Raw genomic sequence first — 226,141 nt, 5'->3', positions numbered from 1 at the left:
CGCTGGAACTGCACACCTTCGACTGGGCGAGCTGCGACTACTACCTCGCCCACGGAAAGATGATGCCCGACGACTGGAAGGCGCAGTTGCAGGGCATGGACGCGATCTTCTTCGGCGCCGTCGGCTGGCCCGCCACCGTGCCCGACCATGTCTCGCTCTGGGGATCGCTGCTGAAGTTCCGCCGCGAGTTCGACCAGTACATCAACCTGCGCCCCGTGCGCCTGTTCGAGGGCGTGCCCTGCCCGCTGGCCGGCCGCAAGCCCGGCGACATCGACTACTACGTGGTGCGCGAGAACACCGAGGGCGAGTACACCTCGCTGGGCGGCATCATGTACGAGGGCACGGACCGCGAGATCGTGATCCAGGAGTCGGTGTATTCGCGCAAGGGCGCCGAACGGCTGCTGAAGTTCGCCTTCGACCTCGCCCAGAGCCGCCCGAAGAAACACGTGACGCTCGCCACCAAGAGCAACGGCATCGCCATCAGCATGCCCTGGTGGGACCAGCGTGCAGACGACGTGGCCAAGGGCTACCCCGGCATCACGCTGGACAAGCAGCACATCGACATCCTGACGGCGCGCTTCGTGCTGCAGCCCGGGCGCTTCGACGTGGTGGCGGCGACGAACCTGTTCGGCGACATCCTGTCGGACCTGGGCCCGGCGACCACCGGCACGATCGGCCTGGCGCCGTCGGCCAACCTGAACCCCGAGCGCACGTTCCCGAGCCTGTTCGAGCCGGTGCACGGCTCGGCGCCGGACATCTACGGCAGGAACATCGCCAACCCGATCGCGATGGTGTGGTCGGGGGCGCTGATGCTGGACTTCCTGACGCAGGGCCAGGGCGCAGGGCGGCAGGCGCACGATGCGATCGTCGCGGCGATCGAAGAGGTGATCAGGAGCGGCCCGAAGACGCCGGACCTGGGCGGCACGGCCAATACCACGCAGGTGGGCGAGGCCATCGCCGCCGTCATCTCAGCCGCGGCTTGAGCTGGCCACGAAATCGACCTCCCTCCTGCCTTTTCACGCACCATGACTTCTTCCGCTTCGATCCCTTCCGCCACTTCCGCTCTCTCCGCCGCCGCCCAGCCGCTGGTGCGCAGCCAGCTCTGCATTGCCGGCCGCTGGCAGGCGGCCGCCAGCGGCGCCACCTTCGCCGTCACCGATCCGGCCACGGGCGACACGATCGCGCACGTGCCCGACGGCAGCGCCGAGGACGCGCGCGCCGCCACCGACGCCGCCCACGCGGCCTTCGCCACCTGGCGCCACGTGCCGGCCAAGCAGCGCGCGGCCCTCATCAAGCGCTGGAACGATCTCGTCCTGGCCCACCAGGAAGGGCTCGGCGCACTCATCTCGCTGGAGCAGGGCAAGCCGCTCGCCGAGGGCAAGGGCGAGGTCGCCTATGCCGCGAGCTACATCGAATGGTTCGGCGAAGAGGCCACGCGCATGAACGGCGAGGTCATCCCCGCGCCCGTGCCGGGCCGGCGCATGTTCGCCCTCAAGGAGCCCGTGGGCGTGGTGGCCGCCATCACGCCGTGGAACTTCCCCGCCGCGATGATCGCGCGCAAGATCGCCCCCGCGCTCGCCGCCGGCTGCACGGTGGTCTGCAAGCCGGCCGAGGACACGCCGCTCACCTCGCTCGCGCTCGTCGCCCTGGCCGAGGAAGCGGGCATTCCACCGGGCGTGCTCAACATCGTCACCGCCTCGCGCGAGCACACGCCCGCAGTGGTGGATGCCTGGCTCGACGATTCCCGCGTGCGCAAGATCACCTTCACCGGCTCCACGCCCGTGGGCAAGCACCTGGCGCGCCGCAGCGCCGACACGCTCAAGAAGCTCTCGCTGGAGCTGGGCGGCAATGCCCCCTTCATCGTGTTCGAGGATGCCGACGTGGACGCCGCCGTGGGCGGATTCATGGCCGCGAAGTTCAGGAACGGCGGGCAGACCTGCGTGAGCCCGAACCGGGTGTACGTGCACGCGGCCGTACACGACGAGTTCGCGGGCAAGCTCGCCGCGCGGGTGGCAGCGCTCCAGGTGGGCCCGGCCACGGACCCGGCCTCGCAGATCGGCCCGATGATCAACGCGCGCGCCGTCGAGAAGATCGAGCGCCATGTGCAGGACGCCGTGGCCCGTGGCGCGAAGGTGCTCGCGGGCGGCCGGCGGCTGGTGGAGCTGGGCGCCCACTACTACGCGCCCACCGTGCTCACGGGCGCCGACGCCAGCATGGCCTGCGCCTGCGAGGAGACCTTCGGCCCGGTGGCGCCGCTCACCGTCTTCGACGGCGAAGAGGAAGTGATCGCCGCCGCCAACGACACGCCCTTCGGCTTGGCCGCGTACTTCTACAGCAATGACGTGCGCCGCATCTGGCGCGTGGCCGATGCGCTGGAGACGGGCATCGTGGGCATCAACGAAGGCGCGCTGGCGGCCGAGGCCGCACCCTTCGGCGGCGTGAAGGAATCCGGCTACGGCCGCGAAGGTTCCACCCACGGGCTGGACGACTACCTCCACACCAAGTACCTCTGCCAGGGGCAGCTGGACTAAAAAGGAAGACGCGCGCGCGGCCCCGTGCGTTCAGGGGGCCAGGGCCGGCAGCGGATGCGCCGGGCGGGCATCCAGCTGCGCCAGGTCGCTGCCCTGCAGGCGGAACACGGCGAGCGCATCGCGCAGCACCGCCACCTGCGCAGCCATGGCCGAGGTGGCCGCGCTGGCTTCTTCCACCATGGCGGCGTTCTGCTGGGTCATCTCGTCCATCTGGGTCACGGCGCGGTTCACCTCCTCGATGCCGGCGGTCTGCTGTGCATTGGCCGAGGCGATACCCTCCATCAGGCCCGAGATGCGCTGCACCGAGTCCACCACGTCGCCCATGGTGCGGCCCGCCTGTTCGACCAGGTCGGAGCCGCTGCGCACCTCGGCCACCGATTCGCTGATGAGGGCCTTGATCTCGCGCGCCGCCGAGGCGGAACGCTGCGCCAGGCTGCGCACCTCGCCCGCCACCACCGCGAAGCCGCGGCCCTGCTCGCCCGCGCGGGCGGCTTCCACGGCCGCGTTCAGCGCCAGGATGTTGGTCTGGAACGCGATGCCGTCGATCACGCCGATGATCTCGCTGATCTTGCCCGAACTGGCGTTGATGGCCCGCATGCTTTCCACGACCCTGCCCACGGCTTCGCCGCCCTGGGCGGCCGTCTGCGCCGTGGCGGACACGTACTGCGCGGCCTGCCGGGCGTTGTCGGCGTTCTGCCGCACCGTGGCGGTGAGTTCTTCCATGCTGGAGGCCGTCTGCTGCAGCGAGGAGGCCTGCTGTTCCGTGCGGCGTGACAGGTCGGCATTGCCCTGCGCGATCTCCGCGGCGGCGTGGTCGATCGTGCCTGTGGCCTGCTGGATGCGCTGCAGGATGTGCCCGAGCCGGTCGCGCATGAAGCCGATGGCATGCATCAGGCTGCGATCGTCGCCGCGCCGCAGGGCGATGGAGGCCTGCAGGTCGCCCTCGGCCATGCGCAGTGCGGCCTGCGCTGCCGCGGCGGGCTCGCCGCCCACCGAACGCTCGATGTCGCGCACGACGAAGCCCGTGATCACCGAAATGCAGATGCCGAGCAGGGCGAGCACGCCCAGCGCGCGGTAGAGCGTGCTGCGGAATGTCTGCTCGATGTCGTCCACGTAGTCGCCCGCCACCAGGTCCCAGTTCCACGGCTTGAAGCGCACCGCATAGCCGATTTTGGGGCTGGGGGCGTCGCTGCCGGGCCGTGGCCACCAGTATTCGAGGAAGCCTCGGCCCCGCGCCGAACTGCCGGCGGCCGCGATATCGACATACAGCGGCGTGCCCTTGGCATCCTTGAAGGACAGCATGTTCCTGCCGTCGAGCTCGGGCTTGATCGGATGCATCACCATGGCGGAGTCGGCGCCCACGATCGTCACGTAGCCGTCCTTGCCGTAGCGCTGCGCCGCCACGCGTTCCCGGGCGGCGCGGCGTGCCTCCTCCTGCGTCATCTTTCCGGACCGGGCCTGCTTGTCGTAGTCGCCGACGACGGACAGCGCCATGTCGGTGATGTCGGCCAGGGCGGTGCGCCGCGCTTCGTACTGGAGCGTGCGTGTCTGCCAGGCATTCACGAACGTGAGGGCGAACAGGCCCAGCAGGGCCAGGACGAGGGGAAGCCAGAGCTTCTGCCGGAGGGTGAGGTGTTTCATGGGGTAACGCGATTGCAATGCGGCGCATTGTCGAAGCCGCCCCCAGGCCGATCCAACGCAAAATCTCGCGCGGCCTCCATCGAAAAAATCGATGGTGGCATCTGAAATTCCAATACGGTGAAAGCGGCCTGCCGCCCATCGGGGCTTTCCCCAGGGCTGCTGCACCGCTGCGGGGCATTCAGGCCACCGGCTTCCTCCGGCGCGCCACCATGGTGCGTGCGGCATAGGCCTGTGCCGAACCGAGCACCGTTTCGGCGATGTCCGAGCCGGGATCCTCGCGAAAGCAGGCGTGGATGGGAAGGGGCGTGAGCACGCAATCGCTGGGCAGGACGCGCAGCGGCATGCGCCCCGACAGGTGCCGGGTGACCGCGCGCGGCAGCAATGCGATGCCGAATTCGCCTTCCACGAGTTGCAGCATGGCGGAAATGGACGAGACGGCATGCACCCTCGGTACCGGCACCGCGGCCTCCTGGAAGAGCTTCATGAGCGTCTGGTGGGGCTGGGAGCCGCGCAGGAAGGTCAGCAGGTCGTGCTGTGCGAGCCGCGCGAGGTCATAGTGGCGCTCGGTGTGCAGCGCCTTGTGGCCCACGAACACCATCTCCATGGGCGCCATGGAGTGGTTGCGCACACCGTTGTCCGCCACGGGCATCCCCGTGAAGACGAGATCCTGCGCACCGCGCCGCACCTGGTCCGCCAGCACCGCGGAGGTGTCCACGGTGAGCTCCAGCTCGAACCCCGGCCGGCTCTTGCGCATCTCCTGCAGCCAGCCGGTCAGCCAGCTGTGCACCACCGATTCGATGGCGCCGATGCGCAGTACGGCCGGCGCCGTCGGGCTGCTGCCCAGTTCCTCCTTCACGCGCCGCTGCAGAGCCAGCAACTGCACCGCCAGCCGCTGGAAGCGCTGGCCCGCGGCCGTGAGCCGGAACTGGCGCTCGCGCCGGTCCAGCAGCACCACGCCCAGTTCGGCCTCCAGCGAAGCGATGCGGCTCGACAGGGCGGATTGGGTGATGTGCAGCTTTTCAGCAGCCCGCGTGATGCTCTTGAGCGAAACAGCCCAGTGGAAGGCCTCGACGAAGCGCAGGTTCATGGGCGGCATTGTGGCCGCTCGCATCCCGGCAGTACGCCTGCACCGGGCCGCTTCTCAGCCGCGTGCCGCCACGCGGCAAGCCGCGTACATGTCCTGCGCCGGCTGGTAGGCGCCGGTCTGCACGTCCATGAGCCCGAGCACGGAGTGGAAATAGTTGTCGTGCGTGATGCGGCGGCTGCGCAGGTCCTTCTGCAGGCAGGCGGTCGCGATGCCGCTGCGCTGCTGCATGGCGGGCGACAGCCAGGTGATCCACGGCACGTGCTTTTGCACGTCGGGCGCGATGGAGTAGGGCATGCCGTGCAGGTAGATGCCGCCCTCGCCCAGGGATTCGCCATGGTCGGCCACGTACACCATGGCGGTCTCGGCGCTGGCCGAGCGTGCCTCCAGCCAGCCGATGGTGCTGTTCAGGAAATGGTCCGTGGAGACGATGCTGTTGTCGTAGGCATTCACCACCTGCTCGCGCGTGCATTCCTGCAGCGCGGAGGTCGTGCACTCGGGCAGGAACTTCTTCTGCGAGGGCAGCGAGCGCCGGGTGTACGCCGGCCCGTGGCTGCCCATCTGGTGCAGCACCACCACCACGCCCCGCGCGCGCTGCTCGGCGGGAAGCGCGGCGATGCGCGCATCCAGCCCCTGCAGCATGACGTCGTCCAGGCACTCCTTGCCGTCCGCGCACCAGGTCGGATCGGTCGGCGTGGCAGAGGTGCTGACCGTGGGCACGCGGTCGCACACGCCCTTGCAGCCGGACTGGTTGTCCACCCACAGCACGGCCAGCCCGGCATGCTGCAGCACGTCCATCAGGGTTTCGTAGTCCGCGCCGCGCTTTTCGTAGGCTTCCTTGCCCAGGTGCGCGTACATGCAGGGCACGGATGCCGCCGTGCTGGTTCCGCAGGACCAGGCATCGGTGGCGCTGGCGATGTCCTTGCGGGCCGACAGCTCGGGCGTCGTCTCGCGCGCATAGCCGTTGAGGCCGAAATTGCCGCTGCGGCCGGTTTCACCCAGCACCAGCACCAGCAGCGGGGGCCTGGCCTGTCCCGCATAGCTTGCGCCCAGCCGGGCGTCGCGACCCAGCGGCTGCAGCGGGCCGCGGCTGCGGCGCAGCGGCTTGGCCGCCAGGCTGCCGACGGCATAGACACTGTTGAGCGGATTGATCAGGTAGCGCATGCGCGTGTGATTGCGCATGGTGGACGAGAAGTCCTGGAAGACCGCCAGGATACAGGCCGCCGCGACGGCCAGCGCGCCCAGCATGAAGGCCGCTTGGTGCACCGCCCGGCGGCGCCATCCCAGCGGGCGCACCCGGATCCGGGCCAGCCACACCAGCGGCGGGCCGGCCATGGCGAGCATCGACAGCGGCAGCTTCCAGGTGACCAGGTCGGCGGCCTCGCGTGCATCCGTCTGGACCACGTTGGTGATCATGCCCGGATCGATCACGATGCCGTAGGTGCCCATGAAATAGGCGCCTGCCGCGGCCGCCAGAACGGCCAGCGAGAGCACGGGCTTGAGCGCCTTGCCCCAGGCAAGGATCGAGAGCACGGCCGCCGTGGCGAACGACACCGCCACCATGAAGGCCAGGAAAAACACCCCGCCGCGCAGCGTGTGGGCGCCCGGCAGGCGCACCACTTCGCTCCAGAGAGGGAGATTGCAGACCGTGCCGATCCAGAGGCAGGCGATCAGCAGCACGGCCATGGGATGCAGGCCTTCGGCGGACGTGCGGGCCAGGGGGCGGCCGGACGCGGCGGAAGGGAAACGGAACGGGAGCACGGACGACGAAAGCATGGCAGCAGTGTGAAAACTGCGGCTTAAGACAGCATTAATGGGCCCGCGGGCCGCCCGGTCTCGCGGCCGGGGAGCGCCGTCGTGGGCATCCGCTGCCCGGCAGCCCCATCCAGGGCCTGCGGGCCCTGCGGGTCGTGTGCTGTCATCATCCCTCCTGCATGTCGCCTTGCCGGCCGTCCGGCTGCTGTCATCAAGGCGACATTATTCCGTCATCCGGAAAGATGGCGGGCAGGATTTTCCCGAATGGCCGAGCCGGCCCGGGATGGAATGGAAAGGCCGGGCCTCAGCCCAGCCGGTCTGCGTGGTGGGCGATGTGGTCGCCGATCACCGACTGGACGAAGTAGTAGCCGTGGTCGTAGTCCGCGTGCCGGCGCAGGGTGAGCGGCTGCTTGACCAGCGCGCATGCCGCTTCGAACACGTGGGGGTGCAGTTGCTCGGCAAGGAAGGCATCCGCCATGCCCTGGTCCACCAGGATGCCGTCCGGGTAGGGCACGGTGGGCTGGCGCTGCATCAGCACGGTGGCGTCGTGCGCCTGCCAGGTCTTGCAGGACACGCCGAAGTAGCGGCGGAAGGCCTTGTCGCCCCAGGCGCACTGGGAGGCCGCGCAGATCGGCGCGATGGCCGACAGGGAGCGGAACACGCCGCGGTGGCGCAGGGCCAGCGTGATCGCGCCGTGGCCGCCCATGGAGTGGCCCATGACACCCAGGCGCGCCGTGTCGATCGGCAGCACCCGCTCCAGCAGCGGGATCAGTTCCTCGATGAGGTAGCTTTCCATGCGCCAGTGGCGCTGCCACGGCTCCTCGGTGGCGTCGAGGTAGAAACCGGCCCCGATGCCGAAGTCCCAGTCGGTGCTGGCGCCCTCGAAGGCCTCGGCCTGCGGGCCGCGCGGGCTGGTGTCGGGCGAGATGAGGGCGATGCCCCGTTCGGCGGCGAAGCGCTGGGCGCCTGCCTTGATCATGAAGGTCTCCTCGGTGCAGGTCAGCCCTGCGAGGTACATCAGCGTGGGCACCTTGCGCCCGGGTTCGCGCAGCGCCGCGGGAGGGAGGTACACCCCGAACTTCATCGGGAGACCGATTTCCACGGAAGAATGCCGGTAGAAACGCTGGGAGCCGCCGAAGCAGGCGTGCTCGCCCAGCAGTTCCAGGCCGGGCACCTGGGCAGCGCGGGGCCTGCGCGCGGCCGCTTCCAGGGCGGCCTTCACGTCGTCGGGAGGTTCAATGGGTTGGTAGGTCATGGCTGTGGATCGGAATCGCATGCCGGGCGGCACCGGCCCGGCAGTCGCTATTGGATCAGTAAACGACGACGCCGCGGATCGACTCGCCGCGTTTCATCAGGTCGAAGCCCTTGTTGATGTCCTCCAGGGGCATCGTGTGGGTGATGAGGCTGTCGATGTCGATCTTGCCTTCCATGTACCAGTCCACGATCTTCGGCACGTCGGTGCGGCCGCGCGCACCGCCGAAGGCCGAGCCCTTCCACTGCCGGCCCGTGACGAGCTGGAACGGGCGGGTGCTGATCTCGGCACCGGCCTCTGCCACGCCGATGATGATGCTCTGGCCCCAGCCCTTGTGCGTGCACTCCAGCGCCTGGCGCATCACCTTGGTGTTGCCGATGCACTCGAAGGAGTAATCTGCGCCGCCGTCGGTCAGTTGCACGATGGCATCCACCACGTTCTCCACTTCGTTCGGGTTGATGAAGTGCGTCATGCCGAACTGGCGCGCCATCTCCTGGCGGGCGGGGTTGATGTCCACGCCGATGATCTTGTCCGCGCCCACCATCTTCGCGCCCTGGATCACGTTCAGGCCGATGCCGCCCAGGCCGAACACCACCACGTTCGCGCCGGCCTCCACCTTGGCCGTGAACAGCACCGCGCCGATGCCGGTGGTCACGCCGCAACCGATGTAACAGACCTTGTCGAAGGGCGCGTCCTCGCGGATCTTGGCCAGCGAGATCTCCGGCGCCACCGTGTAGTTGCTGAAGGTGCTGGTACCCATGTAGTGGAAGATCGGCTGGCCGTCGATGCTGAAGCGGCTGGTGGCGTCGGGCATCAGGCCCTTGCCCTGCGTGCCGCGGATCAGCTGGCACAGGTTGGTCTTGCGCGAGAGGCAGAACTTGCACTGGCGGCACTCGGGCGTGTAGAGCGGGATCACGTGGTCGCCCTTCTTGAGCGAGGTGACGCCCGGGCCCACGTCCACGACCACGCCCGCGCCTTCATGGCCCAGGATGGCCGGGAAGATGCCTTCCGGATCGGCGCCCGAGAGGGTGTAGTAATCGGTGTGGCAGATGCCCGTGGCCTTGATCTCCACCAGCACCTCGCCGAACTTCGGGCCCTGGAGGTCCACGGTCTCGATGGTCAGGGGTTCGCCGGATTTCCAGGCAACGGCTGCTTTGGTCTTCATGGGGGTGCTTTCGAAAGGGAAGGAGAGGAGGGCGGGCGGCCTGCCCCGGGGCGCGGCATGTCGATCGGGGACAATCCGCGCATGCCCCGGACGGCCGGGCCGCGCGAGCGAAAAAAGCAATCCCGCTTTATAGAGCAAGCCGGGCAGGCCTGGCCAGCACGGGCCCGCCGATGTCCGGTGACCGGCCCGCTTTGTCCGATGATCGCCTCCCACCCCACCGCATGCACCCCGCCCAGCCCCTGTCCGTCCACATCGTCGTCTATCCGGGATTCAAGGCGCTGGAAGCCGTGGGGCCGCTCTCGGTGTTCGACTATGCGAATGTGCACCTCGCGCGGCGCGGCCGGCCGCCCGGCTATGCCGTGTCCATCGCCGCCCGCACGCGGGGCGCCGTGCGCTCCGACACGCTGATGGCCCTGGACGCCACCGAGGTGCTGTGCACCGGCGGCGATCCGGCGTGCGGGGCGATGCCGGACACGGCCCTGCTGGTCGGCGCCCGCCACATCGAGGCGGCCCTGGCCGATGCCCCGGAGATCGTGGCATGGGCGCGCACCGCGGCACCGCGCGTGCGCCGCATGGTAGCCCTGTGCTCCGGCAGCTTCTTCCTGGCCGCCGCCGGCCTGCTCGACGGACGCCGGGCCGCGACCCACTGGAGCGTGGCCGCCCGGCTGCAGGAATTGCATCCGGGCGTGGCGGTCGATCCCGATGCGATCTACGTGCGCGACGGCCACCTCTGGACCTCGGCCGGCGTCACCGCGGGCATCGACCTCGCCCTTGCGCTGGTGGAGGAAGACTACGGCCATGCCCTCGCACTGGAGGTGGCGCGCGACATGGTCATGTACCTCAAGCGGCCCGGCGGGCAATCGCAGTTCAGCGTGCAGCTCGCGAGCCAGGCCACCACCCACCGCGGCATGCAGGAGGTGCAGGCCTGGGCGCTGGAGCACCTGTCCGAGCCGCTCACCCTGCAGGTGCTGGCCGGGCACGCCGCGATGAGCGAGCGCCACTTCCGCCGCGTGTTCGCGCAGGAAACGGGGCGCAGCCCCTCGGCCTTCCTGGAGTCGGCCCGGCTGGAGGCCGCGCGCCGGCTGCTCGAATCCGACGCCGCCCTGCCGCTCAAGACCGTGGCCGCGCGCGTCGGGCTGGGCTCGGAGCAGGCGCTGCGGCACCTGTTCCTGCGGCACCTGGGCATTCCGCCCCAGGCCTACCGGGAGCGCTTCGGCGACTGAATTCCGACCATATGCCATTGACCATATCGACCGCATTCCCTGATATCGAGATCCACACCCCCCGCTGCCTGCTGCGTCCCTTCCGCGGGGGCGACCTGCCCGGCGTCTTCGAGGGCCTGAGCGATCCGCGCGTCATCGAACACTACGGCGTGCGCTATGCCAGCCTGGAAGCCACCCGCGAGCAGCTCCACTGGTACGGCCGCATCCAGCAGGAAGGCACCGGGCAATGGTGGTGCATCTGCCTGGCCGGGGCCCCGGAGCACCTGATCGGGGCCTGCGGCTTCAACGACATCGACCGGGAACACCGCCGGGCCGAGATCGGCTACTGGCTGCTGCCGGCGCACTGGGGCCAGGGCCTGGCCCGCGAGGCCGTCGCCGCGGCCATCCGCCATGCCTTCGGCCGGCTGGGCATCCACCGGATCGGCGCCGATGTGGACATGGAGAACCATGCCAGCGCGGCGCTGCTGGCGAGGCTGGGGTTCACGCGCGAGGGGGTGCGGCGGGGGTATGAGATGAAGGAGGGGCGGGCGATCGATCTGCAGCTGTTTTCGCGGCTGGCGACGGATCAGTAGGAATGTGTCATGAAGGTCTTTGGGACTGTTTTCCTCGGCATATTTTTCGCCGCCGCAGCGTACTTCGGCATGTTCCACGGCTTTGCCGCATGGTATGGCCCACGTTACATCAGGAGCGACAACGACATCGGAGATCTCATCCTGATCTCGCTGGGCGTGTGCTGCATGGCCTTCCTGCTGGGCGGATGGGTGGGATACAGGCTGTATGGACATACGCGGCGGCAGAGCAGCAGCCGTGAGCACTCCCGGCAGAGCGAACAATGAAAAAACCGCCACGGAGACATGCCCCGCGGCGGTTTGTTCCTTACCGGCGCGGCCATCTATCGGCCGCGCGTCGACATATCAGCGCTGCGCGATCGGCTTCACCGTGCGCGGCTCGGCGCCCACGAACAGCTGGCGCGGACGGCCGATCTTGTACTCGGGGTCGCCGATCATCTCGTTGAGCTGGGCGATCCAGCCCACGGTGCGGGCCAGGGCGAAGATGCCGGTGAACAGGTTCACCGGGATGCCGATGGCGCGCTGCACGATGCCGGAGTAGAAGTCCACGTTCGGGTAGAGCTTGCGCTGCACGAAGTAGTCGTCTTCCAGGGCGATCTTCTCGAGTTCCTTGGCCAGGGCGAACAGCGGGTCCTTTTCCAGGCCCAGCTCGGCCAGCACCTCGTTGCAGGTTTCCTGCATGAGCTTGGCGCGCGGGTCGTAGTTCTTGTACACGCGGTGGCCGAAGCCCATGAGCTTGACGCCGGAGTTCTTGTCCTTGACCTGCTTGATGAACTCGCCGATCTTCTCCACGCCGCCCTGGGCCTGGATGTCGTGCAGCATGTTCAGGGCCGCTTCGTTGGCGCCGCCGTGGGCGGGGCCCCAGAGGCAGGCCACGCCGGCCGCGATGGCGGCGAACGGGTTGGTGCCCGACGAGCCGCACAGGCGCACCGTGGAGGTGGAGGCGTTCTGCTCGTGGTCGGCGTGCAGGATGAAGATGCGGTCCAGCGCGCGCTCGAGCACGGGGTTGACCTTGTATTCCTCGCAGGGCGTGCCGAACATCATGCGCAGGAAGTTGCCGGCATAGCTCAGGTCGTTCTGCGGGTACATGTAGGGCTGGCCCACGCCGTACTTGTAGGCCATGGCGACCAGGGTCGGCATCTTGGCGATCAGGCGGATGGCCGAGATCTCGCGGTGCTGCGGATTGTTGATGTCCGTGCTGTCGTGGTAGAAGGCCGAGAGGGCGCCCACCAGGCCCGTGAGCACGGCCATCGGGTGTGCGTCGCGGCGGAAGCCGCGCAGGAAGAACTGCATCTGCTCGTTGACCATCGTGTGCTTGGTCACGCTGTCGCTGAACTCCTGCTTCTGCGTGGCGTTCGGCAGCTCGCCCTTGAGCAGCAGGTAGCAGGTCTCGAGGTAGTCGCAATTGGTGGCCAGTTGCTCGATCGGGTAGCCGCGGTAGAGCAGTTCACCCTTGTCGCCGTCGATGTAGGTGATCGACGACTGGCATGCGGCCGTGGACAGGAAGCCCGGGTCGTACGTGAACATGCCCGTCTGGGCGTAGAGCTTGCGGATGTCCACCACGTCCGGACCCACGCTGCCGTGGTACACGGGCAATTCCACGCTCGGGCTGCCATTGCTGAACGAGAGCGTTGCTTTGTTGTCTGCCAGTTTCATTGAGTTTCCTTCGTAGTTAGCCCGCAAGCGGTGGAGTTGCCGGCGCGCGGCGGCGCAGCAGTTCGAGCACCTCCCTGACGTCCCCGGTGTCGAGCTCGCCGGAGGGTTCCTTGCGCCGCAGCAGCAGGTCCAGCAGGTCGTTGTCGGAGAGGTCCATCAGGGTGGCGATGCCCTGCGCCTGGCGATGCGTCAGGCGGGAGCCATGGGTCGCGAAGAACTGCTCGATGAAGAGGTCGTTCTCTACCAGGCCCCGGCGGCTGCGCCACCGGAGCTTGGCGACTTCGCGGTCGTCGAGCAGGTCTTCTGGCATGTTCAAGTCAGACGGCGCGGCGCACCATCAGTTCCTTGATCTTGCCGATGGCCTTCGTGGGGTTGAGGCCCTTGGGGCACACGTCCACGCAGTTCATGATGGTGTGGCAGCGGAAGAGGCGGTAGGGGTCTTCCAGGTTGTCCAGGCGGGCGCCCGTGGCTTCGTCGCGGCTGTCGGCGATGAAGCGGTAGGCCTGCAGCAGGCCGGCAGGGCCCACGAACTTGTCGGGGTTCCACCAGAAGCTCGGGCAGCTCGTGGAGCAGCTCGCGCACAGGATGCACTCGTACAGGCCGTTGAGCTCGTCGCGCTCCTCGGGGGACTGCAGGCGCTCCTTCTCGGGCGTGATGCCTTCCGTGATGAGGTAGGGCTTGATCGAGTGGTACTGCTTGAAGAACTGCGTCATGTCCACGATCAGGTCGCGGATCACGGGCAGGCCCGGCAGCGGCTTGAGCACGATGGTGCCCTTGAGCGTGTTCATGTTGGTGAGGCACGCCAGGCCGTTCTTGCCGTTGATGTTCATCGCGTCGGAGCCGCAGACGCCTTCGCGGCAGGAGCGGCGGAACGAGATGGACGGGTCCTGCGCCTTCAGCTTGACCAGGGCGTCGAGCAGCATGCGCTCATGGCCGTCGAGCTCGATCTCGACGGTCTGCATGTAGGGCTTGGCGTCCTTGTCCGGATCGTAGCGGTAGATTTGAAAGGTGCGCTTCATGGTGGTGTCTCGTGGGTTCTCGGGGGCGTATCAGAACGTGCGGACCTTGGGCGGCACGCTGTCCACGGTCAGGGGCTTGAGGTTCACGGGCTTGTAGGTGAGGCTGTTGCTGCCGCTGTGCCACAGCGTGTGCTTCATCCACTCCTTGTCGTTGCGGCCCAGCGGGAAGTCGGGGTGGTCGGCGGGGTGCTCGTAGTCGTACACCGTGTGCGCGCCGCGGCATTCCTTGCGGGCGGCGGCCGAGACCATCGTCGCCTGGGCGACCTCGATGAGGTTGTCCACTTCCAGCGCTTCCATGCGGGCCGTGTTCCACACCTTGGACTTGTCCTTCAGCGTGATCGCGCCCACGCGCTCGCGGATGGCGTTCACCTTCACCACGCCTTCGTCCATGCTTTCCTGCGTGCGGAACACGCCGGCGTGCTGCTGCATCGATGCGCGGATGTCGTTGGCGATGTCCTGGGCGTAGATGCCCTGGCTGGATTCCTGCAGCTGGTTCAGGCGCGCCAGCGTGCGGTCGGCGCCGTCGGCCGGCAGGGGCTTGTGCTCGCCGCTGTTCTTGACCATCTCGACGATGTGGCGGCCGGCGGACTTGCCGAACACCAGCAGGTCGAGCAGCGAGTTCGTGCCCAGGCGGTTGGCGCCGTGCACCGACACGCAGGAGCATTCGCCCACGGCGTACAGGCCGTTCACCACCTGGTTGTGGACCTCGCCGTTCTGGATCACGACCTGGCCGTTGATGTTGGTCGGGATGCCGCCCATCTGGTAGTGGATGGTGGGCACGACCGGGATCGGTTCCTTCGTGATGTCCACGTTGGCGAAGTTGACGCCGATCTCGTACACCGAGGGCAGGCGCTTGTGGATGGTCTCCGCGCCCAGGTGGTCGAGCTTGAGCAGCACGTAGTCCTTGTTGGGACCGCAGCCGCGGCCTTCCTTGATCTCCTGGTCCATGGAGCGGGAGACGAAGTCGCGCGGCGCCAGGTCCTTCAGCGTGGGCGCGTAGCGCTCCATGAAGCGTTCGCCGTTGCTGTTGAGCAGGATGGCGCCTTCGCCGCGGCAGCCCTCGGTCAGCAGCACGCCCGCGCCGGCCACGCCGGTGGGGTGGAACTGCCAGAACTCCATGTCCTGCAGCGGGATGCCGGCACGGGCCGCCATGCCCAGGCCGTCGCCGGTGTTGATGAACGCGTTGGTCGATGCCGCGAAGATGCGGCCCGCGCCGCCGGTGGCCAGCAGCACGGCCTTGGCCTGCAGCTGGTAGAGCTCGCCGGTTTCCAGTTCGAGGGCGGTCACGCCGACCACGTCGCCGGAGGCGTCGCGGATCAGGTCCAGGGCCATCCACTCGACGAAGAAGTTCGTCTTGGCCTTCACGTTCTGCTGGTAGAGCGTGTGCAGCATGGCGTGGCCGGTGCGGTCGGCCGCGGCGCAGGCGCGCTGCACGGGCTTCTCGCCGTAGTTGGCCGTGTGGCCGCCGAAGGGGCGCTGGTAGATGGTGCCGTCCGGGTTGCGGTCGAAGGGCATGCCGAAGTGTTCCAGCTCATACACCACCTTGGGGGCCTCGCGGCACATGAACTCGATGGCGTCCTGGTCGCCCAGCCAGTCGGAGCCCTTGATGGTGTCGTAGAAGTGGTAGTGCCAGTTGTCCTCGCTCATGTTGCCGAGCGAGGCCGACACGCCGCCCTGCGCCGCCACGGTGTGCGAGCGGGTGGGGAAGACCTTGGAGAGCGAGGCCACGTTCAGGCCCGCGCGGGAGAGTTCCAGCGCGGCACGCATGCCGGAGCCGCCCGCGCCGACGATGACGACGTCGAACTTGCGCGTGGTGATGTTCGCTTTGGTGTAGCTCATTGTTGTGTGCTCTTTCAGTCGCGGGGGAATCGGATCAGAGGCGCCAGAGGATCTGGATGCCCCAGCCGGCACAGCCGACGAGCCAGAAGATCGTGACCGCTTGCAGCGCCAGGCGCAGGCCGACGGGCTTGACGTAGTCCATCCACACGTCGCGCATGCCCACCCAGGCATGCCATGCCAGGCCGACGATGACGGAGAAGGTGAGGACCTTCATCCACTGGGCGCCGAAGATGCCGGCCCAGCGGTCGTAGCCGATGGGGCCCTTGGTGAGCACCAGCTGCGCCAGCACGACGAGGGTGAAGACGGCCATCAGGGCCGCGGTGACGCGCTGGCTGAGCCAGTCGCGCGTGCCGTAGTGGGCACCGACGACGGTGCGCTTGGAACCATAGTTCACGGACATGGGGAAATCCTTGGGAATCGTGGAAAGAGGGAGGGCGGTGCGCTGGCCGGGGGCTCAGTACAGGCCGAAGAGCTTGGCGCCGAGGATCACCGTCAGGCCGAGGCTGATCGCCAGCGTGACCTTCGCCGACATGCTGCCGAAATGCTTGTTCACGGCGTCGTGGCTCACGTCCATCCACAGGTGGCGCAGGCCGGCGGTGAAGTGGTGCAGGTAGGCCCAGATCAGCGCCAGCACCACGAGCTTGATGAACCAGCCGGGCACGAAGCCCAGGCCCGCGGTGAATGCCGAGGTGAACTTGCCGAACGAGATCTCCGAGGACACCGAGGTGTCGAACATCCACAGCACGAACGGCAGCAGCAGCAGCATGATCACACCGCTGATGCGGTGCAGGATCGACACCCATCCCGCGGCCGGCAGGCGGTACGTGGGCAGGTCCGTGAGGGCGTTGATGTTGCGGAATTCAGGCCGCTTTTTGGCGATCTCGGTCATGGCGGTGCTTTCGTGGATGTAACTGCTTTGTAATTTCGCGCAGGCGAAACGCCCAAAATTCTATTGCAATGCAACAAGGCGGAGTTTGTGGGTACTACGATTTCCATCCCGCGGCTGTACGCACGGGCAAGACTGCCGGTTCACTGCAGCGCATTGTGGTAGTGGTGCGTGTCGGTCCGGTAGAGCCCTCGGCGTAACTCCATCGGAACATCGTTGTAGGTGTAGGCGGTGCGCTCCACGCTCAGCAGCGGCGTGCCGGCGGGAACGCCCAGCAGCCCGGCCTGCGCCGTGTCCGGCAGCACCGCGCGGATCTTTTCGTCGGCGCGCACCATGCGCACGCCGAAATCGAGCTCGAACATCGCGTAGGTGGGGCCTGGGTAGCCGGCCAGCCGTTCGGCCGTGAGGCCCTTGAAGGTCTGGCCGGGGAGCCAGATGTCCTCCAGGATGGTGGGCACGCCCGCGAACGAGAGGATGCGCCGGGCCATGACCACGGCGTCGCCGCTGCGCAGCGCCAGGGCGCGCGCCACGTCGGCACTGGCGCGCGTGCGCCGGCACTCCACGATGCGGCGCTGGGCCGGGCCTTCGTCGTCCGGGTCGCCCACGTCGGGCTGCAGCTTCAGGAAACGGTATTGCACGTGGCGCTCGGCATGGGTGGCGACGAAGGTGCCCTTGCCCTGGCGGCGCATCACGAGGTTTTCGGCCGCGAGCTCGTCGATCGCCTTGCGCACCGTGCCCTGGCTCACGCGGAAGCGGGCCGCCAGCTCCATCTCGCTGGGGATGGCCTCGCCCGGCTTCCATTCGCCCTGCTGCAGGCTCTGCAGGATGAGCCCCTTGATCTGCTGGTAGAGCGGACTGAAGGCCGGCGTCGGCGCACCCGCGCCGCCGGCCGTCGGGGCGGGGCTGTCGGGGGTGGCTGCCGGTGGGGTGGACATGCGGTTCGTGGGGGGCTCGGGCGCCGTGTGCGGCGGTCCGCATCATATCTTATATAAGACATAAGACAAATTGACCCTTGCCGGAAATCGGCGGTACACTCGGGAGCTGTTCTGCAGGACCCTGGCTGCTTGGATCGACTGGCGCTGGTGCCCCTGCACCGACACCCGTTCCATCCCATCATCTGGAGTTCCCCTCATGAGCAAGAAGCCCGTCCGCGTCGCCGTCACCGGTGCAGCCGGTCAAATTGGTTACGCACTGCTGTTCCGCATCGCCTCCGGCGAAATGCTCGGCAAGGACCAGCCCGTCATCCTGCAACTGCTGGAGATCCCCGACGAGAAGGCCCAGAAGGCGCTCAAGGGCGTGATGATGGAGCTCGAGGATTGCGCGTTCCCGCTGCTGGCCGGCATGGAAGCCCACAGCGACCCGATGACCGCCTTCAAGGACACCGACTACGCCCTGCTGGTGGGTGCCCGCCCGCGCGGCCCCGGCATGGAGCGTGCCGACCTGCTGGCCGCCAACGCCCAGATCTTCACGGCCCAGGGCAAGGCCCTGAACGCCGTCGCCTCGCGCAACGTGAAGGTGCTCGTGGTGGGCAACCCCGCCAACACCAACGCCTACATCGCGATGAAGTCGGCCCCCGACCTGCCGTCCAAGAACTTCACCGCCATGCTGCGCCTGGACCACAACCGTGCCGCCAGCCAGATCGCTGCCAAGACGGGCGGCAAGGTCGGCGAGATCGAGAAGCTGACGGTGTGGGGCAACCACTCGCCCACGATGTACGCCGACTACCGTTTCGCCACCATCGGCGGCAAGAGCGTCAAGGACGCGATCAACGACCAGGTCTGGAATGCCGACGTGTTCCTGCCCACGGTGGGCAAGCGCGGCGCCGCCATCATCGAGGCGCGCGGCCTGTCCTCCGCTGCCTCGGCTGCCAACGCCGCGATCGACCACATGCGCGACTGGGCTTTGGGCTCCAATGGCAAGTGGGTGACCATGGGCGTGCCTTCCAAGGGTGAGTACGGCATTCCCGAAGGCATCGTGTTCGGTTTCCCGGTCATCACCGAGAACGGCGAATACAAGATCGTCGAAGGCCTGGAGATCGACGCGTTCAGCCAGGAGCGCATCAACAAGACGCTGGCCGAGCTGCAAGGCGAACAGGACGGCGTGAAGCACCTGCTGTAAGGCGGGCCTGCCTGGCGGCTGCCGTACCCGAGATGACCATGAACGACTGGAACCCCGCGCTCTACCGCCGCTTCGAGGACGAGCGCACGCGTCCGGCCCGTGAACTGCTCGCCCGGGTGCCGCTGGCAACTGCCTCGCATGTGGTGGACCTGGGCTGCGGCCCGGGCAACTCCACCGAACTGCTGGCCGCGCGCTTCCCCGGGGCGCGCGTGACCGGCATCGATACCTCCGCCGCCATGCTGCAGAGCGCCCGCGAGCGCCTGCCCGCGGCGGAATTCGTCCAGGCCGATATCTCCGCCTGGACGCCGCAGCCGGGCGAAGCGCCCGACCTGCTCTATGCCAACGCCTCCCTGCAATGGGTGGGCGGGCACGAATCCCTCATTCCCCGGCTGTTCGCGTCGCTCGCTCCGGGCGGCGTGCTGGCCATCCAGATGCCTGACAACCGGCAGGAGCCCTCGCACCGCACCATGCGCGAGGTGGCCGCCCAGGCGCCCTGGAGCGACGCCATCGGCGACGCGGCCGCGGTGCGCACGCGCATCCTGGGCATCGCCGACTATTACGACCTGCTGGCGCCCATCGCCCAGGGCGTGGACGTGTGGCACACGGTCTATCAGCATCCCATGGCCTCGGCCGCCGCCATCGTCGAATGGGTGAGCGGCACCGGCCTCAAGCCCTTCGTCGATCCGCTGCCCGCATCGCAGCGGGCCGGCTTCCTGGCCGCGTACGAGCGCGGCATCGACGCCGCCTATCCCGTGCGGGCGGACGGGCAGCGCCTGCTCGCCTTCCCGCGCATGTTCATCGTGGCGCGGCGCTCCGCATGAACTCCGCGGTGGCTGCTCCCTCCAGGCTCCATCCCGCCGAGGTGCTGCTCGGCGCGCAGGCCGCGGCCGCGCGGCTGCCGGTCTGCGACCACTACAGCGGCGTCGAGGTGCGCATGCGCAAGAGCCTGCAATTGCAGGCCGAGATGGCGGCCGAGTTCGGCCGCTGCGTGTTCGACGTCACGCTCGACTGCGAGGACGGCGCTCCCGCAGGCCAGGAGCGCGCCCACGCCGAGCTCGTCGCCGCGCTGGCACGCGACGCGCAGCCCGGGGCCCGCGTGGCGGCCCGGGTGCACACGGTCGATCACCCCGCCTTCGCGCACGATGTCGCCACCATCGCGGGGGAGGCCGGGCACCGGCTGTCCCATCTCATGGTGCCGAAGGTCGAATCCGTGGACGACGTGCTGCGCGCCGAGCGTGCCGTGAACGCCGCGGGCGCTCCCGCGCTGCCGCTGCACGTGCTCATCGAATCGCCCGCGGCCGTGCGCCGCGCCTTCGAGATCGCTGCCCATCCGCGCGTGGAGTCGATCAGCTTCGGCCTCATGGACTTCGTGTCCGCGCACGGCGGGGCGATCCCCGCGCGGGCCATGGGCGTGCAGGGCCAGTTCGAGCACCCGCTCGTGGTGCGCGCCAAGCTCGAGATCGCGGCCGCCTGCCATGCGCACGGCAAGGTGCCTTCGCACTGCGTGGTGACCGAGTTCAGCGACACCGCGGCCTTGCGCGCCGCGGCCGGCCGCGCCGCGCGCGAGTTCGGCTACACCCGCATGTGGAGCATCCACCCGGCCCAGATCCGTCCCATCCTGGAGGCCTTCGCGCCCGCCCAGGACGAGATCGTCCAGGCCGCCTCCATCCTTTCCGCCGCCGAGCACGCCGCATGGGCTCCCATCAGCGTGGACGGCGTTCTGCACGACCGCGCCAGCTACCGCTATTTCTGGCAGGTGCTGGAGCGTGCACACCAGACCGGCCGCGAGCTGCCTCCAGAGGCGCGCGGCTGGTTCGATTCCACCGCGGCAGCGGTCGCCTGACGCACCGGCTGCCCTCCACGACCCCGTTCCCACGACCCCCACTCCTTTGCTGGAGCTTCCATGAAACAACTCGTCGCTTCCGCCCTGATGCTGCTGAGCCCCGTCCTGGTGATGGCGCAGGATGCCGCCCCGGCTCCGGCCAAGCCCGCTCCCAAGGCCGCTGCGAAGGCCGCGCCCGCCAAGGATTCCAAGGAGGCCAAGAAGCCTGCCGCCAAGTCCACCCAGAGCGCGAAGGCCGCGCCCGCCAAGGATGCCAAGAAGCCCGTGCACGTGGCCAAGGCGCATCCGCAGAGCAGCCGCGCCCAGCTCAAGAGCGCCACCAACCAGGTGGCCTCGGGCCTCATCGCCGCCGAGGCAGCCCTCAGCCCCGCGGAGCTCGAGATCGCCCAGCGCGTGCACACCGGCCACATCCCCTGCGAACTGGGTGCCTCGGTCAACATCGAGGCCGATCCCAAGTCGCCCGGGTACTTCGAGGTCGCCGGCAAGAACTTCCACTACCGCATGACGCCCGTGGCCACGAGCACCGGTGCGGTGCGCCTGGAAGACCAGAAGGCCGGTGCGGTCTGGATCCAGATCTCCAACAAGTCCATGCTCATGAACCAGAAGCTGGGCCAGCGCCTGGCCGACGAATGCATGAGCCCGCAGCAGGTCGCCGTCAGCGAAACCATCCGCAAGAACCCGCAGCCGAGCCTGCTGGATGCGCCCGCGCCGGCACCGGCCGCCGCTGCCGCGCCGGCGGCTGCGCCCGCCGCCGAAGCGCCCGCCAAGTAAGCGCCGCGGCGTCCTGGCCTGCGATGGACGGGCGCCGCTCGCGGCGCCCGCAGGACTGGCTTTGCCCCCAAAAATCCAACGATCGAACCCACCGGAGAACACCATGTTGAAAGCCTACCGTGACCATGTGGCCGAGCGCGCCGCCCTGGGCATCCCGCCCCTGCCGCTCGATGCGAAGCAGGTCGCCGATCTGATCGAGCTGATCAAGAACCCGCCCGCCGGCGAAGACGCCTTCCTGCTGGACCTGCTGACGCACCGCGTGCCCCCGGGCGTGGACGATGCTGCCAAGGTCAAGGCCAGCTTCCTGGCCGCCGTGGCGCACGGCGACCTGAAGGTGGGCCTGATCTCCAAGGCCAAGGCCACGGAGCTGCTGGGCACCATGGTGGGCGGCTACAACGTCCATCCCCTGATCGAGCTGCTGGACGACGCCGAAGTGGCGGGCGTGGCCGCCGACGCGCTGAAGAAGACGCTGCTGATGTTCGACTTCTTCAACGACGTGGCCGAGAAGGCCAAGGCCGGCAACGCCAAGGCGAAGGAAGTGATGCAGTCCTGGGCCGACGCCGAGTGGTTCACGAGCCGCCCCGAAGTCGAGAAGAAGATCACCGTCACCGTCTTCAAGGTGCCCGGCGAGACCAATACCGATGATCTCTCCCCGGCGCCCGACGCCTGGAGCCGCCCAGACATCCCGCTGCACTACCTCGCCATGTTGAAGAACACCCGCCCCGACGCGGCCTTCAAGCCCGAGGAAGACGGCAAGCGCGGCCCGATGCAGTTCATCGAGGACCTGAAGAAGAAGGGCCACCTCGTGGCCTACGTGGGCGACGTGGTGGGCACGGGCTCTTCGCGCAAGTCGGCCACCAACAGCGTGATCTGGGCCACGGGCGCCGACATCCCCTTCGTGCCGAACAAGCGCTTCGGCGGCGTCACGCTGGGCGGCAAGATCGCTCCCATCTTCTTCAACACGCAGGAAGACTCCGGCTCGCTGCCGATCGAAGTGGACGTCTCCAGGCTGGAGATGGGCGACGTGATCGACGTGCTGCCCTATGAAGGCAAGCTGGTGCGCAACGGCGAGACCGTGGGCGAGTTCCAGCTCAAGAGCGACGTGCTGCTGGACGAAGTGCGCGCCGGCGGCCGCATCAACCTGATCATCGGCCGTTCGCTGACCGCCAAGGCGCGCGAGTTCCTGGGCCTGCCCGCATCCACCGCGTTCCGCCTGCCGCAGGCACCTGCCGAATCCAAGGCCGGCTTCACGCTGGCCCAGAAGATGGTCGGCCGTGCCGTCGGCCTGCCGGAAGGCCAGGGCGTGCGCCCGGGCACCTACTGCGAGCCGAAGATGACCACCGTGGGCAGCCAGGACACCACCGGCCCCATGACCCGCGACGAGCTGAAGGACCTGGCCTGCCTGGGCTTCTCCGCCGACATGGTGATGCAGTCCTTCTGCCACACGGCCGCCTACCCGAAGCCCGTGGACGTGAAGACCCACCGCGAGCTGCCCGCCTTCATCAGCAACCGCGGCGGCGTGGCCCTGCGCCCCGGCGACGGCGTGATCCACAGCTGGCTGAACCGCCTGCTGCTGCCCGACACCGTGGGCACCGGCGGTGATTCGCACACCCGCTTCCCGATCGGCATCTCGTTCCCCGCCGGTTCCGGCCTCGTGGCCTTCGGCGCTGCCACCGGCGTGATGCCGCTGGACATGCCCGAATCCGTGCTGGTGCGCTTCAAGGGCGAACTGCAGCCCGGCGTGACGCTGCGCGACCTGGTGCATGCCATTCCGCTGTACGCGATCAAGCAGGGCCTGCTGACCGTGGCCAAGGCCGGCAAGAAGAACATCTTCTCGGGCAAGATCCTCGAGATCGAGGGCCTGCCGGACCTGAAGGTGGAACAGGCGTTCGAGCTGTCGGATGCATCCGCAGAGCGCTCGGCAGCCGGCTGCACGATCAAGCTCAACCCCGAGCCGATCAAGGAATACCTCACCAGCAACGTCGTGCTGATGAAGAACATGATCGCCGACGGCTATGCCGACGCGCGCACCCTCAAGCGCCGCATCGAGAAGGTCGAAGCCTGGCTGGCCAACCCCGAGCTGCTGGAAGCCGACAAGGACGCCGAGTACGCCGCCGTGATCGAGATCGACCTGGCCGACATCACCGAGCCGATCGTCTGCTGCCCGAACGATCCGGACGATGCCAAGTTCCTCTCGGAAGTGGCCGGCACCAAGATCGACGAAGCCTTCATCGGCTCGTGCATGACCAACATCGGCCACTTCCGTGCAGCCGCCAAGCTGCTGGGCGGCCAGCGCGACATTCCGGTCAAGCTGTGGGTCGCGCCGCCGACCAAGATGGACCAGAACGAGCTGATCAAGGAAGGCCACTACGCCGCCTTCGGCACGGCCGGTGCCCGCACCGAAATGCCGGGCTGCTCGCTGTGCATGGGCAACCAGGCGCAGGTGCGCGAGGGCGCGACGGTGATCTCCACCTCCACCCGCAACTTCCCGAACCGCCTGGGCAAGAACACCAACGTGTTCCTGGGCTCGGCCGAGCTGGCCGCGATCGCCTCGCGCATCGGCAAGCTGCCCACCAAGGAGGAATACCTCAAGGAAATGGGCGTGATCGATGCCGACAAGGCGAGCGTCTATCGCTACATGAACTTCGACCAGATCGAGGAATACGCGGACGCCGCCAAGTCCGTGGCGGCCTGACGGCCGGGCGGGCCGTGAGGCCCGCTGGCTTCCGATGCCGGACTGAAGTGCCTTACCACTGCAAAGGCCCCGGGGAGCGATCCCCGGGGCCTTTTCCTTAGGTGGGGCTGAAGCGGCCGGCCCGCCATGGAACATTTGCAGTCCAGTCGGCGTCCGACGCCCAGGAACCACGACAACGCGCACCGCCATGTTCAAGTCTTTCTTTCTCTCCCGCCGGTGGTGGGCCTGGTCGATCGCCGGCTCCGTCTTCATCCTGCTCGCCACCTGGTACCGCGTCGAACTCGACGTGCAGATCAACGACTGGTTCGGCAGCTTCTACGACCTGATCCAGAAATCGCTGGGCCAGCCCGGGAGCATCACCGCAGGGCAGTTCTGGGGGCAGCTCTCCACCTTCTCGCGCATCGCCATGATTTACGTGACCACGGCGGTGGTGGTGGACTTCTTCTGCAAGCACTACATCTTCCGCTGGCGCCAGGCGATGAACGAGCACTACATGGCCGCCTGGCCGCGGCTGCGCCACATCGAGGGTGCGGCGCAGCGGGTGCAGGAAGACACCATGCGCTTCGCCACCACCATGGAGGGCCTGGGCCTGACGTTCCTGCGCAGCCTGATGACGCTGGCTGCCTTCGTGCCGGTGCTCTGGGTGCTGTCGGACAAGCTGACCGGGCTGCCGGTGATCGGCGCCGTGCCGCATTCGCTGGTCTGGGTGGCGCTGTTCTGGTCCGTGGGCGGCACCTTGCTGTTGGCCGTGGTGGGCGTGCGCCTGCCGGGGCTGGAGTTCCACAACCAGCGCGTGGAAGCCGCCTACCGCAAGGAACTGGTGCTGGGCGAGGACGACCACGCGCGCGCCGCGCCGCCCACCGCCGCCGCGCTGTTCGCCGACGTGCGCCGCAACTACTTCCGGCTGTTCTTCAACTACCTGTACTTCGATGTGGTGAAGTGGTCGTACCTGCAGGTGAGCGTGCTGGTGCCGCTGGTGGCCCTGGGGCCCACGCTGATCGCCGGTGTCATCACGCTGGGCGTGATGCAGCAGATCTCGCGGGCGTTCGACCGGGTGCTGGACTCGTTCCAGTTCCTGGTGCAGAACTGGAGCACGGTGGTGGAGCAGATTTCCATCCACAAGCGGCTGCGTGCGTTCGAGCGGCAGATGCTGGCGGATACGGCGGCGCTGCCGGAGGTGGTGCCGGTGTCCGTCGTCCCCTGACCGGGCCTGCGGTCAGGTCCCGGCCGCCAGGCGCGCCAGCGCCTGGCGCGTGGCATCGTCCGCCGGAAAGAACGACTCCACGGCGAGTTCCTGCAGCGTGACGTCCACCGGCGTGCCGAACACGGTGATCGTGGTGATGAAGGACAGGATGCCGGCGGCGGTGCGCAGGCGCAGCGGCAGGGCGATGGCTGCCCCGGGCGCGGACCATGCCGCCGTCCCGGTGTCGTCCGGAGGCGAGGGCTCTACCGGGTAGCCGGCGAGTTCATCCCGCAGTGCCTGCAGCGGCGCATCGCCGTGCGCCGCGATCTGCTGGTCCAGGCGGTGCAGCAGATGCGCCTTCCAGGCCGCGGCATTGGCCAGCCGCGGCCCCAGGCCCTCGGGGTGCAGGGACAGCCGGAGCACGTTCACGGGCGGTGCCAGCAGGTGTCCCGCCACCCCCTGCAGCAACAGCGGCACCACCGCGTTGGCAGCGACCATGTTCCAGTGGCGGTCCACCGCGAGGGCCGGGTAGGGTTCATGGCCGCGCAGCACGAGATCGACGGCCTCGCGCGCGGCGCGCATGTCGGGATGGTCCAGCCCGCGCGCCGCGTACATGGGCGCGAAGCCGGCGGCGACCAGCAGGGCGTTGCGTTCGCGCAGGGGGACGGACAGGCGTTCGGCCAGCCGCAGCACCATGTCGCGGCTGGGTGCGGCGCGGCCCGTTTCCACGCAGCTCAGGTGGCGCGTGGACACCTCCGCCTCGAGCGCCAGGTCCTGCTGGCTCAGCCGGCGCTGCCGGCGCCAGTGGCGCAGGTGGTCCCCGAAGGGCGAATGCGTGCCGGGGACCGGGGAGGGACGTACGGACCGGTGGGGGCCGGCTTCATGGGCGGAGGTCATGGTGGGCATCGTATCGGCGCGGCGCATGCGGTCCATGACCTCCCGGGTCATGGACCCGCGGGGGGAGCGGACGGACCATGCGGTCTCCTCTTCCATCACCCAAGGAGCCTTCCATGTCTCTCTCCCTCTTCGCCTCCCCCCGTTTCCTTCCCCGCGTTCTCTGGGCAGACGCTGCCGGGTGCGCGGCAGCCGGTGCGGTGCAGTGCGCTACCGCCGGGCCGCTCGGCGCCGCCACCGGCCTGCCTGCCGCGCTGGTCTCCGCCACCGGGTGGTTCCTGCTGGCCTATGCTGCGGTTGCCGCAGTCATCGCAACCCGGCCAGCCATGCCGCGGGCGCTGATCCTGCTGCTGGCGGTCGGCAACCTGGGGTGGGCGGTGGGCTGCATCGCCCTGGCCTTTGCCGGCCCGTGGGACTTGCCAAGCCAGGGCGTCGCCTGGCTCGTGGCCCAGGGCGTCTTCGCGCTGGTACTGGCCGACCTGCAGTGGATGGGGCTGCGCCACCAGGACACGGCCGGCTTCGGGGCGCGGCAGCCGCGCACGGCGTGACCCTGCCCGCGCGCCGTCAGGGCTGCGCCTGTGCAGGCTCCGCGGTGGCGGCCGGATCGAGGATGCGCGCGAGCATCGCGCCGTCCGCCGGGCCTTCCAGCGGAATGCGCACGCGCAGCGGGCTGCCTGCGGCCACCTGCAGCGGTTCGCCGCTCTCCGCCGCCTGCATGTGTTCCAGGCAGACCGTGCGGTTGCCCGCGGGGTGGATGATTTCCAACTGGTCGCCCACCGCGAAGCGGTTCTTGGTCTCCACCTCGGCCCAGCCGTCGCCGCAGGCCACCACCTCGCCCACGAACAGGCTGCGCACGGGCCGTGAGCTGCCGGTGTCGTAGTTCTGCAGGTCCTGCGCCGGCCTGCGCTGCAGGAAGCCGGCCGTGTAGCCGCGGTGGGCCAGTCCGTCGAGTTCGGTAAGCATCGACGGATCGAAATCCCGGCCCGCCACCGCGTCGTCGATGGCACGGCGGTACACCTGGGCGGTGCGCGCCACGTAGTAGCGGCTCTTCGTGCGGCCTTCGATCTTGAGGGAATCCACGCCGATGGCCACGAGCCGGCGCACGTGCTCCACGGCGCGCAGGTCGCGGCTGTTGAGGATGTAGGTGCCGTGCTCGTCTTCCATCACCGGCAGCAGCTCGCCCGGGCGTTCCTTCTCTTCGAGCAGGTAGGTGTGGTCGGCCAGCGGATGGCGGGTTGCGCCGCCGCAGGCCGCGAAGGTGCCGTCGGCCCTTGCCTGCTCCGCCTGGGGATCGAAGCCGCCGTCCAGCGGCAGCGGCCGGATTTCGCCGCTGTCGGTCGCGTCCGTGCCCGGCGATGCCGCATAGCTCCAGCGGCAGGCATTGGTGCAGGTGCCCTGGTTGGCATCGCGCCGGTTGAAGTAGCCCGAAAGCAGGCACCGGCCGGAGTAGGCGATGCACAGCGCGCCGTGCACAAACACCTCCAGCTCGATGTCCGGGCACTGCTGCCGGATGCCCTCGATCTCGTCCAGGCTCAGCTCGCGCGAGAGGATGATGCGCGCCAGGCCCATGCGCTGCCAGAACTTCACCGCCATCGCGTTCACCGTGTTGGCCTGCACCGAGAGGTGGATGGGCATCCCGGGCCAGCGCTCGCGCACCAGCATGATGAGGCCCGGGTCGGCCATGATGAGCGCGTCGGGCCCCAGGGCGATCACCGGCTCGATGTCGCGCAGGTAGGTGCGCACCTTGTCGTCGTGCGGCAGCAGGTTGCTGGTCACGAAGAACTTGCGGCCGCGCGCATGCGCCTCGCGGATGCCCTGGCCGATCTGCTCGAGCCGGAATTCGTTGTTGCGCGCGCGCAGGGAATAGCGCGGCTGGCCCGCATAGACGGCGTCGGCGCCGAAATCGTAGGCCGTGCGCATCCTGTCGAGGGAGCCGGCGGGCAGCAGCAGTTCGGGCGGGCGGAGCGTCATGGGGAGGATGTCGAGGCAGGGCGCGGCGGAGCGCGCGATTGTGGCGCCCGGCCGCGATGCGCTCCTTGACCTGGCTCAGGCTTTGTCCTCAGCCGCCCGCCCCGCGCCATCCGGCAAGGTGGTCCAGCAGCGCGCGGGCATGCCGGGGCAGGGCGCCCGGCGCCCCGCCGTCGTCCGCGCGCACGCACAGCACCAGTTCCCGCGCGGCCCAGGCGTCCGACAGCGCCACGCGCCGGATGCCGGTGGACCGGGCCAGGCGCACCGCCGCCGCGCGCGGCACGATGGCCACGAGGCCCGCGCCCAGCCCCACGAGGCGGCACACGGCATCGACGTGCTGCAGGCGGGCGCGGTAGCGCAGCCGCTGGCCCTGGCGCCGCGCCTGGCGGGCAAGATGGGCCTGCAGCGCGCTGTCGTCCGGCAGGCCGGCGAAGTCCTCCTGCGCTGCATCCGCTAGCGCGATGCGGGTGCGGCCGGCCAGCGGGTGGCCGCGGGGCACCACGAGATCCAGCGGGTCGGCCACGAACGGAACAACCGCTAGGCCCAGGAGGTCGGCGGAGCGCGAGGCGATGCCGATGTCGCACAGGCCGTCGCGCACGCCGTCGGCCACGTTGTCGCTGGAGCGTTCCTGCGCATCCACCGCGATGCGCGGATGCGCCGCCAGGAAGGCCGCCAGCGGTGCGGGCAGGTGCTCGCTCATGGCGGAGGTGTTGCAGAGCAGCCGCACATGGCCTGCCAGGCCGCTGCCGTGCGCGCCGAGTTCGCCACGCAGTTGCTCCACCTGCTGCAGCACGATGCGCGCGTGGTGCGCCAGCGTCTGTCCGGCCGGGGTGGCGCGCACCCCGCGCCGGCCCCGCTCCAGCAGCGGCGCGCCGAGGGCCTGCTCCATCGCGAGCAGCCGCTCGCTGGCCGACGCCAGCGCCAGGTGCGCCCGCTCCGCGCCCGCCGTGATCGTGCCGGCCTCGTGCACGTGGAGGAAGAGCCGCAGGTCCGTCAGGTCGAAGCGCATGCGGCACGCTACCACAGGTGGTGTTCTGGCTCCGGAAAATCCGAAGGCTGGACACGGAACATCCGCATGGTGCCCGGCGGCGGCGGCTCCCAGAATCGCTGCAGGTGCCTGGAGCGGAGCCTGGCCCGGTGGTTCCGGCCGGCGCCGCGCCACGGTGCCATGGCGCACGGATGGGCGGTAACAGAAGGAGCGAAGCATGGCGGAAGCGGGATGGATGCAGGCGTGGGGTGGCACGGCGCCCGCCGCGCTGGCGGCGATACTGGTGTTCGTGCTGGCGGGCCTGGTGAAGGGCGTGGTCGGGCTCGGGCTGCCCACCGTGTCCATGGCGCTGCTCGCGCTCTGGATGTCGCCCGCGCAGGCCGCGGCGCTGCTGGTGGTGCCTTCGCTCGCGACCAATATCTGGCAGATGGGGAACTGGCGCGAGGCGCCCGCGCTGCTGCGTCGGCATGCCGGGCTGCAGGCCGGCATCTGCGCCGGCACCTGGCTGGGCGCATGGTGGCTGGGCCCGCCGCAGGGGGCGGGCGCTCGCATGGCGCTGGGGGCGGCACTCGTCGCCTATGCGGGCTGGTCGCTGTCGGGCGCGCGGCTGCCGGCCAGGGCAGGCAGGGCGTGCCATGTGCTCGGGTTCGCCGTCGGGGCTGCCACGGGCGTGGTCACCGCGGCGACGGGCGTGTTCGTGGTGCCGGCCGTTCCCTACCTGCAGGCGCTGGGCCTGCAGCGCGACGCGCTGGTGCGGGCGATGGGTTTGTGTTTCACGGTGTCCACGCTCGCGCTGGGCGCGGGCATGGCATCGCAGGCCCGGTTGCCGGCTGCCACGCTGGCCGGCTCGGTGCTGCTGCTCGCGCCGGCACTGGCCGGCATGGCACTGGGCGGCCGCCTGCGCAGTTACCTGTCGCCGGAGGCCTTCCGCCGTTGCTTGATGGCGGGGCTGCTGGCACTCGGCCTGGGCATGCTGTTCGGGTAGTGCGCGCGCCGGCAATGCGCCGGGCGCGGCAGGCTGGTCACACGCGCTGCTTGCCGAGCTTGCGGGTGAGCGTGCGGCGGTGCATGCCGAGGCGGCGCGCGGCCTCGGAGATGTTGAAGTCCGTCTCGGCCAGCACCTCGTGGATGCGCTCCCACTCCAGGGTTTTGATGGAGCTGGACCGGTTGGTGAGTTCCACCTCGGTGTTGCCTTCGGAAAGGCCGAAGGCGGTCTCGATGTCGTCGGTGTTGGAGGGCTTGGCGAGGTAATGGCAGGCGCCGAGCTTCACCGCTTCCACCGCCGTGGCGATGCTCGCGAAGCCGGTCAGCACCACGATGCGCATGCCGGGGTTGCGGGCATGCAGCTTCTGCACGCAGGCCAGGCCCGAGGCCTCGCCCTTGAGCTTGAGGTCCACGACCGCGTAGCCGGGCTCGTGCAGGGGCAGCAGGTCTTCCACGCCGGCCAGGCTGTCGGCATGCAGCACGCGGTAGCCGCGGCGCTCGAACGAGCGCGCCAGGGTCCTGGCGAGGGCTTCGTCGTCCTCCACGATCAGCAGCAGGCGTTCATCGTCCATGGTGTGTGTGTCCGGTGGATGGCAGCGCGACCGCCGACAGCGGCAGCCGGATGCTGACCTCGGCGCCGCGCTCCGGCAGGTTGCGGGCCGTGACGCTGCCGCCGAGGGTGCGCGCCACGTTCATGGCGAGGAACAGGCCCAGCCCGCCCCCCGCGCGCCCCTTGCTCGACTGGTAGGGCTTGCCGAGCCGCGCCAGGATGGCCGGGTCGAACCCGGGGCCTGCATCGGTCACGGTGATGCGCAGCAGGTCGGCATCGCGTTCGACGGCCATGCCCACCCAGCCGGGCGAGGCGTCCCGCGCATTGTCCAACACATTGAAAACCATCTGCTGCAGCATGGTGTCCGACACCATGGGCGTGTCGGCGCCGAAGCGGTTGTCGTAGTCGAATGCGGCGATGGCGCGCGTGGCCCGCCAGTCCCGCGCGAGCGCATCGACGAAGGTGCGCACCGTGGTCTGCGCGGAGGCCTCGCCGCGTGCCTCGCCCGCCGACAGCAGGATGCCGCTCACGATGCTCTTGCAGCGCTGCACCTGGACCTGCATTTCCGCGATCTCGTCCTGCAGCATGCGGTCGGCGGCAAGCCGTTCGTCGTGCCGCCAGTCGCCCAGGATGACGGCCATGGTGGACAGCGGCGTGCCGAGTTCGTGGGCCGCGCCCGAGGCCAGCAGGCCCATGCGCACGATGTGCTCTTCCTCCAGGGCCCGCTGGCGCGCCGCCGAGAGGCGCGCATCGCGCTGGCGCAGGTTGCGCTCGATGCGGGTGATGAAGATGACCACCAGGATCGCGTTGATCAGGAAGCACACCAGCAGGCCCAGCAGGTAGGGGCTGGACAGGCCCCGGTGCAGGTCCGCGGGCAGGGGCAGCGGCAGGTTGAAGCGCGACAGCGCCGCGAAGCAGCCGGTGGTGATCGCCACGATCGACCAGATGTAGCCGCCGCGCAGCAGCACCGCGCCGACCGCGATCTGCAGCAGGTAGAGGAAGACGAACGGATTGCCGGTGCCGCCGCTCAGGTAGAGCTGCACCGTGAGCACGGCCACGTCGATGAGCAGCGCGAGGAAGAGCTCCACGTTGCGCACGCCGTGCCCGGTGCGCCAGCGCAGCAGGCTGACGAGGTTGAACAGCACCAGGCAGCCCACGACCATGAGCATCTCGCGCACCGGCAGCGACAACCCGAGGCTGTAGTAGGCGACCTCGATGGTGAACACCTGGCCGATGGCGGCCACCCAGCGCAGCTGGATCAGCTGGTGCAGGTTCTTGAGCCCCGCGGCGGCGTTCGCGTAGCGGGCATTGCGCACCGAGGGCGCGGAGGGCGCGGCGGGCGCGGCCGCAGGAGGCTTGGCGCCGGGCGCCGCGGAGTGCGTGGCGCCCGGGCCGGGATCAGCGTGTGGAGCGGTCGGAGGGGTGGTGGGCACGGTCGGCTGCGCGCGGACGAAACTCGTAGCGTGCCACATACCAGCCCGCGCCGACAACCATCAGCGCCAGCCCGTACCACGTGATCGCGTACACGAGGTGGCTGTTGGGGAAGCGGATCACGGTCATGCCGGCGCGGGGCCAGGGGCCGGCGCTGGCGGTCGCGCCCTCTGCGACCACCTGCGGCGGCCGCTGCGCGGGCAGGCCGGCGTCGATGAAGAACGGCGCGGCGCGCGGCAACTGACGGTCGGCGGCGATGGCCGCGACGTCGCGCGAGTACCAGCGCTGCGCGGCGGGGTCGTTGGCGCGCAACAGGCTGCCGCCCGGCTCGCTCATGCGCAGGAGGCCCTGCACGGAGACCTGCGCGCCGCCCGCGTCCGCGGCGGCGAGCGCTTCGCCGCCCGGCAGCCAGCGCGCGCGCTGGTCCTGCGGCACGAAGCCGCGGTTGACCAGTACCTGCGTGCCATCGGCCTGCTGCAGCGGCGTCATCACCCAGAAGCCCGAGCCGAGGTCGGTGGTGGCCTGCGTGAGCACGGTCTTGTCGGAGAGCCAGCGGCCCGTGGCCGCGACGGGGAGGTATTCATGGCCGGCGGCGTCCACCTGCGGCCATTGCGCGGGCGGCGGAAGGGGCACGGGCGCGGCATGCACGCGCTGGTCCACGCGCTCGATCAGCGCCAGCTTCCAGGCCCGGCGCTGCACCTGCCAGGTGCCCAGGGCCAGAAAGCCCAGAAACAAGGCGATGCCCACCAGGATGAGCATCGCCTTCAGGAGGGGGGAGCGCCGGCCCGGGCCGGCCTCCGTGCTGCCTTGCGCCACCGCGTCGTCAGGGCGCGTTGTTCACCGGCGGGGGCAGGGGCGCCGTGGATGCGGGCATGTTGTGCTCCGGCATCATGTTCGTGTTCATGTGGAACATCACCCACAGCGTGCCGGCGATGGCGATGGCCACGAACACCACGGTGAAGATGGTGGACAGCATGGTCCAGCCGCCTTCCACCTTGCCGTTCATGTGCAGGAAGCAGACCATGTGGACCAGGATCTGCACCACGGCGAAGGCGCCGAGCACCAGCACGGCGGTGCTGCGGTCGGAGATCACCTTGGCCATGACCAGCCAGAACGGGATGGCCGTGAGGATGATCGACAGCACGAAGCCGACCATGTAGCCCGAGAAGGTGCTGTGCGGGCCGTCGTCGTGGTGGTGGTCGTCATGCCCGGCGTGGGCATGTGCGTGTGCGTGTGCGTGCGAATTCTGTGCGCTCATGTTTACAGCACCCCCATCAGGTACACAAAGGTGAAGACGCCGATCCAGACCACGTCCAGAAAGTGCCAGAACATCGACAGGCACATCAGGCGGCGCTTGTTCTCGTGGATCAGGCCATGCTTGGAGATCTGGATCATCAGCACCACCAGCCAGATCAGGCCGAAGGTGACGTGCAGCCCGTGGGTGCCCACCAGCGTGAAGAAGGCCGACAGGAAGGCGCTGCGCTGCGGGCCCGCGCCTTCGTGGATCAGGTGGTGGAACTCATAGAGTTCCAGGCCCAGGAAGCACAGGCCGAACAGGCCCGTGACAGCCAGCCAGCCCAGCGTGCCGCCCACGTTGCCCTTCTGCTTCTGCAGCATGGCGAAGCCGAAGGTGATGGACGACAGCAGCAGGAAGGCCGTGTTGATGGCTACCAGCGAGAGGTCGAACAGCTGCGCGCCGGTCGGGCCGGCGGCGTAGCTGCGGCCCAGCACGCCGTAGGTGGCGAACAGTGCGGCGAAGATGAGGCAGTCGCTCATCAGGTAGAGCCAGAAGCCCAGCGCGGTGCCGTTCTCTGGATGGGGCTCCTCCGCGAGGTGGTAATCGCGGGAAGCCAGGGCGCCTGCGGCGCCGGCTTGGTAACGGATATCAGACATGGGAGCGGGCGAGTTGGAGTGTGCGGGCTTCTTCGGTCGTGTTGACTTCATCGGCAGGGATGTAGAAGTCGCGCTTGTAGTTGAACGTGTGGATGATCGCGGCCAGCACGATGCCGGCGAACGACACGCCCGCGAGCAGCCACATGTGCCAGATCAGGGCGAAGCCGAGCACCAGCGAGAACGCGGAGATCACGGCGCCCGCACCGGTGTTGGCCGGCATGTGGATCGGCTGGAAGCCGGACAGAGGGCGCGTGTAGCCATGCTTCTTCATGTCCCACCAGGCATCGATCTCGTGCACGCGGGGCGTGAAGGCGAAGTTGTACTGGGGCGGGGGCGAGGAGGTGGCCCATTCCAGCGTGCGGGCATCCCACGGGTCGCCCGTGAAGTCGCGCAGCTGGTCGCGCTTGAGGTAGCTCACCACGAGCTGCATCAGGAAGCAGCCGATGCCCAGGGCGATGAGGCCCGCGCCGGCGGCGGCGATCACGAACCAGATCTGCAGGGACGGATCCTCGAAGTGGTTGACACGGCGCGTCACGCCCATCAGGCCCAGGATATACAGGGGCGCGAACGCCACCCAGAAGCCCACCACCCACAGCCAGAAGGAGCGCAGGCCCCAGGTGCGGTCGAGCTTGTAGCCGAAGGCCTTGGGGAACCAGTAGTTGATGCCGGCGAACAGGCCGAACAGCACGCCGCCAATGATCACGTTGTGGAAGTGGGCGATCAGGAACAGGCTGTTGTGCAGCACGAAGTCGGCCGGGGGCACGGCCAGCAGCACGCCGGTCATGCCGCCGATGGCGAAGGTGGCCATGAACGCCACGGTCCACATCATGGGCAGCTCGAAGCGGATGCGGCCCTTGTACATGGTGAACAGCCAGTTGAAGATCTTCGCGCCCGTGGGGATCGAGATGATCATCGTCGTGATGCCGAAGAACGTGTTCACGCTGGCGCCGGAGCCCATCGTGAAGAAGTGGTGCAGCCACACCAGGTACGACAGGATGGTGATCACCACCGTGGCATAGACCATGGAGGTGTAGCCGAACAGGCGCTTGCGGCAGAACGTTGCCACCACTTCGGAGAAGATGCCGAAGGCGGGCAGCACCAGGATGTACACCTCGGGGTGGCCCCAGATCCAGATCAGGTTCACGTACAGCATCGGGTTGCCGCCGAAGTCGTTCGTGAAGAAGTTCGTGCCGACGTAGCGGTCCAGCGACATCAGCACCAGGGCGGCCGTCAGCACAGGGAAGGAGGCCACGATCAGGGCGTTGGTGCACAGGGACGTCCAGGTGAAGATGGGCATCTTCATCAGGTTCATGCCGGGTGCGCGCATCTTGATGATCGTGACGATCAGGTTGATGCCCGAGAGCGTGGTGCCCACCCCCGCGACCTGCAGCGCCCATATGTAGTAGTCGAGCCCGGTCCCCGGGTTCTGCGCCCCCAGGTTGGACAGGGCCAGCCAGCCGGAGGTGGAGAACTCGCCCAGGAACAGCGAGATCATCACCAGGATCGCACCGGCGGTGGTCATCCAGAAGCTGAAGTTGTTCAGGAACGGGAAGGCCACGTCACGCGCGCCGATCTGCAGCGGCACGACGTAGTTCATCAGGCCGGTGACCAGCGGCATCGCCACGAAGAAGATCATGATCACGCCGTGGGCGGTGAAGATCTGGTCGTAGTGGTGCGGCGGCAGGTAGCCCATGTTGTCGCCGAAGGCGATGGCCTGCTGCAGGCGCATCATCACCGCGTCGGCGAAGCCGCGCAGCAGCATCACGATGCCCAGGATCATGTACATGATCCCGATCTTCTTGTGGTCGATGCTGCAGATCCAGTCGCGCCACAGCGGGCCCCACAGGCGGAAGCGCGTGACCGCGGCGAAGACGGCGAGGCCGCCCAGCATCACGGCGATGAAGGTCCACAGCACGATGGGTTCGTGCGCCATCGGCACGGAGTCCCAGGTGAGCCGTCCCAGGGCCCAGTGGGACGCGGTAATTTGTTCGGAGGACATATCGGGTTTCTTCTGGTGGGGGCCGGCGCCGCTTGCGCGTCAACGGCCCTGCAGGATCATTGCGGGGTGGTGGCGGTCGCGGTCTCGCGCGTCGTTTCCAGGGAGGCGATCACGCGCGCGGAGTTCTCGGCCGTGCACACGTCCTGGGGCAGGTTCAGGCCGGCGGCCTTGAGGTAGGCCTCGCCGCCGTTGGCATCGATGGCCATCATGTGGTGCATGCACATCTTGCCGTCCTCGACGCAGCGGTTGAGCACCTTCTCGTAGAGCCCGGCTTCCACGGAGGCGAAGCGCTCCACGGGGTTGCGCTCGCTGGGCTTGGCGAGGGCGAGGTAGGTCTTGCTGTCCAGCGCCTTGCCGGAACCCTTGGCATCGGCGACCCACTTGTCGAAGTCGCCGTCGCTCAGGCCGTGGAACTTGAACGTCATGCCCGAGAAGCCCGGGCCGCTGTAGTGCGACGAGAAGCCGTGATAGACGCCCGCCTTGTTGATGATGGCGTTCAGCTCGGTCTGCATGCCGGGCATGGTGTAGATCATGCCGGCCAGGTCGGGCACGTAGAACGCGTTCATCGTGGACGTGGACGTCAGCTTGAAGACGATGGGGCGATCGACGGGGGCAGCGACCTCGTTCACCGTGGCGATGCCCTGCTCGGGGTAGAAGAAGGCCCACTTCCAGTCCATGGCCACGACCTGGATTTCCAGCGGCTTGACGCTGGCGGGCAGCGCGCGGGCCGCGTCGATGCGGTCCAGGGGGCGGTACGGGTCCAGCTTGTGGGTGCTGATCCAGGTCAGCGCCCCCAGGGCGATGATGATCATCAGCGGCACGGTCCAGATCACCAGCTCCAGTGTGGTGGAGTGGTGCCAGTCGGGGTCGTACTCGGCCTCGGTGTTCGACTGGCGGTACTTCCAGGCGAAGAGGAAGGTGAGCAGGATCACCGGGACGATGATGATCAGCATCAGCAGCGTGGCGGTGACGACCAGCTGGCCTTGCTGCGCGGCGACGTCACCCGCTGGATTGAGGACGACGGCCTTGCTGCAGCCGGCGAGGCTTGCAGCCAGGGCGGCCGCGCCGAGCCATGCGGGCCCGCGGAGTTTCATGGTTTTCAGCATGCTTTTGGGGGGCGTAACGAAAAGCGCGTTTAGGGCAAACGCGGATTACAGGACGGGCCAAATGTAATACTTTGGAAGGCTCTGTCGATTGGACATTTTGTCCAAGGTCAAAGTACGGCCCGCCATCACGGGCTGGCGCGGGTTGCAGACCGACGAGCGCAAAACCATGGTCCGTGTAAGGGTTTGTCCGACCCACCCTCAGGGAAAAGTCGCCTTGTAGGGGCCACGGCAGGGGTGTAGAACGGAAGCCGTGTTCAGCATGAATCGAGGAGCGTTCATATGAGTGGGCTTGCTGCTTCCCCTTACCCCGCCGGGAATTTCCACCACGAGGAATCCCTGTCCCATGCGGACACCCATGAAGAAGCCACTCCCAGCGAGATCGCGGTCGGCGTGATCATCGGGCGTTCTTCCGAGTATTTCGACTTCTTCGTCTTCGGGATCGCCTGCGTGCTGGTGTTCCCGTCGTTCGTCTTTCCCTTCATGACGCGCCTGGACGGCACGCTGATGGCCTTCGCGATCTTCGCGCTGGCCTTCGTCGCGCGCCCGGTCGGCACGGCCATCTCCATGGCGGTGCAGCGGCGCTGGGGGCGCGGCACCAAGCTCACTATCGCCCTGTTCCTCCTGGGCGCCTCCACAGCGGGCATGGCCTTCCTGCCGAGCTACAACAGCGTGGGCCACATCGCCATCATCGCCCTGGTCGTGCTGCGCCTGGGCCAGGGCCTGGCGCTGGGCGGCACCTGGGACGGCCTGCCGTCCCTGCTGGCCATGTCAGCCCCGCAGGAGCGGCGCGGCTGGTACGCCATGATCGGGCAGCTGGGTGCGCCGGTCGGCTTCGCGCTCGCAGCCAGCCTGTTCGCCTATCTCTACAGCAACCTGTCGGTGCAGGAGTTCCTCGACTGGGGCTGGCGCTTCCCCTTCTTCGTCGCCTTCGCGATCAACGTGGTGGCGCTCTTCGCCCGCCTGCGCCTGATCGTCGGCCAGTCCTATACCGAGATGCTGCAGCAGCGCGAGCTGGCACCCGTGAGCGTGCTGGAGCTCATGCGCAGCGAGGGCCGCAACGTGTTCCTGGGCGCCTTCGCCGCACTGGCCAGCTTCGCGCTGTTCCACGTGGTCACGGTGTTCCCGCTGTCCTGGATCTCGATGTATTCCGAGCAGTCGATCACCCACGTGCTGGGCGTGCAGATCGCAGGGGCCTTCTGCGCGGCCATCGCCATCGCCATCTCCGGCCGGCTGGCCGACCGGGTAGGCCGCCGCAACACCCTGGGTGCCATGGCCTGCCTGATCGGAGTGTTCAGCCTCGTCACGCCGTGGCTGCTCAGCAGCGGCACGGTGGGCAACAACATCTTCATCCTGGTGGGCTTCGTGCTGCTGGGCCTGTCGTACGGCCAGGCCTCCGGCACGGTGACGGCCAATTTTTCGCCGCGCTTCCGCTACACGGGGGCCGCGCTGTCGGCCGACCTCGCGTGGCTGGTCGGTGCCGCGTTCGCCCCGCTGGTCGCCCTGGGCCTGTCGGCCAAGTTCGGGCTGATCGCGGTCAGCGTGTACCTGCTGTCCGGCGTGGTCTGCACGCTGCTGGCGCTGCGGATCAACCGCCTGATCGAGCGCCGCGAATGAACCTTTGAGAGGAGCGGTGCGCCGCAGGGCGTGCCGCCACACGGGAGAAGCGCTGAAAGGACAAAGCCCGCGTCAAGCGGGCTTTGTCCTTTGCGGGTGGTGCCGCGGGCGGTGCAGCGGTCCGGCCGCCGGAGCCGGGCGCTGCGTGGCGCGTTACTGCAGGATCTGCGTCAGGTCCAGGGCCGACGTCAGGTCGCCCATGGGCTGGCCGCCGTTCTTTACCAGGGCCGCATCGCGCTGCGCCAGGCCCGGCAGGGTGTCCAGGCCCCAGCGGCGCGTGATGAAGCGCAGGATGGATGCCGTGTCGTACTGGGTGTGGTCCACCACGCCGTGTTTGGCCCAGGGCGAGATGATCAGCGCCGGGATCCGCGTGCCGGGCCCCCAGAGATCGCCCTTGGGCACGGCCTTGTGGTCCCAGAATCCGCCGTTCTCGTCATACGCCACGACGATCAGCATGTTCTTCCATTGCGGGCTGGCCTGCAGCTGGGCGATCACGCTGGCGATGTGCGCATCGCCGTCGGCCACGCTGGCATAGCCCGGGTGCTGGTTGAGGTTGCCCTGCGGCTTGTAGAAGCTCACGGCCGGCAGCTTGCCGGCGGCGGCGTCCTGCAGGAACTGCGCGTCGAAATCCTTCAGGTGCTGCGCGCGGTAGGCCGCGGTGGCGGACTGGGTCGGATCGAACTTCGCGTAGTAGTTGAACGGCTGGTGGTGGAACTGGAAGTTGGGCGCGGGCCGGGCGAAGGCGCGGTCCGTGGTGGCCGATGCCAGCGTGGCGTTGTAGCCCCCTGCATACCAGGCCCAGCCCACATTCTTCCTGTCAAGCAGGTCGGCGATGGTGGTGGCCGTCTGCGGGGGCAGGGTGGTGGCTTTGGCCGGATCCGCGGTCAGGTTGCTCGCGCCGCTGGCCGGGGCGTTGGAGCTGGGCTGGTAGGGCGGCTGCATCGTGTTGATCGCGTAGAACTTGCCGTCGCCGGCGTAGTTCTTCGGGGTGATGTTGCTGCTGTTCACGAAGACCGGCGGGCCGGAGATGGCGGATGCGGGCGAGTTGGACGCCACGGTGAGGCGCGGCAGGAAGTTGCCGGAGGCGTCCTGGTCCACGGCCGAGATCGAGCCCTTGGCGACCGAGGTGTCGGCATTGGGGTACTCCGGCGCGCAGGCGCACACCAGGTACTGGTGGTTCAGGAACGAGCCGCCGAACGCGCCCATGAAGAAGTTGTCGGCCAGCACGTATTTCTGGGCCAGCTTCCACAGCTGCATGTTGCTGCCGTCGTAGTAGCCCATGGTGAGGCCGCCGGAGTCGGCCCAGGCGGCGAACTTGTCGTTGCGGCCGCCGTTGATCTGCATCTGGTTCTCGTAGAAGCGGTGGTAGAGATCGCGGGTGATCACGTTCGGCCCGACCTGCACGCCGGTGGTCTGGAAGCCGGACGCGGCGTCGATCTGGAAGGGGCGGTTGTCCTGGCTGGCGGTGCTGCCTTCCGGCACGGTGACCGACTGGCCCGATGCGGTGACGCCGCCCCAGACCTTGGGCAGCTTGGCCAGCACGGTGCCCGCCGCGTCGCGGTCCACCTGCGGCAGGTAGCTGCCGGAGGCGGACGGATTCACGCCGGGGATGCCGTCGGCGCCGGGGTAGAGGCCGTAGAGGTTGTCGAAGCCGCGGTTTTCCGCGTAGATGACCACGACGTTCTGGATGCGCTGCTGCAGCAGGCTGTCGGTGGAGGAACCGTCGCTGCCGCCGCAGGCGGACAGCAGGGCGGCCGCGGCGGCGGCCAGGGGGAGGAGGCGGAGGGTGGGTTTCATGGTAGTGCGCTGTTGTGAATGGTTTTATGCGGGGCGCATTGTGGTAACGCGGCTGTGTCCGGCGCATGACAGATGGCCGTCATGAAGCTGACATGGCCGGGGCGCATGCTGGCGCGCCGCGTTTTTCCGGCTTTCCTTCCCGCTCCATGACTTCTCCTGCACGCGTGTTTCCGGCCTCCCGGCGTTTTCTTCGATGGAGCGGCCCGGCCTGCCTGCTGGGCGCTGCGGGTGTGCTGGCCGGCGTGGGAGTGTGGATGGGGGGCGCCGCCGCATCGGGCGTGGCGCCGGCGGCCGCACGGCCTGCGGCGGTCTCCGCGCCGCCCGATGCGAACCGGATGCAGATGGCGGCGCAGCCGGATTTCGCGCGCATGCAGGCCGTGGGGCAGGCCATGTTCTTCGACAAGGGGCTGTCGGCGTCGGGCCGGGTGTCCTGCGCGAGCTGCCACGATCCGGCGCATGCGTTCGGGCCACCCAACGGCCTCGCGGTGCAGCCCGGCGGCGCCGACGGCGCGGTCCTGGGCGTGCGGGCGGCGCCGTCCCTGCGCTACCAGCAGAACGTGCCGCCTTTCACCATGCACCGCTTCGACGACGATTTCGACGAGAGCGTGGACCAGGGAGCCTCGGGCGGCCACACCTGGGACGGGCGCGCGAGCACGCTGCACGAGCAGGCGGCGATCCCGCTGCTGGCGCCGCACGAGATGGCCAATGCCGGCCCCGCGGCGGTGGTGGCGCGGCTGCGGCGGGCGCCCTATGCGGCGCAGTTCCGGGAGACCTTCGGCGCCGATGCGCTGGACGACGATGCCCGGGGCTTCCAGTGGGCCACGCTGGCGCTGGAGATGTTCCAGCAGGATCCTGCCCGCTTCTACCCCTACAACAGCCGGTACGACGACTATCTGCGCGGCAAGGCGGCACTGTCGGCGCGCGAGATGCGCGGGCTCGCGCTGTTCAACGACCCCAAGAAGGGCAACTGCGCGTCCTGCCACCTGAGCGAGGTCAGCCCCAACAACGGGGCGTTCCCCGCCTTCTCGGATTTCGGGCACATCGCGATCGGCGTGCCGCGCAACCGCACGCTGCCGGCCAACCGGGACCCGTCATTCCATGACCTGGGCACCTGCGCCACGCTGCCGGCCGGGACGGACCCGAAGGAGCGCGCCGCGCTCTGCGGCGCGTTCCGCACGCCCAGCCTGCGCAACGTGGCGGTGCGGCAGGCCTTCTTCCACAACGGGGTCTTCCACAGCCTGGAAGAGGCGGTGCGCTTCTACGCCACGCGCGATACCGACCCGCAGCGCTGGTATCCCTATCCGGCTCGCGCGAGGGGATCACATCCGCGCTACGACGACCTGCCGGCCGAATATGCCGGCAATGTCAACCGGGAAGCGCCGTTCGACCGCGGGCCCGGCGAGGCGCCGCGGCTGACCGAGGCGGAGATCGGCGATGTGGTAGCGTTCCTGCGCACGCTGACCGACCAGGATGCCGTGCCTGCCATGGAGGCGGTGGCACGCGGCGGGCGCCGTTCCGCCGTGGCCCGGGCGGGGGCCCCCCGCGGCGCTGCGGCAGCGCACTGAGCCGGACCGGAGCCCCGCACCGGCCTGCCTGGAGGCACAGGTGCGCGGCCCCCGGCTCGCCGCTGCTGCGCACCGCCCGGCGATGGCGGCGCCTTCGGGTCAGTCCTTGGGCCGGAAGCCGATGACCAGCGAGGAGGGCACGCGGCCGTCCACGTCGCGTGGCAGGGTGTCGGTCTTCTCGAGTGCGCGCACCACGGCGTCGTCCCAGGACTTGTTGCCGCTGGACTTGGTGACGCGAATGCCCACGATGGTGCCGTCGGGCGAAGCCCGCACTTCCACCTCGGTGCGCAGGTTGTCGGAGATGGCGTCCGGATAGACGATGTTCGGGCGCACCTTGGCCGCGACCTTGCCGCCGTAGCTGCCCGACGGGCCGGAACTGCGCTGGGCATTGCCGGTGGCGGTCTCGCCGCCGGTGGCACCCGCCAGGCCCTGCATGCGCCGCAGGTTCTCCTGGCGCAATGCCTCCAGGCGCTTGGCGTCCGCGGCGTCGGCCTTGCGCTTCTCATCCGCCTTGCGCTTGTCTTCCGCCTGCTTCTTCTGCAGCTGCTCCTGCCGTTCCTTCTCGGCCTGCTGCTTTTCCAGCTTCTCCTGCTGCTCGCGGCGATCCTTCTCGCGCTGCTCTTTCTCGCGCTGTTGCTGCTGGTCCTTCTCGCGCTGCGCCTTTTCCTTCTGCTGGCGCTCCTTCTTTTCCTGCTCGGCCTGCTCCTTGCGCTCGCGTTCGCGCCGGTCCTGTTCGGCCTGCAGCTGGCGTTCCTTCTTTTCCTGCTCGAGGCGCTTCTTCTCGCGCTCGATGGCGATGTCGGCCTCGCGCGGATCGGGCGCGGCCTTCGGCGGCGGTGGAGGTGGCGGCGGGGCCGGCGCGGGCGGTGGCGGGGCAGGGGGCGTGGGCTGCTGCACCGGCTGGGGCGGTGGCGGCGGGGCGACCGCGGCCGGGGCGGCCTGCTGTGGCAGGGCGGACCAGATCTCGGCCTCGATGGCGGGCTGGTCGGCGCTGGTCTTCCAGTTCACTCCCCAGGTCAGGGCTCCGATGAGCGCGGCATGGACCAGGACGGCGAGCGCGATGGCGCGCAGGCGTCCCGGCGGACGCGTGGGGGCGAACTGGTCTCGGTCGTTGTGGGCGTGCATCGCGTTCGGGAACGGCTCCGGGGATCGGCGGCGGGGGCGGGAGAGATGCCGTGCGTCAGCCGCCCGACTTGACGGTGAGGCCCACGCGCTGCACGCCCGCGCGCTGCAGCGCGTCCATGGCCTTGACCACGGAGTCGTAGGTCACGTTCCGGTCGGCGGTGACCAGCACGGGCGTGCCTTCTTCCTGCGTGGCCTGCCAGGCCTTGGCGGCGGCGCCGAGTTCCTTGAGCGTCACGGGGCGCTCGAGGTCGCCCGTCTTGAGCTGCAGGCTGCCGTCCTTCTGGACGATGACCTGGCCGAAGGCCTTGGGCGCCTTGGCGCCCTTGCCGACGGTGGGCACGTCGATCCGGCTGGGGGTGAGCATGGGCGCGGTCACCATGAAGATGATGAGCAGCACCAGCATCACGTCGATGAAGGGGACCATGTTGATCTCGTTCATCGAGCGGCGGCGGCTGCCGCCGCGCGAGGCCATGGTGGGCATGGGAGGCTCCTTCGCGTGCGTGGCGGGTCAGTGGCCCGAGGCGGAGGCCGGTGCCGCGCCCAGGTTGCGCTGCAGGATGTTCGAGAATTCCTCGATGAAGGTTTCCTGGTGGATGGCCACGCGGTCGATGTCGCGCGCGAAGCGGTTGTAGGCCACCACGGCGGGAATGGCGGCGAACAGGCCGATGGCCGTGGCCACCAGGGCCTCGGCGATGCCGGGGGCCACCGTGGCGAGGGTGACCTGCTCCATGCCCGCGAAGCCGGTGAAGGCGTGCATGATGCCCCACACGGTGCCGAACAGGCCGACGTAGGGGCTCACCGAGGCGACCGAGCCGAGGAAGGACAGGCTCGACTCCACCACGTCCATCTCGCGCTGGAAGCTCGCGCGCATGGCGCGGCGCGCGCCGTCGAGCAGGGTGCCGGGATCGGTGATGCGGCGCTCGCGCAGCTTGTGGAATTCGCGCATGCCGCTGGCGAAGATCCGCTCCATGGGGCCGGCGTTCTTGGCGTTCTGCGCGGCGCTGGCGTAGAGGTCGTTCAGGCTCGTGCCCGACCAGAACTCGCGCTCGAACTCGTCGTTGAGCGACCGGACGCGCTTGAGCGCGAACAGCTTGCGGAAGATGGCGGCCCAGCTGGCGATGGACACGCCGATCAGCAGCGCCATGACGAGTTGCACCACCCAGCTGGCATTGAGCACCAGGTGCAGGATGGACATGTCTTGCGAATTCATGATGGTGAGAGTTGTTCCAGAAGGTGGCCGGGAATCCGGGCGGGGCGCAGCGTGGCGGCGTCGACCCATCCGATGCGAACGGTGCCCTCGCACAGGGGCGAAGGCTCCGATTCTGTCATGTGCTCCGATTTCAGGAGCGCTCGCTGGCGTATTGTCAGGGATGCCCTTCCACTTTCCTCGAGCGCGGCCGTAACAATCAGTTCATCGTCCAGCCGGGCGGGGCGCAAATAGCGCACGCGCGCGTCGGTTACGACAAACATGCCTCCCGCGAGTTCCCGCAGCCGCTGCTGCTCCACGCCCAGCGAGCGCAGCCATTCGGTGCGGGCGCGCTCGAAGAAGCGCAGGTAGTTGGCGTAGAAGACGATGCCGCCGGCATCCGTGTCTTCCCAGTAGATGCGCACGGGCCATTCGAAGCTCATGGGGCCTGCCTCGCGCCGCGCGTCAGGCCAGCAGCCGGGACAGCCGCGCCACGGCTTCCTGCAGCTGCGCCATGGAGTTGGCCGTGGAAAAGCGCACGAAGGTTTCCGGCGCATGGCTGCCGAAGTCGCGCCCCGGCGTGAGGGCCAGGTGGGCGCGGCGCATGACCTCGTGGGCGAAGTCCCAGCTGCCCTCCACGCCCAGGTGCCGGGCGGCGGCGGTGCAGTCGGCCCAGGCGTAGAAGGCGCCGTCGGGCCGCACGGGCACGGACAGGCCCAGGGATTCGAGCGCGGGGATGAAGTAGTCGCGGCGGGCCTTGAACTCGGCGCGGCGGCGCTCGTACTCGGCGATGCTGTCCGGCTCGAAGCAGGCCAGCGCGGCATGCTGCGCCACGGTGCTCGGGCAGATGAAGAGGTTCTGCGCCAGCCGCTCCACGACCGGGACCATGGCCTCGGGCACGACCATCCAGCCCAGGCGCCAGCCCGTCATGTTGAAGTACTTGCTGAAGCTGTTGATGCTGACGATGTCCTCGCCGATCGCGAGCGCCGTGTGTCCGAAGGCCTCCTCGTAGGAGAGGCCGAGGTAGATCTCGTCGATGAGGGTGAAGCCGTCGCGCGCCTGCACGGCGGCGTGGATGCGGCGCAGTTCATCGGGCGCGATCGAGGTGCCCGTGGGGTTGGAGGGCGAGGCCAGCAGCACGCCGCGCGTCTGCGGGCCCCAGTGCGCGGCGACCTTGTCGGCGCTGAGCTGGAAGCGCTCCGCGGCGGTGGAGGGCACGAGCACCGCGCGGCCGTCCGCCGCGCTCACGAAATGGCGGTTGCACGGGTAGCTCGGGTCCGGCATGAGCACCTCGTCGCCCTGCTCGATGAGCGCCAGGCAGGCGAGCTGCAGGGCGCCGGAGGCACCCGCCGTGACCACGATGCGGCGCGCCGGCACCGCCACGCCGAAGCGCTCGGCGTACCAGCCGCTGATGCGTTCGCGCAGCGCGTCCAGGCCGAGGGCGTTGGTGTACTGCGTGGCGCCGCTGCGCAGGGCGCGGTCGGCCGCTTCGCGCACCAGCGGCGGGGCAGTGAAGTCGGGCTCGCCGATGTTCAGGAAGATCATCGGCTCCGGGCCGCCGGCCACCTCGCGGGCCAGGGCCTGCGCGGCCTTGGCGATCTCCATCACGTAAAAGGGTTCGATGCGCTCGGCGCGTCGGGAGAACTTCATGGGAGGGGTGTCCGAAGGGGGCTGGGGCGCCGCGCCGCTCCCGGGGGGGCGGGCGGCAGCCGGGGCGGGCGAAAGCGGTGGGCGCGCGGCCCGGGCTCAGTCCGTGTGGTCCGCAGCGGATCCGGGCGTGCGGTCGGCGGCGACCTCGGCCGCCCGCAGCGTGGGCGCGAGGCCGTTGAGCACCCCGTTCACGTACTTGTGTCCGTCGGTGCCGCCGAACTCCTTGGCCAGTTCGACGCATTCGTTGATGACCACGCGCCACGGCACGTCCAGGCAGTGCTGGAATTCGTACACGCCGATCCACATGGTCGCGTGCTCGATGGGGGATATCTCTTCCAGCGTGCGGTCGAGCTTCGGCGTGATGAGCGCATCCAGCGTCTCGGCGTTCTCGATGCAGCCGTGCAGCAGGGCGTCGTAGTGCGCGGCATCGGCCTTGTGGAAGCCGGAGAGGTCGCGCGTGAACACGTCGATCGCCGTGGCCTCGTTGCGGCCCACGATGTGCTGGTAGAGGGCCTGCAGCGCGAAGGCGCGCGAACGGCTGCGCGCCGACTTGGACGCGGCCTTGCGCGCGCCCGTGGAAGTGGTGCCGGTGCGTGCCTGCCGCGGCGGGCGCCTGGCGCCGCCGGGGGCCGGGGTGGAGGCGGAATCGTCGCTCAAGACAGCTCCTCCAGCAGGTTCGCCATTTCCACGGCCACGCGCGCCGCGTCGCGGCCCTTCTCGGTCTGGCGGGCGACGGCCTGCTCCAGGTTCTCGGTGGTCAGGATGGCGTTGGCGATCGGGGTCTGGGTGTCGAGCGACACGCGCGTCACGCCGGCACCGGATTCGTTGGCCACCAGCTCGAAGTGGTAGGTCTCGCCGCGGATGATGCAGCCCAGCGCGATGAGCGCGTCGTATTCGTCCTGCTCGGCCATGGCCTGCAGCGCCAGGGGCACTTCGAGGGCGCCGGGCACGCGCACGTGGCGGATGTTCTTTTCCTGCACGCCCAGGGCGAGCAGCTCTTCGCGGCACGCCGCCGCCAGGGCCTCGGTGATGCCCTCGTTGAAGCGGGCCTGCACGATGCCGATCTGCAGTTTCCTGCCGTCGAGCCTGTCCGCGGTTCCTTTGTCTGCGCCAAACATGGTGTTGCTTATTCCTTGGGGATGTATCCGGTGATCTCGAGGCCGTAGCCGGTCATGCTGGGCAGGCGGCGCTGCTGGCCCATGAGCTGCATGCGCGTGACGCCGCATTCGCGCAGGATCTGCGCGCCCACGCCGTAGGTACGCAGGTCCATGCGGCCACGCTCCGGCGCATGCGATGCGCGGGCCGTGCCGTCGAACTGGGCCAGCAGCTGCTCGGCGCTCTCGCCGCAGTTCAGCAGCACGGCGACGCCGCTGCCGTGCTGGGCGATGTGGCGCAGGCTGGCGTCCAGGTCCCAGGAGTGCATGTCGCGGCCCACCTCGAGTGCGTCCAGCACGGACAGGGGCTCGTGCACGCGCACGGGCACGCTGTCGTGCTCGCCCCAGGTGCCGCGCACCAGCGCGATGTGGACGGACTGGCTGGGGCCGTCGCGGAAGGCGTGGGCGATGAATTCGCCGGCGGCCGTCTGTAGCGGGCGGGTGCCCACCTTCTGCACCAGCGTTTCGTTGCGGCTGCGGTACTCGATGAGGTCGGCGATGGTGCCGATCTTCAGGCCGTGCTCGGCGGCGAACTGCTGCAGGTCGGGCAGGCGGGCCATGGTGCCGTCGTCCTTCATGACCTCGCAGATGACGGCGGACGGGCTGCAGCCGGCCATGGCGGCCAGGTCGCAGCCGGCTTCGGTGTGGCCGGCGCGCATGAGCACGCCGCCATCGACCGCCTGCAGCGGGAAGATGTGGCCGGGCTGCACCAGGTCGGAGGCCTTGGCATCCGGTGCCACGGCGGCCTGCACGGTGCGGGCGCGGTCGGCGGCGGAGATGCCGGTGGTGACGCCCTCGGCGGCCTCGATGGAGGCCGTGAAGGCCGTGCCCATCTTGGTGCCGTTGCGCGCCACCATGGGCGGCAGGCGCAGCAGTTCGCAGCGCTCGCGCGTGAGGGTGAGGCAGATGAGGCCGCGGCCGAAACGCGCCATGAAGTTGATCGCTTCGGGCGTGACGTGGTCGGCTGCCAGGACCAGGTCGCCTTCGTTTTCGCGGTCTTCCTCGTCCACGAGGATGACGATGCGCCCGGCGCGCATCTCCGCCACGATGTCTTCGACGGGCGAGATGGATGCGAGGGGGAGGGGGGTGTTCATGGGGGCGGGCTTTCGGTGGTCCGCGGCGGCCGGGCCGCGCCGCCGGGAAAGGGGGGATTTTAGTGCAGGCGGCCCGCCCCCGCGGCGGAGTCCTGGCGCGCGCGTTCCGGGCCGGCCAGGGCGCCCTGGCCCAGCACGGCCGCGAGCAGCGCCAGGCAGGCGAGCTTGGCGGCGCAGAAGACGGCGGCGGCCATGCCCCAGGGCGCCGCGGCCGCGTGCAGCAGCGCGAAGTTCTCGGCCAGGTCCGTGGCCGCCAGCAGGCCCATGAACCAGTGGGCGTGGCGCGGCAGCCAGGCGAGCCGGTGCCCGCGCGGCACCGCGCGTGCCACGAGGCGGCGCAGGGCCCAGGCCAACGGGTAGGGCAGCCACAGGGTGTAGGCGAGCACGAAGGCGCAGTCCCAGGCCAGCGTCACGTGCAGGGCGGCGGGGCTGCAGGGCGCGCCCGCGGCCGCCTGCCAGGCCGCGGCGAGCTGGGTCAGGGACGGCATGGCGCGCATCCAGCCCGGGGCACCGTCCAGCACGCAGGCGCCGCGTCCGGCCAGGGTGGTGGCCGCGAGCAGCAGCGCGACCACCCACGGAAGCATCCATCCCAGGGTGCGCCAGGGCTGGGTGCGGGGGACGTGTTCCGCGGGCACCGCGGCCGCGACGGGCAGGGCGCTGGCGTCGATGGTGTCGTCGGGCTCGCGTTCGCGCGCGTCCAGCCCGGCCCAGGCCCAGTACGGGCAGTCGTAGGCCTGGTCGTGCATGGGCGTGTGCGGGTCGCCGGGCTGCAGCTGGCTGCGGTCCAGCCGCAACCCCTGCGCGAAGGCCTCGTCGGCCATCCAGCGCAGGGTGGTGCGCGACAGGCCGTCCCGGGCATAGGAGCCGCCCACGTCGCTGTGCACGCCGCGGAACCAGCGCTGCGCGAAGCTGCGGTGCACGCGCTCGCGGTCGGAGAAGTACGGATCGTCGTAGCGCCGGGGCGTATAGGGGATGCGCGACTCGTGCAGCGACATGGCATGCCGGACATGGGCGAAGCGCTTGCAGGCGAAGCCGGCCGAGTTGGTGATCTTCAGCCCGCCCAGCAGGCCGATGCCGATGGATTCGACGGTGTCCCAGACGCCCACGAAGTGCACCAGGGGCAGGCGGCCCAGGGAAAAGTTCTCGACCACGTCGCGCGCGAAGTCCTCGCGCTCGCGCGAACCCGAGGGGTTGCGGCGCTGCGGCGGCGCGAAATAGGTGCGCACCAGGCTTTCCAGCAGCGGCAGGCCTTCCGGGTGGACGAGTCCGTACATGTTGACCATGCCGGCCACGGCGCGCGCGGTGAATGCCCCCCGGGAAAAGCCCAGCAGGTAGATGCGGTCCCCCGGGCGGTAGGTGCGCGCGAGGAATTCGTAGGCGCCCGCGATGTTGTGGAAGACACCGCTGCCGAGCGCCAGGCCCGAGAGCCGGTTTCCGGCCTGCCGCAGCCGGGCGGCCACGTTGGCCGGCGGGAACAGGTTGGCGGTGCCGACGCCCGGGTCGTAGTACACGAGCTGCTCGGGGACGCCGCCCGGCGCGGCAGGGCCCTTGTCCAGCATGCGCAGCAGCTTCACGACGTTGGTGTCCTGCTCGTTGCCCAGGATGTTGCCCGTGCCGTCGAAGAGCAGCACGAGGTTGCGGCCGGGCGCGGCGGCCCAGCGGGCATCGGCTTCGGCGCATTCGCGCAGGATGTCGGCGCGCGTGGGCGCGCCAGCGCCGCGGGCGCCTTGCCGGCGCGCCGCCTCGGTGGTGTCGTTCATGGTCCTCTCTCCCTCTTTATTCCCCGCAGGGTGGGACCATTCTGGCGAAGGTGGGTGCCGCCCCGCAAGGGGGCGGTGCCGCGTGTCAGCCGGCGGACAGGCTCAGACCGCCGAGGTCTCCAGGTGCACGTCGCTGGTGGGATAGGCCACGCAGGGCAGCACGCAGCCCTCGGCCTTTTCCTCGCGCGAGAGGCCCGGCCACTCGATGGCGTAGCGCACGGTGCCTTCGGAGAGCATGCCGATGCAGGTGCGGCAGGTGCCGTTGCGGCAGGAGCTCGGCCAGTCGATGCCGCCCTGTTCCATGGATTGCAGCAGGGTCTGTTCGGGCCAGGCATCGCATTGCGTGCCGTCGCTGCCGACACGGGCGATGAAGAACGGAGGCGTGGGGGCGGGAGACGTCATGGGAAGGAACCGCCGGGTGGGCGGGACAGGGTGGAATCGGCGACGAATCACGGCGCCATGGGTGTGTCCAGCGAGGGTTTCCCACTGCCCAATTTTTGGGCAACGGGAATCAATCCCTTATGGATCAAGCACTTGCGAACGCCATACAGCGCTGCTCCCGTGTTATCCACATTGTTGTCCCATGCGGTGCGGGATAACCGGGTGCCGTCCGGAGGTGCATTGCACAAAATTTGTGCAGTGCGTGGGTTTTTCAGGAAAATCAAGCACTTGCGATGGCCGTACAGCGCCGTTCCCGGGTTATCCACATGATTGTCCAGTGCGGGCAGGGATAACCGGGGAACGCTCAGGCCTCGACCTTCACGCCCTTCCAGAACGCGAAGCGGCCGCGGATCTGCTCGGCCTCGGGGTGCGGGTCGGGGTAGGTCCAGGCGGCATCCGGATTCAGTTCGCCGTTCACCAGCAGCGAACGGTAGGCGGCCTGGCCTTTCCAGGGGCAGGTGGTGCGGTGGTTGCTGAAGGTGAAGTACTCCGCCTTGAGCGCGCTTTCGGGGAAGTAGTGGTTGCCCTCGACGAGGACCGTGTCGTCGCTTTCTGCGACGACCACGCCGTTCCAGGTGGCTTTCATGGGATGTGGATCTCGGTGGAAATAGGTGGTGCTCCACCATACCCGAGTTCGTGCGCCGCCGGGACGCCCGGAGCCCATCTCAGAGCGGCGCGGGGACGGTGTCTGCCGGGCCGCGGACGGGAAGCTCGATGCGGAAGACGGCACCGCCTTCCACGTTGCGCGCATGGATGCGGCCGTCCAGCGCTTCCACGATCTTGCGGCAGATGGCCAGGCCCAGGCCGGTGCCGCCGGACCGGTTGCGCGTGCGGCTCGACTGGGCGAAGGCGTCGAAGATGCGGTCCAGTTCGACAGGCGGTATGCCGGGCCCCTGGTCCTGCACCTCGATGCAGATGGTGTCGGTGCTGTCGGCATCCATGCCGGCGCGCAGCTGGATGCAGGACCCTTCCGGAGAGAACTTGATGGCGTTGGCCAGCACGTTGCGCACGACCTGCTGGAAGCGCCGCGGGTCCGCCCGGGCCACCAGGGGATGCAGCGGCAGGTCGATCCGCAGGTCCTGCCCGCGCGACGCGACCAGGGGGCCGAGTTCGCGCGCCACCGTGCGGATGTGGCCGCGCAGGTCGGTGCGCTCCAGGTGGATGGTGCCGATGTCGCTCTCGATCTTTGCCACGTCGAGCAGGTCATTCACCAGCGCCAGCATGCGCTGGCCGGCCGCGAGGATGTCGCTGAACATCGCGCCCAGGCGTTCGTCCTGGCTGCGCGCCGAGCCCAGTTCCGCGAAGCCGATGATGGCCTGCAGCGGTGTGCGCAGTTCGTGGCTCATGTTGGCCACGAACTGGGAACGCGTGCGGGCCGCTTCCTCGGCGGCGTCGTGCGCTTCGCGGGTGGCGCGCTCGGCCTCGCGGAATTCGCTGATGTCCACCAGGATGCTGAGCACGCCCGTGACGTCGCCGTAGTCCCCGTGCACCGCGGCCTTGAGCACGCGCGTGGCGCGCCGCGTGCCGTCGCCGTAGGGCAGGTCGCGCTCCAGCGTGGTGCCGCCGCCGCCCGAAAGCGCGGCGTTGTCCTCCTCTTCGCCCGGGTAGAGGGCCCGGCGTTCCCCGACGATGCGCTCGCGCGTGCAGCCCATCGCCTGCTCCCAGGCGCGGTTCACGAGCACCACGCGGTGGGCCATGTCGGTCAGCATCATCGGCTGGGGGCTGGTCTCCAGCAGCAGGTTCTGGAAGGCCAGCTGCGCGCGCATGCGCTGGGCGGCCCGCTCGCGCTCGGTTACGTCCACGGCGCTGCCGGCGAAGGCGAGCACCTGGCCGTCTGCGGCGCGCAGCGGCACCGCGGCCACGTCGAGCACGCGCTCGTCTCCCTGGGGCGAGCGCACGCGCAGCTGGCGCGTGCGCAGTGCGACCTGGGAGCGGGGATCCAGCATCGCGGCCACCCGTTCCTGGCCTTCCGGGTCCACCAAGTCCTGCAGCCGGCGCCCGATCGCCGAGGCCGGCGGCTCCCCCCACAGCGCGCTCCAGCGGGCGTTCACATAGGTGAGCACGCCGTTGCGGTCGGTGCGGAAGATCAGCTCCTGCACGCTGCGCAGCAGCAGCGCCAGGTCGCGCTCGCTGCGTGCGATGCGGTCCTGCGCGGCATCCACCGCCGCCCGTGCCGCCTCGCGGGCGCGGAGGCTGCGCCACGCGATCCAGGTCAGCGCCAGCGCCAGCGCCACCAGTCCCAGTTCCATGGCCAGGAACGGGTAGGACTCGCGCAGCCAGCGCATGAAGGCCTCGTGCTGGGGCTCTTCCACGATGACCACCAGCGGCTTGCTGCGGGACGCGCGGTAGGCCACGATGCGTTCGGGCCCCTGCACGCCCGGGCCCATGTAGCTGCCGTGCTCGCCCTGCGGCAGCAGGCGCGTGAATACCGGCAGCGAGGCGATGTCCCGGCCGCCGGGGTCGGGCAGGGGGACCGACGAGGCGAGCAGGCGCCCGTCGTCCGTGGCGATCACCGCGTCGTAGCTGAGCGATTCGAGCGCCAGGTACTGGAAATTGGATAGCGCGTCCGGGTTGACCAGCGCCACCAGCATCATCGGCGCCCCCGCGTGGTCGCGGAATCCGTGCAGCAGCGGAACGAAGGCCAGGCCCGGCGGGGCAGGGGGCGGGGGCACCCCGCGCTGCAGGCTCTCCAGCCCGCGCCCGGGCAGCCGGGGGCCGATGTACTGGCCGCCCGCTTCCTGCCATGGCCCCAGGCGCTTGCGGTCGATGTCCATGCCGGTGGTGGCGGAGTCGGTGCTCGCCAGCACCCGTCCACGCTCGTCCACCAGCGAAACGCTGCGGATGAAGGGCAGGGCGGTGAGCGCCTGCCGCATGACCTGTCCGGCCTCGGCGTGGGCCTGGGCATCGCCATGGGTCTCGGTGGCCTGCGCGTGCGCCAGGGTCGCCAGCACCATCTCGGCCGAATCGAACGTGCGCGTCGTCTGGTCTTCCAGCACCCGGGCGAGCAGGCGGGCCTGGCCCTCGCTGGTGGCCATTGCGCCGTGGAGGTCGCCGATGCTCACCACGAGGGCGCTCGCCACGGCGCCCACCGCGGCGGCGAGGCCGGCGATGAGCACGGGGGTGCCGGCGGGCCACGGCGACAGGCGGCGCGCGAGCGCATGGAAGGCGCGCGGCAGGAACGAGGGGCGCATCAGGGCTCCGCCATTCCGCCCAGGCCATGGCGCCCGGTCGCCTCCCGCAGCCGGCCGTCGCGCTTGATGCGCGCGACGAAGGCGTCCACCGTGGCCAGCCACTCCGCGTCACCCGGGCGCACTGCGTAGCCCGCCGGAACGGTGAAGGAGGGGCTCGGCGGGGCGACGATCTGCACCCATTCCGCCCGCAGGGCAAGCTGGCGGGCATAGACGCTGGTGGTCATGAAGGCATCGACCCGGCCCGAGAGCAGTTCCCGCTCGCGGGTGTCGGGCAGCCGCACCGGGACGATGCGCGCGTGCCTGAATTGCTGCTCCGCCTGGGACTGGATGGCGGCTCCGCTCTGCACCGCGACCGCGATGCCGGGGCGGTCGAGGTCGGACCACTGGCGCACCACCGAACTGCCCTTGGTGGTGACGGCGAGCACGCTGCTTCGCAGGTAAGGCTGGCTGAACTGCAGTTGCCGGAGGCGGGGCAGCAGGATGCCCAGCGCGAACATGGCGATGTCGCAGCGCTCGTCCACCAGGTCGCCCACGATGCTGTCCATGGACGAATCGACGTAATCCACCTGCACGCCCAGTTCCCGGGCGAAGTGCCGGGACAGGTCGATGTCCATGCCGCTGAGGGCGCGCGTTCGCGGGTCGCGGTAGGTCACCCCCTGGTAGCTCGGCCAGATGCAGACCCGCACGGTGCCGCGCGCCTGTACCCGTTCGGCCACGGGGCCGGCGAGCAGGGCGGGGGACACCGCTGCCAGGGCCGCGGCCAGCAGCAGGGCCGCCGCGCGGCTGCGCAGCCGCGGTGGCCGGCCCTGCATCTGGCGCCGCATCAGCCGCCCGCCGGAACCGCCCGGGCGGCGTCGACGCGCCGCATCGTATCGACGACGCGCGCAGGGCTGAAAGGCTTGGCGATGAACTCGCTGGCGCCTGCTTCCATGCCCGCTGCCCGGTCGTGCAGGCCATCGAGCGCGCTCAGCATGATCACGCGGGTGTGCGAGAGGCCCGGATCGGCCCGGATGCGCCGGCAGACCTCCATCCCGTCGAGCGCTCCGGGCATCATCACGTCCAGCAGGACGAGGTCGGGCCGTTCCGCCCGCGCCACTGCGAGGGCTGCTTCGCCGCTGGCCGCCTCGTGCAGCGCCACGTCCTGGTTCTCCAGCGTCATGCGCAGGAGGCGGCGGATCTCCGCATGGTCGTCGACGATGAGTACGGTCTTCATGAGGGGGCACGCAGTCCCGTTGCAAAGCATGAATCATATTTATTAGATTTGCCCTTTGCAAGTCCAGTACGTTGCACGCGACACATACTGGATACATCCTGGGTCGCGCATAAAGGCACAATGCCGCCTATGCCGAATTCCGACGACGCTCAGAACGACCACTACACCACCCTCGAAACCGCCAAATTGCTAGGCATGGCGGTCCGTTCCATCCAGCTCATGGTGGACCGGGGCGAACTGGAGGCCTGGAAGACGCCCGGGGGCCACCGCCGCATTTCACGCGACTCGGTGGAGCGCTGGCTGCGTTCCCGGGAAGTGGGCCGCAGCAGCGTCCCGGGCGCGACAACCACGTCGCGCAGCACTTCCGCGGGCCGCCCCAAGGTGCTGCTGATCGAGGATTCCGTGCACTACCAGAATCTGATCCGGCTGCTGCTGGACCAGCAGTTCCCGGACGTGTCCCTGCACATCGCCAGCGACGGCATCGCCGGGCTGGCCATGTGCGGCAAGCTCGAGCCGGATGTTTTGATCGTGGACATCCTGCTGCCGGGCCTGGACGGCGCGGCGCTCATCACCAGCCTGCGGTCGCATGTGCAGTTCGCCCGCGTGCAGCTCATCGTGGTGACGTCGCTCACCGAGGCCGAGCGCGAGCCCTATGCCTTCGCCCTGCAGGGCCTGCCGGTGATCCACAAGCCCGCCATGGTGGCGCAGCTGCCGGATGCGCTGCGCACCAGCCTCGCAGCCCGGGGCTGACGCGGCCAGGAAAGGCAGTCCGGCCATGGAACGACCTGTCGTGCTGCTGGTGGAGGACGATCCTTCGGTCGCGCGTTTCGTGGCGATGGCGCTGGAGATCCTGCCGGTGGCGGTGGAGACCTGCCCCTGCGTCGAGTCCGCACTGGCATGGCTGCGGGGCCACCGTGCCGCGCTGATCATCACCGACCTGATGCTGCCCGGGGAGTCGGGCATGGGCCTGCTGCGCCGCCTGCAGGCCGAGCCCGCCCTGGCGGCCGGTGCGCGCATCGTGGTGCTCAGCGCCGGCCTGGACCATGTCATCCGGCAGGAGCTGGCTGCCAGCGGTGCGTGGCGAGCGCTGGACAAGCCCGTGGCGGTGGCTGCCCTCGAACAGTGCGTGCGGGAAGCGCTGGAGGATCCACTGGTGTCTCCCGGCGCTGCCGGGGCCGTGCCTTCCGTTCCGTCCGCACCGCCGGGCCGCGGAGTGCGGGAAGGCGGCATGCCGGACGCGGAGGACGCGGCCATCCAGGAGTATTTCGGCGGCGACGCCGTCCTGTTCCGTGCGTACCGCGATGCCTGCCTGCTGCAGTTCGGCCGCGATGCCGCCGAGGGAGACCGGGTGCTGCAGTCCTCGGACCTGGCGGCGCTGCGCCGGCTCTGCCATAGCCTGGCGAGCGTGCTGCGCACCCTCGGCCGGACCGAGGACGGGGCCCTGGCGCGCGAGGTGGAACTGGCCGCCCGGGACGGCCGCGCGGAAGCCGCGCAGGCCTCCTGGAAGGCCCTGCGCATCCGCCTGGGCGACTGAAAGGGGCGGCGGCGGGGGCTCCGGCGCGGGCCTGGCGCGTTCCGCATCACATCACCTGTGTTTTCCGTCTTGGGGAATACGCAGTAATTCCGGGCAGAAGACGTGACCCAGGTCACGAAATTGATAAAAACAATTTCCTGATTTTGCAGGATGTTTGTATCATTTTGTTCATCCCGAGGTCATGTGCCAGCGGGAGGCAACTTCATAAAAAGGCTCGACGATGACTGTCTTCTCCCGTTACGGCATTGCCCGGCAACTCTATGCCGTGTCCATTCTCCTGATTTGTGCGCTCGCCGCGGCGGCCTGGCTGGCCTGGACGCAGCTGAGCAACGTGGGGCAGCTGGCTGAGGCGACGGGCGAAACCCGCGTACCGCAGCTCACGCGGATTGCGAGCACGGAGTTGAGCATCACCCAGATTTCGCTGCAGATCCGGCACGCCATGCTGGTGCGCTCGCCGGAGGCCCTGAAGGAGACGCTGGCCGACATCGACACCAAGTACAAGCGCATCGCGGACAACGACGCGGCCTTCCTGTCGGAGTTGAAGGACCCCCGGGCGCGCGAGGACTTCACCAATGTCTGGCAGAAGCTGGAGCAGGAGTTCAAGCCGATCGCGGACCGCAATCTCCGCCTGGTGGTGGAAGGCCGCAAGGACGAGGCGTTCGAGGTGCTGGTGGGCGAGACGATTCCCACGCGCAACCGCCTGCTGGCATGGCTGGCCAAGGAGCGCCAGCGCCAGACGGACCTGCTGCATTCGGAACTGGCGGCCATCCAGAAGGAGGCTTTCAAGACCCGCAGCCAGCTGTCGCTGCTGGTGGTGGCGATCGCCGCGGGCCTGCTGGCGTTTTCCTGGTACATCGCCAACCTGCTGCAGCGCCGCGTGGAGCAGTCGCGCGGTGTGGCCGAGCGGGTGCGCGACGGCGACCTGACCGTGCCGGTGGTGGACACGGCCCGCGACGAGTTCAGCCCGCTGCTGGGCGCCCTGGGCGACATGCAGCAGGCACTGACGCGGGTGGTGTCCACGGTGCGGGAGGGATCCGACAGCGTGGCGACGGCGTCCGCCGAGATCGCGCAGGGCAACAACGACCTGTCAGCGCGCACGGAACAGCAGGCCAGCGCGCTGGAGGAAACCGCCGCGTCCATGGACGAACTCGGCGCCACCGTGCGGCAGAACGCGGACAACGCGCAGCAGGCCAGCCAGTTCGCGCAGGCGGCCTCCGAAGTCGCCGCCCGGGGTGGCGAGGTGGTGTCGCAGGTGGTGGACACCATGCGCGGCATCGACCGCAGCAGCAGCAAGATCGCCGAGATCATCGGCGTGATCGACGGCATCGCGTTCCAGACCAACATCCTGGCGCTGAACGCGGCCGTGGAGGCGGCCCGGGCCGGTGAGCAGGGCCGCGGCTTCGCGGTGGTCGCCAGCGAGGTGCGCAGCCTCGCGCAGCGCAGTGCCGGCGCCGCCCGGGAGATCAAGGAACTGATCACGGCCAGCGTGGCCCAGGTGCAGAGCGGCACCGCCCTGGTGGACCGGGCGGGGGCGACCATGACCGAGGTGGTGGATTCCATCCGCCGGGTGACGGATGTGGTGTCGGAGATCAGCATTGCCAGCCGCGAGCAGAGCGCGGGCGTGAGCCAGGTGGGCGAGGCCGTCACCCAGATGGACCAGGCCACGCAGCAGAACGCGGCGCTGGTGGAGCAGAGCGCCGCGGCGGCGAACGCGCTGCGCTCGCAGGCCGAACAACTGGTGGAGGCCGTGGCGGTGTTCCGGGTGGGTGGGCCGGCGGGTGGTGCGGCGCCGCGCCTGCAGAGACTGCCGCAGGGGAGCTTCGCCCGTCTGGGCGCCTGACGCCGGGGGCGGCCGGCGGGCTACTTCGCCGGGGCCGTGCCCGCGGAGCCCGCGGGGTTCGCGGCCAGGTGGGCCCGCAGGATGCGCCGGATCTCCAGGATGGCCGCGGGCTGCTCCTGCACGCTGTGGCCGGAGGGAACGATGCGCTCCGACACGGCCCCGTCCAGGTGTGCGCTGGCATAGGGCACGACGCCATCGGACGATGCCGACAGCGGCCCGTCTGCCGATTCCCGGCCCATGATGGAGTGGTAGGGCACGCGTGGCGATACCGGCAGGCGCGCGGCGGCCTGGACGAAGGCATCGGTGTCGCTCAGGTTGTCGATGCTGTTGGGCAGGCGCACCACGCTGCTGCCGCCTTCCGGTGCCTCGGTGCGCGAGAGCCGCCGGGTGACGTCCGCGAACCGCTCCATGGTCGCCAGGGGCAGGGTGACGAGGTTGGAGAGCCAGCGCGTGATCCGGTGCCGCGCCACGGGCGTGCCGCGGTGGGGCGCGGCGATGAAGATGGCCCGGCCGGCCTGCGGCAGGGCGTGGAAGCGCAGCAGCGGGTCCAGTTCGGGCTGCAGCGCCTGCCGGTCTTCCAGGGACAGGGGGTGTTCCGCAAGCAGGGTGTTCCACAGCGTGTCGCCGGAGTCCGACACCAGCAGCCGCGCGAGCACGCCGCCCATGCTGTGGCCCACGAGCACCATGCCGCGCGATGCGGGAGCCGTGCCCGCCGGGTCGAAATGGGCGATGGTGCGCTCCAGCGCATCCTCGATCGCCTGGCGGTTCACCCACAGCGGCAGGTTGGTGGGGTAGTACACCTGCCACACTTGGTAGTTCTGGCGCAGCGTCTCGTCGCCCAGCACCTCGTTGGCGACGTTGATCCATGCCTCCGGGCTGCTCGCGAGGCCGTGCAGCATGACGATGGTGCGCCGCGAGGGATCGTAGGGCTGCATGAGGTGGATGCGCGGTGCCGACAGGCCGTCCTCCATGCCCAGCAGGCTGCGCATGGCCTGCACCGCGAACCCCGAGCGCGCGAGCCACAGGCCGTAGCCTGCCGTGAAATTGCCGGCCAGCGGCACCTGGCGCCCCGCGAGCACGACCTGCGCCGTGTGATACGGATCGTAGAGTTCCACCTGCACGTCGTGCGTTTCCAGCACCTCGCCGAGCGTGCTTCCGTCGAAGCGCAGCAAGGCGGTGGCGGCGGGGTAGGGCATCTCGCGGAAGGGCTGCTCCGCTTCCGATGCCACCTGCAGCGCGCTGCGGCGTGGGCCGCCGGGCAGGGGCGCATCGCCCGCCGGCTGCATGGCCGTGACCAGCTCGGCGCCGAAGCCGTCGCGGCGGTAGGTGTTGCGCACGCCCGAGAACCGCAGCGTGGAGGCGGCGATCAGTTCGCTGGGTTCGGGGGCCCCGCTGGGCAGGCGCAGGTCGGAGGTGTCGCTGCGCACGTGCCAGCTGCCCCACTGCAGGCGCCTGCCGGGCGCCAGTTCGCCGCCCTCCGCCGCCACGGTGCGCCGGTAGCGCGAGAACATGCCCGCCAGGGCCTGCTGGGTGGCGAAGTTGTAGTAGTCGCGCACCTGGGTCTGGCGGTCTTCGAAGGCGCGCGCTTCCGGGCCGCGCGGCGTGAAGAACAGGTAGGCCCAGGCGTGGCGGGCGGTTTCCAGCCAGGCGTCCAGCTGCTGGTCCTCGTTGGCAGGGGCAGGGGCGTTGGCACCGGTGACGGCGGCCCCGCGGTCGCCGCTGGCCCGCAGGGCGGCGAGCAGCCAGAGTTCCGCCAGGGTGGACAGGCGCTGCTCCTCATCGACACCGGTCGAGGCTGCGAGCATCTGCCGGCAGGCGGACATGTCCTGGTCGCAGGCATCGCCGTCGGTGCCCAGCACGCGCAGCACCTCCTCGGAGGCCTCACTCAGCCGCCCGGTGGTGAGCACGTCGCCGCGGCGCTGCGCGAGGTAGTCGCGCGGCGAGACCGCCGAGACGGTGACGCCCGCGCATCCTGCCAGCAGCGCGGCGAGGCAGAGCAGCGTGGTCCAGAAAGCCAGTCGCCGCATCACGTGCGAGCCTCCGGCCGGGCCCCTGGCACGGGAGTGGAGGCGGGAGGGATTCTGCAGACAGGAAGTCACTTGCGGGACACGTTCGGAGCTGGAGGAGAGGGGCTTTGCAGCCCGGCCGTGCGCATGCTACACGCGGCGCAAGCCCCCGGGCCGGCCGGGGGCGCACCGCTGCAGTAACCTCGGCGGGATATGAGGCTTTATCCGAGTCACCGCCTGCGGGCGGCCGTGCGCGTGGCACTGAGCCACTATGTGGCCAACGGGGTCTCCGTGGCGCTGGGCCTGCTGCTCATCTCCGCTGCCGTGCATGTCTGGCTGGGGGCCGCAGCGGCGGCTGCAGCTTCCGTGGGCGTGATCGTCTGCTCGCCGCCGGACCTGCCCGGGCCGCGCCGCGGCAAGCTCTGGCAGATGCTGCCCGCGCCGTTGCTGGGCATTCCCCTGTTCTTCGCGGTGCAGTGGCTGCATCGCGACCCGCTGCAGCTGGGCCTGCTGCTGGTGCCCGGCACCTTCCTGGCCTTCCTGGCCATGGCCTGGGGCCGGCGGGGCATCCCGATCGCCGTGGCGGTGATGTTCTCCATGATCTTTTCGATGGCCGCGGCCCCGCGCGTGCCGCCGGGCGGAGACCCGCTGCCCGCCGCGCTGGCGATCACCGCGCATTTCGCGCTGGGCGCGGGGCTGTACGTGCTCTACGCGGTGGCGGCGAACCGGCTGCTAAACGCGCGCTACCGGGTGCAACTCGTGGCCGACACGCTGTATTCGCTGGCCGCGCTCATGCGCGTGCAGGCGCGGCTGTTCGACAGCGCGCCGGCTGGCGGCGCAGCACCCCCCGGCACCACTGCGCCCGGCACCACGCCCGCGGGGGGCCCGGAGGACGAGGCCGGAACGCATGACGGCACGGCGGAGGCACCCCATGCCCTGACCCGGCTGCTGCTGCGCCGGCAGGCAGCCCTGGCGGAGCAACTGCAGGGCGCGCGCAATATCGTGCTGGAGTCTCCCTCCACGCCGGCCCGCCAGCGGCTGGCGGCCATGCTGGTGCAGGTGCTGGAAACGAGGGACCACCTGCTGGCCTGCGAACTGGACGTGGAGGCGCTCAAGGCGCACCCGGGCCACGTGCCCGTGCTGCGTGCGCTGCGCGGCGTGCTGCTCGACACGGCCGCGGAATTCGCCCGGCTCGCGGACGCGCTGCTGCGCGGCAGCCGGCCCGCGCCCTTTGCCGATGCGCGGCCTGCGCTCGCGGAGCTGCGCTGGAGCGATCCGCTGCCCCCCGCCGCGATCTCGGGCCCGTCGCCGCACGCATTGGCCCGCGGGCTGGCGGACCGCGTGGGGCATATCAACGACGAGGCCTTGCGGATGAACGCGATCGCGCGCGGCGAGGCCCCGCCGGACCTGGCGGTGGTGCGCGCCAGCTGGCAGATGTTCGTCAGTCCCACGGCCTGGTCCTGGGCGCCGCTGGCCACGCTCTGGCGCTGGGATGCGCCGCCGCTGCGCCATGCGGTGCGCGCCGCGCTGGCCATCGCCGCGGGCTTCCTGGTGGCGCAGGCGCTGCCCTGGGGCACGCATGCGTACTGGATCCTGCTCACCATCGTGGTGGTGCTGCGCGGCAGCCTCGCGCAGACGCTGGAGCGCCGCAACAGCCGCGTGGCGGGCACGCTGCTGGGCTGCGTGCTGGCGGCAGCCCTGCTGGCGGCACACCTGTCGTCGTGGCAGCTGGTGCTGTGCCTGACGGTGGCACAGGCCGTGGCCCATGCCTTCGCGCTGCGGCGCTACCTGGTCACCGCGGTGGCGGCCACGGTGCTGGGGCTGGTGCAGTCGCACATGCTGCACGGAGGCGCGGTCAGCCCGGCCTTCGACCTGCTGGAACGCCTGGCCGACACGCTGATCGGCACCGGCATCGCCTGGGCGTTCTCCTATGTGCTGCCCTCGTGGGAGCGCTCGCAGATTCCCGCGCTGGTGCAGCGCACGCTGGTGGCGCAGGCGCGGCACGCGCGCGAGGCGCTGGCGCTGGGCCAGCTGCACGCAGTGGACAATGCGCCGGAACTGGCCTGGCGGCTGGCGCGGCGCGAGGCCTACGACAGCCTGTCGGCCCTCGTGCAGGCCACCGAGCGGGCCATGGCCGAGCCCCGGGCCGTGCAGCCACCCGTGGTGGCGCTGGAGCATTTGCAGGCACGCTGCTACCAGTTGCTGGCGCAGCTCACCGCGATCAAGACCATGCTGCTGCTGCGGCGCGGGCGCCTGGATGCCGCGGCGCTGCAGGTGTCGCTCGGGCAGACGGCCGAGGCGATCTCCCGCCGGCTGGAAGGGCGCGAGGACGCCGCTGCCACGGCGGCGGATGCCGCGTGGCCGCCGCTTCCCGGCGACGCGCAGGCCTGGCCCGATCCGCACGATGGCGACCTGGGGCCCTGGCTGGTGCGCCGCCTGGCGCTGGCCACCGAACGGGCCGGGCAGGTGAGCGCCGCAGCGCGCGAGGCCGGGGCGACCGGCTGAGCCTGGCGGCGGCCGGCGCGCAATCCGCCCGCAGCGGACATCACCATTCCGCGAGGCTGCCGTCCCGGTGGCGCCATACCGGGTTGCGCCAGCGGTGGCCCTGCGCGGCGCGCTCGCGCACGTAGTCTTCGTTCACCTCGATGCCCAGGCCCGGACCGCCCGGGATGGCGACCATGCCGTCCTGGTAGGCGAAGACCTGCGGGTTGGACACGTAGTCCATCAGGTCGTTGTCCTGGTTGTAGTGGATGCCCAGGCTCTGCTCCTGGATGAAGGCGTTGTAGCAGACCGCATCGATCTGCAGGTTGGCCGCCAGCGCGATGGGCCCGAGGGGGCAGTGCAGGGCCAGGGCCACGTCGTAGGCCTCGGCCATGGACGCGATCTTGCGCGTTTCGGTGATGCCGCCGGCGTGGGACGGGTCGGGCTGGACGATGTCCGCGTAGCCCTCCTGCAGCACCCGCTTGAAGTCCCAGCGCGAGTACAGCCGCTCGCCCAGGGCGATGGGGGTGGACGAGATGCGCGCGATTTCCTTGAGCGCCTCGTCGTGCTCGCTGAGCACGGGCTCCTCGATGAACATCAGCCGGTAGGGCTCCAGTTCCTTGATGAGCACCTTGGCCATGGGCCGGTGGACGCGGCCGTGGAAGTCCACGCCGATGCCCACGTGCGGGCCCACGGCCTCGCGCACGGCGGCCACGTTCTGCAGGCAGCGCTCCACCTTGTCGAACGTGTCCACGAACTGCATCTCTTCCGTTCCGTTCATCTTCACCGCGGTGAAGCCGCGGCCCACGGCGTCGCGGGCCTGCTGCGCCGTCTCGGCCGGCCGGTCGCCGCCGATCCAGCTGTAGACGCGGATCCTGTCGCGCACGTTGCCGCCGAGCAGCTCGGACACCGGCACGCCCAGGGCCTTGCCCTTGATGTCCCACAGGGCCTGGTCGATGCCGGCCAGCGCGCTCATGTGGATGCCGCCGCCGCGGTAGAAGCCGCCGCGGTAGAGCACCGTCCAGTGGTCCTCGATGTGGCGCGGATCCTTGCCGACGAGGTAGTCGGAGAGTTCCTCCACGGCGGCGGCCACGGTCTGGGCGCGGCCTTCGAGGACGGGCTCGCCCCAGCCGTCGATGCCTTCGTCGGTTTCGATCTTCAAGAAGCACCAGCGCGGAGGCACCAGGAACGTGGTCAATCGGGTGATCTTCATGGCAGGAGAAATCTCAGGAAACGGTGGCTGCGGTGGGGGATGGACGTGGGGCTGCCGCGGCGGCCGGCGCGGGGCCCTGCCCGCACGTGCGGGCCATGCCATAGGCGTCGTGCCAGGCCTGGATGAAGGCGACGGCCTTGCGGGCCACGTCGGCCGCGCTGTTGCCGGGGCGGTAGAGGGCCGAGCCCAGGCCGAAGCCGCTGGCGCCTGCCGCCGCATAGGGCGCGATGCTTTCCGGCGCAATGCCGCCCACGGGGGCCAGCGCCACGCTGGGCGGGATCACCGCGCGCCAGGCCTTGAGCACGGCGGGAGGAAGCGCTTCCGCCGGAAAGAGCTTGAGCAGGTTGGCCCCGGCGGCCAGTGCGGCATAGGCTTCGGTCAGCGTCGCCACGCCGGGAGCGCAGGCCAGGCCGGCCGCACGCGCGGCGCGGATCACGGCCGGATCGCTGTGCGGCATGACGATGATCTGCCCGCCGGCCTCGGCCACGTCGGCGCAGTCGTGCGTGGAAAGCACCGTGCCCGCGCCCACCACGCAGTCGGTGGGCAGGGCATCGCGCAGCGCGCGGATGCTGGCCAGGGGCTCGGGGGAGTTGAGCGGCACCTCGATGATGCGGAAGCCCGCGTCGTACAGGGCCTGGCCGATCGGTACGGCCTCATGGGGCTGGATGCCGCGCAGGATGGCGATGAGCCCGCAGCGCTGCAGGGCGTGGAACAGGGTGTGGTCGATGGTGGTCATGCGGCAAGGCTCTCTGCGGATGAGGGTTGGGGCGCTTCCCCGGCCGGCAGGCCGGCGGCCCGGGCGATCTGCCAGAGCCCGGTGGGAGTGGCCTGGGCGGCGATGGCGGGCTCGGCGAAGCCCTGCAGCCGCAGGGCCAGTGCGTAGCGGCGGCACAGGTCCGGCTCGCCGCACAGCAGCGGCTGGACGGGCGCTGCCGAGCCGCCCGGCGGGTGCACGCGGGCGAGGGCGGCGACCTCGTGGCCGATGAGCAGGCCCGAGAGGTAGTCGGCCTGGGCGCTGGCGGGCAGCACGCCCGTGAGCCCCAGGGTGCGGGTGCTGAAGATGTGCGAGAGCAGGCCCAGGCCGGCATCGCTGCCGCACGCCACCTGCAGCCCGCGCACGAAGGCGGCGTCGTCGGGCGCTGTGCCGCTCTGCGCATCTGCCGGGGCCATGGTCCGGCCGAGAATGGTGTGCCCGCGCAGCGCGGCGAACACCTCGCCCGTCATGAAGGTGTGGAAGCCCTCGATGCCGCTGCGCTGCGCCACCACCCACTTGCTGTGGGAGCCGGGCAGGCCGACCAGCCAGGGGCCTGGGTCTTCGGCCGGAAGGTCGGCCAGCACGCCCAGCACCTGGGTCTCCTCGCCGCGCATCACGTTGGGCAGGTCGCCGGGCTGCAGCAGTCCGGGCACGATGTGCAGCGGCTGGCCGCCGGGGCGGTCCACCCGGGTCAGTCCTTGCGCCAGCGCATCGAGCGAGGTGGGCGTGTGCAGGTAACGCGCCTCGCGCCAGCCCTGGGCGCTGCCCACCATGCCGCAGGCCAGCAGCGGAAGCTGCGGCGCGGCAGCCAGCCAGTCGCCGCAGGCATCCTGCAGGGCGCGCTCGAAGGCGGCATCCGTGCCGGCGTCCTCACCCGCGGGCGCGGGGGGCAGGTGCATGATGCCCCAGGGCCGGTGGCGCAGCTCCAGCACGCGGCCCCCGTCGCCCAGGCGGTATGCGCGCAGCGAACTGGTGCCCCAGTCGAGCGCGACGAGGCGGGTGGCGGAAAGATCGGCGGCTTGGTCGTTCATGGTGGCAGCCGGCTCAGCGGGCCCAGCGCAGCACCAGCGGGTCGAGCCGGCGCGCGATGTCGATCAGGCCGCGGCGCACCTCGGGGTGCATGGGCGGGAACGGATGGCGGCCGGCCTCGCAGGCGATCACGCCGCCTTCCTTCATCAGCGCCTTCGCGGTGAGGATGCCGCCCTGGCGGTTCTCGTGGTTGATGAGCGGCAGCCAGCGCTGGTAGAGCGCGAACGCCTGGTCCATGTCGCCCGCGCGGTGGGCCTCGATGATGGGGCGGATGCCGTCCGGGAAGGCGCCGCCCGTCATCGCGCCGGTGGCGCCCGCGTCCAGGTCGGCCAGCAGGGTGATGGCCTCTTCGCCGTCCCAGGGCCCTTCGATGGCATCGCCACCCAGGCGGATCAGCTCGCGCAGCTTGCTGGCGGCACCGGGCGTCTCGATCTTGAAATAGGCCAGGTGCTCGATCTCCTGCGCCATGCGGGCGAGGAAGGGGGCGGACAGCACCGTGCCGCTGGCCGGGGCGTCCTGCACCATGATGGGAATGTCGATCGCGTCGGACACCTGGGCGTAGAACGCTTGGATCTGCGCCTCGGGCACGCGGAAGGTGGCGCCGTGGTAGGGCGGCATCACCATGACCATGGAGGCGCCCATGTCCTGCGCCGCGCGGCTGCGCTCGGCGCATACGCGCGTGCCGTAGTGCGTGGTGGTGACGATCACCGGCACCCGGCCGGCGACATGCTCCAGCGAGGTCCGCGTGAGCGTTTCGCGCTCCGCATCCGACAGCGAGAACTGCTCGGAGAAATTGGCCAGGATGCACAGGCCATCGACCCCCGCATCGATCATGAAATCCAGGCAGCGCTTCTGGCTCTCCAGATCGAGGCTGCCGTCCTCGTTGAACGTGGTCGGCACGACCGGGAAGATGCCGCGGTAGCGCGGATTCTGGGCAGAGTGTGTTGCTGGCATGGGGTCACGAAGTCATGGTTTAAGTCAAGCCTGCTTGGCGCGTTGCTTTGAGCACAGCCCCTGCAACTGGCGCGGCCCCAGGTCAGGGCAGCCGAGCAAGGGCCGCCCCGCAGCGCCGGCTGCGTCCCCCTGCCCGCAACGCGCAGCGTTGCGAGAGCGGGGGGAAGGCGCATAGCGCCGCAGGGGGGTGTTCATCAGTGCATCAGTGTGAATGGCGGGGGACGGCCGCGCCTCTGCAGCCGACCAGGAAGTCGAAGTCGCAGCCTTCGTCGGCCTGCAGCACGTGATCGACGTAGAGGCGCTGGTAGCCGCCGCGGCCGCCGTGGTCGGTGGTGGCCAGTTCGGCCAGGCGCGCGGCCAGTTCCTCGTCGCTGATGTCCAGGTGCAGGCGGCCCTGTTCGCAGTCCAGCTCGATGAAGTCGCCGTCGCGCACGGCGGCCAGGGGGCCCCCGGCCGCGGCCTCGGGCGCCACGTGCAGCACCACGGTGCCGTAGGCCGTTCCGCTCATGCGCGCGTCGGAGATGCGCACCATGTCCTTCACGCCCTGCCGCAGCAGCTTGGGCGGCAGGCCCATGTTGCCCACCTCGGCCATGCCGGGGTAGCCCTTGGGGCCGCAGTTCTTCATGACCATCACGCAACTCGCATCGATGTCCAGATCCTCATCGACGATGCGCGCCTTGTAGTGCTCCAGGTTCTCGAACACCACGGCGCGGCCCCGGTGCTTGAGCAGCTCGGGCGTGGCGGCCGAGGGCTTGAGCACCGCGCCGCGCGGCGCCAGGTTGCCGCGCAGGATGCAGATGCCGCCATCCGCGATGAGCGGGTTGTCGATCGGGCGGATCACCTCGTCGTTGTACTGCGGGGCCTCGCGCACGTTGTCCCAGAGGCTCCTGCCGTTCACGGTGAGCGCTTCCGGATGGGGCAGCAGGCCGTTCTCGCCCAGGCGGCGCAGCACGGCGGGCAGGCCGCCCGCGTAGTAGAACTCCTCCATCAGGAAGCGGCCCGAGGGCTGCAGGTCCACCAGGGTGGGCGTGCCGCGCCCGATGCGGGTCCAGTCCTCCAGGTCGAGCTGCACGCCGATGCGGCCGGCGATCGCCTTGAGGTGGATGACGGCATTGGTCGAGCCGCCGATGGCGGCATTGGTGCGGATGGCGTTCTCGAAGGCTTCGCGCGTCAGGATCTTCGAGAGCGTGAGCCCCTCGTGCGCCATCTCGACGATGCGCTTGCCCGACATGTGCGCCAGCACGTAACGGCGCGCGTCCACCGCCGGAATCGCCGCGTTGTGCGGAAGCGAGGTGCCCAGCGATTCGGCCATGCAGGCCATGGTGCTGGCCGTGCCCATGGTGTTGCAGGTGCCGGCTGAGCGCGACATGCCGCCTTCGGCCGCGAGGAACTGGTGCAGCTCGATCTCGCCGGCCTTCAGGGATTCGTGCAGTTGCCACACGGCAGTGCCCGATCCGATGTCCTTGCCGGCCAGCTTGCCATTGAGCATGGGCCCGCCCGTGACCACGATGGCCGGCACGTCGCAACTGGCCGCGCCCATCAGCAGCGCGGGCGTGGTCTTGTCGCAGCCGGTCAGCAGCACGACGGCGTCGATGGGGTTGCCGCGGATGGCTTCCTCCACGTCCATGCTGGCCAGGTTGCGCGTGAGCATGGCGGTGGGCCGCAGGTTGGATTCGCCGTTGGAGAACACGGGGAATTCGACCGGGAAGCCGCCTGCTTCGTAGATGCCGCGCTTGACGTGCTCGGCGATCTTGCGGAAGTGCGCGTTGCAGGGCGTGAGTTCGGACCAGGTGTTGCAGATGCCGATGATGGGGCGGCCGTCGAACTCATGGTCGGGGATGCCCTGGTTCTTCATCCAGCTGCGGTACATGAAGCCGTTCTTGTCGGCCGTGCCGAACCATTCGGTGGAGCGGAGTTTGCGCGGAGGGGTGGTCATCGTGGAAGCTCGGAAGGGATGCGGGAAACGGAAAGCGGAAAGGGCGGTGGCGGGTTCAGCGGCGCCGGCCGGAGCGGCGCGTGAGCAGGCGCTGCAGCAGGCAGAAGACGAACAGCAGCACGCCGACGGCGATGCGCGTCCACCACGAGCTGAGCGTGCCGTCGAAGGAAATCAGCGTCTGGATGATTCCGAGCATCAGCACGCCGAAGAGCGTGCCGGCCACGTAGCCCACGCCGCCCGTGAGCAGCGTGCCGCCGATGACGACGGCGGCGATGGCGTCCAGCTCCATGCCCACGGCATGCAGGCCGTAGCCCGAGAGCATGTAGAAGGTGAACACCACGCCGGCCAGGGCCGAGCAGAAGCCCGACAGGGTGTAGACGCCCACCAGCGTGGAGCGCACCGGCAGGCCCATCAGCAGGGCCGAGTGCTCGCTGCCGCCCACGGCATAGACCGCGCGACCGAACGGCGTGCAGTGCGCGATGAAGATGCCGGCCAGCACCACGGCAATGGCGATCAACGCACCCAGCGAGATGGAGGCGGTTTCGGTCAGTTGCAGGCGCCATTGCGCGAGTTCCGAATAGCCTTCGTGCGTGATGCTGATCGAGTCGATGCTGATGAGGTAGCACAGGCCCCGCGCGAGGAACATGCCTGCGAGCGTGACGATGAAGGGCTGCAGCCGGAAGCGCTCGATCAGGAAGCCCATGAACGCGCCGAAGCACGTGCCCATCAGCAGCACCACGGGCACGGCCGCCGCCGGGCTCCAGCCGTGGCGCTCCACCAGCGAGGCGAACACCATGGTGGTGAGCGCCACCACGGCGCCCACCGACAGGTCGATGCCGCCCGAGAGGATGACGAAGGTCATGCCCACCGCGACGATGATGAGGAAAGCGTTGTCGATCAGCAGGTTGAGGAACACCTGGGCCGAGAAAAAGCCCGTGTAGCGCACCGAGCCCAGCGTGGCCATGGCCACGAAGAGCGCGATGGTGGCGGCCAGCGGCAGGTACCTGGCGTTCAGGCGGGGGCCGTGCGCGCCGGCGGGCGTGGTGGCCGTGGACGGGGTCATGACGGCGCTCATGGCAGGGCCCTCCCGGTGGCGGGGCGGCGCGCGAGCAGGCCCACCTGGGCGCGGAACTCCGGCGACTGCAGCAGCATGACGACGAACACCACCACCGCCTTCACCACGAGGTTCACCTCGGGCGGCACGCCCAGCGAATAGATGGCGTAGGTCAGCGTCTGGATGATGAGCGCGCCGATCACGCTGCCCGCGAGGCTGAAGCGCCCGCCGGTAAGGGCCGTGCCGCCGAGCGTGACGGCCAGGATGGCGTCCAGCTCCATCAGCTGGCCGGCGTTGTTGCCGTCCGCGCTCTTCACGTTGGAGCTGATGAGCAGGCCCGCGATGCCCGCGCACACGCCGCAGAACACGTAGGCGGCCATGATGAGCCGGCCCGCCTGCACGCCGGCCACCCGGGCCGCCGTGGGGTTGACGCCCACGGCCTGGATGAAGAGCCCCAGCGCCGTGCGCGTGATGGCGAGGTAGAGCACCGCGAACACCGCCGCCGCCACGAAGAGCGAGAATGGCAGCCCCGCCAGGTAGCCGCCGCCCATGAAGAAGTAGGGCGTGTAGTAGATGGTGATGATCTGCCCGTCGGTGATGAGCTGGGCGATGCCCCGGCCCGCCACCATGAGGATCAGCGTGGCGATGATGGGCTGCATGCCCACCCGGGCCACCAGCACGCCGTTCCACACGCCGCACAGCAGCGCCACGCCCAGGGCGCCCAGGATGGCAACCGGCAGCGGAAAGCGGCTCTCGCTGCCCGATACCGAACCGCCGATCAGCCAGGCGGCCACGGCCGCGGCGATGGCCACCGTGGCGCCCACCGAGATGTCGATGCCGCGCGTGGCGATCACCATGGTCATGCCCAGCGACACCAGCACCAGGGGCGCGGCGCGGTTGAGGATGTCGATCAGGCTGCCGTAGAAATGGCCGTCGCGCCATTCGATGTGCAGGAAGCCCGGGTTGAAGGCCGCGTTGATCGCCAGCAGGAGCAGCAGCGTGATCACCGGCCAGGCCAGGCGGTGGCGCAGCAGTGCGGCCGGGGCGAAGGGGGAAGGGCGCTGCTCAGGCATGCTCGTGATCTGCGATGAGTGCATAGATGGCGTCCTCGCTGCTGCCTGCGGGCAGCTCGCCCACCTTGTGGCGGTCGCGCAGCACCACGATGCGGTGGGCCACGCGCACCACCTCGCTCATTTCCGAGGAGATGAAGAGCACGGCCATGCCGGCCTGCGCGAGGCGCAGGATCTGGTCCATGATTTCCTGCTTGGCGGCCACGTCGATGCCGCGCGTGGGCTCGTCGAGGATCAGCAGGCGCGGCTCGGTCGCCAGCCAGCGCGCCAGGATGGCTTTCTGCTGGTTGCCGCCCGACAGCAGGCCGATGGGTGTTTCCACGCTGGCGGTCTTGATGCCCAGCAGCTGCACGTAGCGTTCCGCCAGGGCGGTTTGCTCGGCGCGCGGCAGGAACTTGCCCACGCCCATGCGCGCCTGCAGCGCCAGGGCGATGTTCTCGCGCACCGAGAGCTCGGCCACGATGCCGTCGGTCTTGCGCTCTTCGGGGCACAGGGCCAGGCCCTGCCGGATGGCGTCCATGGGGTTGGAGAAGGCCACCGCGCGGCCGTCGATGCGCAGCATGCCGCGGTCGGGCTGCTCCAGTCCGAACAGCAGGCGCGCCAGCTCGGTGCGGCCCGCGCCCAGCAGGCCGGCCAGTCCGACCACCTCGCCGGGGCGGATCTGCAGGTCCAGCGGCTGCAACTGCCCGGCCTGGCCCAGGCCCTCGGCCTGCAGCAGCGCGGGTGCCTGCGCGCTGCTGTCCTGCGGCGCCTGCGCGCTGGCGGCCTGCGCGGCCAGTTCGCGGCCCAGCATCGCGGCGATCAGGGCCTGCGGGCCCAGGTCCTTCGCCAGCCATTCGCCCACCCAGGTACCGTTGCGCAGCACGGTGATGCGGTCCGACACGGCATAGACCTGGTTCAGGAAGTGCGTCACGAAAACGATGGACAGGCCCTCCGCGCGCAGGCGGCGCAGCACCTCGAAGAGCTTCTTCACCTCGTCGTCGTCCAGGCTGGAGGTGGGTTCGTCCAGGATCAGCACGCGTGCGTCGATGGACAGCGCCCGGGCGATCGCCACCAGCTGCTGCACAGCGACGGGGTAATCCGACAGCTGGCACGCCACGTCGATGTCCAGGCCGATGCGTGCGACCAGCTCGGCCGCGCGCCGGTGCATCCGTGCCCAGTCGATGCGCCAGCCCTGCGCCAGCCCGTGGCGCGGGTAGCGGCCCGCGAAGATGTTCTCGGCCACCGAGAGGTTGGGGCAGAGGTTGACTTCCTGATAGACCGTGCTGATGCCCAGGCGCTGGGCTGCCAGCGGCGAATCGGGCCACACCGGCTGGCCGGCCAGGCGCATCTCGCCGCCGCTGGCCTTGAGCACGCCCGTGAGCACCTTGATGAGGGTGGACTTGCCCGCGCCGTTCTGCCCCATCAGCGCGTGGATCTCGCCGGGGTAGAGGCGCAGCTGCACGTCCTGCAGCACCGGCACGCCGGAGAACTGCTTGCGGATGCCCGCCAGTTCCAGCACGGGCGCGGCGCCGGGTGCCGGAGTGGTGGCGGGGGCATGCATGGGCGAGGTCATGATGTCTGTGCGGCGTGAGCGGGCGGGCTGGGCATGGACCGGTTCGGGAGTCAGGCCTTGTTCTTGTGGTACACGTCCACCAGCACGGCGGCCAGCAGCACCACGCCCTTGATGACCTGCTGGTAGTCGATGCCGATGCCCAGGATGGACATGCCGTTGTTCATCACGCCCATGATGAAAGCGCCGATCACCGCGCCCATCACCTTGCCCACGCCGCCCGAGGCCGAGGCCCCCCCGATGAAGCAGGCGGCGATCACGTCCAGCTCGAAGCCCAGGCCCGCCTTGGGCGTGGCGGTGTTGAGGCGCGCCGCGAACACCAGGCCCGCGAGCGCCGCCAGCACGCCCATGTTCACGAAGGCGTAGAACGACAGGCGCTCGGTCTTGATGCCCGAGAGCTTGGCGGCCTTCTCGTTGCCGCCCATGGCGTAGATGCGGCGGCCGATGGTGGTGCGGCTGGCGACGAAGTCGAACAGCACGATCAGCAGCGCCATCACGATCAGCACGTTGGGCAGGCCCTTGTACGAGGCCAGCAGGTAGCTGAGGTACACGAGCAGCGCGGTGAACACCGCGTTGCGGGCGATGAAGAAGGCGGCGGGCTCGACCTGCACGCCGTGGCGCACGCGGTTGGCCCGGGCGCGGATGCCCGCCACCACCAGGGCGGCGGCCACGGCCGTGCCCAGCAGCAGCGAGGTCACTTTCAGGCCCTGCATGCTGAAGAGGTCGGGAATGAAGCCGGAGCTCAGGCGCTGGAAGGACTCGGGGAACGGCCCCACGGATTGCCCTGCCAGCAGCGCCAGCGCCAGGCCCTTGAAGACCAGCATGCCGGCCAGGGTGACGATGAAGGACGGTATGCGCGAGAACGCCACGAACCAGCCCTGCAGCCCGCCGATGAGGCCGCCGCACAGCAGGCAGACCAGCGTGGCGGGAACGAAGTGCCACTGGTACTGCACCATGAGCACGGCCGCCAGCGCACCGATGAAGCCGCTGACCGATCCCACCGACAGGTCGATGTGGCCGGCCACGATCACCAGCAGCATGCCCAGCGCCATGATGACGATGTAGCTGTTCTGCAGCAGCAGGTTGGTGAGGTTGAGCGGCTCCATCAGGGTGCCGTCGGTCATGTACTGGAAGAAGCCCATGATGGCGACCAGCGTGATGAGCATGCCGTACTCGCGCAGGTGGTGGCGGGCATGCTCCAGGGGCGAGCGGCCGGGGCGCGCGGGCTGGGCGGCGGAGGCGGCACCGGGGGCGGCCGCGGTGGCGGAGGGGTTGGGCGTGGAGGTCATGGAAGACATGTCAGTGGGCTTTCACGATGGCGCTCATGATCTTTTCCTGCGATGCCTGGGCCGTGGGCATCTCGGCGACGAAGCGGCCTTCGTTCATCACGTAGAGGCGGTCGGTGATGCCCAGCAGCTCGGGCATCTCCGAAGAGATCACGATCACGCACTTGCCTTCGGCGGCCAGTTGCGCGATGAGGGTGTAGATCTCGTACTTGGCACCCACGTCGATGCCGCGCGTGGGCTCGTCGAGGATGAGGACTTCGGGGCGGGTGAAGAGCCATTTGCCCAGCACCACCTTCTGCTGGTTGCCCCCCGAGAGGTTGAGCGTCTTCTGGTCCACGCCGGAGGAGCGGATGCGCAGCTGCTCGCGGAAGCCCTGGGCCACCGCGTGCTCGCGGCCGCTGTCGATCACGCCGGCCGAGGAGACGCCCTCCAGGTGGGCCAGCGAGATGTTGAACCGGATGTCCTCGTTCAGCACCAGTCCGTTGCCCTTGCGGTCTTCGGTCACGTAGGCCAGGCCGTGGCGCACGGCCTTCTCCACGGTGCCGACGTCGATGGGCTGCCCGTCCAGCAGCACCTCGCCGCTGATGCGCCGGCCCCATGAGCGGCCGAAGAGGCTCATGGCCAGCTCGGTGCGGCCGGACCCCATCAGGCCGGCGATGCCGACTATTTCTCCGCGCCGCACCTGCAGGTCGATGCCCTTGAGGAAGGGCGCCTCGGGCCGCTGCGGGTGGTAGGCCTGCCAGCCGCGCACCTCGAAGGCCACCGGGCCGATGTCGGGCGTGCGCGGCGGATAGCGGTCGGCCATCTCGCGGCCGACCATGGCCTGGATCACGCGGTCCTCGCTGACGGGCGCGGCGCGGCAGTCCATGGTTTCCACCGTGCTGCCGTCGCGCAGCACGGTGACGGAGTCGGCCACGCGCGAAATCTCGTTGAGCTTGTGCGAGATCAGGATGCAGGTGATGCCCTGGCCCTTGAGCTCCAGCAGCAGGTCCAGCAGGGCCTGGCTGTCGTTCTCGTTCAGGCTGGCGGTGGGCTCGTCCAGGATCAGCAGGCGCACCTGCCGCGACAGCGCCTTGGCGATCTCCACCAGCTGCTGCTTGCCCACGCCCAGCTGGCCCACGAGGGCCTCGGGTGATTCCTGCAGGCCCACCTTGCGCAGCAGCGCCTGCGTCCTGTCGTGCGCCTCCATCCAGTCGATGACGCCGTGGCGGGCGGTCTCGTTGCCCAGGAAGATGTTCTCGGCGATGGAGAGCAGAGGCACCAGGGCCAGTTCCTGGTGGATGATGATGATGCCCAGGTGCTCACTGTCGCGGATGCCCGCGAACCGGCGCTCTTCGCCGTCGAAGACGATCTCGCCGCTGTAGCTGCCGTGCGGATAGACGCCGGACAGCACTTTCATCAGCGTGGATTTGCCTGCGCCGTTCTCGCCCACGATGGCGTGGATCTCGCCGGCCTGCACGCGCAGGTCCACCCGGTCCAGGGCCACCACCCCGGGGAAGGTCTTGCGGATGTTCCGCATCTCTAGAAGCATGGTCTCGGTGTCCGTTGGCGTCGCTGGCATGCCCCCGCACCCGGTCTGCAATACCCGGTGCGGCGGCACGTGGCTCGGGAAGCGCGGCCCGCCGCGGGCCGCGCGCGGCGGATCACTTGATCTGCGATTCCTTGTAGTAGCCGCTGTCCACCAGCACCTTCTTCCAGTTCGACTGGTCCACCAGCACCGGCTTGAGCAGGTAGGAGGGCACGACCTTCACGCCGTTGTTGTAGGTCTTGGTGTCGTTGATCTCGGGCTGCTTGCCCGACAGCACCGCGTCCACCATGTCGGCCGCCACCTTGGCGAGTTCACGCGTGTCCTTGAACACGGTGGAGGTCTGCTCGCCCTTCAGGATGGACTTGACCGAAGGCACCTCGGCGTCCTGGCCGGTCACGATCGGGCAGGGTTGCTGTGCGGTGCAGTAGCCCACGCCCTTGAGCGACGAAAGGATGCCGATGGAGATCCCGTCGTACGGCGAGAGCACGGCATCCACCTTCTCCTTGCCGTAGTAGGCCGAGAGCAGGTTGTCCATGCGGGCCTGGGCCGTGGCGCCGTCCCAGCGCAGGGTGCCGACCTTGTTCATGCCGGTCTGCTTGCTGCGCACCACCAGCTTGCCGCTGTCGATGTAGGGCTGCAGCACGCTCATCGCGCCGTCGTAGAAGAAGAAGGCGTTGTTGTCGTCGGGCGAGCCGCCAAAGAGCTCGATGTTGAACGGGCCCTTGCCCTGCTTGAGGCCCAGCTTGTCCACGATGGATTGCGCCTGCAGCACGCCGACCTGGAAGTTGTCGAAGGTGGCGTAGTAATCGACGTTCTTCGAGCCCTTGATGAGGCGGTCGTAGGCGATGACCTTCACGCCCTTGTCCGCCGCGCTCTGCAGCACGCGCGAGAGCGTGGTGCCGTCGATGGAGGCGATCACGAGCACCTTCGCGCCCTTGGTCACCATGTTCTCGATCTGCGCGAGCTGGTTGGGGATGTCGTCTTCCGCGTACTGCAGGTCGGTCTTGTAGCCGCGCTCCTTGAGCACCTTGGACATGTTGTCGCCGTCCGCGATCCAGCGGGCCGAGGACTTGGTGGGCATGGAAATGCCGATGCTGCCCTTGTCCGCGGCATGCGCCAGCGGCAGGGTGCCGAGGGCGGCGAGGGCGAGGGCGGCGGCGGTGGTTTTCAGAAAGGTTCGCTTCACGAGAGTCTCCTGGTTTTTATCGGTGTGTGAGAGGGGTTGGGGGTCAGTACTTGCGCTTGGGGAATTCCTGGGCCGCGGTCTCCATCGGGAAGATGCCTTCTTCCGTCACGATGCGCTTGGGCACCGTCTTGCCGGCCTTGATGTCCTTGACGGCCGCCATCAGCTGCGGGCCCAGCAGGGGGCTGCATTCCACGGTCACGTTGAGCTTGCCGGCCATCATGGCCTCGAAGGCGCCCTTCACCGCATCGATGGAGATGATGATGATGTCCTTGCCGGGCTTCATGCCGGCCTCCTCGATGGCCTGGATCGCGCCGATGGCCATGTCGTCGTTGTGTGCGTAGAGCACGTTGATCTTCTTGCCCTCGGCCTTCAGGAAGGCTTCCATCACTTCCTTGCCCTTGGCGCGGGTGAAGTCGCCGGTCTGCGAGCGGATGATCTTGAACTTCGGGTCGGCCTTGACGACTTCCTCGAAGCCCTTCTTGCGGTCGATGGCCGGGGCCGAGCCCACGGTGCCCTGCAGCTCGACGATGTTCACGTCGCCCTTGCTGTCCTTCATCTTCTCGACCAGCCAGCGGCCGGCCTTGCGGCCTTCTTCCACGAAGTCCGAGCCCATGAAGGTGACGTAGAGCGACGTGTCCTTGGTGTTGACGGCGCGGTCGGTGAGCACCACCGGGATCTTCGCGGCCTTGGCTTCGCGCAGCACCGGCTCCCAGCCCGACTCCACGACGGGCGAGAACGCGATCACGTCCACGCGCTGGGCGATGAAGGAGCGGATGGCCTTGATCTGGTTTTCCTGCTTCTGCTGCGCGTCGGAGAACTTCAGCTCGATCCCGGCGTCCTTGGCCGCCGACTTGATCGATTCGGTGTTCGCGGTGCGCCACTCGCTCTCCGCGCCGACCTGGCTGAAGCCCAGCACGATGGGCTTTTGCGCCCATGCGGCCGCGGGCAGCAGAGCGGCCACGGGCGCGCAGGCCAGGGCCGTGGCCAGCGTGCGTCGGGTCAGTTTCGTCATCGTTGTCTCCTGTCTTTATGGTGGTGTGATGAGGGAAGGGGAAAGGAGGAAGGGCAGGGGCGTGCCTCTCAGGCCAGCATGTAGCCGGTGCGGACCGTGGTGAAGAACTCCGCGGCGTGGCGGCCCCGGTCGCGCGGGCCGTGGCCCGGCTCCCGGCGCTCGCCCTGGAAGTCGGCGCCGGCGGTGGGCAGGTTCACCATGGTCATGGCCGCCCGGGCGTGCCGCTTGAAATGCATGGCGTGCTTCAGCGAGGTGGTGCAGATGCCTGCGCACAGGCCGCGCGGCGTGTCGTTGGCGAGCACCAGGGCGTGTTCGTAGTCGTCCGCGCGCAGCACGCAGGCCACGGGGCCGAAGACCTCCTCGCGGGCGATCCGGTGCTCGGGGCGCGCGGTGAAAAGTGCCGGGCGCAGGTAGTGGCCGGGCGTGGGGCGCTCGATGCGCTCGCCGCCGAAAATGTGCTCCGCGCCTTCCTGGCGGGCCATCGCGATGTGCTCCAGGTTGTGTGCCAGCTGGCGTTCGTCCACCACGGGCCCCATCCCCGTGCCGCGTTCCAGCGCATGGCCTACGGGGAGCGCCGCCAGGCGCTGGCGCAGGCGGGCCACGAAGTCGTCGTGCACGCGGGCCTCGACCACGATGCGGCTGGAGGCCATGCAGTGCTGACCGGCGGAGCCGTAGGCGCCCTGCAGCGCGCAGTCCGCGGCCTGGTCCAGGTCGGCGTCGGCCAGCACCACCAGCGGGTTCTTGCCGCCCAGGTCCAGCTGCACCCTGGCGCCGCGCGCCGCGACCGAGCGCAGGATGCGCGCGCCGATCGGTCCCGAACCGGTGAAGCTCAGGGCGTCGACCAGGGGATGGTCCACCAGGGTCTGGCCGACTTCGCGGCCGCTGCCCATGACGAGGTTGAATGCACCCGCCGGCAGGCCGCTGCGGGCGATGATCTCCGCCAGCGCCCAGCCGCAGGCCGGCACCCGTTCGGCCGGCTTGAACACCACCGTGTTGCCGAAGGCCAGGGCCGGCGCGATCTTCCACGCAGGGATGGCGAAGGGGAAGTTCCAGGCTGCGATCACGCCGACCACGCCCACGGGTTCGCGCGTCACCTCCACCTGCACGCCCTGGTGCATCGACGCCATCAGCTCGCCGGGGATGCGCAGCGCCTCGCCCGCGAAGAACTTGAAGATGTGGCCGCTGCGGACCACTTCCGCCACCGCCTCGGGCAGGGGCTTGCCCTCTTCGCGGGCCAGCAGTGTGCCCAGCTCTTCCTTGCGGGCCAGCAACTCGTTGCCCACGAGGTCCAGCACGTCCGCGCGCCGCTGGGGAGCGCTGCGGCTCCAGTGGCGCAGGGCATCCGCAGCGGCCCGCACGGCCTGGCCCGCCTGGTTCCGGTCGGCGCGTGCATATTCGGCCACCACCTCGCGGGTGTCGGACGGATTGACGCTCACACCGGTGGTGGTGCCGATCTCCCAGCGCCCATTGATCAGGTGCCGGGGCGTCTGCTGCATGTCGCCAAGCTTCATGAACCCTCTTTGCTACGGTTGCGCTGCAGTCTATGGAGGTTTTTTATATCAATCCAATAGTTTTTTGAGCAAAATAGATATCAATCCCGGCATTCAGGAAAACCCCATGAGCACCTACAACCACTGGTTCATCCGCGCGCGCCTCAAGACCAGGCAGCTGCTGCTGCTGGTGGCCCTGGCCGAGGAGGGCAACATCCACCGCGCGGCCCAGGTGCTCAGCATGACCCAGCCTGCGGCCTCCAAGCTGCTCAAGGACCTGGAAGACGTGCTGGAGGTGCCGCTGTTCGAGCGCCTGCCCCGCGGCATGCGGCCCACCTGGTATGGCGAGACCATGATCCGGCATGCGCGCATGGCGCTGGCGAGCCTCAACCAGGCCCATGACGAGATCGGCGCGCTGAAGACGGGGCACTACGGCCAGGTGGGCATCGGCGCCATCACCTCGCCGGGACTGAGCCTGCTGCCGGCGGCGGTGGCCCTGGTCAAGCAGCAGCACCCGAGCCTGCGCATCACGCTGGACATCGAAACCAGCCCGGTGCTGCTGGAGCGGCTGGAGCAGGGGCGCCTGGACATCATGGTGGGGCGCGTGCTCCCCGGGCCGGAAACCGGCCACCTGCGCTACGAGCCGCTGACGGACGAGCCCATCTGCGCCATCAGCCGCCCCGGCCACCCGCTCTCGGGCATGAGCGGCCTGACGCTGCGGGACGTGCTCTCGGCCAACTGGATCGTGCCGCCCGCCGGCAGCGTGCTGCGGCACCGCTTCGACCTGATGTTCCAGCAGGACGGCCTCGCCCCGCCGACGGACATCGTGGAAACCTCGGCGCTGCTGTTCATCACCCGCATGCTGCAGCAGAGCGAGATGATCGCCGTGGTGGGCGCGGACGTCGCCCACTACTACGCGGCCCACGGCATCGTCGCCGTGCTGCCGATCGCCATGCCCTGCCACATGGACGCCTTCGGCATCGTCACCCGCACCGACCGCCTGCTCTCGCCCGCCGCCAAGGTGATGATGAAGGCGCTCAAGCAGGCCAGCTTCGTGCAGTACGGCCGCAAGCCCGAGATGGACGAGTAGGGCAGGGTAACGCTCACTGGCGGGTGCATGCGGGTGCGCCCTGTGCCAACGGCCTTCGCTCAGGCACGGCCCCGCCAGCAACCGCCGCGCAAGGGCCGCCCCGCCGCGCTGGCGGTGTCCCCTTCCCGCCGGGTGCAGCCCGGCGAGAGAAGGGGGAAGGCGCGCAAGCGCCTCAGGGGGGTGTCGTCAGACCCAGCCGGCGTCCACCTTGAACTCCTGCGCCGTGCACATCGCGGCGTCGTCGGAGCCCAGGAACAGCACCATGCGCGCGATGTCGCGCGGCTGCAGCTTGTCGGGCAGGCACTGGTTGCGCTCGAGCTCCCGCTCGCCCTCGGCGTCGAGCCACAGCCGGATCTGCCGCTCGGTCATCACCCAGCCGGGGGAGACGGTGTTGATGCGGATGCGGTCCTGGCCGAGCGTGCGCGCCAGGCCCCGGGTGAGCCCGTTCACCGACGACTTGGCGATCGCATAGCAGGGGTAGCCCGACCCCTTGCCCTGCCAGCCGGTGGAGCCGAGGTTGACGATGGAGCCGCCGCCGAGCCGGCGCATGCCCGGCACCACCGCCTGGATCGCGAAGAAGGCCGGGCGCTCGTTGATCGCCATGCGCTCGTCGTAGTACGCGGGCGTGACGGACTCCAGCGTGTGGCGGTCGTCGCTGGCCACGTTGTTGACCAGCACGGACACATCGCCCAGCTCGGCCGCGGCGTCGCGCACGGCGGCCTGCAGGGCATCGATGTCGCGCACGTCGCACTCGCGCCACCACGGGCGCGGCAGGCCTGCGGCTTCCAGGTCGCTGGCCAGCTGCGCGCTGGCCTCGCGGGCCACGTCCACGAACGCCACGCGCGCACCCTGCTCGGCGAAGGCCGTGACGATGGCGGCGCCGATACCGCTGCCGCCGCCCGTCACGAACACCACGCGTCCGCGCAGGCTGGGAAACACCGACAGGGCTCCGGACGGCGAGGCGGCGGTGCCGGAAGAGGAAACGGGTGAAATTTGAGACATATAAATTTCAGTATCGATTGATAGAAAAAATAATGGTTACGTGCATCAATTTGCGTTGATAAGATGCGCCGCGTCAAGAGGCCCGCGACAGACGGGCGCTGAAACAACGTCTGGAGACGCGCATGCACCCCCCCGAAATGCCTTCCGACAACCCACCGGCCGTGCCCTGGCCCGCCCCCGCGATCGGCGCGGTGCGCTGCCTGCGGCCCATGGCCTCCCAACTGGGCGAGGGCCTGCTGTGGTCCGGGCGCGAACAGGCGCTGTACTGGGTGGACATCCTCGCCCGCGAACTGCACCGCTGCGACCCCGCAGGCGGCGCGCACCGCTGCTGGACCTTCGAGGAAGAAATCTCCGCGCTGGCCGAGCGCGCCGGGGCACCCGGCCTCGTCGTCACCCTGCGCCGCGGTTTCGCGCTGTTCGACCCGGCCACCGACACCGCGCCGCGCTACCTGCACCAGCCCGAACCGGAGCGCGCCGGCAACCGCTTCAACGACGGCAAGTGCGATGCACAGGGGCGTTTCTGGGCCGGATCGATGGATTTCGGCTGCGAGGAGCCCACCGGTGCGCTCTACCGCTTCGATCCCGATGGCCGCTGCACGCGGCACGACGACGGCTTCGCGGTGACCAACGGCCCCGCCTGGTCCCATGCAGCGGCTTCCGGTGGACAGCAGGCGCCGGCCATGTTCTTCAACGCCACCGCCGAGGCCTGCACCTACCGCTACGACTTCGACCCCGGCACGGGTGCGCTGTCGAACCGGACGCTGTGGAAGCGCTGGGCCGACGAGGACGGGCTGCCCGATGGCATGACCACCGACGCGCTGGGGCGGCTGTGGATCGCGCACTGGGGCGGCGCGTGCGTGACCTGCCACGATCCCGTGAGTGCCGCCGAGCTGTGCCGCGTTTCGCTGCCGGTGAGCCAGGTCACCACCTGCGCCTTCGGCGGCCCCGACCTGCGCACGCTCTTCATCATCTCGGCCCGCACGGGCCTGTCGGAGGCCCGGCTGGTGGCCGAGCCCCTGGCCGGATCGCTCTTCGCCGTCTCCGTGGACGGCCCCGGCCTGCCGGCCCACCGCTTCGGCGGCTGACCTCCTGGAGACGCCCATGAACGAAACCCTTCATCCTGTCACCTGGCTGCACCATGCCGGCCAGCACCTGGGCCTCGTGCCTTCGCTGGGCGGCAGCGTGGCAGCCTGGCAGATCGACGGACCGGACGGGCGCCGCGCCGACCTGTGGCGCTCCTGGGACGGCCGGACGGCCGACCTCTACCGCATGGCCTCGTTCGCCATGGTGCCCTGGTCCAACCGCATCAGTTGCGGCGGGTTCTTCCATGCGGGGCGCTTCCATCCGATGGAGCCCAACCGCGCGGGCGAGCCGTACCCCATCCACGGCGACGGCTGGCTGCAGCCCTGGAGCCTGCGCCAGCCGGCGCCGGACACCCTGGAGATGGCGCTGCACTCGGACCGCTTCCAGGGCAACCCCTATCACTACGAATGCGTGCAGACCTTCCGCCTGGTGCCGGGCGGGCTGGACCAGAGCGTGCAGGTGCGCCACCTCGGCCCCGAGCCGCTGCCCTATGGGCTGGGCCTGCATCCCTGGTTCCCGCGCACGCCGGACACGCGCATCTCCGCCCCCGTGCAGGGCGTGTGGCTCTGCGGCAGCGATCCGCTGCCCACGCGGCACACCGAGTGGTTCCCCGAGGGCTGGAACCTCAATGGCGGCATATCGGCCCACGGCAACCTGATCGACAACGCCTATACCGGCTGGGGCGGCACGGCGCGCATCGCCTGGCCCGAGCGTGGCCTGCAGCTCACGGCGCGCATGCCGGACTTCGTGCAGGACGGCGGCGCCGGGCGCCACTTTTGCCTGGTGTACCGTCCGCCCGAAGGGCCGGCCTTCTGCTTCGAGCCCATCACCCAGCCCATCGATGCCTTCCACCAGCCGGGGCAGCCGGGCCTGCGCGTGCTGGAGCGCGGGCAGGAGTTCGCGCTGCGCGTCGAATGGCGCTACGGCCTGCTGGGCGACGCGGCGCCCGGCGGCACCGCGCCGCCCGGCCGCGCGGCAGCATCCGGGCCTGCGCCTGCGGCCGGGCCTTCCGCGGCGGCCAGCGCGCCGGGGGCCTCACCAGGCCCCATCGGCGATCCGGGGGCGGTGCGGAAAGAGTCCAGGCTCGCCTCGCTGGCCGTTTCGTAGCGGCTGCTGCCGCCGGCGCCGGGCCCTGCCGTACCGTCCGCCCCTTGCGCACCGCGCGGCGCAGGGGACGGCTGCTCCCAGGTCCGCGCGGGCTGCAGGTGCTGGCCCGGCTCGCGCCGCGGCACGGGCTCGTAGAGGATCCACTGGCCCACCGTGCGCATCGCTTCCGCGCCGCGGTTGTTCTGGTGCTTGAGGAAGAAGTCCAGGCCGCGTTCTTCCTGCAGCCTGGCCTTCTCGCGCAGCAGCAGCAGCGTCGGCTCCCACATGGCCTCGTTCTGCAGGAAGTCGTCGAAGGCCGCGTCTTCGGCCCGCGCGCCGTCCTCATCGCCGGCGGCGCGGGCCAGCGCGGCCAGCGCGCGGTGCACATCCAGCAGGGGGCCCGCGGGCGGGCGCATCACCTTGTCCGCGAACATCGCCGCGAAGCCGTTGGCCTGGGCGAAGCTGCGGGTCTGCTCCATGAAGTGCGAAAGCTGAATGTCCGCCACCAGGTGGTGCAGCGGCTCTTCCACGTCGCTGCCCAGCTTGCCCGTGCCGTAGTGCGCCCAGCCATCCCATTGCGCGCGCACGTGGCGCTCGAACTCCTCGAAGCGCGAGTAGTCGGTGGCGCGGTCGCTGCGCGTCGGGTCGATTTCGTCGCCGAAGAGAAACAGCGTGCAGAAGTTCGTCGTGGCGTGGTTCGCCACTTCCACGGCATAGCCCGCGTCGAGTCCGCCCAGCCCGGCACTGGCACGCTGGGCGGTGCGGGCACCGTCGCTGCGCAGTGCCTCTGCGATCTGCACGCTGGCGGTGGCGCGGGCTGAAACCTCCACCCGGGAGGAGGCGGTCGCGTCGCGATAGACCGTGGTCATGTAGCCCGCGATGGTGGTGGCAGTGCGGCCGTTGTCCTGGCGCATCTTCGCGCCCAGGCTGGCGGCCACCCCCGCGCGGCGGCCCCGGCCCGCGACCTCGCCCACGCGCAGGCCCGCGCTGGCGGACACATTCGTCTCGGTGCCGGTGCTGGAGCGCTGCGCATCGTCGATCAGGCCCGCGCTCAGTTCCGGATGGTGGGCGAGCAGCTCGCGCAGCCAGTCGTGGCGCGCCGGCGCGCCGTCGGGGCCCGGCTCCGCCAGGCGCAGCAGGTGTTCGTAGGCATCCAGGAATTCCACGTTCAGTTCCGGCTCGCGGCCCTTGCCCAGGCGCGGCAGGCGCAGCTGGATGCCGTTTTCCAGGCCGCGCTCGCCGCGCCAGCGCCAGTCCGCCGCGACGGTGCCGCCGAGCGTCGCCTGGTCGGTGCCGAGGTTGGCGGCATAGCCGGTGTTCGCGCCCGCGCCCACCTGCACCTGGTCCGTGCGCTGCTCGCCGATCTGCAGGTACATCCCGGTGCGGCCCATGTAGAACTCCATCACCGCGTCGCGGTTGCGCTGCGCGCCGGCAATCAGCCGCACGCCCAGGCCGAACACGGAAGACCCCAGCGCCACGGCCGCGGACAGCGGCCCGGCGTTCAGGCCCCAGGACTGCTGGCCGATCAGGCGCAGGCGATCGCGCCATTCGAGCTGGCCGATCATGTCCCGCGTCAGGTCCAGCAGGGCCTGCGCATGCGTGGCCTGCCCGGGTACGCCTTCACGCAGCAGGCGGGCGGCCTCCTGTGCGCTGGCGCGGAACTGGGCGCCCTGCTGCAGCGCATAGCCGTGCCAGGACACGGGCGTGCCGCCGGGCGGCGGCGGTGGCGGAGGGGAGGAAGGCCCGCCCGCATCTTCGGGCAGGCCCTCGGCCAGCAGCGCCAGCGCTTCGGCCGCCGTGTGCGGGCGGCGCTCGAGCCGCTGCCAGGCGGCCTCCAGCAGGGGCACGCTGTCCTGCGACAGTTCCGGTGGCGGCACGCCCTGGCCGCGCGCCGTGCGCTCGAAGTGCGCGCGCAGTTCCGTGGCGCGCGCCGCAATGCGCTCGTGCGCGGCGGCATCGATCACCAGGGTGGTGCGGTCCGTGCCTTCCGGTGCCCATTGCACGGTTTCCGCCAGGGCCTGCCAGGCGCATTCCGCGGGGCCGGGCAGCCGGCCCGGAGGGCGGTCCGCACGCAGGCCGCCCAGCATCTCGGAAAGCTGGCCGGCGGCCTTTTCCAGGGCCGCGTCCGCCCGGCGCCGCGGCGTGGGCAGCGCCGTGGCGGAGCCCACCTCGAGCGCCTGCGGCAGGGAGCGCAGCGCATTGGGCTGGCCGCCGAAGGCGCGCGGCCGTGCGCCGTGCCGCGCCAGGTCGTGCAATGCGTCCGCCAGCCGCTGCAGGTGGCCGTTCGCCCGGTCGTAGGCCGAGCCGGGTGCGTTGCTTTCGTAGCCATTGCGCAGCGCGTGGTAGGCCGCGCGTTCGTCCACCGTGCAGGCCGCCAGCGCCTTGGCGGGCTCCGCGGCATGCAAGGCCCGGCGGGCGGCGCGCCGCGCGTGGCCCAGCCATGTGCGCAGCCCGGCGTCGTCCGGCGCGGCGGCGCGCAGCAGGGCATCGGCGCGCAATGCCAGGCGCGCGGCCGCCAGGCGCTCCGGGTGCGCGGCCGGGCTGCCTTCCGGGCACAGCAGGTGCGACAACACCTGCAGCCCCCGGGGCACGCGCGCCAGCTGGTCCACCGTACGCTGCGCCGCGGGCGGCATCCCGGCCGCGGCGGTCCGGGCGGCCTCCGCGCCGGGGGCGGGCGCCAGGTCTTCCCAGCGGAGCCGGCGCAGCACGCCGAGGGCCTGCAGGGCCTGGGCCGGGTCGCCGCCGGCCGCCACGGCCAGGGCTTTCAGCCCCACGGCCACCACACCCGCAGCGGGAATCGCCCGGTCGCCGAACAGTGCCGTGTCCAGCCCCCCCGACCAGTCCCGCAGCGCGGCCTTCAACGCCGCGCAGGCGGCGGCCTCCGCGGGTGTGGCCGGGGTGCGCAGGCCGGGCAGCGTATCGATCTGCCGGCCGGCCATTTCTTTCTCGCATGCCTTCAGCGCGGCCCCGGCCGCTTCGCTGGCCGCCCGGGCGGCATCCCGCGCCGCCTCCAGCGTGGTGCGCCGCTCCTGCAGGCCGCCCAGCAGGGAGCGCAGGTCGGCGGCTTCGTCATCCGCGTCGAACAGGTCGCGCGCCATGGCCACGGCGGAACGCTCCAGCCGCTGCAGTTCGGCCTGCACATCCTGCCTGCGTTGCTCGAGGCCGTGCCGGATGCCGGTGCGTATCGTGTGCAGCGACCGCAGCTCATGCAGATGCTGCCGCAGCGCGGCAACGTCCTCGCCGGTGTCTGCGCCGCTGCGGTCGGCTTCGGTGCGTGCGGCCAGCAGCGTGCCCAGCCGGCCACGCACAGGCGCCGCCAGGGCTGCTTCGGCCTGGGCGATGCGCCGCTCCAGCGCCTCGGCTTCTTCCGCCAGCCGGGCGATGCTGGCGTCCAGGGCCTGCTGCTGCGCGGCGATGGCCGCCTGCTGCCGGCGCAGCGGCACGGGCCGGTCCGCGGCGTGCGCGATGCGCCGGCCGGCGCGCTGGGCATCGGAATCCAGCCGCTCGATGTGCAGTTGCACCAGGTGCTCCAGGGCGGTGGCCTTGCGGGCCGCCACCTCGGCCTCGTGCAGCCGCTGCGATGCCGTGAAGGCCCGGGCCTGCGCCGTGCCCACGCTGCGCCACGTATCCCGGTCGGCCGGGGCGCCCCGCTCGATGGGCCGTGCGCCGGCGGCGGCCGTGTCCCGGAAGCGCGTGAGTGCGTCCAGCCCCACTGGCTTGCCGGCCCGCAGCCCGAGCGCGGTTCCTGCCTTGCCCAGGAACTTGCGCAATGCCCTGGTCGCCTTGCGCGGGGCCGTGGCACCCGGGGCAGCGGGCTGCGCTGCAGCGGCACCGGATGTATCGGCATCGGCCGCCGCGGGCAGCGGTTCCGCCAGGTATTCGCGCACCCGGCCCGCCAGGCCGAAATGGGGCGCGAGCGCTTCCCTGCGCGCCGCCGCGCCGTCGAGCTGGTGCAGTTTGTGGTGGGCCTGTTTGCCGGGGGCGGGATCGCCGGCATGTGCCGCATTGCGGGCATTGCCGGGAACGAGCAGGGCGGTGGTGTGGGGGCGCAGGGAAAATTTCGGCATGGCGTCCGTCGGTCACAGGGGCGTCGTGCGCGATCCGGGCGCAAGACCCGGGAAAGGAGTGGCTGGACGCCGCACGCCCGGGGGCATGCGCCGTTGGCTGGCCACGACTCCCGCGATGATGGAGTCGGTGCCGTGTGCACTCCGCTGTCCGGCCGAAGCGCCTTCCGGCGGCGCGAAGCAGGGACTTGGACGCAGGCGCGAGCGCGAGCATGGCCGGCGTGCTAAGTTCCGTCCCGACACGGACCAACCGGTAACAAAAAAGACGCACCATGACGAGCCAACTGCAGGAGAAAATCCGCGCGCTGCCAGGCAACCGGCTGGCGGGCATGCGCCGCGGCATCGAGAAGGAGGGCCTGCGCGTGCTGGCCGAGGGCGGACTGGCGCTCACGCCGCATCCGGCGGCGCTGGGTTCCGCGCTCACGCATCCGCACATCACGACCGACTACAGCGAGTCGCAGATCGAACTCATCACCGGTGCGCGCGGCTCGGTGCAGGAGTGCCTCGACGAGCTGACCGAGATCCACCAGTTCGTGCTGCGCACCCTGGCGCAGTCCGGCGAGATGCTGTGGGTATCCAGCATGCCCTGCGGACTGCCGACGGACGAAACCATTCCCCTGGCGCGCTTCGGCTCCTCCAACGTGGGCCGCGCCAAGAGCATCTACCGCATGGGCCTGGGGCACCGCTACGGCCGCCGCATGCAGACCATCTCGGGCATCCACTACAACTGGTCCATGCCCGGCATCGCGAGCGAAGAGTATTTCGGGCTGATCCGCAACTTCCGGCGCCAGGCCTTCCTGCTGCTCTACCTCTTCGGCGCATCGCCCGCACTGTGCGACTGCTTCGTGCAGGGCCGCCAGCACGGCCTGCAGCGCCTGGGGCCGGATTCCCTCTACCTGCCGCACGCCACGTCGCTGCGCATGGGCCGCCTGGGCTACCAGAGCGATGCCCAGGCCACGCTGGCCGTGAGCTACAACGGGCTGGACGGCTATGCCGACTCCCTGCACGAAGCCCTGACGCGGCCCTATCCCGCCTACGAAGCGCTGGGCGTGCGCAACCCCGGCGGCGACTACAACCAACTGGGCACCAGCCTGCTGCAGATCGAGAACGAGTTCTACGGCACCATCCGCCCCAAGCGCACCGTGCGCCCCGGCGAGCGCCCGCTGCACGCGCTGCGCGACCGCGGCGTGGAGTACGTGGAGGTGCGGCTCATGGACCTCGATCCCTTCGCGCCGGTGGGCATCGAGGCGCCGACCATGCGGCTGCTGGACATGTTCCTGCTGCACTGCCTGCTGTCGGACAGCCCGCCCGACACCCCTGCCGAGATCGCCGCCCTCAAGCGCAACCAGCACCTCACGGCCGAGCGCGGCCGCGAGCCCGGGCTGTGCCTGGAGCGCGCGGGCCGCAGCGTGCCGCTGGTGGAGTGGGGCGCCGAGATCCTGGCCGAATGTGCGCCCATCGCCGCCGCACTGGACGCGGCCCAGGGCACGGATGCGCATGCGCAGGTCCTGGAGGCGGCGAGGAACCTGCTGCGCGAGCCCGATGCCACGCCGTCCGCCCGCGTGCTCGCGCGCATGGCCGGCGGCGACGGGCAGAGCTTCCTGGGCTTCACGCTCGCGCAGTCCCGTGCGTCCCGCGACACCCTGCTGCTGCAGCCCTGGGCGGGCGAGCAGCAGGCGCGCTACGAGCGCATGGCCGCCGCGTCGCTGGCCGAGCAGAAGGCCATCGAGGCGGCAGACACGCTGGACTTCGAGACCTGGCGCAAGCGCTACATGGCCATCGGCGCCGCGGCGTCGTCGGCGGGCGCGCCGCTCGCGCAGACCGTATAGCCCCCCTTGGTGCAGGCCCCCTGGCGGGCCTTTTTTTAGCGGCCGGCCGCCTGCGCCGCGCCGCGGATGCCTGCCAGCGTGCCCGTGGGCGTGATCGCCTCCGCATCCAGCAGGCAGTGCAGCACGCTGGGCAGGCCGCTCGCGCGGGCGCGGGCCAGCGCGGGTGCGAAATCCTCCGTGCGCTCCACCCGCTCCCCGTGGCCGCCGAAGGCCTGCGCATAGGCGCGGAAGTCGGGGTTGCGCAGTTGCGTGGCGCTCACCCGTCCGGGGTATTCGCGCTCCTGGTGCATGCGGATCGTGCCGTACATGCCGTTGTCCAGCAGCACCACGATCACCGGAAGGCCGTACTGCACGGCGGTGGCGAACTCCTGCCCGTGCATGAGGAAGTCGCCGTCGCCCGAGAACACCACCACTTCGCGCTGCGGCCACAGCCGCTTGGCGCCCACGCCGGCCGGCAGGCCGTAGCCCATGGAGCCGCTGGTGGGCGCGAGCTGGCTGGCGAAGGCCGTGAAGGGCCAGAACCGGTGCACCCAGGTGGCGAAATTGCCCGCGCCGTTGCAGAAGATGGTGTCCGGCGGAAGCACCTCGCGCAGGTGGCGCATCACCTCGCCCATCTGCAGCGGGCCCGGAATGCGGATTGGCGCGGGATCGCTCCAGGCCAGGTAGTCGGCGCGCGCCGCGGTGGCATGCGCGGCCCAGCGCACCGCGCCTTCCGGCCGCACCGCGGAGAGGGCGGCGGTGAAGGCCTGCGGCGTGGCATGGATGGCCTGCGCAGGGCGGTACAGCCGGCCCAGTTCGTCGGCATCCGCATGCACGTGGACCAGGGGTTGCGCCGGCACGGGAATGTCCAGCAGCGTGTAGCCCTGCGAGGGCACCTCCGACAGCCGCCCGCCCACCAGCAGCACCAGGTCGCTTTCGCGGATGCGCGCCAGCAGCTTCGGATTGGCGCCCAGGCCCAGGTCGCCGCAGTAGCAGCGGTGGCTGGCCGGAAACAGCATCTGCCGCCGGAACGAGCAGTACACCGGCAGGCTCCATGCCTCGGCGAAGGCCGTGAAATCGCGCACCGCTGCTTCCGACCAGCGGCTGCCGCCCAGGATGGCCACCGGCCGCTCGGCCGAGGCCAGCCGCTGCGCCAGCTCGCGCAGCGCGTCCGGGCCGGGGTGGGTCTCGGCCACCGCGTGGGGCAGGGCATCGGCGGCCGGCACCACATCCGTCAGCATGTCTTCAGGAAGCGCCACCACCACCGGCCCGGGCCGGCCCGAGGTGGCGATGTGGAATGCCCGCGACAGCAGTTCCGGCAGGCGCCGCGCGTCGTCCACCTGCACCACCCACTTGGCCATGGTGCCGAACACGGCGCCATAGTCCAGCTCCTGGAAGGCTTCGCGGCCCAGCGCCTCGCGGGCCACCTGCCCCACGAACACGATCAGCGGCGTCGAGTCCTGGTGCGCGATATGGATGCCGGCCGAGGCGTTCGTGGCCCCCGGACCGCGCGTGACGAAGCAGATGCCCGGGCGGCCCGTGAGCTTGCCCTGCGCCTCGGCCATCATGGCCGCGCCGCCTTCCTGGCGGCAGACGGTGACGGCGATGTCGGCATCGTGCAGCGCGTCGAGCACCGCCAGGTAGCTTTCGCCGGGCACGCAGAAGAGCTGTCGCACGCCGTGCAGGATGAGCTGGTCCACGAGGATCTGGCCGCCGGTGCGGAGCGTGGCGGCGGCCGGAGCGGAAGGAGAGGTGGGCAGGGAGGTCGAGGTCATGGGTGGGAAGAAGGGGAATGCGCCACTATCGCCCAGTGCGCGGACGCTGCCTAGGGGATGCGTTCCGCTCGATGGAACAGCCGGGCCCGGCGCACCGGCCGCCGACCGAGGGCCGCGCAACGGCCCCGTATCATCGCGCGATGCCCACCGCCGCCCAGATCCTCGCCTTCCTGCTCGCCGCCGTCCTCATCACCGCCACGCCGGGGCCGGACAACCTCATGGTGCTGGGCATGGGCATGTCCCGGGGCCGGGCCCGGGGCGTGGCCTTCGGGCTCGGCTGCGCGGCGGGCTGCCTGAGCCACACGCTGCTGGCGGTGCTCGGCGTGAGCGCGATGATCGCGGCGTCGCCCGCTGCATTCACCGTGCTCAAGTGGGTAGGGGGCGCCTACCTCGTGTGGCTCGGCGTGCAGGCCCTGCGGCATGCCGGCAGCGGCGGCTCCCTGCGCACGGACGTGGCTGCCCAGGCCGCCCAGCCGCTGCGTACCCTGTTCGCCAGGGGCATGCTGGCGAATGCGGTCAATCCGAAGGTCGTGCTGTTCTTCCTCTCATTCCTGCCACAGTTCGCGGTGCCCTCGCAGGGCGCGGTGGGGTCGCAGCTGGGCGTGCTGGGGCTGGTGTTCACGCTGCAGGCAGCGGTGCTCTTCGGCCTGCTGGGCTGCTTCGCCGGCACCATCGGCGGCTGGCTGCAGCGCCGGCCGCGCGCCGGCCTGTGGCTGGACCGCATCGCGGGCACGGTCTTCATCGCGCTGGGCCTGCGCATGGTGGCGGCGCGCTGAGCGCGGGCGCGCCGCTCAGGCGCGCGGCAGGGTGATGGTGACGGAGGTGCCCTGGCCGGGGCGGCTTTCCATGCGCACCTGGCCGCGATTGGATTCCACCAGCGATTTCACGATGCCCAGGCCCAGGCCGACGCCGTCCTTGCGGGCACGGGCCGTCTCGCCCTGCCAGCCCGGCTCGAACGCGCGCGCGACTTCTTCCGGGGCCATGCCCATGCCGTTGTCCGCCACCGTGAGTTCGACCGATCGCGCCGCGTGCGGCGAACTGCAGGTGCCGGCCATGCGCACGGTGCTGCCCTCGGGCGAGTACTTGAGCGAATTGCCGATCAGGTTGCCCAGCACCCGCACCATCTGGCCGTAGTCCACCCGCACCAGCGCGTCGGGCACCGGCCCCAGCACCAGCGCGATGCCGCATTTCTCGGCGATGGGCGCCATCATCTCGACCGCGTCCGTGGCCAGCGTCGCCAGCGGCAGGGCCTGCACGGTCGATGCCGAGTCGGACGGCCGCAGCAGGCCTTCCACCAGCGAGGCCATCATGCCCACGGCCGACAGCATGCGCTGCACGATGGCCTCCGGCGGCGGCGCCGCGCAGCGCTGGATCTGCGTGGCGCTGAGCTGCAGCACCTGCAGCGGCGTGCGCAGGTCGTGCGCGACCACCGCCAGCACCCGTTCGCGCGCCAGCGCCTGGGCGCGTGCCGTGGCGGCGGCCTCCTGCGCGGCGGCCAGGGCGGTGCGCAGGTCCAGCTCGCGCGCCGCGGAGACGGCCAGCTGGCGGATGGTCTCCAGTTCGTCGTCCGTCCAGGCGCGCGGGCGCATGTCGATCACGCAGAAGCTGCCGATGTTCTGCCCATGCGCCTTCAGGGGCACGCCCACGTAGGCACGCACGCCCAGGCTTTCCACGGTGGGCACGGCGCGCCATTGCGGCTCGGCGTGCGTGTCGCGGATGACCAGCGCATCGTCCCGGTCCAGCGTGAAGTGGCAGAACGTCAGGCCCTCCATTTCGCGGGCACGCGCCAGCGCTTCGGGAAAGCCGGACTGGCTCTTGTAGAAATCGCGCTGCCCATCGACGACGGATATGAAACATGCCGCGGCACCCAGAAGGCGGGCCGCGGTCGCCGTCAGGCTGTCGAAGCCAGGCTCTGCGGGGGAGTCGAGCAGGCCCGTGGCCACCACGGCCTCAAGGCGCTCGGGTGCATGACGGGCCGCCAGGGCGTGGGCGGCGGAATGCACGCCCTCCAGGGAGGCGTCGGCCGGCTCGGCGGCAGGGATCGCGGTGGCATGCATGGGCCGAGAATAACGCGACAGCAATACCGTAGGGCGCCCGGGGCCGCGAAATAACTGTCGCGCCGGCTGCTGGCGTGGGCGTTCAGGCAGCAGGAGCGACGGGCACGCCTGCCGGAGGCTGGGCCAGCGCTGCCTGCGCGTCTTCGCACCACCAGTGCGCGGCGGCATAGAAGCCCTCCCAGACGCAGCCGTTGCAGCCGCGGCCGCAGCAGGTGGTGGGCGGCCCGGGCGGCGGCCGCAGAGTGACGCCACGGGCCTGCGCCAGCGCCTGCAGTGCGGCGAACGCCCGCGCCGCGTCGTCTGCGGTGCGCAGGGTCGCGAGGCCTGCCGGGAGCGCCTGCGGGCCGTGCGGCGTGTTCACCGGGGGCCGCCGCGCCAGCGCTGCCAGCCCCAGCGGCCCATGAAGGCCAGCCCGAGCACGAGCGCGAACCAGCCGACCACGTGGATCTGCCCCATGAGGTCGCGCACGCTCAGCGAACGCGCGTAATAGGGCGCCAGCAGGATGACGATGCCGATGAGCGCGCAGGTCACGCCCTTGAACAGCATTTCGGACGCCTGCCGCCGGGTGGTCTCGGAAGGCGGCGGCGGCGTGGGAGAGGCGCGGGTCATGGGCGGGTCTGGGACAATCGGTGGAACAACGGTGGCGGGGCAGGGCGCCGGATGCGCGATTATCCGTGCGACCGCGCCGACGCCCCGTCCATCCCCCTTCTCCCAACGCACCACCTGAGTCCATCCCATGGCCATCCAATGGTTTCCCGGCCACATGCATTCCACGCGCAAGGCGATCGGCGAGCGCATCAAGGACATCGACGTCGTCATCGAGCTCCTGGACGCGCGCCTGCCCGGCTCCAGCGCCAACCCGCTGCTGGCCGAGCTCACCGGCCACCGGCCCACCCTCAAGGTGCTGAACAAGCAGGACGTGGCCGATGCCACCCGCACGCCGGCCTGGCTCGACTGGTACAACGCCCGCGCCGACACCCGCGCCATCGGGCTGGATGCCTCCGACACCGCGCCGGCACGCCGCCTGATCGACGCCTGCCGGCAGCTCGCGCCCCAGCGCGGCGGCATGGCCAAGCCCATGCGCGTGCTGATCTGCGGCATTCCCAACGTGGGCAAGTCCACCCTGATCAACACGCTCACCGGCAAGACCCAGGCGAAGACCGGCGACGAGGCCGGCATCACCAAGCTCGAGCAGCGCATCGTGCTGGACGATGATTTCTACCTGTGGGACACCCCGGGCATGCTGTGGCCGCGCATCACCATTCCGGAAAGCGGCTACAAGCTCGCCGCGAGCGGCGCGGTGGGCCGCAATGCCTACGACGAGGAAGAGGTGGCGCTGGAGCTGCTGGCCTATCTGCAGCGCCACTACGCGCCCCTGCTGGATGCGCGCTACCGCCTCGGGCTGGATGCGGCAGCGATCGCGGCGCTGCACGACGATGAACTGCTCACGCTCATCGCGCGCAAGCGCGGGGCCGTGATGTCGGGCGGGCGCGTGAACCTGCAGAAGGCGGCCGAGCTGGTGATGACGGACTTCCGCAGTGCCATCCTCGGGCGCATCACGCTGGAGACGCCGCCCGAATTCGAGGCCTGGAGCGCGGCGGCGCAGGTCCAGGAAGCCGCCCGGGCCGCCAGGAAGGCCGAGCGCGAATCGCGCCGCAAGGGAGGGCGGCCCGCCAGCGGAGCCGAACGCGGCGAAGACGCCTGACCCAGGGCGCAGGCGTGCGCCAATGAAAAAAGGGCTGCCATGTCCCGCATGGCAGCCCCAATGCCGGTGTACCGGCTCGCAATGAAAAAACAGAAAAACCGGGATGCGGCCCTCCTCAGAACGAGTGGCCCATGCCGAAGTACATCGCGCGCTGCGATGCACCGGCGCCCGGGCCGTTGACGGTGACGTCGGCCGCGTAGTTGGCGGTGGAGCTGTTGTTCACGCCGCCCAGCGACGCGTACAGGAAGGTGCGCTTGGACAGGTAGTAGTCCGCGCCCACCATCAGCAGGGTGGCGTTGCCGTTGCCGCGGTTGGCGCTGACGCGGTAGCCTGCGCCGATCAGGGTCAGCGCGGACGTCACGTCGTAGCGCACGCCCAGCCAGCCGTGCTTGAGCTTGCTGGGGGCGCCGGCCGCGGCATCGGGGGCGGAGATGGCCTCATAGGCGGCGAACAGCTTGGCCGCGCCGATGCGGTAGGTACCGCCCAGGATCGCGTCCTTGGAATAGTTGTAGGCGTCGCTGTAGTTGCCGTTGGCATCGCGCCGGCTGTTGAGCATGGCGCGCACTTCGAGGTTGTTCGCGGCATAGGCCAGCGACAGGCCTTCGTTGCGCAACTGCTTGTTCGATCCCGGCTGCTCGCCCATGCCCAATTGCACGTTGGCGGTGAAGCCGCCGAAGTTGGGCGTGGTGTACTCGATGAGGTTGTTCACGCCCGGCCAGTTGCGGCCGCGCACCAGCGTCGAGCTGCTCATGAACTGCTGGCCCGTGGGATCGATGTTCCACACGTCGTTGCTGTTGAAGAGGTTCTTGCCGAACATCAGGGTGCCCCAGCTGGCGCTGCTCAGGCCCACCAGCGAGCGGCGATTGAAGAACGCCGAGCCGGTCGTGCCCTTGGTGGCGCTGAAGCCGCCTTCCAGGTTGAAGACGGCGCTCAGGCCGCCGCCCAGGTCTTCCTTGCCGCGGAAGCCGATCATGCTCGTGCCCCACTGGTTGTCGGCAGCGCGCGTGAGCGAGTTCGTCTGGCCGGTGACGGGGTCAGCGATCTTGTTGATGTATTCCACGCCCGCGACCACGCGGCCATAGAGCGTGACGTTGGACTGCGCGTGCGCCGCGCCGGGCAGCGTGCCGGCCGCGGCCAGCAGCGCGGCCGCAGCCGCCAGGGTTGTCTTGGAATGCGTATTCACAGCGTTTATCTCCGTTGTAGTAACTTTGCTGATCGAAAAAAGGAACCGGGCTGCGCCCGGCAGTCACCCCACCCGTGGCGCGCAACCGCGCCGGCTGATCCGGGCGCGGGGCATCGCGCCGGAAGCCTTTGGAGCCACCGCCCTCGCGGGCAGCACCTCGCGGCGCGGCCTCGTAAGCCTCGCCTTCAAGTTCATATATGAACTTTTCGTTCATTGAGGAACAATGTAAAAACTTGCAGCCTGCAGCGCCAATGAGGGGATACCCTGCTGCCGTGGCGACGGAGCCACGGCAAATTGCCGGCACGCCACCGCGCGATTGCCCGGAGAATCCGCACCAGCGCGCCGCCGGCCCCTTCCGGAGCAGGCCTCCCCATCCCATTTCCCGCCATGACAGAAGAAACCGATCGCTACCGTGCTCCCGCCCTCGACAAAGGGCTGGACATCCTCGAGCTGCTGGCCGGCCAGCCCCATGGCCTCACCCGCGCCGAGATCGTGAAGGCCATGGGCCGCAGTCCGGGCGAGATCTACCGCATGCTCGAGAGGCTGGTGGCGCGCGACTACGTCACCCGCTCACCGCAGGGCGACCGCTACGCGCTCAGCCTCAAGCTCTTCGTGCTGGGGCACAGCCATCCGCCCATGGAGCGCATGGTGTCGCAGGCCCTGCCGGTGATGGAGGGCTTCGCCACGGCGGCGCAGCAGTCCTGCCACCTGGGCGTCTATAACCGGGGGGATATCACGGTGGTGGCCCAGGTCAACGGACCGGGCAACTGGGGCCTGTCGATCCGGCTGGGCGTGCGGGTGAGCCTGATCGACACCGGCTCGGGCCATGTGATGCTGGCCTTCCAGACCGAGCAGCGCCGCGCCGAGATGCTGGCCGAGCACCAGGCCACGCAGGGCGCCGAGGGCGAAGCGCCCATGCAGCCGGCGGAACTGCACACCATCCTGGAGCATGTGCGCACGCAGGGCTGGTGGCAGGGCGACAGCCAGCAGGCCTTCGGCGTGATCGACATCTCCATGCCCGTGCGCGGGCCGCAGGGCCAGGCGCTGGCCGTGCTGACCTGCCCCTTCATCCGCCGCCTGGACCGGCCGCTGGAAGCCGACCTGCAGGCCGCGCGCGAGCAATTGGCGCAGGCGGCAGAGGCCCTGTCGATCCGCTGAAGGGACCGGCCTGCTGGAGTGTGTTCAGCGCCTTTCAGTGGTGCGTGAACGTGGAGGGTGATCGTGAGGGCCGATCAGTCACCGCCGCCATCCCCGGTGCCGCCGCGGCCGCCTTCGGTGACGATCTTGCCTTCCTTCACATAGCGGTCGAACTCATGGCGGGGCAGGGCGGCGACGCCCGCTGCGTTTTCGTCCTGTTCCTTCCAGCTCAGCGTGACGCTGTCGTCCGCATGGGTGAGTTCCACCGGGCCTTCGGGAATGGCGATGGGCATGCCGTCGCCCTCGCGGTAGGTCACTTCGCCGTGGATGGTCGCGTGTTCTGCGTGCATGGGTCGGTCCTCCTCGCAATGCATGGTTGGGTGGGCCGGCCGCGCGGCGTGCGGGGCCTTCTGGAAGCCATTACACCGGTACGGCCGGGGGGGGCCGTGTCGGACCACGCCGCCATTGCGCGACCGCGCTCATCCGTGGCGGGCCGCCTGCCGGGCCAGCCGGGCGTCGTGCCACATCGCGGCGCAGTTCGCGCCCGCCACCGCCAGGCCGATGGCGCAGGTGGCGCCCCAGCCGCCGTGCTGCCATGCCGCCGAACCCAGCGCGGAGCCGAGGGCGGCGCCGGCGAAGTAGGTCGTCATGTACACGGCGTTGAGCCGCGAGCGGGCCTGCGGCGCCAGGGCGTAGATCACGTTCTGGTTGCTGATGTGCACGCCCTGCAGCGCCAGGTCGATCGCCAGCACCCCCACCAGGAACCACGGCAGGCTGGCGCCGCCCAGCCACAGTGCGCCCCAGCTGGCCGCGAGCAGCAGCACGGAGGCCCGCGTGGTCCACTGCTCATGTCCGCGGTCGGCCATGCGGCCCGCCCAGTTGGCCATGAGCGCGCCGGCCACGCCCGCCAGCCCCACCAGGCCGATCTGCGCGTCTCCCAGCCGGTGCGCGGGCCCGGCCAGCATCAGCGCCATCGTGGAAAACAGCACGCTCACCGAGCCGAAGGACAGGCCGCCCAGCAGGGCCCGGCTGCGCAGCCGCGGGTGCTGCCGCGCCAGGGTGGCCAGCGAGCGCAGCACCTGCCCGTAGCTGGGCGGGTTCGGCGTGCGCAGTGCCGGCAGGGCGAACCACAGTGCCACGGCCACGACCAGGATCGCGATCCCGCCCACGCGGTACACCAGGCTCCATCCGCCCACGCCCGACAGCAGCCCCGCCACGCTGCGTGCCGCCAGGATGCCCACCAGCAGGCCGCTCATCACCAGCCCCACCGCTCGGCCGCTGCGCCCCGGCGCGGCCAGCGCCGCGGCCATCGGCACCAGCACCTGCGCCGCCACCGAGAACAGCCCCGTCATCAGCGTGCCGGCGGCCAGTGCGCCGAAGCTGCCGGCGAATCCGCTCAGGAACAGCCCGCAGGCGGCCAGCGCCATCAGCGCCACCACCAGGCGCCGCCTCTCCAGCTTGTCGCCCAGCGGCACCAGCAGCAGCAGGCCGGCCGCATACGACACCTGGGCGATCGTCACGGTGAACGCGGCGCGTGATTCGCTCACGCCCAGTTGCACCGCGATCGAATGCAGCAGGGGCTGGTTGAAGTAGTTGGCCCCGGCGCAGAGGCCGCAGGCCGTGGCCATGAGGAGCAGGACGGGCGTGGACAGGCCGGCAGGGGCCTGGGTGAGCGGGGTGGGGCCCGCGTGGGTGGCTGGGGAACTGGATGGCATGGGATGTGAATCGGTCTGCAGGAAATGGCGAAGGCATGGGGCACCGTGGCCCGCGGGCATGGGGTGGATGCGCTTCACGCCGCCGGCAGCACTGCCGTGGCGTCGATTTCGAACAGCATGCCATCGAGCGCGAGCCGCGGCACGGGAATCAGCGTACAGGCCGGGAGGGCAGCGCCGGCCCAGCGGGCGAGCAGGGCCGCGCCGCAGGAGCGCAGCCGTTCTTCCGAATGGTCCACCACCAGCACCGTGAGGCGGGCGACGTCGCGCGGCGCGGCGCCCGCCGCGGCCAGCGCGGTGCAGAGGTTGTCCAGCGCCTGGCGCACCTGGGCATCGAAACCCTCGGCCAGCCGGCCCTCGGCGTCCTCCCCGCCCTGGCCGGCGACGTGGATGAGGCGGGCCGGCCCCTGCACGATGGCCAGGTGGGAATAGCCGTTCGGCGCGGGGTCGTAGAGCCCGGGCGGGTTGGCGAAGGACAGTACGGGATGGGCAGCGGGGGAAGGATTCGGGGCTGGTGAGCAAGGAGTCATGGGAAAGCATTGATGTTCAGGAAAAAGAGCCTGCCGGCGAGACCGGCAACCGCATGCCCTGCAGTATCGAACCTCAACTAAACTTGAGGTCAAACGCTTTTTTTCCACACTGCCTATCGCCCGCTACCGCTCCATGCCGCCCACCTCCCGCAGCACCCCGCCTTCCGCTCCTCCGGCTTCGGCCACACCGTCAGCCACATTGCCGGTCGCATCACTCGCCGCCAAGTCTCCTTCGCGGCGGGCAGGCCGTGCCGACATGCCCGAACTTACCGTGGGCGAAGTCGCCGACCGCAGCGGGCTGGCGGTGTCGGCGCTGCATTTCTACGAATCCAAGGGCCTGATCGCCAGCGTGCGCAGCGCCGGCAACCAGCGCCGCTATCCACGCTCCGTGCTGCGGCGCGTCGCCGTCATCAAGATCGCGCAGCGCATGGGGTTGCCACTGGCGACCATCGCGGACGCCCTGCAGGCCCTGCCCGAGGGCCGCACGCCCACGGTGGCCGACTGGCGCCGGCTGTCCGCAGCCTGGCGCGCGGAGCTCGATGAACGCATCGCCACGCTCACGCGCCTGCGCGACCAGCTCGACGGCTGCATCGGCTGCGGGTGCCTGTCCCTGCGCGCCTGCCCGTTGCGCAATCCGGACGACACCCTGGGGGCTTCGGGCGCGGGGCCGCATTTTTCCCCCGATCCGGCCGCACGCCGGCGGGCACGCTGAGGGCGTAAATGCTCAGGATGCCGGGGGCGGGCCGCCGCCGGTGGAGCCTGTCTCGCTGCCGTGGTTCGGCGCCGAGGAGGGCGAGCGCGCTCCTGCCGCGGCCCGGCGTTCCCCGGCTGCCGGCGCATCGTCCTCCGCGGGGGCGCTGCGCCCGTGCAAGAGCCGCTGCGCGAGCGGCTCCGCAGCCAGCACCAGCAGCGCCAGCAGCGTGCTCAGCAGCGCGGTGGCCTCGCGGCCCAGGCCCGCCGCCACGCCGATCGCCGCGGTGAGCCAGATGCCGGCCGCGGTGGTGAGCCCGCGTATCTGGTGCGCGCCGTCGCTCTTGAGGATGGTGCCCGCACCCAGGAAGCCCACGCCTGCGATGATGCCCTGCAGCACGCGGCTGTTGTCCGCGGGCGCGATGCCTTCCTGCTCGGCCACCAGCACGAACAGTGCCGCGCCCATCGACACCAGCATGTGCGTGCGCACCCCGGCAGCCTTGCCGCGGTGCTCGCGCTCCCAGCCCAGCAGTCCGCCCAGCAGCCCGGCCATGCCCAGGCGCACCACGATGCGCGTGGCCTGCTCCAGGTCGGGCAGGTCGGAAAATTCGCCGGCCGTCGTGGCCAGGATCACCTCCCACCACTCCGTCATGCGGCGCCCCCGTGCGGGCATGCGCCGGAATGTGCCTGGAGGCTCCGGCCGTCAGGGCCGCGGGGGATGGTGTCGTGCATGGCGGAAGTCGAGTCTTCGGAAGTGGCCCCGACTTTGCGCCGCGGGCAGCCGGCATCCCGGCAGCACCTGTCGCGACAGCGGGTAGGACGGCGCCTACCGGCAGCGGCAAGGCCTTCCTGCCAGTCCCTGCATGCGCGTTCCCCGGTGGATTCCGGCGTCAGCGTTCCGGGGCCGCCGCGTCGCCGCAGCGGACCCAGTCGAGGCACAGCACGCGCGCCTGCCAGTCGTGCAGGTCGGGTGAACCCGCCGACAGATCCGCCGGCACCTCCGGCGGGCCCGCCCCGTCCGGCGCGGCCGGCGTGCCGGGCAGCGGGCCACCGTGCAGGCCACTGTCCAGGACCAGCATGTCGCCCGTCGCGGGATGCGGCAGTGCCAGCCGCCAGGCGTGCAGCCAGAGCCGTTGCAGGCCCAGCCGCTGTGCCCACCAGCGGTTCAGCGGACCTTTGCCGTGGGTGGCGTCGCCCAGGATCGGATGGGCGATGTGCTTGAGGTGCCGGCGGATCTGGTGGCGGCGGCCGGTTTCCGGCAGGGCTTCCACCAGCGAAGCCCGCGTGGTGGCGAAGCGCGTGTCGCTGGCCTCGGGCAGTTCCAGCCGCGCAAGGCAGCGCAGCGCCGTGCGGGCCGGCTGAACGGCGGCGTCGGGCGGCGCATCGTCCGGGCGCAGGGCATGGTCCACCTGCACCCGGTCCGGCGCATGGCCGCGCACGAGGGCGAGGTAGCGCTTGTCCACCCGGTGGTGCTCGAAGGCCTGCGACAGCGCGCGGGCCGCGTCCGCGTGCAGCCCCATCACCAGCACCCCGCAGGTGCCCTTGTCGAGCCGGTGTACCGGATAGACGCGGCGGCCCATCTGGTCGCGCAGCGCCTGCATCACGAAGCGGGTCTCCCCTGCGTCCAGCCCCGTGCGGTGCACCAGCCATCCGGCAGGCTTGTACACGGCGACGAGGTCGTCGTCCTGCCAGAGGATGGACAGGGGCGGGTGGCGGGGTGCGGTCGGAAGCGGCATCGGGCGCGCAGCATACCCCGGCGTGGGCACCGCGGCCCGGCCGTTCAGCGCAGCACGCGGCAGTTGCCGAACTCGCAGCGGATCGCCAGCGCATCGCCGTTGTCGCAGGCCACGGTATAGGTCTCGAAGCCCGGCCCCTTGGCCGCCAGCGCCGCGACGGGCTGGGCGCTGCAGGCCTGCGCGCGCGCCAGCTGCTGGGCGCTGAAACTGTCCACCCCCAGCGCGATGGCGGGCAGCGCGGGCCCGGTCACCGTGCCGGGAGCGGGCTCGGCGGGCGGCGGCGGCAGAGGCGCCGCGGGGTAGGGCCCGGTCGCATGGCCGCGCGCCTGCATGCAGCTGTCCACCGCGCGGCGCCGGCGCTCCAGCGGCTGCAGGCCCTGGGTGGCCCCGAGCGCGCCGCCCGCCACGGCCCAGTCGCGCACCGCATCGTGGCTGCCGCCCGCGGACCAGGCGAGCGACGCCAGCACCAGCGCGCCGGTCAGCATGCCGTCCAGCGTCTCGATCACCACGCCGATCTGCTGCGCATAGCGCTGGCATTCGGCCAGGTCGGCCGCATGGCGCTGCACCTCGGCCGGATCCGCGCTGGCCGGCGAGGGCACCGTGCTGGCGCATCCCGCAAGCGCCAGCGCGGCCGCCAGCAGGCCGGTGCAGGCCAGGCGTGCAGGGGCCTTGCGGCCGGGGCGGAGGGGGTGGGTTGCGGGCATGTGGGGCTCCTCGGGCGGAGTGGGGTGACGGGCAGGGCGGGACGGCATCGGATGCATGTCCCGCCGACTGCGCCATTGTTCCGCGCCGCGCGCGAGCGCGCCAGCCCCGATGTCGCGGACAATCGCGCCCCTATGACCACGACGACTTCCGCCCCCGCTCCCGCGCGCACCCTGCTGCCCCAGACACTGCTCATGGCCCCCTCGCCCGGCGATCCATCCCCCCTGGTGCTCTACCACGGCCGCTGCGCCGACGGCTTCGGTGCCGCGCTGGCCGCCTGGCGCTATTACGGCGGCGAGGTCGAATGCGTGGGCCTGTCTCACGGCCAGGCGAAGTCGGTGGAGGACCTGCCGCCCCTGGAAGGCCGGTACGTGTACATCCTGGACTTCTCGTTCCCGCCCGAACTGCTGCGCGCCATCGACGAACGCGCCGCCCGCCTCGTGATGCTGGACCACCACAAGAGCGCTGCCGAACAGCTCACCGGCTTCGCCTGCCGCTGCGGCGTGGTGCATTTCGACATGGACAAGTCGGGCGCGCGCCTGGCCTGGGACTTCTTCCATGCGGAGGCACCGCTGCCCGATCTGGTGCGCTACATCGAAGACCGCGACCTCTGGAACTGGAAGTACCCCGAGACTGCCGGCTATGTCGCCGCGCTGGACATGGAACCCTTCGACTTCGCGCGCTGGGACGCCATCGCCCGTTTCACGCCGGACCAGACGCAGGCCTTCGTCGCGCGCGGCGAGGCCATGGACGAGAAGTTCCGCCACCTCGCGGCCGACGTGGCCGGTGGCGCGCAGCCGCTGGTATTCGACGGTGAGCAGGGCCTGATGGTCAATGCCCCGGGCGCCTTCCACAGCCTGATCGGCGAGATGCTCTCCCAGCAGTCCGGCACCTTCGCGCTGATGTGGGTGGTGGGCAAGGACGGGCAGGTCAAGGTCGGCCTGCGCTCGCAGCGCGGCTACGACTGCTCGGTGCTCGCGACCCGCATGGGCGGCGGGGGCCATGCGCAAGCCTGCGGATTCCGCATGGGGCGGGATCGGTTGCCGGAGTTGCTGACGGGCGTGTTCAAGTCGGGTGCGCCAGCACAGGGCTGAGACACGGCGCCGCGAATCACCGGCCCCCTCCGGCGTCTTTCAAACCAGCCGCAGGTCTTTGGGTTTCGCGCCCGGGAACACCCGGGCCAGCGCGTTCCCGTTCAGTCCGTACATGCGCCCGAAGATCCCGCCCAGCACGCCACGGTAGTCGTTGAGCACCGGATAGTCGCGGTTCTGGAACAGCGTGGTCGCGGTGAGCGCCTGCTGCTCGCCCGCGATGCGTCCGCCGGCGATGCCGCCGCCCAGCACCCACATCACGCTGCCGTGGCCGTGGTCGGTGCCGCGGTTGCCGTTCTCGCGGAAGGTGCGGCCGAACTCGCTCACCACGACGACCGTGGTGCGGTTCCAGGCCGGGCCCATTTCGTCAGCGAAGGCTGCGAGGCCCCGGCCCAGCTCCTCGAAGCGGTTGGCCAGCGCGCCCGTTGCGTTGCCCTGGCCCACGTGCGTATCCCAGCCGCCCACGTCCACGAACCCCAGGTTGTAGCGCGACTGCATGAGGCGCGCCATGCGCCGCGCCGTGCCCTCGAAGCCCTTGGTGCTGAGCGCGTTGCGGCTGGCGGCGTCCATCTCGCCCTGCATGGTGCGCGCCACCTCGTCGCGCGTCTGGAAGCCCTCGGCCACGGGGGCGGCCAGCGGCGTGCCCTGGTACATGGAGGCGATCAGTCCCGCCTGCCGTTCGTCGATGCCGGGCTTGGACACGCCGGCCGCGGCCAGGGCCGTGTTGGGCACGTCGTAGCCGCCGCGCAGCACCAGCGGCAGCGTGTCGGTGAAGGCCATCGGCGAGAGATGGTCGTGCCAGCGCGTCTGTGCCCCGAGCTCCGTCGCCAGCCGGTTCAGGAAGCCCGAGCGGTAGTCGCGCCGCGCGCCCACGGGCTGGCCCAGCTCGATGCTGTCCTGCGTGTCGAAGTGACTGCGCGTGAGATCGTCGGTGCCCGAGAACGGCACGAAGGCGACCTGTTTCTTTGCATAGAGCGGCTGCAGCGAACCGGCCAGCGCCGGGTGCAGGCCCCAGTCGGCCGTGAGCTGCAGGGCGCCGCCCTCGGCGCCGGGCCGGGGGATGGCGATGTTCGGGCGGCTTTCGTAGTAGAAGTCGCTGGCAGTGGGCACCAGCAGGCTCGCGCAATCGTAGCCGCCACGCAGGAAGACGAGCAGGAAGCGTGCATCCGTGGCGCCCTGCGGCGTGGCCGCCAGGCTGGCCTGCAGCACGCCCGGTGCGGCCAGCGCGGCGAGCGCCTGCAGGCAGCGCCGGCGCGTGGGCGCGATGCCGGCAAGGCCCGGCACGGCATCGGCCGCATCGCGGGGCAGGGAGGAATCTCGGGGGGCGTCGGAATGCGTCATGGCAGGCCTTTCCTGGGTCATCGGGGAGCTGGGGGCGCTGCATCCGCAACGCCCGGAGCGGCCATCAGGCGTACATGAATTCGGGGGCGGACAGCAAGAAAGTGTTCCATTCCGCAGGCGAGCCGGCGCGCGCCAGCGCCACCCGCGTGGCCGGCGCCAGCTGTGGCTCCATGGCGCGGAAGGCGGCGTTCTGCGCGATCGCGGGGGGCTGCACCTTCGGCGGCGGCGCCCCTTCGGTGCGGTAGAGCGCACCGGTCCCTGCCCCGCCCAGCGCCCGCGCGATCTCGAAGCGCACGGCCATCTGGCCGGAGCTGGTCCAGGCGGCGGCGTCCAGCGGATAGCCGTCCGGCGTGACGCGGCCGTAGAGCGGCTCGGCCAGGCGCTGCAGCCACGAGAGCGCCGGATCGGGATTGGCCAGCACGCGGTCGGAGTAGCCCAGGCGCAGGCCGGCCATCACGTATTGCACGGGGTCGCGCAGCCGGGTGCCGAGCGAGGCCTGGAACGCCTCGCTCGTGAACAGCGTCTGCAGCACCGCGCCGATGTGGCCATCGGTCTGCTGGAAGCGCTCGGCCATCGCCTGCAGCAGCGCGGGTGGCGGCGCGTCGCCCACCAGGTAGGCGGCCATCTTGCGGGTCACGAAGCGGGCGGTGGCCGGAGCGCGGGCGAGCCGGTCCAGCGCCTCGTCCAGCTCCGCCATGCCCTGGCCCTGCAGCGGCTGGCCGAGCAGTTCCTTCGGATCCCAGTCATGGCGCTGCGGATGGAACTCGTACAGGCCGCGGCGCACGTACTGGCGCGCCCATTCGGGCTTGAGTTTCGGCGGTGGCTCGTCCAGCGGGCGCAGCGACACACCGTGGCCGGTGAGCACGCGCGCCATCTCCTGCACGTCGTGCTGGCTGTAGCCGCCGTCCACGCCCAGCGTGTGCAGCTCCATCAGCTCGCGTGCGTAGTTCTCGTTGATGCGGCGGGCGGCGTTCTGCGCGTTGTCCAGGTAGCGCAGCATGGCCGGATGCCGCACCGTGGCGCCCAGCAGGTCGCGGAATCGCCCCAGTGCATGCGGGCGGATGGCGCGGTCCTCGTAGTCGCCCACCATGGCGCGGATGTCCGCCTTGCCGGCGAACACGTTGAAATGGTTCATCCAGAACCAGGTCATCTTCTCCTGCAGCTGCGCCGGGGAGTACACGGCCCGCAGCACGAAGCGCCGCTCGGCCTCGCGCTGCAGGGCCCGCATGTCGCGCTGGTAGGCGTCCTGGGCGGCCTTGCGGGCGTCTTCGGTGGGTTCGTTCTTGATGGCTTGCTGGCGCGCCTGCATGTCGATGGCCAGGGTTTCCATCGGCGTGCGGGTGATGGCCATGGCATCGATCTGCGCCTGCGCCTCGGGCGGCAGCGGGGCGTTCGGCGCGGGACGCAGCAGTGCCGCCACCGTGGCCGCGGGGCCGACGCGCTGCAGGCCCTCCAGCGCCGCGGCATTGGCGCCCCAGGTGAGCCGGTCCAGCAGGCGCGCGCCCTCCGCGGGGGAGCGGGGCGCATCGCGGTCGCTTTCGGCGGCGAAGGCACCGGGCGGCGCGGCCAGCGTGAGCCCGGCGGCACCGCACAGCCCCACGGCGGCGGTGGCGAGCCATTGGCGGCGCCCGATGACGGGATGCCCGGGCTCCGGATCTTCGGGGCCGCGCAGGGACGCGGCACGGGCAGCAGCGGCGTTCACGAAGGACAGCATGGTGTTGGAGGAAGAGTGGCTGTGGCGCGCATGGTGCGCCGCCGCGCGGGGCCCCGCAAGGGGGCTGGCGAGGTTTTACCCGGCGGACACAGATGTATCGCCGCGTGCCCTGCATCTCATCAGGAGAAAAGCGCGGAATCCGTAGCCTGTAATGGATAGGGTGCTATTGGATGAATAGCAAATGGCCGGCGCCGCGCCGGCGCCGTCACCGTTCGGGACCGACCGGTCCGGTGCCCAGGAACAGGTCCTTGAGCCGCTGCGTGGCGCGCGCGTCGTCGATGCGGCCCTGCAGGTGCTGCATGACGATGTCGTTGATGTGCTGCTGCACCGAGCGCGGGGACAGCGCCGAGAAGGACGCGAGCACGGTACGCCGCATGTTGGCGCTGCGCAGGTCCCGGATGGCCTGGCGGCCGCAGGCGTCCGCGCCGGTGTCGGGCACATCCACGCGCGCGGGCGCCGCGCCGCTGGCAATGCCCATCTCGCGCTGGAAGTCCGGGTCCATCGCCATGCGCATGAAGGCCCGCTGCGCGGCCGGGTCCACCTGCGCGCCGCGCACGAAGCCGATCTGGTCGCCGATGTAGAGCACCATGCCCTGCGTGTCCGGGAAACGCGGGCACAGGTAGTCCTGCCCGGCCTCCATCCCGCGCTGGCGCAGCTCGCCGTTCAGCCAGCTGCCCTGCATCTGCAGCAGCGCCTTGCCCTGCTCGACCAGGCCGCTGGCGCTGCTCCAGTCGCGCGATGCTGCGTTGGCGCGCAGGTAGGGCCGCAGCTGCGCCATGCGCGCGAAGATGCGCATCACCACGGCCTCGTCGTAGGCACGCCGGTCATGCTCCAGGAAGAACCGCCGGTAGAACTCCGCGCCGCCCGCGCCGGCCGCCACGGACTCGAACCAGAACGAGTATTCCCACGCATCGGCGCCGATCCCCACCGGCACGATGCCCGCCTCCTGCGCGCGGGCGAGCAGCGCAAGCAGTTCGTCCCAGGTATCGGGCACGGTACCGCCCAGGCGGTCGAGCAGCGGCTTGTTGAACCACAGCAGGTTGGTGGAATGCACGGACAGCGGCGCCGCGATCCAGTGGCCGCGAAACCGCGCCCATTCCTGCAGCGCGTGGGGCACCACCTCTTCCCACTCCTGCTCGCGCGCGACCGCGTCCAGCGGCAGCAGCAGGCCCTTGGCAGCCAGCGGCGGCGCGCCTTCGCCCGCTGTCATCACCGCGGCGGGACGGGGCAGGCGGTGCTGGAAACGCTGGGTGAACACCGACAGCGCGCTGTTGCCGTTGCCGCAGACCGGCTCCTCGATCGTCCAGTGCAGGCCGTGCCGCGCCAGATGCCGCGCCAGCACTTCGCTGCGCTGGTGCTCGCCGGGCGAGGCCCAGCAGTGCCAGACATGCAGTGCCGGTGGCTCGGCTGCCCGCGGTGCGGGCCGGGCCGGTTCCCGTGCCTTGACGGGCGGCGCGCCCATGGCCGCGGCGGCCCAGGCCGCCAGCAGCAGCCCGGCCATCCATCCGGTGGCCCGGGCCGGCCTGCGGCGGGAGCGGGAAAGGGCGGCTGGGCCGCGGGCCGTGGCGGAATGCATGGACAAAGCGCGTCGAGCGGAGGGAAGGGTGGCGCGGATTCTAGGGCCTGTTCACGCTATGCACAGTCCACCGATCCGTGGCCTCCGGGGCGACGCGGGCCTTGCCCCGCGCCCGGTCAGGACATCGCCAGCCGGTGCGCGGACGCCGCGCCGCCGGCGAGACCCGGCACCCGGAAAACCGACACCGATTGGTCCAGCCGCCGGGCCTGGTCGCGCAGGCTGGCCGCCGCCGCAGCGCCTTCCTCCACCAGCGCGGCATTCTGCTGCGTGGCCTGGTCCATCTGCGCCACGGCCTGGCCCACCTGCAGCACGCCGTCGCTCTGCTCGGCGCTCGCCACGCTGATCTCGCCCACGATCTCGCTCACGCGGCGGATCTCCGTCACGATCTCGGACATGGTGGTGCCCGCCTGGGAGACCAGGGCCGCTCCCCGGTCCACCTTCTCCACGCTGCCCAGGATCAGCGCCCGGATCTCCTTGGCCGCCTGCGCGCTGCGCTGCGCCAGCGTGCGCACCTCGGCGGCGACCACGGCGAAGCCGCGCCCCTGTTCGCCCGCGCGCGCCGCCTCCACGGCCGCGTTCAGCGCCAGGATGTTGGTCTGGAAGGCGATGCTGTCGATCACGCCGGTGATGTCCGTGATCTGGCGGGAGCTGGCGCTGATCTCCTGCATGGTGTCCACCACCTGCTCGACGATCTGCCCGCCGCGGTTCGCCACGTCGGTGGCGCCGGTCGCCAGCTGGCTCGCGGCGCGGGCGTTGTCCGCGTTGTGGCGCACCGTCGCGCTCAGCTGCTCCATGGCCGATGCCGTCTCCTGCAGGGCGCTGGCCTGCAGCTCCGTGCGCCGGCTCAGGTCCGCGTTGCCGGTGGCGATCTCGCCGGATCCCGTGGTGATCGAGTCCGAAGCGAGCCGCACGTCGGTCACGATGTGCGCCAGCGTCGCATGCATGCTCGCCAGCGAGGCCAGCACGCTGCCGGGCACGATCGCGCCCTGGCGCTGCATGGGGGAGAGGTCGCCGCTGGCCACCTGCTCGGCGATCTGCCGCAGTTCCGCAGGTTCGCCGCCCAGTGCGCCGGTCAGCCGGCGCGTGATGACGAGGCCCGCCACGGTGGCGATGACGAACGCCAGCACGGCGGCGGCGATCAGCGCGGCCCGTTCCGTCCCGAGCCGGTCCTCGGCGTCGTTGGCCAGCTCGTGGGCCTTGCTCTGGGACAGCTGTGCGTATTCGGAGGTGACGGCCGCGAACTGGTCGAGCAGCGGGCGGCATTCGCGGTTCAGCTTGGTGATGGCGGCTTCACGCTCGCCGCGCGCCGCCAGGTCGATGATGCCGAGCGCGATGGGCGCATAGCTCTGCTCGATCCGGTCCATCTGCGCCACCAGCGCGCGCGCCTTGTCGGAGGTGTCCGTGGCCTGCGCCATCAGTTGCTTGAGCTCCGCCATCGATTTCTGGACCTGGGCATGGGCCTGCTCGCCGCGCGACTTCTCGGTCTGCACGTCGGCCGGCGTGGTCGCCAGGACGATGTTGCGCGCGGCGATGGCGCGCTCGTCGATGGCGGTGCGCAACTGGGCCGTGACCGCGGTGCGCGCCCCGATGCCGTGCACATAGCCCTGGAAGCGCGTGGTCGCGTCGCCCAGCGCCGTGAGGCCGAACAGCGACATGAAGAGGATCAGCACCCCCATCGTGCCGAAAGCCACCATCAGCTGCGTGCGCACTTTTGCATCTTTGTTCATAAGGTTCTCCCGAAAAATTGATTCCATCAGAGAACGATGGTCCCGCATTTCAGTAGAAGCCCCGAATTCCGCAAAAGAGCGCGGCAGTGAATTGGTAAAAATACCACATCATCGATGTGGTTATTGAGAATCAGTGGCGATGGCGCGGCTCGGCACCCGCCTGGGGCGATGCCTCCTCGAAGCGGTCCACCCGCCGCAGCGGCTTGAACATCCAGGCCCAGGCCCCCACCACGCCGAGCGTGCACAGTCCACCCACCACGGCAGCGGGCACGGTGCCCAGCCAGGCGGCGCTGGTGCCGGCGCGGAATTCCCCCAGCTCGTTGGAGGAGCCGATGAACAGCATGTTCACCGCGCTCACCCGGCCGCGCATGGCATCGGGCGTGGAGAACTGCACCAGCGAGCCGCGGATGTACACGCTCACCATGTCCGCCGCGCCCGCGACCACCAGCGCCGCGAACGACAGCCAGAACACGGTCGAGAACGCGAACACCAGGTTGGCCACGCCGAAGATGGCCACCGCGACGAACATCGTCACCCCCACCCGGCGGTTGAACGGCCGCAGGCTCAGGTACAGGCCCATGCCCACCTCGCCCATGGCCATGGCGCTGCGCAGTGCACCCAGGCCTTCCGGTCCCACGTGCAGCACCTCGTGCGCGTAGATGGGCAGTAGCGCGATCACGCCGCCCAGCAGCACGGCGAACAGGTCCAGAGAGATCGTGCCCAGGATGATGGGCCGCGACCGGATGAAACGGATGCCTTCGCCGAACCGCTCGCGCATCGTGCCCAGCATCGGCCCCGGCGGGGCAGCATGCGCCACCGGCACCCGCAGCATCAGCGCGGCCCCCACGGCGAACGCCACCAGGCATACGGCATACGTCAGCTCGCCGCCGCCGGCCGCGTACAGCAGGCCGCCCAGGAACGGGCCGGCGATGGCCGCGGTGCGCATCAGCATGGAGTTGGCGGCGATGGCCGAGGCCAGCCGCTCGCGCGGCACCACCTGCGGCAGCAGGCTCTGCAGGGCAGGGGCCGAGAAAGCGCGCGAGGCGCCGAACAGCACCAGCACCGCGTAGATGCCCGTGACCCCCGCGGTACCGTGCCCCGCGAGCCACCACAGCGCCGCGCTGCACACGGCGCCCACGGCCCAGCTGGCGCACAGGATGCGCTTGCGCTGCACGCGATCGATCAGGTCGCCCGCGGGCAGCAGCAGTGCCAGCATTGGCAGGAACTGCGCCAGCCCCACGCAGGCCAGCGCCATCGGCTCGCGGGTCAGGTCATACACCTGCCAGGCCACCACCACCGCTTGCACCTGCGTGGCGAACATGGCGGCCACCCGTGCCACGATGAACGCGAGAAAACCGGGATGCCGGTAGATGCTGGAGGAGCGGGGTGTCGAGATGGCGGAGGGCGGGGGGGACGGAGGAACAGGCACGGCCCGCATGCTACCCCTTCGCGCGCGCCGCCGCCCGGAATCCGCCGCCGGGCCTGGCATGCCCTGCCTGGATACACTCCCCGCCGCGGCCGCGTTGCCGCACCGATCCCGCCACAGGCTCCGCACCATGCACCCTTTCCCGATCCCCGCCGTCCTCCCGGGCTCCCGTGGCCTCGCCGCCGCACTGCTGTTCCTCGCCGCCTGCATGGCGCCGCTGCCGGCACACGCGAAGGAAGAAGCCTGGGGCCGGCGCGTGGTCGCCTCCCAGGAAATGCCTCCGGATGCGCTGGCCCGGCTGGCACGGTTCCAGGAAAAGAAAGGCGTGGTCGCTGCTGCTGGCCTGCCGCCCGGCGGCATGCCGTTCGCCGACACGCAGTCCTACACCGGGCAGGAGATCGACCTGCCCGCCAGCGGCAACCCCTACACCGTGGTGCTGCGCATCTCGGGCGTCGCGCTGGCCGACGGCGAGGCCGGGTCGCGCTGGATGGCGGGCTGGTCCATCGACAATGGCGCGCGCCTGAACGTCGTTCCGGAGATCGTGACCAAGGGCCTGCGCGCCGGCCAGCCCGTGGAAATGGCCGGCGCCGCGCCGCCCGTGAGCTTCAAGACCGACCGCAAGCTCGCGCCCGTGGCGGAATTCGCCGCGGCCCGCAACCTGCGCATCGACCGGGTGCGCATCGAGGTCTGGTCCGGCATGCGCCCCTCGTCGCTGCTGGAAACCTTCATGGCCTGGATCCCGCTGTTCTTCGGCCTCACCTTCCTGGCACTGTTCCTCTGGTGGCGCAGGCGGTGACGCACACCCACTGACCTGCCGGCCCGCTCGGAGTCAGAGATCCAGCGGCTGGCCCGGCTTCCAGGCGTCGGCGCGCCGCTGCGCTTCCGCCGCGTCCTGCGTGCCCAGGGTGCCTGCCAGCCGCATCTGGGCGGCCCGCGCGCCCAGGGCGCTGTGGCCCGCCGGCAGCAGCACGTCGTCCCGGCCCGATGCCGCATGGGCGCGGGCCGCGAGCTCCATCAGCATGCAGGCGGTGATCGGCCGCTGCACCACGGTGTCGCCGCCGCGCGCATACAGCGTGCCCGGGCTGTAGAGCCCGGCGGCATCGCCCTGGCGCGCCGCGCGCAGGTACCAGTTCTCCGCGGCCGACAGCTGGCGCGGCTCACCGTCTCCGCCGCGCTCGTACATCGCTCCCAGCCGCACCGCCGCGAGTGCGGAGCCGCCGTCCGCCGCCTGCGCCAGCCAGCGCACCGCCTCCGCGCGGTCTTTCGGAATGCCGTGCGCCTCGGACAGCATGGTGCCCAGCAGCACCATCGCCCGGGTGTTGCCGCCCTGCGCCATGGCCCGTACCGCGGGCAGTTCCGCCGCGCCCTGGCCGCGCAGCCAGGCACCGTGGATCGCGTCGATGCTTGCGTCCGTGTCCTGCGCCTGCCCCGCCTGCGCGATGCGCGCGGCCCGGGCATCCGCTTCCAGCCGCGCCGCCCGTTCGGCGGCCCGCGTCCGATCGTGGGCAGATTTCCAGGCGAGCAGGCCGGCGAGCACGGCTACGCCGCCGGCCAGCACCAGCCAGGTCCAGGGCCAGTCGCGCGCGCCACGGGATGGGCGCGACGGCATCCCCGCCGCACGGGGCACGCCGGTGCCGGCCGAAGGGGCGGGTGCCGCGGCGGCCGGCGACGGAGCGCGTGAACTTGCGGATGGCGGTGCGGATGGCGGTGCAGGTGTGGCGGCCACTGTGCCAGGGCCTGCAATACCCGGCGCGCCGCCGGGCGCGGGGGCCGCTGCGGGGGGCATGGCCTGCTGCGCGCCATCGATCGGTACCAGCGACCATTCCTCCACCGCCGGCAGCGTGCCGGTGCGCTGGTGATCGGTAGGGGAGGATGGGCCTGTTGCCATGTGCGTCCTTTGCGGGTGGCGTTGCTGCGGCGGCGCTGCCTGCAGGAGCCGCGCGGTGGAATGGCCGCGATTGTCTCTCCTGCTGGGCAGCCTGCGTGGCCACGGCGCGGCCCGCCCGGGCACGGTGCCGTCCGGCGTCACATCCGGCGTCACATCCGGCGTTGCATCCGGCGTTGCATCCGGCGTTACGTCCGGTGGGTACCGGGCCTCCGGGCCGCCAGGGCCGCGGGAATCTCCACCTCGGCCCAGGTACCGGGCGCCAGCCCGTCGAGCGGGAAGGGGCCGATGGCCGCGCGCACCAGCCGCAGCGTAGGGTGCCCCACCGCCGCCGTCATGCGCCGCACCTGCCGGTTGCGGCCCTCGCGGATCACCAGCTCGATCCAGGTGTCCGGAATGTGCTGCCGCACGCGTATCGGTGGCTCCCGCTCGCCCACGGGCGGCGGCGCATCCAGGCGCCGGGCGCGCGCCGGCAGCGTCGGGCCGTCGTTCAACTGCACCCCGCGCTCTAGCGCCTGCAGGGCTGCGGCGTCCGGCACGCCCTCCACCTGCACCCAGTAGGTCTTCTCCATCTTGAAGCGCGGATTGGCGATGCGCGCCTGCAGCCCGCCGTCGTCGGTCAGCAGCAGCAGTCCTTCGCTGTCGGCATCCAGCCGGCCGGCCACATACACGCCCGGCAGGTCGATGAAATCCTTCAGTCCGCGCCAGCGGCCCTCGGGCGTGAACTGGCTCAGCACGCCGTAGGGTTTGTGGAAGCGCAGCAGGCGCGGCGGCCCGACCCGTTCCATTGGCTCTCGCCGCACCCCGGGCCGCGGGTTGCCGGGCCCGCGGCGGCCGTCGCCAGGCCGCATTGGCAGCGTGGCGCCATGTCCTCGGCGCGTCATGCCGGCAGGAACAACGCCGGATCCACCATGGTCCGGTTCAGCATCACGCCCCAGTGCAGGTGCGGCCCGGTCACGCGTCCGGTGGCGCCCACCTTGCAGAACGCCTGGCCGGTCGTGAGCATGTCGCCCACCTGCACGTCGATCGCGCTCAGGTGGCAGTACATCGTCAGCAGTCCGCCGCCATGGTCGAGCCAGACCGTGCCGCCGTTGAAGAAATAGTCCCCCGTGTCGATTACCTTGCCCGGCAGCGGCGCCACCATGGGCGTGCCGGTGGCCGCCGCGATGTCCATGCCGCTGTGCGGATTGCGCGCCTGCCCGTTGAACACGCGCCGCAGCCCGAACGAACTGGACCGCCGCCCGGGCACCGGCTGGTGCATCGCCAGGTCCGCGGCGCGCGGCAGCGGCGAGGAGAAGGTGGCCATCACCTGCTGTTGATGCGCCCGTTCGCGCTCGTAGCGCGCGTTGTCCTCGGCGGACAGGTCCACAGTGCGCGGTGCCACCGTCAGCCGCTGCTCCTTGTACCGCTTGGGCTCCACGCGGTAGGCGATGTCGCGCGGGGCCTCGCCATCGGCCTGCACCCGCACCGATGCCGTGCCCGTGGGCGCCGACAGCGGTATGCCCACGATCGCCGTCCATTCGATGGCGTCGCCCAGCACCAGCAACGGCACCTCGCCCGCGTGGGCCTGGGGCCGCTGCGCCGCCGGGCCCAGCGACAGGCGCGCCACGCCGCCCGGCACCTGCAGCGCCCGGGGCCACACGCCTTCCGGTGCATGGCCCGCGGCCGGTTTCGCCTGCACCGCACCCGTCCGCACGGCGGCTGCCAGCGCGGCGCCGGCAACCAACGCCGCGCGGCGCGAGGGCATCCATGGACCGGCGATAGTGCCGGAAGGCCCGGCGGTGTCCGGGGAGGGCAGGGGAGGGAAGGCGAAGCGGGAGGATGGCGAAGGCATGGTCTGCAGGAAGTCAGTCGATGGCGCGCGCGGCGCCCGTCCGGGTAGGCCCGCCAGTGTAGGCGGCTGGAGGCGCCGGCCTACAGGGGCGGCCCGCCGCGGCTTCCACAATCCCCTGCCATGCAGACACCCGGCCGCACGCTGCGCACAGCGCTGATCACCTTCATCGCGACCGCTGCCGCGGCGCTGCTGGCACTCAATTTCACCGCGGGCGAACCGCAGGTCCGCCAGCAGCTTCCGCGCCTCTACGGCACGTCCAGCCCCCAGTTCGAGCGGGCCATGGGCAACCTGCTGGGGCCCTCCATCGTGGACGGCAACGACGTGATGGACCTGCAGAACGGCGACCGCATCTTCCCGCCCATGCTCGCCGCCATCCGCGCCGCACGCCGCTCCATCACCTTCGAGACCTACATCTACTGGTCCGGCGACATCGGCAAGCAGTTCGCCGATGCTTTGAGCGAGCGTGCCCGCGCGGGCGTCAAGGTGCACGTGCTGCTCGACTGGGTGGGCAGCTCCAAGATGGAGGACAGCTACCTCGACGAGATGCGCGCCGCCGGCGTGGAGATCGAGAAATTCCACAAGCCCCACTGGTACAACCTCGCGCGGCTCAACAACCGCACGCACCGCAAGCTGCTCGTCGTCGATGGCGTGGCGGGCTTCACGGGCGGCGTGGGCATTGCGCCCCAGTGGACCGGCAACGCGCAGGACCCGGACCACTGGCGCGACTCGCACTACCTCGTGCGCGGCCCCGCGGTGGCGCACCTGCAGGCCACCTTCCTCGACAACTGGCTCAAGGTCACCGGCAGGGTGCTGCATGGCGATGCGTATTTCCCCAGGCTCGAGCCCGCGGGCACGCAGCGCGCGCAGATGTTCTCCAGCTCGCCGTCGAGCGGCAGCGAGAGCATGCAGCTCATGTACCACATGGCCGTCACCGCGGCCGAGCGCAGCATCGACCTCTCCGCGGCGTATTTCGTGCCGGACGAACTCACCCGCACCCTGCTGCTGGACGCTCTGCGCCGCGGCGTGCGCGTGCGCATCGTCACCCCGGGCGAGCACACCGATACCGAAACCGTCAAGGCCGCATCGCGCGGCACCTGGGGCCCGCTGCTGGAGGCGGGCGCGGAGATCTACACCTACGGCCCCACCATGTACCACTGCAAGGTCATGATCGTGGACCAGCGCATCGTCTCGGTCGGCTCCACCAACTTCGACAACCGCTCCTTCCGGCTCAACGACGAGGCCAACCTCAACGTCTATGACGAGGCCTTCGCCCGTCGCCAGACCGAGGTCTTCGAGCAGGACATCCGCCAGTCCCGCCGGGTCACGCACCAGGAATGGCTGAACCGGCCTCTGCGGGAGCGGATCGCCGAGCGCATCACCGGCCTGCTCGGGTCGCAACTCTGAATCAGCCAGGAATCTCCGGCTCCACCAGCAGCGCCAGCAACTGCAGCGACTCCTGCCACCCGAGATAGCAGGCCTCGACGGGAATCATGGCGGGAATGCCTTCCTGCACCACACGCAACTCCGTGCCCACGGACACGGCACGGAACTCGACCGTGGTGCGCATCTCCCCGGGCAGGCCTGTCGCATCGAAACGGTCGGTATGCACGATGCGCTTGCCCGGCACCAGCTCCAGGTATTCGCCGCCGAACGCATGCACCTGCCCGTTGCCCCAGTGGGTGAACTGCATGCGGTAGCGTCCGCCCACGCGGGCATCCATCTCCAGCACCCGGCCGGTGAAGCCATGCGGCGGCAGCCACTTCACCATCGCGTCCGGCTCCAGGAAGGCCCGGTAGATCCGCTCGGCCGGCGCGCGCAGCACGCGGTGCAGGGTCACGGTGCCGGTACCGGCGGGGCCGTCGGGGGTGGAAGCAGGCATGGGTCTCTCCTTGCGCAGGGCGCGCAGAACGGGGAAAGCCGCCAACTTAGCCGCCCGCCGATGCTCCTTCAAGCGGGGCTTCCCGCAGCTTCGGTGCCGGCGCCGCGGGCGGGGCCGAGGCGATGAACCCGGCCACATCGTCCAGCACCGGCGCCACCCAGCGCAGCGGCCAGGCGAACGCGCCCACCAGCGTCGTGTGGCTGGCACGCGGATACAGCTGCAGCACCACCGGCACGCCCGCCGCCTTCAGCGCCTGCGCCAATTGCAGCGTGCTGCGCTGCGGGCTCACCAGCCGGTCCTTTTCCGGCGCACCCAGGAAGGCCCGCGGCACCTGCGCGGGCACGGCCGGGTGCGCGAACTCGATCGGCTGCGCACGCGCGGGGTAGTTCGGGTGGAAGAACACCGGCTGCGCTTGCGGGTTGTCCGTGGGAAAGAAGTCGTACGGTCCCGCCAGGCCGATCCAGCCGGCCAGCTCCCACGGTGCATGCCCCGTGGCTGCCAGCCAGCGCGGGTCCAGCGCGACCATCGCCGCGTTGTAACCGCCCGCGCTGTGCCCCATCGCGAACACCCGGCGCGGATCGCCGCCGAGCTGTGCCGCATGCTCCAGCCCATAGGCCACCGCCAGCGCGCTGTCGGCCACGAAATCCGGATACCGCACCTCCGGGTACAGCCGGTAGTCCGCCACCAGCGCCAGCACCCCGCGCGACGCCAGCGCCTGGCCCAGGAACAGGTAATCGCCCCGTTCCCCGCTGTTCCAGGTGCCGCCGTAAAAGAACACCACGACCGGCCAGCCGCCGGCCGGGGCGGCCACCGAGGGGCGGTACACATCCAGCCGCTGCCGGGGCAGGGGGCCGTAGGCCACGCCGGTCTCCACCGCGGCGGCGCTGCGCGCCGTGAGTGCATTCAGGGTGCCTACGCCCGAGCAGGCGCTCAGTCCGGCGGCCAGGGCCAGGAGGCCGGCAACGCGGGCGGCGCGTTTCCAGAAGTACATCGGGGGCTGAAATACAGGATGCATGTGAGTTCCCGTGCAAGGGTTTACAGCTTTGTACGTTTTCTGCCTAATTTTGGATTTTGAATGAAAAATTTTGCTTCATTCTCTTGACGAAAAATATTATGAGTGGCCGGGTTTTTCCAGCTTTTGATTGGAATTGATTCATAAATAAATTTTATAAAATAATTGATGAAAGTTTTTTATAAACATACTTTGATGCTTGATGGGTTGGGTAAAGGCTGGGAAATAATGTTATGGGGATCTGCACCTCTCTCGCACACTTACTGCAAATGCAATTCATCAGCGAAATAAATGAACCCATAGTCGTGGCGGTCGCTAAAGATAGATATCTCTCCCCCATTCATCCATTTGCCGACGGTGTGCATCTGCCTTCCGTTCCTGCTCCTCGATATGGACAGGATATTACCTATGGCTGTAGAGCGTCGGCGCCGCAGCGGCAGAGTGTCGGGGACACGGTGGATGTGCTGAAACCCAAGATGGAAAAGCTGTTGGGAATTTTTGCAAAGGCAGATACGACCGGAGTGGCACGAACGCTATTCTCTGAGTTTTTGAGAGAACATCGGAAGGGCGTTGAGTATTTTGAAGATCCACGTTTGACCGGGTTGGTCTCCAGTCATGCAATATGGAGTATTTCTGCAGTGCGGCGCTGTCCGCTCCCAATTCTCCCTACAAAACCACTGGCAGGATTCGTATTCACCAAGCACTCAAGAATGCTGACTGGAACATCAGGAACCTGCACGTGCCGATGGACTTGGGAGTGCCTGCGTTTAATGCCGGCAGCCAATTTTTCGCTACCCAGGACTATGGCAACGGCCTCGGCCTGATGATCAACGGCGTCCAGCATGTCTATGTGATAGCCACCGCCTACGGGTATGATCGTGAGAGAAGTCAGTACCAAATAACATTGAAGTTTGTCTTGTACGACGTGTTTGGCCTGGATGATGATGACTTGAGAGAATATGGCGCTCAATCCGATGGTGGTTTTTCTTTCGCCCAAAGAGTCGGCATCACGGCTTGGTGGCAACTACAGCACCAGTTCGCCTACCCTCCGTTGGTCACTCGGGTGGTATTGACCAGAAGCTACGAAGTGCCTGCAGTATGAAAGAAATGATGCAACGACATTCTTGCGACCGTTGGGGCGCACTTGGCTTGGCTTCCGTCATGCTCGGCTTGGCGATTGTGCCGTTTTTCTATCTCTGTATCGGTGCGTGGCAGGAGTTGTCGATCGTCGCAAGTGCGACGGTTTTCCTGGCCGCCCTGGTTTGCCTCGGTTTCCTTTACCTGCGACTGCTGGCCCATCGAAATCCCGTTTGGGCCGGCGCGACCCGTCTGTGGTGGGTCGAGGCTGCCGCCTGGGTCATATTGGTTTATTTGGGGAGCATGCTGACAGGAATGCGCCTGCAGACCGGATTCGCGCGGTTCGGGAGCTTCGCTCTGGTCTGGTTGGTGGCCAGCGCAGCGATGGTTCCTGTGATGGCTTGTTTTTTCCGTGGGTCGGTTTTGGTGCAGCGCGCCTACGCTTGGCGTTTTTCCGCGCTCGCAACCGCAGCCTGGCTGCTGCTGGCCTCCAACATCGCCACGGCATTCATTTTCATGCCACAGAGGTTCGTCTGACAAAGCCATCGACCGAGCGCACTGCCTCGCCTCGGCAACACGGTGATGGCAGGGCAGTTGCTCAAGCCGCATCGTCAGGGTGAAATCGCGGGCACCAGCCGCACCCCATAGGCCACGTTGCCCTTCGCCCACTCCACCAGCCGGTCGATGTTGGGATGCTTGCCGGGGTGCGCCTGTGCATCCGCAGTGTGCTCCGCATACCACTCCAGTCCCAGCGTGGCTGCGGCAGGCGTGATGCGGCCGCCGTACAACTGGCCCAGCGCGTGGTACACGGCCAGCGAGCCGGCCTGGCCAGGCTTGTTCTCCAGCGTGGCGACGGTCTCGCCGTCGGGCCCCAGCAAGTGCAGGGCGGAAAGGTGGGCGACGGAGGGGAGTTGCTTCAGGCGCTCGGAGAAATTCATGCTGGGCAAAAAGGATGAAGAAAACGACTGTTGGATCGTACCTCCGCCCGGCAAGAGGAGTGCCCCGACCTCAACGCAACGCCAGCCCCGCCGTCCTGATGGCCTGCGCATAACGCGGCTGTTCCGCCCGCAGGCTCTGCGCGAGGTCGCCGGGCGATCCGCCGGCCACCTGGAAGCCCTGGGATTCCAGTTGCGCACGCACGTCGGGCGCTTGCAGCACGGTAGCGATGTCGCGGTTGATTTTCTCCACGATGGCGGGCGGCGTGCCGGCCGGCGCGAAGTAGCCCTGCCAGCTTTCCACCGAGAACCCGGGCGGCCCGCCGGCTTCGGCCACGGTGGGCACCGTGGGCAGGGCGGGGGACCGGTAGCTGGTAGTCACGGCCAGGGCCCGCAGCTTGCCGGCGCGCACATGGTCGGTCACGGCGGCCAGGGTGATCAGGGTCGCATCCGTGTGGCCGGCCAGCACGTCCACCGTGGCCGGGCCGCCGCCGGGGTAGGGGATGTAGTTCACCCGCGCGCCCGTCTCCTGCGACAGGATCTCGTGCGCCACGTGGGCGATGCCGCCATTGCCCGGCAGCCCCAGGCTGATGCTTTCGGGCCGGGCCCGGGCCCGCGCCACGTAGTCGGCCAGGCTGGTGATGCCGGTCGCCGGATGCACCACGAGGATCTGCGGATTCACCACCGCCTTGATGATGGGCGTGAAGCTCTTGTCCGTGTCGTAGGGCAGCCCCCGGAACAGGATGCCGTTGAGCGTGAGCCCCTCGCCCTGCTGCAGCAGCGTGTAGCCGTCCGGCGCCGCCTTGGCCACCCGGGCCGCGCCGATGGTGCCGCTGGCACCGGCCACGTTTTCCACGATCACGCTCTGGCCCCAGAGTGCGCCGAGCCGGTCGGCCAGCGTGCGGGTGAGCTTGTCCGCGCTGCCGCCGGGCGCCACCGGAACGATGATGCGCACGGGCCTGGAGGGGAATCCGGCCGCCGCGTCCGATGCGGCGTGCGAACGGGAGGCATGCAGGGTGGTGGCGGCGAAGGCGGCCAGCGCGAGCGCTGCCGTGGCAGCGGTGAACACGGTCTTTCGGGAGGGGAGCATGGTGCGGACCTGGGACAGATGGCAAGGGAAAAAGACATGGTCCGGACGGACCGGGAGCCTGCGTTCAGCCTAGGCCTGCATCCCCCGCGGGGGAACGAAGATTCGCGACTATGGATATGACGCCAGCGTGCCTGCCATGCAGGCCGCATATCGATAGCCGGTTTCCTTCGTTGGCGAACGGTGCGCCGGGTGCCTAACGTACGGGTCGCTCTTGCCAAAGGCCTCCCATGACCCAGACCTCCCTCTCCCTCGACTTCTCCGGCAGCGACATCGCCAGCCGCCGCGCCGCCGCCGTGGCGGCCTTCATCGCCACCGCGCGCCGCCTGGTGCCCGACCCCGAAGCCGCCACGCCCGACCAGCTGCGCGCCGTGGCCTCGGCGCTCGAGCAGCTCGGCCTGCAGCGCGAACTGTTCCCCGCCGCGCATTTCCCGGTGTCGGAAGACAACCCCGCCCAGGTGTACCGCCTCAGCGAGGAGCCGGGCGGGCGCCATGCGCTCTACGTGTCGGCCGGCCTGTCCGGCAAGGCCCAGCCGCCGCACGACCACACCACCTGGGCCATCATCGCCGGCATCTCCGGCAATGAGCGCAACGTGTTCTACGAGCGCAGCACCACGGCCGACCCGGCGCGCGACGCGCTCGCGGCCGGAAAAACCGTGGACGTGGTCCCGGGCGTCTCGGTGCAGCTCTCGCCCACCGACGTGCACACCATCGAACTCGTGGGCGACGAGCCCGGCCTGCACCTGCATTTCTACGGCCGCGCGCTGGACCGCATGCCCGGCCGCGTGGTGTTCGAGACCCGCGAGGGCGGCACCTACCGCACCTTCGGCCCCCCGAAGTCCATCCGCCACGCGCTCGTCACGCCGCAGGCGCTCAAGGCCGCGCTGCACGACGGTGAAGAGATCGCCGTGCTCGACGTGCGCGAGACCGGCGTGTTCACGCACCGCCACATCCTGTTCGCGGCCTCCGCGCCGGCGTGGCGGCTGGAGCTGCTGATCGACCGGCTGGTGCCACGCCGCGGCACGCGCACCGTGCTGGTGGACGGCGACGAGACGCTGGCCCACGAGGCCGCCGCCAAGCTGGTGCACCTGGGCTGGCGCAACGTCTCCGTGCTGGCGGGCGGCACCGATGGCTGGGCCGCCGCGGGCTACGAAATCTTCAGCGGCACCAACGTGCCCAGCAAGGCCTTCGGCGAAGTCATCGAGCATGAGAAGCACACGCCCTGGATCGACTCCGGCGAGCTGCACGAGCGCATCGCGCGCGGCGACGACATCGTGGTGGTGGACAGCCGCACGCCCGAGGAGTTCGCGGCCTTCAGCCTGCCCTTCGCGCACAGCGTGCCGGGCGCGGAGCTGGTCTATCGCATCGGCGAGCTGGCGCCCGACCCCGGGACCTTCGTGGTGGTGAACTGCGCGGGCCGCACGCGCAGCATCGTCGGCGCGCAGACGCTGATCGATGCCGGCATTCCCAACCGCGTGGCCTCGCTGCGCAACGGCACCATGGACTGGCTGCTCACCGGCCGCACGCTCGCGCACGGCCGCACCACGCCGCTGCCCGAGCCCTCGCCGGACACCCTTGCGGTCGCCCGCGAGCGCGCGGCCGCCGTGGCGCAGCGTGCCGGGGTCCAGCGCATCGATGCCGCCGGCCTGGCGCGCCTGGAGGCCCAGGCCCATGAGCGCACGCTCTACCGCTTCGACGTGCGCACGCGCGAGGAATACGAGGCCGGCCACCTCGAAGGCTGGCGCTGGGCCCCCGGCGGCCAATTGGTGCAGGCCACCGACGAGTACGCCGGTACGCGCGGCGCACGCATCGTGCTGGCCGACTGGGACGGCGTGCGTGCCCTCACCACCGGCGCCTGGCTCGCGCAACTGGGCGGCCACGAGGTGTTCGTGTTCGCGCCGCCGCCCCTGGCCACCCTGGAGACCGGCTCCGAGCCGGTGCGCGTGCTCGCCTCCCACGCCGCTGCGCCGCTGGTGTCGCCGCAGCAGGCCCAGGCGCTGCTGGAACAGGGCCGTGCCGCCGTCTTCGACGTGGACCGGCGCGCCGCCTTCGAGCGCCAGCACATCGCCGGCGCGCGATTCGCCGTGCCCGACCGCCTCGCCGCCTTCGTAGCCGATCTGCCTGATGGCCAGGTGGTGCTGCTCACCTCGCCCGACGGCCTGCTGCCCCGCACCGTGGCACCCGAACTGGCAGCCCGCACCGGCCGCGACGTGCGCGCCATCGCCGGCGGCACCGCCGCCTGGGCCGCTGCCGGCCTGCCGGTGGAAGCGGGCGATGCCGGCGTGCTCACCGGCGACGACGACCACTGGTACAGCCCGTACGCGCATCGGGACCTGTCATTGCGGGACGCGGGCTTCCGTGAATACCTGGACTGGGAGCTGGGCCTGGTCGCCCAGCTGGAGCGGGAAGGGCAGACGGGCATCCGGCTCCTGGGAGCGGCTGCGTAGCCCGCGCCTGCCGGGCCGTGCGATCGATCGCCGCGCTGGGGCCGCGGGACCATCGCGCGATCACTGCGACTGCGCGGCCTGCTGCAGGAACCACCGCCTTGCCTGCGCCACCGCCTCCGGGTGGCGCTGCTTGCGCGGGCACACGAGGTAGTACCCCGCATCGGTGCGGAGCGTGTCCGGGAACGGCCGCACCAGACGCCCCGCGGCCAGGTCCTGCGCCACGAACTGCTCCTGTACCAGGGCCAGGCCCTGACCCATCAGCGCCGCGTCGATCGCCAGCGTCGTCTGGTTGAACCGGATCGCCTGCGCCGGGTTCGCGGGCAGCAAGCGGCCGTGCGCGCACCGCTCGAAATACTCCTCCCAGGACGACTGCCCGTCGTGCAGCAGCGTGGTGCGGCCTGCTCCCGCCCACTGTGCCTGCGCCTGCGGACTTCCCACGGCCACGAGGCACTCCTCGAACAGCAGGTCGGCCTGCAGTCCGGGGCCGAAGGGCGGCCGGCCATACCGCACGGCCAGGTCGATCGCCTCCGTCTGGAAGTGCGAGATCCGCTCGGTCGCCAGCACGCGCAGTTCCGTCGTCGGATGGGCGTGTGTGTATGCCCCCAGCCGAGGCATGAGCCACTTGGTGGCGAAGGTCGGCGTCACGCTCACCGTCAGGTGCCCCGGCTCGGGCCGCAGGCCCCGGGTGGCCTCCGCGAGCAGGTCGAACGCGCGGCGCACGCCGACCACGTAGCGCTGCCCGTTGGCCGTCAGCACCAGCGTGCGGGGATGCCGCTCGAACAGCTTCATGCCCAGCTCGGCTTCCAGCGCACGGATCTGCTGCGCCACCGCGCCCTGCGTCACCCCCAGTTCCTGCCCGGCCAGCCGGAAGTTGAGATGGCGGCTCGCCACCTCGAAGGCGCGCAGGGCATTGAGCGAGGGAAGGCGGTCCAGCGGTGGTGTCATGGGTGTAGATTTTCTACTGGATCGGAGCAGCGTGCCTGCCGCAATCTCCTGACCTGAAAGCACCGCGCGATTCCACAATCAATGTACTCCCGATGGGTGAATGCAAGGACGGTCATGATGAAGACGGAGATGGTGATGGCAGTAGAAAAAAAGGTGGCATTGGTCACCGCGGGCGGATCCGGCATCGGGGCGGCAGCGGCACGCCGGCTGGCGGCGGACGGCTTCCACATCGGCATCCTCTCGTCGTCCGGCAAGGGCGAAGCGCTGGCGGAGGAACTGGGCGGCGTGGGCGTGACGGGATCGAACCAGTCGCTGGAAGACCTCGGCACCCTGGTGGAGCGGGCGGAACAACGGTGGGGCCGCATCGACGTACTGGTCAACAGCGCGGGCCACGGCCCCCGGGCCCCGCTGCTGGAACTCTCCGACGAGCACTGGCTGCAGGGCATGGACACCTACCTGCTGAACGTGGTGCGGCCCACGCGGCTCGTGGTGCCGCGCATGCAGCGGCAGGGCGAGGGCGGCGCGATCATCAACATCTCCTCGGCCTGGGCGCTGGAGCCCAGCGCACTGTTCCCGGCCTCGTCCGTCATGCGCGCGGGCCTCGCCGCGTTCACCCGCATCTTCGTGGACAGCTTTTCACGCGACAACATCCGCATGAACAATGTCCTGCCGGGCTGGATCGACAGCCTGCCCGAATGGGAAGAGCGCCGCGCGGCGGTTCCACTCGGGCGGTACGGCCGGGTGGAGGAGGTCGCGGCGACCGTGGCGTTCCTGGCGTCGGCGGGGGCGGGTTACATCACGGGGCAGAGTTTGCGGGTGGATGGAGGGGTAACGCGGGCGGGGTGAGGTTTGATTGAGGGCGGTTGGTCGGCAGCCAGTTCGTTGAGGCGGCGGTAGTCCGCTTGAGGCTGATCTGAGTCATTCACGATCCGTGTCTGAACTGCCGTAGCAGATAACAGCAGTCGTTGAGTGACACGAATCCTGAACAGCCGCCTCCGTGGAAACAGTCACTTGGCTGCATGGCCGCTCCGACGAAAAAGCAACTACTTGAGATCGTAGCTCCCGAGAGTCGTTCACGCAGATTGCGCTTCAGGCACTAACTAAGCCACCACCAGGTCGATAGCCGGCCTGTTGAGAAGCTTCCCGAAGACTGTCATCGGTCTTGTCGATCTGCCCTATCTCTATCAACAGCAGAGCCTCCTCCATTCCCACCGGTATCTGGATTGTATTGGCGCGCAGGTGATAAGCGACGTGAGCCAGCTGGATGGGGGATCTCAGGTGTCGCAGGAAGTCTTCCGGCGTTGGCTCGGGACCGTCCCAGAGATGCGCGATCACAGATTTTGGGTCAATGTCGCTCAACCCTGTCTGAGTGAGCTTGCGCGGGCCGATTTCCGACTGTTTGAAGAATCTCGCAATGCCACCCTCATCTGCGAAATGCAGATCGTTTTCCTCAGTGAATTTCGCAAACGGTAGCGAATTGACCACACAATGCACGACTCGCTTGCCCACGGCCTCTGGCATGTTGGCACTGAGGATGTCGGGATGTCGCTTGAGTCCTTCTGCCAACCGCTTGACCTGCTTTTCAACGCTGCGAATGCCGAGAGAGAAGAAATAGGTCCGGGCAGGATCGCCGGTGGGAAGATTGCGACTTTTGCACTCGAACAGAAATAGGTAGTCCCCCCAGACGAACGCGACATCGTAGTCGTATTCCTCGCCATCGCGTTTGCAGGTGATCGTCTTGGCCTTGATGCCGTGTCGATTCAAGAGATCAATCATGCTCGCTTCGAAGCGCTTGCCCCGCCCGTCAAGGTTGACTTCCAGCATCCCAAGCGTTGACAGAATCACTTTAGGGATCGAAGAAGTTGCAGCAGCGATTGCAAGCAGCAGATAGCCTCCATCCTGCAGCTTGATCAGCGGTTGATCAAACAGATCGCGGCTGGCCTTGCGGTAAGTTGCATGTTTGATAAAGCTCTGGGCTTTGTCTCCTTGGAGGCCTAGGCGCTGCAACATCTCCACAAGCTCAGTGTCGCTAAATCGCACAGTCAAACGATCTGCGTCGCCAGTCTTCAGGACGTCATTAGAGATACTTTGGAGTACAGAGTAGCCCCGTATCCACTCGGCGAAAGTCAACCCCGCATATTCCGACTGATCGCGAATGAGATCGGCTGATAGCAGTTGGCTTAGGCATGTCTCGGCGTGAATCTCAAAAAGTGAAATTGCCTTTTTGGGGTAAAGTGCAACGTGACCCTCAGTGCCGTAGACCAATTTCTTATAGAGCGGCTGAGCAAGAATGGGCGTTAAAGCTTGGCTGAAGCGCTCCATCAACCGCACGTTGGCAGCTAGGCAGTAAAACTCTACATTGTCATCTGCCGGGCGAGACTTCCACAACCCCTTGATTCCGACAGTAGCCCAGGCAGGATCAAGATCCGTAATACGCTCCAAAGGAGCGTCCAAATAACGATGTCGCCGTTCCGAAAACTGCCAGTGCCCCCAAGCTACTGCAAGCAGCTGCACGGAACCAACGGTGATCTTGTCCTGATCGCTCGGTACAGGAAGCGCGGGCAAAACCAGAAAGCCCTGTTCGTCATACCACCGATTGAGATGTGCCTCCATGCCAAAGGTGCTGGCTAGAGTCGTAAGAAGGGCTTCATGAACACCTCCAGGGTTGAACTCGTTTCCATCAGCCCCTTGCATGGTGACTTTCCCAAGGTCTAGTATCCCCTGATCCTCGATGTTCTTGTTCATCTGCTGGATCAGCTGGCTGTACTCGATATTGGAGCGCGCGAGCAATGCTGAGACCCGGAGTTCCGGAGAGAGATTGGCAGCAACGCTCCTAGAGAGTAGTTCGATGATCGAACAATAGATACCGTCGATCTCGTTCAAACGGACTGCGTGCGCTAGCACCAGCTTGGCTTGATTCGGATAGCCTTTGCTATCGAGATAGCCTGCGAGCTTATCGAGGAAATTATCGCGGTTCTTCTGCTTCTTCTGATCGAGCCGCTTCAAGACGAGTGCTTCACTGCGCCGCACCAGGCCGACCAGTTTGTCGACGTCCTGCGGAGCTAAAATGAAGCTTTCCAAGTGATCTTTCAGGGCCTGCCAAGACAGCTTTTCAAGAGCGCCGCTGACAGACGTTTCGCTGAGTTCTATCGTCATAGGAATCGTTAAAATTTTTTCTACATTCTATTGTGCGGGCAATACAAGTGGGGAACCCCGAGTTCAAGTAGCGGGGTAGCGGTCATTGCTACGGAACCGTCCGCAAAGTTAGATTTCTGCGCCTGGTGCTTTGCAGAGCCGACATTCGGGTCTGCTGACTGTCAGTCAGCCCAACGGCTCCTTAGAGCGTGTTATGAACTTCCTGCCGCAGCCAGCACCCGTGCGGCTGCAGGCAACATGAGCACGGCAAAGACCAGGAAATGCATCACGCCGAGCACTTCGGGTAGCCGCTCGTAGTCCCGGGAGAGCCTGCGAAACCTTGCCAGCCAGCCGAAGCTTCTCTCCACCACCCAGCGGCGCGGCAGCAGCACAAAGCCCTTCTTCGCCTCGGGCAGCTTCACGATCTGCAGATCGATGCCGTTGTCCTTTGCAGCCTCTGCTGCCACCTCGCCCGTATAGCCCTGGTCCGCCCAGCCCAGCTTCATCGAGTGGCCCGTGGCCTGCTGCACGTCTTCGCACAGACGCTGCACCTGCGCGCGTTCCTGCTCATTGGCCGGCGTGACATGCACCGCCAGAAAATGTCCCAGTGTGTCCACGGCCATGTGAACCTTGCTGCCTCGCTTGCGCTTGTAGCCGTCGTAACCCGCACGCGGTCCGCTCTCGCAGTTCGACTGCAATGTCCGCCCATCCATCACCATGGCCCTGGGTTGTCCCTGGCGCCCTTGCGCCACGCGGATGATCGAACGCAGGTCCGACACCATCGCCTCGAAGCAGCCCGCTTCCAGCCAGCGTCGGGTTTGCTGGTAGACCGCCTCCCAAGAAGGTAGATCGTTGGGCAGCATCCGCCAAGGCGCGCCTGCGCGCACCAGCCAGCGCAGCGCGTTGAAGACTTCGCGCAGATCGTGCTCGCGCTGGGGCGCGCGCTGGTCCATCAGGCTCAAGTAGGGCGCAGCGAAGCTCCATTCTTCATCGCTGACATCCGTCGGATACGGCTTGCGGGGCATCCGCAGACTCTACCTTTGACTTCCACTCCGAGGAGCAAAGTTCATAACACGCTCTAGTGCCTAATAACGTGAATCCGCGTAGCAGGGTTTACCGTCAGCAACCGCTGCAAAGCTGTCATCGCTTCTCACGCAGCCGCCAACCACCCCCGAGTCGCCACCTTCCCCAACGCCTGCCCCAGATCCCCAATCAAGTCCTCCGGATCCTCCAACCCCACATGCAGCCGCACCACCGGCGCATTCCCCGTCCACGCACTGTGCTCCCGCAACCGCTCCGGCTGCGCCACCAGCGCCAGGCTCTCGTACCCACCCCACGACGCCCCGATGCCGAAGAACCGCAGGGCATCCACGAACGCATTCGCGCCGCGCGCATCCACGCTCCCATGGCCATTCGCCCCGTTGCCGTCCGCGAACGCGAACGACACCAGCCCGCTCGCCCCGCTGAAATCCCGCTTCCACAGCGCATGCCCGGGGTCGGAGGGCAGGGCCGGGTAGAACACGCGGCCGACCTGCGGCTGCTTCTGCAGCCATTCGGCCACCCGCGTGGCGTGGCGCTGGTGCTGGGCCAGGCGCACGGGCAAGGTGCGCACGCCGCGCAGGGCGAGGTAGGCGTCGTCGGCGCCCACGGTGAGGCCGAGCGCTTCGTAGGCGGTGGCGATCCTGCCGGTGAGCTCTTCCGAGTCGGTGACGACGATGCCCTGCATCACGTCCGAGTGGCCGGCGATGTACTTGGTGGCCGCCTGGATCGAGATGTTCGCGCCCAGCCGCAGGGGCTGGCAGAACCATCCGCCGCTCCAGGTGTTGTCCGTGGCCAGGGGAATGCCGCGGGCGCACGCCACGGCGGCGATGGCGGGCAAATCCAGCACCTCGTAGAGCAGCGAGCTGGGCGATTCGACGTAGATCAGCCGGGTGTTCGGCCGGATCTTCGCGGCCAGGTCGCCCTGCGAGGGCGAGAAGTATTCGAGCGTGATGCCCAGGCGCTGCAGCAGCGTGGCGTCCACGCGCCGCACGGGCGAGTACACGCTGTCGGCCACCAGGGCATGGTCGCCGGGCGAGAGCAGGGCGACCAGCACCAGTGTGATGGCGGCCAGGCCCGAGGGTGCGAGGAAGGCACGGTGGCCGCCCTCCAGCGCGGTGACGGCATCTTCCAGCGCGCGGTGCGTGTCCAGCCCGTGGCGGCCGTACGAGGCCACGCGCTCGCCCGCAGTGCGGCGATGGTGGTGGTCCGCATAGTCCGCGGTGCTGCCGAAGCGCACGGTGCTGGTGCGCACCACGGGCACGTTCACAGGGCCGGAGCCGCCGCGCAGCGCGGGCGCGCCGGCATGCAGCAGCCGGGTGGCGGCGCCGAGCGGCGCGGAGTGTGCGTTGCCGTGCTGGAGGATATCCGGCCCGTTCATGCCACGGCCTCGCTGGGGCGGAAGTAGGCGGCGTTGTAATTCTTCACTTCGCCGGTGTCGGGGTCGATCGCGACGCGGCCCGTGAGCGTTTCCAGCGGCTGGCCATACAGGTGGAAATGCAGCGTGGGCTCGGTGCCCACCACGGCGATGCTGTGGATGTCGTCGGGCAGGAAGGCGATGGGCGCGCCGGGCTGCACGGTGAATTCGCGCGCCACGTGGATGCGCGCGCGGGCGGGGTCGCTGCGGTCGTCCGTGCGTTCGTAGAGGCGGTTCACCTCCTGGCCTTCCACCGCCACGATCACCGCCCAGGTGGTGTGGTTGTGCGGCGCGGTGGTCTTGCCGGGGTTGATGGAGTTGAGGTACAGCGCCAGGCCGCCGTCGCCGTCCGCCGGGTTGAGGCGGTAGCGCGTGGAGGCTCCCACGCCGGCTGTCTCGTCAGGCGGCGGGAAATCCGCGCGACTGAACAGGTCCTTGTGCGCGGCCAGTTGCTCCAGCCGTTGGGTGATGGCCGAGAGCGCGGCGCGGTCGGGCGTGCCCCGCGCGGTGAGGCGGCGCACGTCGGCCAGGGCCGCATCGACGGCCTGGCGGCGGCGTTCGGCGGTGGAAGCGGAAATGGGGGTGGCTGCAGTGGCAGCGGAGGTGGTGGTCATGGTGGTGGTCTCCGGAGGATGGCGTTGGCAGGTCAGAGGGCGAAGCGCAGCTGGTTGAACGCCAGCGGCGGGGTGGGGGTGGCGGGCACCTCGCGGGTGCGGACGCCTTCGCCCAGCGCGCGCTGCAGGAACTCCCGCGTGCGGGCGCTGCGCGGCTGGCCGAAAAGCTGTGCGGCGGGGCCGTGCTCGACGATGCGGCCGGCCTCGGTGAAGTACACATGGTCGCTCACCTCTTCGGCAAAGCGCATCTCGTGCGTGACCAGCACGCAGGTCATGCCGTCCTTCACCAGGTCGCGGATCACGGTCAGCACCTCACCCACGGTCTCGGGGTCCAGGGCGGAGGTCACCTCGTCGAACAGGATCAGCTCGGGCCGCATGGCCAGCGCCCGCGCGATGGCCACGCGCTGCTGCTGGCCGCCCGAAAGCTCGCCCGGGTAGGCGGTTTCCTTGTGCGACAGCCGCACCTTGTCGAGCAGGGCGCGCGCCTCCCGCTCGGCCGCGGCGCGGTCGCGGCCGACCACGCGGGTGGGCGCGATCACGAGGTTCTCCAGCACCGTGAGGTGGGGAAACAGGTTGTACTGCTGGAACACGAAGCCCACCCGCTTGCGCAGCGCGATCAGGTCCGCTTCCGTCCTGAGCCGGTCCACGCGCGTGCCGCCCACCACGATCTCCCCGCGCTGCGGCCGCAGCAGGCCGGTGATGCAGCGCAGGATGGTGGACTTGCCCGAGCCCGAGGGCCCGATGATGGACACCGCCTCGCCGCGGCGCACCTGCACGTCGATGCCCTTGAGCACCGCGTTGTCGCCGAAGGACAGGTGCACGTCCCGCAGGTGCACCAGGGGCGCGGCGGCTTCCTCCGCAGGAGGCTTCAGGGAGGCGAGGAAGGCGTCAGTGGCGTTCATGGCGTTTTTCCAGGGCGCGCGTGGCGCGGGCGATGGGGTAGCAGTAGGCGAAAAACAGCGCCAGCAGCGTGAAATAGACCAGGATGGTGAAGTCCGTGCGCGCCACCGTGTTGCTGGCGATCTGGGCCGTGTCCACCACGTCGTGCACGCCCACCAGCGAGGCCAGCGAGGTGCTCATGGTGATGCTGGCGTACAGGTTCATCCACGGCGGCAGCATGCGGCGCACGCACTGCGGCAGCACCACCAGCCGGAAGATCTGGCTGCGACGGAAGGCGAGCGACTGCGCGGCCTCCCATTGCGCGGCGGGAATGGACTGGATCGCGCCGCGGAAGATCTCCGCCACGTTGGCGCTGGTGGGCAGGGCCAGGCCCAGCACCACCTTCACCCAGTCGGGGAAGGGAAAGGTCCACTGCACCAGGTGCACCTCGAACGGGAACACATAGGTGGTGAAGTAGATGAGCACCAGGATGGGGGCGTTGCGGAACACCTGCACATGGCAGCGCGCCGCCACGCGGACGGCATGCACGGGCGACAGCGACAGCGCGCCCACCACCAGGCCCACGGCCGTGCCCAGTGCCACCGCCAGCACGCTGATCTCGATGTTCACCCACAGGCCGCGCAGCAGCGCGGGCAGCCATTGCCACAGATAGGCAACGGCACGCGGCGTGGTACCGGTGGCCTGCCATGCGGCCACCACGGCCAGCGCCGCCACGGCGCCGACCAGCCACGGGTTGCGCGCGCCGCTGCGCACCGCATTCAGCAAAGGGGCGGCAGGCACCGGCCCCAGGACGGCGTCATTGGCCATAACCGGGCATCCTCCAGCGTTCCTCGAGCCAGCGGCCCGCCAGGCTCACCAGCCAGGTCAGCAGGCCGAACCAGATCAGGATGAGCAGCAGCAGTTCGAGCACGTTGTCGCGCTGCGACCAGATCATGATCGATTCATACGTCACGTCGCCCACGGCGATGGCCGAGGCCACGGCCGTCATCTTCACCAGGTCCACGAGGTTGTTCACCAGGGAGGGCAGGGCGAAGCGGGCGGCCAGCGGCAGCTGCACCCGCGCCAGCAACTGGCGCTGCGAGAAGCCCAGCGAGCGCGCGGCCTCCAGCGTGGTGGCGGGCACGGCCTCGATGCCGGCGCGCAGCGCCTCGGCGTGGAACGCGCCCTTGTGCAGCGAGATGACGACCACCACCCACACGAACGGCGTGAGCGGGTTCTGGCCCGCGCCCCAGTCGCGCAGCTGCTGCGTGATGAGCATGTTGAGCACGAGGAAGGCGCAGTACAACTGCACCAGCGTCGGCGTATTGCGCGTCACCTCGACGAAGGCGCGCGCGGGGCGAGCCAGCCAGGCACGCCCGGAGGCCGTGCAGGCCGCCAGCACCACGCCGGCCGCCAGACTGCAGGGAATGGTGAGCAGGGCCAGCTGCACCGTCACCCCCATGCCGCGCACGAAGGCCTGGCGCTCGGTAGCGTCGAGCACGAAAGCGTAGTTCAGGCCGATGCCCCGGAGCGCGTCCACGCCCTGGGCGAGCAGGCCGGTGTCGTGCATGCCGGGCTCAGTGGGCCGCGGCCTGGAACTTCGCCTGCAGTTCGGGCAGCAGCGGGTTGGCCGGCTCGATGCCGAGGCGTTTTTCCGTGGCGATCAGCCAGCCGCTGCGGTGCCAGTCCTGCACCACCTTGTCCACTGCGGCGATGGTGTCGGCCTCGCCCTTGCGGGTCCAGACCACGGACGGCGCGGGCAGCAGTTCGGCGGTGATCGGGGCGGCGTACTGGCTCCACTCGGCGTTGGTGCGCAGCAGCGGATGGATGAGCGTGCTGTCGTGCACGGCGGCCACGCAGTTGCCGCCCTTGAGCGCCAGCAGCGAATCGGAGGCGGTCTTGAAGCCCTGCACCTGCGCACCGTATTCGGCGGTGAGCGGCCTGGCGTAGCTGCTGCCCTGCGACAGGCACACCGGCTTGCCGCGCAGGTCTTCCCATTTCTGGATGCCGCTGTCCTTGCGCACGGCGGCCGTGCCGCCCACGCGGTAGAACGGGGTGGGCGCGTAGCCCAGGATGGCGGCGCGCTCGGGGTTCAGTTCCATCGACGCGATCAGCAGATCGACCTTGCCGGCCTGCAGGAACTGCACACGCGTCGCCGTCTGCACCTGCACCAGGTCGGCCTCCACCCCCAGGCCCTTGGCCAGCGCCCGGGCGAGGTCGGGGTTCCAGCCCACCAGCTGCTGGCTGGCCGGATCGATGGAGCCGAAGGGGCCGCCGTTGACGAGCACGCCGATGGACACTTTCCCGCGCTGCCGGATCTTGTCTAGCGTGGCGTCGGCATGGGCCGTTCCCGCCATCAGGGTCAGCACGGCAGCGATGCCGGCCAGGAGCGGGGCGTGGGAGCGAAAGGTGGCGGGAGCGTGGCGCATGGCGTGGTGCATCGTTGGCAGGAAGGAGTCGGAGAGGGAAAGGCGCCCATGGGTGAGCGAACAGGTTCCGATCTTCTGGCGCCACGCGGCATGCGGCAACAAACGTTTCCGAGGAACGATATGCGGCGGGCGTGCCAGCCGCCCGGGCCCGTTACCCGCCGTGGGGTACGGCGGCTGGCAGCTGGAAGCCGGACAGTTCGTCGGGCGCGCACTGGGCGATCAGGCCGGTCTCCCATGCCAGGTAGCGGCGCGCTGCCTCCAGGTTGCCGTCGTGGCGGTCGTGCACGAAGAACAGATAGTCGATCGCGTCGCCATCGGCCGGCAGCCCCGGCGAGCTTTCCACGGGCAGCCCCGCGGCCGCCCAGTCGGACGCCAGCGCCCAATGCACGCTGGTCGTCGCCCCGGGTGCAATCTCACTGGCCGCCAACGCGGCGCTTTCTGCATCGGCCGCCAGGATGAGCAGCGGCGCGCGGCGCGCCTGCGCGGCGGCCTGCACGTCGGCAGCCACGCGTGGGCGCACGGACCAGAGCGCGCCGCGGGCGTGCTGCCGGCGGTAGGCCTGCGAGGGCTGCACGTCCAGCAACAGCGGCGCCGCCTGCTGGGCGGCCAGCCACGCAGGCAGGGCCTGCTGCGCGATCTGCGGCACCGGGGCCGGCAACGCCACGCCGGCCGGGGCCGGCAGCTTCAGCGGGGCGTGTATGCCGCCTTCCACGGTGGCCGTCTCATGGCCCTGCCGTCGCAGCCACGCAGCCACGACCGGTGCGCGCACGCCATCGTCGTCCAGCAGCAGCACGCGGGCGCGGTGCACCCCGATGGTCTGGTCCGCGGCCTGCAGCAACTGGCCGCCCGGCGCATGGCGCGCCCCGGCGAGCGTGCCGGCCGCGAACTCGCCGGCCGTGCGGACGTCGAGCACATAGGTGGTGCGGCCGGCATCATCGATCCAGCCCTGCGCCCCGGCGGCATCCAGCCTGGGAACGCCGGCCTCCGCGGCGACACGGGCGGCCCGGTCGCGGTCCGCGTCCCCGGCCTCGGGCGGACTGGCCGGCGCGCGGGCGCTGCCATGCTCCAGCGCCAGCCCGGACAGGGCCCAGCCCTGGGTGCCGTTCTCCAGTGCCAGCACGGGGTTGGGAACGCCCAGGCTGCGCAGGATCTGCGCGCCGATGATGCTGCGCGTGCGGCCGGCGCAGTGGATGACGATGGGCGTGGCCGGATCGGGCGCGAGCACGCTCCAGTGGCGTGCCAGTTCGCCGTTCGGCACCGGCAGGGCCCCCGGGATGGTCATCTTGCGGTGCTCTTCCACCGTGCGGCCATCCACCAGCACCAGCGGCTCGCCTGCCTGCTGGCGGCGCTGCAGTTCGGCCGCGCCGATGTGCGGCGTGCCGAAGGCATGCTCCACCAGTTCCCCGAAGGTCTTGGACGGCACGTTCACTCCCTGGAACAGGGTATAGCCGGCGGCCGCCCAGCCCGGCGCTCCGCCTTCCAGCACGTGCAGGTCGGTGTAGCCCAGCCCGGCCAGGCGGACAGCCGCACGCGCGGCCACGCCGTCGCCCTGGTCGATCAGCACGGTGCGCGTGCCGCGGCGGGGCACCAGCCGGGGCACGTCCCGTTCGAGGCGGCTGTAGGGCGCCGGTACGGCGAAGAACGGATGGCCTTCGCCGAACTGGCCGGCTTCGCGCACGTCCAGCAGGGCGATCTCCTGGCTGTCGTTCAGCCAGGTGCGCACGGTGGCGGCGTCAACGGTCGGGGGCGGTACGGGAGCGGTCGAGGTCGGTGCGGGCATGGCGGTTGCATGAAGAATGGGCAAACCGCCGACCATAGGTCCGAACCGCCGCGCAACGCCACGGCGCGGCAGAACGGTTTCGACTATGCATAGTCGTTTTCCGCACACCTCCCGCATGGCGCGCGGGAATGTGTCCAGCCCGGGGCTACAGCCAGAACGGCCCTGCTGCCGGCCCCTTCTGGATCGTGAATTCCGGTGATCCACCCAGCACGAAGCTGCCCAGCAGCAGGCTCAGCAGCGACATGAAGATGCTCGCCCAGAAGGCGGTCCAGAAGCCGTCGATATGAAAACCGCTGACCAGCTTGCCCACCAGCATCAGCACGAGCGCGTTGATGACCAACAGGAAGAGCCCGAAGGTCAGCAGGGTGAGCGGCAGCGTCAGCACCACCAGCAGCGGCCGCACCACGGCATTGGCCAGGCCGAGCAGCAGGGCGGCGACCACCAGGGCGCCGGTGCTGCCGAACCGCAGCCCCTTGAACACATGGCTGGCCACCCACAGCGCGAACGCCGTGATGGCCCAGTGGAGCAGGAAGGGGGTGAGGTTGGCCAGCATGGCGGGGCGCTCCTGTGTTACGCGGGTATCGCCGGGGCTACTTGCCCCAGCTGTCCTTCAGGCCGGTCACCCGGTTGAACACCGGCTTGCCCGGCGCATGGTCCTTGCGGTCCGCCACGAAGTACCCGAACCGCTCGAACTGGAACTTGTCGTCCGGCTGCGCCTGTGCCAGCGAGGGCTCGACATAGGCGGTCACCACCTTCAGGCTGTCCGGATTGAGCAGCGCCAGGAAGTCCTTGCCGCCGGCATCGGGCTGGGCGTCGGTGAACAGGCGGTCGTACAGGCGCACTTCGGCGGGCACGCCGTCGGCCACGCCCACCCAGGTGATGGCGGCCTTCACCTTCACGCTGTCGGCCCCGGGCGTGCCGCTCTTGGTGTCGGGCACCACGGTCGCAAGCACCTTCGTCACCTTGCCTTCGGCATCCTTCTCGCAGCCGGTGCATTCGATGACGTAGCCGCCCTTCAGACGTACCTTGTTGCCCGGGAAGAGCCGCTTGTAGCCCTTGGGCGGGGTCTCCTCGAAGTCCTCGCGCTCGATCCAGACGTCCTTGCCGAGCGTGAAGTGGCGCACGGGCGCTTGCGTGCCTTCGGGCGGATGGGGCAGGGCGGGCAACTGGCAGGGTTCCAGGTGGCCGGTGCCGAAGACTTCGTCCCAGTTGGTGAGCTCGAGCTTCACCGGGTCCAGCACGGCCATGCCGCGGTGGGCCTGGTTCTCCAGGTCCTCGCGCAGGCAGCCTTCCAGCGTGGCGTAGTCGATCCAGGAGTAGTCCTTGGTCACGCCGATGCGCTCGCAGAAGAGCTGCAGGGCCTCGGGCGTGTAGCCGCGGCGGCGCAGGCCGACGATGGTGGGCATGCGCGGGTCGTCCCAGCCGCTCACGATGCCGTTGTCCACCAGGTGCTTGAGCTTGCGCTTGCTGGTGACCACGTAGGTGAGGTTCAGGCGCGCGAACTCGTACTGGCGCGGCTGCGGCGTGGCGATCAGGCCGCCTTCGGCCAGGCGGTCCAGCAGCCAGTCGTAGAACGGGCGCTGGTCTTCGAACTCCAGCGTGCAGATGCTGTGGGTGATGCGCTCCAGCGCGTCCTCGATGGGGTGCGCGAAGGTGTACATCGGGTAGATGCACCACTTGTTGCCGGTGTGGTGGTGCTCGGCGTGCTTGATGCGGTAGATGGCCGGGTCGCGCAGGTTGATGTTGGGCGAGGCCATGTCGATCTTCGCGCGCAGCACGGCGGCCCCATCCGGCAATTGGCCATCGCGCATTTCGCGGAAGCGTGCCAGGTTCTCGGCGGGCGTGCGGGTGCGGAAGGGGCTGTCCACGCCGGGTTTGCCGAAATCGCCGCGGTTGGCGCGCATCTCCTCGGGGCTTTGCTCGTCCACGTAGGCGTGGCCGGTCTCGATCAGGTACTCGGCCGCGCGGTACATGAAGTCGAAATAGTCGCTGGCCTGGTAGGGCGCGGCGGTGCCGGGCGCCTGGCCGATCTGCGTCCAGTCGAAGCCCAGCCAGCGCACGGCGTCGATGATGCCATCGACGTATTCCTGGTCTTCCTTCTCGGGGTTGGTGTCATCGAAGCGCAGGTGGCACACTCCGCCATAGTCGCGCGCCAGCCCGAAATTCAGGCAGATGCTTTTGGCATGGCCCACGTGCAGGTAGCCGTTGGGCTCGGGCGGGAAGCGGGTGCGGATCTTCGCGGGATCGGGCTGGCCGGCGGCGTGGTGGGCGGCGTCGCCTGGCGTGCCGGCCCAGCGGGCCTGGGCATAGGTGCCCTGGGCGAGGTCGGATTCGATGATCTGGCGCAGGAAATTGCTCGGTTTGGCGGACTCGGCCGTCGCGGGGGAGGGGGCATGCGAACTCATGGGCGCATTCTAGGATGCCGCCCCTGCCGGTAACCCCCTGCAACAAACGCCGCTACGTCCGGAAACAAGATTGTTCGGCATTTGTGCCATCCTGCGGGGCATGTGGCGCGTTATAGAGCGCATGGGGCGCGTCCCCGCCTTCCCGGCGGCGCCGGGCCCGTTTCCAAGGAGAACTTCCATGACCAAAAGCCGTTCCTTCGCAGCCATCGCCGCCGCGGCCGGCGTCGGGCTGGCCCTGCTGGCCGCCTCGGGTGCCGCGCAGGCGCGCGACGTGTTCTGGTCCATCGGCGTCAATTCCCCCGGCGTGTCGGTGGGCGTTGGCACCGGCCCGGGTGTCATCTACAGCCCCCCGGTGACCTACGTGGCCCCGCCGCCCGTGTATTACTCACCCCCGGCGCCCGTGTACTACGCCCCGCCGCCCGTGGCCTATGTGCCGCCTCCCCGGCCTGTGTACTACGCGCCGCCTCCCCCTCCGGTGGTGTACGGCGGTTACGGCTACTACAACCGTCCCCCCCACTGGCACCGCGGCGGCTACTGGCGCTGAGCCCGGCCTGTGCATCCTCCCCGGGCGGCCCGTTCGCCACGGCCGCCCACTTGGGCCCCCGCAAGGGGGCCCTTCTTTTTTGCGGAGTGGATAATCAGGGGCGACGGATGCGCGCGGCGGGCCGTGCCGCGGTCGGCAGGGCGCCGGTGCCCGTCCCAGGAGTGAAGCCCCCGTGACCACGCCCCGTTCCGTTTTCGTCCTCAACGGCCCCAACCTGAACCTGCTCGGCACTCGCGAGCCCGCCGTCTACGGCTCGCAGACCCTCGCCGACGTGCAGCAGCTCTGCGAAGCCGCCTGCGCCCGCCACGGGCTGGCGCTGCAGTTCCGCCAGAGCAACCACGAAGGCGACCTGGTGGACTGGATCCACGAGGCCGGCCGCCTGCACGCGGCGGGCCAGCTCGCCGGCGTGGTGCTGAACGCGGCGGCCTACACCCACACCAGCGTGGCGCTGCTCGATGCCGTGAAGGGCACGGGAGTGCCGCTGGTCGAGCTGCATATCAGCAATGTGCATGCGCGTGAGAGCTTCCGCCACCATTCCTACATCGCCAGCGCGGCACGGGCCGTGATGTGCGGCTTCGGGGTGCCGGGCTACGCCCTGGCGATCGACGCGGTGGCTGGCTGGTGATGGCCTCGGCTGACCTGCCGGACCCCGTTTCCGCCGCAGCCGGGGCCGGCCCGGGCGCAACTGCTTCGCCGGTGTCGTCCATGCCCGCCGAGGCGGCCTCGCTCGCCGCGCAGGCCGGCATCCGCACCACGCCGTGCGGCGACGGCGCCATCGTCTGGCATGTCTGGCAGGCGAGCAGCCCACCGGAGCCTGCAGCGCCACCCCTGGTGCTGCTGCACGGCGGCAGCGGCAGCTGGACGCACTGGGTGCGCAACATCGATACGCTGCGCTCCTGGGGCCGCACGGTCTGGGTGCCCGACCTGCCGGGCTTCGGCGATTCGGCCGTGCCGCCGGGCGGTGCCGACGCCGACGCGCTGGTGGCGCCGCTCGCGCAGGGCATGCGCGCGCTGTGGGGCGATACGCGCTGCGATCTGGTGGGCTTCTCCTTCGGGGGGCTCACGGCCGGGTTGCTGCTGGCGGCCGAACCGTCGCTGGCCCGCCAACTGGTGCTGGTGGGCGCGCCCGCCATGGGCGTGGTGCCGGAGCGCCAGATCACGCTCAAGGGCTGGCGCCACCTGGCGTCCCCGGCGGCGCAGGAGGCCGCGCACCGCCACAACCTGGCTGAGCTGATGCTGCACGACACATCGCTGATCGACGGGCTCGCGCTGGACCTGCACCGGGCCAACGTCGTGCGCGACCGCATGCCGCGCCGGCGCCTCGCCCATACCGACGCGCTGGCCCGGGCGCTGCCGTCCGTGCGCTGCCCGGTGCATGCCATCTATGGCGCGCGCGACACGCTCTACCGCGAGTGGATCGCTGCGCTGGAAGGCGCCTACCGCGCGGCCGCGCCGGATTTCCGGGGGCTGGCCCTGGTGCCGGACGCCGGGCACTGGGTGCAGTTCGAGCGGCCCGGGCCCTTCGATGAGGCGCTGCGCACCGCGCTCCATGCCGGTGCCGCGGCGACCCGGGGCGCTTGACGACATGGCGGACGGTGCGCCCCGCATGCCTCCTGCGGCCGGCCGCGCGCCGCTGCGGGTGAACGAGCGCGAGGTCGTCCTGACCGCCATGCGGGCCCAGGGGCCGGGCGGCCAGAACGTGAACAAGGTGTCGAGCGCGGTGCAACTGCGCTTCGACATCGTGGCTTCGTCGCTGCCCGAGGATGTCAAGGCCCGGTTGCTGGCGCTGCCCGATGCCCGCATCACGCAGGCCGGCGTGGTGGTCATCAAGGCGCAGCAGTTCCGCACGCAGGAGGCCAACCGGATGGACGCGCTGCTGCGGCTCGACGCCCTGGTGGACCGCGCCGCCCGGCCGCCACGCGTGCGCCGGGCCACCCAGCCTTCCTACGGCGAGCGGCAGCGCCGCCTGCAGGACAAGCGCGAGCGTTCCGGTACCAAGGCGCTGCGGGGCCGGGTGCGGGACGCGGGCTGATCCCTGTCCCGGCCGGACTGCCTTCCTGCCCGGATTGGTGCGGCAGCTGCAACGATGTGTTTGCCGCGCGGGTCTTGGGTTCGCGGCTGCGCGCGCATACATTCTGGACAGGGCACTGTCCCGTGCCACCTTCCGTTTGTCCTGCCACGCCGACCGAACCGCCATGTCTTCGACCGCACCGCTTTCCGCCACGCCTTCCTCTTCCGCCGTGCCCGGCCCTGCGCCGGAGCGCGAAGTGCCCGCACTGTTCGTTTCCCACGGCTCGCCCATGTTCGCCCTGGAAGCAGGGGAGACCGGCCCGGCGCTGCGTGCCTGGGCGGACGGGCTGCGCCGGCGCTTTCCCGAGCTGCGCGGCGTGGTGGTGATGTCGCCGCACTGGATGGCCCGCGGCGTGCGTGTCATGACCGGCGCGCAGCCGGCCACCTGGCATGATTTCGGGGGCTTCCCGGAGCCGCTCTATGCGCTGCGCTATCCGGCCTCCGGTGCACCCGCGCTGGCCGGGGAGGTCCTCTCGCTGCTGCAGGCCGCCGGCTTCGATGCGCAGGGTGATGCGCAGCGGCCCTTCGACCATGGCGCCTGGGTGCCCCTGATGCACCTCTTTCCGGATGCCGATCTGCCGGTGGTGCAGGTCGCGCTGCCCGCCGATGCGGGCCCGCGCGAGGTGTACGACCTGGGCGCGGCGCTGCGCGGCCTGCGCGCGCACGGCGTGCTGGTGATGGGATCGGGCAGCATGACCCACAACCTCTCCGAGTTCTTCGGCGGCGCGCGCGGTGCGCAGCCCTATGTGACCGAGTTCTCCCGGTGGGTGGAAGGCGCGCTGCAGCGGGGCGACGTGGAGGAGCTGCTGGAATACCGCAGCCGGGCCCCGCACGCCGTGCGCGCGCACCCTGGCGACGACCATTTCCTGCCGTTGTTCTTCGCCCTCGGCGCGGCCGGCGAAGACCGCGTGCCAGCCTACCTGAGCCGGGAGGTGATGCATGGCTCGCTGGCGATGGACGCCTTCGCCCTCGGGCCCGAAGCCGCGGCCGCGTGAAACTCCGGGGCGGCCAGCCGCTCCAAGTCCCGATGACCCAGACCACTTCCTTCGCGCCGTCCCCCCTGCTGGATTTGCCACTCGCCTTCCTCGGCCGCCCTGCCGCGCCGGACACGGCGCAGCCCTGGCTGCTCGTGCTCATGCATGGCGTGGGCAGCCATGAAAAAGACCTTTTCTCGCTCGCGCCCGCCGTGCCCGGCCACTTCCACGTGCTGAGCCTGCGCGCGCCCTACGCCATGGGCCCGGGGGCGAACACCTGGTTCGAGTTCTCGGTGGAGCCCGATGGCAGCCGCACCATCCATGAGGCCCAGGAGATCGCCAGTCGCAGCCTGCTGGCGCGCACCGTGGAAAGCGCCGCAGCGCAGCTCGGCGTACCGCCGGAGCGCGTGGTGGTGGGCGGCTTCAGCCAGGGCGGCATCATGGCGTTGTCCCTGCTGCTCACCCGGCCCGACCTGCTGCAGGCCGCCATGGTCTGGCACAGCCGGCTGCTGCCCCAGGTACTGCCCCATGCGGTCGAACCTGCCGCGCTGCGGGGACGTGCGCTGTGGGTGAGCCATGGCGAGCAGGACAACGTGATTCCACTGGCGAACGCCCGTGCCCTTCGCGACCACGCGCGTGGCCTGCCGCTGGCCCTGACCTACCGGGAGTACCCCGGCATGCACGAGATCCGCCCCGGCGAGCTGCGCGAGGCGATGGACTGGCTGGCCGCCCTGGGCGCGGCCGAGGCGCTCGCGCGCTGACGCTGGCGCCGCCACGGTGGCGGCTGCCTGCGCATCCGGTCACATGCGCTTACCGCGCCGGGCGCAGTGCGGCTCCACAATGGCCCGTGGCGGGGCGGCTTTTCGCAGGCCCTGCGTTCCATCGCGGCGCGCGCCGCGTTTCCGTTCGCGAAAGACTTCTGCATGCCCGATTCCGATCCCCAGGATTTCCGCCCACCGTCCTCTTTGCCACGCCGCGCATCGCCCGTGGGCTGGGTGCTGGCGGGCGTGGCCGGCGCCGCGGCGCTGGCGGGTGCCGCCTGGTGGTTCGGGTGGATTCCGCCGTCCGCGCGCACGGCGGAGACGCCCGCCGTCCAGGCGCCCGAACCCCCCGTGGCCGAGGCGCCGGCATCCGTGCCGGAGCCCGTGGCCTCCGGGCCGCAGCACCCGGTGGACTCCGCGCAGGCGCCGCCGCCTCCCGCGATGAAGGACTCCGACGCCTTCATCACGCAGGCGCTGGGTGAGTGGCTGGGGAGCGATCGCATCGCCGCGCTGCTGCACCTCGAAGACATCGTGCGGCGCATCGTGGTCACCGTGGACAACCTGCCCCGGACGCAGGCGCCGTCGCGCCTGTGGCCCGTGCAGCCCGCGCCGCAGCACCTGGCGGTGCAGGCGGAGCCCGGCAGCGCGGTGGACGAGAACGGCGCACCGCTGCACGCCACCATCGCTCCGGCCAATGCCGCGCGCTACCAGGCCCTGGTTGCCCTGGTGGAAGCGATACCTCGCGACCGCGCGATCGCCCTCTACCGGCAGCTCTACCCGTTGTTCCAGCAGACCTATGTGGACCTGGGCTATCCCAAGGGCTACTTCAACGACCGGCTGGTGGCCGTATTGGGCCATCTGCAGGAAACGCCCGAGCCGCGCGGCCCCCTGCGCCTGCAGCTCACCCGCGTGCAGGGCGACGTGCCGTCCACCCGGCCCTGGGTGCGCTACGAGTTTGCCGATCCGCACCTGCAGGCGCTGTCCAGCGGCCAGAAGATGATGTTGCGCATCGGGCCGGAGAACGCACGCCGGGTCAAGGCCGTGCTGGCCGATCTGCGCCGCCGGTTGGTCTCGGCCAATGCGCCGGCCCAGGCCACCCCCGTGCCTGCACCGTCTGTGGCCGCGAGCGCCGCGCCCTGATCCACCCACAACGCCCAGCCATGCCTCTTTTCATCGCCATGAACCGTTTCCGCATCGTCCCCGGCCGCGAGGACGAATTCGTCGAAATCTGGCGCCAGCGCGACAGCCACCTGGCCCAGGTGCCCGGTTTCCAGTCGTTCCATCTGCTGCGCGGCGAGACCACTGCGGAGCACACCCTGTTCGCCTCGCACACCGTGTGGGAGTCGCGCGCGCACTTCGAGGACTGGACGCGCTCGGAGGCCTTCCGCGCCGCGCACGCGAACGCCGGCCAGAAGCGCGACCTGTACTTGGGCCCGCCGCAGCTGGAGCTGTTCGACGCCGCGTGGTGAGGCCGCGGTGGTCGGAATGGCCGCGGCGCTGCGCGGTCACGCGGGCGGCAGCGGCAAGGGCAGGGCTGTCTTGTAGCGCACCTGCTTGAGCGCGAAGCTGGAGCGGATCTTCTCGATGCCCGGAATGGGTGTGAGCTGCTCCAGGATGAAGCGCTCCAGCGCGCCGATGTCGGCGACGGCCACGCGGATGAGGTAGTCCGAGTCGCCGCTCATCAGGTAGCACTCCATGACCTCGTCGTGCTCGGCGATGCGGCGCTCGAACTGCGCCAGCGCCTCCTTGGCCTGCGATTTCAGGCTGATGCTGATGAACACGTTCAGCCCCAGGCCCAGCACGGCCGGGTTCGCCAGGGCGACGTAGCGCGCAATCACCCCCGAGGCCTCCAGCGCCTTGACGCGCGCGAGGCAGGGCGAGGGCGAGAGATGCACGCGGCGCGCCAGCTCCACGTTGGAGAGCGAGCCGTCGGCCTGCAGTTCGGCCAGGATGCGCAGATCGATCGTGTCCAGCTTCATGTGCTTCAGTTTAGAAGATCACCGGCATGAAATGCTGCCATTCGGGGTTTGCCAGGATGCCGAACAGTCGCCCATGCCGCCCCGGGCCCGGTAGAGTGCTTCGGCATGAATGCTCCGCTGCCGCTCCATGCCCTGGGTGCCCAGGCCGCCACCATGTCCTCCGGCTCTCCCGCTGCCGATGCCGATCCGCAGGAAACTGCCGAATGGCGCGACGCCTTCCTGGCCCTGGTCGCCACCCAGGGGCCGGAGCGCGCCCGTTTCGTGCTGGACGAACTCGCGGCCCTGGCGCGCCGGCAGCACACCGGCTGGCAGCCCACGCTGAACACGCCCTATGTGAACACCGTGGCGGTGGAGGCGCAGCCGGTATTCCCTGGCGACCTGGCCATCGAGGAGCGGCTGGCCTCCCTCATGCGCTGGAATGCCCTCGCCATGGTGGTGCGCGCCAACCAGGCCTATGGCGAGTTGGGCGGCCACATCGCCAGCTACGCGAGCGCGGCCGACCTGTTCGAGGCCGGCTTCAACCATTTCTTCCGCGCCCGCGAGGGCACGGGCCCCGGCCAGCACCGGGGCGACCTCGTGTTCTTCCAGCCGCACAGCGCGCCGGGCGTCTATGCGCGAGCCTTTCTCGAAGGCCGGCTGACCGAGCACGACCTGCAGCACTACCGCCAGGAGATCACCGCGCCCGCGGCGGGCGCACAGGGCCTCTCCAGCTACCCGCACCCCTGGCTGATGCCCGACTTCTGGCAGTTCCCCACGGGCTCCATGGGCATCGGGCCGATCAGCAGCATCTACCATGCGCGCTTCATGCGCTACCTCACGCACCGCAACCTGCTGGATTGCCAGGGGCGGAAAGTGTGGGGCGTGTTCGGCGACGGAGAAATGGACGAGCCCGAGAGCATGAGCGCATTGACCCTCGCCGCGCGCGAGGGGCTGGACAACCTCGTCTGGGTGGTCAACTGCAACCTGCAGCGGCTCGACGGCCCGGTGCGCGGCAACGGCCGCATCGTCGATGAGCTGGAACGGCTCTTCGCCGGAGCGGGCTGGAACGTGGTGAAGCTGCTCTGGGGCAGCGACTGGGACGGCCTCTTCGCGCGCGACCTCACCGGCACGCTGGCCCGCACGCTGGGTGGCACGGTGGACGGGCAGATGCAGACCTTCGCCGCCAAGGACGGGCGCTACAACCGCGACCACTTCTTCGGCCAGTCGCCTGAACTGGCCGCGCTGGCCCAGGGCCTGACCGACGAGCAGATCGACCGCCTCAAGCGCGGCGGCCACGACCTCGTGAAGATCCATGCCGCCTACGCCGCCGCTGCCGCCCACCGCGGCCAGCCCACCGTGATCCTGGCCCACACCAAGAAGGGCTACGGCATGGGCACGGCGGGGCAGGGCAAGATGACCACGCACAGCCAGAAGAAGCTGGATGAACGCGACCTGCTGGAATTCCGCAACCGCTTCAACCTGCCGCTCACCGATGCGCAGGCCACGGGCCTGTCGTTCTTCAAGCCGGCCGAGGACAGCCCCGAGATGCGCTACCTGCGCGAGCGCCGCGCCGCCCTGGGCGGCGCCCTGCCGCGCCGCGAGACCGCCTGCGGCGTGGTGCCGGTGCCGCCCATGGCGCAGTACGCCCAGTTCGCGCTGCAGGCCCAGTTCGCGCTGCAGGCCCAGGGCAAGGAGATGAGCACCACCATGGCCTTCGTGCGCATGCTGGGCACGCTGCTCAAGGATGCGCAGCTGGGCCCGCGCATCGTGCCCATCGTGGCCGACGAGGCGCGCACCTTCGGCATGGCGAACCTCTTCAAGCAGGTGGGCATCTACAGCAGCCTGGGCCAGCGATATGCGCCGGAGGACATCGGTTCGGTGCTGAGCTACCGCGAGGCGCTGGACGGCCAGATCCTGGAAGAGGGCATCAGCGAGGCCGGCGCCATCGCCAGCTGGACGGCCGCCGCCACCAGCTACAGCGTGCACGGCCTGGCCATGCTGCCGTTCTACATCTACTACTCCATGTTCGGCTTCCAGCGTGTGGGCGACGCCATCTGGGCTGCGGCCGACCAGCGCGCGCGCGGCTTCCTGCTGGGCGCGACCTCGGGCCGCACCACGCTGGGCGGAGAGGGGCTGCAGCACCAGGACGGCTCCAGCCACCTCGTGGCCGCCACCATCCCCAACTGCAAGGCCTACGACCCGGCCTTCTCCGGCGAACTGGCCGTCATCATCGATGCCGGCATGCGCGAGATGCTGGTGGAGCAGCGCGACGTGTTCTATTACGTCACGCTCATGAACGAGAACTACGCGCAGCCCGACCTGCCGGCGGGCGCGGAAGAGGGCGTGCTGCGCGGCTGTTATGTGTTCACTGCCCTTGCGCCCCCGCAAGGCCCGGCCGATGCGCCCGCAGTCACCCTGCTGGGTTCCGGCGCCATCCTCACCGAAGTGGTGAAGGCCGCGCAGGCCCTGGCGGCCGAGGGTGTGCAGGTGACGGTGGTGAGCGTGACCAGCTGGAGCGAACTGGCGCGCGACGGCGTGGCCTGCGAGCGGCGCCTGCTGCAGGGCGAGGCCCGGCCGGGCACGCCCTGGCTCGCGCAGGTGCTGCAGGGCACGCGGGGCCCGGTGGTGGCCGCCACGGACTATGTGCGCACCGTGCCCGAGAGCGTGCGCGCCTTCGTGCCGGAAGGCCGCCGCTACCTCACCCTGGGAACGGACGGCTTCGGTCGCAGCGACACGCGCGCGGCGCTGCGGAGCCATTTCGGCGTGGATGCCGCCAGCGTGGCCGGGGCCGCGCGCAGCCTGCTGCACACTACTGTGCCTCTGTGGCCTCGGTGATGTGCTCCACGAAAAGCCGCACGGCCTCCGAGGCATGGTCGCGGCTCCAGACGACGCCCACCGGGCCGAAAGGAATGGTGCGGTCCAGCGGCAGCACGCGCAGGTTGCCCAGCGTCGCCTGGTACTCGGCCATGGCCCCGGAGCACACGCCCACATAGTCGCCCTGGTGCAGCAGCGCCTGCAGCGTGGTGATGGCGGCGGTCTCCACCTTGGGCAGCAGCCAGGAGGCGCCGCTGTCGAGCAGGGCCGTATCCAGCTGCGATCGCATCAGCGTGCCCTTGGGCGGCATGATCCAGTTCTCCTGCAGCAGGTCCGCCAGGCGCACGGGCCCGGGCACATCCCAGAAGCGGCTGGCCCGGCCCACCACCAGGCAGACGTTGTCCTCGAACAGCTCGCGGTGTTCCAGCCGCCCCTGCCAGGCCCGCGCATCCAGTGAGCCGACCACCACGTCCAGCTGCCGGTTCTCCAGTCCTTCGAGCAGGTTCCCGAACGGACTTTCCGACACGGTGACCGAGATGTACGGGTGCAGGGCCTGGAACTGCGCCAGCGCCTGCGGCACCCCGCGCGCCACGCCGGCCCACACGCTGCCGATGTGCAGACGAGCGCTGCGGCCCGCGGCCACCGCGCCCAGTTCGAGTTGCGTGCGCGAGATGTCGCCCAGCACGCCCACGGCCAGCCGCTTCATGATGACCCCCGCCGGCGTGAGCTGGATGCGCCGCCCGCGCGTGACCAGGGGCATGCCCACCAGTTCCTCCAGGTCCGCCAGCCAGTGCGACATGGCCGACTGCGTCATGTGCATGCGCGCGGCCGCCTCGGTCAGCGTGCCGGCCTCGTCCAGCACGAGGAAGGCTTCGAGGTGCCGGATCTTCAGCCGGCGTGCCCAGGCCACGTGTTCAAGAGACATGAGTAAATGCTAATGGATCCATCGGGCGAATTCGCTGGTCCCGGGGCATGCACCTCCGAATAATCGCGCCAGGAAGGCCGGCATGGGAACGGCTGCACGCAACCTGTTTCTTCGGAGATTGCATACCATGAACAAAAATTCTTGCCTGTCCCGGTGGGCTGCCTTGGCACTCTCCTGGGCAGTGGCCGGCGCTCCGGCCGTGGCGCAGGATGCCGCTGGCTATCCCGGCGCCCGTCCCATCCGCCTCGTCGTATCCCAGCAGGCCGGCGGCAGCTCCGATACGGTGGCCCGCCTCTGGGCCGAACACGCGGGCAGGGCGCTGGGCGCCAACATCGTCGTGGAGAACAAGCCCGGCGCGGGCGGCATCATCGCGGCGCAGCAGGTGCTCGGCCAGCCCGCAGACGGCTACACGCTGATGTTCGGCGGGGTGTCGCAGATGGTGCTCAACAAGTTCGTGTACAAGCCGCTGCCGTACGACCCCGAGAAAGACTTCACCGGCGTGGGCATGCTGAGCACCGTGCCCTTCGTGCTGGTAGCCAACCCCGCCACGGGCTTCAAGTCGCTGGACGACCTCGTGAAATACGCCAAGGCGCATCCGGGCGAGCTGAACTTCTCGTCCTCCGGCCTCGGCAACTCGACGCAGCTGGCGGTGGAACTGCTGCAGAAAAAGCTCGGCATCTCGATGACACACGTGCCCTTCAAGGGCGAGCCCGATGGGCTGATGGCGACCATCGGCGGCCAGACCCAGGTGATGGCCCCGGTGGCCGGCACCGCGCTGCCGCACATCAAGAACCGCAAGGTGGTGCCGCTGGTGGTGCTGGCACCCTCGCGCCTCGCCGAACTGCCCGACGTGCCGGCCGCCAACGAACTCGGCGTGAAGGATTTCGACACCATGGGCTGGAGCGGCATCGTCGCCAAGGCCGGCACGCCACCTGCGATCATCGCCAGGCTGCACGAGGGCACGCGCGCCTTCCATGCCAGCGCCGAAGTGCAGTCCAAGCTGCGCGCCATGAACGCGATCCCCATGGCCGGCCCCGCCAGCCAGCTCATGGAGGTAGCGCGCCGCGACACCCAGGCATGGGGCCCGACGCTCGACGCGCTGAACCTGAGCGGCAAGTGAGGAACGGCATGACCCGAGAAGCGATGGTGTCCTGCCCGCAGCCCGAAGCGGCAGAATCGGGCATCGAGATCCTGCGCGCGGGCGGCAACGCGGTGGACGCCGCCGTCGCCACCGCGCTCGCCCAGACCGTCGTGGACCCGTTGATGTGCGGCATCGCCGGCTTCGGCACGGCGGCCGTCTACATGCAGGGCGCGAACGGGCCCGCGACCCACGAATACTTCGACTTCCATGCACCCGCACCGCTCGCCTGCCGGGAGGACATGTGGGCCGACCTGCTCGAAGGCGAAACCAAGGACGGCTTCGGCTTCATCCTGAAGGGCCGCGTGAACGACATCGGCCCGCAGTCCATCGCCACGCCGGCCACGCTCAAGGGGCTGGAGGCCATGCACCGCGCCCACGGCCGACTGCCGTGGAAGCACGTGGTGGCGCCCGCCATCGCCTGGGCACGCGAGGGCTTCTTCGTGCGGCCCGGCATGCACGCCTTCTGGATCGACGAGCCCACCATGGGCCGCGCCAGCAACCTCGATCGCCTGCGCTACAGCGATGAGGGCCGCGCGCTCTACTGCCGCCCGGACGGCTCGCCCAAGCCGATCGGCACACCCCTGGCCAACCCCGGCATGGCAGGTGTGCTGGAACAGGTGGCCGAAGAAGGCATCGCCCCGTTCTACGAAGGCGAACTCGCGACCCGCATGGTGGAGCACGTGCAGTCGGTCGGCGGCCTGCTGACGCGCGAAGACCTGGCCTGCTACGCCGTGCGCCGCACGGCGCCGCTCACCGGCAGCTACCGCGGCCGCACCGTCACCACCAACCAGCCCCCGGGCGGCGGCGCCATGCTGCTGCAGATGCTGAACATCCTGGAGAACTTCCCGCTCGCGGAAATGGAGCACAACGGCCCGGCCTACCTGCGCCTGCTCAGCGAGGCGATGAAGAAGGCGACCTCGGACAAGGACCGGCACATCGGCGATCCGGCCTTCGTGGAGGTGCCGCTGGAGCAACTGCTCTCCAAGGACGGTGCGGCGCGCGTGGCCGAAGAGATCCGCGCGGGCCGCCGCTTCCGCGTGGAGCGCGTGAACCCTGGCGCGCCCGTGCCGCGCGACACCACGCACCTGAGCGTGGTGGACGGCGACGGCAACTGCGTGTCGATGACGCACTCGCTCGCCATGCCCTCGGGCGTGATCACGCCGGGCATGGGCTTCTTCTATAACGGCTGCATGGGCGTGTTCGATCCGCGCCCCGGCCGCGCGGGCAGCATCCAGCCGGGCAAGAGCCGCTTCACGTCGTCCTGCCCGAGCATCGTCTTCCGGGATGGCAAACCCGAGATCGTGCTGGGCGCTCCGGGCGGCACGCAGATCGCCATGGGCGTGCTGCAGGTGCTGCTCAACATGATCGACCACGGCATGGGCATGCAGGAAGCCGTCTCGGCACCGCGCTTCTCGTCCACCAGCAATTCCATCGACGTGTGCAACCGCATCCCGCGCCACGTCACGCGCGCGCTGCAGGCCGATGGCTACGAAGTGTTCCGCAACCCGTACAACTACACCATCGGCTGGGTGCATGGCGTGCAGATCGGGGCCCATGGCCGGCTGCACGGTGGCGCAGATCCGGGGCGGGACGGGGTGGCGTACCGCACGGCCGTGGCCTGACAGAAGGCGGCCCCGTTACACTCGGCAGCATCTGCTTGTCCGACCCGTTCCCGCCCACTGCGGGAGTCGCCGTGCCCTCGCCCCTGCTTCGCCTGCTGCTGTCCTGGATGCGCCGTCGCCTGCCTCGCCTGCCGGCCGGCAGGCGCCGCGCATGGGCCGTGGCGGCCGGGTGCCTGGCGGCATGGCTGGCCGCCTGGCCGGGCACCGCGCTTCCGGAAGGCCTGTTGGCCGTGGATGCGAAATCCCGCGCCGTGGCCCAGACAGTGTTCGGCATCCTGGGATACACCCGCTGGCCGCAAGAGCCGCAGGCCATCCGGCTCTGCGTGGTCGGACCGACCGAATTCGCTGACGAACTCCTGCAGGGGGCGGAGCCGACGCCCACCCGCCGCATCGAGGTGCGCCGCATGCGGCTGGACGATGCCGCGCTCCCCACGGCATGCGACGGCGTGTATGCGGGCCACCTGGAGGACGCCGAATGGCGGCAACTCCTCGAGAAGATGGGAACGCGTCCCCTGCTGTCGATCAGCGAGCGGCGCGAACTCTGCCGCATCGGCTGCATGTTCTGCCTGGAGGTGCGCCAGGACGGCGTCGGATTCGAAAGCAACCTGGATTCGGTGGCCCGCAGCGGAGTGCGCGTCAATCCCCGCGTGCTGCAACTCTCGCGCAGGAAGGCCGCCCCATGACGCGGACCGGCGCGGCCGGTCCCGGCGATACCCTGCGCGCCGTCGTGCACCGTGCCCACCTGAGCATGGCGCTGCTGGCCGTCGCGCTGGCAGGGGCGCTGCTGCTCATGGCAGGGCTGGTGGCGCTGCGCGTGTACGCGGGCAACAATCTGCACCTGGTGGCCCGTTCCCTGGCCTACACCGTGGAGGCCGCCGTGGTCTTCGGAGACCGGCAGGATGCGTCCGAGACACTGCGCCGCATGGTGGTGGACGAGGGCGTGGCCGAGGCACGCGTGATGGATGCCCGCGGCGCCGTCTTCGCCGAATGGCACGCGGAGCAGGGTGGCCTGGCAGGCCGGCTGGCCCCGGCGGTGGCCGCCATGGTGGGCCTGCAGCCCGTTTCCGTGCCCATCCGCCACGAAGGCGAGGACAACGGATCGGTCGTGCTGCGCAGCGACGGCATGGGCCTGCTGTACTTCCTCGGCACCGGCCTGGCAGCGCTCGCGCTGTGCCTGGCCGTGAGCGGTGCCGTGGGCCTGGTACTGTCCCGGCGCATGCTGCGCGACATGGTGGTCCCGCTGCAGGCGCTGGCCTCCGTTGCGCGGTCGGTGCGCCGCGACCATGTCCAGGGGCTGCGGGTGCCTCCGGCACGCATCGCGGAGCTGGATGCGCTCGGCGACGACTTCAACGCGCTCCTGCAGGAACTGGAACACCGCCAGGCGCTGCTGCAACAGCGCAACATCGCGCTGACCCACCAGGCCCTGCACGACGGGCTGACCGGCCTGTCCAACCGCTCCCACTTCGAGCAGCATCTGCAGTCCCGCCTGGACGAGGCGCGCGGCGCCGGTACCTCGGTGGCGCTGCTGTTCCTGGACAACGACCATTTCAAGGCCGTCAACGACACCCATGGGCACGCGGCCGGGGATGCGCTGTTGGTGGCGGTGTCGCAGCGCCTGCGCGCGCAGGCGCGGGACACCGACCTCGTGGCACGGCTGGGCGGCGATGAATTCGCGATCGTGATGGCGCCGGTGGCCGGCCTGCGCGATGCAGAGCGCATGATTTCCCGCGTGCAGGAGGCCATGCGCGATCCGGTCACGCTGGACAACGGCGTGCAGCTCCAGCCCGCCGTCAGTATCGGCGTCGCCATGTTCCCCCTCCATGGGCAGGACATGGGCGCCCTGATGCGCTTTGCCGACATGGCCATGTACCGGGTGAAGGCGGAGCGACACGGCAGTCAGCGGGCTCGATAGTTATAATGGATTAACTATTAGATTGCATCTATCGATAGTTTGGTTGATCGATGGATGCCGCGCCTGGAGGGTTGGCATGGCGATTTTCGGTACGGATGTTGGTGGCGCGCATGGCGGCGGTGCGGCGCGAGCGCGTGTGGCGAGCATCATTCTTTCCATCGCGTTCGCGGCGCTGCTCGCGGCCTGCCAGGCGCCGCCCGCGCCGCCGCCTGCGCAGGAGGCTCCCGCCGCACCCAGCGCTTCGGAGCGCAAGGCCGCCGTGCTGCGGCAGTACGGTTTCGAGCCCACGGACGCGGGCTGGGAGCTGCAGATGTCGGGCAAGCTGCTGTTCGACTTCGACTCGGTGGAGCTGAACGCCGAGAGCCATGACGGCGTGCTGCGCATGGGGCGGGCGCTGGCGGACGTAGGGATCGACGCCCTGCGCGTGGAGGGCCATACCGACGAGCAGGGTGCCCGCGCCTACAACGAGCGCCTCTCGCTGCGGCGTGCGCAGGCCGTGGCCCGGGTACTGGCCGAAGCAGGCCTGCCCGCGGACCATATCGGCACCGTCGGCCTGGGGGCTTCCCGCCCCGTCGTGCAGGGCACGTCTGCCGCCAGCCGCCGCGAGAACCGGCGCGTTGCGATCATCGTGCCTGCGTTCTGAACCTGTGCCCGCGGCCGGTCAGCCGCCCGGCCGGAAATAGGCATCCAGCACGGGTATCAGCGCCGGAAACTCCTGCGCGAAGCGCTCGCGGCTGACGAAATAAGCCTCGCAGGCCACGGCGAAGAATTCCGCCGGTGCGGTGGCGCCGTACGCGTCGAGCCAGGGCCGCTCACCGCCGAAGCGCTGGGCGATGATCACGCGCTCGCGGAAGTCCCGGTAGGCGGGCTCCCAGGCCGCGCGCCACTGCTCGCGCGCCGCACGTGCGTCATGCGTGCCGAGGAAGCCTGCGGGCAGGGGAGGGTAGCCGTCCGCACCGCCGTTGCGCATGTCCAGCTTGTGCGCGAACTCGTGCACGACGACGCTCGTGCCGCTGCCCTGTTCGCCCTCCACCAGGGGCCGTCCAGCGCCGTCCACCGCGGGCCAGCTCAGCATCACGGGGCCGCGGTCCATGGCCTCGCCCAGCAGCACTTCGTCGTAGTCGTGGACGACGCCGGCCTCGTCCACGGACTGCCGGCGCGCCACGGCCTCGCCGGGGTGGACGACGATGCCCACGAAATCGTCGTACCAGGCCAGCGCCTCGGCCGGCTCCCCCCAGTGCAGCAGCGGCAGGCAGGCCTGCGCGGCGATGGCCACCGCCATGGCATCCGTCACTTCCAGTCCGTGGGCACCGGTGAACTCCTTGCGCTGCAGGAACAGGGCGCTCAGCGCGCGCAGCTTGGCCTGGTCGTGCAGCGGCAGCTCCGCGAGGAAGCGGTAGCGCGATACCGTCTGCAGCCACAGCGTCGCGGGAATGTCGGGCACCGGGGCGATCGTCGAGCGCACGCGGCGGGAGAGCTTGCGCACCAGGCGCGTGAAAGCGGAGGCAGGGGTCATGCCGCTATCTGGGGACGAGGCAGATGCGTTCCAAGCCCGCGGCCGTGAGGCGCAGTGCCTCCGCACGCGGCGTCCGTGCGGACAGGTCCCAGTCGGTGAGTACGTGGCGGGCGAGGGATGCGCCGTCGGCCGCCTGCAGCGCGTGGTCGGCGGGCAGGTGGGTGTGGCCGTGGATCAGGGCCGGTGCCTGCGCCGCCTGCAGCCATTGCACGGTGGCGGCGCTGTCCACGTCGCCATAGAAGGCGGTGCCCGACTGCTTGCGGGATTCGCTCTCGGCGCGCGCGCTGCGGCCCTGGGCGCGGCGCGCGGCCAGTGGCAGTGCGAGCAGTTGCGCCTGCCATTGCGGGTCGCGCGCCATGGCGCGGAATTTCTGGTAGGGCACGTCGGCCAGGCACAGCGCATCGCCATGGCTCAGGAGCCAGCGGCGACCGGCGAAGACCAGCACCGTGGGATCCTGCAGCACGGGGATGCCCGTCGCCTCCGTGAACCCCGCACCCACCAGGAAGTCGCGGTTGCCGTGCATGAAGTAGAGGGCCTTGCGGGATGCGGCGTGGCGCAGCAGCCCGCAACATGCAGCCTCGAAACTGCCTGCCTCCTGGATCGCGTCGTCGCCCACCCAGACCTCGAACAGGTCGCCCAGCAGGAACACGGCGTCGGCCGGCGTCGTGTCCAGGTAATGCGAAAAGGCATCCACCGTGGCCGGGTGGTCCGCCTCCAGGTGGAGGTCGGAAATGAAATCGATCGCGCGCCACGCGTCGGGCGCCACGAACTCCCGGATGTCGGGCACAGGCAGGCTCATGACAGTACGGGATTCAGAAGGGCTTCGCGCCAGGCGGCGTCTTCGAGCACCCGCGCGGCGTTCGCGAATCGAATGGCCGCGGAGCAGGCCACGCCAGCAGACGCCGCAGAACCGGCTTTGCCGGGCTGCTGGCGTCGTCCCCCTGGGGGGGAAGGCGCGAAGCGACTCAGGGGGGGCTCAGATGACCACGGCCTTCTCGATGATGACATCGTCCTTCGGCACGTCGTCGTGGAAGCCCTTGCGGCCCGTCTTCACGCCCTTGATGGCGTCCACGATCTCGGTGCCCTTCACGACCTTGCCGAACACGGCGTAGCCCCAGCCCTGGGCGGACGGAGCGGTGTGGTTCAGGAAGCCGTTGTCGGCCACGTTGATGAAGAACTGAGCGGTGGCCGAGTGCGGATCGCTGGTGCGGGCCATGGCCACGGTGTACTTGTCGTTCTTCAGGCCGTTCTGGGCCTCGTTCTCGATGGGCGCATCGGTGCCCTTCTGGTTCATGCCGGGCTCGAAGCCGCCGCCCTGGATCATGAAGCCGGGGATCACGCGGTGGAAGACCGTGTTGTCGTAGTGGCCCTTCTTCACGTAGGCGAGGAAGTTCTCCGTGGACTTGGGCGCCTTGTCGGCGTCGAGTTCGAGGACGATCACGCCGTGGCCGGCGATGTGGAGTTCGACTTGCGGGTTGCTCATTGCGTTTCCTTATGGGGATCCCGGGTAGGGATATGGGAGATGCGTGCGAGGGTGGCTCACTGCACCACGGTGGCGGATTTGATCACGACCGGGGTCGAGGGCACGTTCTGGTGCATGCCGCGGTTGGCGGTCTCCACCGCCTTGATCTTGTCCACCACATCCTTGCCGCTCACGACCTTGCCGAACACGGCGTAGCCGTGGCCATCGGGGTTGGGTGCGTTCAGCGCGGCGTTGTCCTTCACGTTGATGAAGAACTGCGAGGTGGCCGAATCGGGGTTGCCGGTGCGGGCCATGGCGATGGTGTAGGCATCGTTCTTCAGGCCGTTGCCCGCTTCCAGCGGGATCGGGGGGCGCGTGGGCTTCTGCTGCATGTCGGGCGTGAAGCCGCCGCCCTGGATCATGAAGCCGTCGATGACGCGGTGGAAGATCGTGCCGTCGTAGTGCTTGTCCTTCACGTACTGAAGGAAGTTCTCCACCGTCTTCGGTGCCTTGGCGGGGTCGAGCTGCAGCACGATGTCGCCCAGGCTGGTCGCCAGCTTGACCTTCGGCGCGGCCGTGGCGGTCTGTGCGGAGGCGGCGGGCGCGAATGCCGCGAACGCGGCGCCGGCCAGCGCCAGGGCGGCGAATCGTCTGGAAATCAGGGTCGTCATCCAATCACTCCTTCGAAAAAGATCTGCCATTGCTGGCCCTTGCGCGTCCAGTACTGGCGCTTGACGGGGCCGGTGCGGGCCCCTTCGGCGACTTCGCCGAACGTTACCACCATGGTGTCGGTGGCATCCGTCCAGCGCAGCAGCGTCCGGTCCTTGAGGTGCAGCGGACGGCCGCGCAGCGCGCGGACCTCGGCTTCGAGGCTCCTGGCGTAGTCGGTGATCGCCATCTTGCCGTAGCTCTGGAAGTCGGCCGCATAGAACGACAGCAGGCGGCGCACGTCGCCCTGCGACTTGGCGGCGCGCCAGGCATCGAGCACCGCCTCGAACTGCCGGCGCTCGGCCTGCACCGCCTGTGGCTGCACCCACTGGATCTGGCGGGCGATCACCACCGGCGTGGAGCGGGGCTCCACGGTGCGCAGGATGCGCTCCAGGTCGGGATTGGCGAGCGCCAGGCAGCCGTCGGTGGACAGCGGAGCGCGCGAGAACTGCTCGGGCGGCGTGCCATGCAGCCAGATGCCGCTGCCCGTCTTGCCCCGGCTCACGTCGAGCGGGTTGGGATAGTTGATGGGCAGCGCGCCGGCGCCGTAGAAATCCTTGAGCGTGGCGGGATCGAGCCGGCTGGTGATGAAGTACACGCCCAGCGGCGTGCGCTGGTCGCCTTCCAGAGCCTTCTCGATGCCGAGCTTGCCGACCGAGGCGTAATAGTCGGCGATCAGCTCCATGCCCTGTTCGGTGTTCTGGAACAGGTACAGGCGCGAGCGCGAGGCATCCACGGCGATCGCATGGCGGGATCGCGCCGAGAGTTCGATGAACTGCGCGGGAATGGCGCGGGCCCCGGGGCGGGCGCGCAGCGCGTCCGAGCGCTGCCGGGATTCCGCGCGCAGTTCGGCCAGCGCCTCCGCGGCGTTGGGCGAGGGGGGCTGGGGCGCATCGCCCTGGCCCGCCGGCACGTCGCCGAACTGGCGCACCGGCCGCGTGCGGGCGGACAGCAGGTCGCCCAGCGCGAGCTGCGCCAGCTGGAAATTCGGGTAGTCACGTGCCAGGCTTTCGGCCTTGGCGAGTGCTTCGCGGCTGCGGCCTTCGCCCGTGAGGCGATAGACCTCCATCAGGCGCTGCTCCGCCTGGCCGTCGCGCAGGGGCGCCGGCTGGCCGCGCGACACCGGCTTGGCCGCGGTGCGCTTGTTGCGGGCGAGGGCGCGCTCCTTGTCGCCCTGGGCCAGGGCCGCGGGCGCGCCGAGCGCGCCACAGACCACGGACAAAGCGGTTGCCGCCGCGAGCGCGCGGCTACGGAAGGGAATCGCGATCGACATCGGCGCTCAGCGGAGGGGATGCCAGGGCACGGCACGCCGCGGCCGCGCTGCGGGGGGCTGCAGCAGGCCGGGGCCGGCACCGCCGCACGGTGCCTGGAGGAAAAAGGGCCGGGGCGCCCGCCGGACCGCCATCAGCCGCCGGTGGACTCGCGCACGATCAGCCAGCGGCCGCCGGTATGCACCAGGTCGAGGGTCTTGCGGCTGTTCACGCTGTACGAGCCGGAGCTGTAGCCCTGGCGGAAGCGTGCCTGGGCCTTGTTGTCCTTGACCGTGACCTGCAGGTCGTTGATGGTCACGTTGATCTTGGCACGGCCCACGATGCGGTCGCGGCGCTCCTTCTCCCAGGCGGCACGGCTCTGCTTGCCTGGAGGGGTGAAGGACGGGTCGTAGGCACCGAGGTAGCCATGCATGTCCTGGCCTTCCCAGGCGCTGGCCCAGGCGCGCACGGCAGCCGAGACTTCCTTCTCGGCCGCGGCCGAGGACGATGCCGCGGCAGGCGCCGGAGCAGGCGCGGGCGCTGGAGACGCCGCCGGTGCAGGCGATGCGGCAGGCAGGTTGGCAGGGGCCGGAGCAGGGGGCGTGGAAGGTGCGGGAGCCGGTGCGGCGGCACGCGTGGGCGCCGGTGCCGGGGATGCCGCCGGTGCCGGTACAGGCGCGGCCGACGGTGCGGGAGCGCGGGCCGTCGTGGTGGCCACCGGGGTCGCCGACTTCGCCGCGGCGGACTTGCCGGCGTCGCCCGAGAACAGGTCGCGGATCAGGGCCAGCTTGGGGCGCAGCGTGTTGGCATTGGAGGCGTCCAGTTGCAGGGCCTTGTTGTAGGCCTGGCTGGCGAGCTTCGCGTAGATGTCGCCCAGGTTCTCGTGGGCCGTGGCATAGCTCGGGTTGGTGCGGATCGCCATCTCGAGGGCCGTGCGTGCCTTGTCGAGCTGGTTCTGGTTCGCGTAGAGCACGGCCAGGTTGTTGTAGGGCTCGGGCAGCTCGGGGTAGTCCTCGGTGAGCTTGGTGAACGTTGCCACCGCATCCGCCTGCTTGCCCGAATCCGCCTGCGCCACGCCGCGCAGGAAGCGCAGCTGGGGATCACGCGGGTTGGCCAGCAGGCGCTGGTCCGCCTTGGCCAGCGCTTCCTGGCTCTTGCCGGACTTGAGCAGTTGCGTGATCTCGGCATAGTCGTCCGCGTGGGCCAGCGGCGCCCCCAGCAAGGCCGACAGCACCAGCAGTCGCAGGAGATGGGGGAGTGGGCGGCGGGCGTGCGTCATGGGTGGTGGCAACGGGTATGAAAGTGTCGATCGGTAACGGGCCTTATACTGCGGCGGATTGTAGCCGAGGGGTTTTGCCATGCCGGTGCGCTGTTGCCGCTCCTGATTCGCGTGTCGCGCAGATGCTGCGCATACCTCGCACGCCGGCCCGTCCGGCGCCACGGTCCGCTGCGGCCGGGGCCGTCGGCCTGCAGTCCAACACCCCCTCTTCACTGATATTCCATGAGTTTGCGCATCTACAACACGCTGTCGCGTGCGATGGAGGAGTTTTCCCCGCTCGAACCCGGCCATGTCCGCATGTACGTCTGCGGCATGACCATCTACGACCTCTGCCACATCGGCCACGCCCGCATGATGATGGCGTTCGACGTGGTGCAGCGCTGGCTCCGCAGCAGCGGCTTGCGCGTCACATATGTGCGCAACATCACCGACATCGACGACAAGATCATCCGCCGCGCGGTGGAGCGGGGCATCACCATCCGCCAGCTCACGGACGAGATGACGGCCGCCATGCACGAGGACATCGGCGCCCTGGCGATCGAGCCGCCCACGGTCGAGCCGCGCGCCACCGAATACGTGCCCCAGATGCTCTCGCTCATCGACACGCTGGAGCGCAAGGGCCTGGCCTATCGCGCCGGCAGCGGCGACGTGAACTACGCCGTGCGCCGGTTCGAGGGCTACGGCAAGCTGTCCGGCAAGTCCCTGGACGAATTGCGCGCTGGCGAACGCGTGGCCGTCCAGGACGACAAGCAGGATCCGCTCGACTTCGTGCTCTGGAAGGCCGCCAAGCCCGGCGAGCCGCCCGAGGCGAAATGGGACAGCCCCTTCGGCACCGGCCGGCCGGGCTGGCACATCGAGTGCTCGGCCATGAGCTGCGCCACGCTCGGCGAGAGCTTCGACATCCATGGCGGCGGCGCGGACCTGCAGTTCCCCCACCACGAGAACGAGATCGCCCAGAGCGAGGGCGCCACCGGCAAGCCGCTGGCGCGCTTCTGGATGCACAACGGCTTCGTGCGCGTGGACAACGAGAAGATGAGCAAGTCGCTCGGCAACTTCTTCACCATCCGCGAAGTGCTGCAGCAGGTCGATGCCGAGACGCTGCGCTTCTTCATCGTGCGCACGCACTACCGCAGCCCGCTCAACTACAGCGACGTGCACCTGCAGGATGCGCGCGCTTCGCTCAAGCGGCTCTACACCGCGCTCGCCCTGGTCGCTCCGGAAGACATCGGCGCGATCGACTGGGCCGATCCGCATGCGGCCCGCTTCAAGGCCGCCATGGACGAGGACTTCGGCACGCCCGAGGCTGTCGCCGTGCTGTTCGAACTGGCCGGCGAGGTGAACCGCACGCGGTCCACCCGCCTGGCCGGCCTGTTGAAGGCGCTGGGCGGCTGCCTGGGGCTGCTGCAGGGGGATCCGCAGGCCTTCCTGCGGCAGGGCGTACAGCTGGACGCCGCCGAGATCGCCGCGCGCATCGCGGCGCGCGCGGCTGCCAAGGCAGCGAAGAACTTCGCCGAGGCCGACCGCATCCGCAACGACCTGCTCGCGCAGGGCATCGTGCTCAAGGATTCCCCCGCCGGCACGACCTGGGAGGCCGCGCAGTGAGCCCGAGCCACCCCTTCCGTTTCCCGCACCGCCGGTCTTCTCTCCAGACAAGGTAAGCCGTGGCTCCCAGCAAGAAAACAGCGGGGACGGCCGAGCCGTCCACCGCCCCCGGCTACTGGGCGGACGCCTGCCGCCACCTGGTCAAGAAGGACCGCGTCATGAAGCGGCTGATCCCGCAGCTCGGCGACGTGGCCCTCGTGGCCCGCGGCGATGCGTTCACCACGCTGGCGCGCAGCATCGTGGGCCAGCAGGTCTCGGTCGCGTCCGCGCAGAAGGTCTGGGACAAGTTCGCCGCGCTGCCCCGCAGCATGACGCCGGCCGCCGTGCTCAAGCTCAAGGTGGACGACATGCGCGCCGCAGGCCTGTCCGCCCGGAAGGTGGACTACCTGGTGGACCTGGCGCTGCATTTCGACACCGGCCGCCTGCACGTCAAGGACTGGGATGCGATGGACGACGAGGCCATCGCTGCCGAACTGGTCGCCATCCGCGGCATCGGCCGATGGACGGCCGACATGTTCCTGATATTCCACCTGGCGCGGCCCAACGTGCTGCCCCTGGACGACGCCACCCTGTTGCAGGGCATCAGCCAGCACTATTTCTCGGGCGACCCGGTCAGCCGCAGCGATGCCCGCGAAGTCGCCGAGGCCTGGAAACCCTGGTGCAGCGTGGCGAGTTGGTATATTTGGCGGTCGCTCGCCCCCCTGCCGGTGGACTATTGACCGTCCGCCAGGACACTGCGTGCCGCGCGTTCCGCGCGCGCCGAGGCTACAGCCCAAGGAGAAAACAATTGGCGAAAAAGACTTTTCTGGACTTCGAGCAGCCCATCGCCGAGCTGGAGTCGAAGATCGAGGAACTGCGCTATGTGCAGACCGAAAGCGCGGTGGACATTTCCGAGGAAATCGACCAGCTCAGCCGCAAGAGCCAGCAGCTCACCAAGGACATCTACAGCGAGCTGACGCCCTGGCAGATCACGAAGATCGCCCGCCACCCCGAGCGGCCCTACACCCTCGACTACGTGCGCGAGATCTTCACCGACTTCGTCGAGATGCACGGTGACCGGCACTTCGCCGACGACCTCTCCATCATCGGCGGCCTCGCGCGCTTCAACGGCCATGCCTGCATGGTGCTGGGCCACCAGAAGGGGCGCGACACCAAGGAGCGCGCGGCCCGCAACTTCGGCATGAGCCGCCCCGAGGGCTACCGCAAGGCCCTGCGCCTCATGAAGACGGCCGAGAAATTCCGGCTGCCCGTGTTCACCTTCGTGGACACGCCCGGCGCCTACCCCGGCATCGACGCCGAGGAGCGCGGCCAGTCCGAGGCCATCGGGCGCAACATCTTCGAGATGGCCCAACTGGAAGTGCCCATCATCACCACGGTGATCGGCGAGGGCGGCTCCGGCGGCGCGCTGGCCATCAGCGTCGCGGACCAGGTCGTGATGCTGCAGTATTCGATCTATTCGGTCATCAGCCCCGAGGGCTGCGCCTCCATCCTCTGGAAGACCGGCGACAAGGCCCAGGACGCGGCCGACGCCATGGGCATCACCGCCCACCGCCTCAAGGCCCTGGGCCTGGTGGACAAGATCGTGAGCGAGCCCGTGGGCGGCGCGCACCGCGACCACAAGCAGATGGCCGCCTTCCTCAAGCGCGCACTGGGCGATGCTTACCGCCAGCTGGCGGACCTCAAGCCGCGTGAACTGCTGGACCGCCGCTACGAGCGCCTGCAGAGCTACGGCCGGTTCAACGATACCCGCGCTGAACGGTGACACACCCCCCTGAGCGGCTGCGCCGCTTCCCCCCGCTCTCGCCGTGCTGCGCACGGCGGGCAGGGGGACGACGCCGGTGGCCCGGCGAAGCCGGTTACACGGCGTCTGCTGGCCTGGCCTGCTCCGCGGCCATTCGAAGGGTGAGGCCGCTTGATGTTCTGGCGATGGGGGTTTCCTACTGGCGACTTCAAGGATGCCAGCAAGCAAGCTTCACCGGTGTCGAGGGGGGGATTCGCGCGCTGCGCCATGAATGACTGAGATGCTTGGGACATTCGTATCCATGCCTGCCGCACGGCCCTTCGGGGCCGTTTTTGTTTTTCCTGTGCAGGGGGCGGTGCGATGACGCGTGCGTTCGATGCGGCCATGGATCGTTTCCGGCCGGCGTTGCCGCTGGGGGTGGCGTTGAGTGGCGGGGCGGATTCGACGGCGCTGCTGCATGCGTGTGCCGCGCGCTGGCCGGGGCAGGTGCATGCGCTGCACGTGCACCATGGGTTGCAGGTTGCAGCCGATGGGTTCGAGGCGCATTGCCGGGCGCTATGCGAGCGCCTGGACGTGCCGCTGCGTGTTGCACGGGTGGATGCGAGGCACGCCGCAGGTGAAAGCCCGGAGGACGCGGCGCGACGGCATCGCTACGAGGCCCTGCGGACGCTGGCAGAGGGCGAAGGCGTGGTGGCGGTGGTTGAGCGCTCGCCCGACTCAGGCTCAGGCTCGGATTCGGGGCAGGGCGGCTCACGGGATGGGAAGGAAGGCGGCAACAGCATGACGGAAGTGCAACCCGCGCTGGCATCCATCGCGCTCGCCCAGCATGCCGACGATCAAGTCGAGACGGTGCTGCTTGCGCTCTCACGCGGCGCGGGCGTGGCAGGATTGGCGGCCATGCCGGCTTTCTGGCGGCGCGGCGGCATGGACTGGCACCGGCCGCTGCTGGACGTCGCAGCCGCAGACATTCGCACCTGGCTGACCGCGCGCGGCGAGGGCTGGGTCGAGGATCCGACGAACGCGGACGAGCGCTACACCCGCAACCGCATCCGCGCGCGGCTGCTGCCGGCGTTGGAGGCTGCGTTCCCTCAGTTCCGCGACACCTTCGCGCGCAGCGCATCGCATGCGGCGGAAGCGGCCGTGCTGCTGCGTGAACTGGCCGAGGCCGATCTGCAGGCCATCGGGCAGCCGCCGCGCATCGCCGCGTTGCGCGCCCTCGGCCGCGAACGCCAGGCCAATGCGCTGCGCCACTGGCTGCGCACGGCGCACGCCACCACGCCCACGGCCGCGCAGCTCGGCGAACTGCTCGACCAGGTCGCCGCCTGCGCCACGCGCGGCCACCGCATCCGCATCAAAGTGGGACGGGGCTTCGTGGAGCGCCAGGGCGACGAACTCGGTTGGTACAATTGACGGGTTTTGGTCTTCTCTCTCATTCGCACGAAACACGGCGGCGCGCCAAAACACCTCAGCCACAGAGCATAGGGTGCCTACGAGGTCCCGGGGCCTGTGAGGCGCAGGGGGCCTTCCATCCCGCAGGTCCGCTCCTGTGCCTTTCCCTCCTTTCGCGCCGCGGCCTTCGTACCGTCACCCCGGATATCCAATGGCATTGATCGTTCACAAATACGGCGGCACATCGATGGGCTCCACGGAGCGCATCCGCAATGTCGCCAAGCGCGTCGCCAAGTGGGCACGGGCGGGCCACCAGATGGTGGTGGTGCCCAGCGCCATGAGCGGCGAGACCAACCGCCTGCTCGGCCTGGCCAAGGACCTCGCTCCCTCGCGCGCCTCCTCCGCCTACCACCGCGAACTCGACATGCTCGCCGCCACCGGCGAACAGGCTTCTTCCGCCCTGCTGGCCATCGCTCTGCAGGCCGAAGGCATGGAGTCGGTGAGCTACGCCGGCTGGCAGGTGCCCATCCGCACCGACAGCGCCTACACCAAGGCCCGCATCGAATCCATCGACGACCAGCGCGTGCGCGCCGACCTCGCCGCCGGCAAGGTGGTGATCGTCACCGGCTTCCAGGGCATCGACGAGCACGGCCACATCACCACGCTGGGCCGTGGCGGCTCCGACACCTCGGCCGTGGCCGTGGCTGCGGCGATGAAGGCGGCCGAATGCCTGATCTACACCGACGTGGACGGCGTGTACACCACCGACCCGCGCGTCGTGCCCGAGGCGCGCCGCCTGCACACCGTGAGCTTCGAGGAAATGCTGGAGATGGCCAGCCTCGGCAGCAAGGTGCTGCAGATCCGCTCCGTGGAGTTCGCCGGCAAGTACAAAGTGCCGCTGCGCGTGCTCTCCAGCTTCACGCCCTGGGACATCGACATCGAGGAAGAGGCCCGCTCCGGCACGCTCATCACTTTTGAGGAAGACGAAAAAATGGAACAAGCCGTCGTATCCGGCATCGCTTTCAACCGCGACGAAGCCAAGATCTCCGTGCTGGGCGTGCCCGACAAGCCCGGCATCGCCTACCAGATCCTGGGCGCCGTGGCCGACGCGAACATCGAGGTGGACGTCATCATCCAGAACCTCAGCAAGGACGGCAAGACCGACTTCAGCTTTACGGTGAACCGCAACGACTTCGCGCGCACCGTCGATCTGCTCAAGGAAAAGGTTGTGCCCGCCCTGGGCGCGCAGGAAGTTGTCGGCGACGCCAAGATCTGCAAGGTGAGCATCGTCGGCATCGGCATGCGCAGCCACGTCGGCGTGGCTGCCCGCATGTTCCGCGTGCTGAGCGAAGAAGGCATCAACATCCAGATGATCTCCACCTCCGAGATCAAGACCTCCGTCGTCATCGACGAGAAGTACGTCGAACTGGCTGTGCGCACCCTGCACAAGGCCTTCGAGCTCGACCAGCCCGCAGCGGCGGCCGCCTGATTGCCCAAAGACGCTCAAATTTTGGGTTAGAATAGTGGGATTGGAAACGTGACCGAGTGGCCGAAGGTGCTCCCCTGCTAAGGGAGTATGGGGTGTAGAGCCTCATCGAGGGTTCGAATCCCTCCGTTTCCGCCAAAGCATGAACCCCTAAGGGATTGATTCTCTTAGGGGTTTTTTGCATCTGGTTCTCGGCCTCGCCAGTCCATCCCTAAATCGCCTTTTTCTGGTCCGGCGCCGGGCCCGAAATGCCAGCGTTCACGGCGGCCCGATTGGCCCCGCGGTCAGCCGACGGGATCCACTTCGCATAGTCCCGCATCATCGCCTGCACGCTGTGGCCGTGCTGCAGGGCTAACGGCTCGCCCCGGCCATTAGCGCGAGCATCGCGCTGGTGTCGCGGCACTTCCTCGGCGCCTGGTAGCGCATGCCCGCCTTCCGGAAGGCGGTGCGCCAGATGTGGCGCTGCGATTTCAAATTGAGATCGGGATCTACGGGCCCCCGGAAGGAAATATGGCCGGGTGTTTCGATTCGCTTGAGCGTGGTCAGGATGAGCGTTCGTATGGGAGATAATGATCTCTCATACTAGGATAGGAGGGACTGTGGCAGAGTTCGAAGCAAACAGTTTTTTAGGTTTTTCGTCGGAAGCAAGACTCTTGATTGCCGGCTTGAGGTCTGCTTGTGCAAGGCTGCGCGATAACAAAAAGTTAAATGATGATCAAGCGAATTATGTTTTAATAAATAAACTAGCTTTACTGATTAAAGAGCTTTCAGAATTAAAAATTGGCAGCAAAAATGCTTCCAATTTAACCAAATTGGCAGAGGAAATTTACAAGAATGTTCATGAATTTTATGAGAGGTGTTTGAAAAAAATTATATTGTCCGATCAAGAAAAGGCTGAGCTTGATTCAATTTTAATAAATGCAAAGAGGCTTGTGGCTGTGTTTTCTCCTTCGGGCGATATAAATGCAGAGGAGCACGCTGCTTGGAGAGGGAGGAGTAATGAACTGCAAAAACTCGCCATCGAGTTGCGAGCGAGGTTTGCTGCCTTATCAGGAGCTGCAGAGTCCACAGAGCAAAAAATGGCGGCGATTGAAGCTCGCTTGAATGCGCTCAGCGAATCGGGCGGTGAATCGGCGAAAATAGTTAGTGACATGACTCAACGTCTTGAGCGAGATGCGAAGATAGAGTTCATGCTCCGTGCAAAAGCCATTCAAGATGAGCTTGAGGAGGTTCAAACGGGTATCCGATCTCAGGCGGAGTTGTTCGGGGGCTATCACGAACAAGCGAAAAATATGCTCGGTCAGTTGAGTTCTACTATATTGTCTGGTGGTTATATAGGAAGCGCCCAAAGCGAGGAGAGGTCGGCAAACTTATTTCGCTGGCTTTGCATTGGATTAATGGGGCTAACTGTTGCTTTTTTGGCATATACAATTTTGCAACTCAGTTTCAATAGCATTGATTGGAAAAATGCATTAACCAGACTTGTTGCAACTCTGCTTATGGCGGTTCCTACAGCTTATCTAGCTAGGGAGTCGGGAAAGCACCGTCATCAAGCCAACAAACTACGTAGAACATCGCTAGACTTCCACGTGCTAGAGCCATTTTTACAGAAGCTGGAAGGCGAGTTTGGTACTAAATTGAGAACCGAATTGGCACAACGAGTTTTTTTTGTCGAAGGTGGCGAAGATAAAGCACCCTCCTACGCGATTGATCCGCAGGAATTGATTATCAAAATTTTAGAGGCATTGTCAAAAGTTGGTAAGCGCTAAAACTTTTCTCAAGAGCGTCGAGCGCAGTTCACGGGGTGACCCATCCTCCCAGATACTGGCACCTTTTCGAAGGAAAGGGTAAATGTGACTGGATCGGGAGTCCAGCGCGGCCAGCGGGACTACGCGCTGACCTTTAGAGCGGCTAACACCTCCTTCTTACCTGCGCAGAGCAGCTATGCTTGGTTCCCTTATGGCAAGAAGACCGGTCAGCAAAGAACTGTGGCGACAGCTGCAACCCCTTATCCCGACCTTCGTGCCATTTGCCAAAGGCGAAGCGCGCAGACGCACCGTCAGCGACGAGGTGGCCCTCAATGACATCCTGTTCGTGCTGCACACGGGCATCGCCTGGGAAGATCTGCCGTAGTCCCTGGGCTACGGCAGCGACATGACGTGCTGGCGACGGCTGCGCGACTGGAACACTGCCGGGGTGTGGCAGAAACTTCACCATGCAATGCTCGTTCGCCTGTGCGAACTTGACCAGATCGATTGGAGCGGGGCGAGCATCGATGGCTCGTCGGTACCAAGCCCCCCCGGGGGGGCAGGAAACGGGCCCCAACCCTACGGACAGAGGGGAGCCTCTCACAACCGCCACCAGCCAGTTTTTCCGGCGTGTCGTCAGATTCCAGCGCCCCGAATGCGCTCGGACACCTGCTCGGTGGGTGGGACGCAGCCCATGTACAGGGGCCTTTGCCCCCCGCAAGGCTCACGCTTTTGACGGTTGCAGGCGCACCCGTGCCTTGGCAGCCGATGGCTTGAAGAACGCATCCACTTGCCGATGCAGGAACGACGCCAGGCGCTTGAGGTTGTAGCAGGCAGCCATCATCGTCATCGCCACCGTGGCGCGGGTCTGCCCGATCGTGCGAACGAACTTGCCGCCCAGGTGACGGAGACCGGCAAACACATGCTCCACCTTGGCACGCTTCTTTGCGATACGCTGGTTGCGCCTTTGCTGGCACTCGCTCAGCGGCTTGCCCGGCCGGGCCCTGCGTTGCATCGCGTCCACCAAGCCCAGCACCTTGAGTAGCTGCTGGCGCTGCCGGCTCGCGTAGGCCTTGTCCGTATGCACTGCACGCCCGGTGTTGTGTATGTCCAGCACCTCATCGAAGTGGTGCCCGTCGTGCTCGCTGGCCGTGCCCGTGCAGATCCTGCGGATGAAGCCGTGCTTGAGGTCCACGCTCACGCTCAGCTTGTAGCCGAAGTAGCTTGCCGTGCTTCTTCGTGTGCGTGGCGTCCACATCCTTTTGCCGGCGCTCGGCCTCGCTCCAGTCGGGCGTTCTGCCTTCGGCCAGGGCCTCGCGTTCCTGCCTGTCCAGGCGCTGGCGGGGCGCGGGCACCAGCGTGGCATCGATGGCCTGTCCGCCCCGGGCGATATAGCCATGGCGGTGCAGTTGCGCATCCACACCCTGGAACAACGCCGTCGCCCCGTCAACGCCCAGCCGCTCGCCGAAGCGCCAGATCGTGTTGCGGTCCGGCACGTTCATCGCGTCTTGCAGCAGACAAAAGCGCTGATAGCTCGCCCGGTCCAGCAACTGGTATTCCATCTGCTCGTCCGACAGGTTGTACAGGCGCTTCAAGACCAGGATGCGCACCATCACCTCGATGGGATAGGCCGGCCGACCACCCTTGCGGCCATCGCCGCGCTCGATGAGTGCATCCACCAGCCGCGCCAGCTCGGCGAAGTCGATGTGCCGCGCGATCACCTGCAACGGATCGCCCACTTCATCTCTCTTATGCTGGCGCGACGCCTCGGCAAACATATCGAACTTCAAGGCGCTGCGAGGAGAGATCATGGCAAGGAGGACGGCTCAGGTCTTGTCGGTGAACAAGGGAGTGGCCGGGTTTTGAGAGGTTCCCTGTAGTGCCTGCTTTGCGGTGTCATACCTTGGCTTTGGGCTCCTCGAGATGGATAGGGCGCCGCGCCGCAGCCGCTGTGGTACGCAATGCCCTGCAAAGGCTGCGTCCTGGAGTGCTCCGGTCCCAACAGAAACTTCTAGTTGTAGGCTCGCCCTTACGGGCACAGCCGGCATTGCCCCGCGACCGCCGCGACCCGTGCCGCCTACGATTTGCACCGAGGCATGGAGCTTTTCATCCCTGCCCGCAATCCATCACCGAAAGGACTTCATCATGAACACCGATCAAATCAAGGGCACCCTGAAGGAAGCCGCTGGCAAGGTCCAGCAAAAGACCGGCGAAGTGTTCAACAGCCCGGAGCAGCAGGCAAAGGGCATGGCCAAGCAGGTGGAAGGCAACGTCCAGAAGAACTACGGCGATGCCAAGGAAAACATCAAGGACGCCACGAAGTAATCTTCGTTCCTCGCAGGCCCCGGCGCGCCGTACGGCGTCCCGGGGCCTTTTCATGCCTGGGCCATCGTGCAGCGCGGGTCATGCCGATCCCGCTACGAGCCCGCGATCTGCTCGCGCAGCCACTGGTGGGCCGGATCCCGGTGGACCCGTTCCGGCCAGAGCATGAGCATGTCGAAACCGGGGACCTCCAGGGGTGGTTCGACGATCTTCAGCCCCGCGTTGCCGCGCACCAGCCGCGAGGGCACCATGGCCACGCAGTCGGTGCTGGCAAGCACGGCCGCGAGGAACAGGAAATGGGGAACCGACAGCGCCACCCGCCGTTCGAGCCCGAATTTCGCCAGGGCCGCGTCGGTCGCCCCGTGGAAGCCGCCGCCGTCGGGAGAGACGATCGCATGGTCCAGCCGGCAGAACTGCGCCAGGGTAGGGCGGCGCCTGAGCCCGGGATGGCCTGCGCGCCCCGCCAGGACGTAACGCTCCGTGAAGAGTCGCCTGCGCCGCAGGTCCGGGGGCGCCTGCTCCCCCGTGTGGAAGGCGAGATCGATATCCCCCTGTTCCGCCTTGGCCGCCAGTTGGGAGGGGGGCACCTGCACGACGGCCAGGCGGCCATGGGGCGCCGACGCGCGCAGGCCGGCCAATGCAGGCAGCAGCACGGCGTGTTCACCATAGTCGAATGCGGCCACGCGCCATGTCTGGCGGGAGTGCGCGGGATCGAAGGGCCCTGGAGGCGCCACCGCCTGGGCCAGGGCGGACAGGGCATGCCGCAGGGGCTCGCGCAGTTCTTCCGCGCGTGCGGTGGGCCGCATGCCGCGCGGACCCGGAAGCAGCAAGGGATCCGCGAAGAATTCGCGCAGGCGGGCCAGTTGCAGGCTCACGGCAGGCTGTGACAGGTGCAGCCGTTCGGCGGCCCGGGTGACGTTGTGCTCGACCAGCAAGACATCGAGGGTGACCAGCAGATTGAGGTCCAGCTGTCGCAGGGAATTGGTCATGCAAATACCAGGAATCCTTGGAATTCATTTCCAATATACCTTGGGCGAACCTATCGTTGCGCCATGAACATTCTCCTCGTACATGCCCACCCCGAACCGCGTTCCCTGAACGGCGCGCTCAAGGATTTCTCGCTCAAGCGCCTGCAGCAGGCAGGCCATGATGTCCAGGTATCCGATCTGTACGCCATGCGCTGGAAGGCCGGCCTCGATGCGGACGACGATTCCGCCGCGCCGGCCGGCGAGCGCTTCCTTGCAACGGAGCATTCCCTGCGCGCTTTCGAGCGCGGCACGCAGAGCAGCGACATCGCGCAGGAGCAGGACAAGCTCCTCTGGGCCGATGCCTTGATCCTGCAGTTCCCGCTCTGGTGGTTCTGCATGCCGGCATTGCTCAAGGGCTGGGTGGACCGTGTGTACGCCTGCGGTTTCGCTTATGGCGTCGGAGAGCACTCGGACAGCCACTGGGGCGACCGCTATGGCGAGGGAACCCTGGCCGGCAAGCGCGCGATGCTGGTGGTGACGGCCGGAGGGTGGGAATCCCACTACGGCCCGCGCGGCATCAACGGGCCGATCGATGACCTGCTGTTTCCGATCCAGCACGGCATACTGTTCTATCCAGGGTTCCAGGTGCTGCCGCCCCATGTGATCTACCGCACGGGAAGGATCGACGAGGCAGGCTTCGCAGGCACCTGCGACGCGCTGGGCCACCGGCTGGACCGGCTCTTCACCGACGACCCGATCGCCTTCCGGCGGCAGAACGCCGGGGATTACCGCATTCCGGCGCTGACATTGCGCGAGGACATCCTGCCCGGAGCGTCCGGGCTGGGCATCCACGTATCGACGCCGCGGTATTGACCGGAGCGCAATGTCACATCGGCAGGTCGGCGAAGGAGGGGGCGGGGGACGCTTCCGTCTTCGCCGGCTGTTCTGCGGGCTGGCGGCTCCAGCGCCGCAGGCCATCGCGGCCCCCGGCGGAGCGCAGCAGCAAGGCGCCGCCGATGGCGGCATGCAGCACGGCACGGGTACGGCTGCGGGATACCAGGGCCCAGAACAGCAGGCCCGCGCCGGCGATGGCCGCGGCGGTGTGTTCGTTCGGCGCGCTGGCGCGGCTGTCGTCGTAGTCGAGCAGGTGACGCACGGACTGGCGGAGGTGTTCGTTGTGCATGGCGTGGGTTTCCTTGGCTGGACAAGCGAAAGAGCCACCTTACGTGACGCGCGGGGCTGGAGGCGTCGGCCTGAATCCCGCAGCGCCGTAGGCTGCCGCGAACGTGCACGCGGGGCGCCGCTGCGTCCCACGAAAAAGGCCAACCGGGCGTCCCCGATTGGCCTTGGATGCATACCCTGTGGCGCCGGGCTCCGCACCGACCCGGAGGCAAGGCGGTGCCCACCTGCAGGGCCAGGCTGGCGTGCCGCTCAGCGGTCGTTCTTGTGGCTCTGGCGGCCCGCCTGGGCGTGCTGCTCGCTGCTGCCACCGCGCGTGCCGCCGCCGCTGTTCTGGCTGCCGCCGCTGCTGTTCTGCTGGTTGTTGTTGCCGCCGCCGCCGTGGCTCATGCTGCCGGCGCGGCGTGCTTCCTCGGAGTTGAACTCGTGGGCATTGCCGCTCGCATGCGCGGCGCGTCCGCCTTCGGCGGCGATTTCGCGTTGGCGCTCGGGGTCCATGCCGGCGAATCCGCGGCCGGAACCGCCACCCTGGTTGCCTTGGTTGTTGCCTTGGTTGCCTTGGTTGCCTTGATTGCCTTGATTCGATGCCATGTGATTTCTCCTTTGGAACATTACGAATGGTGAGTCGGATGTGACCGCGCAGTGCAGCGCTGTCGATGAGGCAGAGGGCAACGGACATGCCATCCGCTGCACCCGCAGCACGGCATTAAGCGGCCTGCGGGGCTGGATGGCCATGGCCTGTTACGGATGCGCCGAGGGACACCGCCCCGGTTGCATGGAAACGAAACAAAGGGTTTGGCCGAGCAGCAGGCGCTGGTTCCGGCCGCGCGCCGGCGTTGCCGTGCTGCTGCGTGCAGTAGAGCGTTGCTGGTCATTTCTTCACGCACTGCCGGATTTGCGGCAATGCTTGCAAATCCCTCTGCGAGTGCCGGAGCGGCAACGCGGCACTGGTGTAACGCGGCCCGTATCCTGCGCGGCTTCCTACGTGGCGTGCCGGACGGGGCGCGAATCATGGATCGCTCCCTTTCCCACGATGAACAGCACGCAACGCAAGGAGTTTTCATGGAAGCCACCACCACGGGTATGAACCGCACGGGCGCCTCGGCGTCGCCGGCCGGTGCGCAGGCGATGGAGGATGCCGTCGAGCGGTACTCGCCACCTGGTCCCATCGATCTGTCGCAGAGCAGGGAAATCCGCCTGCTGTACGCGCAGGAAGCCGGGCCGCTCGGCACCGTGCCGCCACCCACGTCGCTCGGCAGCATGGTGCGCACGGGCGTGAGCAAGCTCATGGGCGAGCATCCCGAGATCCTCATGGACAAGATCGGCGAACGCATCGCCTTCGAGCGCGGCGGCACGCGGCTCTATGACGCGCTGATGGTGAAGTACCAGGCCGCCGTGAATGCCGGCGCGAAGGTCCCCACGCCGGCGGACGCGGTGAAGGCGGCAGGCGGCACGGACGATGTCGCGCTGCAGGCGGACGCCTCGGCACTGGCGACCCTGCAGCGCATACGCGCGGAAGAACTGCAGCACTTCCAGATGCTGTGCGATGCCATGCGGCAGCTCGGTGGCGACCCCACGGCGCAAACGCCGTGCGCGGACGTGATCGCCACCGCGTCGATGGGTTTGATCCAGGTGGTGTCGGACCCTCGCACGACGCTGGCGCAGGCACTTTCGGCCATGCTGACTGCGGAGCTCACCGACAACGCAGGCTGGGAACTGCTCATACAGCTGGCGGAGCAGGCGGGGGAAACGGACCTGATCAGCGAGTTCGCGCAGGCGCTCACCGAGGAGCAGCGTCACCTGGTCACCGTGCAGGCCTGGCTCCAGGCGCTGGTGGTCTCAGGCCCGCTGCCCAGCGATGCGGTGTGAGCGCGCCCGCTCCCGATCTTTCCCCGCGCTTTCTTCCCCGGTTCTATTTCCGAAAGGACAACCCATGACGATCCATCTTTTCCAGGACAAGGGCACCGCCCTGGAGCGCCAGCGCCTGAGCTGGAAGGACATGGTGGGCAAGCCCATCAGCAAGCTCGACGATGATGCCTTCACGCGCGTGCGCGCCATCCTCATGAACGGCGTCGAGCTCGATGCGCTACGCACCAAGCAGGTCCTGCTGCGCATGAATGCCGACGCGCGTGTGGAGATCGCGCAGCTCATGCGCGTGGAACAGCACCAGGCCACGACGATCAACTGGCTGATCGGCGCCGACCATTCTCCGCTGGAGACCACGATCGGCTACGAGCAGACGGCCATCGAGGTCACGGCATCGGTCGCCCAGCTGGAGCCCGACGACTATCTCGCGCAGGGCTACCGCTACGCCCTGCTCGAGGATTTCGACCATCTTTACCGCTACAGCGCGCTGCTGGACCGGCTGGAGGGCAAGGACGCCAACAACATCACCCAGGGCTATACGGACATCGTGCCGTCGCGCCCGACCTGGGTGCACCACCGTGCGCCGGAGCACGACCTGCTGGAGCCCTACGGGCCCGGTGCAGCGCTGGCGACCAAGCTGCATGCCCTCACGCTGACAGGGGGCGAGTACCAGACGCACGACTATTACATGAACATCGGCCCGCTCTTCTCCGACCCCGTGGCGCGGCAGCTCTACGCGGAGATCGCGTCCGTGGAGTCGCAGCACATCACGCATTACGGATCGATGCTGAACCCGCGCGAGACGCCGCTGGAGAAGCTGCTGATCGCCGAGGCCTGCGAGGTGTGGAACTACGCGGGTTGCGTGCAGCAGGAAAGCAATCCCCGTGTGCGGGCGATCTGGGAGATGTTCCTGGACTATGAACTGGGACACTTCCAGGTGGTGCAGGAACTCTTCAAGCGGCTGGAGCGGCGCGACCCCGCCGAGGTGATCGGTGACGGCGCACTGCCGGCCTTCATCAAGTTCGAGAGCCACCGCGACTACCTGCGCCAGGTGGTGGACGCCGAAACCGACTATCGCAAAAACGGCACGCAGTTCGTGCAGACGCCGCAGGAAGAGGGCGCATCCTCGCTGGCCTACCGCGAAGCGGTGAACCAGAACGGTTCGCCTTCGCGGGCCGCGTCCGCCTCGTATGCCTGGACGGCAGGGACCGAGCTCGTGCGTGAGGCCGAGGCGGTGGAAGTGGTGGCTGCCACGTAGATGACGCCCAGCGGCGGGGCCCGCGGGTCGCTATCCGCGGGATCGCATGTGCGCCTGGATGAGGCGCTGCAGTTCGCGCACGTCCAGCGGCTTGACCATGTAGGCGTCGAAACCGGCCTCGCGCGCCTGCTCGCGGTTGTGGTCCTGGCCCCAACCCGTCGCCGCCACCAGCAGCATGCGCGCGCCGGCCGGATCGGCACGCAGCGCCCGCGCCACCGAAATGCCGTCGAGCCCCGGCATGCCGAGATCCAGCACCGCCACATCCGGGCCCAGTTCCCGCGCCTTGCGCAGCGCCTCGTGCCCGTCAGCGGCGGTGGCCACGGTGCAGCCTTCCAGCAGGTGCGAGATGGACCAGGTGACATCGACGTTGTCGTCCGCCAGCAGGACGCTGGGCACGGGGGCACTGGCGCTCACGCCCTCATCCGGGACCTGCGCGCGGGCTGCGCCATCGGCGGAGCGCTGGGCAGGCAGGGGCAGCTGCACGGTGAAACGGCTGCCCTGGCCGGGCCCTGCGCTTTCCCCGCGCACCGTGCCCTGGTGCATTTCCACGATGTTGCGCACCAGGGCGAGACCGATGCCCAGGCCCTGGGTGTGCCGCATGCCGGCATCGGGGCTTTGCGAGAACATCGTGAACATGTCGTCCACGGTCTCCGGATCCATGCCGATGCCGTTGTCCTCCACGCGCAGGTAGATGGAGCCGCCTTCGGTCCAGGCCGACAGCCGGATGCGGCCGTGGTCGGGTGTGTACTTCGCCGCGTTGCTCAGCAGGTTCGCGAGCACCTGGGCGATGCGCACCGGGTCCGCGAGGAGCATGACGGTATCTGCAGGAAGTTCCTGAACGAAATCGTGGCCCGCGGCGCGGATGGCGCCGAGAGTGGCTTCCAGGGCAGCTTCGACGATCTCGTCCAGGGGGACTTCGCGCTGCTGCAGCACCATGCGGCCCAGCCGCAGCCGGGACAGGTCCATGAGATCGTCCAGCAGCACGGCCATGGCGCGCGCCTGCCGCTGCACGATGCGCGCTGCCTGGTCGCGGTCGCCCGTGGCGGCGCCTTCGGTGGCCAGCACCGCGGATGCGCCGGCAATCGACGCCAGCGGGTTGCGCAACTCGTGCGACAGCACCGCCAGGAACCGGTCCTTCGTCGCGTCGGCCGCCTGCAGGGCTGCGCGGGCCTCTTCGTTTTCGCGCAGCGCCTTGAGCAGGTCGGCCCGGCTTTGCTCGAGTGCCTGCTGGCTCGCGCGCTGGTCGCTCTGGTCCCGCAGGATCTTGACGAAACCGACGACCGTGTCCGCGTCGTCGTGCATGGGCATGAGCGCGCCGCTGGCCCAGAAGCGGCTGCCGTCCTTGCGCTGGTGCAGGCGGTCGTCGAGCGCGCCGCCCGTGGCCAGTGCCGTGCTCGTTTCGGAAAGGGGCGCCCCGGCGGCCCGGTCTTCCGGCGTGAAGATCATGTCCGCGAGCTGGCCCACGGCCTCGTTCTCGCTGTAGCCGAGGATGCGCTCCGCCCCGCTGTTCCAGGTCGTGATGCGGCGGTCCAGATCGGTGGAGAAGATGGCGTATTCCACCGCGTTCTCGATGACCAGCCGCAGGCGTTCGGTGCTTTCGCGCAATGCATTCTCGGCACGCTTGCGTTCGCTGATGTCGTTGCACACCACGATCGAGGCCGTGGGGCCGCCGTGCGCATCGGCCAGATAACTCACGCTGTTGTGCAGCCAGAGCGTGCTGCCGTCCTTGCGCAGGCACCGCTTCTCGATGTGGAAGGGTTCGCCATGTTCGGCGAGGCGCCGCATCAGGTGGGCGCTCAACTGGCGGTCCGCCGGATGGATCAGGTCGAGCAGCTGCGTGCCGATGAGTTCGTCGTGCCCGTAGCCCAGCATGTGGCTGTAGTGCCGGTTGACGAAGGTGATGTGGCCATCCAGCTCCGTCTGCACCACGCCCACGACGGCCTGGTTCACGATGGCGCTGAAGCGGTCCTCCGAGCGGCGCAGCGCCTCCTGGCCCTGCTTGCGCTCGGAAATGTCTACGAAGGTCAGCACCACGCCCGCGATGCGGTCGTCCAGCGTCCGGTAGGGCAGCATGCGCACGAGGTACCAGTTGCCGTCGCTGGCGCCCACCTCGCGCTCCACCAGTGCGAGGCGTTCGAGCACCCTCCGGGCGTCTTCGGAAAGCTCCGGGTACTGCAGCTGCGTGCGCAGGTGGGACAGCGGCCGCCCCACGTCGGTGGCGATGAGGTTGAAGAGGGTGACGGCCGACGGCGTGAAGCGGGTGATGCGCAGGTCTCGGTCGAGGAACACCGTGGCGATGGCTGTTGCGTCCATCAGGTTCTGCATGTCGCTGTTCGCATGCCCCAGCTCGTCCACTTTGCTCTTGAGCTCGTGGTTGACCGTCGTCAGTTCCTCGTTGATGGACTGCAGTTCTTCCCGGTTGGTCTCCAGTTCCTCCGTCGCGGAGCGCAGCTCCTCGTTCATCGCCTGAAGCTCTTCGTTGCTGGCCCGCAGTTCCTCCGTGGAGGCTTCGTATTGCTCTATGGTGCTGCGCAGTTGGGCGTTCAGCAGTTCCAGTTCGCGGTCCAGCTGTTCCGCAGCCGTGTCCTGGGGCACTTCGGCGGCCAGGTGATGGGCCGCGGGCAGTTCGGGCAGCATCTGCAGCAGGACAAGCGCAAGCCCCGGCCCCAGTTCCGGCACGGGCCGCACCTCGGGCGCCACGCGCACCCTGCCTCCCGCCGCGTCCACCGGCGTCGCCGCCAGCCGCATGGGCTGGCCGGTGCGGCCTGCGCGGTAGAGCGCCGCCCGCAGTTCGATGCGCAGCGCGGGGTGGATGAGCCGCATGAGGTTGCGCGAAGGCTCGCCGCCGTGGAAGACCAGGAAGCGACCTGCCGAAGGCGACATGTGCAGGATGTTCTGCTCGCCGTCCACCAGGATGGAAGGCGGCGCGAGTTGCTCCAGCAACCGCAGGTGCACTTCGCCCCACGGCAGCGCCTTCTCTCCGGCGGCCTGCGCGGGCGGGCGCTCGGTGTCCGCGAAGTAGGGGACCATCGCTCCGGCATGCACGACGGGCCCCTGGTGGGCGGCGTGCTGCGCATGCAGCGCCGCGGCGGCAGGCGCCAGGCCCCCGGGCCGCAGCAGATCCGGGTGCGCCGAGGTCTGGTGGCCGTACAGGCGGTGCAGCTTGTCGATCACGGAAAACCGTGTGTCACCGTCGTCCACGGATTCGGCGGACCCGAGGAACAGGAGCTTGCCTGGCAGCAGGGCGAAGTGGAAGGTATCCAGCACCCGGTGCTGGGCTTCCCGGTTCAGGTAGATGAGCAGATTCCGGCAGGAAATGAGATCGAGCCGCGAAAAGGGTGAATCCCTGAGCAGGTCGTGCACCGCGAACAGCACGCTTTCGCGCAACTCGCGCCGCACCCTGTAGCCGCCGCGTTCACGCACGAAGAAGCGCCGCAGCCGTTCGGCAGACACGTCGCTCTCGATCGCCGCGGGATAGAAGCCGTCCCGGGCCGCTCGGATGGCGGCGTCGTCCAGGTCTGTGGCGAAGATCTGCAGCACGGGGGCCGTGTCGAGCGTGCGGGCGTATTCCGCCAGCAGCATGGCGATGGAATAGGCTTCCTCGCCCGTCGCGCAGCCCGCCACCCACACGCGCAGCGTGTCCGCGCCGGTCTTGCCCTGGAACAACTGCGGCAGATGGCTTTCCAGCGCCGCGAACGCAACGGGATCGCGGAAGAAATTCGTCACGCTGATGAGCAGGTCCTGCAGCAGCGCTCCCGATTCGCCCGGCCGGGTGCGCAGGCAGTCCAGGTAGCCGGACATCGTGCCGATGCCGTTCACCTGCATGCGGCGCCCCACCCGCCGCACGACCGTGGCGCGCTTGTAGTCGCCGAAATCGCGACCGGTGCGGTGGCGCAGCAGCGCCAGAACTTCGCGCAGTGCGGCCTCGTCATCGGCCGCATCGCCGCCCGATGCCGGCGGTTCGGTGCCGTGCGGCGGCGCCAGGTGCAGCCGGGGGGCCATGCGGTGGTATTCCATCACCCGCGCGGCCATCTGGGCCGCAGGCAGCACCCAATCGATCATGCCGGTGGCGATCGCGGATCCGGGCATGCCGCTGGCGTAGGCTTCTCCCGGGTCCTGGGCGATGGTGAGGCCGCCGCGCTCCTTGATCCGCTTGATGCCGATGGCCCCGTCCCCGTCCGCCCCGGACAGCACGATGGCGGTGGCCCGCGTGCCGTGCGAGTCGGCCAAGGTCCGGAACAGCAGGTCCACCGCCACATGCTGCTGCCGGTCCGGCGGCAGCGGCGCGAGTGCGATCGCGCCGTCGTGGACCTCGAGGATCTTGCGTGGCGGCACCACATAGACGGTGTCCGCCTCCATGGTCACCGCACCGGTCACCTGCTGCACGCGCAGCTTCGTGGCACGCTGGAGCAGCTCGGCCAGCATGCTTTCATGGTCCGGAGACAGGTGGAGCACGACCACGAACGCCATGCCGGGGGAAGCCGGCATCGCGGCGAAGAAATCACGCAGTGCCTGGATGGCGCCCGCCGATCCACCCAATCCGACCACCGGCAGTCCGGCGCCGCCGGATGCGGCGCAGCCGTTTGCCGCACCGGCCTCGGCCTCCTCGGCAGGGCCCGGGGTGATCTCGTCCATCTCTTGTCCTTGTGAGGGCGCACCTCGGTGCGTGGAATGCGGCTGGGGCGACGATGCTAGCGCAATCCGCGATGTCGGCAGATCAAAAAACGGGATAGCAGTGCTGCCTGCTCATCCGTATGCGCTCATGGGAAATTTTTACAGGCATCAGGCCTCGCCGTATCTGCAAAATTGTCAAAAACGGTCTCCATCGCAGGCATGCCGTTTGCCACCACCATGGGCATGGAGACCCAAACGACGCCCCGTTCCCTGGACGCGTACTCCCACGCGCCCGCTGCCACCGTTCCGGTGGCCCGCGACCCCCTGCGTTACCGCGAGCATGCGGGGCGCAGGGTGGGCATCCTGGTGTGGCCCAGCGGCGATGGCTGGCGCGGTGCGTGGTCGATGGGCAGCGGTGCCTGGTATGCGGTGCGCGGGCGTTGGGGCAGCGAGGATCTTGCCGCGGAGAAGACTTTCCTCGCAGCCCGTTCCTCCCTGGGGCAGGATGGCCTGCGCCGCCGCCGGCCGTCCGCACCGCCGGCGCATTGCCCGCCCACGCTCTGCGGGGACGGGGGCGGGGAGATCGGCGAGCGTGGCCAGGCGCCCGCGTTGCGCGCAGCGTCCGAGCAATGGAACGAGCTGCGCCGCGACTGGCAGACGGCCGAGATGCGCCTGGCCCGGCGCCAGTCGGCGATCTGCCTGGGCGAGGGCTCCGCAGAGCATGCGGAGAACGCCAAGAGCCTGCGCGATCTCGAGCGGGAAGCCGAAAGCGCGCGCCAGCGGATGGATGACTATCTCAACGTCGTGCTGCGCATGCTGAGGCCCCAGGCGGGCAGCGGAGCGTCCTGAGACGCCGGCAACCTCCTGCCGTCGCTCACTCGTCGATCGCGGCGCTCCAGCGGCTGCCCCAGTCGCGGGCCTGGTCGATCTCGCGCCGGTCGCGTTTCGTGGGGCGGCCTTCCTGCAGCGTCGCTGCCGGCTCGGGGGCCAGCCTGCGCATCTCGGCAGCCTGCGCACGAGCGGCGATGCTCTCGGCCGTTTCTTCATACAGCTGTTGTGCGACCGGCGCCGGGCCGCGCATGGCGCTGAGCCCGCGCACGACGACCGTGCGTGGAACCTGGCCCTGGCGCAGCGCCACGGTATCGCCGCTGCGCAGCTCCCGCGACGCCTTGGCAGCCTGCCCGTTCACCGTCACGCGGCCCTTGCCGATTTCTTCCGCCGCGAGGGCCCGCGTTTTATAGAAGCGCGCACACCACAGCCATTTGTCCAGGCGCATCGATTCGGGAGGGGTCATGGCGGCATTTTCCCAGAGATCTACCGTGCCCCACACCCGGCAGGCCACCGTCGGCGAAGATGGCTGACACGGTTTTCGCCCGGCAGTGGCGAGACTGGTCGGCATCGCCTTCCAGCTGCCGGCCTGCCGGCCTCGTGCCATGCGCTCTTTCCTTCATCCCCTTGCGCTTCGGGCCGCTGACCTCGCCCGGGTGGCTGCGCCCCTGGTCGCCGTGGCCGTGCTTGCCGGCTGCGGCGATACCGCCCGCCTGCCTGCGGATGCGGGTATCGGACCACGACCCACGCTGCCGCAACCGAACCCATCCCTGATTCCCACCGTGCATATCGCTCCCGCCAAGGGATGGCCGGACGGGGGCGCGCCGCAACCCATGGCCGGCCTGTCCGTGACACCATTTGCCCGCGGGCTCGCGCATCCCCGCTGGGTGATGGTGCTCCCCAATGGCGACGTGCTCGTGGCCGAGAGCGACAAGCCCGCGTCCGAAGACCCACCGCCGGACGACGGATGGGTCAAGAAGGTACGCAACTGGGTCATGGGCAAGGTCATGGCCCGGGCCGGCTCCGGCAACCCATCGGCCAACCGCATCACGCTCCTGCGCGATGCCGACGGGGATGGCGTGGCGGAAACGCGCAGCGTGTTCCTGCAAGGGCTGAATTCTCCGTTCGGCATGGCGCTGGTCGGCAGTGACCTCTACGTCGCCAACACCGATGCCGTCGTGCGTTTCCCCTATGCCGAGGGCCAGACGGCCATCACGGCCGCGCCGGCCAAGGTGGCGGACCTGCCCGCGCGGCCGCTCAACCACCACTGGACCAAGAACCTCATCGCCAGCCCCGACGGCGCGAAGCTGTATGTCACCGTCGGGTCCAACAGCAACGTGGGGGAAAACGGCATGGAGGCCGAAACCGGCCGCGCAGCCATCTGGGAGGTGGACCGCGCCACGGGCACGCACCGCACGTTCGCCAGCGGCCTGCGCAATCCCAATGGCATGGGCTGGGAGCCAGTCTCCGGCGCGCTGTGGACCGTGGTGAATGAACGTGACGAAATCGGCAGTGACCTGGTGCCGGACTATCTCACCTCGGTGAAGGACGGCGGCTTCTACGGCTGGCCCTACAGCTATTGGGGCGGGAACGTGGATGCGCGCGTCCAGCCTCCCCGGCCGGACCTCGTCGAGAAGGCCATCGTGCCGGATTACGCCCTGGGCAACCACGTGGCGCCGCTGGGCATGGCTTTCGCCGGTACCGGCGGCCCTGCCGCGCAACCCGTGGCGCCGCAACTTGCGCAAGGCGCCTTCGTTGGCCTGCACGGCTCGTGGAACCGCAAGCCGCGCAGCGGCTACAAGGTGGTGTTCGTGCCGTTCAGGAACGGCAAGCCCGACGGCATGCCCCTGGACGTGCTGACCGGATTCGTGAGCGGCGATGGCGACGCCTGGGGCCGGCCCGTGGGCGTGGCGCTCGATGCGCGGGGCGGCCTGCTCGTGGCCGACGACGTCGGCAACACCCTGTGGCGGGTTGCGGCGGCGCGGCCGTGACAGTCGTGGAGGCGCGACTTTCTCACCCGTCCTTCATCACTTGCCGGATCGACAGCTCCACCGCTTCATGACCGGTTCCGAGAAGTTCGGGTCGTATTCCACTGTGCAGGCTGCCACCTCCACCGGCAACGCCCGGGTGGCGATGGCGGAAGTACCTCCATATTCACAGGCTACCCAGTAGGGTTGGTCGCGGCGCTCCAGTTCCCAGGTGGCGGTCGGCGATTTTCCCCTCTTGCTTTCCTTCGTAGGGACCAACTGGGCTTTCTGCTCGGGCGGCCCCGCAAAGAACGACACTGTCACCAACGGGTGGCTCTTGCGAGTACCTTCGGCCTGCCAGCCAGGCTCCGCGACGTTATCCGGCGTTTGCCGTACGTGCAGTTGCGCCGGGCATTGCATCGACGGTAGTGCTTCCTGGCCGGCATTGACAGCCTGCGCTGCATGTGCTGCCCCCCCGGTTAGAGCGACGGAAACTGCGGCGAGCAGGGCGGGAAGAGCGTGCATGTTCTTTCTTCAATGCGAGCGGATGGGGACCAGGACTGGTTGCAATGCGGCATCTTATGCACGACGGAACCCCGAACTGGATTTCAACCGCTCTACCTCTGCATCCGAAGTGGCGGCAGCACCAGGGCGCGTGTCTCCCTGAACCGCCGCCCTTCCTCCACCAGCCAGTCCCGCACGCGCAGCATGGCAGGCCCCGCCTGGGGTGAGCTCACGAAGGAATAACGTGCCCGGGAAAGCGTGCTCCACGAGCACAGCGGCACCAGGCGACCTGCCGCCACATCCTCGAGCACGAGTGCGGCCCGGCCCATGGCGATGCCCTGGCCGGCAATGGCCGCTCCCACCGCCAGCTGGGAAAGGTTGAACTGGGGGCCGCCTCCCCAGTCCGGGCATGGGGCACCCTGCGCCGAGAACCAGTGCTGCCACTCCTCGAACGTATCGGCTCCTTCCCAGGCACTGCCGTCGTGCAGCAGCCATTCCGGTTGCAACCTGGCCGGGGCATCCCGCAGATCCGGGTGGGCCGCGACGAAGGCCGGGCTGGCCACGGGAACCAGCCATTCGTCGAGGAAACCGGTGGCTTCCAGGTCGGTGTACTCCCCCGGGTCGAAGCGGACCGCGGCCTCGACCCCATCGCGCACCATGCGGGTGCGGTCGAGGCGATGGAATTCGCCGAATACGCGCAGCCCCGCATCGGGATGCTGCCGGAAGAACTCGCCCAGGCGGGGCGTGAGCCACTGCATGGCGAACGAGGGCGAGCAGCTCAGCGTGGCCGCCGCGTGGGCCGGGGCCGGGCGCCGCATCTGCGCCAGCGTGTTCTCGATGGCCTCGAAGCTTTCGCGCAGCACCACGGCCAGCCATTTGCCTTCCGGGGTGGGTACCAGCAACCGCGGGGTGCGCAGGAACAGGGGGCGGCCCAGCCAGTTCTCCAGTTGTTTGACCTGCTGGCTCACTGCGCCCTGGGTGATGCACAACTCCGCGGCGGCACGGGTGAAGCTGCCCTGCCGTGCAGCCGCATCGAAACAGCGCAACCAGGCCAGCACTGAGTTGGAAAGGCGTGAATCCATCAATGAAACTAATGCTGATGTCAATATAAATGCATTGCACGGCCGCAGACACCCGCACAAGAATGCGTGCAACGTTTTCTTCTGCTTTTGCATGACCGAAACCCACCGCCCCGAAGCCCAGGACGCCGCCTTGCAGACGCTGCGCCGGGCCGATCCCTGCCTCTGGTTCAATCCTCATCGCAGTGCGGACATTCCCGCGGCCATGCGGGCAGGGGATCGCCACATTAGTCTGCATGATACGCAGGCTGCCGCGGACCGGTTCCGCCGCTTCGCGGGCCTGATGGCCCGGCTGTTTCCCGAACTCGAGGCAGCGGGCGGAATCATCGAGTCGCCGCTGGTCGAGGCGGGCGCACTCCCGGAGGCCATCGGACTGGAGCCTGGTTGCGGCCGGCTGTGGATCAAGGCGGACCACGGCCTTCCCGTGGCGGGCTCGATCAAGGCGCGAGGTGGCATCCACGAGGTGCTGGAATTCGCGGAAGCCCTGGCCCTGCGCGAAGGGCTGCTGTCCGCCGGACAGGATTGCCGGGTGCTGGCCGAGCCCGTTGCGCGCGAAGTGTTCGGGCGCCACCAGGTGGCGGTGGGCTCCACGGGCAACCTGGGCCTGAGCATCGGCGTGGCGGCTTCGGCGCTGGGCTTCCGGGCGGCCGTGCACATGTCTGCCGACGCGAAGGAATGGAAGAAGGAGCGCCTGCGCCGCCGGGGCGTCGAGGTGGTGGAGCACACCGGCGACTACGAGCGCGCCGTGGCGGCGGGGCGCAGCCAGGCGCAGGCCGATCCGTTCAGCCATTTCGTGGACGATGAGCGCTCCCTGTCGCTGCTGCTGGGGTACAGCGCCGCGGCGCTGCATTTGCGGGGCCAGTTGGCGGAGCAGGGCATCGCGGTGGATGCCGCCCACCCGCTGTTCGTCTATCTGCCGTGCGGGGTCGGGGGAGCGCCCGCGGGCATCACCTTCGGGCTGCGACAACTGCTCGGGCCGCATGTGCACTGTTTTTTTGCCGAGCCGGTGCAATCGCCGTGCTTCCTGGTGCAGATGGCCGCGCCGGCCGGCACGCACCCGTCCGTATACGACCTCGGCCTCACAAACCGCACCGAGGCCGACGGCCTGGCAGTACCGAGGGCGTCGCTGCTGGCGGCCGGGCTCATGCAGCCCCTGCTGTCGGGCATCTTTACCGTCCGCGACGACACTCTGTTCGAGCATCTCGTGCGGGTGCTGGATGCCACGGGCGAGCGTATCGAACCCTCCGCCGCGGCAGGCTTCAGCGGGCCTGGCTGGCTCGCGGATTCGGACGCCGGCCGCCACTGGCTGAGGACCCAGGGCCTGGACCGGCACCTGCCGCAGGCCACGCACCTCGTCTGGACCACGGGCGGGCTGTTCGTGCCCGAATCCGAGCACCAGCGCTTCGAGGCCCGCGGCCGGGCCCTGCTGGAAGCTGCCTGAGCCGCGCCGCTTCTGACCCGTCCATCTTCCATTCACCACCCGGAGAGACCACCATGAACCGCGCCAAGAGGATGCTGCTGTCCGCCATCGCCTGCTGCCTGGGAGGCGCCGCGCTGGCCCCGGCCTTCGCACAGGAAGCCTACCCGGCCAGGCCTGTCACCCTGGTGATCCCGTTCCCGCCCGGGGGCGCCACGGATGTGCTGGGCCGTGTCATCGGCAAGAAGCTGGGCGATGTGCTCGGCCAGAGCGTGGTGATCGACAACCGCGCGGGTGCCGGCACGGTGATCGGGGCGTCCTACGTCGCCAAGGCCGCGCCGGACGGCTACACGCTCCTGATGAGCTCGGGCACCACCTTCACCGTCAATCCGGCCGTGCGCGCCAAGCTTCCCTACGATCCCGTGAAGAGCTTCGAGCCGATCGGCATCACGGGGCGCACCGGGCTCATCCTGCTGGCCGGCAAGAGCGTGCCGGCCAACGACGTCAAGCAGTTCGTGTCCCTGGTCAAGGCCGGGCCGGACAAATACTCCTATGGCTCCTTCGGCTCCGGCACCACATCGCAGTTCGCCGGCGAGGCCTTTTTCCACCTGGCGGGCCTGAAGATCCAGCATGTGCCTTACAAGGGCAGTGCGCCGGCCATGGTGGACCTCATGGGTGGCCAGATTCCCTTCACGGTCGATACGGTCGCGGCCGCGATTCCCCAGCTGAAGGAGGGGAAGATCAAGGCCATCGCCGTCACTTCGGCCAGGCGTTCCTCGCTGCTGCCGGACGTGCCCACGCTCGCCGAGAGCGGCTACGCGATCGACATGGATACCTGGCTGGCGATGGTGGCTCCGGCCGGCCTGCCGCCGGCCGTGAAGGCCCGCCTGGAGCGCGCGCTGGCCCAGGTGATGGAAGACCGCGAAACACGCGAGAAGCTGCTGGCCAACGGTTTCGAGCCGGCCTATGGTTCGTCCAGGGCGCTGGCCTCGCTTATCGAGAAGGAATTGCCCCTGATGCGCGCCGTGGCCCAGCGCGCCGGAATCACCGCCGACTGAGCACCTGACCGGCTTTTCCGGTATTTTCAAGCCTCCAGGAGACAACGCCGCCTTCCAGGGCGGCGCACCACATGACACAGACCGCATCTTCCTCCGCTTCCCTCGTCGAGTTGACCGCCCCAGAGTTGCGCCTGCGGATCGCCCGCCGCGAAATCTCGCCCGTCGAACTGCTCGATGCCTGCATCGCGCGCATCGAGGCCCTGAACCCCTATGTGAACGCCATCACCGCCACCTGTTACGACCGCGCCCGCAGCGAGGCGCGCGAGGCGGAGCGGGCGGTGCTGCGCGGCGATGCCCTCGGCCTGCTGCACGGCCTGCCGCTGGGCGTGAAGGACCTGGAGGCCACGCAGGGCCTGCTCACCACCTACGGCTCGCAGATCTACCGCGAACACATCCCCGCGGAAGACAACGTGCTGGTCGCGCGCCTGAGGCGCGCTGGTGCGATCGTCACGGGCAAGACCAATATCCCCGAGATGGGTGCCGGCGCCAATTCCCGCAATACGGTGTGGGGCGCCACGGGCAACCCCTTCGATCCCCGCCTGAACGCGGGGGGCTCATCCGGCGGCTCGGCCGCGGCCCTGGCCTGCGACATGCTGCCGGTCTGCACCGGATCCGATACCGGCGGCTCCCTGCGCATTCCCGCGGCCAAATGTGGCGTGGTGGGGTTCCGGCCGTCGCCCGGCGTGGTGCCGAGTTCCCGCAAGCTGCTGGGCTGGACGCCGATCTCCGTCGTGGGGCCCATGGGCCGCACCGTGGAAGAGGCCTGCCTGCAGCTTGCGGCCACGGCGGGCATGTCGGCGGGCGATCCGCTCAGCTATCCGCTGGATCCGGCAATGTTCCTGTCCCTGCCCGAGGTGGACCTGTCCACGCTGCGCGTCGGTTACACGGAGGATTTAGGTGCCTGCGCCGTGGACGACGGCATCCGTGCGACGTTCCGCGGCAAGATCGCCGCCATGCGGCACCTGTTCCGCAGTTGCGATCCCATCGCGCTGGACCTGGGCGACGTGCACCGCTGCTTCGACGTGCTGCGCGCCGAGGCCTTCGTGGCGGGCACGCGGGAGGCCTATGAGCGCGATCCCGCCAGCCTGGGGCCGAACACCCGGGCGAACTACGAGATGGGTGCAGCCATGACGCTCATCGACAGCGCCTGGGCACAGGCGGAGCAGACGCGCATCCTCGCGCGCTTCCAGCAGGCGTTCGAGTCGTTCGACGTGATCCTGGCCCCGACCACGCCGGTCTCGCCGTTCCCCTGGACCGAGCTGTACGCCAGCCACATCAACGGCGAACCGCAGGCCAACTACTACCGCTGGCTGGCCCTGACCTACGTCACCACGCTGACCACCCATCCCGCCCTCAGCCTGCCGTGCGGCCGGGATGGCCGCGACATGCCGTTCGGCCTGCAGGTGGTGGGCCGCTTCCGGGACGACCTGGGTACCCTGGCCATCGGCCGCGCGATGGAGCAGTCCTTTGCCGGTATCAGGGAGCTGCAGCGCCCGCGGCCTGCGCTGGAACGGCTGGCCCCGGTCGAGCCGGCGCTGACGTCGCTCGTGACCACTGCACCCGACGCCCGCGACGCCCGCGGGGAGCCGCGCCTGGACGGCTCGGGCAGCCAGGGAGCCGCCCAGGCCTCTGCGGTCTGACCGTCGTCGGCTGATCGACAGGAAAGGAATCGGCATGACCGAACTGGTGGACTTCCTCGTGGTGGGTGCCGGCATTGCCGGCGCCTCGGTCGGCTGGGAACTCGCGCATGCGGCGCCGGGCGCCCGAGTGCTCGTGCTCGAGCGCGAACCGCAGCCCGGCTACCACACCACCGGCCGCTCCGCGGCGCTCTTCATGGAAACCTACGGCACGCCGCAGATACAGGCCCTCACCCGCGCCAGCAGGGCGTTCTACGACCATCCGCCCGAGGGCTTCGCCGATGGCCCGATCCTCTCGCCCCGGGGCGTGGTGTACGTGGCGGGCCCGGACCAGCTCGACCTGCTGGATGCGGCGCTGGCGGACGCCCTGCAGCGTTCGCCGAACGTGCAGCGCGCCACCCGCGAACAATTGCTGGAGTGGCTGCCGTGCCTTCGGCCGGATGCGGTGGCGGCCGGCATGCGCGAGCCCGGCGCGGCCGACATCGACGTACATGCACTGCACCAGGGCTATCTGCGGGGGCTGCGCCAGCGGGGTGGCCGCCTGGTGCCGGATGCCGGCGTGACGGCCATCGAAAGGCAGGACGGCGCCTGGCACGTGCATCTCGCGTCAGGCGCCACTGTGCGCGCCCGCGCCATCGTCAACGCGGCCGGGGCCTGGGCGGACGAGGTGGCCGCCATGGCCGGCGTTCTTCCCATCGGCCTGGAGCCGCGGCGGCGCACGGCCTTCACGTTCCCGGTGCCGGCGGGCATGGACGCATCGGGCTGGCCTGCGGTGGTGGGCATCGACGAGAGCTTCTATTTCAAGCCGGATGCCGGGCAGCTCCTGGGTTCTCCCGCCAACGCGGATCCCACGCACCCGCACGACGTGGTGCCCGAAGAGCTCGACGTGGCCACCGGCATCTGGAACATCGAGCAGATGACGACTTTCCAGATCCGCAGGCCCTCGCACACCTGGGCGGGGCTGCGGTCCTTCGTCGCGGATGGCGACATGGTCATCGGCTGGGACAACCACGTGGGAGGGTTTTTCTGGCTGGCGGGGCAGGGCGGTTACGGCATCCAGAGTGCCTCGGGCGTGGCATTGCTGGCGCGCAACCTGTTGCTGGCGGAGCCATTGGCGCCTGCATTGTCGGCCCAGGGCGTGGACCCCGCGGCCCTGTCTCCGGCGCGGCTGCGCTGAACGGGGGCCGGCCGGCCCCTGCGATCAGGCGTAGGTATTGACCTGGGTGCCCAGAGAGCCGGAGGTGGCCAGCTGCTGGGGCTGGGGCAGGGCCTCCAGCATCTGGGCCGCGGACGACTTCTGGATGTCCAGGGCCTTTTTCAGCACGGTCATGTTCACGGCGTCCGAGGTTTTCTGGCTGGCCATGGCGGTGGCGGTGTTGACGAGGGATTGCGAGAGACCTACATCCATGGACATCTCCTTGTGCAGCCTCCGCTGGGAGACCGATGAGCAAAAGATGCCTCGTTATCGGCCCGCCGGCGCGAAGGCTTGAGCACTGTTACACCTCGCTGGCTTTTTCCGGGTAAACCCGCGGTTCAATCCAGTGCGCTGGATCCATAGGCATCGCAGGCGGAGAGGTCGGAATCGCTGCCCTTGGGCAACTGGCTGGCCGCATCGCGCAGTGCGGTCCGCAGCCCTTCCTCCAGCACCGGATGGTAGAACGGCATGCGCAGCATGTCGTGCACGGTGAGCTCCCGGTCCATGGCCAGCGCCAGCAGGTGGGCCATGTGTTCTCCGGCCGGGGCGCACATTTCCGCACCCAGCAGCCGGCCGGTGTCCCGCTGGGCGTAGAGGCTCAGGCGCCCGTGGTTGCGCTGCGCCACGCGGGCGCGCCCCTGCCGCGCGAAATCGACGGTGCCGGTCACCGATTCGTCCCGTTTCAGGTCCTTGTAGCGCCTGCCGACGGTCGCCGCGTTCGGTTCCGTGAACACGATGGACAGCGGCATGCGCCGGCGGAACCCGCGCACTTCGGGCGCCAGGGCATTGAGCCCGGCGATGTGTCCGTCGTCCGCTGCCTCGTGCAGCAGGGGGCGGAAGTCGTTCGCGTCCCCGGCCATGAACACCGGCAGGTCGCCGACCTGCGCCGTGCGCCGGTCCACCGGCGGCATGCCGTGCTTGTCCAGTTCCACTCCCAGCGTTTCCAGCCCGAGGTGCTCCACGTTCGGGCGGCGCCCCATGGCAGCGAGGACCTGGTCCACCACGACGGTGGCGCTGTCATTGGTGACCTCGATGCCCCCCGGCACCTCGCGCAGCGTCACTTCCTCCCCGACGTTCAGGACGAACTCCGATTTCAGCAGCTCCAGCAGCGTGTCGTTCACGGCGGGATCGGAGAGGCCGGCGATCTCCTTGCGGCTCGAGAACGCGGCCACCTCCACGCCCAGCCGTGCGAGCGCCTGGGCCATTTCCGCACCGAGGGGCCCCAGGCCGATGACCGCGATGCGCGGCCCCAGCCCGCGCTGCTCGAACAGGGTGTCGGTCGTGAGGATGCGGTCCCCGAAGGCCAGCCATTCCTCCGGCACGATCGGCCGGGAGCCTGTCGCGATGATGATGCTGCGGGCGTCGTACACGTGGCCGTCCACTTCCACCCTGTGTGGTCCCATGAGCCGGGCATGTCCGGCGATCCCCAGGGTGCCGATGTCGGACGCCTTGCGCGCGCCCGCCACGAAATCATCCCGAAGCGCGCGGACCCGCTCCAGCACGGCCGGAAGGTCCACCTCGAGCGACTGCTGCCCGCGGATGCCGAACGTATCGAAGCTGTGGCGGCGGTGGAAGGCATCTGCGGCCTCGATCAGCATCTTGGACGGCATGCAGCCCACCCGGGCGCAGGTGGTTCCCCACGGGCCGTCGTTCACGATCCGCACCCGCTCCGTGCGTTTGCGCACTTCGCGCAGTGCCGCGAGGCCGGCGGAACCCGCTCCGAGGATGATGACGTCCAACGTGTCGCTCATGGGCCTGGATCTCCTGCTCTGGTGGTTGACTCGGCAGGAAAGTGTCGGCGCGCGTGCGCGTGGGGGCATGTAGGCGGAAAGGCTGTCTTGTCCCGGCTGCAGCCCGGGCCGTGCCTGCTCTCAGGTATCGGGCCAGCCGGCCCGTCCCTGGGCGGCGTCGTCGATGCGCTGCCGGAACGCCGCGGCGCGCGGCTCGGCAATCGAAAGGCGCAACAGCACCAGCGAACCGTGCTCCACGTCCTGCAGTTTGGCCCCTGCGGCGTCCACCTCGCGGCGCACGAGTCCTTCCAGCGCGTAGGGCACCAGGCACTGGAGGGTGGCCATGCGCTCCAGGGGCACCTTGTCCGCCTGGAGCAGCGCCTGGGCCACGGTGTCCGCATACGCCCGCACGAGCCCGCCGGCACCGAGCTTCACCCCGCCGAAGTAGCGCACCACGGTGGCAAGGACGCCTTCCAGATCCTGGTGCCGCAGCACCTCCAGCATGGGCCGGCCCGCCGTGCCCCCCGGCTCCCCGTCGTCCACCGCGGCCGACTGGCCCCCGGCCAGCAGGGCCCAGCAGACATGTGCGGCGCCCGGGTGATCGCGCCGCAGGCCGTCCACCACCAGCTGGGCGGTGGCACGGTCGGCGACGGGCTGCACGCAGCCGATGAAGCGGCTCTTCTTGATGACGAGTTCGCTGTGCGAAGGCGCTCGGAGTGTTTGCGGCATAGGGGGCGCAAGTGTAGGCGGCCGGGCACCGTCGGCATCTCCTTCGTGGGGATTGATGCACGTCAACGGCCTCCGGCGCCGCCTTTCCTACGATAGGCCATCGCCGCATCGGCGGCATTGACCGAAGGAGAAACCCGACATGGCAAGACATTGGAAGGCATTGGCCCTGGCTCTGGCGCTGGGCGCCGGCGCATCCGCCCAAGCGGCGGACTGCAGCGTGGACATCGAAGGCAACGACGCCATGCAGTTCAACAAGGCTGCCATCGCCGTACCCCAGAGCTGCAAGCAGTTCACCGTCAAGCTCAAGCACGCGGGCAAGCTGCCCAAGACCGCCATGGGCCACAACTGGGTACTCACCAAGGCATCGGACATGCAGGGCGCTTCGACCGACGGCATGGCGGCCGGCGCGGAGAAGAATTTCGTCAAGGACGGCGACAAGCGCGTCATTGCCCATACGAAGATCATCGGTGGCGGTGAAAGCGATTCGGTGACGTTCCCGGTCTCTTCCCTCAAGGCTGGCGAGTCGTATGCCTACTTCTGCTCGTTCCCCGGCCATTCGGCGCTCATGAAGGGCACGCTGACGCTGTCGAAGTGACGCAGCGCCAGGGCGGGGCAGCCAATGCCCTGTCCGATGGCGGGAGCCGCCCATGCTCCGTGTGGCAGGGAAGCCACGGCAGGGTGTTTTGTCATGGAGGAAGCGTGCCGGCCTACAGGGGGCTCGCCGCAGCCCCCGTACCCTCATCGGGGTACCCCCTGCATGAAGACCACGCGACGTCCCCGTCGCTACAGGAAGCCCGCCATGCTGTCCTTCAACCTGAGCTCGTTCGCGCTGCCCCGTCCATTTTCCGCATTGCCCTTCCTGGGCGATGCTTCGGGTGCTTCACCCGCCGCCAAGGCGACCCCGGCGCCATCCGCCCCTGCGGACGGCTGCCTCCTGGTGTCGGCCTACGAAGATCCGCCTGCGGACCTCGACCAGCGGGTTCGCGCCGTCGGCGAGTGGTGAACAGGCAAGGCCGCCGGGTCCCTTGAGCCCCCGGCGGAGTTCCCGAGGTTCACGCCTGCAACGCGGCGAACTGCATCGGCTGGGGCAGGGCGGCGTGCTGCGGCTGCAGCTTGAAGATCGAGACCGCCTGCACGAGATCCTGGGCCTGCTGCTGCAGGCTCTTCGCCGCCGCCGAGCTTTGCTCGACCAGGGCGGCATTCTGCTGGGTGGCCTCGTCCATGTGGTTCACGGCAACGCCCACTTGCGACACGCCATGGCTCTGCTCGCTGCTGGCGGCGCTGATTTCCCCGACGATGTCGCTCACCCGCTTGATCGACGCCACCACTTCTTCCATGGTCTGGCCGGCCCGGTCCACCAGGGCAGTCCCTGCTTCCACCTGCGTCACGCTGTCGGTGATGAGGGTCTTGATTTCCCGGGCCGCCTGGGCGCTGCGCTGGGCGAGGCTGCGCACCTCGCTGGCGACCACGGCGAAGCCGCGTCCCTGTTCGCCCGCGCGGGCTGCTTCCACGGCGGCGTTCAGCGCGAGGATGTTGGTCTGGAAGGCGATGCCGTCGATGACGCCGATGATGTCGGAGATACGGCGCGAGCTCTCATTGATTTCCCTCATCGTCGTCACGACCTGGTTCACGGCGTCTCCGCCCTGCTGCGCCACACCGGTGGCCCCCTGGGCCAGCTGGTTCGCCTGCAGCGCGTTGTCGGCGTTGTGGCGCACGGTGGAGCTGAGCTCATCCATGGTGGCGGACGTTTGCTGCAGCGCGCTGGCCTGCTGTTCGGTGCGCATGCTCAGGTCGCTGGCACCGGTGGCGATCTCCGTCGAGCCGATGGCGATCGAATCCGATGCGCTGCGCACCTGGGTGACGATGCGCGCCAGGCTGCTCTGCATGCTGGCGATGGAGGCCATCACGCTGCCTGCCGCCACGCCGCCAGCCGCGCCCAGCGGGGCCAGGTCGCCTTCGGCCACGCGCTGGGCGGCCCAGCCCAGTTCGGACGGCTCCGCGCCCAGGGCACTCGACAGGCGGCGCGTGATGATCACGCCCGACACGATGGCCATGGCCACCGCGGCGAGGCAGGCGGCGAGCAGAATGTTCCGCTGCCGCACGAAACTCTCGGCGGCGGCAGCTTCCGTCGCGTCCGCGCGCTTGCCGGCATCGGTCACGAAATCTCCGGTCTTGCCCGTGAGCTGGGCGAGAAGAGGCCGGCATTCGTTGTTGATCTTGGTAACGGCGGCCTCGCGTTGACCGGCCACTGCCATCTTCACGATGTCGCGGGCCACAGGGCCATACACCGCCTCGATCTGCTCCAGTTCACGCAGCAATTGCCGGGTCGATCCCGGTGCAGCGCGATCCTGCTCTACCGCTTTCTTCAGCCCGGCCAGGTTCTTCTGGACGTCTTCATCGGCCTTGAGCACCAGGGCCTGTTCCTTGTCCGCTTCCTGGCGCTCGGTGACGAGCACCAGGTTGCGCACTGCAATCGCCCGGCGGTTCACCGCGCTGCGCAGGCCGCTCGCGAGGTCGGACTGTGCATTGATGCCTTGCACGTAGCCCGTGAACGTCTGGTTCGCGTTGCCCAGCGAGTGGAGCGAAAGAACCGAGACGATGAGCACCATCACCACCAGGGCTCCGAATGCGATGCTGAGCTGGTTTTTGACGGTCATTGTGGCTTTGCGCATGGGGATGTCTCCGTGGATAGGTGTCGCGCTCTTGCAGTGCGTGAACGCTGTGACGAATTATTGATCAATTTGAAAAAAATGATTTTAATGATTTCAATTGGCGTGTTCAAGAAAAATTTTTGCAATTTTTACGAAGCCAGTACAGTGTCCGGATCACCGTGAAACCCCATCGTGACCGTGGTGGCCTGCACAGCCCGGGACGCTTCTGAGGACGATCCCTCTAAAATCCAGGGCCCCGCCCCCACGCCATACCAATGAACGCCCCTGTTGACGTTTCCTTTTTCGCGCGCGCCGCCAAGCCGCTGACGAGCTATCGCCCCTATTGGGCGAAGCGCTTCGGCACGGCCCCGTTCCTGCCCATGAGCCGCGAGGAGATGCAGCAACTGGGTTGGGACAGCTGCGACGTGATCCTGGTGACGGGCGACGCCTACGTCGATCACCCGAGCTTCGGTATGGCGGTGATCGGCCGTACGCTGGAGGCGCAGGGCTTCCGTGTCGGCATCATCGCCCAGCCCGACTGGCAGAGCGCCGAGCCCTTCAAGGTGCTGGGCCGACCCAACCTGTTCTGGGGCGTGACGGCGGGCAACATGGATTCCATGATCAACCGGTACACGGCCGACCGGAAGATTCGCAGCGACGATGCCTACACCCCGGGCGACGTGGGCGGCAAGCGCCCCGACCGCGCGGCGATCGTGTACAGCCAGCGCTGCCGCGAGGCGTTCAAGGACGTGCCCATCATCCTGGGCGGCATCGAAGGCAGCCTGCGCCGCATTGCCCACTACGACTACTGGAGCGACAAGGTGCGCCGCTCCATCGTGGTCGATGCCAAATGCGACCTGCTGCTCTACGGCAACGCCGAGCGTGCGCTGGTCGAGGTGGCGCACCGCCTGGCTGCGCGCGAGCCGGTCGAGCAGATCACCGATGTGCGCGGCACGGCCTTCGTGCGCCGCCCCGGCGACGAGACGGCTGCCGGCTGGTTCGAGATCGACTCCACCACGGTCGATGAGCCGGGCCGTGTCGAGGCCCATGTGAATCCCTACCTCACGACCAGCGAGCAGGCGGCTGCACAGGGCAGCAGCTGCAGCAAGGAGGAGGGCGCTCCTGCGGCGCAGGATCCGAACCCCGCGGTGCAGCCAATCCAGTTCGTTGCCAACCCGGCGCTCAAGGCCAGGCTGAAAGTGCCCCCGCGCGAAAAGAGCGTGATCCGGCTGCCCAGCTATGAGCAGGTCAAGAGCGACCCGGTGCTCTATGCGCACGCCAACCGCGTGCTGCACCTGGAAACCAATCCCGGCAATGCCCGCGCGCTGGTGCAGGCGCACGGGGAGGGCCCCACGGCGCGCGATGTGTGGATCAACCCGCCGCCCATCCCGCTCACCACGGCCGAGATGGACCATGTCTTCGACCTGCCGTATGCCCGCGGCCCGCATCCCAGCTATGCCGACGAGAACGGCAGCCACGACGGGGCGACGAAGATCCCTGCGTGGGAGATGATCCGCTTCAGCGTGAACATCATGCGCGGCTGCTTCGGCGGCTGCACGTTCTGCTCGATCACCGAGCACGAGGGCCGCATCATCCAGAGCCGCAGCGAAGACTCGATCATCCAGGAGATCGAGGACATCCGCGACAAGGTCAAGGGTTTCACCGGCACCATTTCCGACCTGGGCGGCCCCACCGCCAACATGTACCGCCTGGGCTGCCGCAGTCCCGAGATCGAGGCGGCCTGTCGCAAGCCCAGTTGCGTCTATCCGGGCATCTGCCAGAACCTCACCACCGACCACGGCCCGCTCATCAAGATCTACCGCCGGGGCCGGGCGCTCAAGGGCATCAAGAAGATCCTCATCGGCTCGGGCCTGCGCTACGACCTGGCCGTGAAGTCGCCCGAATACGTCCGGGAACTGGTGCAGCACCACGTGGGGGGCTACCTGAAGATCGCGCCGGAGCACACGGAGCAGGGCCCGCTCACCAAGATGATGAAGCCGGGCATCGGCAGCTACGACCGCTTCAAGCAGATGTTCGAGCAGTTCAGCGAAGAGGCGGGCAAGAAGCAGTTCCTGATCCCGTATTTCATCGCCGCGCATCCGGGCACTAGCGACGAGGACATGATGAACCTCGCCATCTGGCTCAAGAAGAACGGCTTCCGCGCAGACCAGGTGCAGACCTTCTATCCCAGCCCCATGGCCACGGCCACGGCCATGTACCACTCCGGCCGCAACACGCTGACGCGGGTGCGGCGCCAGATGCGCGATGCGGCCGAGGAATCCGTGGACATCGTGCGCGGGGAGAAGCGCCGCCGCCTGCACAAGGCCTTCCTGCGCTACCACGATCCGAACAACTGGCCCCTGCTGCGCGAGGCGCTCAAGGCCATGGGCCGGGCCGACCTGATCGGCAACGGCAAGCACCACCTGATCCCGACCTTCCAGCCGATGACGGATGGCAGCTACCAGAGCGCCCGGCGCAAGAACAGCACCACGGCGCCCGCCAAGGGGCCGGCACCCGGCAAGCTGCTGACCCAGCACACGGGCCTGCCGCCCCGCGCGGGCGTCCGCACGGGCCCGCGCGCAGGCGGCCCATCGCCCGGTAAGCCAACCGCCGGCCCAAGGCCGGGTGGTGCAGGGCGGACCAAGCCGCGCTGAAACGCGGTGCGCCGGCTCTCCGGCTGCGCGGCCGTACCGCGCAGCCCGGCGGGCGCTGCAGCCCGGATGCAGGGCCATCAGGGCGCAGGCTGGGGTATGAGGTCTTCGATGATGAGACGCCGATAGAAAAAAGCCGCACTGGCGCCCAGCGGCTCCAGCGCCGCCTGCAGCGATTCCGGGCTGTCGTCCTCGTGCGGGCGGATCAGCAGCCCGTGGTGGCCCTGGGCTGCCAGCTCTGCGATGCGGCGCACGATCACGCCTTCCGCCCCTACGCTCGGCAGGGGAGTATCGGCATTGCCCAGGGTGCGCACCACGTGCTGCTGGATCGCGTCCGGCGGCGCATGCGACACATCGGCATACCCCTGGTCCGCCAGGGCCTGCCCTGCGTCGCGGCCCGGTTGTTCCCCAGGAAAGAGGGCGAATACGTAGCCCGTGGGATAGAACATGCCGGTGGGCGACGTCATGTCGGGATCGAGTGCGAACGGCTTCATGGGCTCACCTCTTGTGGGGCAAAGGATGCGCGCATGTCGGATCGCGCGGCTCCAGCCATTGGGCAATGCCGCGTTGCATCCGCCAGGTAGGGCAAGCCAGCGGCATGTTGTCGGACGACGCCGATGTGCCGAGGTCTGCCGCCGGTCAGTCGATGGTGTGCAGTGGGATGTCCTCCTGCAGGGCCCAGCGGTCCAGCTCCTCCCGCCGGCGATGGCGCAGGAAGCTGGCGATGGCGTCCCGGGTCGATGCATCGCGCGGGTCGGCATCCCGCGGCAGCCCGACCGCGCCGCACAGCCGGGCCATGAAGTGCGGCTCCAGGGCCGCGAGAGCCACCCGCCCGTCCTCGCATCGATAGACGCGGTATCCCGCATGGGCGCCGCCCACGTCGCCGGCCGGCAGGGCCAGGCCCCAGGTCCTGGGCATCGCCAGCCACCGTGCGGCCGCCGAGAGCGCGATCTCGTGTTCCGTTCCCCGTCCGGTGGAATGCCTGGCGAGCAATGCACGCAGTACCGCCTCGGAAGCCAGCAGGGCGCCCGCCATGTCCGCGTGCAGGCTGGCGGGCAGCAACTCTCCTTCAGGCAGGAGCCCCGCCTCTGCCTGGTAGGTGAGGTCGTGGCCGGGCGTTTCCGCGGCATCACCATGGCCGCCCACGATCCGGACCAGCGACAGGGCCGGATGGCGGTCCTGCAAGGCGGGCCAGTCCAGGCCGAGCCGCTGCAGCGCCGAGGGGCGGAACGAGGTGATCAGCACATCCGTGGTCGCCAGTTCCTGGTGCAGCAACGCCTGTCCCGCAGGCGCCTTCAAGTCGGCCTGGAGCACGCGGACGCCAGCATGCAGCTCCGCATAGGCCTGAGGGCAATAGAGCGCCATGGGGTCCGCGCTGGGCCGGCCCGCGGGTGCCGGCGGTTCGAGCTTCGTGCAGAGTGCCCCTTCGTCGCGGCATCGGGCCAGTGCCGCAGGTCCGGGAAGGTTCAGGGCGATGCTGAGGATGCGGGCACCGCCCAGCGCGCCGGTGGAGTGGGGTGGAGAGGCCATGTCCCAGTATCGCCTGGACAGGGCAGGAAGGCATGCCGCGCCATGCGCCCATGAAAAAAGCCGCCCGGAGGCGGCTTCGTGACCGTGCTGGCGCCCGCGGGCGGGCGCAGCCGGGGTCAGATCACCTTGGCGATCGACTGGCAGACATAGTCGATGTTCTTGCTGTTGAGCGCAGCCACGCACATGCGACCGGTGTCGGTGCCGTACACGCCGAACTCGGTGCGCAGGCGCACCATCTGGTCCTTGGACAGGCCCGAGTAGCTGAACATGCCGATCTGCTGCGTGATGAAGGACATGTCCTGCTGCACGCCGGCGGCCTTGAGGCCGTCCACCAGCTTCTGGCGCATGGCCTTGATGCGCACGCGCATCTCGCCCAGTTCCTTCTCCCACAGGGCGCGCAGTTCGGGGTTGCCCAGCACCGCTGCCACCACCGCGCCGCCATGCGTGGGCGGGTTGGAATAGTTGGTGCGGATGACGATCTTCAGCTGGCTCAGCACGCGGGAGGCCTCTTCTTTGTCGGCGCACAGCACGGACAGGCCGCCCACGCGCTCGCCGTACAGGCTGAAGCTCTTGGAGAAGGACGTGGAGACGAAGAAGCTCAGGCCGGCAGCCACGAACTTCTGGATCACCGCCCCGTCTTCCTGGATGCCGTGGCCGAAGCCCTGGTAGGCCATGTCGAGGAAGGCCGTCAGGCCCTGGGCCTTGACCACCGCCACCACCTGGTCCCACTGCTCGGGCGTGATGTCGTAGCCGGTCGGGTTGTGGCAGCAGGCGTGCAGCACGACGATGGTGCCGGGCGTGGCGGCCTTGAGGCTGGCCAGCATGCCTTCGAAGTTCACGCCGCGCTTGGCCGCGTCGTAGTAGGCGTAGGTATCCACCACGAAGCCGGCATTGGTGAACAGCGCGCGGTGGTTTTCCCAGCTCGGGTCGGAGATCAGCACCTTGGCATCGGGGCTGACCTTCTTGAGGAAGTCGGCGCCGATCTTCAGGCCGCCGGTGCCGCCGATGGCCTGCACGGTGGCCACGCGGCCGGAGGTGACAGGCTCGCTGCCCGCCCCGAACACCAGCGACTTGACGGCATTGTCATAGGCGACGATACCGTCGATGGGCAGGTAGCCGCGTGCCGAAGGCTTGTCCATCATGGCCTTTTCCGCGGCCTGGACGCATTGCAGCAGGGGCAGCTTGCCGTTGTCGTCGAAATACACGCCCACCCCCAGGTTGACCTTGTTGGGGTTGGTGTCAGCAGCGTACTGCTCGTTCAGACCCAGGATCGGGTCGCGCGGTGCCATTTCGACGGCGGTGAAGAGAGACATGGAGTTTCCTTGGGGTATCGACGAAGGATGTCGGAACGGGAGACCGGGCCTGTTGTACTCTGCCAGGTCGCCCCGATTTTAAGGGCTCCACCTTGAGCCAGCCCATGCCAAAACCCATCGAAACCATGCCGGAGACGCGAGGCGAAGGCACCCTCGTGCGCTTCCCCGATTCGCCCTTCGAGCTCTACCAGCCCTATCCGCCGGCAGGCGACCAGCCCGTCGCCATCGACCAGCTGGTCGAGGGCGTGCAGGACGGCGAGGTGTTCCAGACGCTGCTGGGCGTGACCGGCTCGGGCAAGACGTTCACCATGGCGAATGTGATCGCGCGGCTCGGCCGTCCGGCGATCGTGTTCGCGCCCAACAAGACGCTCGCCGCCCAACTCTACAGTGAGTTCCGGGAGTTCTTCCCGAACAATGCCGTCGAGTACTTCGTCAGCTACTACGACTATTACCAGCCCGAAGCCTACGTCCCGCAGCGCGACCTTTTCATCGAGAAGGACTCGGCCATCAACGAGCATATCGAGCAGATGCGGCTGTCGGCCACCAAGAGCGTGCTCGAGCGGCGCGACGTGGTCATCGTGGCCACGGTGAGCGCCATCTACGGCATCGGGGCGCCGGAGGACTACACCAAGATGCGCTTCATCATGCGCGTCGGCGACGAGATCAGCCAGCGCGACGTGATCTCGCGCCTGATCCGCATGCAATACACGCGCAACGAGCAGGATTTCGCGCGCGGCACCTTCCGCGTGCGCGGCGACACCATCGACGTGTTTCCTTCAGAGCACAGCGAACTGGCCATTCGCATCGAATTGTTCGACGACGAAATCGAGACCCTGTCGCTGTTCGATCCGCTCACCGGCCGCGTCCGCCAGAAGATCCCGCGTTTCACCATCTACCCCAGCAGCCACTACGTCACTCCCCGCGACAAGGTGCTGGCCGCCGTCGAGACCATCAAGCTGGAACTGAACGAGCGGCTGGCCCAGTTCGTGGCCGAGGGCAAGCTGGTGGAGGCGCAGCGCCTGGAGCAGCGCACCCGGTTCGACCTGGAGATGCTCAGCGAGGTCGGCCACTGCAAGGGCATCGAGAACTACACGCGCCACCTGTCCGGCGCCGCACCGGGCGATCCTCCGCCCACGCTCACTGACTACCTGCCCCCCGACGCCCTCATGTTCCTGGACGAGAGCCACCAGATGATCGGTCAGCTCGCGGCGATGTTCAACGGCGACCGCGCGCGCAAGACCACACTGGTGGAGTACGGCTTCCGCCTGCCGTCCGCGCTCGACAACCGCCCGCTCAAGTTCGAGGAATTCGAGCGACGCATGCGCCAGGTCGTTTTCGTGTCGGCCACTCCGGCCGACTACGAGAAGACCCACTCCGGCAAAGTGGTGGACCAGGTGGTGCGCCCGACCGGGCTGGTGGACCCCGTCGTGGAGGTCCGCCCCGCCACCCACCAGGTGGACGACGTGCTGCAGGAGATCCGCGTGCGCGTCGAGCGCAGCGAGCGGGTGTTGATCACCACGCTCACCAAGCGCATGGCCGAGCAGCTCACCGATTACCTGACCGACAACGGCGTGAAGGTGCGCTACCTGCACTCCGACATCGACACCGTCGAGCGCGTGGAAATCATCCGTGACCTGCGGCTCGGGGCCTTCGATGTGCTGGTGGGCATCAACCTGCTGCGCGAGGGGCTGGACATCCCGGAGGTGTCCCTGGTGGCCATCCTGGACGCGGACAAGGAAGGCTTCCTGCGCGCCGAGCGCAGCCTGATCCAGACCATCGGGCGTGCCGCGCGCAACCTGAACGGCCAGGCGATCCTCTATGCGGACCGCATCACCGATTCCATGAAAAAAGCCATCGGCGAAACGGAACGGCGGCGCGCGAAACAGATCGCACACAACGAAGCCCAGGGGATCACGCCACGGAGCATCGTCAAGCAGGTCCGCGACCTGATCGACGGGGTCTACAGCGAGAAGACCGGCCGGGAGGCCGAACGTCTCGAGCAGGAGGCCCTGCGGAGGGCCCAGGTCGAGGACATGTCCGAGAAGGACGTCGCCCGCGAAATCAAGCGGCTGGAAAAGCAGATGCTGGACCATGCGCGCAACCTGGAGTTCGAACAGGCCGCCCGGGTGCGGGACCAGCTGAACCGGCTGAAGGCGCAGGCCTTCGGCGCCAGCGGGGCCGACCAGGCGGCTTGATCGGAAGGAGAGGGCTCCGCCTGGGCGAAAAGGTGACTGATGGGTTTTGTTACCCGACAAAAACAATAGGGTTTTGTGCTATACTTGGGCGCAACACTCAAGAAAACAGCCCACGAAGAAGGGCTCCCGTGCTCCCCGTCCACCGGGGCTTCGCGCGGGAGTGTAGGGGCGGAGACGAGCCGGCAACCTCTGCGGTATGCCCACTGCCATCGGGTTCCGGCATTTCTATAACGGACAAGCTAGCAAAGGAGCTTGCGATGCGTCTCACTACCAAAGGCCGTTTCGCGGTCACCGCCATGATCGACCTGGCCCTCCGCCAGAACAATGGTCCCGTCACGCTGGCGGCCATCAGCCAGCGCCAGCAGATCTCGCTGTCGTACCTGGAGCAGCTCTTCGGCAAGCTGCGCCGCCATGAACTCGTCGAATCCACCCGTGGCCCGGGCGGCGGCTACACCCTGGCCCGCAAGGCGGCCGACATCACCGTCGCCGACATCATCGTGTCGGTGGACGAGCCCATCGACGCCACGCAATGCGGCGGCAAGGAAAACTGCCTGGGCGAGGCCGGCCGCTGCATGACGCACGAGCTGTGGGCTTCCCTGAACCAGCGCATGGTCGAGTTCCTGGACTCCGTCACGCTGCAGAAGCTGGTGGACGACCAGATCGCCAAGGGCGTGCAGATCGAGGACAAGCCGGTGGTCCGCCGCGCCATTTCCACGACGCCGGTGGTCAAGCCCATCCGCGTGAATGCACCCAACTCCGTGTTCGCCCTGGGCAACGCATTCGCCAAATCCTGAACCCGACGGCCCGGGCGACCCCGGGGTCCGGGGCCGGCTCCGCCAGGGCCGCTCCCGTCGCCACGATTCGCCAGCCAGACATTTACTGAGCCAGCCATGGACATGACACCGCATTTCCCCATCTACCTGGACTATGGAGCCACGACGCCGGTCGATCCGCGCGTGGTGGACGCCATGATCCCCTGGTTGCGCGAGCACTTCGGCAACCCGGCGTCGCGCAGCCATGCGTGGGGCTGGGAAGCCGAGGAGGCCGTGGAAAAGGCGCGTGCCGATGTCGCGGCGCTCATCCATGCGGACCCGCGCGAGATCGTCTGGACCAGCGGTGCCACCGAGTCCAACAACCTCGCCATCAAGGGCGCGGGCCAGTTCTACAAGGGCAAGGGCAAGCACCTGATCACCGTCAAGACGGAGCACAAGGCCGTTCTCGACACCATGCGCGAGATGGAGCGCCAGGGCTTCGAGGTCACCTACCTGGATGTCCAGGAAAACGGCCTGCTCGACTTCGAAGTGCTGAAGGCTGCCATCCGTCCCGACACCATCCTGCTGAGCGTGATGTTCGTGAACAACGAGATCGGCGTCATCCAGGACATTCCCGCGATCGGCGCGCTGTGCCGTGAAAAGGGGGTGATCTTCCACGTCGATGCGGCACAGGCGACCGGCAAGGTGGAGATCGACCTGCAGACGCTGCCGGTGGACCTCATGAGCCTGGCTTCGCACAAGACCTACGGCCCCAAGGGTATCGGCGCGCTCTATGTGCGCCGCAAGCCCCGTGTGCGCCTGGAGGCGCAGATGCATGGCGGCGGGCATGAACGCGGCATGCGCTCGGGCACCCTGCCGACGCACCAGATCGTCGGCATGGGCGAGGCCTTCCGCATTGCCCGCGAGGAAATGGCGCAGGATCTGGAGAAGGCCCGCGCGCTGCAGAAGCGGCTGCTGGACGGCCTTTCCGACATCGAGCAGGTGTTCGTCAACGGTGATCTCGAGCGCCGGGTGCCGCACAACCTCAACATCAGCTTCAACTACGTCGAAGGCGAGTCGCTGATCATGGGCATCAAGGGCCTGGCGGTGTCGTCCGGCTCGGCGTGCACGTCGGCGAGCCTCGAGCCCAGCTACGTGCTGCGCGCCCTCGGCCGCAGCGACGAACTGGCGCACAGCAGCCTGCGCATGACGATCGGCCGGTTCACGACCGAGGAGGAGATCGATTTCGCGGTGTCCTCCATTCGCCACAACGTCGCCAAGCTGCGCGAACTGAGCCCCCTGTGGGAAATGTACAAGGATGGCGTGGACATCAGCTCCATCCAATGGGCTGCCCACTGATCCCGGCAGCCGCGAAGAAGTGAAAGGCAGGTAGAAATCATGGCTTACTCCGACAAGGTCATCGACCATTACGAAAACCCCCGCAACGTGGGTTCGTTCGACAAGAGCGACGATTCCGTGGGCACCGGCATGGTGGGCGCCCCCGCCTGTGGCGACGTGATGAAGCTGCAGATCAAGGTGAACCCGGAAACCGGCGTGATCGAGGACGCACGCTTCAAGACGTACGGGTGCGGTTCGGCCATCGCATCCTCTTCCCTGGTCACCGAGTGGGTCAAGGGCAAGACGCTGGACGAGGCCGCGGCCCTCAAGAATGCCGAGATCGCCCAGGAACTGGCGCTGCCGCCGGTCAAGATCCATTGCTCCATCCTCGCTGAGGATGCGATCAAGGCCGCCGTGCAGGACTACAAGGCCAAGCATTCGGCCCTGGCGGGAGCCTGACCGGCCATGGCGATCACTCTCACGGAAGCCGCAGCGCGGCACGTCAGCCGGTACCTGTCCCGCAGGGGCAAGGGCCTGGGCGTGCGCCTGGGGGTGAAGACCACCGGTTGCTCCGGCCTGGCCTACAAGCTGGAGTATGTCGATGCGCCCGAGCCCGAGGACGTGGTCTTCGAGGACCACGGCGTCAAGGTGCTGATCGACCCGAAGAGCCTGGCCTATATCGACGGCACGCAGCTGGATTTCGTGCGCGAAGGATTGAACGAAGGTTTTCGCTTCAACAATCCCAACGAGCGCGACCGCTGCGGTTGCGGGGAAAGCTTCCGCGTCTGAGCCGTCCGGCTCTCCGGGCGTTTCTGCCGGCGTTGCCCGGCATGGACCATGACGAACCGCCATCGCAGGTGTGCTGGCGGTTTTTTTCTTGACATGAACCTGCAATCCGACGATTTCGAGCTTTTCGACCTGCCCAGGCGTTTCACACAGGAGCGTGCGGCGATCGATGCCCGCTGGAAAGCCCTGCAGCGGGAAGCCCACCCCGACCGTTTCGCTGCGCAGGGCGCAGCGGCCCAGAGGGTGGCCATGCAATGGTCCGTGCGCATCAACGAGGCCTACCAGCGGCTGAAGGATCCGATCCGCAGGGCTGCCTACCTGTGCGAACTCCATGGCGCACCCATCCAGGCGGAGGACAACACGGCCATGCCGGCGGCATTCCTGATGCAGCAGATGGAGTGGCGCGAAGCACTCGACGAGGCTGCTGACGGAGCCGCCATCGACCGCCTGGAGGCGGAGGTGCAGCAGGCCCGTGGCGATGCACTGGATCGCTGCGCCGAACTGATCGACGTGCGCCACGACCATGCGGCCGCGGCAGGAGAGGTCAGAGGCCTTATGTTCATTGAGCGCTTTGCACTCGACGTCGATCGCCGCCGGGAGCAACTGGAACAATAGCCCGCTTGGCTCCTTTCGCAGGCCCGCGTGGTCTCGCGCGTTTTCCATTCACCGGTCCGGCCCGCCCCGCATGGTGCGCCTTACCGTCCGGTTTGCCTTCTACCACCACCATGGCGCTTTTGCAGATTTCCGAACCCGGCCAGTCCCCGAATCCCCACCAGCGTCGCATCGCGGTCGGTATCGATCTCGGGACCACCCACTCCCTGGTCGCCGCCGTGCGCAACGGCACTGCGGAATGCCTGCCGGATGCCGAGGGCCGGTTGCTGCTGCCGTCGGTGGTGCGCTACCTGCCCCAGGGGCGCCGGCAGATCGGCCATGCCGCCATGGGAGCGCGGTCGGAAGACGCCGCCAACACCCTGGTATCGGTGAAGCGTTTCATGGGCCGCGGACTCAAGGACATCGACCATCCCGAGCGCCTGCCCTATGCCTTCGTGTCCGGCCAGGACGGCGACATGGTGGCGATGGAAACCGTGGACGGGGTGAAGTCCCCCGTCGAAGTGAGCGCGGAAATCCTGGCCGAACTGCGCCACCGCGCCGAAGATACCTTCGACGATGACCTGTACGGCGCGGTGATCACCGTGCCGGCCTATTTCGATGATGCACAGCGGCAGGCGACCAAGGATGCAGCCCGCCTGGCGGGCCTGAACCTGCTGCGCCTCATCAACGAACCCACGGCTGCGGCCATTGCCTACGGCCTGGACAACGCCAGCGAGGGTGTCTATGCGGTGTACGACCTGGGCGGTGGAACCTTCGATATCTCCATCCTGCGCCTGACGCAGGGGGTGTTCGAGGTGATCGCCACCGGTGGCGACTCCGCGCTCGGTGGCGACGACTACGATGCTGCGCTGGCGGAGTGGGCGTTGCAGCGGCTGGGCATCCGGGCGGAAAGCGCGCAGGACAAGGCGGCGGCGCGCATCGCGGCACGGGCGTGCAAGGAAGGGCTGACGGCCGCGGAGAGTGCGCTGTTTTCGGCGCGGATCGGCGGCAACGAGGTCCGGCTGGACGTGCTCCGCGGTGATTTCGACGCCATCACGTCGGCGCTGACGGAGCGTACGCTGGCTGCGGTGCGCCGGGCCCTGCGGGACGCACGCCTGCAGCGGGACGACATCCGGGGCGTGGTAATGGTCGGCGGGTCCACCCGCATGCCGCAGATCCAGCACGCAGTGGCCGCGTTCTTCGGCACCGAGCCCCTGAACAACCTGAATCCGGACGAAGTGGTCGCCCTGGGAGCCGCCATCCAGGCCCACCAGCTTGCGGGCAACGACCCGGCTGGCGACATGCTGCTGCTGGACGTGATTCCGCTGTCGCTGGGCATCGAGACGATGGGGGGGCTCGTGGAGCGCATCATCTCGCGCAACGAGACCATTCCCACCGCCAAGGCCCAGGATTTCACCACGTACAAGGACGGCCAGACGGCCCTGGCCATCCACGTGGTGCAGGGCGAGCGGGATCTGGTCGCGGATTGCCGCAGCCTGGCCCGCTTCGAGCTGCGCGGCATCCCGCCGATGGCGGCAGGAGCGGCGCGCATCCGCGTCACTTTCACGGTGGATGCCGATGGCCTGCTGGGCGTGAGCGCGCGCGAGCAGAGCACCGGCATCGAGGCCCGGGTGGACGTCAAGCCATCCTACGGCCTGTCCGACGACCAGATCGCGCGCATGCTGCAGGAAGGTTTCGCCACGGCGGGCGAGGACATGCGCGCCCGTGCGCTGGTCGAGGCCCGGGTGGAGGCGGACCGGATGCTCATGGCCACCCGCACGGCGCTGGAGGCCGACGGCGATATCCTGCCGGCGGCCGAGCGCCAGTCCATCGATGCGCTCGTGCAGGCCCTGGAGGCGGTGCGCGAGCACGAAGATGCCTCCGCCATCGATGCCGCGACCCAGGCCCTCGCCAAGGGGACGGAAGCTTTCGCTGCCCGGCGCATGAACCGGGGCATCCAGCAGGCGCTGGCCGGCAAGAGCGTCCAGAGCCTCTGAGACACCAGAACATCCTTTCAAGCCAGTCCACGACATGCCCGTCATCAAGATATTGCCCCATCCCGAATACTGTCCTGCCGGCACGGAGGTGAACGCGCCCGCGGGGACCTCGATCTGCGAAGCCCTGCTGGACAACGGCATCAAGATCGAGCACGCCTGCGACATGAGCTGCGCCTGCACCACCTGCCATGTGATCGTGCGGCAGGGCTACGACTCGCTCAACGAGGCCGAGGAAGAGGAGGAAGACCTGCTCGACCGCGCCTGGGGGCTCGAGCCGCAGTCGCGGCTGTCCTGCCAGGCGATCCTTGCGCAGCAGGACGTGACGGTGGAGATTCCGAAGTACACCATCAACCATGCCAAGGAGAACCACTGATGCACGTCCAGGCTGAATCCCGCCCGGCCGGCGCCGCGGCATGTGCAGGAGCCCCGGCATGACGCGGCAGATCGTTCTCGATACCGAAACCACGGGCCTGTCCGCGGAAGGTGGCGACCGCATCATCGAACTGGGATGCGTGGAGCTGTTGAACCGCAAGCTGACCGGCAACAACCTGCACCTGTACTTCAACCCGGAGCGCGACAGCCACGAAGACGCGCTGAAGGTGCACGGCATCAGCAATGAGTTCCTGAAGGACAAGCCCAAGTTCGCCGAGGTGGTGGACGAGATCCTGGAGTACCTGCAGGGCGCGGAAATCATCATCCATAACGCGGCCTTCGACGTGGGCTTCCTGAACAAGGAGCTGGAGCTGACGGGTCGCCCCGCGTTCACGAGCTATGTCGAGAGCGTGACGGACACGCTGGTGATGGCCAAGGAGATGTACCCGGGCAAGCGCAACTCGCTGGACGCGCTGTGCGACCGGCTGGGCGTGGACAACTCCGGTCGTACGCTGCACGGGGCGCTGCTGGATGCTGAGCTGCTGGCCGACGTCTACATCAACCTCACGCGCGGCCAGGATGCGCTGCTCATCGCCGACGACGCGCAGGAGGGTGACGAGTCCGCCGTGCGCCTTGCGCCCGTGGACCTTTCGGCCTTCACGCTGCCGGTGCTCCTGGCCAGCGAGCAGGAACTGGCGGCGCATGACGAAGTGCTGGCCCAGATCGACAAGGCCAGCGGTGGTAAAACTATTTGGAAAATTTCTTCTGACAGCCAGAAAGCTATGCCATAATCATAGGCTGCCGCAACAACGGCACTGGGGTGATTAGCTCAGCGGTAGAGCACTGCCTTCACACGGCAGGGGTCACATGTTCGATCCATGTATCACCCACCAGTTTTGCTCCGGATGGACTGCCTTGCAGGCGATTTTTCCGGAAAGGGTGATTAGCTCAGCGGTAGAGCACTGCCTTCACACGGCAGGGGTCACATGTTCGATCCATGTATCACCCACCATTCCAGACCCCCTGCAGGCCCTGCCTGCAGGGGGTTTTTGCTTTGCGCGAGCTTGGCAAGCTGGCGTTGCTCCGGCGCCGGCGGTGGACTCCTCCTCGGCCACAATCCGGCTTTCTTCCTGCCAGACGCAAGGCTGCCGTGATCATCTACCACAACCCCTCGCACCGTCTCCACGCGCCGGTCCACGAGTTCTTCCGGGGCGAGCGTGTTCCCTGTTTCGAAAAGCCCGATCGCGCCGACTATGTGGAAGCCCGGCTGCGCCAGCAGGGCTACGCGTTGCGCGCTCCGGACACGGACAGCCAGGCCGTCCTGGCGCGTGTGCATGCGCCGCGGTACCTTCGCTTCCTGCAGGACGCGTGGTCGCAGTGGCTGTCGCTGGATGCGCGCAATGCCGGCGTGCAGCCGTTCCCGTCTGTCTGGCCGGTGCGCACGCTGCGCGACGATGTCGAGCCCGAGAACTTCGTCGCACGGCTGGGCCTGTATTCCATGGACAACGGCTCGCCCCTGTCCGAAGGCACCTGGGCGGCAGCCAAGGCGGGCGCCGATGCGGCCGCGAGTGCGGCGGCCGCGGTGGCTGCTGGAGCGCGTGCCGCGTTCTGCTGCACCCGCCCGCCGGGCCACCACGCGGGGCCCGACTTCATGGGCGGCTACTGCTTTCTCAACAACGCGGCCGTTGCGGCCCAGTGGCTGCTCGATGCCGGCACCGCCTGCCGCGTGGCCGTGCTGGATGTGGACTACCACCACGGCAACGGGACACAAAGCATCTTCTACGAGCGCTCCGACGTGATGTGCATCAGCATCCATGGCGACCCGCGCACCGAATATCCGTTCTACCTGGGGCATGCCGACGAAACCGGCGCGGGACCCGGTGCCGGCTTCAATTTCAATATCCCGCTGCCGGCCGGCACGGCCTTTCCCGACTGGCTCGGTGCGCTCGACCGGGCCTGCACGCGTGTCGTGGAATGCGGGGCGCAGGCGCTGGTCGTGCCGCTGGGCCTCGACACGTTCGAGGGCGACCCCATCTCGCGGTTCACGCTGTCGTCGTCGGACTTCATCGAAGTGGGCGCCAGGCTCGCAGGCCTGGGACTGCCGACGGTCTTCGTGCTCGAAGGCGGATATGCGGCTGCGGAACTGGGTGTGAATGCCGTCAACGTACTCCAGGGTTTCGAGCGCGTGGCGGGCGGTGCCGGACCGGAAGGACGGCCATGAGCGACGCGGTCGAATGCGTGGTCATCGGCGCGGGGGTGGTGGGGCTCGCGGTGGCCAGGGCACTGGCGATGGAGGGCCGGGAGGTGATCGTGCTGGAGGCCGCGGGGGCCGTCGGCACCGGCACGAGCTCACGCAACAGCGAGGTCATCCATGCGGGCATCTACTATCCACAGGGCTCGCTCAAGGCGCGGCTGTGCGTGCGGGGCAAGGAACTCCTTTATGCCTACTGCGCGCAGCGCGGGGTACCGCATCGCCGGTGCGGCAAGCTCATCGTCGCCACCTCCTCCTTGCAGCTCGCATCGCTCGATGGAATCGCGGCGCGAGCGCGGGCCAACGGCGTGCCAGATCTGCAGCGCCTAGGCCGGGACGAGGCCGTGGCGCTCGAGCCGGCCCTCGCGTGTGCCGGCGCGCTGCTGTCGCCCAGCACGGGCATCGTGGACAGCCATGCGCTCATGCTGTCGCTGCAGGGGGATCTGGAGCACGCTGGCGGCATCGTGGCGCTCAACGCCGCCTTCGCTGCGGCGCAGTGCGGGCCGGACGGCATCCTCGTGGAAACCGAAGACGGCACACGGCTGCGGACACGCTTGGTGGTCAATGCGGCGGGCCTGCATGCGCCGGCCGTCGCCCGCGGCTTCGCGGGCATGCGTCACGACATGGTTCCTGTGGCCCATTACGCCAAGGGAAGCTACTTCTCGCTTTCCGGCCGGGCTCCGTTTTCGCGGCTGGTCTATCCCGTGCCCGAGGCGGCGGGGCTGGGCGTGCACCTGACTCTCGATCTGGGAGGGCAGGCCAGGTTCGGTCCGGACGTGGAGTGGGTCCCTGAAAGCGACGATCTGGCCGTGGATCCTGCCCGTGGCCAGGTGTTCTATGCAGAGGTGCGGAAGTACTGGCCCGCTTTGCAGGACGGGGCGCTCCAGCCTGCCTACGCGGGCATGCGTCCCAAGATCCACGGACCGCATGAGCCGGCTGCGGACTTCGTGATCCAGGGGCCGGGAGAGCATGGCGTGCCGGGACTGGTGCATCTGTTCGGTATCGAATCGCCCGGGCTCACCAGTTGCCTGGCGATCGCGGAATACGTCACTGCCGCAGCCCGCGGCTGAGGGCTCTGCCGCGGGCTGCGGCTTCGCGCTTCATGGTGGCCGGTAATATGGGACATCCGCCTACAGCCGACCTGGGAGGGGCGGATTACCTTTGGGTTCTGCTATGAAAGGCTTGTTTATGACCTCTGCATCCGAAACCTTCTCCAATGCACAACAAGAACTTGAAAAGCTGGTCACCGATCTGCGCGGCCTGCTGTCCAACAAGGACCTGGACAGCGTTCCGGAAATCCGCCAGCTGCGCCGCCGGCTGGACGATGGCGTGAACACGGTGCGTGACTCCGCCGTCCGTGCGGCGCAGGAGGCCGCCAGCCAGGCGAAGGAAGCAGCCCGCGTGGCAGACCGCTATGCGCACGATGAGCCCTGGCGCGTTGCCACGGCTGCACTGGCCGCAGGCGCCCTGGTCGGCTTCCTGCTCGCCCGGCGTTGAGCGGGGCAGGCGCCCGCCGCACCGGGCGCCGCCATCTCTCTTTTCGGCCGGGCACCCGAACACCCGGCCTCTTCACTGCATTGAAAGGTCCTCATGAATTGGTTGGCGCTGCTGGGATTGGAAGGGTGGGTTGCGCGCATCCGCGCAGCCACCATCGAAGGTGCCATCGCCGCCGAGGACCGCTGGGATCTGGCCCGCCTGGAATGGGCCGAGGAAAAGCGCCGGCTGGCCTGGATCGTGGTGCTCGTCGTGGCTGCTGCAGGCCTGACCGTGATCGCCCTCATCCTGTTGTCCCTGGCCATCATGGTGCATTTCTGGGATTCGCCGGACCGCGCCATGGTCGCCTGGATCGTGGCCGGAACCTGGCTCGCCCTGTGGGCGGTCACGCTGGTCAGCCTCGTGGCGACCGCAAAGCAGGCTGGCAACGCTTTCGCGCTCACGCGTCGCGAACTGCGCGAAGACTGGCGGCAGATCAAGGAAAGGCTGTAATCCCGATGTCCGCACCGCACGCTTCCACGCCTGGCGAAACCGATTTCAGGCCCGCGCTCGGCGATCTGCACGCCACTCCCGAACAACGCAAGATTCTCGAGCGCATCGCGCTGCAGCGCGAGCGCCTGCACAGCCGCCGTCTCGCGCAGCGGCAGGCTGCGGAACTGCGCGCCCAGCAGGGTGCAGAAGGCGGCCCACGGCCGCTGGATCCGGACGCGCCGCTGGTCGAGCGGGTCATCTGGTTCGCGCGGCAGCATCCCATCATCGTGGTGGCCGCGGCCGGAGCCGCGGCTGCCGTGGGCCCCAGCCGCATCATGCGCTGGGCGGGCGTGCTGATGCCTCTCATCATGAAAATGAAGCGCTGAGCGGCTCCGCTGGCTCTTCTCCAAAACCGCTCGATCTGCCGTAGAGGCCGCTCGCCGGGCGCACGGCCACTGGTGGATTGGTCCGGCTTTTCTTTCAGGCCGGGCGCGGCATGGCGCGCAGCGCCTTGGCGACCTGCGGTACCAGGGCGGGGCCCCGGTAGATGAGCCCGGTATAGATCTGCACCACGTCGGCGCCCGCGCGTATCTTTTCGACCGCGTCTTCGGCGCTGAGGATGCCGCCCACTCCGATGATCGGGAAGTCCTTGCCCAATACGTGGCGCAATTGGCGGACGACACGGTTGCTGGATTCCCGCACCGGCGCGCCGCTGAGGCCGCCGGTTTCCTCCGCATGACGCAGCCCTTGTACCGCATCGCGCGAAATGGTGGTGTTGGTGGCGATGACGCCGTCCATGCCGTGGCGCTGCAGCGTGGATGCGATGACGGCCACCTGCTCCTCCGCGAGGTCGGGGGCGATCTTCACGAAGATGGGCACGCGGCGCGGGCGCCCCGTGGCCTTTTCAGGCAGCTTGGCCAGTGACTCCCGCCGCTCGGCGATGGCTCCCAGCAATCCGTCCAGGGCTGCATCGCTCTGCAGTGCGCGCAGGTTTTGTGTGTTGGGGGAGCTGATGTTGACCGTGACGTAGTCGGCGTGTGGATAGACCCCCTCCAGGCACAGCAGGTAGTCGCGCGTGGCGTCTTCGATCGGCGTGGTGGCGTTCTTGCCGATGTTGAGGCCCAGGAGCATCGGACGCCTGCCGGGGCGGGTGTGGTGGTTCGATTGCCGCACGTTGTGCAGGAATGCGTCCAGGCCTTCGTTGTTGAAGCCGAGGCGGTTGATGAGGGCATTGGCTTCGGGCAGGCGGAACATGCGCGGCTTGGGGTTGCCGGGTTGGGCGCGCGGGGTGACGGTGCCCACTTCGACGAACCCGAACCCCATGGCACCCAGCGCGTCGATGCAGCGCGCGTTCTTGTCCAATCCTGCGGCGAGGCCCACGCGGTTGGGGAAGGTGAGGCCTGCGAGCTGGACGGGATCGGAAACCTGTTCGCCGCTCCATGCCCACTGCAGCGGCGTGCGCTGGCCGCGTGCCAGCATGTCCATGGTGAGTTCGTGGGCGGCTTCGGCATCCATGCCGAAGAGGAACGGGCGGGTGAGGGCGTAGGGGATCAGGGACATGGGGATAATTCGGGCTTCACTCCGATTCTCTCCCATGACCACTCCCGCATCCCTTTCCCAAGATGAACTCAAGGCCCTGGTAGGCCAGGCCGCGCTGAAGTACGTGGTGCCCGGCGACATCATCGGCGTCGGCACCGGCTCGACGGTGAACCAGTTCATCCAGGCGCTGGGCCCGATGAAGGACAAAATCCGGGGCGCGGTATCGAGCTCCGAGGCCAGCACGCAGCGGCTGCGTGCGCTGGGCATTCCGGTCTTCGACGCCAATGAGGTGGAGTCCCTGTCCGTCTATATCGATGGCGCGGACGAGATCGATCCGCGGGGCCACATGGTCAAGGGGGGCGGCGCTGCGCTGACCCGCGAAAAGATCGTCGCGGCCCTGGCCAGGCAGTTCGTGTGCATCGCCGATGCGTCCAAGCTGGTGGAGACGCTGGGCCGGTTCCCGCTGCCGGTCGAGGTGATTCCCATGGCGGCGCAGCAGATCACGCGCCGGTTCGCCGCGCGGGGCGGCCAGGCCGTGTTGCGCCGGGGAGCGGACGGACAGCCGCTGGTCACCGACAACCAGCAGCACATCCTCGATGTGACGGGGCTGTCGATCCAGGATCCGCTGGCGTTCGAATCGGAAGTCAACCAGTGGCCGGGCGTGGTGACCGTGGGCGTTTTCGCCCACCAGAAGGCCCACGTGGCGCTGATCGGTGCGCCGGAGGGCGTCCGGACCGTCACGTACTGAGGAGGTCGCGGGCAGGCACGGCCATGCCGTCGCGTGCCGCCAGCGATGCGTGCCAGGACTAGAACTGGATGCCGGCGGGGTTCGCGGGCGAAGGCGCTGGTGGCGGCGCGGCTGGACGTTGTACCGGAGCAGGCGCTGCCGCGGGCGGCGCTGCCGCGGGCGGCGCTGCAGGGGTCGGCGTGGCCGGTTTGGCACTGACCAGGGGCGTTGCGGGCGGGCGCCGGTAGTTCGGGGGTAGTTGCGACTGCTTGGGGTACGCCGCGGCATCGAGGTACTGTGTCCACTCGGTGTCGGAGAAGCCGATGAGCTGCTGCGATCCGATGGTGGCGAATGGCAGGGTGGTGGACCCGCTCAGGCGCTGCAGGGCCTCTGCATCCTCGTTGGTATTGACGGTGCGCTCGGTGAAGGGCACGCCGCGGCCTGCCAGCAGATTGCGCGCGCTGGTGCAGGGAGCGCAGTCGTTGCCGGTGTAGAGGGTGACGGGAAACCGGGAGGCGACCTGCTGCAACTCATAGGGCAGGCCGCTGGCGGAGGTACCGGCGGGCTTGCCGTTCATCGTCGCCGGTCCCGACTGCGCGTCCGGCGCCCGGTCGGAGAACGTCACCTTGCCGTCCGGGCCGACGATGCGATAGACGTTCTGGGCGGCCGCGGGCAGGGCGGCAGCCGCGCTGGCCAGGCACAGCGCAGCCAGGCGGACCGTGGGGGGCAGGGAGGGCATGGGGGCGTTTCTCCTCGGGCGTGGGGCGTCAGGCGGCCTGGGCCATGCCCTGGTGGCGCAGCAGGGCGTCCAGGGACGGTGCCCGGCCCCGGAAGGCCTTGAAGGACTCCATGGCCGGACGGCTGCCGCCGACTTCCAGGATGGCCTGGCGGTAGCGCGCACCGGTTTCCGTGCTCGGCAGGCCGTCGGCGCCGGCGGTTTCCTCGAAAGCGGCATAGGCGTCGGCGCTCAGCACTTCCGCCCACTTGTAGCTGTAGTAGCCGGCCGCGTAGCCGCCAGCGAAGATATGGCTGAAGGTGTGCGCGCTGCGGCTGAAGGCCGGGGGTTGCAGCACGGCGACTTCCTCGCGTACCTGGTCGAGCAGGGGCATGAAATCCTGCGAGGGATCGTGCTCGGTGTGCAGCAGCATGTCGAACAGCGCGAACTCGATCTGCCGCAGCGTGGCCATGCCGCTCTGGAAGTTCTTGGCGGCCAGCATCTTGTCGAAGAGCTCGCGGGGCAACGGGGCGCCGGTGTCCACGTGGGCAGTCATGTGCCGCAGCACGTCCCACTCCCAGCAGAAGTTCTCCATGAACTGGCTGGGCAGCTCCACCGCGTCCCACTCGACGCCGCTGATGCCGGACACGTCGCGCTCGTTCACCTGCGTGAGCATGTGGTGCAGCCCGTGGCCGAATTCGTGGAAGAGGGTGATCACGTCGTCGTGCGTGAGCAGCGGAGGCTTGCCGTCCACGCCCGCGGCAAAGTTGCAGACCAGGTGGGCGACAGGCGTCTGCAGCCGGCCGGTGTCCGGGCGCAGCCAGCGCGTGCGCACGCCATCCATCCAGGCGCCGCCGCGCTTGCCGGTGCGGGCCGGCTGGTCCAGGTAGAACTGGCCGACGAGTTCGGTTCCGCGCTCGATGCGGTAGAACTCCACGGCGGGGTTCCAGACCGGAGCGGTGTCGCGCCGGATGGCCACGTCGAAGAGTGTCTCGACGATCTTGAACAGGCCGGCCAGCACCTTCGGCGCGGTGAAGTATTGCTTCACCTCCTGCTCGCTGAAAGCGTAGCGCGCTTCCTTGAGCTTTTCGGAAATGTAGGGCCAGTCCCAGGACTGCGGGTCGGCGATGCCCAGGTGCTTCGCGGCGAAATCGCGCAGGTCGGCCACGTCCTTTTCCGCGTAGGGCCGTGCGCGCCGGGCGAGATCGCGCAGGAAATCGATGACTTCCCGGGGCGAGTCCGCCATCTTGGCGACGACGGACACCTCGCCGAAATTCGCGTAGCCCAGCAGCCGGGCCTCTTCCTGGCGCAGGGCGAGGATTTCGCGGATCAGTGCGGAGTTGTCGAAGCGGCGGGCATCACCCTCGGCCTGGTCCGAGGCCCGGGTGACGTAGGCGCGATAGAGCTTTTCGCGCAATGCGCTGCTCTCGGCGAACTGCATCACGGGCAGGTAGCAGGGCATCTTGAGGGTGAGCTTGTAGCCTTCCTTGCCGTCCGCCTGGGCGGCAGCGAGCGCTGCCTGGCGCACATCCTCCGGCAGCCCGGCGAGTTCATCCTCGCGGGCGTAGTAGGCGAATGCGTCGGTGGCGTCCAGGGCGTTTTCGCTGAACTTCTGCGACAGTTCCGCCTGCCGCTCCTGGATCTGCGCGAAGCGCTCCTTGGCCTCGCCCTGCAGCTCGGCGCCGGAGAGCACGAAATTGCGGACAGCGTTCTTCCAGGCCTGGCGCTGTTCCGGATTGAGCGTGGCCGGGTCGATGGCCTTGTACTTCGCGTAGAGGCGCTCGTCGGCTCCCAGGCGCGTCCAGAACTCCGTCACCCGCGGCAGGACCTCGTTGTATGCCGCGCGCAGCTCGGGCGTGTCGGCGACGCTGTTCAGGTGGCTGACGTCACCCCACGCCCGGCCCAGTTCCTCGATCGCGACGTCCAGCACGCGCGAGATGGCTTCCCAGGTGGCGGGGAAGTCCGGGGCCGTGACGGTGTCCAGGGCGGTGTTCGCGCGCAAGAGCAGGGCGTCCATCGCGGGAGCCACGTCGGCGGGCGCGATACGGTCGAACAGCGGGAGGTCTTGGAAGTCGAGGAGTGGGTTGCTCATGCGCGTTCAGATGGCGGCGGGGACGATGGGTTCAAGCGGCGTGCGCAATCTCTTCGATAGCTTGGCTCGATAGTGCCGGTCAGCCGGCTGCGCGTTCGGCCGCTTCGAGGGTGTTCACGAGCAGCATCGTAATGGTCATGGGCCCGACCCCGCCGGGAACGGGGGTGATGTGGCCCGCGACCTCGCGCACGCCCTCGAAGTCCACGTCGCCGCAGAGCTTGCCTTCGTCGTTGCGGTTCATGCCCACGTCGATGACGACGGCGCCGGGCTTGACCATGTCGGCCGTCAGCACGTTGCGGCGGCCCACGGCGGCCACGATCACGTCGGCCTGCAGCGTCTGGGCCTTGAGGTCAGTGGTGCGGGAATGGCACACGGTGACGGTGGCGTCCTTGGCCAGCAGCATCAGCGCCATGGGCTTGCCCACGATGTTGCTGCGGCCGATCACCACGGCGTGCTTGCCGCGCAGGTCGTAGCCGATGTGTTCCAGCATCTTCATGCAGCCATAGGGCGTGCAGGGCCAGAAGCCGGGCATGCCGGTCATGAGGGCACCGGCGCTGGCGATGTGGAAGCCGTCCACGTCCTTGGCGGGCGAGATGGCCTCGATGACCTTCTGGGCGTCGATGTGGGGCGGCAGGGGCAACTGCACCAGGATGCCGTGGATGGACGGATCGTTGTTCAGCGCGTTCACGCGCGCCAGCAGCTCGGCCTCGGTCATCGCGGCGTCGTACTTCTCGAGCACCGAGTGCAGGCCGCTTTCCTCGCAGGCCTTGACCTTGTTGCGCACGTACACCTGGCTGGCGGGGTTGTCGCCCACCAGCACGACGGCCAGGCCCGGCGTGGTGCCGCGTTCCTTGAGCAGCGCGGCGCGGCGGGCCACGTCGGCGCGGAGTTGTCGGGAAAGGGCGTTGCCGTCGATCAGTTGGGCGGTCATGGCGGAAGGGGACTTCGGTGCGTTGGATGTGAAAAAGGCCGCCGGCCCCGGCAGGGCGCCGGTGGGCTGGGCGGCCGTTGCGGAGGCGGTCAGGACTTGGGCGCGTTCTGGCCCAGGGCGATCTTGAGCAGGTCGGCCACGGTGTTGGCGTTCAGCTTTTCCATGATGTTGGCGCGGTGCGCCTCCACGGTCTTGATGCTGATGCCCAGGTCGTCGGCGATCTGCTTGTTCAGGCGGCCGGCGACGATGCGCTCGAGCACCTGCGCCTCGCGCCCGGTGAGCTTGGAGAGCAGGGCATCGCGGCTGGCGGCCTGCTGGTGGCCGGCGAAGGACTCGCGGGCCCGGTCGAGCATGCGGTCCACGAGGCTGACGAGTTCGTCTTCGTTGAAGGGCTTCTGGATGAAGTCCAGCGCGCCCTTCTTCATGGTGTTGACGGCCATGGGCACGTCGCCGTGGCCGGTGATGAAGACGATGGGCAGGGGGGACTTGCGTTCGAGCAGGCGGTCCTGCAGTTCGAGACCGGTCATGCCACCCATGCGGATATCGACGATCAGGCAGGCGACTTCGCGCGGATCGTAGCGCGAGAGGAAGGATTCGGCGGAGTCGAAGCAGCGGACGCGGTAGTCCTTGCCCTCCAGCAGCCATTGCAGCGAGTCGCGTACGGCCTCGTCGTCATCCACGACGTAGACAGTACCTTTTTTGGGAGTCAAACTCATGCGGGAGTCCTTGGGGTAGATGCTTTTGCTACAGAATTCATAGTGTCATCCGCAGGCTGGGCGAGCGGAAGCCAGAAGGAGAATCGGCAGCCGGTGACCTCCGGGCCATTGTAGATGTTCTCCGCCTGCATCCGGCCCTGGTGCGATTCCACGATGCTGCGGCACAGGTTCAGGCCGATGCCCATGCCTTCCTGCTTGGTGGAGAAGAAGGCCTCGAAGAGGTGTTCCAGCACTTCCGGGGCCAGGCCCTTGCCGGTGTCCTGCACCGCGAATTCGATGCCGTCCTGGCTGTCCAGCGGGCGTGGCACCACGCGTAGTTCCACGCTGCGGCGGGCGGGTGGGCGCCCGGCCTGCTGGATGGATTCCGCGCCGTTCTTCATGAGGTTGATGAGCACCTGCTCGATCAGGATGGTGTCGGCCATCACGGGCGGCAGGCGCGCGGCCACGTAATGGGTCAGCCGCACGTTGTGCCGGCGCAGTTCCATGTCCGCGAGCTCGACCGCCTCGCTGACCATGTGCTGCACGTCGGCGAGGGTGCGGTTGGGCTCGCTTTTCTTCACGAACGCGCGGATGCGCTGGATGATCTGGCCCGCGCGCTGCGCCTGGTGCGCGGTCTTCTCCAGTGCGGAGAGCAGGGCGTCTTCCGTGATCTGCTGGCTCTTGATGCGCGAGACCATGCCGCTGCAATAGTTGCTGATGGCCGTGAGCGGCTGGTTCAGTTCGTGCGCCACGCTGGAGGCCATCTCGCCCATGGTGATCAGGCGGCTCACGGACTGCGCGCGTTCGGCCTGGCGCGCGGCCTGTTCCTCGGCCTGGCGGCGCGGGGTGATGTCGGTGGCGATCACCATCTGGGCCAGGCGGCCGTCCACCCAGTTCAGGTAGCGGGAGCGCACTTCCAGCCATTTGCCGAGGTCGGGCAGGTAGATCTCGGCGTTCTCCGAGCGCGCGTCTGTGAGCGTGTCGGTGGGCAGGCCCATGAGGGCATCCTCGTCGTCCATGCTGCCCGCGCTGGAGCTGCCGGCCGGCAGCACGCCCGCCTGCGCCACGAGCTGCAGGTGCCCGCCGGTCTGCGAGCCGAACCACTGGCGGTACAGCTTGTTCGCGAAGAGCAGTTCCTCGCTGCCCAGGGGCGCGACGGAGACGGAGGCGTCCAGCGATTCCAGCACGATGGTGAATCGCTCATGGGATGCCGTCAGCTGTTCGCGCACGCGGTTGGGCTCGGTGATGTCGGTCATCGAGGTCATCCAGCCGGTCTGCTGGCCGTGCGCGTCGATGAGCGGGGACACGTAAAGCCGCGCGTCGAACAGCGTGCCGTTCTTGCGCTTCACCCGGACCTGGAAGCCGCCGACCGTCTGCTTGCCGCTGAGTTCGTCGCGCAGCTTCGAATGCAGCACTTCGTGATCGGCTTCCGGCCAGTAGGTGTAGGGCGGGGACTGGCCGATCAGTTCCTCCGCGTTCCAGCCGGTCATCTGGCAGAAGGCGGCGTTCACGTAGGTCATGCGGCCATTCATGTCGAGCGCGCGCATGCCCGTGACCATGGAGTTTTCCATGGCGCGGCGGAAGTTGGTTTCGGCCACGAGCGCCTCCTGCGTGCGCAGGCGGCGGCGGGTGTGGCGCCAGTTGGCGATCAGCATCCAGGCCGTCATGGCGCTCAGCGTGCCCACGAGCCAGAAGAGCCCGCTGCCCACCACCCCCAGGGAGGTGCGGTAGGCCTGGGCGCGCAGCACGAGGCCATTGCCCACGGGGGACACGAACACCTCGTATTGGTTGGCGCGGGTGGCCCAGGGCTGCCAGGGCGATGCGCGCCCGCGTGGCGGCAGCGGCGTGCCGGCCAGCAGCTGGTCGCGGCCGTCGAGCATGGTGACCGCGTAGCGCGCGAGCACTTCGGTGGGCGTGCCGTAGCGCAGCAGGCTGTCCACGGAGTATTCGGCCAGGACCACGCCGGTGAACTTGCCCTGCGCCACCAGGGGCACCTGCAACTGCAGCAGGGGAGCGGCCTCGCCCCGTCCCGGGTCGGCCAGCGGCTGCACGTACACGGGCTGCTGCAGGTCGCGTGCGATGCCGAAGGTGTCGGCGGTGTCGCCATTGCGCAGCACCTCGCCTGCCACGCGCAGCTGGCTGCTGGGCAGCGTGGGCGCCGCATGGCTGGCGCGGATGCGGCGGCGGTCGTCGATCCAGGTGATGGCCTGCAGTTCGGGGTACTGGCTGATCAGGCCTTCCGCGCGGGCGACGAAATCCGCGCGCTCCAGGTCCTGGTTGGAGAGGTCGCGCGCGATGCGCATGATCTGTTCCTGGCGCTCCAGCAGGCGCAGGCGCACGCGCTGCTGCGCGTATTCGACGTCGCGGCGCAGGGCTTCCTGCTCGCGCTCGCCTTCTTCGGCGCGCAGGTACCAGAAAGCCGCAACGATCGCGGCGAGGAACATGAGCACGGCGGCCAGCGGCGCCAGGGCTGCCAGGCGGTCCTGGCGCGTGGGAGAGAGGCTGCGCCACCAGGTGCGCCACCAGCGTGCCGGCGCGGTGACCACGAAAGGCTCTGCCGGAGCGGGGGGCGCGGGGGAAGGGCGGTCCATGCCCGCGAGTGTAGGTGAGTGGCCCGGCTCCCCGTCCGGGCAGATGTGCGGTCGCAGCAATTTTTCATATTATGGTTTGATGCGGCGCCATTCGAAATTCAGGAAAAGTGTGCGAAACTTCCGTGGATTTACCCCCAACGCCAGCGACTCATAAAGGAGACAGGCATGACTGCTCAGACCGACCCTCAGGCCGGAAAAACCGCGACGTCCACCCCCGACACCGACCAACAGGAAACCCGCGAGTGGATGGACGCACTGTCTGCCGTGATCGACCGCGAAGGTGCTGAGCGGGCCCACTTCCTGCTCGAGCAATTGCTCGAACATGCGCGCCAGAGCAGCATTGACATGCCGTTCTCCGCCAACACCGGCTACGTGAACACGATCGAGCCCAGCCAGGAGGCGCGCTGCCCCGGCAACCTCGAGATCGAAGCCCGCCTGCGCGCCTACATGCGCTGGAACGCCATGGCGATGGTGGTCAAGGCCAACCGCCACCACCCACCCGAAGGCGGTGACCTGGGCGGCCACATCGGTTCCTTCGCCTCGCTGGCCAACATGTTCGGCGCGGGCTTCAACCATTTCTGGCACGCCGAGAGCGAGAACCACGGCGGCGACCTGCTGTACATCCAGGGCCACGTGTCGCCCGGCATCTACGCACGCGCCTACCTGGAAGGCCGCCTGACCGAGGAACAGCTGCTGAACTTCCGCCAGGAAGTGGACGGCAAGGGCCTGTCCAGCTACCCGCACCCCAAGCTGATGCCCGAGTTCTGGCAGTTCCCCACGGTCTCGATGGGCCTGGGCCCGCTGATGGCCATCTACCAGGCCCGTTTCCTGAAGTACCTGCAGGCCCGTGGCATCGCCAACACCGAGAACCGCAAGGTCTGGGTGTTCTGCGGCGACGGCGAGATGGACGAGGTGGAATCCCTGGGCGCCATCGGCCTGGCCGCGCGCGAGAACCTCGACAACCTGATCTTCGTCATCAATTGCAACCTGCAGCGCCTGGACGGCCCGGTGCGCGGCAACGGCAAGATCATCCAGGAGCTGGAGGGCGAATTCCGCGGCTCCGGCTGGAACGTCGTCAAACTTCTGTGGGGCAAGGGCTGGGACGACCTGCTCGCCCGCGACAAGGACGGCGCGCTGCGCAAGATCATGATGGAGTGCAACGACGGGGACTACCAGTCGTTCAAGGCCAATGACGGCGCCTACGTGCGCAAGAACTTCTTCGGCCGCGATCCCCGCACGCTGAAGATGGTCGAGCACATGAGCGACGACGAGATCTGGAACCTGCGCCGTGGCGGCCACGATGCGCAGAAGGTCTATGCGGCCTTCAAGGCCGCCAACGAGCACAAGGGCCAGCCCACGGTGCTGCTGGTGAAGACCGTCAAGGGCTTCGGCATGGGCAAGATCGGCGAGGGCAAGAACACCGTCCACCAGACCAAGAAGCTCGGCGACGAGGACATCAAGGCCTTCCGCGACCGCTTCAACATCCCGATTCCCGACAGCCAGATCGCCGACCTGCCGTTCTACAAGCCGGCCGACGACACCCCGGAAATGAAGTACCTGCACGAGCGCCGCAAGGCCCTTGGCGGCTACCTTCCGCACCGCCGCACGAAGGCCGACGAGAGCTTCACCGTGCCGTCGCTGGAGACCTTCAAGGCCGTGCTCGATCCCACGCCCGAAGGCCGCGAGATCTCGACCACGCAGGCCTACGTGCGCTTCCTCACCCAGTTGCTGCGCGACCAGGCCATCGGCCCGCGCGTGGTGCCCATCCTGGTGGACGAAGCCCGCACCTTCGGCATGGAAGGCCTGTTCCGCCAGATCGGCATCTACAACCCGCACGGCCAGCAGTACACCCCAGTGGACAAGGACCAGGTGATGTACTACCGCGAGGACAAGGCCGGCCAGATCCTGCAGGAAGGCATCAACGAGGCCGGCGGCATGTCCAGCTGGATCGCCGCGGCCACGTCATACAGCACGAACAACCGGATCATGATCCCGTTCTACGTGTATTACTCGATGTTCGGCTTCCAGCGCATCGGCGACCTGGCCTGGGCGGCCGGCGACATGCAGGCGCGGGGCTTCCTGCTGGGTGGCACGTCGGGCCGCACCACGCTGAACGGCGAAGGCCTGCAGCACGAGGACGGCCACAGCCACATCCTGGCCAACACGATTCCGAACTGCATCAGCTACGACCCGACCTTCGCGCACGAGGTCGCCGTCATCATGCACGACGGCCTGAAGCGCATGGTCGAGCGCCAGGAAAACGTCTTCTACTACCTGACGCTGCTCAACGAGAACTACGCCATGCCCGGCCTGCAGCCTGGCACGGAAGAGCAGATCATCAAGGGCATGTACCTCTGCAAACAGGCGCCGGCCCTCAAGAAGGGCGCGCCCGCCGTGCAGCTGCTGGGCAGCGGCACGATCCTGCGCGAATCGTTCGTCGCCCAGGAACTGCTGGAGAAGGACTGGGGCGTGGCCGCATCCGTGTGGAGCTGCCCGAGCTTCAACGAGCTGACGCGCGACGGCCAGGAGGCGGAGCGCTGGAACCTGCTGCATCCCACGGAAACCCCGCGCACGTCGTTCGTGGAGGAGCAGCTCGGCAAGACCGAAGGCCCGGTGATCGCTTCCACCGACTACATGAAGGCGTATGCCGAGCAGATCCGTCCGTTCGTGCCCAAGGGCCGTACGTACAAGGTGCTGGGCACCGACGGCTTCGGCCGCAGCGACTTCCGCCGCAAGCTGCGCGAGCACTTCGAGGTGGACCGCCACTACATCGTCGTGGCCGCGCTCAAGGCCCTGGCCGAGGACGGCAAGCTGCCCGCCGCCAAGGTGGCCGAGGCCATCCAGAAGTACGGCATCCAGGCCGACAAGGTGAACCCGCTCCACGCCTGACCCCACCGGAGACAACACAAATGGCACTGATTGACATCAAGGTCCCGGATATCGGGGATTTCGACGCCGTCGGCGTGATCGAACTGCTGGTGAAGCCCGGCGACACGGTGAAGGCCGAGCAGTCGCTCATCACCGTGGAGTCCGACAAGGCTTCCATGGAGATCCCTTCCAGCCACGCCGGCGTGGTGAAGGAGGTCAAGGTCAAGGTCGGCGACCAGGTGAGCGAAGGCTCCGTGATCGTGGTGGTCGAGGCCGAAGGCGAGGGCGCGCAGCCCGCCGCCGCACCCGCTGCGAAAGCGGACGCACCTGCTCCCGCCCCGGCCACTGCATCCGCTCCGGCACCGGCTGCGCCCGCACCCGCCCCGGCGGCTGCGGGTCCGATCGATGTGAAGGTGCCGGACATCGGCGACTTCAAGGACGTGGCGGTGATCGAACTGCTGGTGAAGCCCGGCGATACGGTCAAGGAAGAGCAGTCGCTTTTCACCGTGGAATCCGACAAGGCTTCGATGGAGATCCCGTCGCCCGCCGCCGGCGTGGTGAAGGAACTGAAGATCAAGATCGGCGACAAGGTGAACGTGGGTGACCTCGTGGCCGTGCTGGAAGGCGCCGTCGGAGCCCCGTCGGCTGCACCCGCCGCAGCACCGGTGGATCGTCCGGCACCCCAGTCCGAACCCGACGCGCGCGCTCCCCGCCAACTGCCGGCCGAGGAGGCCGCTCCGCAGGCCGGCGCCACGGCTGCCTCTGCTCCGGCGCCTGCTCCGCATGCCCCGGGCGCCGCGCCCATCGGCCTGCCGCATGCATCTCCCTCGGTGCGCAAGTTCGCCCGCGAACTGGGCGTGCCGCTGGAAGAGATCAAGGGTTCCGGCCCCAAGGGCCGCATCACGCAGGAGGACGTCCAGGCCTTCACCAGGCAGGTGATGGCGGGCGGCGTGCAGACCAAGGCCCAGGCGGCCAAGGCGCCTGCCGGCGGCGGCTCCGGCGTTGGCATGGACCTGCTGCCCTGGCCGAAGGTGGACTTCTCCAAGTTCGGCGGCGTGGAGCGCAAGGACCTCTCGCGCATCAAGAAGATCAGCGGCGCCAACCTGCACCGCAACTGGGTGATGATCCCCCACGTCACCAACAACGACGAGGCCGACATCACCGAGCTGGAAGCCTTCCGCGTCTCCACCAACAAGGAGAACGAGAAGTCCGGCGTGAAGGTGACGATGCTCGCCTTCGTGATCAAGGCCGTGGTGGCCGCGCTCAAGAAGTTCCCCGAGTTCAACACCAGCCTGGACGGCGACACGCTCGTCTACAAGCAGTACTTCCACATCGGCTTCGCGGCGGACACGCCCAACGGCCTGGTGGTGCCCGTGCTCAAGGATGCCGACAAGAAGGGCATCCTGCAGATCAGCCAGGAAATGGGTGAGCTCGCCAAGAAGGCCCGCGACGGCAAGCTCGGCGCGGCCGACATGCAGGGCGGTTGCTTCTCGATCTCGTCGCTCGGGGGCATCGGTGGCACGCACTTCACGCCCATCATCAACGCACCCGAAGTGGCCATCCTGGGCCTCTCGAAGGGCCAGATGAAGCCGGTGTGGGATGGCAAGCAGTTCGTGCCGCGCCTGGTGCTGCCGCTGTCGCTCTCCTACGACCACCGCGTGATCGATGGCGCATCTGCCGCGCGCTTCAACGCCTACCTGGGCCAGGTGTTGGCGGACTACCGCCGCATCCTGCTGTGAAAGGAAACCCGACATGGCAGTGATCGACATCAAGGTGCCCGACATCGGTGATTTTTCCGAAGTGGGCGTGATCGAAGTGCTGGTGAAAGCCGGCGACACCATCAAGGTGGAACAGAGCCTCATCACCGTCGAATCCGACAAGGCATCGATGGAAATCCCGTCGAGCCATGCCGGCGTCGTCAAGGAGGTGAAGGTGAAGGTCGGCGACAAGGTCGCCGAAGGTTCGGTGGTGCTGACGCTGGAAGCCGCCGATGCGGCTGCCGCTCCGGCACCGTCCCCGGGGCCCGCATCCGCACCCGCACCCGCGGCGCCCGCCCAGGCTGCCGCGCCGGCCCCCAAGGCGGCAGCTGCCCCGGCTCCGGTCGCGGCGAGCTTCGGTGGCAATGCCGACCTCGAGTGCGACGTGCTCGTGCTGGGTGGTGGCCCTGGCGGCTACAGCGCGGCCTTCCGGGCTGCCGACCTGGGCCTGAAGGTCGTCATCGTGGAGCGCTATGCCACCCTGGGCGGCGTCTGCCTGAACGTGGGCTGCATCCCGTCCAAGGCGCTGCTGCACGTGGCAGCCGTCATCGACGAGGCCAGCCACCTGAAGGCGGCCGGCATCGATTTCGGTACGCCCCAGGTCAACGTGGACACCCTGCGCGGGCACAAGGAAAAGGTCATCGGCAAGCTGACCGGCGGCCTGGCCGCCATGGCCAAGATGCGCAAGGTGACCACCGTGCGCGGCGTGGGTCAGTTCGTGGGCGCCAACCACCTCGAAGTGGAGGAAACCACGGGCGCCAAGGGCCAGGAGAAGACGGGCAGCAAGAAG

200 protein-coding genes, 3 tRNA genes and 3 pseudogenes (2 of these 206 only partly in view) are annotated in these 226,141 nt (G+C 69.0%); 89 read left to right on the top strand and 117 right to left on the bottom strand.

All coding sequences use genetic code 11. The annotated features are described in order from the left end of the window. On the top strand, positions 1-983 hold the 3' portion of the coding sequence (locus tag ACAV_RS14645; protein ID WP_013595349.1) for a tartrate dehydrogenase. 109 nt of this gene lie to the left of the window's left edge; only the last 983 of its 1,092 coding nucleotides appear in the window; its start codon lies off the left edge, out of view; its stop codon occupies positions 981-983. A gap of 42 nt (positions 984-1,025) precedes the next feature. After that, complete coding sequence (locus ACAV_RS14640) at positions 1,026-2,531, top strand: NAD-dependent succinate-semialdehyde dehydrogenase (RefSeq protein ID WP_013595348.1); 1,506 nt, start codon at positions 1,026-1,028, stop codon at positions 2,529-2,531. A 30-nt stretch (positions 2,532-2,561) separates the two neighbouring features. Here ACAV_RS14640 and ACAV_RS14635 read toward each other — a convergent pair whose 3' ends face one another. The 5 genes from ACAV_RS14635 to ACAV_RS14615 all read right to left on the bottom strand — a co-directional run bounded on the left by ACAV_RS14635 (position 2,562) and on the right by ACAV_RS14615 (position 9,428). Further along, entirely contained in the window at positions 2,562-4,172 is a 1,611-nt protein-coding gene (locus ACAV_RS14635) for a methyl-accepting chemotaxis protein (RefSeq protein ID WP_013595347.1), read from the bottom strand. Between the two features lie 178 nt (positions 4,173-4,350). Beyond that, a complete protein-coding gene (locus ACAV_RS14630; protein WP_041828786.1) occupies positions 4,351-5,259 on the bottom strand; it encodes a LysR family transcriptional regulator in 909 nt (302 codons plus the stop codon). 54 nt (positions 5,260-5,313) lie between these two features. Beyond that, the gene (locus ACAV_RS14625; RefSeq protein WP_013595345.1) at positions 5,314-7,032 is read right to left on the bottom strand and encodes a phosphoethanolamine transferase; all 1,719 of its coding nucleotides are present in this window, start codon (positions 7,030-7,032) and stop codon (positions 5,314-5,316) included. A 283-nt stretch (positions 7,033-7,315) separates the two neighbouring features. Next, positions 7,316-8,185, bottom strand: a complete 870-nt coding sequence (fghA, locus tag ACAV_RS14620) for an S-formylglutathione hydrolase (protein ID WP_041829237.1) — start codon at positions 8,183-8,185, stop codon at positions 7,316-7,318. A gap of 136 nt (positions 8,186-8,321) precedes the next feature. Beyond that, positions 8,322-9,428 carry an S-(hydroxymethyl)glutathione dehydrogenase/class III alcohol dehydrogenase gene (locus tag ACAV_RS14615; protein WP_013595343.1) on the bottom strand — a complete coding sequence of 369 codons (1,107 nt, stop codon included), beginning with the start codon at positions 9,426-9,428 and terminating at the stop codon, positions 8,322-8,324. Between the two features lie 221 nt (positions 9,429-9,649). Between ACAV_RS14615 and ACAV_RS14610 the strand changes: the two genes are divergently transcribed. From ACAV_RS14610 to ACAV_RS14600, 3 genes are read left to right on the top strand one after another with little or no spacing between them, the layout of a single operon-like run. Further along, positions 9,650-10,651, top strand: coding sequence for a GlxA family transcriptional regulator (locus tag ACAV_RS14610; RefSeq protein ID WP_013595342.1), 1,002 nt, complete (start codon positions 9,650-9,652; stop codon positions 10,649-10,651). 11 nt (positions 10,652-10,662) lie between these two features. Continuing rightward, positions 10,663-11,223 carry a GNAT family N-acetyltransferase gene (locus ACAV_RS14605; RefSeq protein WP_013595341.1) on the top strand — a complete coding sequence of 187 codons (561 nt, stop codon included), beginning with the start codon at positions 10,663-10,665 and terminating at the stop codon, positions 11,221-11,223. Between the two features lie 9 nt (positions 11,224-11,232). Continuing rightward, on the top strand, positions 11,233-11,487 hold the full coding sequence (locus tag ACAV_RS14600; RefSeq protein ID WP_013595340.1) for a hypothetical protein: 255 nt from the start codon (positions 11,233-11,235) through the stop codon (positions 11,485-11,487). A 78-nt stretch (positions 11,488-11,565) separates the two neighbouring features. Here ACAV_RS14600 and ACAV_RS14595 read toward each other — a convergent pair whose 3' ends face one another. The 7 genes from ACAV_RS14595 to ACAV_RS14565 all read right to left on the bottom strand — a co-directional run bounded on the left by ACAV_RS14595 (position 11,566) and on the right by ACAV_RS14565 (position 17,555). Further along, the gene (locus ACAV_RS14595) at positions 11,566-12,876 is read right to left on the bottom strand and encodes a citrate synthase (protein ID WP_013595339.1); all 1,311 of its coding nucleotides are present in this window, start codon (positions 12,874-12,876) and stop codon (positions 11,566-11,568) included. Between the two features lie 16 nt (positions 12,877-12,892). Then, the gene (locus ACAV_RS14590) at positions 12,893-13,186 is read right to left on the bottom strand and encodes an FAD assembly factor SdhE (protein WP_013595338.1); all 294 of its coding nucleotides are present in this window, start codon (positions 13,184-13,186) and stop codon (positions 12,893-12,895) included. Between the two features lie 7 nt (positions 13,187-13,193). Next, on the bottom strand, positions 13,194-13,895 hold the full coding sequence (locus tag ACAV_RS14585; protein ID WP_013595337.1) for a succinate dehydrogenase iron-sulfur subunit: 702 nt from the start codon (positions 13,893-13,895) through the stop codon (positions 13,194-13,196). Positions 13,896-13,925: 30 nt separating this feature from the next. Further along, positions 13,926-15,734: a succinate dehydrogenase flavoprotein subunit gene (gene sdhA / locus ACAV_RS14580; RefSeq protein WP_013595336.1), complete on the bottom strand. Its 1,809-nt coding sequence runs from the start codon at positions 15,732-15,734 to the stop codon at positions 13,926-13,928. A 34-nt stretch (positions 15,735-15,768) separates the two neighbouring features. After that, positions 15,769-16,134, bottom strand: coding sequence for a succinate dehydrogenase, hydrophobic membrane anchor protein (gene sdhD, locus ACAV_RS14575; protein ID WP_013595335.1), 366 nt, complete (start codon positions 16,132-16,134; stop codon positions 15,769-15,771). A 54-nt stretch (positions 16,135-16,188) separates the two neighbouring features. After that, positions 16,189-16,623, bottom strand: coding sequence for a succinate dehydrogenase, cytochrome b556 subunit (gene sdhC, locus ACAV_RS14570; protein ID WP_013595334.1), 435 nt, complete (start codon positions 16,621-16,623; stop codon positions 16,189-16,191). Between the two features lie 140 nt (positions 16,624-16,763). Continuing rightward, entirely contained in the window at positions 16,764-17,555 is a 792-nt protein-coding gene (locus ACAV_RS14565; protein WP_013595333.1) for a GntR family transcriptional regulator, read from the bottom strand. 196 nt (positions 17,556-17,751) lie between these two features. On the opposite strand from ACAV_RS14565, the gene ACAV_RS14560 reads away from it, so the two are divergent. The 6 genes from ACAV_RS14560 to ACAV_RS14535 all read left to right on the top strand — a co-directional run bounded on the left by ACAV_RS14560 (position 17,752) and on the right by ACAV_RS14535 (position 25,251). Beyond that, complete coding sequence (locus tag ACAV_RS14560) at positions 17,752-18,738, top strand: malate dehydrogenase (RefSeq protein ID WP_013595332.1); 987 nt, start codon at positions 17,752-17,754, stop codon at positions 18,736-18,738. A 38-nt stretch (positions 18,739-18,776) separates the two neighbouring features. Beyond that, on the top strand, positions 18,777-19,559 hold the full coding sequence (gene tam, locus ACAV_RS14555; protein WP_013595331.1) for a trans-aconitate 2-methyltransferase: 783 nt from the start codon (positions 18,777-18,779) through the stop codon (positions 19,557-19,559). After that, positions 19,556-20,581: an HpcH/HpaI aldolase/citrate lyase family protein gene (locus tag ACAV_RS14550; protein WP_013595330.1), complete on the top strand. Its 1,026-nt coding sequence runs from the start codon at positions 19,556-19,558 to the stop codon at positions 20,579-20,581. The genes tam and ACAV_RS14550 overlap by 4 nt, the downstream gene beginning before the upstream one ends. 60 nt (positions 20,582-20,641) lie before the next feature. Next, entirely contained in the window at positions 20,642-21,352 is a 711-nt protein-coding gene (locus ACAV_RS14545; protein WP_013595329.1) for a hypothetical protein, read from the top strand. A gap of 103 nt (positions 21,353-21,455) precedes the next feature. Beyond that, the gene (gene acnB / locus ACAV_RS14540; protein WP_013595328.1) at positions 21,456-24,047 is read left to right on the top strand and encodes a bifunctional aconitate hydratase 2/2-methylisocitrate dehydratase; all 2,592 of its coding nucleotides are present in this window, start codon (positions 21,456-21,458) and stop codon (positions 24,045-24,047) included. Positions 24,048-24,234: 187 nt separating this feature from the next. Continuing rightward, positions 24,235-25,251 (top strand): putative transporter, encoded by a 1,017-nt coding sequence (locus ACAV_RS14535; protein ID WP_013595327.1) that lies wholly within the window; start codon positions 24,235-24,237, stop codon positions 25,249-25,251. Positions 25,252-25,263: 12 nt separating this feature from the next. Here ACAV_RS14535 and ACAV_RS14530 read toward each other — a convergent pair whose 3' ends face one another. Beyond that, entirely contained in the window at positions 25,264-26,127 is an 864-nt protein-coding gene (locus tag ACAV_RS14530) for a helix-turn-helix domain-containing protein (RefSeq protein WP_244875472.1), read from the bottom strand. Between the two features lie 113 nt (positions 26,128-26,240). Between ACAV_RS14530 and ACAV_RS14525 the strand changes: the two genes are divergently transcribed. Further along, the gene (locus ACAV_RS14525) at positions 26,241-26,672 is read left to right on the top strand and encodes a hypothetical protein (RefSeq protein WP_013595325.1); all 432 of its coding nucleotides are present in this window, start codon (positions 26,241-26,243) and stop codon (positions 26,670-26,672) included. Between the two features lie 16 nt (positions 26,673-26,688). On the opposite strand, the gene trhP is transcribed toward ACAV_RS14525, so the two are convergent. Next, positions 26,689-28,095 (bottom strand): prephenate-dependent tRNA uridine(34) hydroxylase TrhP, encoded by a 1,407-nt coding sequence (trhP, locus tag ACAV_RS14520; protein ID WP_013595324.1) that lies wholly within the window; start codon positions 28,093-28,095, stop codon positions 26,689-26,691. 88 nt (positions 28,096-28,183) lie between these two features. After that, positions 28,184-29,101: a LysR family transcriptional regulator gene (locus ACAV_RS14515; protein ID WP_013595323.1), complete on the bottom strand. Its 918-nt coding sequence runs from the start codon at positions 29,099-29,101 to the stop codon at positions 28,184-28,186. A 196-nt stretch (positions 29,102-29,297) separates the two neighbouring features. On the opposite strand from ACAV_RS14515, the gene ACAV_RS14510 reads away from it, so the two are divergent. Then, complete coding sequence (locus ACAV_RS14510) at positions 29,298-30,065, top strand: sulfite exporter TauE/SafE family protein (protein ID WP_013595322.1); 768 nt, start codon at positions 29,298-29,300, stop codon at positions 30,063-30,065. Positions 30,066-30,102: 37 nt separating this feature from the next. On the opposite strand, the gene ACAV_RS14505 is transcribed toward ACAV_RS14510, so the two are convergent. The 7 genes from ACAV_RS14505 to cyoA are packed head-to-tail and all read right to left on the bottom strand — an operon-like array spanning position 30,103 to position 37,043. Then, the gene (locus ACAV_RS14505; protein WP_013595321.1) at positions 30,103-30,636 is read right to left on the bottom strand and encodes a response regulator transcription factor; all 534 of its coding nucleotides are present in this window, start codon (positions 30,634-30,636) and stop codon (positions 30,103-30,105) included. Continuing rightward, a complete protein-coding gene (locus ACAV_RS14500; RefSeq protein ID WP_013595320.1) occupies positions 30,626-32,047 on the bottom strand; it encodes an ATP-binding protein in 1,422 nt (473 codons plus the stop codon). Before ACAV_RS14500 ends, ACAV_RS14505 begins: the two co-directional genes overlap by 11 nt. Next, positions 32,013-32,861 carry an SURF1 family protein gene (locus ACAV_RS14495; protein ID WP_041828785.1) on the bottom strand — a complete coding sequence of 283 codons (849 nt, stop codon included), beginning with the start codon at positions 32,859-32,861 and terminating at the stop codon, positions 32,013-32,015. The genes ACAV_RS14500 and ACAV_RS14495 overlap by 35 nt, the downstream gene beginning before the upstream one ends. Positions 32,862-32,868: 7 nt before the next feature. Further along, on the bottom strand, positions 32,869-33,303 hold the full coding sequence (cyoD, locus tag ACAV_RS14490) for a cytochrome o ubiquinol oxidase subunit IV (protein WP_013595318.1): 435 nt from the start codon (positions 33,301-33,303) through the stop codon (positions 32,869-32,871). A 2-nt stretch (positions 33,304-33,305) separates the two neighbouring features. Further along, positions 33,306-33,938: a cytochrome o ubiquinol oxidase subunit III gene (gene cyoC, locus ACAV_RS14485; RefSeq protein ID WP_013595317.1), complete on the bottom strand. Its 633-nt coding sequence runs from the start codon at positions 33,936-33,938 to the stop codon at positions 33,306-33,308. Further along, complete coding sequence (cyoB, locus tag ACAV_RS14480) at positions 33,931-35,937, bottom strand: cytochrome o ubiquinol oxidase subunit I (RefSeq protein ID WP_013595316.1); 2,007 nt, start codon at positions 35,935-35,937, stop codon at positions 33,931-33,933. The genes cyoC and cyoB overlap by 8 nt, the downstream gene beginning before the upstream one ends. A gap of 56 nt (positions 35,938-35,993) precedes the next feature. Further along, the gene (gene cyoA / locus ACAV_RS14475; RefSeq protein ID WP_013595315.1) at positions 35,994-37,043 is read right to left on the bottom strand and encodes a ubiquinol oxidase subunit II; all 1,050 of its coding nucleotides are present in this window, start codon (positions 37,041-37,043) and stop codon (positions 35,994-35,996) included. A 279-nt stretch (positions 37,044-37,322) separates the two neighbouring features. On the opposite strand from cyoA, the gene ACAV_RS14470 reads away from it, so the two are divergent. After that, a complete protein-coding gene (locus tag ACAV_RS14470) occupies positions 37,323-38,657 on the top strand; it encodes an MFS transporter (protein WP_013595314.1) in 1,335 nt (444 codons plus the stop codon). A gap of 153 nt (positions 38,658-38,810) precedes the next feature. On the opposite strand, the gene acpA is transcribed toward ACAV_RS14470, so the two are convergent. Continuing rightward, positions 38,811-40,454, bottom strand: a complete 1,644-nt coding sequence (gene acpA, locus ACAV_RS14465; protein ID WP_013595313.1) for an acid phosphatase — start codon at positions 40,452-40,454, stop codon at positions 38,811-38,813. A gap of 146 nt (positions 40,455-40,600) precedes the next feature. On the opposite strand from acpA, the gene ACAV_RS14460 reads away from it, so the two are divergent. Further along, complete coding sequence (locus tag ACAV_RS14460; protein WP_013595312.1) at positions 40,601-42,019, top strand: cytochrome-c peroxidase; 1,419 nt, start codon at positions 40,601-40,603, stop codon at positions 42,017-42,019. 99 nt (positions 42,020-42,118) lie between these two features. Here the strand turns inward: ACAV_RS14460 and tolA are convergent, their stop codons facing one another. The 14 genes from tolA to ACAV_RS14390 all read right to left on the bottom strand — a co-directional run bounded on the left by tolA (position 42,119) and on the right by ACAV_RS14390 (position 54,833). Next, positions 42,119-43,144 carry a cell envelope integrity protein TolA gene (gene tolA / locus ACAV_RS14455; RefSeq protein ID WP_013595311.1) on the bottom strand — a complete coding sequence of 342 codons (1,026 nt, stop codon included), beginning with the start codon at positions 43,142-43,144 and terminating at the stop codon, positions 42,119-42,121. Between the two features lie 55 nt (positions 43,145-43,199). Next, positions 43,200-43,625, bottom strand: coding sequence for an ExbD/TolR family protein (locus tag ACAV_RS14450; protein WP_013595310.1), 426 nt, complete (start codon positions 43,623-43,625; stop codon positions 43,200-43,202). A gap of 27 nt (positions 43,626-43,652) precedes the next feature. Next, positions 43,653-44,354, bottom strand: coding sequence for a protein TolQ (tolQ, locus tag ACAV_RS14445; protein WP_011795341.1), 702 nt, complete (start codon positions 44,352-44,354; stop codon positions 43,653-43,655). After that, on the bottom strand, positions 44,351-44,773 hold the full coding sequence (ybgC, locus tag ACAV_RS14440) for a tol-pal system-associated acyl-CoA thioesterase (protein WP_013595309.1): 423 nt from the start codon (positions 44,771-44,773) through the stop codon (positions 44,351-44,353). The genes tolQ and ybgC overlap by 4 nt, the downstream gene beginning before the upstream one ends. A 22-nt stretch (positions 44,774-44,795) precedes the next feature. Continuing rightward, positions 44,796-45,980: a pyridoxal phosphate-dependent aminotransferase gene (locus ACAV_RS14435; RefSeq protein ID WP_013595308.1), complete on the bottom strand. Its 1,185-nt coding sequence runs from the start codon at positions 45,978-45,980 to the stop codon at positions 44,796-44,798. 96 nt (positions 45,981-46,076) lie between these two features. Next, the gene (gene nusB / locus ACAV_RS14430) at positions 46,077-46,637 is read right to left on the bottom strand and encodes a transcription antitermination factor NusB (protein ID WP_013595307.1); all 561 of its coding nucleotides are present in this window, start codon (positions 46,635-46,637) and stop codon (positions 46,077-46,079) included. Next, on the bottom strand, positions 46,634-47,098 hold the full coding sequence (gene ribH, locus ACAV_RS14425; protein ID WP_013595306.1) for a 6,7-dimethyl-8-ribityllumazine synthase: 465 nt from the start codon (positions 47,096-47,098) through the stop codon (positions 46,634-46,636). Before ribH ends, nusB begins: the two co-directional genes overlap by 4 nt. A gap of 8 nt (positions 47,099-47,106) precedes the next feature. After that, positions 47,107-48,228 carry a bifunctional 3,4-dihydroxy-2-butanone-4-phosphate synthase/GTP cyclohydrolase II gene (gene ribBA, locus ACAV_RS14420; protein WP_013595305.1) on the bottom strand — a complete coding sequence of 374 codons (1,122 nt, stop codon included), beginning with the start codon at positions 48,226-48,228 and terminating at the stop codon, positions 47,107-47,109. 59 nt (positions 48,229-48,287) lie between these two features. Beyond that, positions 48,288-49,988 carry a T6SS phospholipase effector Tle1-like catalytic domain-containing protein gene (locus ACAV_RS14415; RefSeq protein ID WP_013595304.1) on the bottom strand — a complete coding sequence of 567 codons (1,701 nt, stop codon included), beginning with the start codon at positions 49,986-49,988 and terminating at the stop codon, positions 48,288-48,290. Between the two features lie 102 nt (positions 49,989-50,090). Beyond that, positions 50,091-50,390 carry a 2Fe-2S iron-sulfur cluster-binding protein gene (locus tag ACAV_RS14410; RefSeq protein ID WP_013595303.1) on the bottom strand — a complete coding sequence of 100 codons (300 nt, stop codon included), beginning with the start codon at positions 50,388-50,390 and terminating at the stop codon, positions 50,091-50,093. A 343-nt stretch (positions 50,391-50,733) separates the two neighbouring features. After that, positions 50,734-51,093, bottom strand: coding sequence for a DUF427 domain-containing protein (locus tag ACAV_RS14405; RefSeq protein ID WP_491894078.1), 360 nt, complete (start codon positions 51,091-51,093; stop codon positions 50,734-50,736). 1 nt (position 51,094) lies between these two features. Next, on the bottom strand, positions 51,095-53,620 hold the full coding sequence (locus tag ACAV_RS14400; protein ID WP_013595301.1) for a sensor histidine kinase: 2,526 nt from the start codon (positions 53,618-53,620) through the stop codon (positions 51,095-51,097). Further along, positions 53,620-54,444, bottom strand: coding sequence for an ABC transporter substrate-binding protein (locus ACAV_RS14395; protein ID WP_013595300.1), 825 nt, complete (start codon positions 54,442-54,444; stop codon positions 53,620-53,622). Before ACAV_RS14395 ends, ACAV_RS14400 begins: the two co-directional genes overlap by 1 nt. Next, entirely contained in the window at positions 54,444-54,833 is a 390-nt protein-coding gene (locus tag ACAV_RS14390) for a response regulator (RefSeq protein ID WP_013595299.1), read from the bottom strand. The genes ACAV_RS14395 and ACAV_RS14390 overlap by 1 nt, the downstream gene beginning before the upstream one ends. A gap of 129 nt (positions 54,834-54,962) precedes the next feature. Here ACAV_RS14390 and ACAV_RS14385 point away from each other — a divergent pair, with 129 nt between their 5' ends. From ACAV_RS14385 to ACAV_RS14375, 3 genes are all read left to right on the top strand, one after another. Beyond that, a complete protein-coding gene (locus tag ACAV_RS14385) occupies positions 54,963-55,583 on the top strand; it encodes a response regulator (RefSeq protein ID WP_013595298.1) in 621 nt (206 codons plus the stop codon). Between the two features lie 25 nt (positions 55,584-55,608). Continuing rightward, the gene (locus ACAV_RS14380) at positions 55,609-56,367 is read left to right on the top strand and encodes a response regulator (RefSeq protein ID WP_013595297.1); all 759 of its coding nucleotides are present in this window, start codon (positions 55,609-55,611) and stop codon (positions 56,365-56,367) included. A 220-nt stretch (positions 56,368-56,587) separates the two neighbouring features. After that, entirely contained in the window at positions 56,588-58,207 is a 1,620-nt protein-coding gene (locus ACAV_RS14375; protein WP_013595296.1) for a methyl-accepting chemotaxis protein, read from the top strand. 20 nt (positions 58,208-58,227) lie between these two features. Here ACAV_RS14375 and ACAV_RS14370 read toward each other — a convergent pair whose 3' ends face one another. Continuing rightward, the gene (locus ACAV_RS14370) at positions 58,228-60,234 is read right to left on the bottom strand and encodes an esterase/lipase family protein (protein WP_013595295.1); all 2,007 of its coding nucleotides are present in this window, start codon (positions 60,232-60,234) and stop codon (positions 58,228-58,230) included. 192 nt (positions 60,235-60,426) lie between these two features. Here ACAV_RS14370 and ACAV_RS14365 point away from each other — a divergent pair, with 192 nt between their 5' ends. Then, a complete protein-coding gene (locus tag ACAV_RS14365; protein ID WP_013595294.1) occupies positions 60,427-62,718 on the top strand; it encodes an FUSC family protein in 2,292 nt (763 codons plus the stop codon). 40 nt (positions 62,719-62,758) lie between these two features. Here the strand turns inward: ACAV_RS14365 and dgoD are convergent, their stop codons facing one another. The 13 genes from dgoD to ACAV_RS14300 form a co-directional block, all read right to left on the bottom strand. Further along, a complete protein-coding gene (gene dgoD, locus ACAV_RS14360; protein WP_013595293.1) occupies positions 62,759-63,907 on the bottom strand; it encodes a galactonate dehydratase in 1,149 nt (382 codons plus the stop codon). A gap of 13 nt (positions 63,908-63,920) precedes the next feature. Next, positions 63,921-64,643: a 2-dehydro-3-deoxy-6-phosphogalactonate aldolase gene (locus ACAV_RS14355; RefSeq protein WP_013595292.1), complete on the bottom strand. Its 723-nt coding sequence runs from the start codon at positions 64,641-64,643 to the stop codon at positions 63,921-63,923. Next, positions 64,640-65,692: a 2-dehydro-3-deoxygalactonokinase gene (locus ACAV_RS14350; RefSeq protein ID WP_013595291.1), complete on the bottom strand. Its 1,053-nt coding sequence runs from the start codon at positions 65,690-65,692 to the stop codon at positions 64,640-64,642. The genes ACAV_RS14355 and ACAV_RS14350 overlap by 4 nt, the downstream gene beginning before the upstream one ends. A gap of 13 nt (positions 65,693-65,705) precedes the next feature. Further along, positions 65,706-66,644 (bottom strand): dihydrodipicolinate synthase family protein, encoded by a 939-nt coding sequence (locus ACAV_RS14345; RefSeq protein WP_013595290.1) that lies wholly within the window; start codon positions 66,642-66,644, stop codon positions 65,706-65,708. Positions 66,645-66,846: 202 nt separating this feature from the next. After that, complete coding sequence (locus ACAV_RS14340) at positions 66,847-68,580, bottom strand: IlvD/Edd family dehydratase (RefSeq protein ID WP_013595289.1); 1,734 nt, start codon at positions 68,578-68,580, stop codon at positions 66,847-66,849. A 55-nt stretch (positions 68,581-68,635) separates the two neighbouring features. Beyond that, a complete protein-coding gene (gene yjfF, locus ACAV_RS14335) occupies positions 68,636-69,655 on the bottom strand; it encodes a galactofuranose ABC transporter, permease protein YjfF (protein WP_013595288.1) in 1,020 nt (339 codons plus the stop codon). Further along, positions 69,652-70,731, bottom strand: coding sequence for an ABC transporter permease (locus tag ACAV_RS14330; protein WP_013595287.1), 1,080 nt, complete (start codon positions 70,729-70,731; stop codon positions 69,652-69,654). The genes yjfF and ACAV_RS14330 overlap by 4 nt, the downstream gene beginning before the upstream one ends. Then, the gene (locus ACAV_RS14325) at positions 70,700-72,259 is read right to left on the bottom strand and encodes a sugar ABC transporter ATP-binding protein (protein WP_013595286.1); all 1,560 of its coding nucleotides are present in this window, start codon (positions 72,257-72,259) and stop codon (positions 70,700-70,702) included. The genes ACAV_RS14330 and ACAV_RS14325 overlap by 32 nt, the downstream gene beginning before the upstream one ends. A gap of 50 nt (positions 72,260-72,309) precedes the next feature. Next, positions 72,310-73,554, bottom strand: coding sequence for a multiple monosaccharide ABC transporter permease (gene mmsB / locus ACAV_RS14320; protein WP_041828782.1), 1,245 nt, complete (start codon positions 73,552-73,554; stop codon positions 72,310-72,312). Position 73,555: 1 nt separating this feature from the next. Further along, entirely contained in the window at positions 73,556-75,073 is a 1,518-nt protein-coding gene (gene mmsA / locus ACAV_RS14315; protein WP_013595284.1) for a multiple monosaccharide ABC transporter ATP-binding protein, read from the bottom strand. Positions 75,074-75,185: 112 nt separating this feature from the next. Beyond that, positions 75,186-76,256 (bottom strand): multiple monosaccharide ABC transporter substrate-binding protein, encoded by a 1,071-nt coding sequence (gene chvE / locus ACAV_RS14310; RefSeq protein WP_013595283.1) that lies wholly within the window; start codon positions 76,254-76,256, stop codon positions 75,186-75,188. Positions 76,257-76,299: 43 nt separating this feature from the next. Then, entirely contained in the window at positions 76,300-77,268 is a 969-nt protein-coding gene (locus ACAV_RS14305) for an ABC transporter substrate-binding protein (protein ID WP_013595282.1), read from the bottom strand. 68 nt (positions 77,269-77,336) lie between these two features. Then, the gene (locus tag ACAV_RS14300) at positions 77,337-78,779 is read right to left on the bottom strand and encodes an aldehyde dehydrogenase family protein (protein ID WP_013595281.1); all 1,443 of its coding nucleotides are present in this window, start codon (positions 78,777-78,779) and stop codon (positions 77,337-77,339) included. Between the two features lie 106 nt (positions 78,780-78,885). On the opposite strand from ACAV_RS14300, the gene ACAV_RS14295 reads away from it, so the two are divergent. Further along, entirely contained in the window at positions 78,886-79,848 is a 963-nt protein-coding gene (locus tag ACAV_RS14295) for a LysR family transcriptional regulator (RefSeq protein ID WP_013595280.1), read from the top strand. A gap of 186 nt (positions 79,849-80,034) precedes the next feature. Here ACAV_RS14295 and ACAV_RS14290 read toward each other — a convergent pair whose 3' ends face one another. Further along, positions 80,035-80,850 carry an SDR family NAD(P)-dependent oxidoreductase gene (locus ACAV_RS14290; RefSeq protein WP_013595279.1) on the bottom strand — a complete coding sequence of 272 codons (816 nt, stop codon included), beginning with the start codon at positions 80,848-80,850 and terminating at the stop codon, positions 80,035-80,037. A gap of 122 nt (positions 80,851-80,972) precedes the next feature. Between ACAV_RS14290 and ACAV_RS14285 the strand changes: the two genes are divergently transcribed. Together ACAV_RS14285 and ACAV_RS14280 are read left to right on the top strand one after the other, a co-directional pair. Continuing rightward, on the top strand, positions 80,973-81,935 hold the full coding sequence (locus tag ACAV_RS14285) for an SMP-30/gluconolactonase/LRE family protein (protein ID WP_013595278.1): 963 nt from the start codon (positions 80,973-80,975) through the stop codon (positions 81,933-81,935). A gap of 16 nt (positions 81,936-81,951) precedes the next feature. Then, positions 81,952-82,827, top strand: a pseudogene (locus ACAV_RS14280) (aldose 1-epimerase); the annotation flags it as partial. 26 nt (positions 82,828-82,853) lie between these two features. Here the strand turns inward: ACAV_RS14280 and xopZ are convergent. Further along, positions 82,854-87,086, bottom strand: a complete 4,233-nt coding sequence (gene xopZ / locus ACAV_RS25185) for a XopZ family type III secretion system effector (protein ID WP_013595277.1) — start codon at positions 87,084-87,086, stop codon at positions 82,854-82,856. A 269-nt stretch (positions 87,087-87,355) separates the two neighbouring features. On the opposite strand from xopZ, the gene gshA reads away from it, so the two are divergent. Next, on the top strand, positions 87,356-88,912 hold the full coding sequence (gshA, locus tag ACAV_RS14270; RefSeq protein WP_013595276.1) for a glutamate--cysteine ligase: 1,557 nt from the start codon (positions 87,356-87,358) through the stop codon (positions 88,910-88,912). Positions 88,913-88,947: 35 nt separating this feature from the next. Here the strand turns inward: gshA and ACAV_RS14265 are convergent, their stop codons facing one another. After that, positions 88,948-90,666: a thiamine pyrophosphate-binding protein gene (locus ACAV_RS14265; protein ID WP_013595275.1), complete on the bottom strand. Its 1,719-nt coding sequence runs from the start codon at positions 90,664-90,666 to the stop codon at positions 88,948-88,950. A gap of 140 nt (positions 90,667-90,806) precedes the next feature. On the opposite strand from ACAV_RS14265, the gene ACAV_RS14260 reads away from it, so the two are divergent. Continuing rightward, positions 90,807-91,442 (top strand): LysE family translocator, encoded by a 636-nt coding sequence (locus ACAV_RS14260; protein WP_013595274.1) that lies wholly within the window; start codon positions 90,807-90,809, stop codon positions 91,440-91,442. Positions 91,443-91,457: 15 nt separating this feature from the next. Here the strand turns inward: ACAV_RS14260 and ACAV_RS14255 are convergent, their stop codons facing one another. The 3 genes from ACAV_RS14255 to ACAV_RS14245 all read right to left on the bottom strand — a co-directional run bounded on the left by ACAV_RS14255 (position 91,458) and on the right by ACAV_RS14245 (position 93,332). Beyond that, positions 91,458-92,723: a GAF domain-containing sensor histidine kinase gene (locus ACAV_RS14255; protein ID WP_013595273.1), complete on the bottom strand. Its 1,266-nt coding sequence runs from the start codon at positions 92,721-92,723 to the stop codon at positions 91,458-91,460. Between the two features lie 82 nt (positions 92,724-92,805). After that, positions 92,806-93,084: an oxidoreductase-like domain-containing protein gene (locus tag ACAV_RS14250; protein ID WP_174270276.1), complete on the bottom strand. Its 279-nt coding sequence runs from the start codon at positions 93,082-93,084 to the stop codon at positions 92,806-92,808. Continuing rightward, positions 93,081-93,332, bottom strand: a complete 252-nt coding sequence (locus ACAV_RS14245; RefSeq protein WP_013595272.1) for a hypothetical protein — start codon at positions 93,330-93,332, stop codon at positions 93,081-93,083. Before ACAV_RS14245 ends, ACAV_RS14250 begins: the two co-directional genes overlap by 4 nt. Before the next feature lie 127 nt (positions 93,333-93,459). On the opposite strand from ACAV_RS14245, the gene ylqF reads away from it, so the two are divergent. Next, positions 93,460-94,428, top strand: coding sequence for a ribosome biogenesis GTPase YlqF (ylqF, locus tag ACAV_RS14240; protein WP_013595271.1), 969 nt, complete (start codon positions 93,460-93,462; stop codon positions 94,426-94,428). A 115-nt stretch (positions 94,429-94,543) separates the two neighbouring features. On the opposite strand, the gene ACAV_RS14235 is transcribed toward ylqF, so the two are convergent. Beyond that, on the bottom strand, positions 94,544-95,611 hold the full coding sequence (locus tag ACAV_RS14235; protein ID WP_013595270.1) for a porin: 1,068 nt from the start codon (positions 95,609-95,611) through the stop codon (positions 94,544-94,546). 387 nt (positions 95,612-95,998) lie between these two features. Between ACAV_RS14235 and ACAV_RS14230 the strand changes: the two genes are divergently transcribed. Beyond that, positions 95,999-96,769, top strand: coding sequence for an IclR family transcriptional regulator (locus ACAV_RS14230; protein WP_013595269.1), 771 nt, complete (start codon positions 95,999-96,001; stop codon positions 96,767-96,769). 74 nt (positions 96,770-96,843) lie between these two features. Here the strand turns inward: ACAV_RS14230 and ACAV_RS14225 are convergent, their stop codons facing one another. From ACAV_RS14225 to ACAV_RS14215, 3 genes are all read right to left on the bottom strand, one after another. Beyond that, positions 96,844-97,098 carry a hypothetical protein gene (locus ACAV_RS14225; protein ID WP_013595268.1) on the bottom strand — a complete coding sequence of 85 codons (255 nt, stop codon included), beginning with the start codon at positions 97,096-97,098 and terminating at the stop codon, positions 96,844-96,846. A 129-nt stretch (positions 97,099-97,227) separates the two neighbouring features. Then, positions 97,228-98,463: an MFS transporter gene (locus ACAV_RS14220; RefSeq protein WP_013595267.1), complete on the bottom strand. Its 1,236-nt coding sequence runs from the start codon at positions 98,461-98,463 to the stop codon at positions 97,228-97,230. Positions 98,464-98,537: 74 nt separating this feature from the next. Next, complete coding sequence (locus ACAV_RS14215) at positions 98,538-98,990, bottom strand: RidA family protein (RefSeq protein WP_013595266.1); 453 nt, start codon at positions 98,988-98,990, stop codon at positions 98,538-98,540. Positions 98,991-99,246: 256 nt separating this feature from the next. On the opposite strand from ACAV_RS14215, the gene soxR reads away from it, so the two are divergent. Further along, the gene (gene soxR, locus ACAV_RS14210; RefSeq protein WP_013595265.1) at positions 99,247-99,702 is read left to right on the top strand and encodes a redox-sensitive transcriptional activator SoxR; all 456 of its coding nucleotides are present in this window, start codon (positions 99,247-99,249) and stop codon (positions 99,700-99,702) included. 12 nt (positions 99,703-99,714) lie between these two features. Here the strand turns inward: soxR and ACAV_RS14205 are convergent, their stop codons facing one another. The 3 genes from ACAV_RS14205 to ACAV_RS14195 all read right to left on the bottom strand — a co-directional run bounded on the left by ACAV_RS14205 (position 99,715) and on the right by ACAV_RS14195 (position 102,120). Then, positions 99,715-100,332, bottom strand: a complete 618-nt coding sequence (locus ACAV_RS14205) for an MgtC/SapB family protein (protein ID WP_013595264.1) — start codon at positions 100,330-100,332, stop codon at positions 99,715-99,717. A 238-nt stretch (positions 100,333-100,570) separates the two neighbouring features. Further along, on the bottom strand, positions 100,571-101,416 hold the full coding sequence (locus ACAV_RS14200; protein WP_013595263.1) for a pseudouridine synthase: 846 nt from the start codon (positions 101,414-101,416) through the stop codon (positions 100,571-100,573). Between the two features lie 44 nt (positions 101,417-101,460). Then, complete coding sequence (locus tag ACAV_RS14195; protein ID WP_013595262.1) at positions 101,461-102,120, bottom strand: glycine zipper family protein; 660 nt, start codon at positions 102,118-102,120, stop codon at positions 101,461-101,463. A 132-nt stretch (positions 102,121-102,252) separates the two neighbouring features. Between ACAV_RS14195 and ACAV_RS14190 the strand changes: the two genes are divergently transcribed. Continuing rightward, entirely contained in the window at positions 102,253-103,212 is a 960-nt protein-coding gene (locus tag ACAV_RS14190; RefSeq protein WP_041828779.1) for a DHH family phosphoesterase, read from the top strand. A gap of 39 nt (positions 103,213-103,251) precedes the next feature. On the opposite strand, the gene ACAV_RS14185 is transcribed toward ACAV_RS14190, so the two are convergent. From ACAV_RS14185 to ACAV_RS14165, 5 genes are all read right to left on the bottom strand, one after another. Beyond that, the gene (locus ACAV_RS14185) at positions 103,252-104,550 is read right to left on the bottom strand and encodes a DUF1501 domain-containing protein (protein ID WP_013595260.1); all 1,299 of its coding nucleotides are present in this window, start codon (positions 104,548-104,550) and stop codon (positions 103,252-103,254) included. Between the two features lie 64 nt (positions 104,551-104,614). Further along, positions 104,615-106,264: a DUF1800 domain-containing protein gene (locus tag ACAV_RS14180; RefSeq protein WP_013595259.1), complete on the bottom strand. Its 1,650-nt coding sequence runs from the start codon at positions 106,262-106,264 to the stop codon at positions 104,615-104,617. Positions 106,265-106,469: 205 nt separating this feature from the next. Then, positions 106,470-107,840, bottom strand: coding sequence for an ABC transporter substrate-binding protein (locus tag ACAV_RS14175; RefSeq protein ID WP_013595258.1), 1,371 nt, complete (start codon positions 107,838-107,840; stop codon positions 106,470-106,472). A gap of 116 nt (positions 107,841-107,956) precedes the next feature. Further along, positions 107,957-109,567 (bottom strand): methyl-accepting chemotaxis protein, encoded by a 1,611-nt coding sequence (locus ACAV_RS14170; protein WP_013595257.1) that lies wholly within the window; start codon positions 109,565-109,567, stop codon positions 107,957-107,959. 130 nt (positions 109,568-109,697) lie between these two features. After that, on the bottom strand, positions 109,698-111,005 hold the full coding sequence (locus tag ACAV_RS14165; RefSeq protein WP_013595256.1) for an MFS transporter: 1,308 nt from the start codon (positions 111,003-111,005) through the stop codon (positions 109,698-109,700). Between the two features lie 118 nt (positions 111,006-111,123). Between ACAV_RS14165 and ACAV_RS14160 the strand changes: the two genes are divergently transcribed. Beyond that, positions 111,124-111,789 carry a hypothetical protein gene (locus ACAV_RS14160; protein WP_013595255.1) on the top strand — a complete coding sequence of 222 codons (666 nt, stop codon included), beginning with the start codon at positions 111,124-111,126 and terminating at the stop codon, positions 111,787-111,789. 33 nt (positions 111,790-111,822) lie between these two features. On the opposite strand, the gene ACAV_RS14155 is transcribed toward ACAV_RS14160, so the two are convergent. From ACAV_RS14155 to ACAV_RS14145, 3 genes are all read right to left on the bottom strand, one after another. Then, a complete protein-coding gene (locus tag ACAV_RS14155; RefSeq protein ID WP_085944740.1) occupies positions 111,823-112,881 on the bottom strand; it encodes a tetratricopeptide repeat protein in 1,059 nt (352 codons plus the stop codon). 185 nt (positions 112,882-113,066) lie between these two features. Continuing rightward, positions 113,067-113,666 carry a pseudouridine synthase gene (locus tag ACAV_RS14150; protein WP_013595253.1) on the bottom strand — a complete coding sequence of 200 codons (600 nt, stop codon included), beginning with the start codon at positions 113,664-113,666 and terminating at the stop codon, positions 113,067-113,069. Positions 113,667-113,758: 92 nt separating this feature from the next. Then, on the bottom strand, positions 113,759-114,625 hold the full coding sequence (locus ACAV_RS14145) for a peptidoglycan DD-metalloendopeptidase family protein (RefSeq protein ID WP_013595252.1): 867 nt from the start codon (positions 114,623-114,625) through the stop codon (positions 113,759-113,761). A gap of 207 nt (positions 114,626-114,832) precedes the next feature. Between ACAV_RS14145 and ACAV_RS14140 the strand changes: the two genes are divergently transcribed. After that, a complete protein-coding gene (locus ACAV_RS14140; protein WP_013595251.1) occupies positions 114,833-116,116 on the top strand; it encodes a phospholipase D-like domain-containing protein in 1,284 nt (427 codons plus the stop codon). A 1-nt stretch (position 116,117) separates the two neighbouring features. Here the strand turns inward: ACAV_RS14140 and ACAV_RS14135 are convergent, their stop codons facing one another. Together ACAV_RS14135 and ACAV_RS14130 are read right to left on the bottom strand one after the other, a co-directional pair. Further along, the gene (locus ACAV_RS14135) at positions 116,118-116,591 is read right to left on the bottom strand and encodes an SRPBCC family protein (RefSeq protein WP_013595250.1); all 474 of its coding nucleotides are present in this window, start codon (positions 116,589-116,591) and stop codon (positions 116,118-116,120) included. Positions 116,592-116,637: 46 nt separating this feature from the next. After that, a complete protein-coding gene (locus tag ACAV_RS14130; protein ID WP_244875471.1) occupies positions 116,638-117,606 on the bottom strand; it encodes an alpha/beta hydrolase in 969 nt (322 codons plus the stop codon). A 619-nt stretch (positions 117,607-118,225) separates the two neighbouring features. Here ACAV_RS14130 and ACAV_RS24140 point away from each other — a divergent pair. Both ACAV_RS24140 and ACAV_RS14120 read left to right on the top strand, forming a co-directional pair. Further along, positions 118,226-118,705, top strand: a complete 480-nt coding sequence (locus ACAV_RS24140; protein WP_244875470.1) for a hypothetical protein — start codon at positions 118,226-118,228, stop codon at positions 118,703-118,705. Next, a complete protein-coding gene (locus ACAV_RS14120; RefSeq protein WP_244875469.1) occupies positions 118,702-119,217 on the top strand; it encodes a hypothetical protein in 516 nt (171 codons plus the stop codon). The genes ACAV_RS24140 and ACAV_RS14120 overlap by 4 nt, the downstream gene beginning before the upstream one ends. Positions 119,218-119,291: 74 nt before the next feature. On the opposite strand, the gene ACAV_RS14115 is transcribed toward ACAV_RS14120, so the two are convergent. Further along, positions 119,292-119,618 carry a DUF2322 family protein gene (locus ACAV_RS14115; RefSeq protein WP_013595247.1) on the bottom strand — a complete coding sequence of 109 codons (327 nt, stop codon included), beginning with the start codon at positions 119,616-119,618 and terminating at the stop codon, positions 119,292-119,294. A 70-nt stretch (positions 119,619-119,688) separates the two neighbouring features. After that, positions 119,689-120,705, bottom strand: coding sequence for a tripartite tricarboxylate transporter substrate binding protein (locus ACAV_RS14110; RefSeq protein ID WP_013595246.1), 1,017 nt, complete (start codon positions 120,703-120,705; stop codon positions 119,689-119,691). 227 nt (positions 120,706-120,932) lie between these two features. On the opposite strand from ACAV_RS14110, the gene ACAV_RS14105 reads away from it, so the two are divergent. Continuing rightward, positions 120,933-123,149, top strand: a complete 2,217-nt coding sequence (locus ACAV_RS14105; RefSeq protein ID WP_013595245.1) for a rhodanese-like domain-containing protein — start codon at positions 120,933-120,935, stop codon at positions 123,147-123,149. Positions 123,150-123,209: 60 nt separating this feature from the next. On the opposite strand, the gene ACAV_RS14100 is transcribed toward ACAV_RS14105, so the two are convergent. Continuing rightward, on the bottom strand, positions 123,210-124,094 hold the full coding sequence (locus tag ACAV_RS14100) for a LysR substrate-binding domain-containing protein (protein WP_013595244.1): 885 nt from the start codon (positions 124,092-124,094) through the stop codon (positions 123,210-123,212). A 135-nt stretch (positions 124,095-124,229) separates the two neighbouring features. Between ACAV_RS14100 and ACAV_RS14095 the strand changes: the two genes are divergently transcribed. Next, positions 124,230-124,940 (top strand): SDR family oxidoreductase, encoded by a 711-nt coding sequence (locus tag ACAV_RS14095; RefSeq protein ID WP_041829224.1) that lies wholly within the window; start codon positions 124,230-124,232, stop codon positions 124,938-124,940. A 243-nt stretch (positions 124,941-125,183) separates the two neighbouring features. On the opposite strand, the gene ACAV_RS14090 is transcribed toward ACAV_RS14095, so the two are convergent. The 11 genes from ACAV_RS14090 to ACAV_RS14040 all read right to left on the bottom strand — a co-directional run bounded on the left by ACAV_RS14090 (position 125,184) and on the right by ACAV_RS14040 (position 137,791). Further along, on the bottom strand, positions 125,184-127,250 hold the full coding sequence (locus tag ACAV_RS14090; protein WP_013595242.1) for a hypothetical protein: 2,067 nt from the start codon (positions 127,248-127,250) through the stop codon (positions 125,184-125,186). Positions 127,251-127,441: 191 nt separating this feature from the next. After that, positions 127,442-128,254: an IS5 family transposase gene (locus ACAV_RS14085; RefSeq protein ID WP_013595241.1), complete on the bottom strand. Its 813-nt coding sequence runs from the start codon at positions 128,252-128,254 to the stop codon at positions 127,442-127,444. A 125-nt stretch (positions 128,255-128,379) separates the two neighbouring features. Further along, complete coding sequence (metC, locus tag ACAV_RS14080) at positions 128,380-129,648, bottom strand: cystathionine beta-lyase (RefSeq protein ID WP_013595240.1); 1,269 nt, start codon at positions 129,646-129,648, stop codon at positions 128,380-128,382. After that, complete coding sequence (locus ACAV_RS14075; protein ID WP_013595239.1) at positions 129,645-130,298, bottom strand: cysteine dioxygenase family protein; 654 nt, start codon at positions 130,296-130,298, stop codon at positions 129,645-129,647. The genes metC and ACAV_RS14075 overlap by 4 nt, the downstream gene beginning before the upstream one ends. Before the next feature lie 32 nt (positions 130,299-130,330). Beyond that, positions 130,331-131,200, bottom strand: a complete 870-nt coding sequence (locus tag ACAV_RS14070; protein WP_013595238.1) for an amino acid ABC transporter ATP-binding protein — start codon at positions 131,198-131,200, stop codon at positions 130,331-130,333. Further along, positions 131,187-132,005 carry an amino acid ABC transporter permease gene (locus ACAV_RS14065; protein WP_013595237.1) on the bottom strand — a complete coding sequence of 273 codons (819 nt, stop codon included), beginning with the start codon at positions 132,003-132,005 and terminating at the stop codon, positions 131,187-131,189. The genes ACAV_RS14070 and ACAV_RS14065 overlap by 14 nt, the downstream gene beginning before the upstream one ends. Then, positions 131,995-132,747: an amino acid ABC transporter permease gene (locus ACAV_RS14060; protein ID WP_013595236.1), complete on the bottom strand. Its 753-nt coding sequence runs from the start codon at positions 132,745-132,747 to the stop codon at positions 131,995-131,997. The genes ACAV_RS14065 and ACAV_RS14060 overlap by 11 nt, the downstream gene beginning before the upstream one ends. A 7-nt stretch (positions 132,748-132,754) precedes the next feature. Continuing rightward, positions 132,755-133,606, bottom strand: a complete 852-nt coding sequence (locus ACAV_RS14055) for a transporter substrate-binding domain-containing protein (protein ID WP_013595235.1) — start codon at positions 133,604-133,606, stop codon at positions 132,755-132,757. Between the two features lie 151 nt (positions 133,607-133,757). Then, on the bottom strand, positions 133,758-135,386 hold the full coding sequence (locus tag ACAV_RS14050) for a rhodanese-like domain-containing protein (protein ID WP_013595234.1): 1,629 nt from the start codon (positions 135,384-135,386) through the stop codon (positions 133,758-133,760). A gap of 145 nt (positions 135,387-135,531) precedes the next feature. Next, the gene (locus tag ACAV_RS14045; protein WP_013595233.1) at positions 135,532-135,939 is read right to left on the bottom strand and encodes a phage holin family protein; all 408 of its coding nucleotides are present in this window, start codon (positions 135,937-135,939) and stop codon (positions 135,532-135,534) included. A 37-nt stretch (positions 135,940-135,976) separates the two neighbouring features. Then, positions 135,977-137,791 (bottom strand): glutamine--tRNA ligase/YqeY domain fusion protein, encoded by a 1,815-nt coding sequence (locus ACAV_RS14040; protein WP_013595232.1) that lies wholly within the window; start codon positions 137,789-137,791, stop codon positions 135,977-135,979. A gap of 178 nt (positions 137,792-137,969) precedes the next feature. Between ACAV_RS14040 and ACAV_RS14035 the strand changes: the two genes are divergently transcribed. From ACAV_RS14035 to hmuQ, 8 genes are all read left to right on the top strand, one after another. Continuing rightward, positions 137,970-138,335 carry a hypothetical protein gene (locus ACAV_RS14035; protein WP_013595231.1) on the top strand — a complete coding sequence of 122 codons (366 nt, stop codon included), beginning with the start codon at positions 137,970-137,972 and terminating at the stop codon, positions 138,333-138,335. A 172-nt stretch (positions 138,336-138,507) separates the two neighbouring features. Then, a complete protein-coding gene (gene aroQ / locus ACAV_RS14030) occupies positions 138,508-138,960 on the top strand; it encodes a type II 3-dehydroquinate dehydratase (RefSeq protein WP_013595230.1) in 453 nt (150 codons plus the stop codon). Further along, entirely contained in the window at positions 138,960-139,916 is a 957-nt protein-coding gene (locus ACAV_RS14025; protein ID WP_013595229.1) for an alpha/beta fold hydrolase, read from the top strand. The genes aroQ and ACAV_RS14025 overlap by 1 nt, the downstream gene beginning before the upstream one ends. Positions 139,917-139,920: 4 nt before the next feature. Continuing rightward, the gene (gene arfB / locus ACAV_RS14020) at positions 139,921-140,367 is read left to right on the top strand and encodes an alternative ribosome rescue aminoacyl-tRNA hydrolase ArfB (protein ID WP_013595228.1); all 447 of its coding nucleotides are present in this window, start codon (positions 139,921-139,923) and stop codon (positions 140,365-140,367) included. 163 nt (positions 140,368-140,530) lie between these two features. Beyond that, the gene (locus ACAV_RS14015; RefSeq protein ID WP_013595227.1) at positions 140,531-141,400 is read left to right on the top strand and encodes a DODA-type extradiol aromatic ring-opening family dioxygenase; all 870 of its coding nucleotides are present in this window, start codon (positions 140,531-140,533) and stop codon (positions 141,398-141,400) included. A gap of 32 nt (positions 141,401-141,432) precedes the next feature. Then, positions 141,433-142,140 (top strand): alpha/beta hydrolase, encoded by a 708-nt coding sequence (locus tag ACAV_RS14010; protein ID WP_013595226.1) that lies wholly within the window; start codon positions 141,433-141,435, stop codon positions 142,138-142,140. Positions 142,141-142,302: 162 nt separating this feature from the next. Then, positions 142,303-143,280, top strand: a complete 978-nt coding sequence (locus ACAV_RS14005; RefSeq protein WP_041829220.1) for a DUF3014 domain-containing protein — start codon at positions 142,303-142,305, stop codon at positions 143,278-143,280. A gap of 20 nt (positions 143,281-143,300) precedes the next feature. Then, positions 143,301-143,609, top strand: coding sequence for a heme-degrading protein HmuQ (hmuQ, locus tag ACAV_RS14000; RefSeq protein WP_013595224.1), 309 nt, complete (start codon positions 143,301-143,303; stop codon positions 143,607-143,609). Between the two features lie 36 nt (positions 143,610-143,645). Here the strand turns inward: hmuQ and ACAV_RS13995 are convergent, their stop codons facing one another. Then, positions 143,646-144,119, bottom strand: a complete 474-nt coding sequence (locus ACAV_RS13995) for an Lrp/AsnC family transcriptional regulator (protein ID WP_011795422.1) — start codon at positions 144,117-144,119, stop codon at positions 143,646-143,648. A 105-nt stretch (positions 144,120-144,224) separates the two neighbouring features. On the opposite strand from ACAV_RS13995, the gene mdeB reads away from it, so the two are divergent. Continuing rightward, positions 144,225-146,933, top strand: coding sequence for an alpha-ketoglutarate dehydrogenase (gene mdeB, locus ACAV_RS13990; RefSeq protein ID WP_013595223.1), 2,709 nt, complete (start codon positions 144,225-144,227; stop codon positions 146,931-146,933). On the opposite strand, the gene ACAV_RS13985 is transcribed toward mdeB, so the two are convergent. After that, positions 146,908-147,837: a LysR family transcriptional regulator gene (locus tag ACAV_RS13985; protein ID WP_013595222.1), complete on the bottom strand. Its 930-nt coding sequence runs from the start codon at positions 147,835-147,837 to the stop codon at positions 146,908-146,910. The genes mdeB and ACAV_RS13985 overlap by 26 nt on opposite strands. A gap of 127 nt (positions 147,838-147,964) precedes the next feature. Here ACAV_RS13985 and ACAV_RS13980 point away from each other — a divergent pair, with 127 nt between their 5' ends. The 5 genes from ACAV_RS13980 (at position 147,965) to yfiB (ending at position 153,155) form a co-directional block, all read left to right on the top strand. Further along, complete coding sequence (locus ACAV_RS13980) at positions 147,965-148,957, top strand: Bug family tripartite tricarboxylate transporter substrate binding protein (protein ID WP_013595221.1); 993 nt, start codon at positions 147,965-147,967, stop codon at positions 148,955-148,957. An 8-nt stretch (positions 148,958-148,965) separates the two neighbouring features. Then, positions 148,966-150,600 (top strand): gamma-glutamyltransferase, encoded by a 1,635-nt coding sequence (gene ggt, locus ACAV_RS13975; RefSeq protein ID WP_013595220.1) that lies wholly within the window; start codon positions 148,966-148,968, stop codon positions 150,598-150,600. A 71-nt stretch (positions 150,601-150,671) separates the two neighbouring features. Beyond that, the gene (gene yfiR, locus ACAV_RS13970; protein WP_013595219.1) at positions 150,672-151,283 is read left to right on the top strand and encodes a regulatory sequestration protein YfiR; all 612 of its coding nucleotides are present in this window, start codon (positions 150,672-150,674) and stop codon (positions 151,281-151,283) included. Continuing rightward, the gene (dgcN, locus tag ACAV_RS13965; protein ID WP_013595218.1) at positions 151,280-152,512 is read left to right on the top strand and encodes a diguanylate cyclase DgcN/YfiN; all 1,233 of its coding nucleotides are present in this window, start codon (positions 151,280-151,282) and stop codon (positions 152,510-152,512) included. Before yfiR ends, dgcN begins: the two co-directional genes overlap by 4 nt. 76 nt (positions 152,513-152,588) lie before the next feature. Next, a complete protein-coding gene (gene yfiB / locus ACAV_RS13960; RefSeq protein ID WP_013595217.1) occupies positions 152,589-153,155 on the top strand; it encodes an outer membrane lipoprotein YfiB in 567 nt (188 codons plus the stop codon). 18 nt (positions 153,156-153,173) lie between these two features. Here the strand turns inward: yfiB and ACAV_RS13955 are convergent, their stop codons facing one another. From ACAV_RS13955 to ACAV_RS13930, 6 genes are all read right to left on the bottom strand, one after another. Beyond that, entirely contained in the window at positions 153,174-154,028 is an 855-nt protein-coding gene (locus ACAV_RS13955) for a M90 family metallopeptidase (protein WP_013595216.1), read from the bottom strand. 4 nt (positions 154,029-154,032) lie between these two features. Then, a complete protein-coding gene (locus tag ACAV_RS13950) occupies positions 154,033-154,827 on the bottom strand; it encodes a UDP-2,3-diacylglucosamine diphosphatase (protein ID WP_013595215.1) in 795 nt (264 codons plus the stop codon). Positions 154,828-155,004: 177 nt separating this feature from the next. Next, positions 155,005-155,511 carry a peptidylprolyl isomerase gene (locus tag ACAV_RS13945; protein ID WP_013595214.1) on the bottom strand — a complete coding sequence of 169 codons (507 nt, stop codon included), beginning with the start codon at positions 155,509-155,511 and terminating at the stop codon, positions 155,005-155,007. 56 nt (positions 155,512-155,567) lie between these two features. Further along, positions 155,568-156,161: a peptidylprolyl isomerase gene (locus ACAV_RS13940; protein ID WP_013595213.1), complete on the bottom strand. Its 594-nt coding sequence runs from the start codon at positions 156,159-156,161 to the stop codon at positions 155,568-155,570. Continuing rightward, positions 156,158-157,471, bottom strand: coding sequence for a L,D-transpeptidase family protein (locus tag ACAV_RS13935; protein ID WP_013595212.1), 1,314 nt, complete (start codon positions 157,469-157,471; stop codon positions 156,158-156,160). The genes ACAV_RS13940 and ACAV_RS13935 overlap by 4 nt, the downstream gene beginning before the upstream one ends. A 131-nt stretch (positions 157,472-157,602) precedes the next feature. Beyond that, positions 157,603-158,727 (bottom strand): nuclear transport factor 2 family protein, encoded by a 1,125-nt coding sequence (locus tag ACAV_RS13930; RefSeq protein WP_013595211.1) that lies wholly within the window; start codon positions 158,725-158,727, stop codon positions 157,603-157,605. 222 nt (positions 158,728-158,949) lie between these two features. On the opposite strand from ACAV_RS13930, the gene cysS reads away from it, so the two are divergent. From cysS to ACAV_RS24385, 8 genes and pseudogenes are all read left to right on the top strand, one after another. Next, the gene (gene cysS / locus ACAV_RS13925; RefSeq protein ID WP_013595210.1) at positions 158,950-160,329 is read left to right on the top strand and encodes a cysteine--tRNA ligase; all 1,380 of its coding nucleotides are present in this window, start codon (positions 158,950-158,952) and stop codon (positions 160,327-160,329) included. 59 nt (positions 160,330-160,388) lie between these two features. After that, the gene (locus ACAV_RS13920; RefSeq protein WP_013595209.1) at positions 160,389-161,048 is read left to right on the top strand and encodes a DNA-3-methyladenine glycosylase family protein; all 660 of its coding nucleotides are present in this window, start codon (positions 160,389-160,391) and stop codon (positions 161,046-161,048) included. A gap of 68 nt (positions 161,049-161,116) precedes the next feature. Beyond that, positions 161,117-162,091, top strand: coding sequence for an acetyl-CoA carboxylase carboxyltransferase subunit alpha (locus tag ACAV_RS13915; RefSeq protein WP_013595208.1), 975 nt, complete (start codon positions 161,117-161,119; stop codon positions 162,089-162,091). Positions 162,092-162,430: 339 nt separating this feature from the next. Then, positions 162,431-163,480 (top strand): tRNA lysidine(34) synthetase, encoded by a 1,050-nt coding sequence (locus ACAV_RS13910; RefSeq protein ID WP_013595207.1) that lies wholly within the window; start codon positions 162,431-162,433, stop codon positions 163,478-163,480. A gap of 190 nt (positions 163,481-163,670) precedes the next feature. Next, the gene (locus tag ACAV_RS13905) at positions 163,671-164,948 is read left to right on the top strand and encodes an aspartate kinase (RefSeq protein WP_013595206.1); all 1,278 of its coding nucleotides are present in this window, start codon (positions 163,671-163,673) and stop codon (positions 164,946-164,948) included. 42 nt (positions 164,949-164,990) lie between these two features. Further along, a tRNA-Ser gene (locus ACAV_RS13900) sits at positions 164,991-165,083 on the top strand. A gap of 461 nt (positions 165,084-165,544) precedes the next feature. Then, positions 165,545-166,714 carry a hypothetical protein gene (locus ACAV_RS24660; RefSeq protein WP_013595205.1) on the top strand — a complete coding sequence of 390 codons (1,170 nt, stop codon included), beginning with the start codon at positions 165,545-165,547 and terminating at the stop codon, positions 166,712-166,714. A 175-nt stretch (positions 166,715-166,889) separates the two neighbouring features. Beyond that, positions 166,890-167,289: pseudogene (locus ACAV_RS24385) on the top strand (transposase); the annotation flags it as partial. A 128-nt stretch (positions 167,290-167,417) separates the two neighbouring features. Here ACAV_RS24385 and ACAV_RS13890 read toward each other — a convergent pair. Further along, positions 167,418-168,501 (bottom strand): annotated as a pseudogene (locus ACAV_RS13890) (IS5 family transposase). 337 nt (positions 168,502-168,838) lie between these two features. Here ACAV_RS13890 and ACAV_RS13885 point away from each other — a divergent pair. Then, positions 168,839-169,018, top strand: a complete 180-nt coding sequence (locus tag ACAV_RS13885) for a CsbD family protein (protein ID WP_013595204.1) — start codon at positions 168,839-168,841, stop codon at positions 169,016-169,018. 92 nt (positions 169,019-169,110) lie between these two features. Here the strand turns inward: ACAV_RS13885 and ACAV_RS13880 are convergent, their stop codons facing one another. Beyond that, the gene (locus ACAV_RS13880) at positions 169,111-170,004 is read right to left on the bottom strand and encodes a LysR family transcriptional regulator (protein ID WP_013595203.1); all 894 of its coding nucleotides are present in this window, start codon (positions 170,002-170,004) and stop codon (positions 169,111-169,113) included. Between the two features lie 63 nt (positions 170,005-170,067). On the opposite strand from ACAV_RS13880, the gene ACAV_RS13875 reads away from it, so the two are divergent. Then, positions 170,068-170,856, top strand: a complete 789-nt coding sequence (locus ACAV_RS13875) for an NAD(P)H-dependent oxidoreductase (protein WP_013595202.1) — start codon at positions 170,068-170,070, stop codon at positions 170,854-170,856. Positions 170,857-170,869: 13 nt separating this feature from the next. On the opposite strand, the gene ACAV_RS13870 is transcribed toward ACAV_RS13875, so the two are convergent. Then, positions 170,870-171,166, bottom strand: coding sequence for a hypothetical protein (locus ACAV_RS13870; protein ID WP_013595201.1), 297 nt, complete (start codon positions 171,164-171,166; stop codon positions 170,870-170,872). A 248-nt stretch (positions 171,167-171,414) separates the two neighbouring features. Beyond that, positions 171,415-171,753, bottom strand: coding sequence for a KGG domain-containing protein (locus ACAV_RS13865; protein WP_013595200.1), 339 nt, complete (start codon positions 171,751-171,753; stop codon positions 171,415-171,417). Positions 171,754-172,224: 471 nt separating this feature from the next. Between ACAV_RS13865 and ACAV_RS13860 the strand changes: the two genes are divergently transcribed. Both ACAV_RS13860 and ACAV_RS13855 read left to right on the top strand, forming a co-directional pair. Next, entirely contained in the window at positions 172,225-173,031 is an 807-nt protein-coding gene (locus ACAV_RS13860; RefSeq protein ID WP_013595199.1) for a ferritin-like domain-containing protein, read from the top strand. Between the two features lie 64 nt (positions 173,032-173,095). Further along, positions 173,096-174,286 (top strand): hypothetical protein, encoded by a 1,191-nt coding sequence (locus ACAV_RS13855; RefSeq protein ID WP_013595198.1) that lies wholly within the window; start codon positions 173,096-173,098, stop codon positions 174,284-174,286. 30 nt (positions 174,287-174,316) lie between these two features. Here ACAV_RS13855 and ACAV_RS13850 read toward each other — a convergent pair whose 3' ends face one another. Next, positions 174,317-178,921 carry a PAS domain S-box protein gene (locus ACAV_RS13850; RefSeq protein ID WP_013595197.1) on the bottom strand — a complete coding sequence of 1,535 codons (4,605 nt, stop codon included), beginning with the start codon at positions 178,919-178,921 and terminating at the stop codon, positions 174,317-174,319. Between the two features lie 222 nt (positions 178,922-179,143). On the opposite strand from ACAV_RS13850, the gene ACAV_RS13845 reads away from it, so the two are divergent. Next, complete coding sequence (locus ACAV_RS13845; RefSeq protein WP_157768773.1) at positions 179,144-179,749, top strand: hypothetical protein; 606 nt, start codon at positions 179,144-179,146, stop codon at positions 179,747-179,749. Between the two features lie 25 nt (positions 179,750-179,774). Here the strand turns inward: ACAV_RS13845 and ACAV_RS13840 are convergent, their stop codons facing one another. Then, positions 179,775-180,194: an RNA-binding S4 domain-containing protein gene (locus ACAV_RS13840; RefSeq protein ID WP_013595195.1), complete on the bottom strand. Its 420-nt coding sequence runs from the start codon at positions 180,192-180,194 to the stop codon at positions 179,775-179,777. A gap of 139 nt (positions 180,195-180,333) precedes the next feature. Here ACAV_RS13840 and ACAV_RS13835 point away from each other — a divergent pair, with 139 nt between their 5' ends. Further along, positions 180,334-181,719, top strand: a complete 1,386-nt coding sequence (locus ACAV_RS13835; protein WP_013595194.1) for a PQQ-dependent sugar dehydrogenase — start codon at positions 180,334-180,336, stop codon at positions 181,717-181,719. Positions 181,720-181,755: 36 nt separating this feature from the next. On the opposite strand, the gene ACAV_RS24135 is transcribed toward ACAV_RS13835, so the two are convergent. Together ACAV_RS24135 and ACAV_RS13830 are read right to left on the bottom strand one after the other, a co-directional pair. Next, positions 181,756-182,220: an STY0301 family protein gene (locus tag ACAV_RS24135; protein WP_244875468.1), complete on the bottom strand. Its 465-nt coding sequence runs from the start codon at positions 182,218-182,220 to the stop codon at positions 181,756-181,758. Between the two features lie 92 nt (positions 182,221-182,312). Continuing rightward, positions 182,313-183,281 carry a LysR family transcriptional regulator gene (locus tag ACAV_RS13830; protein ID WP_013595192.1) on the bottom strand — a complete coding sequence of 323 codons (969 nt, stop codon included), beginning with the start codon at positions 183,279-183,281 and terminating at the stop codon, positions 182,313-182,315. A 91-nt stretch (positions 183,282-183,372) separates the two neighbouring features. On the opposite strand from ACAV_RS13830, the gene dsdA reads away from it, so the two are divergent. From dsdA to ACAV_RS13810, 4 genes are all read left to right on the top strand, one after another. Continuing rightward, positions 183,373-184,719, top strand: coding sequence for a D-serine ammonia-lyase (gene dsdA, locus ACAV_RS13825; protein ID WP_013595191.1), 1,347 nt, complete (start codon positions 183,373-183,375; stop codon positions 184,717-184,719). Positions 184,720-184,772: 53 nt separating this feature from the next. Next, complete coding sequence (locus ACAV_RS13820) at positions 184,773-185,753, top strand: Bug family tripartite tricarboxylate transporter substrate binding protein (RefSeq protein WP_013595190.1); 981 nt, start codon at positions 184,773-184,775, stop codon at positions 185,751-185,753. A gap of 71 nt (positions 185,754-185,824) precedes the next feature. Next, complete coding sequence (locus tag ACAV_RS13815; protein WP_013595189.1) at positions 185,825-187,393, top strand: amidase; 1,569 nt, start codon at positions 185,825-185,827, stop codon at positions 187,391-187,393. A gap of 34 nt (positions 187,394-187,427) precedes the next feature. Further along, positions 187,428-188,567 carry an NAD(P)/FAD-dependent oxidoreductase gene (locus tag ACAV_RS13810; protein WP_013595188.1) on the top strand — a complete coding sequence of 380 codons (1,140 nt, stop codon included), beginning with the start codon at positions 187,428-187,430 and terminating at the stop codon, positions 188,565-188,567. Between the two features lie 24 nt (positions 188,568-188,591). Here the strand turns inward: ACAV_RS13810 and ACAV_RS13805 are convergent, their stop codons facing one another. From ACAV_RS13805 to ACAV_RS13795, 3 genes are all read right to left on the bottom strand, one after another. Then, positions 188,592-188,798 carry a YjfB family protein gene (locus ACAV_RS13805; protein ID WP_013595187.1) on the bottom strand — a complete coding sequence of 69 codons (207 nt, stop codon included), beginning with the start codon at positions 188,796-188,798 and terminating at the stop codon, positions 188,592-188,594. 125 nt (positions 188,799-188,923) lie between these two features. Beyond that, positions 188,924-190,336 (bottom strand): dihydrolipoyl dehydrogenase, encoded by a 1,413-nt coding sequence (locus ACAV_RS13800; RefSeq protein WP_013595186.1) that lies wholly within the window; start codon positions 190,334-190,336, stop codon positions 188,924-188,926. A gap of 120 nt (positions 190,337-190,456) precedes the next feature. Beyond that, complete coding sequence (locus ACAV_RS13795; RefSeq protein WP_013595185.1) at positions 190,457-191,044, bottom strand: IMPACT family protein; 588 nt, start codon at positions 191,042-191,044, stop codon at positions 190,457-190,459. Positions 191,045-191,183: 139 nt separating this feature from the next. Here ACAV_RS13795 and azu point away from each other — a divergent pair, with 139 nt between their 5' ends. Together azu and ACAV_RS13785 are read left to right on the top strand one after the other, a co-directional pair. Further along, complete coding sequence (gene azu, locus ACAV_RS13790) at positions 191,184-191,639, top strand: azurin (protein WP_013595184.1); 456 nt, start codon at positions 191,184-191,186, stop codon at positions 191,637-191,639. Between the two features lie 204 nt (positions 191,640-191,843). Next, positions 191,844-192,047: a hypothetical protein gene (locus tag ACAV_RS13785; RefSeq protein ID WP_041828774.1), complete on the top strand. Its 204-nt coding sequence runs from the start codon at positions 191,844-191,846 to the stop codon at positions 192,045-192,047. A gap of 49 nt (positions 192,048-192,096) precedes the next feature. On the opposite strand, the gene ACAV_RS13780 is transcribed toward ACAV_RS13785, so the two are convergent. Next, the gene (locus ACAV_RS13780) at positions 192,097-193,716 is read right to left on the bottom strand and encodes a methyl-accepting chemotaxis protein (protein ID WP_013595183.1); all 1,620 of its coding nucleotides are present in this window, start codon (positions 193,714-193,716) and stop codon (positions 192,097-192,099) included. A 254-nt stretch (positions 193,717-193,970) separates the two neighbouring features. Between ACAV_RS13780 and ACAV_RS13775 the strand changes: the two genes are divergently transcribed. After that, the gene (locus ACAV_RS13775) at positions 193,971-196,349 is read left to right on the top strand and encodes a YgiQ family radical SAM protein (RefSeq protein ID WP_013595182.1); all 2,379 of its coding nucleotides are present in this window, start codon (positions 193,971-193,973) and stop codon (positions 196,347-196,349) included. A gap of 77 nt (positions 196,350-196,426) precedes the next feature. Here the strand turns inward: ACAV_RS13775 and ACAV_RS13770 are convergent, their stop codons facing one another. From ACAV_RS13770 to ACAV_RS13760, 3 genes are all read right to left on the bottom strand, one after another. Further along, positions 196,427-196,840 (bottom strand): hypothetical protein, encoded by a 414-nt coding sequence (locus ACAV_RS13770; RefSeq protein WP_013595181.1) that lies wholly within the window; start codon positions 196,838-196,840, stop codon positions 196,427-196,429. 145 nt (positions 196,841-196,985) lie between these two features. Further along, positions 196,986-197,876 carry a CoA transferase gene (locus ACAV_RS13765; RefSeq protein ID WP_013595180.1) on the bottom strand — a complete coding sequence of 297 codons (891 nt, stop codon included), beginning with the start codon at positions 197,874-197,876 and terminating at the stop codon, positions 196,986-196,988. 116 nt (positions 197,877-197,992) lie between these two features. Continuing rightward, complete coding sequence (locus ACAV_RS13760) at positions 197,993-199,189, bottom strand: amino acid aminotransferase (protein WP_013595179.1); 1,197 nt, start codon at positions 199,187-199,189, stop codon at positions 197,993-197,995. A 104-nt stretch (positions 199,190-199,293) separates the two neighbouring features. Between ACAV_RS13760 and uvrB the strand changes: the two genes are divergently transcribed. From uvrB to ACAV_RS13680, 16 genes are all read left to right on the top strand, one after another. After that, a complete protein-coding gene (gene uvrB, locus ACAV_RS13755) occupies positions 199,294-201,384 on the top strand; it encodes an excinuclease ABC subunit UvrB (protein ID WP_013595178.1) in 2,091 nt (696 codons plus the stop codon). Between the two features lie 257 nt (positions 201,385-201,641). After that, positions 201,642-202,178, top strand: coding sequence for a Fe-S cluster assembly transcriptional regulator IscR (gene iscR, locus ACAV_RS13750; RefSeq protein WP_011795546.1), 537 nt, complete (start codon positions 201,642-201,644; stop codon positions 202,176-202,178). A 96-nt stretch (positions 202,179-202,274) separates the two neighbouring features. After that, positions 202,275-203,495: an IscS subfamily cysteine desulfurase gene (locus ACAV_RS13745; protein WP_013595177.1), complete on the top strand. Its 1,221-nt coding sequence runs from the start codon at positions 202,275-202,277 to the stop codon at positions 203,493-203,495. 39 nt (positions 203,496-203,534) lie between these two features. Continuing rightward, positions 203,535-203,933 carry a Fe-S cluster assembly scaffold IscU gene (gene iscU, locus ACAV_RS13740; RefSeq protein ID WP_011795548.1) on the top strand — a complete coding sequence of 133 codons (399 nt, stop codon included), beginning with the start codon at positions 203,535-203,537 and terminating at the stop codon, positions 203,931-203,933. Positions 203,934-203,939: 6 nt separating this feature from the next. Continuing rightward, the gene (iscA, locus tag ACAV_RS13735; RefSeq protein WP_013595176.1) at positions 203,940-204,263 is read left to right on the top strand and encodes an iron-sulfur cluster assembly protein IscA; all 324 of its coding nucleotides are present in this window, start codon (positions 203,940-203,942) and stop codon (positions 204,261-204,263) included. A gap of 93 nt (positions 204,264-204,356) precedes the next feature. Next, on the top strand, positions 204,357-204,875 hold the full coding sequence (hscB, locus tag ACAV_RS13730; RefSeq protein WP_013595175.1) for a Fe-S protein assembly co-chaperone HscB: 519 nt from the start codon (positions 204,357-204,359) through the stop codon (positions 204,873-204,875). A gap of 110 nt (positions 204,876-204,985) precedes the next feature. Next, positions 204,986-206,848: a Fe-S protein assembly chaperone HscA gene (gene hscA / locus ACAV_RS13725; RefSeq protein ID WP_013595174.1), complete on the top strand. Its 1,863-nt coding sequence runs from the start codon at positions 204,986-204,988 to the stop codon at positions 206,846-206,848. Positions 206,849-206,882: 34 nt separating this feature from the next. Then, the gene (fdx, locus tag ACAV_RS13720) at positions 206,883-207,221 is read left to right on the top strand and encodes an ISC system 2Fe-2S type ferredoxin (protein ID WP_013595173.1); all 339 of its coding nucleotides are present in this window, start codon (positions 206,883-206,885) and stop codon (positions 207,219-207,221) included. A 58-nt stretch (positions 207,222-207,279) separates the two neighbouring features. Beyond that, positions 207,280-208,011 carry a DNA polymerase III subunit epsilon gene (dnaQ, locus tag ACAV_RS13715; RefSeq protein ID WP_013595172.1) on the top strand — a complete coding sequence of 244 codons (732 nt, stop codon included), beginning with the start codon at positions 207,280-207,282 and terminating at the stop codon, positions 208,009-208,011. Between the two features lie 27 nt (positions 208,012-208,038). Then, positions 208,039-208,113 (top strand) — tRNA-Val (locus ACAV_RS13710). Positions 208,114-208,157: 44 nt separating this feature from the next. Next, positions 208,158-208,232 (top strand) — tRNA-Val (locus ACAV_RS13705). A gap of 138 nt (positions 208,233-208,370) precedes the next feature. Further along, on the top strand, positions 208,371-209,441 hold the full coding sequence (locus ACAV_RS13700; RefSeq protein ID WP_013595171.1) for a histone deacetylase family protein: 1,071 nt from the start codon (positions 208,371-208,373) through the stop codon (positions 209,439-209,441). Continuing rightward, the gene (locus ACAV_RS13695; RefSeq protein WP_013595170.1) at positions 209,438-210,541 is read left to right on the top strand and encodes an NAD(P)/FAD-dependent oxidoreductase; all 1,104 of its coding nucleotides are present in this window, start codon (positions 209,438-209,440) and stop codon (positions 210,539-210,541) included. The genes ACAV_RS13700 and ACAV_RS13695 overlap by 4 nt, the downstream gene beginning before the upstream one ends. 118 nt (positions 210,542-210,659) lie before the next feature. After that, entirely contained in the window at positions 210,660-210,968 is a 309-nt protein-coding gene (locus ACAV_RS13690) for an ElaB/YgaM/YqjD family protein (RefSeq protein WP_013595169.1), read from the top strand. Positions 210,969-211,061: 93 nt separating this feature from the next. Next, a complete protein-coding gene (locus ACAV_RS13685) occupies positions 211,062-211,457 on the top strand; it encodes a phage holin family protein (protein ID WP_013595168.1) in 396 nt (131 codons plus the stop codon). A gap of 5 nt (positions 211,458-211,462) precedes the next feature. Further along, entirely contained in the window at positions 211,463-211,822 is a 360-nt protein-coding gene (locus tag ACAV_RS13680) for a hypothetical protein (protein ID WP_013595167.1), read from the top strand. 94 nt (positions 211,823-211,916) lie between these two features. On the opposite strand, the gene ACAV_RS13675 is transcribed toward ACAV_RS13680, so the two are convergent. Further along, entirely contained in the window at positions 211,917-212,996 is a 1,080-nt protein-coding gene (locus ACAV_RS13675) for a quinone-dependent dihydroorotate dehydrogenase (RefSeq protein ID WP_013595166.1), read from the bottom strand. Between the two features lie 34 nt (positions 212,997-213,030). Between ACAV_RS13675 and rpiA the strand changes: the two genes are divergently transcribed. Continuing rightward, entirely contained in the window at positions 213,031-213,723 is a 693-nt protein-coding gene (gene rpiA, locus ACAV_RS13670; protein WP_013595165.1) for a ribose-5-phosphate isomerase RpiA, read from the top strand. A 58-nt stretch (positions 213,724-213,781) separates the two neighbouring features. Here the strand turns inward: rpiA and ACAV_RS13665 are convergent, their stop codons facing one another. The 5 genes from ACAV_RS13665 to ACAV_RS13645 all read right to left on the bottom strand — a co-directional run bounded on the left by ACAV_RS13665 (position 213,782) and on the right by ACAV_RS13645 (position 220,726). After that, entirely contained in the window at positions 213,782-214,441 is a 660-nt protein-coding gene (locus ACAV_RS13665) for a glutaredoxin family protein (RefSeq protein ID WP_013595164.1), read from the bottom strand. A gap of 28 nt (positions 214,442-214,469) precedes the next feature. After that, positions 214,470-216,509 (bottom strand): M3 family metallopeptidase, encoded by a 2,040-nt coding sequence (locus ACAV_RS13660; RefSeq protein ID WP_013595163.1) that lies wholly within the window; start codon positions 216,507-216,509, stop codon positions 214,470-214,472. A 79-nt stretch (positions 216,510-216,588) separates the two neighbouring features. After that, positions 216,589-217,440, bottom strand: a complete 852-nt coding sequence (gene folD / locus ACAV_RS13655) for a bifunctional methylenetetrahydrofolate dehydrogenase/methenyltetrahydrofolate cyclohydrolase FolD (protein WP_013595162.1) — start codon at positions 217,438-217,440, stop codon at positions 216,589-216,591. 89 nt (positions 217,441-217,529) lie between these two features. After that, positions 217,530-218,156, bottom strand: a complete 627-nt coding sequence (locus tag ACAV_RS13650; RefSeq protein ID WP_011795564.1) for a response regulator transcription factor — start codon at positions 218,154-218,156, stop codon at positions 217,530-217,532. After that, on the bottom strand, positions 218,153-220,726 hold the full coding sequence (locus ACAV_RS13645; protein WP_013595161.1) for a PAS domain S-box protein: 2,574 nt from the start codon (positions 220,724-220,726) through the stop codon (positions 218,153-218,155). The genes ACAV_RS13650 and ACAV_RS13645 overlap by 4 nt, the downstream gene beginning before the upstream one ends. 165 nt (positions 220,727-220,891) lie before the next feature. Between ACAV_RS13645 and aceE the strand changes: the two genes are divergently transcribed. The 3 genes in view from aceE to lpdA are tightly spaced (at most 20 nt apart) and all read left to right on the top strand, a layout consistent with a single transcriptional unit that may run on beyond the window. After that, on the top strand, positions 220,892-223,615 hold the full coding sequence (gene aceE, locus ACAV_RS13640) for a pyruvate dehydrogenase (acetyl-transferring), homodimeric type (protein ID WP_013595160.1): 2,724 nt from the start codon (positions 220,892-220,894) through the stop codon (positions 223,613-223,615). Between the two features lie 20 nt (positions 223,616-223,635). Further along, a complete protein-coding gene (gene aceF, locus ACAV_RS13635) occupies positions 223,636-225,333 on the top strand; it encodes a dihydrolipoyllysine-residue acetyltransferase (protein ID WP_013595159.1) in 1,698 nt (565 codons plus the stop codon). 13 nt (positions 225,334-225,346) lie between these two features. Further along, positions 225,347-226,141: the beginning of a dihydrolipoyl dehydrogenase gene (lpdA, locus tag ACAV_RS13630; RefSeq protein WP_013595158.1), read on the top strand. It continues 1,062 nt past the right edge of the window; only the first 795 of its 1,857 coding nucleotides appear in the window; it begins with the start codon at positions 225,347-225,349; the stop codon falls past the right edge of the window.

Origin of the sequence: Paracidovorax avenae ATCC 19860 (assembly GCF_000176855.2) — a bacterium.
GTDB lineage: Bacteria > Pseudomonadota > Gammaproteobacteria > Burkholderiales > Burkholderiaceae_C > Paracidovorax > Paracidovorax avenae.
Note: the sequence above shows the minus strand (reverse complement) of the source record. Positions and strands in the feature narration are given on the sequence as shown.

Coding starts and splice junctions, on each gene's coding strand:
- ACAV_RS14585 (WP_013595337.1), bottom strand. CDS start 13,895: ATGAAGCGCACCTTTCAAATCTACCGCTACGATCCGGACAAGGACGCC.
- ACAV_RS14600 (WP_013595340.1), top strand. CDS start 11,233: ATGAAGGTCTTTGGGACTGTTTTCCTCGGCATATTTTTCGCCGCCGCA.
- ACAV_RS14035 (WP_013595231.1), top strand. CDS start 137,970: ATGACCAAAAGCCGTTCCTTCGCAGCCATCGCCGCCGCGGCCGGCGTC.
- ACAV_RS14140 (WP_013595251.1), top strand. CDS start 114,833: ATGCAGACACCCGGCCGCACGCTGCGCACAGCGCTGATCACCTTCATC.
- iscR (WP_011795546.1), top strand. CDS start 201,642: ATGCGTCTCACTACCAAAGGCCGTTTCGCGGTCACCGCCATGATCGAC.
- ACAV_RS14590 (WP_013595338.1), bottom strand. CDS start 13,186: ATGCCAGAAGACCTGCTCGACGACCGCGAAGTCGCCAAGCTCCGGTGG.
- acnB (WP_013595328.1), top strand. CDS start 21,456: ATGTTGAAAGCCTACCGTGACCATGTGGCCGAGCGCGCCGCCCTGGGC.
- ACAV_RS13665 (WP_013595164.1), bottom strand. CDS start 214,441: ATGCCCTCCCTGCCCCCCACGGTCCGCCTGGCTGCGCTGTGCCTGGCC.
- ACAV_RS13885 (WP_013595204.1), top strand. CDS start 168,839: ATGAACACCGATCAAATCAAGGGCACCCTGAAGGAAGCCGCTGGCAAG.
- ACAV_RS13795 (WP_013595185.1), bottom strand. CDS start 191,044: ATGCCGCAAACACTCCGAGCGCCTTCGCACAGCGAACTCGTCATCAAG.
- ACAV_RS13815 (WP_013595189.1), top strand. CDS start 185,825: ATGACACAGACCGCATCTTCCTCCGCTTCCCTCGTCGAGTTGACCGCC.
- mmsA (WP_013595284.1), bottom strand. CDS start 75,073: ATGCTTCTAGAGATGCGGAACATCCGCAAGACCTTCCCCGGGGTGGTG.
- ACAV_RS14045 (WP_013595233.1), bottom strand. CDS start 135,939: ATGCTGGCCAACCTCACCCCCTTCCTGCTCCACTGGGCCATCACGGCG.
- ACAV_RS14535 (WP_013595327.1), top strand. CDS start 24,235: ATGTTCAAGTCTTTCTTTCTCTCCCGCCGGTGGTGGGCCTGGTCGATC.
- ACAV_RS14530 (WP_244875472.1), bottom strand. CDS start 26,127: ATGACCTCCGCCCATGAAGCCGGCCCCCACCGGTCCGTACGTCCCTCC.
- ACAV_RS13745 (WP_013595177.1), top strand. CDS start 202,275: ATGGACATGACACCGCATTTCCCCATCTACCTGGACTATGGAGCCACG.
- ACAV_RS14400 (WP_013595301.1), bottom strand. CDS start 53,620: ATGCGCCCCTCGTTCCTGCCGCGCGCCTTCCATGCGCTCGCGCGCCGC.
- tolA (WP_013595311.1), bottom strand. CDS start 43,144: ATGCACGCCCACAACGACCGAGACCAGTTCGCCCCCACGCGTCCGCCG.
- ACAV_RS14325 (WP_013595286.1), bottom strand. CDS start 72,259: ATGACCTCGCCCATGCATGCCCCCGCCACCACTCCGGCACCCGGCGCC.
- ylqF (WP_013595271.1), top strand. CDS start 93,460: ATGGCCATCCAATGGTTTCCCGGCCACATGCATTCCACGCGCAAGGCG.
- ACAV_RS14630 (WP_041828786.1), bottom strand. CDS start 5,259: ATGAACCTGCGCTTCGTCGAGGCCTTCCACTGGGCTGTTTCGCTCAAG.
- ACAV_RS14130 (WP_244875471.1), bottom strand. CDS start 117,606: ATGCATCCTGTATTTCAGCCCCCGATGTACTTCTGGAAACGCGCCGCC.
- fdx (WP_013595173.1), top strand. CDS start 206,883: ATGCCCGTCATCAAGATATTGCCCCATCCCGAATACTGTCCTGCCGGC.
- mmsB (WP_041828782.1), bottom strand. CDS start 73,554: ATGTCTTCCATGACCTCCACGCCCAACCCCTCCGCCACCGCGGCCGCC.
- ACAV_RS13865 (WP_013595200.1), bottom strand. CDS start 171,753: ATGGCATCGAATCAAGGCAATCAAGGCAACCAAGGCAACCAAGGCAAC.
- ACAV_RS13980 (WP_013595221.1), top strand. CDS start 147,965: ATGAACAAAAATTCTTGCCTGTCCCGGTGGGCTGCCTTGGCACTCTCC.
- ybgC (WP_013595309.1), bottom strand. CDS start 44,773: ATGAGCTTCGAATGGCCCGTGCGCATCTACTGGGAAGACACGGATGCC.
- ACAV_RS14245 (WP_013595272.1), bottom strand. CDS start 93,332: ATGACCCGCGCCTCTCCCACGCCGCCGCCGCCTTCCGAGACCACCCGG.
- ACAV_RS14015 (WP_013595227.1), top strand. CDS start 140,531: ATGTCTTCGACCGCACCGCTTTCCGCCACGCCTTCCTCTTCCGCCGTG.
- ACAV_RS13690 (WP_013595169.1), top strand. CDS start 210,660: ATGACCTCTGCATCCGAAACCTTCTCCAATGCACAACAAGAACTTGAA.
- ACAV_RS14065 (WP_013595237.1), bottom strand. CDS start 132,005: ATGGCCAATGACGCCGTCCTGGGGCCGGTGCCTGCCGCCCCTTTGCTG.
- ACAV_RS14515 (WP_013595323.1), bottom strand. CDS start 29,101: ATGCGCTTCGACCTGACGGACCTGCGGCTCTTCCTCCACGTGCACGAG.
- cyoC (WP_013595317.1), bottom strand. CDS start 33,938: ATGTCTGATATCCGTTACCAAGCCGGCGCCGCAGGCGCCCTGGCTTCC.
- ACAV_RS13645 (WP_013595161.1), bottom strand. CDS start 220,726: ATGGACCGCCCTTCCCCCGCGCCCCCCGCTCCGGCAGAGCCTTTCGTG.
- ACAV_RS14340 (WP_013595289.1), bottom strand. CDS start 68,580: ATGACCACCCCTCCGCGCAAACTCCGCTCCACCGAATGGTTCGGCACG.
- ACAV_RS14605 (WP_013595341.1), top strand. CDS start 10,663: ATGCCATTGACCATATCGACCGCATTCCCTGATATCGAGATCCACACC.
- ggt (WP_013595220.1), top strand. CDS start 148,966: ATGACCCGAGAAGCGATGGTGTCCTGCCCGCAGCCCGAAGCGGCAGAA.
- ACAV_RS24140 (WP_244875470.1), top strand. CDS start 118,226: ATGGAGTATTTCTGCAGTGCGGCGCTGTCCGCTCCCAATTCTCCCTAC.
- ACAV_RS14410 (WP_013595303.1), bottom strand. CDS start 50,390: ATGACGTCTCCCGCCCCCACGCCTCCGTTCTTCATCGCCCGTGTCGGC.
- ACAV_RS14160 (WP_013595255.1), top strand. CDS start 111,124: ATGCACCCTTTCCCGATCCCCGCCGTCCTCCCGGGCTCCCGTGGCCTC.
- sdhD (WP_013595335.1), bottom strand. CDS start 16,134: ATGTCCGTGAACTATGGTTCCAAGCGCACCGTCGTCGGTGCCCACTAC.
- ACAV_RS13675 (WP_013595166.1), bottom strand. CDS start 212,996: ATGTCCCTGATCCCCTACGCCCTCACCCGCCCGTTCCTCTTCGGCATG.
- hscA (WP_013595174.1), top strand. CDS start 204,986: ATGGCGCTTTTGCAGATTTCCGAACCCGGCCAGTCCCCGAATCCCCAC.
- ACAV_RS14165 (WP_013595256.1), bottom strand. CDS start 111,005: ATGCGGGCCGTGCCTGTTCCTCCGTCCCCCCCGCCCTCCGCCATCTCG.
- ACAV_RS14610 (WP_013595342.1), top strand. CDS start 9,650: ATGCACCCCGCCCAGCCCCTGTCCGTCCACATCGTCGTCTATCCGGGA.
- dnaQ (WP_013595172.1), top strand. CDS start 207,280: ATGACGCGGCAGATCGTTCTCGATACCGAAACCACGGGCCTGTCCGCG.
- ACAV_RS13835 (WP_013595194.1), top strand. CDS start 180,334: ATGCGCTCTTTCCTTCATCCCCTTGCGCTTCGGGCCGCTGACCTCGCC.
- ACAV_RS14470 (WP_013595314.1), top strand. CDS start 37,323: ATGAGTGGGCTTGCTGCTTCCCCTTACCCCGCCGGGAATTTCCACCAC.
- ACAV_RS14010 (WP_013595226.1), top strand. CDS start 141,433: ATGACCCAGACCACTTCCTTCGCGCCGTCCCCCCTGCTGGATTTGCCA.
- ACAV_RS14625 (WP_013595345.1), bottom strand. CDS start 7,032: ATGCTTTCGTCGTCCGTGCTCCCGTTCCGTTTCCCTTCCGCCGCGTCC.
- ACAV_RS14350 (WP_013595291.1), bottom strand. CDS start 65,692: ATGAACGACCAAGCCGCCGATCTTTCCGCCACCCGCCTCGTCGCGCTC.
- ACAV_RS13680 (WP_013595167.1), top strand. CDS start 211,463: ATGTCCGCACCGCACGCTTCCACGCCTGGCGAAACCGATTTCAGGCCC.
- gshA (WP_013595276.1), top strand. CDS start 87,356: ATGACGAGCCAACTGCAGGAGAAAATCCGCGCGCTGCCAGGCAACCGG.
- cyoD (WP_013595318.1), bottom strand. CDS start 33,303: ATGAGCGCACAGAATTCGCACGCACACGCACACGCACATGCCCACGCC.
- folD (WP_013595162.1), bottom strand. CDS start 217,440: ATGACCGCCCAACTGATCGACGGCAACGCCCTTTCCCGACAACTCCGC.
- ACAV_RS14255 (WP_013595273.1), bottom strand. CDS start 92,723: ATGCATGCCACCGCGATCCCTGCCGCCGAGCCGGCCGACGCCTCCCTG.
- ACAV_RS13840 (WP_013595195.1), bottom strand. CDS start 180,194: ATGACCCCTCCCGAATCGATGCGCCTGGACAAATGGCTGTGGTGTGCG.
- ACAV_RS13955 (WP_013595216.1), bottom strand. CDS start 154,028: ATGACCCCTGCCTCCGCTTTCACGCGCCTGGTGCGCAAGCTCTCCCGC.
- ACAV_RS14180 (WP_013595259.1), bottom strand. CDS start 106,264: ATGCTGTCCTTCGTGAACGCCGCTGCTGCCCGTGCCGCGTCCCTGCGC.
- ACAV_RS13845 (WP_157768773.1), top strand. CDS start 179,144: ATGGAGACCCAAACGACGCCCCGTTCCCTGGACGCGTACTCCCACGCG.
- ACAV_RS13870 (WP_013595201.1), bottom strand. CDS start 171,166: ATGCACAACGAACACCTCCGCCAGTCCGTGCGTCACCTGCTCGACTAC.
- ACAV_RS14305 (WP_013595282.1), bottom strand. CDS start 77,268: ATGACGAAACTGACCCGACGCACGCTGGCCACGGCCCTGGCCTGCGCG.
- ACAV_RS14295 (WP_013595280.1), top strand. CDS start 78,886: ATGAGCACCTACAACCACTGGTTCATCCGCGCGCGCCTCAAGACCAGG.
- metC (WP_013595240.1), bottom strand. CDS start 129,648: ATGAACGGGCCGGATATCCTCCAGCACGGCAACGCACACTCCGCGCCG.
- ACAV_RS13780 (WP_013595183.1), bottom strand. CDS start 193,716: ATGCGCAAAGCCACAATGACCGTCAAAAACCAGCTCAGCATCGCATTC.
- ACAV_RS13660 (WP_013595163.1), bottom strand. CDS start 216,509: ATGAGCAACCCACTCCTCGACTTCCAAGACCTCCCGCTGTTCGACCGT.
- ACAV_RS14260 (WP_013595274.1), top strand. CDS start 90,807: ATGCCCACCGCCGCCCAGATCCTCGCCTTCCTGCTCGCCGCCGTCCTC.
- ACAV_RS13995 (WP_011795422.1), bottom strand. CDS start 144,119: ATGAAGCTGGACACGATCGATCTGCGCATCCTGGCCGAACTGCAGGCC.
- ACAV_RS13785 (WP_041828774.1), top strand. CDS start 191,844: ATGCTGTCCTTCAACCTGAGCTCGTTCGCGCTGCCCCGTCCATTTTCC.
- ACAV_RS14380 (WP_013595297.1), top strand. CDS start 55,609: ATGGAACGACCTGTCGTGCTGCTGGTGGAGGACGATCCTTCGGTCGCG.
- ACAV_RS14170 (WP_013595257.1), bottom strand. CDS start 109,567: ATGAACAAAGATGCAAAAGTGCGCACGCAGCTGATGGTGGCTTTCGGC.
- ACAV_RS14070 (WP_013595238.1), bottom strand. CDS start 131,200: ATGAACGCCACTGACGCCTTCCTCGCCTCCCTGAAGCCTCCTGCGGAG.
- ACAV_RS13910 (WP_013595207.1), top strand. CDS start 162,431: ATGACGCGTGCGTTCGATGCGGCCATGGATCGTTTCCGGCCGGCGTTG.
- ACAV_RS14415 (WP_013595304.1), bottom strand. CDS start 49,988: ATGAACGACACCACCGAGGCGGCGCGCCGGCAAGGCGCCCGCGGCGCT.
- ACAV_RS14195 (WP_013595262.1), bottom strand. CDS start 102,120: ATGCCCGCAACCCACCCCCTCCGCCCCGGCCGCAAGGCCCCTGCACGC.
- ACAV_RS14635 (WP_013595347.1), bottom strand. CDS start 4,172: ATGAAACACCTCACCCTCCGGCAGAAGCTCTGGCTTCCCCTCGTCCTG.
- ACAV_RS14190 (WP_041828779.1), top strand. CDS start 102,253: ATGACCACGACGACTTCCGCCCCCGCTCCCGCGCGCACCCTGCTGCCC.
- ACAV_RS13650 (WP_011795564.1), bottom strand. CDS start 218,156: ATGAGTTTGACTCCCAAAAAAGGTACTGTCTACGTCGTGGATGACGAC.
- dsdA (WP_013595191.1), top strand. CDS start 183,373: ATGACCGAAACCCACCGCCCCGAAGCCCAGGACGCCGCCTTGCAGACG.
- ACAV_RS13770 (WP_013595181.1), bottom strand. CDS start 196,840: ATGAAGCCGTTCGCACTCGATCCCGACATGACGTCGCCCACCGGCATG.
- ACAV_RS14185 (WP_013595260.1), bottom strand. CDS start 104,550: ATGACGCATTCCGACGCCCCCCGAGATTCCTCCCTGCCCCGCGATGCG.
- ACAV_RS13860 (WP_013595199.1), top strand. CDS start 172,225: ATGGAAGCCACCACCACGGGTATGAACCGCACGGGCGCCTCGGCGTCG.
- ACAV_RS14385 (WP_013595298.1), top strand. CDS start 54,963: ATGCCGAATTCCGACGACGCTCAGAACGACCACTACACCACCCTCGAA.
- ACAV_RS13685 (WP_013595168.1), top strand. CDS start 211,062: ATGAATTGGTTGGCGCTGCTGGGATTGGAAGGGTGGGTTGCGCGCATC.
- ACAV_RS14075 (WP_013595239.1), bottom strand. CDS start 130,298: ATGACCACCACCTCCGCTGCCACTGCAGCCACCCCCATTTCCGCTTCC.
- hmuQ (WP_013595224.1), top strand. CDS start 143,301: ATGCCTCTTTTCATCGCCATGAACCGTTTCCGCATCGTCCCCGGCCGC.
- ACAV_RS14300 (WP_013595281.1), bottom strand. CDS start 78,779: ATGAAGCTTGGCGACATGCAGCAGACGCCCCGGCACCTGATCAATGGG.
- ACAV_RS13805 (WP_013595187.1), bottom strand. CDS start 188,798: ATGGATGTAGGTCTCTCGCAATCCCTCGTCAACACCGCCACCGCCATG.
- ACAV_RS13775 (WP_013595182.1), top strand. CDS start 193,971: ATGAACGCCCCTGTTGACGTTTCCTTTTTCGCGCGCGCCGCCAAGCCG.
- tam (WP_013595331.1), top strand. CDS start 18,777: ATGAACGACTGGAACCCCGCGCTCTACCGCCGCTTCGAGGACGAGCGC.
- xopZ (WP_013595277.1), bottom strand. CDS start 87,086: ATGCCGAAATTTTCCCTGCGCCCCCACACCACCGCCCTGCTCGTTCCC.
- ACAV_RS13905 (WP_013595206.1), top strand. CDS start 163,671: ATGGCATTGATCGTTCACAAATACGGCGGCACATCGATGGGCTCCACG.
- rpiA (WP_013595165.1), top strand. CDS start 213,031: ATGACCACTCCCGCATCCCTTTCCCAAGATGAACTCAAGGCCCTGGTA.
- ACAV_RS14330 (WP_013595287.1), bottom strand. CDS start 70,731: ATGCACTCATCGCAGATCACGAGCATGCCTGAGCAGCGCCCTTCCCCC.
- ACAV_RS14025 (WP_013595229.1), top strand. CDS start 138,960: ATGGCCTCGGCTGACCTGCCGGACCCCGTTTCCGCCGCAGCCGGGGCC.
- ACAV_RS14060 (WP_013595236.1), bottom strand. CDS start 132,747: ATGCACGACACCGGCCTGCTCGCCCAGGGCGTGGACGCGCTCCGGGGC.
- ACAV_RS14215 (WP_013595266.1), bottom strand. CDS start 98,990: ATGACTCCTTGCTCACCAGCCCCGAATCCTTCCCCCGCTGCCCATCCC.
- dgcN (WP_013595218.1), top strand. CDS start 151,280: ATGACGCGGACCGGCGCGGCCGGTCCCGGCGATACCCTGCGCGCCGTC.
- ACAV_RS14145 (WP_013595252.1), bottom strand. CDS start 114,625: ATGCCCTCGCGCCGCGCGGCGTTGGTTGCCGGCGCCGCGCTGGCAGCC.
- ACAV_RS14545 (WP_013595329.1), top strand. CDS start 20,642: ATGAAACAACTCGTCGCTTCCGCCCTGATGCTGCTGAGCCCCGTCCTG.
- cyoA (WP_013595315.1), bottom strand. CDS start 37,043: ATGCTGAAAACCATGAAACTCCGCGGGCCCGCATGGCTCGGCGCGGCC.
- ribH (WP_013595306.1), bottom strand. CDS start 47,098: ATGTTTGGCGCAGACAAAGGAACCGCGGACAGGCTCGACGGCAGGAAA.
- tolQ (WP_011795341.1), bottom strand. CDS start 44,354: ATGAATTCGCAAGACATGTCCATCCTGCACCTGGTGCTCAATGCCAGC.
- ACAV_RS14565 (WP_013595333.1), bottom strand. CDS start 17,555: ATGTCCACCCCACCGGCAGCCACCCCCGACAGCCCCGCCCCGACGGCC.
- ACAV_RS14550 (WP_013595330.1), top strand. CDS start 19,556: ATGAACTCCGCGGTGGCTGCTCCCTCCAGGCTCCATCCCGCCGAGGTG.
- uvrB (WP_013595178.1), top strand. CDS start 199,294: ATGCCAAAACCCATCGAAACCATGCCGGAGACGCGAGGCGAAGGCACC.
- ACAV_RS13950 (WP_013595215.1), bottom strand. CDS start 154,827: ATGAGCCTGCCTGTGCCCGACATCCGGGAGTTCGTGGCGCCCGACGCG.
- acpA (WP_013595313.1), bottom strand. CDS start 40,454: ATGAAACCCACCCTCCGCCTCCTCCCCCTGGCCGCCGCCGCGGCCGCC.
- ACAV_RS14395 (WP_013595300.1), bottom strand. CDS start 54,444: ATGCGGCGCCAGATGCAGGGCCGGCCACCGCGGCTGCGCAGCCGCGCG.
- ACAV_RS13760 (WP_013595179.1), bottom strand. CDS start 199,189: ATGTCTCTCTTCACCGCCGTCGAAATGGCACCGCGCGACCCGATCCTG.
- ACAV_RS13935 (WP_013595212.1), bottom strand. CDS start 157,471: ATGTCGATCGCGATTCCCTTCCGTAGCCGCGCGCTCGCGGCGGCAACC.
- ACAV_RS14005 (WP_041829220.1), top strand. CDS start 142,303: ATGCCCGATTCCGATCCCCAGGATTTCCGCCCACCGTCCTCTTTGCCA.
- ACAV_RS14365 (WP_013595294.1), top strand. CDS start 60,427: ATGAGGCTTTATCCGAGTCACCGCCTGCGGGCGGCCGTGCGCGTGGCA.
- ACAV_RS14115 (WP_013595247.1), bottom strand. CDS start 119,618: ATGAATTTCTCCGAGCGCCTGAAGCAACTCCCCTCCGTCGCCCACCTT.
- ACAV_RS24135 (WP_244875468.1), bottom strand. CDS start 182,220: ATGCACGCTCTTCCCGCCCTGCTCGCCGCAGTTTCCGTCGCTCTAACC.
- hscB (WP_013595175.1), top strand. CDS start 204,357: ATGAACCTGCAATCCGACGATTTCGAGCTTTTCGACCTGCCCAGGCGT.
- aceE (WP_013595160.1), top strand. CDS start 220,892: ATGACTGCTCAGACCGACCCTCAGGCCGGAAAAACCGCGACGTCCACC.
- ACAV_RS14230 (WP_013595269.1), top strand. CDS start 95,999: ATGACAGAAGAAACCGATCGCTACCGTGCTCCCGCCCTCGACAAAGGG.
- ACAV_RS14345 (WP_013595290.1), bottom strand. CDS start 66,644: ATGCCAGCAACACACTCTGCCCAGAATCCGCGCTACCGCGGCATCTTC.
- mdeB (WP_013595223.1), top strand. CDS start 144,225: ATGAATGCTCCGCTGCCGCTCCATGCCCTGGGTGCCCAGGCCGCCACC.
- ACAV_RS14100 (WP_013595244.1), bottom strand. CDS start 124,094: ATGACACCACCGCTGGACCGCCTTCCCTCGCTCAATGCCCTGCGCGCC.
- ACAV_RS13765 (WP_013595180.1), bottom strand. CDS start 197,876: ATGGCCTCTCCACCCCACTCCACCGGCGCGCTGGGCGGTGCCCGCATC.
- ACAV_RS14135 (WP_013595250.1), bottom strand. CDS start 116,591: ATGCCTGCTTCCACCCCCGACGGCCCCGCCGGTACCGGCACCGTGACC.
- ACAV_RS14150 (WP_013595253.1), bottom strand. CDS start 113,666: ATGGAACGGGTCGGGCCGCCGCGCCTGCTGCGCTTCCACAAACCCTAC.
- ACAV_RS14110 (WP_013595246.1), bottom strand. CDS start 120,705: ATGCTCCCCTCCCGAAAGACCGTGTTCACCGCTGCCACGGCAGCGCTC.
- cysS (WP_013595210.1), top strand. CDS start 158,950: ATGAGTTTGCGCATCTACAACACGCTGTCGCGTGCGATGGAGGAGTTT.
- dgoD (WP_013595293.1), bottom strand. CDS start 63,907: ATGAAGATCACCCGATTGACCACGTTCCTGGTGCCTCCGCGCTGGTGC.
- ACAV_RS13930 (WP_013595211.1), bottom strand. CDS start 158,727: ATGACGCACGCCCGCCGCCCACTCCCCCATCTCCTGCGACTGCTGGTG.
- ACAV_RS14290 (WP_013595279.1), bottom strand. CDS start 80,850: ATGTCTCAAATTTCACCCGTTTCCTCTTCCGGCACCGCCGCCTCGCCG.
- ACAV_RS14450 (WP_013595310.1), bottom strand. CDS start 43,625: ATGCCCACCATGGCCTCGCGCGGCGGCAGCCGCCGCCGCTCGATGAAC.
- ACAV_RS13985 (WP_013595222.1), bottom strand. CDS start 147,837: ATGTCTCTTGAACACGTGGCCTGGGCACGCCGGCTGAAGATCCGGCAC.
- ACAV_RS14595 (WP_013595339.1), bottom strand. CDS start 12,876: ATGAAACTGGCAGACAACAAAGCAACGCTCTCGTTCAGCAATGGCAGC.
- ACAV_RS14090 (WP_013595242.1), bottom strand. CDS start 127,250: ATGACGATAGAACTCAGCGAAACGTCTGTCAGCGGCGCTCTTGAAAAG.
- ACAV_RS14095 (WP_041829224.1), top strand. CDS start 124,230: ATGGCAGTAGAAAAAAAGGTGGCATTGGTCACCGCGGGCGGATCCGGC.
- ACAV_RS14225 (WP_013595268.1), bottom strand. CDS start 97,098: ATGCACGCAGAACACGCGACCATCCACGGCGAAGTGACCTACCGCGAG.
- ACAV_RS14105 (WP_013595245.1), top strand. CDS start 120,933: ATGACCCAGACCTCCCTCTCCCTCGACTTCTCCGGCAGCGACATCGCC.
- ACAV_RS13875 (WP_013595202.1), top strand. CDS start 170,068: ATGAACATTCTCCTCGTACATGCCCACCCCGAACCGCGTTCCCTGAAC.
- ACAV_RS13855 (WP_013595198.1), top strand. CDS start 173,096: ATGACGATCCATCTTTTCCAGGACAAGGGCACCGCCCTGGAGCGCCAG.
- ACAV_RS14285 (WP_013595278.1), top strand. CDS start 80,973: ATGCACCCCCCCGAAATGCCTTCCGACAACCCACCGGCCGTGCCCTGG.
- ACAV_RS13810 (WP_013595188.1), top strand. CDS start 187,428: ATGACCGAACTGGTGGACTTCCTCGTGGTGGGTGCCGGCATTGCCGGC.
- ACAV_RS14370 (WP_013595295.1), bottom strand. CDS start 60,234: ATGCGGCGACTGGCTTTCTGGACCACGCTGCTCTGCCTCGCCGCGCTG.
- ACAV_RS14510 (WP_013595322.1), top strand. CDS start 29,298: ATGGCGGAAGCGGGATGGATGCAGGCGTGGGGTGGCACGGCGCCCGCC.
- ACAV_RS14505 (WP_013595321.1), bottom strand. CDS start 30,636: ATGGACGATGAACGCCTGCTGCTGATCGTGGAGGACGACGAAGCCCTC.
- ACAV_RS14390 (WP_013595299.1), bottom strand. CDS start 54,833: ATGAAGACCGTACTCATCGTCGACGACCATGCGGAGATCCGCCGCCTC.
- aceF (WP_013595159.1), top strand. CDS start 223,636: ATGGCACTGATTGACATCAAGGTCCCGGATATCGGGGATTTCGACGCC.
- ACAV_RS14155 (WP_085944740.1), bottom strand. CDS start 112,881: ATGGCAACAGGCCCATCCTCCCCTACCGATCACCAGCGCACCGGCACG.
- ACAV_RS14040 (WP_013595232.1), bottom strand. CDS start 137,791: ATGAGTTCGCATGCCCCCTCCCCCGCGACGGCCGAGTCCGCCAAACCG.
- ACAV_RS14085 (WP_013595241.1), bottom strand. CDS start 128,254: ATGCCCCGCAAGCCGTATCCGACGGATGTCAGCGATGAAGAATGGAGC.
- ACAV_RS14220 (WP_013595267.1), bottom strand. CDS start 98,463: ATGCCATCCAGTTCCCCAGCCACCCACGCGGGCCCCACCCCGCTCACC.
- ACAV_RS14205 (WP_013595264.1), bottom strand. CDS start 100,332: ATGACGGAGTGGTGGGAGGTGATCCTGGCCACGACGGCCGGCGAATTT.
- cyoB (WP_013595316.1), bottom strand. CDS start 35,937: ATGTCCTCCGAACAAATTACCGCGTCCCACTGGGCCCTGGGACGGCTC.
- yfiB (WP_013595217.1), top strand. CDS start 152,589: ATGGCGATTTTCGGTACGGATGTTGGTGGCGCGCATGGCGGCGGTGCG.
- ACAV_RS14560 (WP_013595332.1), top strand. CDS start 17,752: ATGAGCAAGAAGCCCGTCCGCGTCGCCGTCACCGGTGCAGCCGGTCAA.
- ACAV_RS13820 (WP_013595190.1), top strand. CDS start 184,773: ATGAACCGCGCCAAGAGGATGCTGCTGTCCGCCATCGCCTGCTGCCTG.
- ACAV_RS14460 (WP_013595312.1), top strand. CDS start 40,601: ATGACTTCTCCTGCACGCGTGTTTCCGGCCTCCCGGCGTTTTCTTCGA.
- ACAV_RS13880 (WP_013595203.1), bottom strand. CDS start 170,004: ATGACCAATTCCCTGCGACAGCTGGACCTCAATCTGCTGGTCACCCTC.
- ACAV_RS13940 (WP_013595213.1), bottom strand. CDS start 156,161: ATGACGACCCTGATTTCCAGACGATTCGCCGCCCTGGCGCTGGCCGGC.
- ACAV_RS14055 (WP_013595235.1), bottom strand. CDS start 133,606: ATGCGCCACGCTCCCGCCACCTTTCGCTCCCACGCCCCGCTCCTGGCC.
- ACAV_RS14640 (WP_013595348.1), top strand. CDS start 1,026: ATGACTTCTTCCGCTTCGATCCCTTCCGCCACTTCCGCTCTCTCCGCC.
- ACAV_RS14120 (WP_244875469.1), top strand. CDS start 118,702: ATGAAAGAAATGATGCAACGACATTCTTGCGACCGTTGGGGCGCACTT.
- ACAV_RS13850 (WP_013595197.1), bottom strand. CDS start 178,921: ATGGACGAGATCACCCCGGGCCCTGCCGAGGAGGCCGAGGCCGGTGCG.
- ACAV_RS14405 (WP_491894078.1), bottom strand. CDS start 51,093: ATGGGCTCCGGGCGTCCCGGCGGCGCACGAACTCGGGTATGGTGGAGC.
- sdhC (WP_013595334.1), bottom strand. CDS start 16,623: ATGACCGAGATCGCCAAAAAGCGGCCTGAATTCCGCAACATCAACGCC.
- trhP (WP_013595324.1), bottom strand. CDS start 28,095: ATGACGCTCCGCCCGCCCGAACTGCTGCTGCCCGCCGGCTCCCTCGAC.
- ACAV_RS14525 (WP_013595325.1), top strand. CDS start 26,241: ATGTCTCTCTCCCTCTTCGCCTCCCCCCGTTTCCTTCCCCGCGTTCTC.
- ACAV_RS13695 (WP_013595170.1), top strand. CDS start 209,438: ATGAGCGACGCGGTCGAATGCGTGGTCATCGGCGCGGGGGTGGTGGGG.
- ACAV_RS14200 (WP_013595263.1), bottom strand. CDS start 101,416: ATGCCGCTTCCGACCGCACCCCGCCACCCGCCCCTGTCCATCCTCTGG.
- ACAV_RS14175 (WP_013595258.1), bottom strand. CDS start 107,840: ATGCATTCCGCCACGGCCCGCGGCCCAGCCGCCCTTTCCCGCTCCCGC.
- iscA (WP_013595176.1), top strand. CDS start 203,940: ATGGCGATCACTCTCACGGAAGCCGCAGCGCGGCACGTCAGCCGGTAC.
- sdhA (WP_013595336.1), bottom strand. CDS start 15,734: ATGAGCTACACCAAAGCGAACATCACCACGCGCAAGTTCGACGTCGTC.
- ACAV_RS14355 (WP_013595292.1), bottom strand. CDS start 64,643: ATGACCACCATCGACCACACCCTGTTCCACGCCCTGCAGCGCTGCGGG.
- ACAV_RS14375 (WP_013595296.1), top strand. CDS start 56,588: ATGACTGTCTTCTCCCGTTACGGCATTGCCCGGCAACTCTATGCCGTG.
- azu (WP_013595184.1), top strand. CDS start 191,184: ATGGCAAGACATTGGAAGGCATTGGCCCTGGCTCTGGCGCTGGGCGCC.
- soxR (WP_013595265.1), top strand. CDS start 99,247: ATGCCCGAACTTACCGTGGGCGAAGTCGCCGACCGCAGCGGGCTGGCG.
- ACAV_RS14050 (WP_013595234.1), bottom strand. CDS start 135,386: ATGCCCGCACCGACCTCGACCGCTCCCGTACCGCCCCCGACCGTTGAC.
- ACAV_RS13830 (WP_013595192.1), bottom strand. CDS start 183,281: ATGGATTCACGCCTTTCCAACTCAGTGCTGGCCTGGTTGCGCTGTTTC.
- iscU (WP_011795548.1), top strand. CDS start 203,535: ATGGCTTACTCCGACAAGGTCATCGACCATTACGAAAACCCCCGCAAC.
- arfB (WP_013595228.1), top strand. CDS start 139,921: ATGGCGGACGGTGCGCCCCGCATGCCTCCTGCGGCCGGCCGCGCGCCG.
- ACAV_RS14435 (WP_013595308.1), bottom strand. CDS start 45,980: ATGAAGTTCTCCCGACGCGCCGAGCGCATCGAACCCTTTTACGTGATG.
- yjfF (WP_013595288.1), bottom strand. CDS start 69,655: ATGAGCGCCGTCATGACCCCGTCCACGGCCACCACGCCCGCCGGCGCG.
- ribBA (WP_013595305.1), bottom strand. CDS start 48,228: ATGAACACCCCCCTCCCCCTCGCATCCATCTCGCCCGTCGAAGACATC.
- ACAV_RS13800 (WP_013595186.1), bottom strand. CDS start 190,336: ATGAGCGACACGTTGGACGTCATCATCCTCGGAGCGGGTTCCGCCGGC.
- ACAV_RS14265 (WP_013595275.1), bottom strand. CDS start 90,666: ATGACCTCGACCTCCCTGCCCACCTCTCCTTCCGCTCCGGCCGCCGCC.
- ACAV_RS14615 (WP_013595343.1), bottom strand. CDS start 9,428: ATGAAGACCAAAGCAGCCGTTGCCTGGAAATCCGGCGAACCCCTGACC.
- ACAV_RS13945 (WP_013595214.1), bottom strand. CDS start 155,511: ATGAGCAACCCGCAAGTCGAACTCCACATCGCCGGCCACGGCGTGATC.